The sequence below is a fragment of the Arthrobacter sp. D3-18 genome (genome assembly GCF_054408525.1).
The window spans coordinates 906821-1135600 of the sequence record NZ_CP096440.1; the positions used below are offsets into that span (position 1 = coordinate 906821).

At 61.5% G+C, this 228780-nt stretch carries 205 protein-coding genes and 1 pseudogene (1 of these 206 running past the window's edge); 120 read left to right on the forward strand and 86 right to left on the reverse strand.

Features of this window, described 5'->3' with window-relative positions; genetic code table 11:
• The 4 genes in view from M1D89_RS06345 to M1D89_RS06360 are tightly spaced (each overlapping or abutting the next) and all read left to right on the forward strand, a layout consistent with a single transcriptional unit that may run on beyond the window.
• Positions 1–27, forward strand: the 3' portion of a protein-coding gene (locus tag M1D89_RS06345; protein WP_498649027.1) for an NAD-dependent epimerase/dehydratase family protein. The gene continues 987 nt to the left of window position 1, outside the view; 27 of the gene's 1014 nt are visible here — the last part of the coding sequence; the start codon falls outside the window, past its left edge; it ends in the stop codon at positions 25–27.
• Positions 24–926, forward strand: coding sequence for a 5-dehydro-4-deoxyglucarate dehydratase (locus tag M1D89_RS06350; protein WP_498649028.1), 903 nt, complete (start codon positions 24–26; stop codon positions 924–926). Before M1D89_RS06345 ends, M1D89_RS06350 begins: the two co-directional genes overlap by 4 nt.
• Complete coding sequence (locus M1D89_RS06355) at positions 926–2080, forward strand: mandelate racemase/muconate lactonizing enzyme family protein (RefSeq protein WP_498649029.1); 1155 nt, start codon at positions 926–928, stop codon at positions 2078–2080. The genes M1D89_RS06350 and M1D89_RS06355 overlap by 1 nt, the downstream gene beginning before the upstream one ends.
• Positions 2061–3512, forward strand: coding sequence for an aldehyde dehydrogenase (NADP(+)) (locus M1D89_RS06360; RefSeq protein ID WP_498649031.1), 1452 nt, complete (start codon positions 2061–2063; stop codon positions 3510–3512). Before M1D89_RS06355 ends, M1D89_RS06360 begins: the two co-directional genes overlap by 20 nt.
• A gap of 158 nt (positions 3513–3670) precedes the next feature.
• Here the strand turns inward: M1D89_RS06360 and M1D89_RS06365 are convergent, their stop codons facing one another.
• From M1D89_RS06365 to M1D89_RS06375, 3 genes are read right to left on the reverse strand one after another with little or no spacing between them, the layout of a single operon-like run.
• Complete coding sequence (locus tag M1D89_RS06365) at positions 3671–4780, reverse strand: M24 family metallopeptidase (RefSeq protein ID WP_498649034.1); 1110 nt, start codon at positions 4778–4780, stop codon at positions 3671–3673.
• Positions 4777–6843, reverse strand: a complete 2067-nt coding sequence (locus M1D89_RS06370; RefSeq protein ID WP_498649036.1) for a DUF6807 family protein — start codon at positions 6841–6843, stop codon at positions 4777–4779. Before M1D89_RS06370 ends, M1D89_RS06365 begins: the two co-directional genes overlap by 4 nt.
• Entirely contained in the window at positions 6840–8117 is a 1278-nt protein-coding gene (locus tag M1D89_RS06375; RefSeq protein WP_498649037.1) for an acetylesterase, read from the reverse strand. The genes M1D89_RS06370 and M1D89_RS06375 overlap by 4 nt, the downstream gene beginning before the upstream one ends.
• 373 nt (positions 8118–8490) lie before the next feature.
• Between M1D89_RS06375 and M1D89_RS06380 the strand changes: the two genes are divergently transcribed.
• The 3 genes from M1D89_RS06380 to M1D89_RS06390 all read left to right on the forward strand — a co-directional run bounded on the left by M1D89_RS06380 (position 8491) and on the right by M1D89_RS06390 (position 11841).
• Positions 8491–9435 (forward strand): carbohydrate ABC transporter permease, encoded by a 945-nt coding sequence (locus tag M1D89_RS06380; protein ID WP_402935147.1) that lies wholly within the window; start codon positions 8491–8493, stop codon positions 9433–9435.
• The gene (locus tag M1D89_RS06385) at positions 9428–10360 is read left to right on the forward strand and encodes a carbohydrate ABC transporter permease (RefSeq protein ID WP_498649041.1); all 933 of its coding nucleotides are present in this window, start codon (positions 9428–9430) and stop codon (positions 10358–10360) included. Before M1D89_RS06380 ends, M1D89_RS06385 begins: the two co-directional genes overlap by 8 nt.
• A 113-nt stretch (positions 10361–10473) precedes the next feature.
• Positions 10474–11841, forward strand: a complete 1368-nt coding sequence (locus tag M1D89_RS06390) for an ABC transporter substrate-binding protein (RefSeq protein ID WP_498649043.1) — start codon at positions 10474–10476, stop codon at positions 11839–11841.
• Positions 11842–11998: 157 nt separating this feature from the next.
• Here M1D89_RS06390 and M1D89_RS06395 read toward each other — a convergent pair whose 3' ends face one another.
• Complete coding sequence (locus M1D89_RS06395) at positions 11999–14035, reverse strand: beta-galactosidase (RefSeq protein ID WP_498649045.1); 2037 nt, start codon at positions 14033–14035, stop codon at positions 11999–12001.
• 205 nt (positions 14036–14240) lie between these two features.
• Here M1D89_RS06395 and M1D89_RS06400 point away from each other — a divergent pair, with 205 nt between their 5' ends.
• From M1D89_RS06400 to M1D89_RS06420, 5 genes are read left to right on the forward strand one after another with little or no spacing between them, the layout of a single operon-like run.
• Complete coding sequence (locus M1D89_RS06400; RefSeq protein ID WP_498649048.1) at positions 14241–15527, forward strand: ABC transporter substrate-binding protein; 1287 nt, start codon at positions 14241–14243, stop codon at positions 15525–15527.
• A gap of 48 nt (positions 15528–15575) precedes the next feature.
• Positions 15576–16529, forward strand: coding sequence for a carbohydrate ABC transporter permease (locus tag M1D89_RS06405; RefSeq protein WP_498649049.1), 954 nt, complete (start codon positions 15576–15578; stop codon positions 16527–16529).
• Positions 16526–17452, forward strand: a complete 927-nt coding sequence (locus M1D89_RS06410; RefSeq protein WP_498649051.1) for a carbohydrate ABC transporter permease — start codon at positions 16526–16528, stop codon at positions 17450–17452. The genes M1D89_RS06405 and M1D89_RS06410 overlap by 4 nt, the downstream gene beginning before the upstream one ends.
• Positions 17453–17472: 20 nt before the next feature.
• Positions 17473–18114, forward strand: coding sequence for a Poxvirus protein I5 (locus M1D89_RS06415; protein ID WP_498650910.1), 642 nt, complete (start codon positions 17473–17475; stop codon positions 18112–18114).
• 37 nt (positions 18115–18151) lie between these two features.
• The gene (locus tag M1D89_RS06420; protein WP_498649052.1) at positions 18152–19426 is read left to right on the forward strand and encodes an MFS transporter; all 1275 of its coding nucleotides are present in this window, start codon (positions 18152–18154) and stop codon (positions 19424–19426) included.
• Between the two features lie 88 nt (positions 19427–19514).
• Here the strand turns inward: M1D89_RS06420 and M1D89_RS06425 are convergent, their stop codons facing one another.
• Complete coding sequence (locus tag M1D89_RS06425) at positions 19515–21614, reverse strand: DUF6807 family protein (protein ID WP_498649054.1); 2100 nt, start codon at positions 21612–21614, stop codon at positions 19515–19517.
• Positions 21615–21883: 269 nt separating this feature from the next.
• On the opposite strand from M1D89_RS06425, the gene M1D89_RS06430 reads away from it, so the two are divergent.
• From M1D89_RS06430 to M1D89_RS06445, 4 genes are all read left to right on the forward strand, one after another.
• Positions 21884–22903, forward strand: coding sequence for an acetylxylan esterase (locus M1D89_RS06430; RefSeq protein WP_498649056.1), 1020 nt, complete (start codon positions 21884–21886; stop codon positions 22901–22903).
• 220 nt (positions 22904–23123) lie between these two features.
• On the forward strand, positions 23124–24272 hold the full coding sequence (locus M1D89_RS06435) for a 3-deoxy-7-phosphoheptulonate synthase (protein WP_498649059.1): 1149 nt from the start codon (positions 23124–23126) through the stop codon (positions 24270–24272).
• A 163-nt stretch (positions 24273–24435) separates the two neighbouring features.
• The gene (locus M1D89_RS06440; protein ID WP_017199160.1) at positions 24436–24648 is read left to right on the forward strand and encodes a helix-turn-helix domain-containing protein; all 213 of its coding nucleotides are present in this window, start codon (positions 24436–24438) and stop codon (positions 24646–24648) included.
• A gap of 165 nt (positions 24649–24813) precedes the next feature.
• Entirely contained in the window at positions 24814–24912 is a 99-nt protein-coding gene (locus M1D89_RS06445; RefSeq protein WP_003792170.1) for a 30S ribosomal protein bS22, read from the forward strand.
• A 262-nt stretch (positions 24913–25174) separates the two neighbouring features.
• Here the strand turns inward: M1D89_RS06445 and M1D89_RS06450 are convergent, their stop codons facing one another.
• Positions 25175–25753, reverse strand: coding sequence for an endonuclease domain-containing protein (locus tag M1D89_RS06450; RefSeq protein WP_498649062.1), 579 nt, complete (start codon positions 25751–25753; stop codon positions 25175–25177).
• A gap of 531 nt (positions 25754–26284) precedes the next feature.
• A complete protein-coding gene (locus M1D89_RS06455; protein WP_498649063.1) occupies positions 26285–27145 on the reverse strand; it encodes an HAD family hydrolase in 861 nt (286 codons plus the stop codon).
• Between the two features lie 168 nt (positions 27146–27313).
• Here M1D89_RS06455 and M1D89_RS06460 point away from each other — a divergent pair, with 168 nt between their 5' ends.
• The gene (locus tag M1D89_RS06460) at positions 27314–27568 is read left to right on the forward strand and encodes a glutaredoxin family protein (protein ID WP_017199157.1); all 255 of its coding nucleotides are present in this window, start codon (positions 27314–27316) and stop codon (positions 27566–27568) included.
• Positions 27569–27644: 76 nt separating this feature from the next.
• Positions 27645–28352, forward strand: a complete 708-nt coding sequence (locus M1D89_RS06465) for a redox-sensing transcriptional repressor Rex (RefSeq protein WP_498650911.1) — start codon at positions 27645–27647, stop codon at positions 28350–28352.
• Between the two features lie 47 nt (positions 28353–28399).
• On the opposite strand, the gene M1D89_RS06470 is transcribed toward M1D89_RS06465, so the two are convergent.
• The 3 genes from M1D89_RS06470 to M1D89_RS06480 form a co-directional block, all read right to left on the reverse strand.
• Positions 28400–29179 (reverse strand): hypothetical protein, encoded by a 780-nt coding sequence (locus tag M1D89_RS06470; RefSeq protein ID WP_498649066.1) that lies wholly within the window; start codon positions 29177–29179, stop codon positions 28400–28402.
• 262 nt (positions 29180–29441) lie between these two features.
• Entirely contained in the window at positions 29442–30143 is a 702-nt protein-coding gene (locus M1D89_RS06475) for a hypothetical protein (RefSeq protein WP_498649068.1), read from the reverse strand.
• Positions 30144–30307: 164 nt separating this feature from the next.
• On the reverse strand, positions 30308–30859 hold the full coding sequence (locus M1D89_RS06480) for a YceI family protein (protein WP_026005548.1): 552 nt from the start codon (positions 30857–30859) through the stop codon (positions 30308–30310).
• Positions 30860–31066: 207 nt separating this feature from the next.
• Between M1D89_RS06480 and M1D89_RS06485 the strand changes: the two genes are divergently transcribed.
• From M1D89_RS06485 to M1D89_RS06530, 10 genes are all read left to right on the forward strand, one after another.
• A complete protein-coding gene (locus tag M1D89_RS06485) occupies positions 31067–31732 on the forward strand; it encodes a histidine phosphatase family protein (protein WP_498649070.1) in 666 nt (221 codons plus the stop codon).
• 4 nt (positions 31733–31736) lie between these two features.
• Complete coding sequence (locus M1D89_RS06490; protein WP_091470491.1) at positions 31737–32342, forward strand: TlpA family protein disulfide reductase; 606 nt, start codon at positions 31737–31739, stop codon at positions 32340–32342.
• 5 nt (positions 32343–32347) lie between these two features.
• A complete protein-coding gene (locus tag M1D89_RS06495; protein WP_014922639.1) occupies positions 32348–33103 on the forward strand; it encodes a cytochrome c biogenesis CcdA family protein in 756 nt (251 codons plus the stop codon).
• A complete protein-coding gene (gene resB, locus M1D89_RS06500) occupies positions 33103–34806 on the forward strand; it encodes a cytochrome c biogenesis protein ResB (RefSeq protein ID WP_498649074.1) in 1704 nt (567 codons plus the stop codon). The genes M1D89_RS06495 and resB overlap by 1 nt, the downstream gene beginning before the upstream one ends.
• A complete protein-coding gene (ccsB, locus tag M1D89_RS06505; protein WP_091470494.1) occupies positions 34806–35873 on the forward strand; it encodes a c-type cytochrome biogenesis protein CcsB in 1068 nt (355 codons plus the stop codon). The genes resB and ccsB overlap by 1 nt, the downstream gene beginning before the upstream one ends.
• Before the next feature lie 209 nt (positions 35874–36082).
• Complete coding sequence (locus M1D89_RS06510; protein WP_498649079.1) at positions 36083–38185, forward strand: Hsp70 family protein; 2103 nt, start codon at positions 36083–36085, stop codon at positions 38183–38185.
• A gap of 3 nt (positions 38186–38188) precedes the next feature.
• Entirely contained in the window at positions 38189–40288 is a 2100-nt protein-coding gene (locus tag M1D89_RS06515) for a LuxR C-terminal-related transcriptional regulator (protein ID WP_498649081.1), read from the forward strand.
• Between the two features lie 175 nt (positions 40289–40463).
• Complete coding sequence (locus M1D89_RS06520; RefSeq protein ID WP_498649084.1) at positions 40464–41867, forward strand: IniB N-terminal domain-containing protein; 1404 nt, start codon at positions 40464–40466, stop codon at positions 41865–41867.
• 121 nt (positions 41868–41988) lie between these two features.
• A complete protein-coding gene (locus M1D89_RS06525) occupies positions 41989–43899 on the forward strand; it encodes a dynamin family protein (RefSeq protein WP_498649086.1) in 1911 nt (636 codons plus the stop codon).
• Positions 43896–45371 (forward strand): dynamin family protein, encoded by a 1476-nt coding sequence (locus tag M1D89_RS06530; protein WP_498649088.1) that lies wholly within the window; start codon positions 43896–43898, stop codon positions 45369–45371. Before M1D89_RS06525 ends, M1D89_RS06530 begins: the two co-directional genes overlap by 4 nt.
• Here M1D89_RS06530 and M1D89_RS06535 read toward each other — a convergent pair.
• Both M1D89_RS06535 and M1D89_RS06540 read right to left on the reverse strand, forming a co-directional pair.
• Complete coding sequence (locus M1D89_RS06535) at positions 45368–45970, reverse strand: hypothetical protein (protein WP_498649090.1); 603 nt, start codon at positions 45968–45970, stop codon at positions 45368–45370. The two genes, M1D89_RS06530 and M1D89_RS06535, sit on opposite strands and share 4 nt — an antisense overlap.
• 6 nt (positions 45971–45976) lie before the next feature.
• The gene (locus M1D89_RS06540; RefSeq protein WP_498649092.1) at positions 45977–46417 is read right to left on the reverse strand and encodes a PLD nuclease N-terminal domain-containing protein; all 441 of its coding nucleotides are present in this window, start codon (positions 46415–46417) and stop codon (positions 45977–45979) included.
• A gap of 88 nt (positions 46418–46505) precedes the next feature.
• On the opposite strand from M1D89_RS06540, the gene M1D89_RS06545 reads away from it, so the two are divergent.
• Positions 46506–46817, forward strand: a complete 312-nt coding sequence (locus M1D89_RS06545; protein WP_091470505.1) for a DUF4229 domain-containing protein — start codon at positions 46506–46508, stop codon at positions 46815–46817.
• Positions 46818–46881: 64 nt separating this feature from the next.
• Here M1D89_RS06545 and M1D89_RS06550 read toward each other — a convergent pair whose 3' ends face one another.
• The 5 genes from M1D89_RS06550 to M1D89_RS06570 all read right to left on the reverse strand — a co-directional run bounded on the left by M1D89_RS06550 (position 46882) and on the right by M1D89_RS06570 (position 51246).
• The gene (locus M1D89_RS06550) at positions 46882–47763 is read right to left on the reverse strand and encodes a 1,4-dihydroxy-2-naphthoate polyprenyltransferase (protein ID WP_309074882.1); all 882 of its coding nucleotides are present in this window, start codon (positions 47761–47763) and stop codon (positions 46882–46884) included.
• A gap of 61 nt (positions 47764–47824) precedes the next feature.
• Entirely contained in the window at positions 47825–48964 is a 1140-nt protein-coding gene (locus M1D89_RS06555) for an AMP-binding protein (RefSeq protein WP_498649097.1), read from the reverse strand.
• 7 nt (positions 48965–48971) lie between these two features.
• The gene (locus tag M1D89_RS06560) at positions 48972–49934 is read right to left on the reverse strand and encodes a 1,4-dihydroxy-2-naphthoyl-CoA synthase (RefSeq protein ID WP_498649099.1); all 963 of its coding nucleotides are present in this window, start codon (positions 49932–49934) and stop codon (positions 48972–48974) included.
• 21 nt (positions 49935–49955) lie between these two features.
• Positions 49956–50393, reverse strand: a complete 438-nt coding sequence (locus M1D89_RS06565) for a VOC family protein (protein WP_402935062.1) — start codon at positions 50391–50393, stop codon at positions 49956–49958.
• Between the two features lie 124 nt (positions 50394–50517).
• Positions 50518–51246, reverse strand: coding sequence for a CPBP family intramembrane glutamic endopeptidase (locus tag M1D89_RS06570; RefSeq protein WP_498649105.1), 729 nt, complete (start codon positions 51244–51246; stop codon positions 50518–50520).
• 51 nt (positions 51247–51297) lie between these two features.
• Between M1D89_RS06570 and M1D89_RS06575 the strand changes: the two genes are divergently transcribed.
• Genes M1D89_RS06575 through M1D89_RS06585 form a run of 3 tightly spaced genes read left to right on the forward strand, consistent with a single transcriptional unit; the run spans position 51298 to position 53839 of the window.
• Positions 51298–52242, forward strand: coding sequence for a metal ABC transporter substrate-binding protein (locus M1D89_RS06575; protein WP_498649107.1), 945 nt, complete (start codon positions 51298–51300; stop codon positions 52240–52242).
• Complete coding sequence (locus M1D89_RS06580) at positions 52239–52973, forward strand: metal ABC transporter ATP-binding protein (protein WP_402935053.1); 735 nt, start codon at positions 52239–52241, stop codon at positions 52971–52973. Before M1D89_RS06575 ends, M1D89_RS06580 begins: the two co-directional genes overlap by 4 nt.
• A 2-nt stretch (positions 52974–52975) precedes the next feature.
• The gene (locus M1D89_RS06585; RefSeq protein ID WP_402935050.1) at positions 52976–53839 is read left to right on the forward strand and encodes a metal ABC transporter permease; all 864 of its coding nucleotides are present in this window, start codon (positions 52976–52978) and stop codon (positions 53837–53839) included.
• A 6-nt stretch (positions 53840–53845) separates the two neighbouring features.
• Here M1D89_RS06585 and M1D89_RS06590 read toward each other — a convergent pair whose 3' ends face one another.
• Complete coding sequence (locus M1D89_RS06590) at positions 53846–54709, reverse strand: DUF4097 family beta strand repeat-containing protein (RefSeq protein WP_498649109.1); 864 nt, start codon at positions 54707–54709, stop codon at positions 53846–53848.
• Complete coding sequence (locus M1D89_RS06595; RefSeq protein WP_498649111.1) at positions 54709–55221, reverse strand: histidine kinase; 513 nt, start codon at positions 55219–55221, stop codon at positions 54709–54711. Before M1D89_RS06595 ends, M1D89_RS06590 begins: the two co-directional genes overlap by 1 nt.
• A gap of 203 nt (positions 55222–55424) precedes the next feature.
• On the opposite strand from M1D89_RS06595, the gene M1D89_RS06600 reads away from it, so the two are divergent.
• From M1D89_RS06600 to M1D89_RS06660, 13 genes are all read left to right on the forward strand, one after another.
• Entirely contained in the window at positions 55425–56546 is a 1122-nt protein-coding gene (locus M1D89_RS06600; RefSeq protein ID WP_498649113.1) for an ATP-binding cassette domain-containing protein, read from the forward strand.
• Positions 56547–56586: 40 nt separating this feature from the next.
• Positions 56587–56817 carry a hypothetical protein gene (locus M1D89_RS06605; RefSeq protein WP_498649115.1) on the forward strand — a complete coding sequence of 77 codons (231 nt, stop codon included), beginning with the start codon at positions 56587–56589 and terminating at the stop codon, positions 56815–56817.
• A gap of 188 nt (positions 56818–57005) precedes the next feature.
• The gene (locus M1D89_RS06610) at positions 57006–57353 is read left to right on the forward strand and encodes a molybdopterin oxidoreductase (protein ID WP_498649117.1); all 348 of its coding nucleotides are present in this window, start codon (positions 57006–57008) and stop codon (positions 57351–57353) included.
• The gene (gene nirB, locus M1D89_RS06615) at positions 57353–59821 is read left to right on the forward strand and encodes a nitrite reductase large subunit NirB (protein WP_498649119.1); all 2469 of its coding nucleotides are present in this window, start codon (positions 57353–57355) and stop codon (positions 59819–59821) included. Before M1D89_RS06610 ends, nirB begins: the two co-directional genes overlap by 1 nt.
• The gene (locus tag M1D89_RS06620) at positions 59818–60159 is read left to right on the forward strand and encodes a Rieske (2Fe-2S) protein (protein WP_498649121.1); all 342 of its coding nucleotides are present in this window, start codon (positions 59818–59820) and stop codon (positions 60157–60159) included. Before nirB ends, M1D89_RS06620 begins: the two co-directional genes overlap by 4 nt.
• Positions 60160–60374: 215 nt before the next feature.
• On the forward strand, positions 60375–61838 hold the full coding sequence (locus tag M1D89_RS06625) for an amino acid permease (RefSeq protein ID WP_498649123.1): 1464 nt from the start codon (positions 60375–60377) through the stop codon (positions 61836–61838).
• A 274-nt stretch (positions 61839–62112) separates the two neighbouring features.
• The gene (locus tag M1D89_RS06630) at positions 62113–62571 is read left to right on the forward strand and encodes an SRPBCC family protein (RefSeq protein WP_498649125.1); all 459 of its coding nucleotides are present in this window, start codon (positions 62113–62115) and stop codon (positions 62569–62571) included.
• Positions 62571–63227: a pentapeptide repeat-containing protein gene (locus M1D89_RS06635; RefSeq protein ID WP_498649127.1), complete on the forward strand. Its 657-nt coding sequence runs from the start codon at positions 62571–62573 to the stop codon at positions 63225–63227. The genes M1D89_RS06630 and M1D89_RS06635 overlap by 1 nt, the downstream gene beginning before the upstream one ends.
• Positions 63228–63369: 142 nt before the next feature.
• Positions 63370–64596: a thiolase family protein gene (locus M1D89_RS06640; RefSeq protein WP_498649129.1), complete on the forward strand. Its 1227-nt coding sequence runs from the start codon at positions 63370–63372 to the stop codon at positions 64594–64596.
• Positions 64596–65435: an enoyl-CoA hydratase/isomerase family protein gene (locus M1D89_RS06645; protein ID WP_498649132.1), complete on the forward strand. Its 840-nt coding sequence runs from the start codon at positions 64596–64598 to the stop codon at positions 65433–65435. The genes M1D89_RS06640 and M1D89_RS06645 overlap by 1 nt, the downstream gene beginning before the upstream one ends.
• Complete coding sequence (locus tag M1D89_RS06650) at positions 65432–66295, forward strand: 3-hydroxyacyl-CoA dehydrogenase family protein (protein ID WP_498649134.1); 864 nt, start codon at positions 65432–65434, stop codon at positions 66293–66295. Before M1D89_RS06645 ends, M1D89_RS06650 begins: the two co-directional genes overlap by 4 nt.
• A 28-nt stretch (positions 66296–66323) precedes the next feature.
• Positions 66324–66920, forward strand: coding sequence for a GNAT family N-acetyltransferase (locus M1D89_RS06655; protein ID WP_498649135.1), 597 nt, complete (start codon positions 66324–66326; stop codon positions 66918–66920).
• Positions 66921–67086: 166 nt separating this feature from the next.
• Complete coding sequence (locus tag M1D89_RS06660) at positions 67087–67992, forward strand: SGNH/GDSL hydrolase family protein (RefSeq protein ID WP_498649137.1); 906 nt, start codon at positions 67087–67089, stop codon at positions 67990–67992.
• A gap of 87 nt (positions 67993–68079) precedes the next feature.
• On the opposite strand, the gene M1D89_RS06665 is transcribed toward M1D89_RS06660, so the two are convergent.
• The 6 genes from M1D89_RS06665 to M1D89_RS06690 form a co-directional block, all read right to left on the reverse strand.
• A complete protein-coding gene (locus M1D89_RS06665) occupies positions 68080–69213 on the reverse strand; it encodes a Gfo/Idh/MocA family protein (RefSeq protein WP_498649138.1) in 1134 nt (377 codons plus the stop codon).
• Positions 69210–69983 carry a ThuA domain-containing protein gene (locus M1D89_RS06670; protein ID WP_498649141.1) on the reverse strand — a complete coding sequence of 258 codons (774 nt, stop codon included), beginning with the start codon at positions 69981–69983 and terminating at the stop codon, positions 69210–69212. Before M1D89_RS06670 ends, M1D89_RS06665 begins: the two co-directional genes overlap by 4 nt.
• 31 nt (positions 69984–70014) lie before the next feature.
• A complete protein-coding gene (locus tag M1D89_RS06675; protein WP_498649143.1) occupies positions 70015–70872 on the reverse strand; it encodes a carbohydrate ABC transporter permease in 858 nt (285 codons plus the stop codon).
• Positions 70873–70879: 7 nt separating this feature from the next.
• Entirely contained in the window at positions 70880–71869 is a 990-nt protein-coding gene (locus tag M1D89_RS06680) for a carbohydrate ABC transporter permease (protein ID WP_498649145.1), read from the reverse strand.
• A 10-nt stretch (positions 71870–71879) separates the two neighbouring features.
• Positions 71880–73115 (reverse strand): sugar ABC transporter substrate-binding protein, encoded by a 1236-nt coding sequence (locus M1D89_RS06685; RefSeq protein ID WP_498649147.1) that lies wholly within the window; start codon positions 73113–73115, stop codon positions 71880–71882.
• Positions 73116–73200: 85 nt separating this feature from the next.
• Positions 73201–74238, reverse strand: a complete 1038-nt coding sequence (locus M1D89_RS06690; protein WP_498649149.1) for a LacI family DNA-binding transcriptional regulator — start codon at positions 74236–74238, stop codon at positions 73201–73203.
• Positions 74239–74380: 142 nt separating this feature from the next.
• Between M1D89_RS06690 and M1D89_RS06695 the strand changes: the two genes are divergently transcribed.
• From M1D89_RS06695 to paaZ, 5 genes are all read left to right on the forward strand, one after another.
• Complete coding sequence (locus tag M1D89_RS06695; protein WP_498649152.1) at positions 74381–75115, forward strand: tyrosine-protein phosphatase; 735 nt, start codon at positions 74381–74383, stop codon at positions 75113–75115.
• A 26-nt stretch (positions 75116–75141) separates the two neighbouring features.
• Positions 75142–76125, forward strand: coding sequence for a glycosyltransferase family 2 protein (locus M1D89_RS06700; protein ID WP_498649154.1), 984 nt, complete (start codon positions 75142–75144; stop codon positions 76123–76125).
• A 140-nt stretch (positions 76126–76265) separates the two neighbouring features.
• Positions 76266–78452, forward strand: a complete 2187-nt coding sequence (locus tag M1D89_RS06705; RefSeq protein ID WP_498649157.1) for a carboxypeptidase regulatory-like domain-containing protein — start codon at positions 76266–76268, stop codon at positions 78450–78452.
• A gap of 167 nt (positions 78453–78619) precedes the next feature.
• Positions 78620–80533: a carboxypeptidase regulatory-like domain-containing protein gene (locus M1D89_RS06710; RefSeq protein ID WP_498649159.1), complete on the forward strand. Its 1914-nt coding sequence runs from the start codon at positions 78620–78622 to the stop codon at positions 80531–80533.
• A 216-nt stretch (positions 80534–80749) separates the two neighbouring features.
• A complete protein-coding gene (paaZ, locus tag M1D89_RS06715; protein WP_498649161.1) occupies positions 80750–82849 on the forward strand; it encodes a phenylacetic acid degradation bifunctional protein PaaZ in 2100 nt (699 codons plus the stop codon).
• 298 nt (positions 82850–83147) lie between these two features.
• Here paaZ and M1D89_RS06720 read toward each other — a convergent pair whose 3' ends face one another.
• From M1D89_RS06720 to M1D89_RS06730, 3 genes are read right to left on the reverse strand one after another with little or no spacing between them, the layout of a single operon-like run.
• The gene (locus M1D89_RS06720; RefSeq protein WP_498649163.1) at positions 83148–83750 is read right to left on the reverse strand and encodes a TetR/AcrR family transcriptional regulator; all 603 of its coding nucleotides are present in this window, start codon (positions 83748–83750) and stop codon (positions 83148–83150) included.
• Positions 83751–83787: 37 nt separating this feature from the next.
• The gene (gene paaK, locus M1D89_RS06725; protein WP_498649165.1) at positions 83788–85137 is read right to left on the reverse strand and encodes a phenylacetate--CoA ligase PaaK; all 1350 of its coding nucleotides are present in this window, start codon (positions 85135–85137) and stop codon (positions 83788–83790) included.
• A gap of 7 nt (positions 85138–85144) precedes the next feature.
• Positions 85145–85621 (reverse strand): hotdog fold thioesterase, encoded by a 477-nt coding sequence (locus M1D89_RS06730; RefSeq protein ID WP_498649167.1) that lies wholly within the window; start codon positions 85619–85621, stop codon positions 85145–85147.
• Positions 85622–85729: 108 nt separating this feature from the next.
• Between M1D89_RS06730 and M1D89_RS06735 the strand changes: the two genes are divergently transcribed.
• A complete protein-coding gene (locus M1D89_RS06735) occupies positions 85730–86308 on the forward strand; it encodes a GNAT family N-acetyltransferase (RefSeq protein WP_498649169.1) in 579 nt (192 codons plus the stop codon).
• Here M1D89_RS06735 and M1D89_RS06740 read toward each other — a convergent pair.
• Positions 86301–87854 (reverse strand): putative bifunctional diguanylate cyclase/phosphodiesterase, encoded by a 1554-nt coding sequence (locus M1D89_RS06740; RefSeq protein WP_498649171.1) that lies wholly within the window; start codon positions 87852–87854, stop codon positions 86301–86303. The genes M1D89_RS06735 and M1D89_RS06740 overlap by 8 nt on opposite strands.
• 2 nt (positions 87855–87856) lie before the next feature.
• The gene (locus tag M1D89_RS06745; RefSeq protein ID WP_498649173.1) at positions 87857–88903 is read right to left on the reverse strand and encodes a hypothetical protein; all 1047 of its coding nucleotides are present in this window, start codon (positions 88901–88903) and stop codon (positions 87857–87859) included.
• Between the two features lie 107 nt (positions 88904–89010).
• On the opposite strand from M1D89_RS06745, the gene M1D89_RS06750 reads away from it, so the two are divergent.
• Positions 89011–89181: a hypothetical protein gene (locus M1D89_RS06750; protein ID WP_017199100.1), complete on the forward strand. Its 171-nt coding sequence runs from the start codon at positions 89011–89013 to the stop codon at positions 89179–89181.
• 191 nt (positions 89182–89372) lie between these two features.
• Here the strand turns inward: M1D89_RS06750 and M1D89_RS06755 are convergent, their stop codons facing one another.
• Entirely contained in the window at positions 89373–91016 is a 1644-nt protein-coding gene (locus tag M1D89_RS06755; protein ID WP_498649176.1) for an ATP-binding protein, read from the reverse strand.
• A gap of 219 nt (positions 91017–91235) precedes the next feature.
• Between M1D89_RS06755 and M1D89_RS06760 the strand changes: the two genes are divergently transcribed.
• Positions 91236–91619 carry a DUF7793 family protein gene (locus M1D89_RS06760; protein ID WP_498649178.1) on the forward strand — a complete coding sequence of 128 codons (384 nt, stop codon included), beginning with the start codon at positions 91236–91238 and terminating at the stop codon, positions 91617–91619.
• Positions 91620–91638: 19 nt separating this feature from the next.
• On the forward strand, positions 91639–92448 hold the full coding sequence (locus M1D89_RS06765) for a class I SAM-dependent methyltransferase (RefSeq protein ID WP_498649181.1): 810 nt from the start codon (positions 91639–91641) through the stop codon (positions 92446–92448).
• Here the strand turns inward: M1D89_RS06765 and M1D89_RS06770 are convergent, their stop codons facing one another.
• Positions 92449–94668 (reverse strand): S9 family peptidase, encoded by a 2220-nt coding sequence (locus M1D89_RS06770; RefSeq protein WP_498649183.1) that lies wholly within the window; start codon positions 94666–94668, stop codon positions 92449–92451.
• Between the two features lie 193 nt (positions 94669–94861).
• On the opposite strand from M1D89_RS06770, the gene M1D89_RS06775 reads away from it, so the two are divergent.
• From M1D89_RS06775 to M1D89_RS06795, 5 genes are all read left to right on the forward strand, one after another.
• Positions 94862–95659 carry a glycosyltransferase gene (locus M1D89_RS06775; RefSeq protein ID WP_498649186.1) on the forward strand — a complete coding sequence of 266 codons (798 nt, stop codon included), beginning with the start codon at positions 94862–94864 and terminating at the stop codon, positions 95657–95659.
• A gap of 17 nt (positions 95660–95676) precedes the next feature.
• Entirely contained in the window at positions 95677–97101 is a 1425-nt protein-coding gene (locus tag M1D89_RS06780; RefSeq protein WP_498649187.1) for a glycosyltransferase family 4 protein, read from the forward strand.
• Between the two features lie 40 nt (positions 97102–97141).
• Complete coding sequence (locus tag M1D89_RS06785) at positions 97142–100174, forward strand: oligosaccharide flippase family protein (protein ID WP_498649189.1); 3033 nt, start codon at positions 97142–97144, stop codon at positions 100172–100174.
• A gap of 62 nt (positions 100175–100236) precedes the next feature.
• A complete protein-coding gene (locus tag M1D89_RS06790) occupies positions 100237–101322 on the forward strand; it encodes a glycosyltransferase family 4 protein (protein WP_498649192.1) in 1086 nt (361 codons plus the stop codon).
• Between the two features lie 30 nt (positions 101323–101352).
• A complete protein-coding gene (locus tag M1D89_RS06795; protein ID WP_498649193.1) occupies positions 101353–102129 on the forward strand; it encodes a PIG-L deacetylase family protein in 777 nt (258 codons plus the stop codon).
• Here M1D89_RS06795 and M1D89_RS06800 read toward each other — a convergent pair whose 3' ends face one another.
• The 3 genes from M1D89_RS06800 to M1D89_RS06810 form a co-directional block, all read right to left on the reverse strand.
• Positions 102130–103050 (reverse strand): GGDEF domain-containing response regulator, encoded by a 921-nt coding sequence (locus M1D89_RS06800; protein WP_498649195.1) that lies wholly within the window; start codon positions 103048–103050, stop codon positions 102130–102132. It lies immediately after the preceding gene.
• Positions 103047–106481: a hybrid sensor histidine kinase/response regulator gene (locus M1D89_RS06805; RefSeq protein ID WP_498649196.1), complete on the reverse strand. Its 3435-nt coding sequence runs from the start codon at positions 106479–106481 to the stop codon at positions 103047–103049. The genes M1D89_RS06800 and M1D89_RS06805 overlap by 4 nt, the downstream gene beginning before the upstream one ends.
• 161 nt (positions 106482–106642) lie before the next feature.
• Positions 106643–108310, reverse strand: a complete 1668-nt coding sequence (locus tag M1D89_RS06810; RefSeq protein WP_498649199.1) for an alkaline phosphatase D family protein — start codon at positions 108308–108310, stop codon at positions 106643–106645.
• 411 nt (positions 108311–108721) lie between these two features.
• Between M1D89_RS06810 and M1D89_RS06815 the strand changes: the two genes are divergently transcribed.
• Entirely contained in the window at positions 108722–109741 is a 1020-nt protein-coding gene (locus tag M1D89_RS06815; protein WP_498649200.1) for a LysM peptidoglycan-binding domain-containing protein, read from the forward strand.
• A gap of 10 nt (positions 109742–109751) precedes the next feature.
• Here the strand turns inward: M1D89_RS06815 and M1D89_RS06820 are convergent, their stop codons facing one another.
• The gene (locus M1D89_RS06820) at positions 109752–110348 is read right to left on the reverse strand and encodes an arsenate reductase/protein-tyrosine-phosphatase family protein (protein WP_498649204.1); all 597 of its coding nucleotides are present in this window, start codon (positions 110346–110348) and stop codon (positions 109752–109754) included.
• 200 nt (positions 110349–110548) lie between these two features.
• Between M1D89_RS06820 and paaA the strand changes: the two genes are divergently transcribed.
• The 6 genes from paaA to M1D89_RS06850 are packed head-to-tail and all read left to right on the forward strand — an operon-like array spanning position 110549 to position 115507.
• Positions 110549–111544 (forward strand): 1,2-phenylacetyl-CoA epoxidase subunit PaaA, encoded by a 996-nt coding sequence (gene paaA / locus M1D89_RS06825; protein ID WP_498649205.1) that lies wholly within the window; start codon positions 110549–110551, stop codon positions 111542–111544.
• Entirely contained in the window at positions 111544–111972 is a 429-nt protein-coding gene (paaB, locus tag M1D89_RS06830) for a 1,2-phenylacetyl-CoA epoxidase subunit PaaB (RefSeq protein WP_498649207.1), read from the forward strand. Before paaA ends, paaB begins: the two co-directional genes overlap by 1 nt.
• Positions 111969–112898: a 1,2-phenylacetyl-CoA epoxidase subunit PaaC gene (gene paaC, locus M1D89_RS06835; protein ID WP_498649211.1), complete on the forward strand. Its 930-nt coding sequence runs from the start codon at positions 111969–111971 to the stop codon at positions 112896–112898. Before paaB ends, paaC begins: the two co-directional genes overlap by 4 nt.
• Positions 112899–112903: 5 nt before the next feature.
• On the forward strand, positions 112904–113503 hold the full coding sequence (gene paaD / locus M1D89_RS06840; protein WP_498649212.1) for a 1,2-phenylacetyl-CoA epoxidase subunit PaaD: 600 nt from the start codon (positions 112904–112906) through the stop codon (positions 113501–113503).
• Between the two features lie 8 nt (positions 113504–113511).
• On the forward strand, positions 113512–114717 hold the full coding sequence (paaE, locus tag M1D89_RS06845; protein WP_498649215.1) for a 1,2-phenylacetyl-CoA epoxidase subunit PaaE: 1206 nt from the start codon (positions 113512–113514) through the stop codon (positions 114715–114717).
• Between the two features lie 10 nt (positions 114718–114727).
• Positions 114728–115507, forward strand: coding sequence for an enoyl-CoA hydratase/isomerase family protein (locus M1D89_RS06850; protein WP_498649217.1), 780 nt, complete (start codon positions 114728–114730; stop codon positions 115505–115507).
• Between the two features lie 92 nt (positions 115508–115599).
• On the opposite strand, the gene M1D89_RS06855 is transcribed toward M1D89_RS06850, so the two are convergent.
• The 3 genes from M1D89_RS06855 to M1D89_RS06865 all read right to left on the reverse strand — a co-directional run bounded on the left by M1D89_RS06855 (position 115600) and on the right by M1D89_RS06865 (position 119500).
• Positions 115600–117171 carry a hypothetical protein gene (locus M1D89_RS06855; protein WP_498649218.1) on the reverse strand — a complete coding sequence of 524 codons (1572 nt, stop codon included), beginning with the start codon at positions 117169–117171 and terminating at the stop codon, positions 115600–115602.
• A 301-nt stretch (positions 117172–117472) separates the two neighbouring features.
• Complete coding sequence (locus M1D89_RS06860) at positions 117473–117922, reverse strand: hypothetical protein (RefSeq protein WP_498649220.1); 450 nt, start codon at positions 117920–117922, stop codon at positions 117473–117475.
• A 12-nt stretch (positions 117923–117934) separates the two neighbouring features.
• Positions 117935–119500 carry a chitinase gene (locus tag M1D89_RS06865; RefSeq protein ID WP_498649222.1) on the reverse strand — a complete coding sequence of 522 codons (1566 nt, stop codon included), beginning with the start codon at positions 119498–119500 and terminating at the stop codon, positions 117935–117937.
• Positions 119501–119894: 394 nt separating this feature from the next.
• On the opposite strand from M1D89_RS06865, the gene M1D89_RS06870 reads away from it, so the two are divergent.
• The gene (locus tag M1D89_RS06870; protein WP_498649224.1) at positions 119895–122078 is read left to right on the forward strand and encodes a glycosyltransferase family 2 protein; all 2184 of its coding nucleotides are present in this window, start codon (positions 119895–119897) and stop codon (positions 122076–122078) included.
• A 110-nt stretch (positions 122079–122188) separates the two neighbouring features.
• Here M1D89_RS06870 and M1D89_RS06875 read toward each other — a convergent pair whose 3' ends face one another.
• The 7 genes from M1D89_RS06875 to M1D89_RS06905 form a co-directional block, all read right to left on the reverse strand.
• Positions 122189–124756: a choice-of-anchor L domain-containing protein gene (locus M1D89_RS06875; protein WP_498650912.1), complete on the reverse strand. Its 2568-nt coding sequence runs from the start codon at positions 124754–124756 to the stop codon at positions 122189–122191.
• A gap of 316 nt (positions 124757–125072) precedes the next feature.
• A complete protein-coding gene (locus M1D89_RS06880; protein WP_498649226.1) occupies positions 125073–127439 on the reverse strand; it encodes a thiamine pyrophosphate-binding protein in 2367 nt (788 codons plus the stop codon).
• Positions 127440–127526: 87 nt separating this feature from the next.
• On the reverse strand, positions 127527–128807 hold the full coding sequence (locus tag M1D89_RS06885) for an amidohydrolase family protein (RefSeq protein ID WP_498649228.1): 1281 nt from the start codon (positions 128805–128807) through the stop codon (positions 127527–127529).
• 1 nt (position 128808) lies between these two features.
• Positions 128809–129903, reverse strand: a complete 1095-nt coding sequence (locus tag M1D89_RS06890) for a threonine aldolase family protein (protein ID WP_498649229.1) — start codon at positions 129901–129903, stop codon at positions 128809–128811.
• Positions 129900–131003, reverse strand: coding sequence for an ABC transporter ATP-binding protein (locus M1D89_RS06895; protein WP_498649232.1), 1104 nt, complete (start codon positions 131001–131003; stop codon positions 129900–129902). The genes M1D89_RS06890 and M1D89_RS06895 overlap by 4 nt, the downstream gene beginning before the upstream one ends.
• The gene (locus M1D89_RS06900) at positions 130996–132750 is read right to left on the reverse strand and encodes an ABC transporter permease (protein ID WP_498649234.1); all 1755 of its coding nucleotides are present in this window, start codon (positions 132748–132750) and stop codon (positions 130996–130998) included. Before M1D89_RS06900 ends, M1D89_RS06895 begins: the two co-directional genes overlap by 8 nt.
• Positions 132747–133853, reverse strand: a complete 1107-nt coding sequence (locus M1D89_RS06905) for an ABC transporter substrate-binding protein (protein WP_498649236.1) — start codon at positions 133851–133853, stop codon at positions 132747–132749. The genes M1D89_RS06900 and M1D89_RS06905 overlap by 4 nt, the downstream gene beginning before the upstream one ends.
• A gap of 376 nt (positions 133854–134229) precedes the next feature.
• Here M1D89_RS06905 and M1D89_RS06910 point away from each other — a divergent pair, with 376 nt between their 5' ends.
• The 18 genes from M1D89_RS06910 (at position 134230) to M1D89_RS06995 (ending at position 153092) form a co-directional block, all read left to right on the forward strand.
• Complete coding sequence (locus M1D89_RS06910; protein ID WP_498649237.1) at positions 134230–135405, forward strand: TetR/AcrR family transcriptional regulator; 1176 nt, start codon at positions 134230–134232, stop codon at positions 135403–135405.
• Positions 135406–135628: 223 nt separating this feature from the next.
• Positions 135629–136984 (forward strand): MFS transporter, encoded by a 1356-nt coding sequence (locus M1D89_RS06915; RefSeq protein ID WP_498649239.1) that lies wholly within the window; start codon positions 135629–135631, stop codon positions 136982–136984.
• Positions 136985–137079: 95 nt separating this feature from the next.
• Positions 137080–137934: a TauD/TfdA dioxygenase family protein gene (locus tag M1D89_RS06920; protein ID WP_402934898.1), complete on the forward strand. Its 855-nt coding sequence runs from the start codon at positions 137080–137082 to the stop codon at positions 137932–137934.
• Positions 137935–138020: 86 nt separating this feature from the next.
• Positions 138021–138890: an FAD binding domain-containing protein gene (locus M1D89_RS06925; protein WP_498649241.1), complete on the forward strand. Its 870-nt coding sequence runs from the start codon at positions 138021–138023 to the stop codon at positions 138888–138890.
• Positions 138891–138896: 6 nt separating this feature from the next.
• A complete protein-coding gene (locus M1D89_RS06930; RefSeq protein ID WP_498649243.1) occupies positions 138897–139430 on the forward strand; it encodes a (2Fe-2S)-binding protein in 534 nt (177 codons plus the stop codon).
• The gene (locus tag M1D89_RS06935) at positions 139427–141766 is read left to right on the forward strand and encodes a xanthine dehydrogenase family protein molybdopterin-binding subunit (RefSeq protein ID WP_498649245.1); all 2340 of its coding nucleotides are present in this window, start codon (positions 139427–139429) and stop codon (positions 141764–141766) included. The genes M1D89_RS06930 and M1D89_RS06935 overlap by 4 nt, the downstream gene beginning before the upstream one ends.
• Complete coding sequence (locus tag M1D89_RS06940; protein WP_498649247.1) at positions 141732–142913, forward strand: XdhC family protein; 1182 nt, start codon at positions 141732–141734, stop codon at positions 142911–142913. The genes M1D89_RS06935 and M1D89_RS06940 overlap by 35 nt, the downstream gene beginning before the upstream one ends.
• Before the next feature lie 152 nt (positions 142914–143065).
• On the forward strand, positions 143066–144553 hold the full coding sequence (locus M1D89_RS06945) for an aldehyde dehydrogenase (protein ID WP_498649249.1): 1488 nt from the start codon (positions 143066–143068) through the stop codon (positions 144551–144553).
• A gap of 41 nt (positions 144554–144594) precedes the next feature.
• Positions 144595–144939 carry a RidA family protein gene (locus M1D89_RS06950; protein WP_498649251.1) on the forward strand — a complete coding sequence of 115 codons (345 nt, stop codon included), beginning with the start codon at positions 144595–144597 and terminating at the stop codon, positions 144937–144939.
• 7 nt (positions 144940–144946) lie between these two features.
• Positions 144947–145948, forward strand: a complete 1002-nt coding sequence (locus tag M1D89_RS06955; protein ID WP_498649253.1) for a PDR/VanB family oxidoreductase — start codon at positions 144947–144949, stop codon at positions 145946–145948.
• A gap of 32 nt (positions 145949–145980) precedes the next feature.
• Positions 145981–146970: a VOC family protein gene (locus tag M1D89_RS06960; RefSeq protein ID WP_498649254.1), complete on the forward strand. Its 990-nt coding sequence runs from the start codon at positions 145981–145983 to the stop codon at positions 146968–146970.
• Complete coding sequence (locus tag M1D89_RS06965) at positions 146963–147787, forward strand: alpha/beta fold hydrolase (RefSeq protein ID WP_498649256.1); 825 nt, start codon at positions 146963–146965, stop codon at positions 147785–147787. The genes M1D89_RS06960 and M1D89_RS06965 overlap by 8 nt, the downstream gene beginning before the upstream one ends.
• A complete protein-coding gene (locus M1D89_RS06970) occupies positions 147784–148527 on the forward strand; it encodes a 3-oxoacyl-ACP reductase family protein (RefSeq protein ID WP_498649257.1) in 744 nt (247 codons plus the stop codon). Before M1D89_RS06965 ends, M1D89_RS06970 begins: the two co-directional genes overlap by 4 nt.
• A gap of 102 nt (positions 148528–148629) precedes the next feature.
• A complete protein-coding gene (locus M1D89_RS06975; RefSeq protein ID WP_498649259.1) occupies positions 148630–149418 on the forward strand; it encodes an SDR family oxidoreductase in 789 nt (262 codons plus the stop codon).
• 33 nt (positions 149419–149451) lie between these two features.
• Positions 149452–151122 carry a thiamine pyrophosphate-binding protein gene (locus tag M1D89_RS06980; protein ID WP_498649261.1) on the forward strand — a complete coding sequence of 557 codons (1671 nt, stop codon included), beginning with the start codon at positions 149452–149454 and terminating at the stop codon, positions 151120–151122.
• A gap of 16 nt (positions 151123–151138) precedes the next feature.
• Positions 151139–151783, forward strand: a complete 645-nt coding sequence (locus M1D89_RS06985; protein WP_498649263.1) for an alpha/beta fold hydrolase — start codon at positions 151139–151141, stop codon at positions 151781–151783.
• The gene (locus M1D89_RS06990; RefSeq protein WP_498649265.1) at positions 151776–151994 is read left to right on the forward strand and encodes a recombinase-like helix-turn-helix domain-containing protein; all 219 of its coding nucleotides are present in this window, start codon (positions 151776–151778) and stop codon (positions 151992–151994) included. The genes M1D89_RS06985 and M1D89_RS06990 overlap by 8 nt, the downstream gene beginning before the upstream one ends.
• 3 nt (positions 151995–151997) lie before the next feature.
• On the forward strand, positions 151998–153092 hold the full coding sequence (locus tag M1D89_RS06995) for a Rieske 2Fe-2S domain-containing protein (RefSeq protein WP_498649267.1): 1095 nt from the start codon (positions 151998–152000) through the stop codon (positions 153090–153092).
• 125 nt (positions 153093–153217) lie between these two features.
• Here the strand turns inward: M1D89_RS06995 and M1D89_RS07000 are convergent, their stop codons facing one another.
• The gene (locus tag M1D89_RS07000; RefSeq protein WP_011774625.1) at positions 153218–153736 is read right to left on the reverse strand and encodes a cupin domain-containing protein; all 519 of its coding nucleotides are present in this window, start codon (positions 153734–153736) and stop codon (positions 153218–153220) included.
• Positions 153737–153935: 199 nt separating this feature from the next.
• On the opposite strand from M1D89_RS07000, the gene M1D89_RS07005 reads away from it, so the two are divergent.
• On the forward strand, positions 153936–154493 hold the full coding sequence (locus tag M1D89_RS07005) for a MarR family winged helix-turn-helix transcriptional regulator (protein WP_498649270.1): 558 nt from the start codon (positions 153936–153938) through the stop codon (positions 154491–154493).
• 50 nt (positions 154494–154543) lie between these two features.
• The gene (locus M1D89_RS07010) at positions 154544–155341 is read left to right on the forward strand and encodes an aspartate dehydrogenase domain-containing protein (protein ID WP_498649272.1); all 798 of its coding nucleotides are present in this window, start codon (positions 154544–154546) and stop codon (positions 155339–155341) included.
• Here the strand turns inward: M1D89_RS07010 and M1D89_RS07015 are convergent.
• From M1D89_RS07015 to M1D89_RS07025, 3 genes are all read right to left on the reverse strand, one after another.
• Positions 155338–156243 carry a glucose-6-phosphate dehydrogenase assembly protein OpcA gene (locus tag M1D89_RS07015; RefSeq protein ID WP_498649274.1) on the reverse strand — a complete coding sequence of 302 codons (906 nt, stop codon included), beginning with the start codon at positions 156241–156243 and terminating at the stop codon, positions 155338–155340. The two genes, M1D89_RS07010 and M1D89_RS07015, sit on opposite strands and share 4 nt — an antisense overlap.
• Positions 156240–157790 (reverse strand): glucose-6-phosphate dehydrogenase, encoded by a 1551-nt coding sequence (zwf, locus tag M1D89_RS07020; RefSeq protein WP_498649276.1) that lies wholly within the window; start codon positions 157788–157790, stop codon positions 156240–156242. The genes M1D89_RS07015 and zwf overlap by 4 nt, the downstream gene beginning before the upstream one ends.
• Before the next feature lie 125 nt (positions 157791–157915).
• Positions 157916–159427 carry a GmrSD restriction endonuclease domain-containing protein gene (locus M1D89_RS07025; RefSeq protein ID WP_498649278.1) on the reverse strand — a complete coding sequence of 504 codons (1512 nt, stop codon included), beginning with the start codon at positions 159425–159427 and terminating at the stop codon, positions 157916–157918.
• Between the two features lie 215 nt (positions 159428–159642).
• On the opposite strand from M1D89_RS07025, the gene M1D89_RS07030 reads away from it, so the two are divergent.
• On the forward strand, positions 159643–160140 hold the full coding sequence (locus M1D89_RS07030; RefSeq protein WP_498649281.1) for a TM2 domain-containing protein: 498 nt from the start codon (positions 159643–159645) through the stop codon (positions 160138–160140).
• Between the two features lie 17 nt (positions 160141–160157).
• Complete coding sequence (locus tag M1D89_RS07035) at positions 160158–160529, forward strand: PH domain-containing protein (RefSeq protein WP_498649283.1); 372 nt, start codon at positions 160158–160160, stop codon at positions 160527–160529.
• Between the two features lie 92 nt (positions 160530–160621).
• On the opposite strand, the gene M1D89_RS07040 is transcribed toward M1D89_RS07035, so the two are convergent.
• Positions 160622–162778 carry a carboxypeptidase regulatory-like domain-containing protein gene (locus tag M1D89_RS07040; protein ID WP_498649284.1) on the reverse strand — a complete coding sequence of 719 codons (2157 nt, stop codon included), beginning with the start codon at positions 162776–162778 and terminating at the stop codon, positions 160622–160624.
• Between the two features lie 248 nt (positions 162779–163026).
• Between M1D89_RS07040 and M1D89_RS07045 the strand changes: the two genes are divergently transcribed.
• From M1D89_RS07045 to M1D89_RS07065, 5 genes are all read left to right on the forward strand, one after another.
• Positions 163027–165771, forward strand: coding sequence for a S8 family serine peptidase (locus tag M1D89_RS07045; RefSeq protein WP_498650913.1), 2745 nt, complete (start codon positions 163027–163029; stop codon positions 165769–165771).
• A 19-nt stretch (positions 165772–165790) separates the two neighbouring features.
• Positions 165791–166168, forward strand: a complete 378-nt coding sequence (locus M1D89_RS07050; protein WP_498649286.1) for a hypothetical protein — start codon at positions 165791–165793, stop codon at positions 166166–166168.
• Between the two features lie 107 nt (positions 166169–166275).
• On the forward strand, positions 166276–167019 hold the full coding sequence (locus tag M1D89_RS07055; protein ID WP_498649288.1) for a GAF and ANTAR domain-containing protein: 744 nt from the start codon (positions 166276–166278) through the stop codon (positions 167017–167019).
• Positions 167020–167183: 164 nt separating this feature from the next.
• Positions 167184–168374: a glutamate--cysteine ligase gene (locus M1D89_RS07060; RefSeq protein ID WP_498649291.1), complete on the forward strand. Its 1191-nt coding sequence runs from the start codon at positions 167184–167186 to the stop codon at positions 168372–168374.
• An 11-nt stretch (positions 168375–168385) separates the two neighbouring features.
• On the forward strand, positions 168386–169771 hold the full coding sequence (locus tag M1D89_RS07065) for a M20/M25/M40 family metallo-hydrolase (RefSeq protein WP_498649294.1): 1386 nt from the start codon (positions 168386–168388) through the stop codon (positions 169769–169771).
• 4 nt (positions 169772–169775) lie between these two features.
• Here the strand turns inward: M1D89_RS07065 and ctaD are convergent, their stop codons facing one another.
• The 3 genes from ctaD to M1D89_RS07080 all read right to left on the reverse strand — a co-directional run bounded on the left by ctaD (position 169776) and on the right by M1D89_RS07080 (position 172751).
• Positions 169776–171527, reverse strand: coding sequence for an aa3-type cytochrome oxidase subunit I (gene ctaD, locus M1D89_RS07070; protein ID WP_498649296.1), 1752 nt, complete (start codon positions 171525–171527; stop codon positions 169776–169778).
• A gap of 5 nt (positions 171528–171532) precedes the next feature.
• Positions 171533–172411 (reverse strand): aa3-type cytochrome oxidase subunit II, encoded by an 879-nt coding sequence (gene ctaC, locus M1D89_RS07075; RefSeq protein ID WP_498649298.1) that lies wholly within the window; start codon positions 172409–172411, stop codon positions 171533–171535.
• A gap of 157 nt (positions 172412–172568) precedes the next feature.
• Entirely contained in the window at positions 172569–172751 is a 183-nt protein-coding gene (locus M1D89_RS07080) for a hypothetical protein (RefSeq protein ID WP_498649301.1), read from the reverse strand.
• A 188-nt stretch (positions 172752–172939) separates the two neighbouring features.
• Here M1D89_RS07080 and M1D89_RS07085 point away from each other — a divergent pair, with 188 nt between their 5' ends.
• The 3 genes from M1D89_RS07085 (at position 172940) to M1D89_RS07095 (ending at position 174909) form a co-directional block, all read left to right on the forward strand.
• The gene (locus tag M1D89_RS07085; protein ID WP_498649303.1) at positions 172940–173671 is read left to right on the forward strand and encodes a GAF and ANTAR domain-containing protein; all 732 of its coding nucleotides are present in this window, start codon (positions 172940–172942) and stop codon (positions 173669–173671) included.
• Entirely contained in the window at positions 173658–173990 is a 333-nt protein-coding gene (locus M1D89_RS07090; protein WP_498649305.1) for a hypothetical protein, read from the forward strand. The genes M1D89_RS07085 and M1D89_RS07090 overlap by 14 nt, the downstream gene beginning before the upstream one ends.
• Before the next feature lie 70 nt (positions 173991–174060).
• Positions 174061–174909, forward strand: a complete 849-nt coding sequence (locus M1D89_RS07095) for an alpha/beta hydrolase (protein ID WP_498649307.1) — start codon at positions 174061–174063, stop codon at positions 174907–174909.
• A gap of 81 nt (positions 174910–174990) precedes the next feature.
• Here M1D89_RS07095 and M1D89_RS07100 read toward each other — a convergent pair whose 3' ends face one another.
• On the reverse strand, positions 174991–177093 hold the full coding sequence (locus tag M1D89_RS07100; RefSeq protein WP_498649309.1) for a carbohydrate binding domain-containing protein: 2103 nt from the start codon (positions 177091–177093) through the stop codon (positions 174991–174993).
• 519 nt (positions 177094–177612) lie between these two features.
• Here M1D89_RS07100 and M1D89_RS07105 point away from each other — a divergent pair.
• The gene (locus M1D89_RS07105; protein WP_498649311.1) at positions 177613–178848 is read left to right on the forward strand and encodes an ROK family protein; all 1236 of its coding nucleotides are present in this window, start codon (positions 177613–177615) and stop codon (positions 178846–178848) included.
• Here M1D89_RS07105 and M1D89_RS07110 read toward each other — a convergent pair.
• Positions 178845–179708: a carbohydrate kinase family protein gene (locus tag M1D89_RS07110; RefSeq protein WP_498649314.1), complete on the reverse strand. Its 864-nt coding sequence runs from the start codon at positions 179706–179708 to the stop codon at positions 178845–178847. The genes M1D89_RS07105 and M1D89_RS07110 overlap by 4 nt on opposite strands.
• Positions 179709–179822: 114 nt before the next feature.
• Here M1D89_RS07110 and M1D89_RS07115 point away from each other — a divergent pair, with 114 nt between their 5' ends.
• Positions 179823–181286 (forward strand): protein adenylyltransferase SelO, encoded by a 1464-nt coding sequence (locus M1D89_RS07115; RefSeq protein ID WP_498649316.1) that lies wholly within the window; start codon positions 179823–179825, stop codon positions 181284–181286.
• 77 nt (positions 181287–181363) lie between these two features.
• Here M1D89_RS07115 and M1D89_RS07120 read toward each other — a convergent pair whose 3' ends face one another.
• From M1D89_RS07120 to M1D89_RS07155, 8 genes are all read right to left on the reverse strand, one after another.
• Entirely contained in the window at positions 181364–181543 is a 180-nt protein-coding gene (locus M1D89_RS07120; RefSeq protein ID WP_498192359.1) for a hypothetical protein, read from the reverse strand.
• Positions 181544–181698: 155 nt separating this feature from the next.
• A complete protein-coding gene (locus M1D89_RS07125; RefSeq protein ID WP_498649319.1) occupies positions 181699–182115 on the reverse strand; it encodes a MarR family winged helix-turn-helix transcriptional regulator in 417 nt (138 codons plus the stop codon).
• Positions 182116–182266: 151 nt separating this feature from the next.
• On the reverse strand, positions 182267–182566 hold the full coding sequence (locus M1D89_RS07130; RefSeq protein WP_498649321.1) for a DUF4193 domain-containing protein: 300 nt from the start codon (positions 182564–182566) through the stop codon (positions 182267–182269).
• Positions 182567–183379: 813 nt separating this feature from the next.
• Positions 183380–183787 carry a hypothetical protein gene (locus M1D89_RS07135; RefSeq protein ID WP_498649323.1) on the reverse strand — a complete coding sequence of 136 codons (408 nt, stop codon included), beginning with the start codon at positions 183785–183787 and terminating at the stop codon, positions 183380–183382.
• 233 nt (positions 183788–184020) lie between these two features.
• Positions 184021–184602 carry a DUF1349 domain-containing protein gene (locus tag M1D89_RS07140; RefSeq protein WP_498649325.1) on the reverse strand — a complete coding sequence of 194 codons (582 nt, stop codon included), beginning with the start codon at positions 184600–184602 and terminating at the stop codon, positions 184021–184023.
• Between the two features lie 286 nt (positions 184603–184888).
• Positions 184889–185767 (reverse strand): hypothetical protein, encoded by an 879-nt coding sequence (locus M1D89_RS07145; RefSeq protein WP_498649327.1) that lies wholly within the window; start codon positions 185765–185767, stop codon positions 184889–184891.
• 2 nt (positions 185768–185769) lie between these two features.
• Positions 185770–186273, reverse strand: a complete 504-nt coding sequence (locus M1D89_RS07150; RefSeq protein ID WP_498649329.1) for an RNA polymerase sigma factor — start codon at positions 186271–186273, stop codon at positions 185770–185772.
• Between the two features lie 148 nt (positions 186274–186421).
• Positions 186422–187387, reverse strand: a complete 966-nt coding sequence (locus tag M1D89_RS07155) for a hypothetical protein (protein WP_498649331.1) — start codon at positions 187385–187387, stop codon at positions 186422–186424.
• A 173-nt stretch (positions 187388–187560) separates the two neighbouring features.
• Here M1D89_RS07155 and M1D89_RS07160 point away from each other — a divergent pair, with 173 nt between their 5' ends.
• The gene (locus M1D89_RS07160) at positions 187561–188334 is read left to right on the forward strand and encodes a cyclopropane-fatty-acyl-phospholipid synthase family protein (protein WP_498649333.1); all 774 of its coding nucleotides are present in this window, start codon (positions 187561–187563) and stop codon (positions 188332–188334) included.
• A 122-nt stretch (positions 188335–188456) separates the two neighbouring features.
• On the opposite strand, the gene M1D89_RS07165 is transcribed toward M1D89_RS07160, so the two are convergent.
• Complete coding sequence (locus M1D89_RS07165; RefSeq protein ID WP_498649335.1) at positions 188457–189077, reverse strand: hypothetical protein; 621 nt, start codon at positions 189075–189077, stop codon at positions 188457–188459.
• 339 nt (positions 189078–189416) lie between these two features.
• Between M1D89_RS07165 and M1D89_RS07170 the strand changes: the two genes are divergently transcribed.
• The 5 genes from M1D89_RS07170 (at position 189417) to M1D89_RS07190 (ending at position 194636) form a co-directional block, all read left to right on the forward strand.
• Positions 189417–189881, forward strand: coding sequence for a hypothetical protein (locus M1D89_RS07170; protein ID WP_498649337.1), 465 nt, complete (start codon positions 189417–189419; stop codon positions 189879–189881).
• Complete coding sequence (locus M1D89_RS07175) at positions 189881–190192, forward strand: transcriptional regulator (protein ID WP_498649339.1); 312 nt, start codon at positions 189881–189883, stop codon at positions 190190–190192. The genes M1D89_RS07170 and M1D89_RS07175 overlap by 1 nt, the downstream gene beginning before the upstream one ends.
• A 168-nt stretch (positions 190193–190360) precedes the next feature.
• On the forward strand, positions 190361–190819 hold the full coding sequence (locus tag M1D89_RS07180) for a hypothetical protein (RefSeq protein ID WP_498649341.1): 459 nt from the start codon (positions 190361–190363) through the stop codon (positions 190817–190819).
• A gap of 463 nt (positions 190820–191282) precedes the next feature.
• On the forward strand, positions 191283–191543 hold the full coding sequence (locus M1D89_RS07185; protein WP_498649342.1) for a hypothetical protein: 261 nt from the start codon (positions 191283–191285) through the stop codon (positions 191541–191543).
• 2649 nt (positions 191544–194192) lie between these two features.
• Complete coding sequence (locus M1D89_RS07190; RefSeq protein WP_498649344.1) at positions 194193–194636, forward strand: hypothetical protein; 444 nt, start codon at positions 194193–194195, stop codon at positions 194634–194636.
• A gap of 139 nt (positions 194637–194775) precedes the next feature.
• Here the strand turns inward: M1D89_RS07190 and M1D89_RS07195 are convergent, their stop codons facing one another.
• Positions 194776–195627: an SAM-dependent methyltransferase gene (locus M1D89_RS07195; RefSeq protein ID WP_498649346.1), complete on the reverse strand. Its 852-nt coding sequence runs from the start codon at positions 195625–195627 to the stop codon at positions 194776–194778.
• Positions 195628–195861: 234 nt separating this feature from the next.
• Here M1D89_RS07195 and M1D89_RS07200 point away from each other — a divergent pair, with 234 nt between their 5' ends.
• Entirely contained in the window at positions 195862–196200 is a 339-nt protein-coding gene (locus M1D89_RS07200) for a hypothetical protein (protein ID WP_498649348.1), read from the forward strand.
• A 219-nt stretch (positions 196201–196419) separates the two neighbouring features.
• A pseudogene (locus tag M1D89_RS07205) lies at positions 196420–196658 on the forward strand (recombinase family protein); the annotation flags it as partial.
• A 249-nt stretch (positions 196659–196907) separates the two neighbouring features.
• Here the strand turns inward: M1D89_RS07205 and M1D89_RS07210 are convergent.
• From M1D89_RS07210 to M1D89_RS07265, 12 genes are all read right to left on the reverse strand, one after another.
• Positions 196908–197900: an FG-GAP repeat domain-containing protein gene (locus M1D89_RS07210; RefSeq protein ID WP_498649350.1), complete on the reverse strand. Its 993-nt coding sequence runs from the start codon at positions 197898–197900 to the stop codon at positions 196908–196910.
• Positions 197901–198093: 193 nt separating this feature from the next.
• Positions 198094–198555 carry a hypothetical protein gene (locus M1D89_RS07215; RefSeq protein ID WP_498649352.1) on the reverse strand — a complete coding sequence of 154 codons (462 nt, stop codon included), beginning with the start codon at positions 198553–198555 and terminating at the stop codon, positions 198094–198096.
• Between the two features lie 167 nt (positions 198556–198722).
• Positions 198723–200183, reverse strand: a complete 1461-nt coding sequence (locus M1D89_RS07220) for an NAD-dependent succinate-semialdehyde dehydrogenase (protein ID WP_498649354.1) — start codon at positions 200181–200183, stop codon at positions 198723–198725.
• 79 nt (positions 200184–200262) lie between these two features.
• A complete protein-coding gene (locus M1D89_RS07225; RefSeq protein ID WP_498649356.1) occupies positions 200263–200997 on the reverse strand; it encodes an SDR family NAD(P)-dependent oxidoreductase in 735 nt (244 codons plus the stop codon).
• 89 nt (positions 200998–201086) lie between these two features.
• Positions 201087–202190 carry an alanine racemase gene (locus M1D89_RS07230; protein ID WP_498649357.1) on the reverse strand — a complete coding sequence of 368 codons (1104 nt, stop codon included), beginning with the start codon at positions 202188–202190 and terminating at the stop codon, positions 201087–201089.
• A gap of 24 nt (positions 202191–202214) precedes the next feature.
• The gene (locus M1D89_RS07235) at positions 202215–202727 is read right to left on the reverse strand and encodes a RidA family protein (protein ID WP_498649359.1); all 513 of its coding nucleotides are present in this window, start codon (positions 202725–202727) and stop codon (positions 202215–202217) included.
• Between the two features lie 13 nt (positions 202728–202740).
• Positions 202741–203919: an FAD-dependent oxidoreductase gene (locus M1D89_RS07240; protein ID WP_498649361.1), complete on the reverse strand. Its 1179-nt coding sequence runs from the start codon at positions 203917–203919 to the stop codon at positions 202741–202743.
• Position 203920: 1 nt separating this feature from the next.
• Entirely contained in the window at positions 203921–204688 is a 768-nt protein-coding gene (locus M1D89_RS07245) for an amino acid ABC transporter ATP-binding protein (protein WP_498649363.1), read from the reverse strand.
• On the reverse strand, positions 204685–205617 hold the full coding sequence (locus M1D89_RS07250) for an amino acid ABC transporter permease (protein ID WP_498649365.1): 933 nt from the start codon (positions 205615–205617) through the stop codon (positions 204685–204687). The genes M1D89_RS07245 and M1D89_RS07250 overlap by 4 nt, the downstream gene beginning before the upstream one ends.
• An 11-nt stretch (positions 205618–205628) precedes the next feature.
• Positions 205629–206549, reverse strand: a complete 921-nt coding sequence (locus M1D89_RS07255) for an ABC transporter substrate-binding protein (RefSeq protein ID WP_498649367.1) — start codon at positions 206547–206549, stop codon at positions 205629–205631.
• A 67-nt stretch (positions 206550–206616) separates the two neighbouring features.
• Positions 206617–207783, reverse strand: coding sequence for an N-methyl-L-tryptophan oxidase (gene solA, locus M1D89_RS07260; RefSeq protein WP_498649369.1), 1167 nt, complete (start codon positions 207781–207783; stop codon positions 206617–206619).
• Positions 207780–208739, reverse strand: coding sequence for a succinylglutamate desuccinylase/aspartoacylase family protein (locus tag M1D89_RS07265; RefSeq protein ID WP_498649371.1), 960 nt, complete (start codon positions 208737–208739; stop codon positions 207780–207782). Before M1D89_RS07265 ends, solA begins: the two co-directional genes overlap by 4 nt.
• 229 nt (positions 208740–208968) lie before the next feature.
• On the opposite strand from M1D89_RS07265, the gene M1D89_RS07270 reads away from it, so the two are divergent.
• From M1D89_RS07270 to M1D89_RS07285, 4 genes are all read left to right on the forward strand, one after another.
• Positions 208969–209556: a GntR family transcriptional regulator gene (locus M1D89_RS07270; protein ID WP_498649373.1), complete on the forward strand. Its 588-nt coding sequence runs from the start codon at positions 208969–208971 to the stop codon at positions 209554–209556.
• A gap of 144 nt (positions 209557–209700) precedes the next feature.
• Positions 209701–210318, forward strand: coding sequence for a hypothetical protein (locus M1D89_RS07275; RefSeq protein ID WP_498649375.1), 618 nt, complete (start codon positions 209701–209703; stop codon positions 210316–210318).
• 31 nt (positions 210319–210349) lie between these two features.
• The gene (locus M1D89_RS07280; RefSeq protein ID WP_498649376.1) at positions 210350–210775 is read left to right on the forward strand and encodes a hypothetical protein; all 426 of its coding nucleotides are present in this window, start codon (positions 210350–210352) and stop codon (positions 210773–210775) included.
• Between the two features lie 36 nt (positions 210776–210811).
• A complete protein-coding gene (locus M1D89_RS07285; RefSeq protein ID WP_498649377.1) occupies positions 210812–211636 on the forward strand; it encodes a hypothetical protein in 825 nt (274 codons plus the stop codon).
• Between the two features lie 204 nt (positions 211637–211840).
• On the opposite strand, the gene M1D89_RS07290 is transcribed toward M1D89_RS07285, so the two are convergent.
• The gene (locus tag M1D89_RS07290) at positions 211841–213589 is read right to left on the reverse strand and encodes an L-aspartate oxidase (RefSeq protein WP_498649378.1); all 1749 of its coding nucleotides are present in this window, start codon (positions 213587–213589) and stop codon (positions 211841–211843) included.
• Positions 213590–213660: 71 nt separating this feature from the next.
• Between M1D89_RS07290 and M1D89_RS07295 the strand changes: the two genes are divergently transcribed.
• Positions 213661–214602 carry a LysR family transcriptional regulator gene (locus M1D89_RS07295; RefSeq protein WP_498649380.1) on the forward strand — a complete coding sequence of 314 codons (942 nt, stop codon included), beginning with the start codon at positions 213661–213663 and terminating at the stop codon, positions 214600–214602.
• Positions 214603–214747: 145 nt separating this feature from the next.
• Here M1D89_RS07295 and M1D89_RS07300 read toward each other — a convergent pair whose 3' ends face one another.
• The gene (locus M1D89_RS07300; protein ID WP_498649381.1) at positions 214748–215179 is read right to left on the reverse strand and encodes a hypothetical protein; all 432 of its coding nucleotides are present in this window, start codon (positions 215177–215179) and stop codon (positions 214748–214750) included.
• Entirely contained in the window at positions 215176–215880 is a 705-nt protein-coding gene (locus M1D89_RS07305; RefSeq protein WP_498649383.1) for an IMP cyclohydrolase, read from the reverse strand. Before M1D89_RS07305 ends, M1D89_RS07300 begins: the two co-directional genes overlap by 4 nt.
• 100 nt (positions 215881–215980) lie before the next feature.
• Between M1D89_RS07305 and M1D89_RS07310 the strand changes: the two genes are divergently transcribed.
• Complete coding sequence (locus tag M1D89_RS07310) at positions 215981–217567, forward strand: molybdopterin-dependent oxidoreductase (protein WP_498649385.1); 1587 nt, start codon at positions 215981–215983, stop codon at positions 217565–217567.
• On the opposite strand, the gene M1D89_RS07315 is transcribed toward M1D89_RS07310, so the two are convergent.
• Positions 217554–218300: a phosphatase PAP2 family protein gene (locus M1D89_RS07315; protein ID WP_498649387.1), complete on the reverse strand. Its 747-nt coding sequence runs from the start codon at positions 218298–218300 to the stop codon at positions 217554–217556. The two genes, M1D89_RS07310 and M1D89_RS07315, sit on opposite strands and share 14 nt — an antisense overlap.
• Before the next feature lie 115 nt (positions 218301–218415).
• Here M1D89_RS07315 and M1D89_RS07320 point away from each other — a divergent pair, with 115 nt between their 5' ends.
• The 3 genes from M1D89_RS07320 to M1D89_RS07330 all read left to right on the forward strand — a co-directional run bounded on the left by M1D89_RS07320 (position 218416) and on the right by M1D89_RS07330 (position 220705).
• The gene (locus M1D89_RS07320; RefSeq protein WP_498649389.1) at positions 218416–218793 is read left to right on the forward strand and encodes a SpoIIAA family protein; all 378 of its coding nucleotides are present in this window, start codon (positions 218416–218418) and stop codon (positions 218791–218793) included.
• Between the two features lie 187 nt (positions 218794–218980).
• On the forward strand, positions 218981–219754 hold the full coding sequence (locus M1D89_RS07325) for a GAF and ANTAR domain-containing protein (RefSeq protein WP_498649392.1): 774 nt from the start codon (positions 218981–218983) through the stop codon (positions 219752–219754).
• 33 nt (positions 219755–219787) lie between these two features.
• On the forward strand, positions 219788–220705 hold the full coding sequence (locus M1D89_RS07330) for an alpha/beta fold hydrolase (protein ID WP_498649395.1): 918 nt from the start codon (positions 219788–219790) through the stop codon (positions 220703–220705).
• Between the two features lie 47 nt (positions 220706–220752).
• Here the strand turns inward: M1D89_RS07330 and M1D89_RS07335 are convergent, their stop codons facing one another.
• Positions 220753–221526 (reverse strand): cation efflux transmembrane domain-containing protein, encoded by a 774-nt coding sequence (locus M1D89_RS07335; protein WP_498649397.1) that lies wholly within the window; start codon positions 221524–221526, stop codon positions 220753–220755.
• Positions 221523–221849 (reverse strand): ArsR/SmtB family transcription factor, encoded by a 327-nt coding sequence (locus tag M1D89_RS07340; RefSeq protein ID WP_498649399.1) that lies wholly within the window; start codon positions 221847–221849, stop codon positions 221523–221525. Before M1D89_RS07340 ends, M1D89_RS07335 begins: the two co-directional genes overlap by 4 nt.
• Positions 221850–222016: 167 nt before the next feature.
• Between M1D89_RS07340 and M1D89_RS07345 the strand changes: the two genes are divergently transcribed.
• From M1D89_RS07345 to M1D89_RS07355, 3 genes are all read left to right on the forward strand, one after another.
• On the forward strand, positions 222017–222895 hold the full coding sequence (locus M1D89_RS07345; RefSeq protein ID WP_498649401.1) for a hypothetical protein: 879 nt from the start codon (positions 222017–222019) through the stop codon (positions 222893–222895).
• 11 nt (positions 222896–222906) lie between these two features.
• Positions 222907–223932, forward strand: coding sequence for an ATP-dependent DNA ligase (locus M1D89_RS07350; RefSeq protein WP_498649403.1), 1026 nt, complete (start codon positions 222907–222909; stop codon positions 223930–223932).
• 122 nt (positions 223933–224054) lie between these two features.
• Positions 224055–225272 (forward strand): FG-GAP repeat domain-containing protein, encoded by a 1218-nt coding sequence (locus M1D89_RS07355; protein WP_498649404.1) that lies wholly within the window; start codon positions 224055–224057, stop codon positions 225270–225272.
• Between the two features lie 288 nt (positions 225273–225560).
• Here the strand turns inward: M1D89_RS07355 and M1D89_RS07360 are convergent, their stop codons facing one another.
• Both M1D89_RS07360 and M1D89_RS07365 read right to left on the reverse strand, forming a co-directional pair.
• Positions 225561–226988 carry an APC family permease gene (locus M1D89_RS07360; RefSeq protein WP_498649406.1) on the reverse strand — a complete coding sequence of 476 codons (1428 nt, stop codon included), beginning with the start codon at positions 226986–226988 and terminating at the stop codon, positions 225561–225563.
• 10 nt (positions 226989–226998) lie between these two features.
• On the reverse strand, positions 226999–227898 hold the full coding sequence (locus M1D89_RS07365; protein ID WP_498649408.1) for a carbon-nitrogen hydrolase family protein: 900 nt from the start codon (positions 227896–227898) through the stop codon (positions 226999–227001).
• A gap of 105 nt (positions 227899–228003) precedes the next feature.
• Here M1D89_RS07365 and M1D89_RS07370 point away from each other — a divergent pair, with 105 nt between their 5' ends.
• Positions 228004–228621, forward strand: a complete 618-nt coding sequence (locus tag M1D89_RS07370; protein WP_498649411.1) for a TetR/AcrR family transcriptional regulator — start codon at positions 228004–228006, stop codon at positions 228619–228621.
• Positions 228622–228780: the final 159 nt, after the last annotated feature.

Sequence of the window (228780 nt, forward strand, 5' to 3'; positions counted from 1 at the left end):
GCGGGAGCAACCAAGGAGACACCATGAACTTCGACGGCGTACTGTTCTTCCCCGTCACTCCCTTCGCCGAAGACGGCACCGTGGACGTGGCGCTGCTCAAGGAGCACGTCACCTCCCGGCTTCCGTTCGGCCCGGGCGGTGTGTTCCCCGCGTGCGGCACGGGCGAATTCCACGCGCTCTCACTTGAGGAGATCCGCACCGTGGTGACTGCCGCCGTCGAGGCCGTCGCGGGAGCCGTGCCTGTAGTCTCCGGTGCCGGTGGACCTTTGGGTCACGCCATTGCTGCTGCGAAGGTGGCCGAGGAAGCCGGCGCGGACGCCCTCCTGGTGCTCCCGCCGTACCTGGTCACCGGTCCCACCGACGGCGTTGTGGCCTACGTCGAAGCCATTGCCGCCGCTAGCAGCCTTCCCGTCATTGTGTACCACCGCGGCACGGCCAAGTTCACTGCAGAGGCCATCACCCGACTCACGGCCAACCCGAAGGTGGTTGGCTTCAAGGACGGAATCGGCGACGTCGGCCTTGCCCAGGAAATTGTGTCTGCGATCAACGCCAGCGGCCGCACTGACTTTGCCCTGTTCAATGGCCTGCTAACGGCCGAACTGACCCAAGGCGCTTACCGCGGCCTCGGCATTCCCCTGTACTCCTCGGCTGCATTCGCCATGGCCCCGGAAATCGCCAAGGCCTACTACGACGCGTACGTGTCCGGAGACGAGGAGCGCCGCCACGCCTTGCTGGAAGGTTTCTACGCTCCGCTGGTCCGTCTCCGCGACCAGACTCCCGGCTTCGGGGTTTCCCTCATCAAGGCAGGGCTGCGCTTGGCCGGCCTTCCCGTGGGCCCGGTCCGTCCGCCCCTGGTTGACCCCTCCGAGGAACAACTACTGGAGCTCAAGTCCATTCTGGCCAAGGGCCACGAGCTGGCCAGCTGATGCCGGCCCGCATCACGGGCCTCACAACCCGGCTGATCACGGTTCCGCTGCTACGCAGCTGGGGTGCGGAGGCGCCCGAAAATCATGTGATCGTTACGGAACTGACCACGGACGACGGCGGCACCGGCCACGGTTTCACGTGGACACCCACCATCGGTCCCCAAGCGGTCAAGGCTCTCCTGGACCACGACATCGCACCGTTCATTCCGGGTTTGGAAGCCAACCCGGAAATTGTGTGGGACCAGGTTTGGAAGCGGCTGCACGAGGCCGGTGGGGGTGGCCTCACCACCATTGCCATGGCTGGCGTTGACCTGGCACTTTGGGACTTGAAAGCGCGGCAGGCAGGCATATCCGTCACGGGACTTCTTGGTCAGCGCCAGGAGTCCGTGGAGGTGTACGGCTCCGGCGTGAACCTGCACTACACACTGGATCAGCTCGTCGAGCAGGCCCAGCGATGGGTGGCCGCCGGGCATCAGGCCGTGAAGATCAAGGTGGGCAAGCCCGAGCTCCGGGAAGACGCCGAGCGCGTTGCCGCTGTCAGGCAGGTCATCGGACCGGACCGGCTTCTCATGATTGACGCCAACCAGCGATGGGACCTCGCCCACACCTTCCGTGCTTTGGATGTTTTGGGGGAGTACGGACTGGAATGGTTGGAAGAGCCCATCCGCGCTGACGACCTTTGGGCTTACCGGCGTCTGCGTAAGCAATCACCGGTGCCCATTGCCCTCGGTGAGAACGTCCACACCATCTACAGGTTCCGCGACTTCATTGAAGCCGAGGCGGTGGACATCATCCAGCCCAACATTGTCCGGGTGGGAGGCATTACCCCTTTCCGCAGGATCGTTGAGTTGGCCCGCGCCAACAGCATCAGGGTGGCACCCCACCTGCTCCCGGAACTCTCCGGGCAGCTGGCGCTCACCCTGGCCGACGCCGTGAGTGTTGAGGACGTGGAAGACGCCTCCTTCGAGCAACTAGGCATCCTGGCCGGGCCCTCGCCCGTAAGGATCAGCAACAGCACCGGAAGAAGCAGGCTCAGCAGCACAGGCCGTCCCGGGCTTGGCTTCGAATTCAGCGGACAGCCGGCACAGCTGCCCGCAACTGAGACCGCCGCCCCTGAGAGTAAAGGAAACCGCATTGAGTACAGCAACTCTTGACCTGACAGCCATTACGGCCGCAGCCACCGAGGCTGCAAAGGTCACCGCAGCAGCTTCCGACGCCGAACGCGCCGCCTGGCTGAACGCCGTCGCCGACGCCTTGGACGCCAACGTCACTGAACTGGTGGCGATCGCCGATTCCGAGACGAGCTTGGGCACTGTCCGGCTCACGGGCGAGGTAGCAAGGACCAGTGGACAGCTCCGGTTGTTCGCCAACGTGATCATCGAGGGCTCTTACCTTGAAGCGGTCATTGACCACGCTGACCCTGCCTCCACCCCGCCCAAGCCTGACTTGCGCCGCATCCTGCGTCCTATCGGTCCGGTAGCCGTGTTCTCGGCGTCGAACTTCCCGTTCGCTTTCTCCGTGGCCGGTGGCGACACCGCATCCGCGCTGGCAGTGGGCTGCCCGGTGATCGTCAAAGCTCACTCGGGACACCTCCGCTTGTCGGAGCGGACCGCCCAGATCGTCAGCGAAGCCTTGGCCAAGGCCGGAGCGCCCGAAGGGATCTTCGCCTTGGTCAGTGGCCGCGAGGCAGGTACAGCCCTGGTTCAGGACCCGGCCATCAAAGCCGTCGGGTTCACGGGCTCCATCCCTGGCGGACGCGCCTTGTTCGATCTCGCCGCGTCAAGGCCGGAGCCCATCCCGTTCTACGGGGAGCTCGGCAGCCTGAACCCCGTGGTCATCACGGCAGACGCGCTCGCGGAACGCGGACAGCAGCTCGCCGCCGGATTGGCCGGCTCATTCACCATGGGCGCCGGACAGTTCTGCACCAAGCCAGGCCTCGTGTTCATTCCGGCCGGCACGGATTTCGCCTCGCACCTGGCAGAGGCCAGCAAGGACAAGCCCACCGCTGCCATGCTCACAGAGCGCATCGCCGAGGCCTACCCGGATGGGCTGCGGAACGTCGCTGACCAGCCAGGCGTCGCCGTCGTCAGTGGAACGGTGCAGCAGGACAGCCTGGCTGATGGCGCTGCGCCCGTGGTGTTCTCCACGAGTGCCGCGAACGTCTTGGAACGCCCCGAGGAGTTGTTGGAGGAGTGCTTCGGCCCCACCACGCTGCTCATCGAGTACGCCAACCAGAAGGAACTGTCCGCGGCCCTGGCGAAGGTCCCGGGCAGTCTGACGGGCACCGTACACGCGCAGCCGGGCGAGGACGTTTCCGCGCTTGTGGAGCAACTCAGCGGTCTCGCCGGCAGGGTCCTCTTCGACGGCTGGCCCACCGGTGTTGCCGTGAATTGGGCGCAGCAGCATGGTGGCCCATACCCGGCCACGACGTCCTTGTTCACCTCGGTGGGCGCCACTGCGGTGCGCCGCTTCCAGCGTCCGATGGCTTACCAGGATGCTCCTGAGTCTGTCCTGCACCCGGCCTTGCACGACGCCAACCCGTTGGGAATCCCCCGGCGCGTGGACGGCGTGCTGACACTCAGCTAACGCCCCCAAAGCGCACCCAACTAGGTATCAGCAAACGTCGCAATGAGCCCTCATAGCGACGTTTGCTGTTACCTACTTGGGTAAGCACAGACGAAAGGGGCGGGGTCACCATCGCGGTGACCCCGCCCCTTCGCATGGGTTCGAGCTGGGCGAAGGCGCTACGGGCGGAGCGTCAGAGGACGACGGCGACAGTCCACTTCGGTGGTTGGCCAACGGCGGTCAGTGGTCAGGACGCGCAGGCCGGAATCCGTGAGCAGCATCGTGTCCTCGATCTTCACGCCCGGCCCCGACGGGTTCCATGTGAAGGGCTGGTTGAGCACCACCGTATCCGTGACGTCAGCGGTGACCCTGGGATCGCGGCCCGCATAGCCGGCTGGTCCCCCTTGGTGGTGAAGCGTCCACTGGTCCTCGCCGAAGCCGTGACGGGCGTAGGCCAGCTTGATCTCGGCGAAGATCTCATTGAGGCGGGCACCAGGGACCGTGGCCCGGAAAATGTCCGCCTCAACAGCGGCGATGCGAGCCTCGGCGTCGAGCTCTTGGGGAGTGCCGGCGTCGAACGCTACCCAACGGGTGACGTTGGCAACCAAACCGTTCCGGCGAGCGCACACTACGGCCATGGCACGGCGCCCGATGGGGGAATGTGTGGCGAGTGGATGGCGGAAGTGGCTGCGTGAAGCACCGTTGCAGAGCAGGACAAGCGGCTCGGCGCCCACGGCCACGATCCGCGCTGCCAGCTCGGAGACGAGCTGGAATTCCGTGGTTTCCGGTGTCACAGCCGTGAGGACATCCGTCATGGCGGCCGCGGCGTCGGCGGAGAGCTCGGCGTAACGGGCTGTCTCCGCGGGCAGGAGCTGCTGCCGGGCTGCGCGAAGTTCGGCCGTGACGGCTGCCTCCACCAGCGGGTTGCCATCAGCGGCCAAGTCCGCCGTGGCCGCATGCAACTGGCCGTGCCACGGAACCGCGTCCAGGCTGACGCCGTCCGGCAACTCCTCTGCAGCGATCCGTCCGGCCTCATTGTTGAACGTGACCAAATGGTCGCCTGAGCGGTCCACCAAGAGGGCCGCAATGGGGTCGCCGGCCAGGCTGATATGGACCCGGCTGCCGTCCAGGTACCAGGTAAGGGCCGTGTTGGTTGTGAGCAATAGCGAGTCGCGGCCCGCGGCGTCCAGAATGTCCAGCACCCGCTGGCGCTTTACTGCGCGGTCGGCAACGTTGCCGGGCGCAGTGACGGCAGTCGGAGCCGGCGTTATTTGAGTAGGCGTGGTCATGCCGATTCCCCCAAAGTAGTGATGAGTTGTTCGATGTCTTGTGTTGCCAAAAAACCGTCCGCAATGATCACTGTGACCGTTCGGTGGACAGGGTGGCCGGGTTCCGTTACCACTGGCGCATCCCACGCCAAGGACAGTCCGACGCCGGGATACCCCGAGTGCCGCACGAACCAAGGGTCAGGCGCCTGGGGCGCGGCAAGAAACACGAGTGTGGCCGGATGGCCCAGCCCCGGATCGCCGGTGACATGTGAGGCGCCGGCTGTTCCGGCGTCGAACGTTCCGGACCAAGCCAGCCACGGCGCTACGCTGCCGTGCACGGCGTCCTCGCCCCTCGAATCAGGAGTCCAGATGGTGGCATCGCCAACCTTCGGCAGCCGCCAGAAGAAGCCACCGTAACCGCCTTGCGGCCGCCCGTTTGAGCCGGGGCTGCCGAGCAGCACCGGACGCCCTGTGGCCGATTCCAACGTGAAGTCCAACGCGAGTTTCCACGCTGAATTCCCGACGGCGGCCCAGCGCCACTCCCGCTGTTCGCGGAGTACCGGTGATCCGTCGGGGCCGAGCCAGCTCAACTGTTCGCGCCGCTCTCCGTCAGCGTGCTCCGCGGCTTCAACCACGATCTGACCGTGGTCTTTCCGCCAGACGTATGCCCCGGCGTCGCGGGTGAAGGTGCGGCCGCCCCAGAAGTTGATGCCGTCCACATCCTGGAGGGCGACGCCTGCTCCGAGATGCCACACGTGGTCCTCGGGGATGTGATCGGTGACCACAGTGCCGGCGAGCGTCCGTACGGGGTGGAGGTAGGGTCGCGGCGACGAAGTAGGCCGGATATGGGTGCCGTCCTGCAAAGTAGCGACGGGAGTGCCGTCAACGTCGAGGGCGGGTCTGCCGGACAAAGTCCAAGGCGCGCCGAGCTCAGCGAACGTGGCCTGCCCGAAGGCTGCCCGGCGGATCAACGACTCAATGCCATGCACCACGGCGTGGGCGTCGTCGCCGGTGCCCTCCCAAGTGATGAAGTCCGAAGATATCTCCCGGGGTGCATCGGCCGTTCGGATGGCCTCCAGGACCGACACATAAGCGCCGGCCCCGGACAGCGGGCTGAGGAGATCCTGTTCGCTGCGGGCAGCCAGCAGGTTCTCCAGCAGGTCAGTCCGTCCGAACGTCTCGGTCCGGACACCCCGTGGAGAGGTGACCTCAAGGCGGTCCTCCGTATAGAAGAGCGTGAGTTGCCCCAACGTCCCGTGAATGGTGACCGACGGCGCGGACTGCACAGGAGCGCAGAGCGTTAAGGCGCAGGTCAGGACAGTACCGCCTGTCAACGCCGCGCCACCTGCCATCCGGACCCTCACCACGGAGGTGTCATCACTTTCGGTGTCGTTTGCCCGGTAAAGGTCGGTATCCACGGATTCAACGTCCGCCACTGTTCGGGCGCCAGCCAGCCGTAGCCCGGTAGCCACAGCGTGGGCCAAGGCGTTGGTGGCCACTCCGTCCATCACATCGGTCCCGTTGAGGCTGCGTTTTCCGGCCCACCGGGACCGTTTGAAGTACGCTTTGCTACGCAGCCACTGCCCCGTGGCGCTGATGCCGCGGACTTCGCCGATTTCACCGGATTCCACAAAGGTTGCGATCGCAGGCAGCGCCTCTGAACCCAGGCTCTGGAAACCTACCTGCACCAGGCGGCCCGCGCTCATGGCCGCGGCCATGACCTCCTGGTATTGCGCCATGGATGCCACCGGTGGCTTCTCCAAGTAGACGTGGGCCCCGGCTCGGAGAGCAGCGAGGGCAAGCGGTGCGTGCGTCTGGATAGGTGTGGAGACGATGACGACGTCAGGGGCGGTTCCTGCAGCAAGGAGCTCGTCAAGGGATGCGAAGACCGCGACGTCAGGACCGAGCGTTCCCTGTTCCGGGGGTTGCGGATCGGCCACAGCAACCAGTTCGAGGGCACGGTCAGCACCCAGGCGGGCAAGGTTTTCCAGGTGCCGTTCTCCGAAGCCGTGCACGCCCACGAGTGCGATGCGAGGGAGCCGGGCATTGCCCTCCGCTGTGGTGGCGGTGAGGGGTTGTGTCATTGGTATGTCCTAGTGGAATCAGGTGCGGGCGTACTGGTGGGTTGGCCGGGCTGCAGGTTTGCGGTAAGGAAGGACGCAGCCTCGTCCTGCATTGCCGGGGTGAAAACGTGCGGTTCCTGCCAGAAGCTCCCCGTATAACGGGCCGGCATGTTCTCCAAGAGATGATGATGGGCATCGCGCATTCCCTGTTCCGGGAAAAGCTGGTCAGCCAGCCCATATTGGACCAACACCGTGGCACTGGAGCGGACTGCCAGATCCGGCCAATCCCCCAGCTTTGCCAGCCCGGGAGTGTGTAGCAACCAAGAGTGTGCGTCAAGGTAGGAGGGCAGGAGCGAACGGAACGTGGTCATCATGCACGTCACCACGTAACTGCGGATCAGCGGGCTCAACGCACCGAGCACCATCGCCCGACCACCACCGCCGGAGAAACCCACGCAGCCAAGCCGTTCCATGTCCACGCCGGGAAGCGATGCGAGGATACCCAATGCCGCGAGATCGTCGTGCGCAACGGTCCCCGCAACACTGGTGCCGATCAGCGTTGCGGCCTTCGCCACGGTTTCCTCGTGGGCGGCAGCCGCTGCGTTGTATTGTTCCGCTGCGGAAGGTTCGACGCCGGCCTCCCGCCAGAGTGCGTTCCGGCCGCTGATGGTATTGGCGGTCCGCCAAGGAAGGGGGGCGAGCCCGAAGCGGCGGCTTCCCCACATGAAGGTGTCGTGGGCAAGGACGGCGAAGCCCTGTTGAGCCAACCACGTCGCAAGTGCCCGGCCGCCATAGAGCTTCGCCCTGATATCCAGCGGCGGCACCCCAAGCGACGCAGAATCGGGGGCACTTCCGGGCCTCTCGCCCGATACTGCGCCGCCGTCGGGGTTGTCGCCGTCGCGGTTGTTCAAACCCTCGCGTTTGTCCACATCGTCGGGCAGGGACACAAGCCGCTCAGCACCGTAGGCCTTGATCCCGCCGTGGCAGTGCAGGGCGAGCAACCCGGGCAGCGGGCCGGTCGCGCCGGCGGGCCTGACGAACCAAGCGGACGTCCTTGGCCCGAAACCCAACTGCCACTGCAGACGCGAGGTGATGACGCCGTCGTGCTCTGATTCGGAGAGCACCGCGTACTCGAGGTCTGGCGTTACGGCGGGCACGCCGAGTGTGTCAGCGAGTTGCCGGGCATCCTCGGAGCCAGCGGTGAGCCGGTGCCGGGCGACGTAGGCCGGCCAATTTTCGTAGCCAGCCAGTGCGCTGGGGCGGGCGGGGGATGCTGCCATGTCAACGGCGGTCATGGCAGGCGTAGTCAGTGGGAAACAATAGTGTCCTGCCTTATGGATGCGGAAGGGTGTGCGATAGCGCACGCCGGGTTTCTTCAGCGTGGAAAACATGTTCGTGCAGCTTTGCAAGAAAACGCTTTCTCAAAAATTAGCAAAAGGCTGTACATGGGTCAAGAAAACGTTTACTTTGGTACGGAGCCGCTGAACACCGGGACCTGCGCCTGGCGCTTCAAAGGGGCAGCGCCATAGCAATGGCCGCGTCCTGGACGGCAAGCACCAACCACACTTGTATTCCGTGGATGGCCACGATGACCAAAGGAGACCACATGGCCGCTGTACTACGCACGGGGACGCCGCAAGGCGTTCGCGCTCCGGCGAGGGGGAAGCAATGAGCGCTATAGGCGAACTCTCCACGATGACCCGGCGCAAGGGTCCCATGTCCAAAGAAGAGAAGAAGGCGAACGGCCGCGATAACAAAGCCGCCTACGTTTTCCTCCTTCCGTGGCTGATTGGCCTGGTCGCCATCACGGTGGGCCCTATGCTGATGTCGTTGTACCTGTCCTTCACGGACTACAACCTTCTGCAGCCACCGGAATGGGTGGGACTGGATAACTTCGTCCGCATGTTCGGCGATGCCCGCCTCCATAACTCGCTCCGCGTCACGTTCACGTACGTACTGGTGGGTGTGCCGCTCCAGCTGGGTGTGGCCCTGCTGATTGCCCTGGTCCTGGATAAGGGGCTGCGCGGACTGCCGTTCTACCGCTCCATTTTCTACTTGCCGTCCCTGCTGGGCGGATCGGTTGCAGTTGCCATCCTCTGGAAGCAGATTTTCGGCACCACCGGCCTGGTGAACCAGGTCCTGGCGATGGTTGGCATTGAGGGACCCGGTTGGATCTCGGACCCCAATACCGCCCTTGGTTCCATCATCCTGCTGCACGTCTGGACCTTCGGCAGCCCCATGATCATCTTCCTGGCCGGCCTTCGCCAGATTCCCGTGATGTACTACGAAGCCGCGAAGGTTGACGGCGCCACCACACTGCAACAGTTCTGGCGGATCACCCTCCCGATGTTGAGCCCCATCATCTTCTTCAACCTGGTGCTTCAGATCATCGGCTCGTTCCAGTCGTTCACGCAGGCGTTCATCGTCTCCGGCGGCAACGGCGGCCCGTCCGACTCCACCATGTTCTTCACCCTGTACCTGTACCAAAAGGGCTTCGGTCAATTTGATATGGGCTACGCCTCAGCGATGGCCTGGTTCCTGCTGGTCATCATCGGCGTCTTCACCGCCATCAACTTCATCGCTTCAAAGTATTGGGTGTTCTACGATGACTAAACTCCAGACCCTCCCCGCCGCCTCCGGTTCCTCCTCAGGGAAGGACGGAAAGAGCCCGCGACGCCGTGAATCTCCAGGCAGCCTGGCCTTCAGCCGCAGCGCCCGTATCAAGGGCCTGGTCAAGCATGCCATCCTGATCATCGTGGGCGGGGTGATGATCTACCCGCTGCTGTGGATGGTGGTTTCCTCCCTTCGCCCCAACGACCTCATCTTCCGCGAACCCGGCCTGTGGCTGGAGAGCCTGGAGATGAGCAACTACACCGATGGTTGGTCTGCCCTGACGCACCCGTTCGGGCACTACATGGTCAACTCGGCGATCGTGGTCCTCGGCTCGATCCTTGGCAACCTGATCTCCTGCTCCATGGCCGCCTACGCCTTTGCCCGCCTGCAGTTCAGTGGCAAGAAGATCTTCTTCGGCATCATGCTGCTGACCATCATGCTTCCATTCCACGTGGTGATCGTGCCCCAGTACATCCTGTTCTCGCAGATCGGCTGGGTGAACACGTTCTGGCCGCTCATCGTGCCCAAACTTCTTGCAACGGACGCGTTCTTCGTGTTCCTGATGGTCCAGTTCATTCGCGGCATTCCGAAAGACCTTGATGAGGCGGCCCGCATTGATGGTGCCGGCCACCCCAGGATCTTCCTCCGGGTGATACTGCCCCTGATGGTTCCGGCCCTGGCCACCACCACCATCTTCACGTTCATCTGGACTTGGAACGACTTCTTCGGCGCCCTGATTTACCTCACGGACCCGGACATGTTCACAGTTCCTGTTGCTCTTCGGGCGTTCGTTGACTCACAGTCGGCAACCAGTTGGGGATCGCTCTTCGCGATGTCTATTGTGTCCCTGCTCCCGGTGTTCCTGGTCTTCCTCTTCGGCCAGCGGTTCCTCATTAAGGGCATTGCAACCACCGGCATCAAATAGAACAAGTAAGACAAGTAGGGATCTTGTAATACAAGATTGTGACTTGTATCATCATCGCAACGGGAAAACGCTTTCTCAGTTCGTATCGAGATCAAAGAAGATCGGAGACAACAGTGCCGGTAAATCCAAAGGGTGAAGCAGTCGCCCCCGCAACTGCCTCAAAAGCCCGCGCATCAGTGCCGAAGGCCAAGCGCAAGCTTCGTGCCTCCGCTCTCGTTGCGGCCACAGCAGCCGCAGTCCTCGCCCTCACGGCGTGCGGCGGCGGAGCAGAACAAAAGAGTGCTGACGGCAAGGTGGAGCTCCGCTTTTCATGGTGGGGCGGGGACAAGCGCGCGCAGCTGACGCAGGAAGCAATTGCCGCCTTCGAGGCCGAGAATCCCAACATCAAGATCAAGCCCGAGTACGGCGACTGGAGTGGCTACTGGGACAAGCTGGCCACGCAGGTTGCAGCCAACGATGCTCCGGACATCATTCAGATGGACGAGAAGTACATCACCGAGTACTCCAGCCGCGGTGCGCTCCTGGACCTCTCCAAGCACGACATCGATACGTCCAAGCTGGACGAGGCAGCGTTGAACGCCGGCAAGGGCGAGGACGGGCTGACAGGCATAGCCGCGGGCATCAATGCCGCCACCATCCTCGCCAACCCGGCGGTCTTCCAGGCTGCGGGCGTCCCGCTTCCCGACGATAAGACCTGGACCTGGGAAGACTTCGAACGGATTGCAGCCGAGGTCACCGCCAAGTCCCCGAAGGGAACGTACGGCGCAGCTGCCTACGGCACGGATGAAGCTTCCCTTGGCGTGTGGCTGCGACAGAACGGCAAGTCGCTCTACACCAAGGACGGCAAGCTTGGTTTCGAGCCCACGGACATCAAGGGCTACTGGGAATTCCTTAAGCAGATGAGCGAAAACAAGGCGGTACCCACCGCCTCGGAAATCGTTGAAGCTGAAGCTGCGCCGCTGGATCAGAGCGGACTGGCCACGGGTAAGAACGGCATGGCGTTCTGGTGGTCAAACCAGCTTCCGGCACTTGAAAAGGCTGCCGGCGGTGAGCTGCAGATCCTCCGCTTCCCGTCCAAGACCGGCAAGGCCGAAGATGCCGGGCTCTGGTACAAGGCATCGCAGTTCTGGTCCGCTTCCTCCCGGACCAAGCACCCTGAAGAGACTGCAAAGTTCATCGACTTCCTCACCAACAACGTCAAGGCCGGCGAGATCCTCCTTGCTGACCGTGGCGTGTACCCGAACTCGGACGTCCGCGAGGCAATCGCTCCCAAGCTGGCCAAGGCAGACGTGAAGGTGGTGGACTTCATCGGCACCATCAAGGAAGAACTCGGGGAGGCTCCGGCAGCCCCGCCGAAGGGCGCAGGCGCCATCCAGGAAATCATCAAGCGCTACACCTCCGAGGTCATGTTCAACAGGCTCTCGGCGGAAGAAGCGGGCAAGAAAGCCGTGGACGAAATGAAGTCCGCGATCGGAGCCTAGCTCAGCAGGAAGTACAAGCCGCGTCCCGGGCGAATCATTCGTGATCCGCCCGGGCGCGGCTTTTTCGTGGCCTCACCATTTGGCGTGCCCGCCCAACTGGGTAGCAGATCATGCCGTTATGACGCGTCAGAACGACATGATCTGTTACTTACTTGGATCAGTCCTCCGCGATGACGGCCACAGCTCCGGCTGGTACGACGCCAGTGAAACGGGCGCCGCTCAGCAGTTCGTCGCCGTCGGCCTTCACGGTAACGTCTTCCCGGCCGTGGTTGATGGCGAACAGGAAGCTGCTTCCGTCAGCGGCGCGCCGCCGGACAAGTTCGACGCCGGAAGGCACCTCGGTCACGGCAGTCACGCCTGCTTCTTCCACGAGTCGGGCGGTGAGCGAGTCGATGCCATCGGCGTCGGGAAGCGTGGACAGGTACCAAGCTGAACCGGTGCCGACGGGGCGCCGGGTCAGGGCCGGGACGCCGTGGAGCGGGTAGCCGGTGAAGGTTGCGAGAACCTCCGTGCCCTCAGCTGCGTGTACGTGCTCGCTCCACACGGATCCTGCAGTTCCGGGTTCAAATACTGTTCCGTCGCTCAACGTGACCGACGTGCCGGGGAAGAGCGGGTGGAATTCCTCGCTTCGTACCCCCAATAGTTCGCGGAAGGCGCCCGGGTAGCCGCCAAGCCGCACGTGGTCCCGCTCGTCCACGATGCCACTGAAGTAGCTGATGAGCACCGTGGCACCGACCTCAGCCGCGGCAGCAATCGAGGTAGCCGCGGTGTCCGTCACGGAGTACAAAGTGCACACCAAAATGAGGTCATAGCCGGACAGATCAGACGACGGGTGCACGAAGTCCGCAGTGATCCCGCGCAGGTACAAGGAGCGGTGGAAGGCGCGCATGGCATCGAGGTATTTCAGCGAGTTGTTCGGGTGCGAATCCAACTCCGAGGCCCACCAGGCTTCGTAATCGAACACGATCGCAACGCGGGATTCCACACGGGAGCCCTTGACGGGTTCCAGTTTGGACAAAGCATCACCGAGATCCACCACGTTCCGCCACACCTGGGTGTCCCGTCCGCCGTGGGGAACCATGGCCGAGTGGAACTTCTCCGAGCCGGCCTTGCTTTGCCGCCACTGGAAGAACATGACGGCATCGGCGCCGCGGGCTACGTGGGTCAGCGAGTTGCGGAGCATTTCGCCGGGCATCTTGGGCTGGTTGTGCGGCTGCCAGTTGACCGCCGACGTCGAATGTTCCATGAGGATCCACGGCTCGCCGCCAGCCACCCCGCGCGTGAGGTCGGCGCTGAAAGCGAGCTCGATTTCGCGCTCCGGGTCCGCGGCCACGAGGTAGTGGTCGTTGGCGATCACGTCCATGTCCTTGGACCAATCGAAGTAGTCCAAGGCCTTGGTGGCGCTGGAGACCATGAAGTTGGTGGTCGCCGGGATGTTGGGCGTGACCTCGCGGATGACGGCCAGCAACTCGCGGTAGTAGTCGATGAAGACCCAGGAGTTGAAGCGCGCGAAGTCCAGCTGCTGCCCGGGATTGAGGGTGGTGGGCGCGGATCCCGGTGGGATGATCTCGTCGAAGGACGCGTAGTGCTGCGACCAAAACGCGGTTCCCCATGACTCGTTGAGGGCTTCGATGGAGCCGTATCGCCGTTCCAGCCATGCCCGGAAGGCGGCGGCGTCCTCCTTGCCGTGGAACTCACCAACGTGGCAGCCAAGCTCGTTGTCCACGTGCCAGAGAGCCAGGGCCGGGTGATTTTTGTATCGTTCGGCGAGCACGCGGGTCATGGCGGTGGCGTACCTGCGGTACACGGAAGACGACGGCGTGTAGTGGCGTCGTGAGCCCCGCTCCAGCCTGATTCCTTCCGCGGTGACGGGGAGAATCTCAGGGTACTTGCGGGCCAGCCAAGCAGGAGGAGAAGCAGTGGCTGTTGCCAAGGCCACCTTGATCCCGGCCCCGTGAAGGTTGTCCATGACATCGTCCAACCACCCAAAATCGTAGTTTCCTTCCGTGGGCTCCAGGAGGCCCCAGGAGAAAATGCCGACGCTCAGGAAGTTCACGCCGGCTTCCTTCATGAGCGCGATGTCCTCGAGCCGGATGTCTTCCGGCCACTGCTCAGGGTTGTAATCGCCGCCATAAGCAAGTCCGTCGATGCTGTTCCAGACGGATGGACTGATGGGGATTTCGGGGGAGGTCAAGGGGACTCCTTCGTCAGGTTGGCCGAGCTGGTACTCATGGTACGGAGTTATGACTGCAGTGTTTGGGTAAAAACATGTTCATTGGAAAACGCTTGCCCAGATTACCAATTAGAGATATTGTATCGATTCAGAACGAGTGTAAGCGAGATCACTGCCACGTTGTAAAGAACTCGGAAGCTTGCACCAACTGAGCAAGGAGGCTCTCATGATCGATAGAAGGAAATTCCTCACCACGGTGGCTCTCGGCACTGCATCTGCCGCGTTCCTCTCCGCTTGTGGCCAGTCCTCGACCGCGGGACAGACGGGCTCCGCGGAGAACCCCGTCACCATCAACTACACCTGGTGGGGCAATGACGACCGAGCAGAGCGTACCCGCAAGGCGATTGCCCTGTTCGAGTCCAAGAACCCGGACATCAAGGTGAACGGCAACTTCACTGACTTCGCCGGATACTGGCAGAAGCGCGCAACAGAGGCAGCCGGTGGCGGCTTGCCGGACGTCATGCAGTGGGACCTTTCCTACCTGCGGGACTACGGTCAGCGGAACCAGCTGCTTGACCTCAGCACCGTAAAAATCAACACGGACGCCTTCGATAAGTCCCTCCTCCCTTCGGGGCAGATCCGAGGCAAGACCTACGGCATCCCCACCAGCACCAACGCCTTCGCGGTTTACTACGATCCCGCCAAGCTCCAGAGCCTGGGCGTTGCCGAGCCGGATGGACAGTGGACTTACAAGGAGTTCAACGCGTTCATGCTCGAGGTAGGACAAAAGGGCAACGGAGCGTTCTACGGCGGCACCGATTACACCGGTGTGTGGTGGATGTTCAACATCTGGCTGCGCCAGAACAACATCCAGGCATTCACGGACGAGGGCAAGCTGGGCTTTACCAAGGACGACCTTAAGAAGTGGTGGAATACCACAGCCGAGCTCCGCGGCACCCCCGCCCTCGTTCCTGAAGAGCGGGTCACCCAGCTCGCCCCCAAGTCCGCCATGGGTTCCAATGTCACTGCCAGTGAAGTCACGTGGGACAACTTCATGGCCGGCTACCTGGGCGACAGTGGTGCGAAGGAACTCAAGCTGGTGCCGGTCCCGTCGGATGATCCGGACAACCTGGGCCTGTTCCTCAAGCCATCCATGCTCATGGTTGCCAGCGCCAAGACCAAATACAAGGATGCTGCTGCCCGCTTCATCGACTTTATGGTCAACGATCCCGAGGTTGGCCAGATCTTCAAGACCTCCCGCGGTGTGCCGGCGTCGAAGACCCAGCGCGACGGCACCACCTTCGAAGGCACTGACAAGCTGGTGGTGGACTACGAGAAGTCCATCGAGAAGTACCTCAAGGACGCCCCCGAGCCCCCCATCGTCGGTTTCGGCACGCTTGAAGCCTCCTTCAAGCGGGTCAGCTCCGAACTGAACTACGGCAAACTGACCCTGGACGGCGCAGCCGATGCCTGGTTCAAGGAAGCCGAAGACCTCATCAAGCAGAACGCCTGACCAGACCCTGCGTCTGATCCAGGCCTTCCCAACTGACGGACTGATCTCGTGACTCAAAGCCCAACCCTGAGCAGGCGCTCGTCGTCGTCCGCCTCCCCGCAGCCGCGTAAGTCGCGGCGGCGGGGCGCGGATGCCCGCGCCGGCTACACCTTCCTGTTGCCCTGGCTGCTGGGATTCATCGCCCTGACCGTAGGCCCGATGATTTCCTCGCTGTACCTCTCCTTTACCAACTACAACCTCTTCGAAGCTCCCAAGTGGATCGGCCTGGACAACTACACCACCCTCTTCCAGGACGAGCGTTTCCTGCAGTCGGTGGGCGTGACCCTGAACTACGTCATCTTCGGTACCCCGCTGAAACTCGCCGCCGCTTTGGCGATCGCCATGTTGCTCAACAGCAAGCGCAAGGGCCAGGGCTTCTACCGGTCCGCGTTCTACGCGCCGTCCCTGATTGGCGCGTCCGTGTCCATCGCCATCGTCTGGAAGGCGATGTTCGGCGACTCCGGTCCCGTGGACCAGGGCCTGTCCTTCTTCGGCATCAACCTCGGCGGTTGGGTGGGCAACCCTTCCATGACCATGCCCATGATGATCCTGCTGACCGTGTGGCAGTTCGGCGCCCCCATGGTGATCTTCCTGGCGGGCCTCAAGCAGATCCCGGCGGACCTCTATGAAGCAGCCTCGATGGACGGTGCCGGTCCGGTGCGGAAGTTCATGAACATCACCTGGCCCATGCTTTCCCCGGTGATCTTCTTCAACCTGCTGATGGAAACCATCCACGCATTCCAGATCTTCGCCTCGGCCTACATCATCTCCAACGGTGAAGGCGGCCCGGCAGGTTCCACCCTCTTCTACACCCTCTACCTGTACTTGCGCGGTTTCAGCGACTTCCGGATGGGCTACGCCTCGGCAATGGCCTGGCTCCTGGTGATCGTGGTCGGAATCATCACGCTGATCTTCTTCAAAACCTCCAAGTCCTGGGTCCACTACAGCGGTGATTCGAAATGACAACCATGGCAACACCCACCCAGAACCAGCCAGCACAGCCCACGGCGTCGGCACCGGTGTACAACCCCAAATCCGAATCCACCACGGCCAAGCGCATCAAGAGCACCATCTTCCACATTGTTGCCTTGGCACTGGTGGCGATGGTCCTCTACCCGGCCATCTGGATGATCTCCGCGTCCTTCAAACCGAACTCCGAGATCGGCGGCGCCAACAACGCGCTGTGGTCGAACAACTTCAGCTTCGACAACTTCGTCACGGCCATGGAAGGAATCGGCGGCGTCTCCACGCTGACGTTCTTCACCAACTCGTTGATCCTGGCCGTCGGTGCCGTAGTGGGAACGGTCCTCTCGGCGTCCATTTCCGCCTACGCCTTCGCCCGGATCAACTTCCCCGGCCGAGGCCTGTTCTTCGGCATGATGATCGCCACCCTGCTCCTGCCGTTCCACGTGGTGATCATCCCGCAGTACATCGTGTTCCAGCAGCTGGGCCTGGTGGACACGTACGTGCCGCTGCTGATCGGCAAGTTCCTTGCCGCGGACGCGTTCTTCGTCTTCCTGATGGTCCAGTTCATGCGCGGCCTCCCGGCTGAACTCGACGAAGCAGCCCGCATCGACGGCGCAGGTCACGTGCGGATCTTCGGATCCATCATGCTCCCGCTGATGAAGCCGGCCCTGATTTCCACCTCCATTTTCTCCTTTATCTGGAGCTGGAACGACTTCCTGGGCCCGCTGCTCTACCTCAACACCCCCGAAAAATACCCGCTGCCCCTCGCGCTACGGCTCTTCGTCGACCAGACCCAGAGCTCGGACTACGGTGCCATGATCGCCATGTCCGTCCTGGCGCTCCTGCCTGTGCTGGTCTTCTTCCTGGTGTTCCAGCGCTACATCGTCGAAGGCGTTTCGACGCAGGGCCTGAAGGGCTAAGGACAACGAGAATGAGCACTATGAACGCCACAGGCAAGTCTTCGGGAAATCCCGGGATTCCGGTAAACCGCTTTGCCCTCTTCGCCGAGACCATCCTGGCGGGAGTCATCGTGCTCCTCCTCTCCGTCCCCTTGGTGACGGCGCCGGCTGCCTATGCGGCCGGCGTCGCGCACCTGGAAAGGCACCTCAGCGGGAGGGACGATTCCCTCCAGAGCCTGTGGGGGAATTTCCGCCGTGCGCTTCCCGGCAGTTGGAAGATGGGAATCACGACGGCGGTAGCCGCCGTCGTGATTGTCCTTAACCTTTTGCTCGCCCTGGTGGGTCAACTGCCCGGCAGGGCGGTGATCCTGCCCGCTACGCTGATTTTGGCTGCAGCGGGCGCAGTGCTCTTTCTACGGATCGCCGCCAACTGGAGCGGCGGTGTCAACTGTAGTGGCGATGCTGATGAGCAACCCGCCGAGGTTCCCGGTCAGCAGCGGTGGGCGCTTGCCTCTTCGCAAGCCAAGGCTGATGTACTGCGCGACTGGACCGGCTCGCTGCTGTTGCTTGCCGCAGTTTTTATGACAGTTGTCTTCGTTTGGATGCTGCAGGCACTGTTCGTCATCGTTCCCGGGACCCTGGTCCTGGCTGCAGCTGCCATCAAAATTCGCTCCCGCCGTTGAGATCCAACCCAACCCGCTGAATCGAGCAGAACACTCCGTGTCGCCGCGCCCGTTCCCACTGCGCCCCAAATCAACCACGCCCCGTGCCCGCTCCACGGAAAGCTGGCACTACCCCCTAAGGCACCACAACTACCGGATCTTCGTCACCCTCTCTCTGGTAGGCAGCGGCGGCGTCTGGATGCAGCGGCTCGCCCAGGACTGGCTGGTGCTGCAGCTCACGGGCAGTCCGGCTGCAGTAGGCCTCGCCGTTGCGCTGCAGTTCCTGCCCATGCTGGTAGTGGGTCCCATCAGCGGCGTGCTGGTGGACCTTTTCCCCAAACGGCGCATCCTCCTGGTCTGCCAGTCCGTCGCCGCGTTGCTGGCTGCCGGGCTTGCCGTCTGGAACGCCCTGGGAGGCACTGACGTCTGGGTGGTCTACGCATCCTGTATTGCGTTGGGCATCACCAGCGCAATCGACGGACCTGCCAGGCAGGTGTTCGTCAATGAAGTGGTGGGCGACGAAGGACTGCCCGCAGCCATCGGATTGAACAGTGCGATCGGCCAGATGGGAGCAATGGCCGGCCCGGCACTGGCAGGGGTGGTCATTGCCCAAGCGGGTCCGGCGGCGGCCTTCGCCGCCAACGCCTTGATTGGCGTATCGGTCCTGGTCATGATCGCGTCCATCAGGCCGGGGGAGCTGCACCATCCTCTGGAAGCGCCTGATCCCACCGCCCGGAAAGGACAGATCCTCGCCGGTTTCCGCTTCGTCCGAGCACGCCCACCCCTGCTGTTGACCATGCTGCTCGCGGGTTTGTTGGGTGCCTTCGGCATGAACGGGCCCGTAGTCCTCGCAGCGTTCGCGGACGGAGTGTGGCATAGCGGACCGGCCGGCTTTGGGCTCTTTAACACCGTCAGCGCTTTGGGAGCTCTAGCCGGGGCGTTGGTGGCAACACGGATCAAGCGCTTTGGCCGGAAGGGGATCGTTGCCAGCGCCGGGCTCTTCGGGCTAACGCAAGCCCTCGCTGCGTTGATGCCCACGCAAGAGTGCTTCGTGGTGATGCTCATAGTTGTGGGCTTCATGACCCTGGTGTTCCTCACGAGTGCAGCCACCGCAGTGCAGCTTGAGGCGGGGGCCAGCGTGCGCGGCAGGGTCCTGGCGCTGTACTTCCCGCTCTTGCTGGGCGGTCATGCCTTGGGTGGCTTGCTGGCCGGGTGGCTCACGGAGGACTTCGGCGTCCGGACAGGGCTTGTGGTCACGGGAGCGCTGGGCATGGTGTCCGCGGCGGTGATTGGCTTCCTGCTCTGGCGCTATTCGGTGGGCCGCCGCGTCTAGCCTGCTTTCGTACGAGCCCGCCACGGATCCCGCCCTTGTCCGCCGTCCCCGCAGTTGATCGGTGAGGAGCGCGGACAAGGGCGCGAGCCTACCTTCCGGCGCGGCCCACCAAAGCCTCGATCTCCGCCACTTCCAGGATTCCGTCGCTGATCCACACAGTGTTCGTGCGGGTGAGGCAGTCGCCTGCCGCCAGTTCCACCGCAGCATCCCACGCCAGTGCAGAACCGACCGCCGGGTAGTCGCTGCACCGCACGAACCAGGGGTCCGCCGATTCGGAAGGTGCGCCAAACACCAAGGTGGCAGGGCCGCCGTCGAACTCTCCCGTCCAAGCCAGCCACGGCGCCACGGAACCGTGGACTGACGGCTCGCCCTCGGCTGTGGAGGAGAAGACGCGCGAGGAAGCATTGGCAGGAAGGCGCCAGAAGAAGCCGCCGTAGCCGCTGCCGGCAGCGCCGTGGGAGCCGGGGCTGCCCAGGGAAACGTCCACGACGGCGGTGAGCCGGGTCTGGATCCCGAGTCGCCATGTGCGCGCATTCAAGAGAGTGCGGCTCAGGGAGCGCCGCTCGTTCAGGACGAGGCTGCCGTCGGATGCGAGCCAGTTGAGGTCCAGCGTGGTGGCGTCTCTTTCCCGGGAGACATTCACGGTCTCGATCCTGCCGTGGTCCTTCAAATCCAGGTACTTTCCGGCCGTCCTGCGGTAGCTGCGACCGCCCCAGAAGTTGCTCCCGTTGACGTCTTGCAGTGCGAAGCCCGCACCCAGGTGCCACACGTGGTCTGAGGGCAGGTGGTCCGTGAGCACGATGCCGGCTGGTGTGGTCACCGGGTGCAAGTAGGGCCGCGGGGAGAGCTCGGGCTCGAGGTTGCTTCCTGAGCGGAGGACTGCGGTGGGAGTCGCGTGGTCGTCGGTCGGACCGGCATAGGCGGCGGTGGCATCGGTCGGGCCGGCCTCGGCGGGGGGAGAGAAGAGTGCCTCGGCGCCTGCGGTGATCGGCCGCGCCCAAGGAAGCCCCAGTTCGGAGAAGGTGGCGTGGGCTCGGGTGGCGCGTTCCAGGATGTCCTCGATGTTCGGGATCACCGCATGGGCTTGCTCGCCCGTTCCTACCCATTCGACGCATTCTCCGGGAATCAACGCGGGTGCCTCGGCTGTGCGGATAGCTTCCAAAACGCGCATGAAAGCGCCGCTGTGATCGAGAGGGCTCAACAGCGGCGTGCCCTCGGACAGGTGCTGGAGAAGGTTCTCCGTGAGGTCGTCCCGTCCGAACGTGTGGGAGGTTTCGCCTGCTTCAGTGCGGACGGTTACACGGTCTTCTGTGTAGTGGAAGACCGCTGTACCTTCTGTTCCGTGGAGTGTGACGTAGGGTTCCACGGATTCTGTGGCGCAGAGGGTGAGGGCGCACGTGATGGGCAAACCGTTGATGGTGCGCAAGCGGATCACTGAAGTGTCGTCCGCTTCGATAGCGTTCGCGCGGTAGAGATCCGTTTCCACTGTCGCGAGGTCTTTCGCTGCCCGTGCTCCGGCGATGCGGAGCGCCGTGGCGATTGCATGGGCCAAAGGGTTGGTGGCGACGCCATCCACCACATCCACGCCGTCGAGGCTGCGTTTGCCTGCCCAGCGGGAGCGCTTGTAGTAGGCGCGATCCCGGACCCAACGGCCGGTAGCAGAAAGCCCCTTCAGGTTGCCGATGCTTGGCAGCTCTTCCGTGGCTTCACCGCCCGCCAACTTTTCCAAGGCTGCGAGGGCGTGGGATCCGAGGCTTTGGAAACCGATTTGGACACTTCGGCCAGCCTGCTCCGCCGCTTCCTGGAGGCGGAGGAAGTCGCTCATTGAGGCAACCGGGGGCTTCTCCAAATACAGATCTGCCTTGGCGGCGAGCGCAGATAGGGCTAACGGAGCATGGGTCTGAATGGGGGTTGCCACGATGATGACATCCGGACGATGCTCGCCGGCCAACAGCTCGTCCAGGTTCGCGTGGACGGCTGTGGTCGCGGGCAGGTCTCCGGGTGCCGGGGGATTCGGGTCGGCCACGGCGACGAGGTCCACTTTGTCTTGGCTGCTGAGCCGTTCGAGGTTGCGCAAGTGGTGTGTGCCGAAGCCGTGAACCCCCACGAGGGCGATCCGGGCAGGGGTGGTACCGGTGGCAGCGGCAGTCGCGAAGGGTGTTGGACTGCTGGCGGACTGGGTGTCCATGGCTCTCCTAGGCTGGCGCGGCAACGATGGCGCGTGACGCCGTCGTCTGGGTCTTCACAAAAGTGTTCGGGCGGGATTAGGCTACACCTCAGCAAGCGCTTTCCCGCGATCGACTTTGTCCAGCTTAGCTCGATCGCCCCAAAAATGTAACGATTCAAGCTGGCGCAAAGTGTTGGTTCGAGATGACGTAGGATGTCCTCTAGTGGGCGCAACAACCCGCAGCCCAGCCTGAATCAGCCCAGTCAGACCCACCTGAACCGGAATGGACCATGCCCCTCTTTGACCTTCCCCTTGATCAGCTCCGCGACTACACCTCCGCTGCACAGGCCCCAAGCGACTTCGAGGAATTCTGGGACCGCACCATCGGAGATGCCTGCGCGCTCGCGCTGGATGCGGTGTTTGAGCCAGTGGACAACTACCTCAGCGTGATCAACACCTTCGATGTCACCTTCTCCGGTTTCGGGGGAGACCGCATCAAGGGCTGGCTGCACTTACCTGCGCAACTCGAGCCGGGGGAGCAACTTCCCGTGGTTGTGGAGTACATCGGCTACTCCGGTGGCAGGGGACTGGTCAACCAGAACACCCGGTGGGCGCAGGCAGGCTACGCGCACTTCATCATGGACACCCGCGGACAGGGGTACGGTGGCGTTTCCGGAGACACCCCGGATCCGCACCCCTCTGCCGGTGGCGTGAACTACGCAGGCCTTATGACCCGAGGCGCCGATCACCAGGACAACTACTACTTCCGACGGGTCTACGTGGACGCTTTCCGCGCGGTAGAAGCGGCACAGAACCATCCCGCCGTCGACCCTTCCAAGGTTGTGCTGACCGGCGTTAGCCAGGGTGGCGGCCTCACTGTTGCTGCTGCCGGGCTGACGGCTGGAAGGCTCGACGGCGTTATCGCCGCGCTGCCGGACGTCCCGTTCCTGCAGGACTTCCCTCGCGCGATCGACATCACGCCCCGTGGCCCGTACCCCGAGATCGCAGGATTCCTGGGCCGGCACCGCGAAAAGTATGAGCCCATGTTGGCGGTCTTAAACTACTTCGACGGCGTCCACCTGGGCCGCGCGGCCACGGTTCCTGCGCTGTTCTCCGCTGCGCAAATGGACGATATCTGCCCTCCGTCAACAGTGTTCGCGAGCTTCAACAACTACGGCACTGGCTCTCGCGGACACGGGAGTGCGCCTGAAAAGGACATGGAGGTGTACCGCTTCAACAACCACGAAGGCGGGCAGGAACACCACTGGATCAAGCAGCTGCAGTTCCTGCGCAAACTCCTGTCATCTTGATGGACTCGATTTGCCTGCTGTGAAGAACCGCGGTTATGGTGTGGCTATGACTAAGCGTTGGTATGCGTATTTTTCGTTGGCTCTGGAGGGGCCCGCGTCTAACTGACACGCATCCAACTTTCCTTCAGAGCCAACAGGGCAGAGATTATTCTCTGCCCTTCGCCATATCCGGCGGGTTCTGAAAAGGGGCCCGCTCCGCATCCCGGAACAGGACCCAGAAATGACCAGCATCGCCGCAGAATCCCCCGAATCGCTAGACTCCGCTGAATCCGGAGCCGCCGCCCAGCCCGCTACCTCCAACCTGCGGGTTGCCCGATTCGAGCCGCTTCCGGCCCCGCAGGACCTCATCGCCGAGTTGCCGCTGGACGGCCGCTCAGCTGCCGTCGTCGACCGTGGCCGCGACCAGGTCCGCGCCATTTTGGACGGCGTGGACGATCGCCTCCTGGTGATCGTCGGCCCGTGCTCCATCCACGATCCCAAAGCCGGCCTCGAATACGCCCGCCGGTTGGTCAGCCAGGCCGAGAAACACAAAGAGGACCTGCTGATCGTCATGCGGACCTACTTCGAAAAGCCGCGCACCACCGTTGGTTGGAAGGGCCTCATCAACGATCCCCACCTGGATGGCAGCCATGACATCGCCGCCGGATTGCTGGCGGCCAGGGGATTCCTGAAGCAGGTCACCGCGTTGGGCCTGCCCACTGCTACCGAATTCCTGGAGCCCATCAGCCCGCAGTACATGGCAGACCTCGTCTCCTGGGGCGCGATCGGCGCGCGCACCACCGAGAGCCAGATCCATCGCCAGCTCGCGTCCGGGCTGTCCATGCCCATCGGCTTCAAGAATGGAACCGACGGCGATCTGCAGGTTGCCATTGACGCTTGCGGTGCCTCTGCCGCTGAGCAGGCCTTCCTGGGAATCGACGACGACGGCCGCGCGGCTCTCGTGGCCACCTCAGGAAACCCGGACACCCATGTGATCCTCCGCGGCGGCCGCAAGGGACCCAACTACTCCGCTGCCGATGTGGCAGCTGCGTCATCCAAGCTTGCAGCGAAAGGGCTGAACCCGCGCTTGATCGTGGATGCCAGCCACGCCAACAGCGGCAAGAGCCATCACCGTCAGGCGGAAGTTGCCTTGGAAATCGGTGCCCAGCTCGAAGCGGGGGAGACCTCACCAATTGCAGGCGTCATGCTGGAGAGCTTCCTCGTGGGAGGGGCGCAGAACTTGGATGTGGCCAAGCAGCTCGCGGGGGAGCAGGAGCTTGTTTACGGACAGAGCGTCACGGATGCCTGCATGGAATGGGATGTTACGGCTTCGGTCTTGGAGCAGCTCGCAGCGTCGGCACGGAAGCGTCGTGCGGTGGTTGCGGCGTAGATCCCGCAGCCGCGGGTGAGGTTGTCCCCAAGTTACTGGAGGCTCTTTCACATTGGCACCATCAGCCTCTAGAGTATCTAGCACATGGTTGTTTGATGGCTCAGCATCGGCACACCGTTCCACTGGGGGTGTCCTACTGTCTGAGAGCAAAGGAATATGGGAAATGTCCGCGGAGACTAACTTCTCGAATGCGCGTTTCATGACGGTGGCCGAAGTGGCCGACGTCCTGCGTGTTTCCAAAATGACCGTGTATCGCCTGGTCCACTCAGGGGAAATGCCCGCCGTAAGGTTCGGCCGTTCCTTCCGGGTTCCTGAAGAGGCTGTTGCCCAGTACCTCAAAGGTGCCGTGGTGGACGGTCAATCCGAGACCGCCTGAGGCCTACCGGGGTCCGTCCCGCGGACCGTGGTCATGGGGTGCCCCTTTGAAGCGGTACTCTGTTAAGGAACGTTTTACGTCAATGTAAGAATCTGTCAGTTGTACTTGTCTGCTTCCGCGGATCTGTTCCAACAGACAGGAACTTCTAGTTTGTAAGGAACTTTCGTGGGTTCAGTTATTAAGAAGCGCCGCAAGCGTATGGCCAAGAAGAAGCACCGCAAGCTGCTTCGCAAGACTCGCCACCAGCGCCGCAATAAGAAGTAGAGATACTTCATCAAGCGTGAATGCCCGTTACCTCTCGAGGTGGCGGGCATTTTTGCATCCGGACGCTCGCTCACGTCCCTCGGGTTTGGTGTGGATGCTCGCTCATGTCCCTCGGGTTTGGTGGGGATGCTCGCTCATGTCCCTCGGGTTTGGTGTGGATGCTCGCTCATGTCCCTCGGGTTTGGTGTGGATGCTCGCTCACGTCCCTCGGGTTTGGTGTGGATGCTCGCTCATGTCCCTCGGGTTTGGTGTGGATGCTCGCTCACGTCCCTCGTGAAAAGCCCGCACTGACCGCGGGATCCTGCCACGCCGATCGCAGAGCGCTTTTGATCTTCTGCGTAGCCGACGAAAAGTTGTCCGCCAAGTCATTCTTGCCAAACTTGAGGACCGTCCAGCCTGCTGCTTCAAATGCTTTGTCGCGCCGCCGATCGCTGAATATTTGTTCCCGCTCGAGGTGATGACCGCCGTCGTACTGTAGCGCTACTCGCCGAACACGAAAGCCCAGGTCCGCGGACGGGGAGAACGGATCATTCTGTCGGAGCTGCACCTGCAGTTCCGGTTCAGGAATTCCTGCGTCCAGCATCGCCAAGCGGAGCAGCGACTCAGGTGCGGAATCGGCGCCCACTCGCATGAGGTCGAGTGCTTCTCTTGCCCGAACTACGCCCTGCAGATTCTTGTGTCTGTCCACCAATTTGCGAAGGGCTTCAAGTGTAGTGAGGGCGGTCTCGCGTTCTTCGAACTCCGGCCTGGGAGTGCGAATGAGTTGGTCGCCCATGCAGACGAGGTCGGGAACCGGCAGGCGTCGTGCGAGATCCAACCAGGTCCGCGAACGCGTGCTCATCCAGATGCCTTGGACATACTCAATCTCATCCTCGGAGGCTACTACCGTGTGTCCGATCACTCCTTTGCGCCGAACTGACGGCAGGTGCCTGGGCTTGCTGAGGTGCAATTCGTTGGAATCTGATAACCAGGGCGGGAGAAATGTCTCATGTAGCCGGGCGGCGGTTACATGGGAGATCCATGCCCCGGGAGTTGCAGCTGACAGTGATCTTGCAGCCGCGGACAGCTCGAAATCCCAATCGGAAGGCCGATAAAGACCACGGCTAACCCCGTCGATTTTGGCGCGATTCCATAAGTGGGACCGCTTAAGTCCCTCAGTCTCGGCCTCGTCGAGAGTGAAGGGTGCAGCGGTCAGTCGGGGAGGAAGCGGTGCGGCATTCTGCATACCGGCATTCTTGCCCAGAAACCCTTGAGCCGTCGGAAGTTATCCACAGGCTAGTCAAGGTGCTCGAGGGATGTGAGAGAAGGTTGGGTTCAAGCCCGAGGTATGTGAGAGAAGGTTGGGTTCAAGCCCGAGGGATGTGAGAGAGCGTTAGATGCGGGGGCCGCGGAACTTTGAGAATCCGCGCCACAAGCCATACACGGCTCCGCCGACGGTCGCGGCTTTGAGGCCAAGCGTTGCCGCGCGGCGTCCGGAGCGGAAATCGTAAACGGGCCAATTGTTCTCACGAGCGTGCCGCCGAAGCTTCGCATCGGGGTTGATCACCACGGGGTGACCCACCATGGTGAGCAAAGGAATGTCGTTTGCGGAGTCGCTGTAGGCCCAGCAATGGTCCAGATCCAATCCGTCGCGATCGGCAACGAGTTGGACAGCGATAGCCTTTGCAGGTCCGTGGAGGATGTCGCCAACCAACTTCCCCGTGTAGACGCCTTCGTCCACCTCTCCGACGGTGCCCAAGGCCCCGGTCAGACCGAGTCGCGTGGAAATGACAGTGGCCACCTCAATGGGCGTAGCAGTCACGAGCCACACCTTCCGGCCGACCCGAAGGTGCTGTTCTGCCAGCGCCTTGGTGCCCGGCCAGATCCGCGACTCGATCATCTCGTCATAGACCTCTTCGCCCAACGCCTTGATGTCGTCTACGGTGATGCCGGCAGCAAGGGTCAGCGCGGAGTCGCGTACAGAGTGGACGTCCTCCATGTTTTCGCCGCGCATGACGAACTTGAACTGCTTCCAAGCGAAACCGGCGGCCTGGGAAAGAGTGAACGCTTTGCGTTCGTACATTTTGCGCGCCACGTGGAAGAGGCTTGCACCCTTCATCAACGTATTGTCGACGTCGAAGAAAGCGGCTTCGCCAGCGTGCTTCCGCGTGAGATCCTGTTGCGCCGCGTCCTTCTGCGCGGTGTTTTGCACCAAGGCATCTGCGACCACGGCGGCGTTCTTCTCCTCGGGCATGCCTTGAGTCTAGTCAATCGGCGGGCGCCGGGGTTGAGGACGCACGAAGGTGTCACCGAAGGGGGTGGGACGTGAGAGATGGTTGGTGGGAAGGGGGTGGGATGTGAGAGATGGTTGGTGGGAAGGGGGTGGGATGTGAGAGAGCGTCGGGGCGGTTACCTTTGAGACATGGCTATTCCCGACGTCGTACTCCTTACCAAAGCTGACTGCCACCTCTGCACGGAAGCGCGTGCCGCCGTCGAGCGTGTGACGAAAAGCCTCGGCGTGCAGTGGACTGAGCAGAAGATCGACGGCGACCCCCAACTCCAGGAGCGCTTCGCAGAGGAGATTCCTGTGGTGCTGGTGGATGGTATTCAGCGGGATTTTTGGAAGATCGACGAGGAACGGCTCACCCGCACACTGAAGAAAGTCCTGGAAGGCTGAGGGTGGGGTTACCCGCAGGTAATGGCTTTTGTTGAGTCCCGCCGAGGGTCATAGAGTGGAACAACAAAGCGACGCAATGGAGAATACCGTGACTGCGCTGGAACCGTCCCCGGACGCACCAACCGGGGACAACGAACCTGCCACCAAGCAGATCCCGCCCGCGGCTGTGGCCCGGATGACTCTCTATTTGCGCGCGCTCAACTCTCTTTTGGCCGAAGGCGTGGAACGCGTTTCCTCGGAAGCCTTGGCAGAGGCATCGGGCGTCAGTTCATCTACGCTCCGCAAAGACCTCTCCTACGTGGGCTCTTACGGGACCCGGGGTGTTGGCTATGAGGTCCAGTACTTGAGCCGGCACATAGCCGCTGCACTTGGCCTGACCCACGACTGGAAGGTCGCGATTGTGGGCGCCGGTAACCTCGGCAAAGCCCTTGCACGGTATGGCGGCTTCGAGTCCCGGGGCTTCGACGTTGTGGCCATCTTTGACGCCGATCCCATGGTGATCGGCAACGAGGTGGGCTGGTTGCGGGTGAGTGATTCGGCCGAGCTGGAGCGCGTGCTGGAACGCACCCATACCAACATGGTGGTGCTTGCGCTACCTGCAACCGTGGCCCAGGCTGTGTGCGACCGCGTCATTGCTGCCGGCATACGGAGCATCCTGAGCTTCGCCCCGGTGCTCCTGCAGGTTCCCCCGCACGTCAACCTTCGCAAGGTGGATATGGCAACCGAGCTCCAGATCCTGGCCTACCATGCACAACGGGCGCAGACTCCGGGCCAGGCTGTTTAGCCTTCGCCGGGTCCGCGCCCGCGTTTAATACTTGGAAGCGTGAGGGTTTAGCGACCGTAGGGGTTCTGGTACGGGTTTCCGAAAGGCTGGGCCTTACGGAAGTACGGAGCCGACGCCGGCAGGTACAGCATGACGATCGCGGCAACGCCCAGCAGGATCACGATGAGCTGCATGATGCCGTAGGTTGCGCCGAACTGGAACAGGCCGGTGAGGCCCAGAACAGAGATGGCAGCGAACACGGTGCCAAGGATCCTGGCCCAGTTCTTGCCTTTCCGGACGGGGAAGGCGACCAGCGCGTAGAGCCCCAATGAGAAGATGGCACCGACGATGGCGCCCACTGCGATAGCGCCGCGCATCCCCTCAATGGATTCGGCAGGGAACTCAGTTCCCTGTTGTGCGGCCTGCTGGTTCATCACATTGATGAAGGCATCGGCTCCGGTGGTGGCCAAGAGAAGCGAGCTGATGGCAGACAGGATGCCTGCCGCAATGATCATCCAGAACGCGTAGTTGACCATCGGAGGGATAGTTGTGGGGCCGGGCTGCTGGCTGGGCCAGTTGTTGCCCTGGCCATACTGGGGAGCTCCGGGAGCCTGGCCATACGGGGAGGCCTGCTGACCGTACTGGGGTGCGGCGGGTGATTGCTGTCCGTACTGAGGCGCAGCAGGTTGACCATACTGAGGCGCGGCGGGGGACTGCTGCCCGTATTGAGGCGCGGCGGGCTGTCCGTACTGGGGTGCCGGAGGTTGCGGCGAGGATGGCTGGGAGCCGTGCTGCTCGGGTTTGTTGTCGTCGCCCGGATTTGAGGGCGGGTACGGAGGGTTGCTCATGGCATTCCTTTGCTTGTTCGACTGCTGGTGCGGCCGCCGGGATCAGCAAAATGACCCTGCCCCCAGCGTGGTTCTGGTACCACCGTACCTCCAGCGTCCGACACTGCAGATGATCACACGCAGGTATTTCAAGCTCACAGGAAAAATCATCATCACGGCTTACGCCTTCATGATGAAGGCCGCGGGATCCGAGAGGATCTGACCGCGGCCTTCAGTCTTGCCCTACCGCCGATATCGTACGACGACGGCAGTTGAGTCAGTGCTAAGCGTGGCCCTTCACAGTCTTGAACCAGAGCTGCGAATTGGGCAGCCACATCAATACAACGGCAACTGCGCTCACCAGGAAACCGAACCAGTTGCCGCCCAGGCCCATCCCTGAACCGCCCCCACTTGCCGCTCCGAAGATGGCCAGGAGCAAGGAAACGCCGGCCAGGATGGTCAAGGCGAGGCGTGCCCACTCCTTGCCTTCCTTCATCTTCATGGCGAGGATCACTTGGGCGGCGGCGACCGCCAAAGTGAGCAGGAGGAGGATCAGTGCGATGGCGGCGAATCCCGGAGCAAACGCGAACGCAGCGATGACGGCAAAGAAAGCGATGAGGCCAAACAGCAGGCCCAGGAGTCCGGAGATCACCCAAATGAAGTAGGAAACTTTCAACTCCGTCGGCAGGCCCTGGGTTTTGAACATTCCCGAGAAGCCGCCTTGAGGCATGACGTCGTTGAAATTGCGCGGTCCGTCAGTGGGCATTTCGAAGTGGAAACCTGACTGTCCGGGGGCAGGCTGGCTTTGTCCGGGCTGTGAGTATTGGCCCGGTTGCGACGGCGGCTGGTAACCCTGCGGGGGTTGGTAACCCTGGGGCGGTTGGTAGCCCTGCGGAGGCTGGTGACCCGCAGGAGGAACATTGCCGGGCTGCGGAGGCTGGGAGCCGGGCTGCTGTGGCTGTGGTGTTTCGTCTGGGGTACTCATGGCATCACTTTAGACCGCAGGTTGAGGGATGCATAGGAAATTCGGAGCCAACTCGCAGCTAAATACAGGCTGTTTGCCGAACAATTGCGGGGTGACTTCCCTCTACGCGAAACGGCGCCCCGCACAGCGTGAACTGTGCAGGGCGCCGTTTGGTGTTGCGGGGGCTACGCGGCGGCCGGTGCGATGAAGGCGAGCTCGAGGTTGATGACTACCTTGTCGCTGACCAGGACGCCACCGGCTTCGAGGACGGCGTTCCAGGTGAGGCCGAAGTCCTTGCGGCTGATCGTGGTTTCGCCGGAAACGCCGGCGCGGGTGTTGCCGAACGGATCCACGGCCACACCGTTGAATTCGGTCTCGATGGAAACTTCCTTGGTCACGCCCTTGATTGTGAGATCGCCCACGAGGTCGAAGCTGTTGCCGTTGGCCTTGACGTGGCGGGACACGAAGGTGATTTCCGGGAACTTCTCAACATCGAAGAAGTCTTCGCCCTTGACGTGGCCGTCGCGGTTCACGTCTCCGGAGTCGAAGCTGGCGGTCTGGATGGTGGCGGTGACCTTGGAGTCGGTCAGCGTTTCGCCAACTTCCAGGGTGGCAGCAGCATCCTTGAACTGGCCGCGGACCTTGCTGATGCCTGCGTGCCGGACGGTGAAGCCGATCTCGCTGTGGGAAGCGTCGAGGGTCCAGGTGCCGGTGGTGACGGAAGCGGGGAGAGTCATCATGGTGTTGCTCCTATATCGAGTGGTAGGTACTGCTTGCTTGCCTGGTCGAGCTCATTGCTTGAAGCGTCAACCGAGCTTCGTACCCAGTATAAACATGCATATGCATCTTTTATTCCAACTCCATGGAACATTTCGGGAAAACTTTGAGTTCTACTAGCGGTAGAAGATTTCGGATCGCCCCGCTTCTTTGAGAAACTGGTAAACATGCCCCAAGCAACTGTCCATCTGCTTCGCCATGGCGAGGTCCATAATCCCGACGCCGTCCTCTATGGCCGGCTGCCGGAATTCCACCTCTCCGAACGTGGCCGGGAGATGGCCCGGATGCTGGCGGACCACTTCGCTGCCCGCGTCAGCCAGGGTGCCAAGATCGTGCATTTGGTAGCCTCGCCGCTCACGCGCGCCCAGGAAACAGCTATGCCCACGGCCGAGGCACTGAACCTGGAGATCACCACCGAGCCGCGCATTATCGAAGCAGAGAACCACTTCGAGGGACTCCACCCCACTAAGAGCGAGTTCCTGAAGCCCAAACACTGGATCTACTTCCGGAATCCGTTGCGCCCTTCATGGGGCGAGCCCTACAAGGAACAAGCAGCCCGAGTCTTGGCCGCGGTCGAGGACGCGCGGGTGAAGGCAGTCGAATTGGGCGGCGACGGCGCGGAAGCCATTCTGGTCAGCCACCAACTTCCAATCTGGTCCACCAGGTTGACTGCCGAGGGCCGCCGGTTGGCCCACGATCCTCGTAAGCGCGAGTGCACCCTGACGTCGCTGACATCCCTGACACTCGATGACGACGGCAAGATCGTACGAGTTGAATACACCGAGCCCGCTGCCGTCCTGCTTCCCGGCGCGGCGAGCACCCCGGGAGCGTAGAAGCATGGACAACAATCTTTCGCGCCGCGGCGTGCTGACCGCCGGTGGTGTCCTCCTCGCAGGACTGACCATGGGCCTGTCCGCATGTGCCCAGGAAGACTCCCTTGCCAAGCAAGCTAAGGCCGGCGACAACAAGAACTACGTGGCAGGTGATGGTTCGGTGACGGAGTTCGCCAAGGCAGACCGTGCCGCACCCGTCGCGCTCAAAGGCACTCTCTTTAACGGACAGACGGTAAAGCCGGAGGATCTCCTGGGCAAAGTCACCGTCCTGAACTTCTGGTTTGCCGCCTGTGCTCCTTGCCGCATCGAAGCCCCCCAGCTTGAGGCCCTGCACTTGGACTTCAAGGATCAGGGTGTCCAGTTCTTCGGCGTCAACCTGCGCGACGAACAAGCCACCGCCGAGGCCTTCGACAAGACCTTCAACATCACCTACCCGAGCTTCAATGACAAGGATGGGGCAGTGCTGCTGTCCGTGTCCGGCATTGTGCCTCCTGGTGCAGTACCCACAACCCTGGTCCTGGACAAGGAAGGCAAGGTTGCCTCACGCGTCCTCGGCGAGATCGAGAAGAGCACCCTGAAAGCCCTCATCACCTCCGCAGTGGCCGAGTAGCACCCATGAACAGTCCCTTCGCCGAGACGATCCTCAACGGATCACTGCTGCTGGCTGTGCCAGTGGCACTGCTGGCCGGGCTGGTCTCGTTCCTTTCTCCCTGTGTGCTGCCGCTGGTCCCCGGTTACCTTGGCTACGTCACGGGCCTGACCGGCGTCGACCTCCAGAAGCAAAGGCGCGGCCGCATGCTGGCCGGTATTGGCTTGTTTGTCCTCGGGTTCTCCGTGATTTTTGTTCTCCTGGGCGGTGCCTTCGGGCAGTTGGGTACGTTGCTGACCGGCCCCCAAAACGCTTGGATCACCCAACTGTTGGGCATCCTGGTGATCATCATGGGCGTGGTGTTCATGGGCGGCTTCGGCTGGCTGCAGCGTGACGCGAAGATCCATGCCAAACCTCCGGCGGGCCTCTGGGGCGCACCGTTGCTGGGACTCACGTTCGGGCTGGGCTGGGCGCCCTGTATTGGTCCGACGTACTCCGCGGTACAGTTGCTGAGCCTGTCCGGTGGTTCATCGGCGGCCAAGGGAGCCCTCCTGGCATTCGTTTACAGCCTTGGCCTTGGCATTCCGTTCCTCCTGATTGCCCTGGCCGTGCGTCGGGGCATGGGAGTCATGTCCTTCTTCCGCAAGCACCGGCTGGCCATCCAGCGGATCGGCGGAGGCATCCTGATTTTGCTCGGCATCCTGATGGCCACCGGTGTGTGGGGAACCTGGGTGACCGAGTTGCAGTACTGGTTCCAAAACGACGTGAAGTTGCCAATCTGATGAGCGAGTCCGTGAAAGCCAAGAAGAAGTCACCAGCCGCTGAAAACACAGCGGAAGGAAAACTCCAGCAGGCCAAGTCCGAGGCAGCCCTGCCCGCGCTTGGTTTCAAGGGCATGCTCCGGTGGTCCTGGACCCAGCTGACCAGCATGCGCACGGCCCTTTTCCTGCTGCTCCTGCTTGCCGTTGGCGCTGTGCCGGGTTCCCTGTTCCCCCAGCGGCCCGCGAATCCGTCAGTGGTCACGCAGTACATCAAGGACAACCCTTCCTACGGCGAGCTTCTCGACGCCCTGCAGCTCTACGACGTCTACTCGTCGGCTTGGTTCTCGGCCATCTACATCCTGCTGTTCATCTCCCTGATCGGCTGCGTCACTCCGCGCGCCATTGCCCACTACAAGGCCATGAAGTCGCAGCCGCCGCGCACCCCCAAGCGCCTTTCGCGCCTGCCGGAGTACGGCACCTTGGCTGTGCCTGCCGACGCCGGGATCCCGGCGTCGAAAGCCATCAACGATGCCGCCGGGCTGTTGAAGAAGCGTGGCTACCGCGTTGAGGTCAGGGATGTCGACGGCGCCCTGCCGTCCTTGGGTGCCGAGCGCGGCTTCATGAAGGAAGTGGGCAACCTGGTGTTCCACACCTCCCTGATCGGGGTACTGGTGTCGGTGGCCATTGGTGGGCTTTACGGGTACAGCGGTCAGCGGATCTTGGTGGAAGGCGATACCTTCGTCAACACCCTGGTGGGCTACGACCAATTCACGCCGGGCACTAACTTCCAGAGCAGTTCGCTGCAGCCGTACTCGATGCAACTGGATAAGTTCGAGGCCAGGTTCGACCGCGAATCGCCCGGCAAGGCGGGCCAGCCCATCGACTACACGGCCGAAGTGACCACCAAGGAAAGTCCGGACGCGCCGGGCAAGAAGGAAACCCTGAAGGTCAACGACCCCGTTTCCCTCGGAAATACGAGCCTTTACCTCACCGGAAATGGCTACGCACCCCTGATCACGGTGCGGGACGGTGAGGGCAACGTCGCTTTCCAAGGTCCCGTAACGGCCAAGGTCCAAGGCGACAACTACTACTCCTCCGTGGTCATCAAGGTCCCGGACGCCAAGCCGGAACAGTTGGGCTTTGTAGGCTTCTTCCTGCCCACGGCGTTCGTCACGGAGGACGGCATTTCCTTCAGCGGCGCCCCGGAACTCATCAACCCGCAGCTGAGCCTGAACTCGTTCTACGGTGACCTGGGCCTGGACAAGGGTGTGCCCCAGAACGTGTTCGAGCTGGACGTCAAGGACCTCCAACAGCTCAACGGCCGCGACCTCCCCGCCGGCGGTATCACCCTGAGCCCGGGAGCCACAGTCAACCTGCCCGAAGGCAAAGGCAGCATCACGTTCGATGGCGTCAAGAAGTACATCGGTGTGGACATCCACCACAACCCCGGCCAGCTCTATGCGCTGATCTTCGGCTTCCTCGCAGTCGCTGGCCTGGTCATGTCGCTGTACATCAACCGCCGCCGCGTCTGGGTCCGCACCGGAACCCACGCAGACGGCCGCACCATGGTGGAGTACGGCCTGCTGGCACGCGGTGAAGACCACCGCTTGGCCGGCGAAGCCGCGGCCCTCCGCGAAATCTTTGCCCGGGAATGGAACATCCCGGAGACGCCGGACACGGCTACAACAACTGCAGGATCCTCCTCAACCTCGAAGGACCAGTAATGCCCGTCATCAACGAAACCCTGGGCCAGTACAGCGAGCTGTTCATGCTGTTGGCCGCCGGCACGTACACCGTGGCGTTCATCGCCTTTGCCTGGGACTTGGCGAAGAGCAGCAAGATGCTCCGCGCCGTGGACCTGAAGGCTGCGGCCAGCACCGCCGGCGAGAAGGTCACGGTTTCTGCAGGCCGCGTCGCTGCAGGCTTGGGAGGTCCCGACGCCGGTGGGCCGGCGGGCCGCGCCGAGCGTCCGACGTCGGGCCTCACCGTTGAGGGCGGAACCGCCGCTGGCGACATGAAGTACGCGGGCGAACGCCGCGCGCCCGCCCGCGTGGCCGTAGCGCTGACGGTGTTGGGCGTACTCATCCACGGCGCCGGCGTGGTTACCCGCGCATTTGGCGCAGGCCGCGTGCCGTGGGGAAACATGTACGAGTTCCTCACCACGGGTGCCTTTGTGGCCGTAGCTGTCTTCCTGGTGGTCCTCATCCGCAGGGATCTGCGCTTCCTGGGCACCTTTGTAATCGGCCTGGCAATCATCATGCTGGTAGCGGCTTCGGCTGCTTTCTGGACCCCGGTGGGGCACCTGGTTCCGGCGCTGCAGAGCTACTGGCTGATCATCCACGTTTCCATCGCGGTCCTGTCGTCGGCCTTGTTCACACTGACGTTCGCGATGTCTGTGCTGCAGTTGCTGCAGTCGTACCGCCAGAAGAATCTTGCTGCAGGTCGCGCGGACAACCTGGGCTTCATGCGTCTGGTTCCCAACGCGCTGAGCTTGGAGAATCTCTCCTACCGCATCAATGCCATCGCGTTCATCGGCTGGACTTTCACCCTCATGTTTGGTGCGATCTGGGCTGAAAAGGCCTGGGGACGCTTCTGGGGCTGGGACCCCAAGGAAGTATGGACCTTCGTGATCTGGGTGGTCTACGCGGGCTACCTGCACGCGCGGGCCACGCGTGGTTGGACCGGAACACGTGCAGCGTGGTTGTCGATCGTTGGCTACGCCTGCGTCATCATCAACTTCACACTCGTGAATACGGTTTTCAACGGCCTGCATTCCTACTCCGGGCTGTAAGCCGCGGCACTACCGCGTTCGCCGCCTGAGCAGGGGCTTTGCTCAACTATGCGGAGGACGGTCTTGGAAAATGACAATTCGGTGTAGCAACCATGACAACTTGGTGTAGCCACTAAGCCTTTTGCCCGTCCGGGGCAGGTGCTAACTTGTTCAGAACCCGCTTGTGATGCAGCCCGCTAGCGTCGTGCCGTGTTCTTTTCGAGGTAACCATGAACTATGTTCTCGCCATTGACGTCGGGACCAGTTTCACCGCAGCAGCCCTTGTAAAGCCCCACCAAAGCCCAACTCCAGCACCCGAGATCCTCCCGTTGGGACTGCATGGCAGCGCCGTGCCTTCGGTGTTGTTCTATGCAGACGACGGCCGGGTTTTGATCGGCGAGGCAGCCGAACGCCGCGGACTGGACGACCCCCAGCGCATGGTGAGGGAATTCAAACGCAGGATAGGTGACTCGGTTCCCCTGGCTGTGGGAGAGAGCTGGCTCGCCCCCGAGGACGTATACGCCGCCATGGCCCGGTGGGTGGTGGACCGGGCCCAAGAGCGCGAGGGCAGCGCGCCGTCGTCGATCATCATGACGCACCCCGCCGCATGGGGGCAGCACCGTAAGCAGCTGGTCCTCGCAGCGCTCAACGTGGCTGGCCTGGTGGACATCACCTTAATCAGCGAGCCGGAAGCCGCAGCCCTGCACTACGCCTCCCAAACCCGTGTGGAAGACGGCAGCATCATCGCGGTATACGACCTCGGCGGCGGCACTTTCGACACCGCTGTGCTGCGCAAAGCCAGCGCCGGCAACTTTGAACTATTGGGCCGTCCCGATGGTATTGAGACCCTTGGCGGCGCCGACTTCGACGCCGCCGTCCTGCGACACGTGATGGGTCACCTTGGCGAGGGCGCGGCTTTGGATGCGAGCTCTCCCGAGACTTTGGCGGCCCTCTCACGGTTGAGGCGGGAGTGCCGGGAAGCCAAGGAAGCACTTTCCTTGGACAGCGAAGCCAGCGTGGCCGTCTCCCTGCCCGGCACCCAGCTGTCAGTGCGGTTGGTCCGTTCCGAATTCGAGGCGATGATCGAGGCCCCTGTCAGGGACACGGTAGACGCCCTTGAACGAAGCCTGCGGAGTATCAACCTTGAAGCCCAGGACCTGAGCGCGGTGCTGCTCATCGGGGGATCGTCCCGGATTCCACTCGTGGCAGAGCTGATTTCCGTGGAACTGGACCGTCCGATCGCCGTAGACGCCGATCCCAAGTCATCCATCTGCCTTGGTGCTGCCGTGGCTGGGCTGCGCTCCAGTGGGGCCGGTGCAGTGGATGCGGTTGCGGCCGCCCTAGCCGCTTCAGCCGTGGAATCAGTTGCTGGGCAAAAAAGTGCGGACGCTTCGCTGGGGAGGCCGCACGCACCGAGCCGGGCTCCGGTCTTCAGCCACCTTCAAGCATCGTCGGTCAAGCCTGGTCGGCATGCCCCGAGGCCCCGCGTTCGGATGGCGGCGGCAGCCGCCGCGGCCGCAACGGCACTGACCATCGCCACCGCCACAGCGGCACAGAGCCCCGAAGGCACCGGACTGCTGGCCACAGTCTTTGGAAACCAGGCGGCCGATGTCATGCGCGACGGCGGTGTGCAGGCTTCCGGGGCGCAAGCCTCCGGGGCTGACGGTCCTGCGGGTTCCACCCCCATCATCGGGGGACCGGCGGCTGGACTCGAAGCGAGCGCCAAGGCCGGGGTCACGAGGGCTGGGTCCAACGGACGGGCTCCGGCCCGGCAAAATGCAACGAACCCGGGTGCAACTAACGCGGGCACAGGCAGCGCGGCCAATGGTTCGGGCAACACGGCAGGGACGGGTGCCGCCGGCACCTCCTCCGGTACAGCAGCCGGCGGGACGGCAGGTACCACCACGCCTGCTGCCCCGGGAACTTCCACTCCGGGCACTCAGGCTCCCGGCACTCAGGCTCCCCCTCCGGCTACTACGCCGCCAACCACCGCTGAACCTGATCCCACAGGGGGTGCCGCGAGCGGACCGACGCCTCCTCCGGCAACCACAACACCACCTCCGGTGACGACCGACCCGACAACTCCGCCGGTAGTCGAACCAACAACACCGCCCAGCACTCCTTCGGATCCGGTGACCCCACCGCCGCCACCGCCGTCGCCGGTACCGGAACCGGAACCAACGGTGCCGCAGCCCGAGCCCACGGTGGTACAAGACCCGCCGGCATCTCCAGCACCTGTAGTGCCGCAGGAGACCACCCCGCCGGCCGTCCCTGATCCTTTACCAACGGAAACCAGCCCTACTTCGGATCCAGCGCTGCTCTCGGCGGTCTAACCCATGACGGGACATGACCATAAGCCCGGGTACTTTCGGCCCGGGGCAGACGATCACCCCCTCAAGCACGCTACCGACTCCTTGGGCGCAGATGACACCCTCGGCGCAGATACGGCCCCCACGCTGACAGGCGGGACTGCCGCTGTCCGCGAGCTGCTTCTGTCACTGTCCGTGGGCTTCTCCCTTCCCTCGCCCCTCCCTGACAGACTGCGTGACGGCATGGGCCACCCTGGTGGCTTGGACTCGATCATTGCCGCTGCCAAGGACACCGGCTTGCTTTTGGCGGATGGGACTGTGGTGGGTACTGCACGGTACGCCCTGCTCAAGGAAACCCCTGCTGCCCGTATCCGGGCGCTGCAAAGGGAGCTGGTGGACAAGACTCTGCAGGAGGGGCCTGCATTAGGCGAATTGGCCCGGGATCTGGCAAGGAACGGGTTTCAGGACCCTCGTGTGGTGGCTGAGCTCGAACGGTCTGCGGATGATGCCTTGGAAACCGACCCGCGATTGGCCGCCGAACTTTACGCCGAAGCCCTCTTGGCCGGTGGAGACGAGGTTGCCAAGGCCGCCAGACGTGCCATGGCAACAGCGGCAACCGGCGACCTGGACTCCGCGGGCAGGATGGTGGACCGGCTTCTGGCGGTGCCCGGGGCCCCCGACCTTCGGCTGGGAGTGGACGTGGCCGCCGCCGTCTGGGCGCAGCGTGGAATGCTTGCCCGAAGTGCCGATACCTACAGCTGGCTGGGCTCGGACAGGATCGATGGTTCGGCCCCTCTCGCTGCGGTGGCCATGATCGGCTCGGGAAATCCGGTGGGTGCCGAGGAGCTTCTGTCAGCTGCTCCTCCGAGCGGTTCGCCTACTCTCCTGGCGGTTGCGACGTCCCTGACTCAGCAGGGGCTCTGGGAGACCTTGGAGCCAGCACCGGAATTGGCGCTGACCGAGCTCATCAGGGCCTCGGACATGATGAACGCGGCAGGCACTTCCATCCCCTTGCCGGAAACACCCGCTGCCCTGGCTGCCTTATGCGCCCTCCACAGCGGGGAGCCGACGGTAGCGGACACCGTGCTCAGGGCAGCGTTGGCTGCAGGTCAGTGCGGCGATGCAGCCCGTCCCCGGCTGTTCCTGTTGCGCGCGTGGTCCTCCATGCAGCAGGACAACGCCGACGACGCCCGTTTGGCCATCAATGAGGCCGTCAAAGCCAATCACTGGGCCTTGGCGCCGCGGGATGAGTTCTTGTTGGCGGCTTTGGAAGTAGGCCTGGCCCGGCGGGGCAGCGATGTTCATGAGCTCGTGCTGGCCTGGGACAGGGCCCGTGAAGCGATGATGCACATTTCCGTGGACCTTTACAGCCTTCTGTCTTGGGGTGAGCTGATGATCACCGCTGCACGGTTGAGGGAATCCAGGAGAGTAGCGCATTACCTGGAGAGTGCCTGGGACTTGCTGGGGAGGCTGGACAACCCGCCCTTGTGGTCGGTGCCTTTGCACTGGGCGGCAGTGCAGGCGGCCTTACTGAGCGAAGACCCCGCCGGGCTTGCACCGCATGCGGCAGCGCTGGTGCGTGCATCGGAGCATAGCCATCTGGCGTCCGTGCTCGCGACCGGCGGTAAGGCCTGGGTCTCCGTCCTGGCCGGCCGCTTTGAAGCGTCCGACGTCGAAACAGCGGCCCGCGGGTTGGCCGCCGTCGGCATGCCTTGGGAGGGAGCGCGCTTGGCGGGCCACGCGGCCGCGCATGCGGATGAGCGACGTGACATGGTGAAATTGCTGGCATGCGCCAGGGACCTTCACCCCCAAGGTTCGGCCCCGTCCGCCGGGGCTTCAGAGCGGCAGGAGGATGCCCGCACTGCTGTTCCCGCCCAGCCCGTCATGGACAACGGGGTCGGCCCCGGGAGTCCTGACTCCTCCGGACTCAGCGCCAGGGAACGCGAAGTTGCTCGGCTCATCCTGGAAGGCAAGACCTACCGGGAAATCGGCGAAGCCATCTACATCTCACCCCGCACGGCGGAGCACCACGTGGCGCGCATGCGACGTCGCCTGGGGGCCGAAAGCCGCTCGGAACTCCTGGTCCGCCTGCGGATGGCATTGGGGGACGGGTACCCGCCTCCGTAAGCGGCAACCCCCTCCGCCCCCTAACGGAAAACCGGGCAATCCCCTAACGGTGAGGGAAGTGGTAGGGGGACCACCCCCGATGCCCGGTTACCAGCCCCGGCAATACGTTGAATGCAAGCCAGGCAAAGGCGCCGGGCCAATCATTATCCATCACAGAATTTGAGGGAGCACTCCAATGCCAACACTCGCACAACAGCTCGTGCAGTTCCTGATGAGCCTGTTCAACGATCCTGATGCCGCTGAAGAATTCGTACGGGATCCCGAAGCAGCGCTCACCGCGGCAGGCCTGCGCGATGTCTCGTCGGCCGACGTCGACGCCGTCCGCCCGGTGGTGCTCGACTACGCACCCATCAACGCCCGTTCGTCGTTCGACCGCGAATACAACACCGGCGGCAACAACGCTTCCACTGGTGGGGGCGGTAGCTGGGGCGGACACGACGACGATCACGACGGTGGTGGATACGGCGGCGGTGGCGGCGGCAGCCATGACGACGATGATCACGACGGTGGTGGATACGGCGGCGGCGGCGGCAGCCATGACGACGATGATCACCACGATGGTGGACACGGCGGCGGCGGCGGCAGCCATGACGACGATGATCACCACGATGGTGGACACGGCGGCGGTGGCGGTGGCTGGGACGGCCACGACGATGACGATCACGACGGTGGCCATGGCGGAGGCGGCGGTGGGGGCGGCGACTGGGATGACCACGCACATGCCGTCCAGCAGCTTGTCCACGTGGTGAACAACTACTCCTACACCACCACTATCGATGACCGTGACACGATCACCGATCAGTCGGTGAACCAGAATATCTGGGCAGACGGCGATGTCACGCAGCTCTTCAACCAGGACTCTGTGGTTGCGTCGGGTGACGGCGCCATCGCTGCAGGTGACGATGTCAGCAACGCGGGCAACACGACCACCACAACCACGACCACGACCACCAACACTGACGACCATTCAACGGATAACTCGGTCACTGTGGATGCCAGGGGCAATAACGACATCTCCATCGGCAACGACTACTCGGATAACTCCGTAACCAAGGATTCCTACAACACGGACGTTGACGTGGACATCGATGCGGAGTTCAAGGACTCCTTCAACGACGACCATTCGAACGACACAACCAACACCACCAACAACACCACCATCACCAACACGGATTCCTTCAACAAGGACTCCTACAACAACGAGACCGAGCTGGAAGTCGGTGACGTGGACGTGGAGTACACGAACATCGAGAACTCCACCATCATCAAGGACAACGAGGTGGACCTGGAGTACACCAACGATCACTCCACCAACGTGGAACTGGAAGATGTCCAGGTCAACTACGACTCCACTGTCATCCAGGACAACGAGCTGGAGATCGACAAGTCAGTGGACAACTCGGTTGAAGTAGGCGACGTCGATGTGGATTACACGAACATCGAGGGCAACACAGTCGTCGCCAACAACGAGCTCGATGTCGACTACACGGATATCGATGCAAACCACTCGCTCGTAGTTGCAGATAACGAAGTGGACGTCGAGGTGGAGAACACCAGCGAATACGATCCCGCCTCGTAGTAACCGCGGCGAGAACTACCCCCAGCAGTGCCCGGCAGGCGCCAAACGTCTGCCGGGCACTTCGTGGCCTCAAGGCCGAGGCAGCCAGAACAAAGGACAGACGGTGGCGGACACAGGACACATGACCACGTTGGTTGAGCAGGGCATGGCGCTGGTGGGGGAACGGAACGACCTCCGGCGCCGACTGGAAAGCACTCTCCGCCGCTTGCGCGATCCAAGCGTCCGCGTGATGGTGGTGGGTGAGTTCAAACAAGGCAAGAGCCAACTCATCAACGCCTTGGTGAACGCGCCTGTCTGCCCGGTTGATGATGACATTGCCACCTCCGTCCCTACCGTCGTACGGCAGGGGGATCCGGCGTCGGCCGTTGTCCTTGTCCCCAGCCAGTTTGGTACGGACCCGGAAGGGGACGTAGGCGGCCCGGAAAGCAGGCTGGAACGGCAACCAGTGCAACTGGATCAACTCGCGGAATACGTCTCCGAAAAGGGCAACCCGGGCAACTCGAAGAACATCGTGGCGGCCGAAGTCTCCCTGCCCCGGAAACTGCTGACCGGCGGACTGACGATCGTGGACTCTCCGGGCGTTGGTGGCCTGGGCTCAACACACACGTTAACAACACTGACTGCCCTGCCATCGGCGCACGCTATGGTGTTCGTCTCCGATGCTTCCCAGGAATTCACCGAGCCTGAGATGCGGTTTCTGCGCCAAGCGATGCGCATCAGCCCCAATGTCCTGTGCGTGCTGTCCAAGACTGACCTCTATCCGAGTTGGCGCCAGATCGCGGAGCTGGACCAGAAGCACCTTGCCGACGTCGGCCCTGATATTCCGCTGTTTCCAGTGTCCTCGGAGTTGCGACTCCATGCGGCGCGGCTGCAGGACCCCGAGCTGAACGCAGAATCAGGGTTTCCGGCGCTCATCGCCCACTTGCGGAACAACATTGTGGGTGGGGCGGCCAAGATCCAACGCAAGTCCGTGGGCAATGACCTGTTGACTGTCAGCGAAAACCTCAGGCTGGCGCTGGAATCGGAGTTGGGTGCCTTGGAAAATCCGGCGGGGACTCCGCAGATGATCGCCGGCCTGAACGCGGCCAAGGAGGACGCCGATGCCCTCCGTAAACGCTCCGCCCGTTGGCAGATAACGCTCAATGATGGCATCGGCGACCTCATCGCCGACATGGAATATGACCTGAGGGACAGGCTGCGCAGGATTCAAAGAGAGGCCGAAATTTCCATAGATCAAGGCGACCCTGGACCGGCTTGGGAGCAGTTCACGCAGTGGCTGGAACAGAGCACGGCAGCAGCGGTATCGGATACCTTCGTCTGGACCAGCGAACGTGCTCAATGGTTGGCCACGCAAGTGGCGGAGCACTTCTCAGAAGATGAGGTGGCCCTGCCGGCCTTGAAGGTAGCCGATACCGGCGGTGTACTGGACCCCGTGGCTGATATCCAGGATATGGAAGACGGCAAGCTCGGGCCCCTGCAGAAGGTGCTGATCGGGATGCGCGGTTCCTACGGTGGCGTACTGATGTTTGGCCTGCTGACCGGCATCTTTGGGATGGCCCTTATCAACCCACTGTCTGTAGGGGCCGGCCTGATGCTGGGCCGGAAGGCATACCGGGAAGACAAAGAGGCCAGGCTCAAGCAACGGCAGTCCGAAGCCAAGATCCTGGTCCGGAAGCACGTGGACGATGTTGTGTTCCAAGTAGGAAAGCAGCTCAAGGACAGGCTGCGGCTGGTTCAGCGGGCCACACGGGACCACTTCACGGAGATCGCCGAGGAGCACCACCGTTCCCTGACGGAATCAGTGGCGGCCGCCCAGAAAGCGGCAGCTACCTATGCCGTGGAGCGGGACATGAGAATCAAAGAGATACGGAATCAGCTCAAGGTAGTGGACGCCCTGGCCAAGGCAGCCCGGCAGCTGCAGGAAGAGCCGCCCGCGCCACAGACCGGCCCCACACCCCAAACCAACCCCTCAACCCCGGCCAACCCCTCAACCCCGGCCAAAACAGCGCCGGCCTCGGTCCCGGCAGGATGATCGAGTCGGGTATCGCCGGAGTTGCAGACCTGCTCCGGCACGCACGGGAGGCCTTCCAAGAGGACGCAGCGGCGCTCGCTGTGGTGGATGACCTGGAGGACAGGCTGGAAGGGCCTTTGCGCATAGCTGTGGCGGGTATGGTCAAGGCCGGCAAATCAACACTTCTCAACGCGATCATCGGGGAGGAAATCGCCCCCACGGACGCTGGGGAATGCACCCGGATCGTGACGTGGTACCGCTACGGACACACGCCCCGGATCACGCTCCATCCGATCATTGGTGAGCCACAATCCCTCCCCGTCACCCGCGAAGACGGCCGGTTGGTCTTCACTATGGGTGATGTTCGGGCCGATGACGTGGAGCGGCTGGTGGTGGACTGGCCAGCGGCTAGCCTGCGGGAGCTTACCCTGATCGATACCCCGGGGATCGCCTCGTTGTCACAGGATGTTTCGAGCCGGTCCACGGAGTTCCTCCTCCCCGAAGACGCCCCCGTGGCCGCCGATGCCGTCATCTATCTCATGCGGCATCTCCACGCCTCGGATGTCCGGTTCCTGGAATCCTTCAAGGACACCACCGCGGGTCAATCCGGAACTGTCAACGCCTTGGCGGTCCTGTCCCGGGCTGACGAGATCGGCGCAGGAAGGATCGATTCCCTCATTTCCGCAGCAGTGATCGCTGATAGATACAGCCAGGACCAGAACCTCAGGCCCCTTGCCCTGGGCGTTGTCCCGGTTGCCGGCCTGTTGGCGCAAAGTTCACGGACCATGCGCCAAGCGGACTTCGAGGCCATGAGAATGTTGGCGCAGATGGACAGGAACCAGAGGGAAAGGCTGATGCTGTCAGCGGACCTTTTTGTTCGCGCTGCCGAGCCCGATGGTCTGGGCGCGGCAGCAAAAGCGTCCCTCGTTCAAAAGTTCGGCTTGTTCGGGATACGCCTTGGTGTTGCCCTGATCCGGGGTGGCATCAACAATCCCACGGACCTTGCCCATGAGTTGGCACGGCGTAGCGGACTTGGCCAGCTGCTGGACAACATCGCCTACCTGTTCCAAACCAGAGCGGACGCACTCAAGGCGCGTGCCGCCGTCGTAGGTTTGGAAGCGCTGCTGCGCAGTTCGCGCAGGGACGTCGCGTTGCTCCTGGAAGCCAACGTGGAAAAGGTTCGAACGGGAGCCCACGAGTTCCGGGAATTGAAACTCCTGGCAACGCTCAGGACCGAAGGCCTAAGCCTGACTCCGGAGCAATCTGCAGAGGCAGAGCGTCTGGTGGGCGGCCGTGGCAGCACGCCGCCGCTGAGGTTGGGCCTGGATGCGGAGGCAAGCCCGGAGCAGGTAAGTGAGGCAGCGCGAAACAGTCTGAACCGTTGGCGGTTGCTCGCGGAGAACCCGCTCACTGAGCCTGCGGCACTGGATGCTTGCCGTGTGGTCCTTCGCAGTTGCGAGGGGATGTTGGCCGCTATTCCCGCCGTTCGCTAAGCAACCCGTTCGCTAAGCAACCAGGTGGTGGTGGAGGGGAGGAAGAGCAGGATCAGGGCGGCTGCGGCCAGGATGAATTGGGCCGCTAACAGCACGATCGTCAGGACGCCGTCCGCGCCGGGGGCCACCACGAAGTCGGCAGTAATGACGGTGACCACCGCGTGGAGGAGGACCAACGGGGCAAGGGCCCAGCGAGCCCAGATGCGGCGTTTGAAGAGGACCGCCAGCAGGACAGCTTCCATGGCTACTACCAGCGCGAGCATGGCGAGGCTTCCGAGGAACACGACGGCGGTGGCTCCCTCTACTGCTTTGGCATCGCCGTCGGGGACCATGCCTCCAATGACGCCCTTCAGGCGTTCGAAGTGGGAGTCACGGCCAAGAAAGCCTGTCACCACCACCGCGACTCCGGCAACGAAGCTGGCAACCCAAAGAGTGCGGGACAAGCGGGCGGGTCCGGGAGGACGAACAACCACCGCTATGGGCGGCGGCGTGGACAGGGAAATGCCTGGGCGTGGCGGTGGTGCGGAGGGTGATGCGGGCCCGTTGACTGATGGTGTGGGGGAGGGTGACTGCCGTGATCCATCAGCTTGCTGGGCCATGTTTGCCTACTTCAGCTCGTCCGTGTCATGGGGATCCGGCTCGCTGCGCTTGGCGTCGCCGGGTTTGAAGCCGTTGTTTTTGGCGTCGCCGCTGCCATCGCTGGGCTTGTCGCCGGTATCGCGTTTCTTGGCGTCATGGTCTGCTTTGAGCTTCTTCAGGCGATCCTCTTCAGCCTGGTTACGGCGTCGGGTTTCCAGGTTGCGCAGGAACTCGGGGTCGTCGTCCGGGGCTGTGGGCTGTCGGCGTACAGGCTTGGCAGTGGGTTTGCCGTAGGGCCGGCCGAAAATGAACCAGAGGATTGCGCCCAGCAGCGGCAGGAGGATCATTACAATGATCCATGCGGGTTTGGAGATTCCGCGTGTTTGGTTGCCGTCCGTGCGGATGACGTCCACAAGGGCATAAACGAAGATGACTAGAACTATAACGACGCCTACAACCCGGAGCATGCACCAAGTCTAGTCGCCTGAAGCCGATCACTGGACGCCCTGTTTTCGGCTGTGATCAGAGTGCAACCATCCGGGCGGCTAAACTTGGATGGTGGCTTTCCTGAAGTATTCCCTCATCCGTCTGGCGCTGTTCGTGCCGTTGTTCGTGCTGTTCGCCTTTTTGGGGGTCGGTTGGATCCTGGCTGTGGTCTTCGCAGGGCTGATCGCCTTCGCTATCAGCTACCTGTTTTTCCAGAAACAGCGCGACGCCGCCACGGCCGCCATGCGTGAGAGGTTCTCCGGGAGGGCCAAGCCCATTCGTACCGCCGGTGAAGTTGAAGACGCCGCCGTCGAGGACGGCTTGGTGGAGAAGAACCCGGACATCGCTGTGAACAACGACAAACGCCCGGGCACTGCCTAGAACTTTTATTGACAGCTAACGCCCCTAGGAAAGCTTCTTAGGGGCGTTACTTGTACAAAAAAACTTAGAAGCCGCGGCTCAGGATCAGTCCCAGCGAGAACAACAGGCTGTAGCCGAGGTTGATCATGCCGGTCTGCTTGAGAACCGGGATGAGGCTCTTGCGCTTCTTGCCGTTCACCATGAGCCACGCCGGCATCAGGCAAGCCGGAATCAGCAGCAGCACGATCAGCATCCACGGCTTGGTGGGTGCCAGGACGATCACGAGCAGGATGGCCACGGCCAGCATCAGTACGTAGCTTTCGCGGGCATGCCGGTCACCCAGACGGACTGCCAAGGTCCGCTTCCCAGCGGCCGCATCCGTGGGGATGTCCCTGACGTTGTTTGCCATCAGCAACGCACAGGCGATGAGCCCGGTACCGATCGCACCGATGACTGCGGCGAGGCTGACCTGTCCGGCCTGGGTGTAGGTGGTTCCCAGGGTGGCCACGAGTCCGAAGAACACGAAAACAAAGACGTCGCCCAGGCCCAGGTAGCCATAAGGGTTTTTGCCGCCCGTGTAGCCCCAAGCCGCCAGGATGCAGCCGATACCTACCAGGATCAGCCACCAGGCCTGGGTGATGATCACCAGGATGAGGCCGCAAATCATCGCCGCCCCGAAGAGGGCAAAAGCAGCCCACTTCACCTGCTCCGGCTTCGCGGCGCCTGAGCCCACCAAACGGAGGGGGCCCACACGGTCCTCATCCGTGCCGCGGATGCCGTCGGAGTAGTCGTTGGCGTAGTTCACGCCGATTTGAAGCAGGAGAGCCACAAGTGCTGCCAGGATCGCGTTCGGCAGCCGGAAAGCCTGGAGCTCGTACGCCGCTGCCGAACCGATGAGGACCGGCGCGATGGCCGCGGGCAGTGTGCGGAGCCGGGCTCCTTGAATCCATTGTGCAGCTGTCGCCACGTGTAGTACCTCGTGTATTTCGCGGTTGATCTTAGTCAGGGGGCGGGAGGGAAGAACTTGTCTATTGTCCCTGATGCAGCTCGGAAAGCCGGTCAATCATGGCCATACGGTCCGGCTTTCCGTTGGGAAGCATCGGCAATTCCTTGTCAGCGAACACCGTTTTGGGCGCCAGTACACCCAGTACTTCCTCACGGCGGGCTGTGAAACCCTTGAGGCCTGCGGGCGACGCATCAGTCACGGCAACGTAAGCCGCCACAGCTTGGCCCCACTCGCGCGACGGGACGCCGGTTACGAAAGCCGAGGTGACGCCGTCGAGCTCTTCCAGTTTGCCCTGGATGTAAGCGGCGGAGGCTTTGACGCCTCCGGTGATGATCACGTCATCGGCGCGGCCCAGGACGGTGAGCTTGCCGTCGTCGGACAGCTCGCCCAGATCGCCGGTGATGTACCAGCGCACGCCGTCTTCCTCGAAGAATGCTGCTTTTGAAGCGCGGGGGGCGTCCAGGTAGCCCGCCGCCACGGTGTCGCCACCCAGCAGGATGCGGCCTTCCAGTTCGCCTTCACCGATCCGGACCTCGACGCCGTCCAACGGCTCGCCGTCGTAAACGCACCCGCCGCACGTCTCGGCTGAGCCGTAGGTGGTCACCACCTTGAGCCCCTCTGCGTGGGCAGTGGCAAGGAGCTCAGCAGAAGCGGGCGCGCCGCCCAGCAGGATCGCGTCGAAGCGTCGCAGTACGGCGAGGGTTTCCGGCGCGGGGGAGTCGAGGAGCCGTTGCAGTTGCGTGGGCACCAAGGAAGTAAAGCGGATCTTGTCGGTCAGTTCCTCGGCGGCGGCCGTGAAGGCCTCGGGTGTGAAGCCATTGGACTGGTCCATGACCCACGGGCGCGTGCCTGCGTAGAGCGAGCGGACCAGCACCTGCACACCGGCCACATACTGCAGCGGGAGTGCCAGCAACCACTGTCCTTCGCCCCGCAGGGCCACGGCGGTGGATACAGACGAAGCTGCGAGGGCGTCGATGGTCAGCACGGTTGCCTTGGGGGTGCCCGTGGAACCGGACGTGCGGACCAGTACGGCTGCCTCTTCGACGCCGGTCTCCACGGGAACAGCCTGCGGCTCGCCGTTTTCATCCATCACGATTTCGACGGCGGGTCCCTCGCCATGCAGGGCAGCCATCAGGGCTTTCAAAAGGGGATCAATGTTCACGGTGGTCCTAGAAGTAGTAAGGGAAGTTGGACCAGTCGGGGTCGCGCTTTTGGAGGAACGCTTCTTTGCCCTCCACGGCTTCGTCCGTCATGTACGCGAGACGGGTAGCTTCACCGGCGAAGACCTGCTGTCCCGCCAGGCCGTCGTCGGCCAGGTTGAAAGCGAACTTGAGCATGCGGATGGCCTGCGGTGACTGGCGGGCAATGTCCGCTGCATACTCCAAGGCAACTTCTTCAAGGCGGGCGTGCTCAACGGCCTCGTTCACGGCGCCCATCCTGACCATGTCCTCGGCGGAATATTCGCGGGCCAGGAAGAAGATCTCCCGCGCCGTTTTCTGCCCGATCTGGCGAGCCAACAGCGCAGAGCCGTATCCGGCGTCGAAACTTCCCACGGTTGCGTCCGTCTGCTTGAACTTGCCGTGCTCGCGCGAGGCGATGGTGAGGTCGCTGACCACGTGCAGCGAGTGGCCACCGCCGGCAGCCCAACCATTGACGACGGCGATGACCACTTTAGGCATGGTCCTCATGAGCCGCTGTACTTCCAGGATATGGAGGCGGCCGGCGCGGGCGGGGTCGATAAATTCGGCGGAGTCACCCGCAGCACCTTCTACTTGGTAGCGGTAGCCGTCCCGGCCACGGATCCGCTGGTCGCCGCCGGAGCAGAACGAGTGTCCGCCGTCCTTCTCCGAGGGTCCATTGCCTGTGAGCAGCACTGTGGCGACGTCCGGTGTCATGCGGGCGTGGTCCATGGCCCGGTAGAGCTCGTCCACAGTGCCCGGGCGGAACGCGTTGCGGACCTCGGGCCGGTCGAAGGCGATGCGGACCGTGGGAAGGTCCTTGACTGTGCCGTCCGCTGAACGCTCGACCTGCCGGTGGTAGGTCATGTCCTTGAAGTCGTCGAAGCCGGAAACTGTGCGCCAGCGTGTGGGGTCAAAGACGTCGGAAACCTTGGCAGGGAGTTGGTTGTTCACAGTCCGAGTCTAGTAATGGCCTTAGCTGATGCAGAACTCGTTGCCCTCAGGGTCGGCCATGGTGTGCCATTCATGCGGTCCCTGATTGGCGGTCCACAGGTGCTTGGCGCCGCGCGCTTCCAGCTGTTTCCGCACGTCATCCTTGTCCCGGCCGTCCAGTCGGACGTCCCAGTGCACCCTGTTCTTGACCGATTTTTCGTTGGGATCCGTTTGGAACAGGATCCGCCGGCCGGTCTTGGGGTCCGTGTCTTCGGCGGGTACGATCGCACACCCCTCCGCCCACACCAGCTTGCCGTTGTGCGTGATGGTCTGGTCCTCGGTGGCGTACCCCTGCTCGATCATGGACCGGATGAATGCCTCGTCCTGCGGCTCTACGTTCCACTCGAGGGTCTCAGCCCACCAGTCGGCGAGTTCGTGCGGCTTCTTGCAATCGACTACTACCTGAATGTTGAGTGTCATGCTTTTCAAGCTATTCCCGACGGCGGGTGGCTGGGTAGGGGGTTGCGGTCACCTTCCGTCCGGGTTACCCAAGTAGGTCGCAGATCAGGTCGTTTTCACGGCTGAGAACGACCTCATCTGCGACCTAGTTGGGCAGGAGTTCGGGCGGTACCGCATAGATCAGGACCACGGCCATGAGGTTTTTGGCGGCGTGCACGAAGTAGGAGAACATCAGGTTCTTTCCCGTCCAGACGTACACAGCCACCAGCACCACGGCCATCCCCAGGTACGGAGCCAGCGCAGACAATGCGAGTCCTTCGCGGCCCACAACATGGATGGACGAGAACACCACCACGGAGATCACGCAGCAAACCCAGATGTTCAGGTACTGCGACAATTTGCCGATCAGGAGGTGCCGGAAGAGATATTCCTCCACGAACGGACCCAGGATGACCAGCAATGGCACCATCAGCCATGCCGGCACCTGTTGCAGCATGCCTTGAATACCCAGTTGATTCTCGGAGCTTTGGGCGGTACCGAACACCGCCACCAGAATCGCTGTGAGAATCAGCATTACCACCAAGGTCAAGGGGATCATGCCCACCGTGAACCACGGTCGGGTCCCCAGGATCCGGAGGTCACGGCCCACCACTCGCCAAGCGGATGCAACAGCGAATATTCCGACGGCGGCATAGAAGATCGCGTTGACGGCATAGGACGCTGTCGCCGGGTCAGTAAACAGCTCAAGCATCATGCGGTTGAGCGTCTGACCAGCCAGCAGGAAGTAGGCGGTAAAGCCCACGTATGCTGCCACGGCTATGGCGTCCAGGGCAGTGAATCTGTACAAAGGTGCCTTGGTGGAAAGAGTGCCCATGTGACCAGCCTAGCTTTGCTGCGTGGGCCTTGCTTGGCTACACTTTTCGGTATGCCTAACTTTCCGTTTCGGCGCGCCAAAGATGTCCGCCGTTTCGCTGCTGTCCTGACTGCGATCGCCCTTGCCCTGGGAGTCTCCGCCTGTGGAGGGAACTCCTCTGCGGGAGAAGATGACAAGCCCGTGGTCCTCACCACTTTCACCGTCCTGGCAGACATCGCCAAGAATGTTGCCGGAGATAAGCTCCGCGTCGAGTCCATCACCAAAGCCGGAGCTGAGATCCACGGTTATGAGCCAACCCCGGGTGACATCCGGAAAGCCGCCCAAGCAGATCTCATCCTTGACAATGGCCTCAATTTGGAAGCGTGGTTTTCCCAGTTCGTGGAGGACCTCGATGTACCGCACGCAGTAGTGAGCGACGGCGTGGAGATCATGCCCATCGCCGAGGACTCCTACCAAGGCAAGCCGAACCCGCACGCGTGGATGTCGCCCAGGAACGTGCAGCTCTACGCAAACAACATGGCCAAGGCTTTCGCCAAGCTGGATCCTTCCCACGCTGCCGAATTCGAAGCCAACGCCAAGACCTACAACGCCCAACTCCAAACCGTGCAGGATGAAATGGTGTCCAAGTTGTCCGTACTGTCGGAGAAGCAGAGGGCGCTGGTCACCTGCGAAGGCGCATTCTCCTATCTGGCCCGCGACGCCGGCCTCAAAGAGGTTTATATCTGGGCCGTGAACGCTGAGCAGCAGGCCACGCCACAGCAGATTACGCGGGCCATCGAATTCGTCAAGGACAACCAGGTTCCGGCGGTGTTCTGTGAATCCACTGTGTCAGACGCCCCGATGCAACAGGTGGTGGGTGCCACCGATGCCAAGTTCGGCGGAACGCTCTACGTCGATTCCCTCTCCGAAGCGGACGGACCCGTTCCCACCTACCTTGACCTCATACGTCACGACGCCAAAGTCATCACCACTGCACTCACCGGAGGGACGCCATGAGTACTCCCGCGATCGCTGTTGAGAACGTCACCGTCCATTACGGCGAGGTCCTGGCCTTGGACTCTGCGTCCCTGAGCTTGGAACATTCGCGGATCTGCGGACTGGTGGGCATGAACGGCTCCGGGAAGTCCACCCTGTTCAAGGTCATCATGGGCATGGTGAAGCCCGATTCCGGCAGGGTGCTCATCAACGGCGAACCCCCCGTAAAGATGCGCAAGGACGCCGGCATCGGTTACGTCCCCCAAAGCGAAGACGTTGATTGGGCCTTCCCCCTGTCCGTCCGGGATGTGGTGATGATGGGCCGTTACGGGCATTTGGGATTCACGCGCCGGCCCCGCAAAGCCGACCGGGACGCCGTCGAGCACGCCTTGGAACGCGTGGAGCTCAGCGAGTACGCCGACAGACAAATCGGGCAGTTGTCCGGAGGGCAAAAGAAGCGCGCTTTCGTGGCCCGGGGTATCGCCCAAGGTGCCACCATGATGCTGCTCGATGAGCCGTTCGCGGGTGTGGACAAACGGTCAGAGGCCACCATCACCAGGCTCCTCCGCGAACTGGCCGACAACGGCGCCACCATCCTCATCTCCACCCACGATCTCCATGCCCTGCCCCAACTCTGCGATGAAGCTGTGTTGTTGATGCGCAAGGTGCTCATGCATGGAAGCCCGGACACCGTGCTCCAACCGGAAAACCTGGCCATGGCTTTCGGCCTCGATGTCATGAACAGGGGTTAGCCGTGGAATTCCTGCTCGAGCCCCTTAGCTACGACTTCATGGTCCGTGCCCTGGCAACAACGGCCATCGCTGCCGTTGTCTGTGCTGTCTTGAGCTGCTGGCTGGTTCTCATCGGCTGGTCCCTCATGGGCGACGCTGTCTCGCATGCGGTGCTTCCCGGCGTCGTGCTCGCATACATCGTGGGGGCGCCGTTCGCGCTCGGCGCGTTGGTCTTCGCCCTGATCGCGGTAACGTTGATTGGGGTAGTTCGCAATACAAGCCGCGTGAAAGAAGACGCAGCGATCGGGATCGTGTTCACGTCGCTCTTCGCGCTGGGCCTGGTGCTGATCTCTGTGACTCCGAGTCAGACTGACCTCAACCACATCATCTTCGGAAACCTGCTGGGCGTCAGTGTCCCCGACCTTATCCAGGTGGTGGTCCTGGGCGTCGTGGCCTTTGCGATCCTCATCCTCAAACGCCGTGACCTCACGCTCTATGCCTTTGACCCTACGCACGCCCACGCAATTGGCCTCTCACCGCGCAGGCTCGGAGCCCTGCTCCTGGGGCTGCTGGCCCTGACCTCCGTGGTGGCCCTGCAGACTGTGGGCGTGGTGCTGGTGGTGGCCATGCTGATCATCCCGGGTGCCACGGCGTACCTGCTGACCGACCGCTTTTCCCGGATGCTGGTCATTGCCCCTGTGATATCGGTGGTGTGCTCCGTGGCCGGGATCTACCTCAGCTACTACCTGGACACGGCGTCCGGAGCCATGGTGGTCCTCACCCAAGGCGTGGTGTTCGGCGCGGTGTATCTGTTCAGTCCGCGGCAGGGGTTGATCGGTACGCGACTCGCCAAGGCCCGCCGGAAGCGGGCCGTCGCCACGGTGTAGCCAGGCCTAGCGGGCGCTGACGGGGGACCTGGTTACTGCGATGTCGCCATAAGCGTTGCGGGCACGGATTTCCACCTTGTCCGTGGTGTCGCCCGGTCCGTCGGTGGCTTGAAGGGCATTACGGACGCGCCCGTACTTGGTGCTGAGATCCAGCCAAGCGGCCGTGCCTTCACGCACACCAACGGCCAGTGCGCCGGCAGCGGTCTGAACAGTAAGGCTGCCTGCGGCCACTTCGCCCACCGTGATGTCACCGCTGGACGTTTTGACGGTAGTGGAAAGGCCGGCCCGCTCCAGAGAGATGTCGCCATTGGCTGCGCTGACGCTAAGTTCTCCGGAAGCATGCGCGATGTACGTGCTGCCGTTGCCGTTCTTTACGGTGGCAACTCCGTCGATGTGCCGGATGCGGATTTTGCCTGAGCCGGTCTTTATCCTGGACCGGCCCGAGGCGCGCTCCACCGTGATGTCGCCCATGTCCGTGTGCGCCCGCAGCTCGCCGCAGTGATCGATGTATATGTGGCCCAAGTCGGTCTTGAGGTCGGCAGCGCCGAATTCGCCGTCACAGCGGAGGTCCCCCATTGCGGACTTCAGCTCCAAGCTGCTGCCGATGGGAACTTCCACTCTGATCTCCACAGCGCCGCCGTCGCTGAACCAGCTGTGGCGGAAGCCGGGGTGAAGCCTGACCTGCAAGCGGCCGTCCGAATAGTCCACAGTGGTTTGCTCGGCCATCCTGACGTCCAGGCTGCGCTTCTCCTTGCGGGGCCGGACGCTGACCACCGTGTCTTTGCCTTCTCGGGCAACGGTCCAAATGTCGGCACGTACGGAAACGTCAACGACGACGGCGATCGGCTGCGGTGTCTGGAAGGTGCCCATTAGCGTGCCCATCCTGTGAAGTTCTGCTCGCCGGGTTCGCCGCGGGTACCGCGTTTGCTTGAGGAGCGTCCGTTGAGGGCATCGGCGACGGCCCGGACCAGCCAGGAGTTCACAGAGAGGCCGTCATGGCTTGCAGCTGCTTCGACCTGTTGCTTGAGCTGGTCCGGAAGGCGGAGCGTGGTCCTTGATGTGCTGGCGCCGTCGAAGTCTTCCGACGCTATGGTGCTCCGTATTGACTGTTCGATCATCGCCTCGAAGTCGCTGTCGCTGGGCGGGCTGCTGACCACGAATTCGGGGTCACGGCCTCGGAGCCAGACCTCCACGGAGCCGGGCGCCAGTTCCAGCGTGATTTCGTTGGCCGCGTCGGAAAGGGCCTCGAGGAGGACCAGTCGTGCGGCGGATTCGAGCGCTGCGGTAAGCCGCTCACTGAGCGCCCGCGCTTCCGGGCCGCCAGCCTCCGCCGCGGTTTCCAGCTGGTGCTTGAGGCTGGCGACGTACTGGTTTAGCTGCATGACACCATTTTGACGCCGTCATGGTGTCAGATCAATAGTCTTTGGATCACAGTTGGTGTCATCGATGGTGTCGTGGCTTGACTGAACCCTTGATGCCGGGCAGTCTGGAGCGATGAAGTCTTGAGCGCAGCCCTTTTTACCGGCTGCATCCCCAGTACCCACACGGCTTTCTGCCACCCACTGCGGACCTGCGAGGATTCCTCTTGACTGACCACCTTTACCTATCCGCCGTTTCCCACAGCTACGGGGACCGCGAACTTTTCCACGCCGTCGACCTCGCCATCCACCACGGCGAACATGTGGCGATCGTCGGCGAAAACGGTGCCGGCAAATCCACTCTGCTCCGGCTCATGGCGGGTGTTGAAGCGCCCGACGACGGCACAGCAGGTTTAGCCGGCAACTCCGGCTACCGCGTGGGTTACCTCGCGCAAACGCACGGTTTCCCTGAGTCCCTGACTGTGGGAGATGCCATAGACACTTCCTTGTCTTCCCTACGTGCCTTGGAAGCGCGCATCCTGGAACTTGAAGCTGGCTTGGCCGATGCCGACCCCGAAGAACTCGAGCTCTACGGAAGCCTGCAAACCGAATACCAACTCCGTGAGGGCTACGCCGCCGAGTCCCGGGTGGAAGCAGCGCTGGACAAGCTGGGGCTGGGTGGCCTGGACCGCCGTCGAACGCTTGGATCTTTGTCCGGAGGCGAGCAGGAGCGGGTAGCGCTCGCGTGCTTGCTGGCCGATCCAGCCGAAGCGTTGCTCCTGGATGAGCCCACCAACCATCTGGATGCAAGTGGCACTGCCTGGCTGGAATCACGGCTGGCTTCGCACCGCGGAACCGTGGTGGTGGTCTCGCATGACCGTGTCCTGCTGCGGAAGGTTGCCACCACCATCATCGAGGTGGACGCTGACCGCCGATCAGTGAACCGTTACGGCAACGGTTACGAAGGCTACCTCCGGGAGAAGGCCGCCGAACGCGCCCGGTGGATTCAGGAGTACGAGCAATGGCTCGATGCCATGGCCGCTGAACGACTCCAAGCCGCCACCGTTGCAGACGGTATGGGTTACGGCCGCAAACGCGACAACGACAAAATGGGTTTCGACTTCAAAGCGGGAACGTGGCAGCGGGCGGCGGCCAGCAAGGTCCGCAATGCGCAAGAGAGGCTCCGCAGGCTCGAGGACAATCCGGTGGACCGGCCGCCCGTGCCGCTGAAACTCGCAGCACCGCTGGGAGTTACAGCTTTGGCGGCGTCCGAACCCGCGCTGGAAGCTCACGGCATCAGCGCAGTTCCACGTTCCCGTCGGAGGTCTTTCAGCCGGGCAGCAGCGTAGGCTCGCCCTTGCCCGGCTCCTTCTGGGCGGCTACGACACCATGATCGTGGACGAGCCCACCAACCACTTGGCGCCGGTGCTGGTGGAACAGTTGGAGGCAGCGCTCGCTTCATTCGAGGGGACCTTGGTGATCGTGAGCCACGACCGCGCGCTGGGAGGGTGGTTCGACAGCTGTGCCCGTGCCGATGTCGCCGTCGAGCACCGCCGCGGCCCGGTCGGTACGGGCGGACATTGGGTCCGCTACGGGATGCAGGGCGGCGAATTGCTGTAGCACGGGCCGTTGCCCCTGCCCGGTGAGGCGCCCCGGTGAGGCGCCCCGGTGAGGCGCCCTGGTGGGCCGCTAGGTGAGGCGTCCGCAAAGCGATCGTTACTGCCTGTCATGCAGGCCGAAACACGGCGGCAGGTGTCCCGTAACACGGGCGGAGCACCATGGAAGGAAGCCGGCCGAAAGGAACTTCCGTGATCATCCAGAATCTCTTCCTGCAGGGCATCTACCCGTTCGAAGGCATCGGCATGGAAAAGCCAGTCCCCCTCCACAGCGAGCTGGCGCACTTTGTCCCGGACGGCGTCGTGAACCAGACGCTGTACTTCCGCGGCGGCAATTCCAGTCCCGAGCTCATCACCGTGGTCCTCATGCGCGACGGCGTGCCCATGCGTTACTTCCCCATCGGGGCCAAAAGCGATGTCCATATTCCGCTGAGGGTTGTTGAAGACACTGAAGGTGGATCGGTGATCGAGCTGTTCATCGTGGCACCTGCAGGCCTCAGGGGTTGCGTTGTGGTGGACCTCGGGATGGTGGAACACTGATGCGCCGGCGGCTTGTGGTCATCGGCAATGGAATGGCTGGCGCCCGGGCCGTGGAGGAAATCCTGGCCAGGGGCGGCGCGGACCTCTTCGACATCACCATGTTTGGCGACGAACCCTATGGCAATTACAACCGGATCATGCTCAGCCATGTTCTGTCCGGTGAGGAGAGCGATGCGGACATTTTCCTCAACGCTCTTACTTGGTACAAGCAGAACAACATCACGCTGCATGCGGGTGTCCTGGTGGACCGCATCGACAAGTTCAGCAAGCACGTCTTTGCCGCCGACGGCCGTGTGGAACCCTACGACGATCTGATCATCGCGACCGGAAGCCGCTCGCACGTGCCGCCCATGGAGGGTGCCTATGCCCCCAGTGGCGCGGTCAGGCACGGTGTCTTCACGTTCAGGACCTTGGACGATACCCGGAAGATGATTCAGTTCGCCCACAACGAGCGCCATAGCCGGGCAGTGGTGATCGGCGGCGGCTTGCTCGGGCTTGAAGCCGCCCACGGCTTGCAGGCCAACGGCTTGGACGTTGCGGTGGTCCACTCAGGTGGGTATCTCATGAATGCGCAATTGGGGCCCGACGGCGGAGCAATACTGCGGCGGAGCGTCGAGGCGCTGGGCATCGAAGTGCATACGGGAAGCCGGACCACGGCGGTCCTTGGTGCGGAGCGAATCACCGGGGTGCGTCTGCGCGATCAACGCGAGTTCGACTGCGACATGGTGGTGGTTACCGCAGGCATCAGACCAAACGTTGATGTCGCCGTCGTGAGTGGCTTAGCCGTGGAGCGGGGCATTGTGGTGGACGACCATCTGCGCGTCATGGATGAAGATGACATCTTCGCGGTAGGGGAGTGCGTTCAGCATCGCGGCGAGGTGTACGGACTGGTGGCGCCATTGTGGGAGCAGGCCGCCGTGCTGGCCGATCAGGTCACCGGGGTGGATCGTTCATCGGTGTACCTGGGCTCCCGGACCGCCACCAAACTGAAGGTGGCCGGTGTCGATGTTGCCTCCATGGGGCTTGCCGGGCCGGAGCGGGAGACGGATGAACATATCGTGTTTTCGGAACCCAGCCGAGGGGTGTTCAAGTCGATCGTCATCCGCGACAACAAAATGGTGGGTGCCACGTTGCTGGGGGATAGCCGGAAGGTGGCCTACCTGACCCAGGCTTTTGATCAGGGCTTGCCCCTCCCGGAGGAGCGGCTCTCGCTGATGTTCGATCTCGGCTCACCGGGTGCAGAGGAGAGCGTGGCCGAGCTGGCTGACAGTACGCAGGTCTGCAACTGCAATGGGGTTTCCAAAGGGGCTCTTGTTGCTGCGGTGAAGGGTGGCTGCACCTCGATGTCGGCGGCCATGGACGCCACCCGGGCCGGAAAAGGCTGCGGCTCGTGCAAGCTCATGGTCAGCCAGGTGGTGGAATGGGCCGCGGGTGGGGCTGTGGAGGAAGATCCGGCAGCGAGCTATTACGTACCAGGAATTCCGCTGGATAAGGCGGCTTTGATGGCTGAGATCCGGGCGCGAGGGCTCCGGTCCGTTTCCCAAGTGTTTGCCGCTCTCGCTCCGGGAAGGCTTGAGGACGCTAGATCGAAGATGGCCCTTGCGTCCCTCCTGAAAATGATGCTGGCGGATCAGTACGTTGACGAACGCGATGCCCGTTTCATCAACGACCGCGTGCACGCCAACATCCAGCGCGACGGCACGTTCTCCGTGGTCCCGCAGATGAAAGGCGGAGTGACGTCGGTGCAACAGCTCCGGAGGATTGCCGACGTCGCGGAGAAACACAGTATTCCCATGATCAAGCTGACGGGCGGGCAACGAATCGACCTGCTGGGGGTGCCCAAGGAGGACCTTCCCCAGGTCTGGGCTGATCTGGACATGCCGTCCGGATATGCCTATGGCAAGAGCTTCAGGACCGTCAAGACCTGTGTTGGCAAGGATTATTGCCGGTTTGGAACTGGTGACTCAACCGGCTTGGGAATTGGATTGGAGTCCCGTTTCCAAGGAATTGAGGCACCGGCCAAGCTGAAACTCGCGGTCTCGGGCTGTCCGCGCAATTGTGCGGAGTCGCTGGTCAAGGACGTCGGTGTAGTGGCGGTGGAAGGTGGCCGGTGGGAGATCTATGTGGGCGGAGCAGCAGGCGCCCACATCCGCAAGGGAGACCTATTGGCCACCGTGGATACACCCGAAGAGGTTACCCTTCTGGCGGGCCGGTTCATGCAGTACTACAGGGAGAACGCCAACTGGCTGGAACGGACCTACGCCTTTGTGCCCCGGGTAGGCATCGAACACCTTCGCAGAGTCATTCTGGACGACTCCGAAGGGATCGCCGGGCGGTTGGACGCGGCCATGCAAGCTTCGGTGGATGCCTATGCCGATCCTTGGAGCGAACGCGACGATCCACTCACGCCCGGGCAGTTCCGGACCTCCCTGCCGTTGACCGTGCTGCCTCAGGTGCCTGTCCGATGAGCGCCCAGTCCGTGCCCGCCGTCGAACCGAACGTTCAACGCGTCTTAGGGCCTGTTGACCAAATTCCGTTCGGGGAGGGCAGGGCCTTCGGAGTGGACGGCGAGCAGGTGGCGGTGTTCAGGTTACGGGACGGGTCGTTGCGGGCAGTCTCGGGTGTCTGCCCCCACAAGGGCGGCCCGATCGCCGACGGCACCATCGACCACAACGTGGTCATCTGTCCCCTTCACCAACACGCCTTCCAGCTGGAAAGCGGATGTTCCACCACCGGCGCCAAGCCCTTGCGGTCATACGAAGTCTTCGCAGATGAGGCCGGGAACATCGTGCTGACACGGGCCTGAGAGGCGCTTTTCCACAAGCCCTTGTTGCCTGCGTCACGGGCATTGGGGTTAATCCCGTAAGATAGACGGGTTGCGCGAAGCTTCGGCGTTCTGCGTTCTTTGTCACACTTCGGACCCTCTAACAGGGAAAAGCTCGAATTATGTGTGCCAAAGCCGCCCGTGTTCCGGCACTGGCGTAACACCTACAGCAACACCCCAACCCACAAGGAACAGCTGTGCCGCAAAGTACTCCCACAGATCTCCAGAACCCGTCGGCTCCATCCACGGCCGTCGGTTCCAACCTCAGCGCCGAGGGATATCAGAAGACCCTGAGCCGCCGCCACGTCACCATGATCGCCATGGGTGGCGCTATCGGCGTCGGCCTGTTCATGGGCGCCGGTGGCCGTCTGGCCTCCACCGGCCCGGCCCTGATCTTCTCCTACGCCATTGCCGGCGTCATCGCTTACCTGCTGATGCGCGCCCTCGGCGAACTCATCATGTACCGCCAGACCTCCGGCTCCTTCGTGAGCTACGCAGGTGAAATGTTCGGCAAGAAGGGCGCCTTCCTCTCCGGGTGGATGTACTTCATCAACTGGGCCATGACAGGCATCGCTGAGCTCATCGCGATCGGCCTGTACTTCCAGTTCTTCTTCCCCAATGTGCCCATTGAACTCTCCGCCATCGCAGCGTTGGTGCTGCTGGTGGCCGTGAACTTGTTCAGCGTCAAGGCGTTCGGTGAGTTCGAATTCTGGGCCTCCTGCCTCAAGGTCGCGGCCATCGTAATCTTCCTCGCCGTTGGCACGTTCATGGTTGTCACCAACGCCAAGGTAGGCGATGGCAACGCGTCCGTGGCCAACCTCTTCCACGAAGACGGCGGCATGTTCCCCAAGGGTGGCCTGGTGATGATCCTGGTCCTCAACGCCGTGATCTTCGCCTACAACGCCATTGAGCTTGTCGGTATTACAGCCGGCGAGATGGAAAACCCGGAACGCGAAGTCCCCAAGGCGATCCGCGCCGTCGTGGTCCGTATTGTGGTTTTCTACGTCGGTTCGGTGACGCTGCTCGCGATGCTGCTGCCGTCAGACCAGTACGTTGCCGGCACCTCGCCGTTCGTTACCGTGTTCGGGCAAATGGGCCTCGGCTGGATGGGCGACGTCATGAACATGATCGTCATCACCGCCGCGCTGTCCTCCTGCAACTCGGGCCTGTACTCGATCGGCCGTATCTTCCGCACCATGGCCAACAATGGCCACGCCCCGCAGTGGCTCACCAAGATGTCCACACGCCACGTGCCGTACGCGGCCATCCTGGCGATCGGCGGCGTCTACCTCGTAGGTATCCTGCTCAACATCTGGCTGGGTGGCTCGCACGCGTTCGACCTCGCGCTGAACACGGCATCCATCGGCGTGATCTTCACATGGGGCTCCATCTTCGCGAGCCAGATCGCCCTCCGGAAGAAGCGCGGCAACGTCTCCAGCCTGCCGATGCCCGGTTCGCCGTGGACAAGCTGGGTGGGTCTCATCGCCCTGCTGGCCATCACCGTGCTGATCGGCTTCGATTCCATAACCGACAAGGAAACCGGCGAGGTCTTCCTACTTGGCCTGTGGACCCTCGCGACCATTCCGTTCTTCGCCCTGGTGCTGTGGCTCGGATGGCAGAAGGTCAAGAACAACGAACCCAAGAGCGAGCTGTTCAGCTAAGGCTCAAGTTTCAAACGCTTCAAACGCTTCAAACGTCCGACGGTGCGTGCCTCCCTATGGGGGCGCGCGCCGTTTGCGTTGTGGGGCCGTGGCGTTGTGGGGCCTGCTTTGCGCTTTATGCGGGGGGTGAGTCGTGCAGAGTGGGCCTCGCAACGAGCACCCCTCGCGTTGTGAGGTCTGCTTTGCACCTTATGGGCGGGGTGAGTCGTGCAGAGTGGGCCTCGCAACGAGCACCCCGGTTGGGAGTGTCGGGGGTCGGGTCTAGGCTCGATGTATGGAACACACCACCACCCTGACGCAGCACGTCAACGCAAGGCCGGAGAAGGTTTGGGCCGTCATCTCGGACATTCCCGGCTCGGCCGGCACGCTCTCCGGCATCGACTCAATCCAGATGCTCAGTGAGGGCCCTTATGGTGAGGGCACCCGCTGGAAGGAAACCCGGACCATGATGGGTAAGCAGGAGACTGTTGAGATGTGGGTTTCCGAGACTGACCCTCCGCGCAGCACTACGGTCAAGGCGCTTCAAGGTGGCGCGGACTACACCACCCGTTTTACCTTGAACGAGCGCGACGGCGGCACAGATCTGACGCTGAACTTCGGCGCAGAGATGATCAACCCCTCGCTCATCAGCAAGGTGGGCATGGCCCTGTTCGGGAAGATCGGGATGAACATGACCCGCAAAGCCCTCAGCAAAGACTTGGCTGAGATCGCAGCCAAAGCGGAATCGCTCTGATGGCGGCAGCGAAGGTAGCGGCACCCAAGATTTCGCCTGTGCGGTTGGACGAATTGCGTGACGACGACGCCCCGGACTTCCAGCGTGGCGAACGGTACGACGGCGTCCGGCTCACCCGGGTTTCTGCCGACGGAGAGGAACTGAGCGGTGCGGATTTCATTGAATGTGAGCTGAACGGTGTCTCCTTCAATGAGGCGCAGCTGCGGGGGGCAACGTTCCGCGAGTGCATCTTTTCGGAGCCGTATGCTCCCGTCTTCATGGCCGCCCGGACTTCCTGGCAGGATGTGGAGATCACCAATCCACGGTGGGGGTCTGCCGAACTTTATGAGGGGAACTGGCGCTCCGTCCGTATCGACGGCGGGAAGCTGGACTATGTGAATCTGCGCGGCTCCAAGCTCATGGATCTTCAGATCTCCGATTGCATCATCAACGAGCTCGACCTGGGCGGCTGCACGGGAACGCGGTTGGCATTGAAGAACTGCACCATTGGGACGCTGGATGTTACCGGCGCCAAGCTGAAGGACGTAGATCTGCGCACGTCGGAATTCCGTGGAATTAACGGTCTGGCAGGCCTCGCAGGAGTGGTGATTGATGACTATCAGCTGAGCCTCATGGCGCCGCTACTGGCTGGCCACTTGGGGATCCGGGTGGTCTGATCCGGGCTTGGGGCCGGTCTCCGCTGCTCCGTAACTGAGGGGTCAGCTGTTGACCGGCCCGCCGGGCCGTGTAATCTTTATAGAACGAACGGTCGGTATATTATTCCGAACCGGTCCCTTTCACTTCGCGAAGGATGTTCTCATGGTCGAGGCTTTTCTTGTTGGCGGCGCGCGTACGCCTGTAGGTCGTTACGGTGGGGCACTGTCCTCCGTCCGCCCGGACGATCTCGCAGCATTGGTGGTCCGGGAAGCGGTGGCGCGTGCCGGCGTCGATCCTGACTCCATAGATGAGGTAATCCTCGGCAATGCCAACGGCGCGGGCGAGGAAAACCGGAACGTGGCCCGCATGGCCACCCTTCTGGCCGGACTTCCCCTTCACATCCCCGGCATCACAGTAAACCGCCTGTGCGCCTCTGGCCTCAGCGCGATCATCATGGCCAGCCACATGATCAAGTCCGGAGCTGCGGACATCGTGGTGGCGGGTGGCGTTGAATCCATGAGCCGGGCGCCTTGGGTGCAGGAGAAGCCGACCACAGCGTTCGCCAAGCCTGGCCAGATTTTCGATACGTCCATCGGCTGGCGCTTCGCCAATCCGCTCTTCACCAAGGGCGAGCTTTCCCGCGACGGCAAAATGACCTACTCCATGCCTGAAACGGCGGAGGAAGTAGGCCGCGTGGACAACATCTCCCGCGAGGACGCTGACGCCTTTGCTGTCCGCTCCCACGAGCTTGCGCTGGCCGCCATCGCCGGTGGCCGGTTCAAGGATGAGATTGTCCCTGTCACGGTGAAGACCCGAAAGTCGGAGACCGTGGTGGACACTGATGAAGGCCCCCGCGAAGGCACCACCATGGACGTTTTGGCCGGACTGCGGCCCGTCGTCCCCGGAGGATCCGTGGTCACTGCCGGCAACTCATCAACGCTCAACGACGGCGCCTCAGCCATCATCGTCGCTTCTGAAGCCGCCATCAAGAAGTTCGGCCTGACGCCCCGTGCCCGCATCATCGACGGAGCCTCTGCAGGATGCGAACCCGAAATCATGGGCATTGGCCCGGTCCCTGCCACGCAAAAGGTCCTGGCACGCGCCGGACTCAGCGTGGATCAGCTGGGCGCCGTGGAACTCAACGAAGCCTTCGCTACCCAATCGTTGGCAAGCATGCGTCGCCTCGGACTGAACCCGGACATCGTAAACAACGACGGCGGCGCCATCAGTTTGGGGCACCCGCTGGGTTCCAGCGGCTCCCGCATTGCTATTACGCTGCTGGGCCGCATGGAGCGCGAGCTCGCTTCATCGTCCGGACCGAAGCTCGGACTGGCCACCATGTGCATCGGTGTCGGACAGGGCACCGCGATGCTGCTGGAAGGCGTGTAATGGTGCTGAATGCGAAAGACTTCACCACACTTCTCCTCGAAGAGCGCGAAGACCGACTCACTGTTCTGCTGAACCGTCCAGAGGTCCGTAATGCGATTGACCAGACGATGGTGGACGAACTCCACCTTGTCTGCGCCGAACTCGAGCGGAATCCTAAGGTGCTGATTATTGCCGGGACCGAGGGCGTATTCGCCTCCGGTGCTGACATTGGACAGCTGCGGGAACGCCGACGGGATGACGCCCTGCAGGGAATCAATTCCACAATCTTTGTCCGCATCGCCAAATTGCCCATGCCCGTTATCGCGGCCTTGGACGGGTACTGCCTTGGCGGGGGAGCCGAGCTCGCATACGCCGCCGACTTCCGCATCGGTACTCCGAGCGTCCGCATCGGTAATCCGGAGACCGGGCTGGGGATTCTTGCTGCAGCTGGAGCCAGCTGGCGGCTCAAGGAGTTGGTAGGGGAGCCGAAGGCCAAGGAGATCCTCCTGGCCGGTGCCGTACTCCGCGCCGAAGAAGCTCTGCGCATCAGCCTGATCACGGAGATCCACGAAGCTCCTGAGCTGATGGATGCAGCGCACAAATTGGCCGACAGGATTGGACGCCAGGATCCCTTGGCAGTGCGCATCACCAAGTCGGTGTTCCACGCCCCGGCTGAAGCCCACCCGCTGATCGACACACTAGCCCAGGGGATCCTTTTCGAGTCCCAAGCAAAGTTCGATCGCATGCAGGCGTTCTTGGACAAGAAATCGGCGAAGGCTTCGCAAGACACAGCCGTCCCGGACACAGCCGCCCCCGCCCCCGCCACTGCCGCCCCGACGCAAGACAGGACCTGGAAATGACCGAAGTTCCCGCCATCCCGCACGTTGTTGGCGTCCTTGGCGGCGGCCGTATGGGTGCTGGTATCGCACATGCATTCCTTACTAAGGGCGCCACCGTGATCGTGGTGGAACGCGATCACGAGGCAGCGGCCGGAGCACAGGGTCGCGTTGCTGATGCCGTAGCCAAGTCCGCCGCCCGCGGCACCTTGAGCGAAACCCCCGAAGAGGCGATGTCCCGCTTCAGCACCTCCACGGACTACGAATCCTTCATCCACTGCGGCCTCGTAGTGGAGGCCGTGCCTGAGGACTACGACCTCAAAGTCACAGCCCTGAAGGCTGTGGAGGACCACTTGTCCGCCGATGCTTACCTGGCCTCGAACACGTCCTCGCTCTCGGTCACTGGGCTCGCCAACGCACTTCGCCGTCCAGCCAACTTTGTTGGACTGCACTTCTTCAACCCTGTGCCTGCGTCAACCCTCATTGAGGTGGTGCTGGCCAAGGAAACGTCTCCCGAACTGGCTGAGGCCGCGAAAAGCTGGACCGAGGCACTCGGCAAGACCGCCGTCGTCGTCAATGACGCTCCCGGCTTTGCGTCCTCAAGGCTCGGTGTCGCAATTGCCCTTGAAGCGATGCGCATGATGGAAGAAGGAGTGGCGTCGGCGGAAGACATCGATGCCGCCATGGTCCTCGGCTACAAGCACCCCACGGGTCCGCTCAAGACCACTGACATTGTTGGCTTGGATGTCAGGTTGGGCATTGCCGAGTACCTTCACTCCACGCTGGGCGACCGTTTCGCTCCGCCGCAGATCCTCCGCGATAAAGTGGCGCGTGGGGAGCTGGGACGTAAGACGGGCAAAGGTTTCTTCGACTGGAACGACTGAAGCCCGGGGGTGCGGTTAGGCTAACCGGGTGACTTCTATCGAACCCATCACCCTGACCGGAAAATTCGTGACGCTGGAACCGTTGAGCCAGGAACACCACGACGGCCTGGTGGATGCAGCTCGGGACGGCGATCTCTGGAAGCTTTGGTACACCTCCGTCCCGACGCCGGAGGGCATGGCTGCTGAAATCGATCGCCGCCTGGACTTGCAGGCTAAAGGGTCCATGGTGCCGTTTGCCACGCGCTCCAACGCAACAGGCAAGCTCATAGGAATGACGACTTACATGAACATCGATCACCAGACCCCACGCTTGGAGATCGGATCCACGTGGAACGCCGCGTCGGCGCACGGCACGGGGACCAACCCGGATTCGAAGCTGCTGCTCCTGCGGCACGCCTTCGAAACGCTTGGTTGCGTAGCTGTTGAATTCTGCACGCACTGGATGAACCAGCAGTCCCGCGAAGCCATTGCCCGTCTCGGTGCCAAACAGGATGGCGTCCTTCGAAGCCACTCGCGCAGCAAGGACGGCGCCCTCCGGGACACCGTGGTGTTCTCCATCCTCGATCACGAATGGCCCGCCGTGCGCAACGGCCTGGAATTCCGGCTGGCGAAGTACGGCGCTTAGCTGTTGTTATCAAAAGTAGGGTAGCCAGACGTCTGTACCGCGTTGCCTGCCAGGCGTAACCTTGCCAACACATTGCCCCGTACGCGGCCGACGGGTGGGCGAGCCGCGAAGTGACCCCTTTGATGGGTCACCGGAGCCCCAAAGAGCAGCATGAAGGGGAAGCATCATGGCAACTCATCGAGCACGACGCCGGAACTTGGCTTTTGCAGGCGGACTCGCCGCCCTGGCACTCACGTTAGGATTTACGGCCAGTCCGGCCGCCGCCGCGCCGCCGCCACCGGTGACGTATGTGGCACTCGGTGATTCGTACACGGCGGGGACCGGTGCGGGGGCTTTGAGCAGGCCGCCTGTTGCTTGTTGGCAAAGCCCAGGTGGTTACGTCGACCTTGCTGACGCTTCGCCGAAAGTCACCCTGGTGGCTAACTTGGCATGTCACGGAGCCGTGTTGTTCCCTGTGCCACCCTTCTATGACGGCGTGACGCCGACTGTCGGCGAACAAATCCTCGCGGGCCAGCAGGCCTTGGCGGGTGCTGACCTGGTCAGCATCACCGCTGGTGCCGTGGATGCCGGAAGTGGGCTCGCGTTGCAGGCGTGCGCTACTCCGGATACACAGCTTTGCGCAGCCACAGTGACCGCGATCATTCAGAACCTGCAGACTGGAACTCTGCAAACCGCCCTGGCCACCACATACCAAGCCATCCAGATGAGTGCGCCGGATGCTGTCATCGCTGTTTTTGGTTATCCACGCCTGTTTGAGCCGTCCCAAGGCGACATTGTGATCAATGGGATCACAATTGTTCCCGTCCAGAACCAAATACTCGTCAATCAAGCTATCGATGCCCTTAATGCAACCATCGCAGCTGCGGTCGAAAGCAGCGGGACCAACGCTGTGTTTATCGATGTAACCAAACGGTTCCTCGGGCATGCGGTGAACTCGGATAATCCGTGGATCGTGCTCGACCTGACCCAGCCGCTTCTGGACGCGAACTTCCATCCGAACGACGCCGGACATCAGGCCTACGCCTCAGCCCTGCTGTCCACCATCAAACCCTCGCAACTCGCTAGGCGTTAGACCACTCGACCGTTGTTGACCCGCTGTTCCGTTGTTGGCCAACAACGGAACAGCGGGTCAACAACGTTCATTCAGTCAGCTGCAAGGTCACAGCCGAATTCCTTCCCCCGCAAGGGCACTCCGAACCGAGGTCCAGGACTTCAGGACTTCCAGCACCTCAGGGTCCCGTTCGGCCAGGATGGCTTGTTGGTACGAGTCCTCCAGCAGTGAATCCACGGAAACGCGGGTGCCTGTGGAAGCACTGAGGATGGCGGCTTCCACCATGGCCAGGCTCATGATGTTCTGGTGAACCCGTCCCATCGGTGTGCTTCCCGTGCGCACAGCGGACACGAAGTCCCGCAAGGACCCGGCGATTTCCTGGCCAGGATCCTCAGCACCCGACGTATCGCCGGAAACGGGAACAGAGGAGGCCGGTTCATTGTCGCCGTCCCACAGGACAGTGCCATGCTCCCCGCTGATCCGCCATGACGCATTCCACGAGGTTTCCTGGCCAGGGCTGCACCAGCTACCGGTGAACACGAAGCGCTCGCCGCCGGTCATCTCGAAGATGGCCGTGGAACCTGCATCTCCGCGATACCAGCTCCAGGATGGGTTGTACTCCTCGCAGAACACGGAGACCGGATCGGCGTCGAGCAGGAAACGGGCCATATCGAACTGGTGGATGGCCATATCCAGTAGGAGCGGGTGATCCATGGCATCCCGGAAACCGCCGAAGTGCGGGGCCTTGAAGAACTCGGCTGAGACGATCCCAATGGAACCCAAGGAGGAGGACAGGCGCTTGGCCAAAAACAGGTGCCGGTTGTAACGCCGGGACTGGCTGACCATGAACAGCTGGCCGTGAAGCTCGGCCGCAGCCGCCAAGGACAGGCCTTGCGCCACCGTTGAAGCAACCGGCTTTTCACCGAGGACCGGCAAGCCCGCGGCCAGCGCTTCGGTAGTTACCGGATGATGCGCCGCAGGAACGGTGACGTTGATGACTGCCTGGGCTCCGACGTCGGACGCCAACTGGGCGGTGCCGGCACCGACCGGCAGATCGGGACGGCCCAACGACGCCGCCGCCTCAGCGGCAGCCGTAAGGTCGAGATCAACAATGCCCACCAGCTCAACCAACGGCGACGATTCCACCGTTCGAAGCCACGCGCGGCCCATGCCCCCTGCACCTACAACAACGACGCGGAGGGGAGTACCGTCGTCGGGAATGGTAGCGAAGGGCGTGCTCACGCGTTGGCTCCCTGGTAGCTCTTGCCGTTGAAGAAGTCGTTGGTTTCGTAGCGAAGCAGCTCCGGAACAGCGCGTTCGGGGCGGTCGGTTACGGCCCATTCCACGGCGTTGGCGATCACGCGTCGGACGTCCTTGTGGTGATAGACGGGGTAGTCCTGGTCGCCTGGGCTGAAGAAGAAGATTTTGCCGTGACCGCGCCGGAACGTGCAGCCCGAACGGAAGACTTCGCCGCCGCTGAACGAGCTGATGAACACCAGTTCCTCGGGCGTAGGGATGTCGAAGAATTCGCCGTACATTTCCTGCTGCGGAATCTCGATGGGGTGCGGGATGCCCTTGGCGATGGGGTGCGTGGGGTCCACGGTCCACACGAGTTCGCGATCCTGCTCGGAGCGCCAACGCAGCGTGCATGACGTTCCCATCAGCCTGGTGAAGATCTTGGACCAGTGCCCGGAGTGCAATACGATCAGGCCCATTCCGGCCAGGACATGCCGGTGGACGCGTTCTACGATCTCGTCCTCAACATCTGCATGGGACATGTGCCCCCACCAAGTAAGCACGTCGGTGTTGGCGAGGACTTCCTCGGTGAGGCCGTGCTCGGGTTCGTCCAGTGTTGCGGTCCGGACCTCGACGGCGGTACCCAGGTTCTCTTCGATGCCCGCCTTGACGGCGCCGTGCATACCGTCCGGGTAGAGGCGGGCTACCAGTTCGTCGCGCTTCTCGTGGCGATTCTCGGACCAAACGGTCACGCGGATGGGCTTGCTCTCAGTCATTGTTTTCTCCTTGAAAGGTGTGGAAAGCGGTCTACTTGACCGCACCGCCGGTGGTGCCGGCGGCGATGTATTTTTGGGCCGCGACCAGCAGGACGATGGCCGGGATAGACGCGAGTACCGCCGTCGCCATGACAGAACTCCAGTCATTCACGTAGGCGCCGATGTACTGGAAGATGCCCAGGGTGACGGGGCGGACTGCTTCGGTGGTGGTGAGGGTCAGTGCGAAGAGGAAGTCGCTCCAGGCGAACAGGAACGTGAACAGCCCCGCTGTGATCAGTGAATTCCGGCTGAGCGGGAGCACAATCGACCAGAATGCCCGGAGGTGGCCTGCACCATCCACGCGCGCGGCCTCGATCACCGAGGCCGGCATGCCGTTCATGAAGGCCCGGATGATGAGGATCGCGAACGGGATTCCGTGGGCAGAATCAGCCAGGATCAGTCCCGGGATGGAGTTGAGTAGGCCGAGATCGTTGTACGCGGTGTAGAGGGCGTTGGCCACCACGATCCCCGGAATCATCTGGCTGATGAGGATCGCGAACAGGACCACACCTGCGCCGCGGACCTTGAAGTACGCCAAGGCATAGGCGGCCGGAGCTGCAATGGCCAGGCTCAGCGCCACACTGCCCAGCGAAATGATGAGGCTGGTTCGCAGGTTCCCTGCTTGCTCATTGATGGCTGTTGCGTAGCCGGTGAAGTCGGGCTTCAGCGGGAACCACGAGGTTTCCAAGGTGGTGCCGTTGGGTTGCAGGGAGGCGTTGACCATCCAATAGACGGGGAACAGCATGATGGCCAGGAAGAAGATGGCCAATGCCGTGTATCCCCAGTTCTTGCGTCCCGTTGTTTTTGGGCCGCTACGCCGGAGCGTGGGTGCCTTCAGTACGGTCGTCATGCTGTCCTCACTCGTCCACTGCGCGTCGGCTGGCCCGCAAGTACAGGACTGCGAAGACCAGGGAGATGATCACCAGTACGTTGCCCAGGGCCGCACCTTCACCGAACTTGAATTCGTGGAAGGACAGGTTGTAGGACTGCGTCGCGATGGTTTGGGTGGAATTGGCGGGCCCGCCGTTGGTGAGGCCCAGAATGATGTCCAGCACCTTGAGCGTGTAGACGACGCCGAGCACCAGGACCACGCTCACCACTGGCCGCAGCATGGGCCACGTGATGTGCCGGAAGGCCTTCCACCCGGTGGCGCCGTCCAGTGAGCCGGCCTCGTACAGCTCGTCCGGGATTTCCTGCAGGCCGCCGTAGAGGATGGTCAGGTTGAACGGGATGCCAATCCAAATGTTCACGCCCACCACGGCAATGAGGGCCAGCGAGGTGCTGGTGAGCAACGGAATACCGGTATCGATGATGCCGAGGTCACCCAGGAAACGGTTCAGCGCGCCGCTGTCTTTATCCAGGATCCATCGCCACACGGCACTGGAAACGATCAAGGGAAGGAGCCAGGGGAGCAGGAGCAGGGACCGCAGGATTCCGTTGAGCGGGAACTTGCGCTGGAAGAAGATGGCCAGCGCCAGCCCGATCACGAACTGGCCAACAATGGAGCCGATGGTGAACAAGACGGTGTTCAGCAGTGAGGTTGAGAACAACGACGACGACAATACAGTCACGTAGTTGGAGAACCCCACCCAAGGGGCTTCTCCGGTGAAGAACGTGGAGGTGGTGTACTCCTGGAAGCTCATGACCACGTTCTTGACTACCGGATACCCGAAGAACAACGTCATGTAGACCACTGCGGGGACCAGGAAGAGCCACTGGAAGATGCGCTCGCGGCGCTGGCGGGAACGGCGCCGGGGCGCGGGTTTTTCGGTCCCTGAGCCGCGGGTTTTCACGGCTGTGCCGGCGGCCTGCCCTTCTGAATGAGGTAAATCGGTAGCTAATGACATGGCAGGCTGCCTACTGACCCTGGGCTTGCTTGAGGGCGTCGGCCGGGGAGGCGTTGCCCGTTAGTGATGTCTGGATGGCTGTGTAGATCTTGGTGGCCTGTGCCGGCCATTCCTCGCCGAGCTGGCCGGTGCGTGCACGGGCGGTTTTGATCAGCTCGGTGAACGTGGCGAGCTTGGGGTTGTCGCTGGCGAACTTGTCCGAGAGTGTGGTCTTGGAGGGAATGGTGTTGCGGGCGGTAGCCATGGCGAGCTGGTTCTCGTCGCTGTTCAAGCAGGCAACCATCTCTGCTGCCTTGGCTTGCCGGGCCTTGTTCCCGGTCTGAGGGACAGTCCATACCTCGCCGCCGAGCGGAGCCACGGACGTCTGCCCGGCTTCACGCACAGGAATCTTCACTACGCCGTACTGAAGCGTGGGCTGCTTGTCCAACGCCGGGATCTGCCACGGTCCGTTGACCATCATGGCGGCCTTGCCCGCCAGGAACTGGTCTTTGACATCAGCCTGGGTCCAGTTGAGGGCAGAGGAGGAGACAGAACCGCTCTTGACCAGGTCGGTCCACAGTTGCAGCGCCTGCTCGGTCTCCTTGGTGTCAATCTTCTTTTCATCGCCACCGTTGGACCACATGACAGGAAGGAACTGCCATGTGCCCTCGTAGGTGGGGTTGGCGTTGAATGCCAGTCCGTACTGGTCACCAGCAGTGAGCTTTGCGGAGGCTGCCTTGAGCTCATCCCACGTTGTGGGCGGGGTGACGCCGGCCTTGGCCAGAATGTCTTTGTTGTAGAACAGAGCGATGGTGTTCACCGTGGGTGCCAGGCCGTACACCTTGTCCTTGTACGTGCCGGCGCTCAGCACGCCTTCAGCGAAGTTCTCCGTGCTGACTTTGAAATCGGCAAGGGGAGCCAGGGCACCGGTGGCCGCGATTTGCTGGAGATCCGGGTTGTCCAACATGAGGACGTCAGGCAGGGTCTTGGAGGAGGACTGCTGGAGGACTTTGGAAATGAGTGATTTTCCGGGGACAGTTTCCCGCTTGACTGTAACGCCCAGCTGGGTGCCGCACTTGGTTAGGGCATCGCCGATGAACGACTTGTCCGGCTCGTTGTTGTAGTAATCCATCACGGAGAGTTCCGTGACCGCCTCGGACGACGACGCGGCGGTGGAGGTGCCGCAGCCGGAAACGACCAGCGGTAAGCCGACCAGGGCGGCCACTGCCACTGCAAGCGGACGGGATGTCCTTTGTGCTGACTTCATTGTCTGTTCCTTCTTCTGGGGTGGACTATCGATGCGTATCGACGATGCGTATCGATGAGTTCGGAAAGGGAGGTGGATCAGGTGATTACAGAGAAAAGACTAAGCTGCCGTGGGGTGGGCGGAGCGTGCTTGAACGGTGCGTAATGACCGTAGGTACCAGTTCCAGGGATTCGTGTGGTCCCTGGTTCTCGGCTTCGAGGAGGTCGCAAATAATCTTCACTGCGCGGCGGGAAACTTCTGCCGGACGGAGGTCAATGGTGGAAAGCGGAATGGGCTGAAGTTCGGCCAGCGTGGGGGAGGCGCTGCCGATGACGGAGACATCCACCCCCGGAGTCAGGCCGCGGCTGTTCAGTACACGGCGGAGCACGTCCTGGACAGTCCCGTCCGGAGCAATGAAAGCCGGAACTCCTGTTGTTTCGGCCAAGGCCTTGTCAACAGAGGCGGCGATGACATCGCGGTCGGTGCCGCCCGGAAGGTGCAGTACGCGGACGCCGGCATCCCGCGCCGCCTTGTCGGTGCCGGACATGAAGCGTTCTACGTAATTCACGTGGCGCTCCACCACCTCCGGCTGCCAACCGATCACAGAAATGACACTGTGCCCGGCCGCTGACAAATCTTGGACGCATTGTTCCCCGGCCATTTCAAAGTCCGCATCGATGCAGACCAGGCCGGAGGGGTCGTGCGGGATTCCGATCAACACCACGGGTACGTTAAGGCTGCGAACCACGGGGAGACGTTCGTCATCCCCTTCAACCTGCATGAGGATCAGGCCGTCGCAGATCTGCTGGCCCACCACGCGCTTCAGCCCTGGTGCACCTTCATCCTCTGTGACCAGGAGAATGTCGTGATCATAACGTCTGGCAGTGTTGGCGATCACGGATACGAACTCCATGATCGAGGCCATGTGCAGTTCAGGTATGAAGGGGATCACCAGGCCGATGACCCGGGTCTTGCGGCTGGCAAGGGCTCGAGCGCCGGCGTTGGGTTGGTACGTCAGTTGCTGAATAGCGTCTTCAACTTTTTTGCGGGTCTTCTCGGAGATCGGCCGCTTGCCACTCAGTACGTAGGAGACTGTGCTTTGAGCTACTCCGGCGGCTTGGGCAACGTCCTTGCTGGTGGGCATGGCTTGACCTCCTTGTGCTCTCTGCTGAACAGTTCCTGTGGTTGTCGATACGTATCGTCGATGCGCATCGCGAATGAGTATGACATGGGTCACTCAGCCTCCGCAAGACCTCATACCCAAACTTTGTGCTTAGCTGGCTCCTATGGATGGGACCACTTCAGCTCACCAAGGCGTCCACTGGGACGGCGCCGTCAATGCGTGGCAGATCGCCGGGGACGTGTACCGGATGGGGCGCCACGAATGGGTCACGGAAGCCGGGTGGCAGCAGATGTACGACGACGGCGTCCGCACCGTGATCGATCTCCGCGCCTCTCGCGAGCGGCGGCAACGCGACACCGATCCCGAGGTGCCGGACGACGTGAAGGCGCGTATCGACGTCGTGCATTGCCCAACGGAAGATCCGGACCATCGGGACTTCAGCGAGCTTTTCGGCCCGTACCTGAAGGACCCTGCGCAGTACGGTGATTATCTTGAGCTGTTCGCCGACAAGATCGCAGCGGTCTTCAAAGCCATTGCGGCGTCGCCCGGCAAGGTGGTGATTCACTGCTCCGCGGGAAGGGACCGTAGCGGCGTGATCGCTTTGATCCTGCAGCGTTTGGCGGGGGTTGGGGATGAGGAGATCGTGCACGGATACGAGCTCGCAGCCCGGGGGATCAACGAGCGTCACCGCACCCACGGGGCACCGCATACGCACGATCCCTACCTGTCCGACGCCGCTCTGGAGGCGATGTTGACCGAGCGGCGGGAGAGTCTGAGGGCCTTCCTTGCGTCGCTAGATGCGGCCGGGTTCCTGGCAGAGAACGGTGTTTCCGGACCGGAGTTGGCCGCCGTCCGGGCAAAACTCGGAGTGGCCGACGCTGCTAAGATGCAGAGTTGACTAATCTCTGACATGGATGGATCCGCATGACTTCCGGCGCCCGCGTCACCATCGTGACCCGAACCAAGAACCGACCCATCTTCCTGGCACGGGCTTTGGATGACATCTTCGCCCAGACCTTCCAGGACTTCGAGCTGGTGATAGTCAACGACGGCGGGAACCCGGCCGACGTCGAACACCTCACCTCCCAGCGGTCGGAAGCGGAACGGTCCCGCATCACCACCATTCACCATGCTGAGTCAGCTGGCATGGAGGGGGCATCGAATGCCGGTCTCAAGGCCGGTTCCGGCGAGTTCGTGGTGATTCATGACGACGACGACTTTTGGGCCCCCGAGTTCCTTGCCCGCACAGTGGCCTACCTCGACGATCCCGCGCATGCTGCTGAAAGCGGTGTGATGGTGCGGACTGAGATCGTCATCGAGGAGCTTGTGGAGGGCAGGATCGAGCCCATCAGCCGTGAAATCTTCTGGGCCGACATGCGGCAGATAACGCTGGCGGACATGCTGAAGATCAACCGCGCGGTCCCTATTTCTTTCCTGTACCGACGCAATCTTCACGACCATGTGGGCTATTACAACGAGAACCTTCCCGTGGTGGGGGACTGGGAATTCCACCTCCGCGTCCTGAGTCACTCGCGCGTAGGATTCCTCGACGGCGAACCTCTCGCCTTCTGGTCGCAGCGTCCGGAATCCGCTGGGCACCACAGCAACAGCATCTTCGCAAAGGTTGCTGAACATGCACAGTACGATGCGTTGGTCCGCGACGATTACCTCCGCGACCAAGCCGCCCAAGGCGGACTCGGTACCATGCTTTACCTGACCCGGGTGCTGTCGGAGCAAGAGGACCTCATCGTTGCTCAGCAGCGACGCTTGGACGATTCCGCGGCCAAACTCGATCATATTCTGGAGCGCCTCGAGGCGTTGAACCAGACTGTGGTTGTGCGGACCAGCGTGGGGGAGTTCTTGAAGAAGCCCATGCTTTTGGTGCGGAAGCTGTTCAGGCGGGGCTAGCGGTTCCCGCGCGGAAACGGCCTCTCACCCTCATGCGTCATCTGAGCCTCGACTATCGACTGTGCACCGGTTGAGGCCATAAGATCACGAGCGGGCCGCTGACCAAGCGGCCCTTTCGTTCGCATGAACATGGGGGACCCATGAGGGGTAATTCGCGCGGCCGTTTTCGGCTCACACTCGCACTTTTAGCAGCACTCATTTTGGGCGCATTGCCTGCCGGGATCGCATCCCCGGCGTTTGCAGCAGCTGCGGGCAGTATTTCAGGAACGGTGACGGTGCCCGCGGGGGTGAACGTTACCTCGGTTGACATTTATGCCCAAGGTAAATCATTTTCTGAGACTGTCCGGCCAGACGCTGCTGGCCAGTTCACCATCCAGGGCCTCGACGCTGATGAATATCGGCTGTATTTCAGGAGCTCTGGATTCTCCCATTTGGTCATCCCCTCCTATTACGGTGGTTTCAAATTTGAAGACGCTACCCCGATCGCCCTGGCCCAAGGTGAGGTGATCGCCGGAATCAAACACACGATGACCCCTGGTGGCAGGATTAAGGGAAAGGTCGCTTTGCCGACAGGTACTAATCCCGGGAATGTTGTCGTACATGCTGAGGTTCACGGGGATCATGAAGCGGACAATGACTGGTCCCACCTTTCTGACCGCGATGGAAACTTCGAGCTTGGTCCCCTGGCGCCGGGTGAGTACGTAGTCTTTTTCAGGCAGACTTTTGGCTCCGAACCTTTTGTCGAGACTCACTATCCGGGAGTTCCCAGTGGTGACCAGGCGACAAGAATCAAGGTTGTTGACGGGCTGACCACCACGGGAATAAATCAGGTCTTGAAGCAGTCTGCATTGATCTCTGGGACCCTCTTCAGCCCAACGAGGTTTGATGGAACCGTCTTAGCGAGACCAATCAATGATCTTGCCAAGGCTGCAGGGCGCACGGATGTGAAAGCGGGAGCCTACATTATTGGGGGACTTGAAGCGGGGTCCTACAAACTTGAATTCCAATCCCACGATGCCACTTACGCGTCCATGTGGCACGGCGGAGTTGCTCATCCATCTGCAGCCCCGTCCTTGACTCTGACTGGTACGCAGCATATTCAGGGGCTGACGGACACAGCCGTGAGAGGTGCCACGATTAGAGGCTTCGCGGACGGCGACGTCAACTATCCGAGCGTGGACGTCGTGAACCTTGATGGAACGGTGGCGAACTATGTCAACACAGTACGTTTGCTTGAGCCCAACGAGTACGCGGTCAGTGGGTTGTTTCCCGGGACCTACAAAGTCCAATTCAATCGCTATGACCATGACAGCTACCGGACTGCTCAGGAAGGGCAGTATTACAACGCTCTGCCGGAAGGAGCCGGCCTGGGAAGTGCCGCCGCCATTACGGTTGCTCCCGGTCAAACTGTCTCGAACATAAACCAGGCGAGACGTATCGGCGGAACCTTAGCAGGCAAACTTTTGGGTGCCAATGGCGCACCTTTGAAAGATGCGGCTGTTCGGGTTTACACCAAGGATGGGGTTCTGGTTACCCGTCGCGCGACAACGGCGGCGGACGGCACATTCAACGTAACTGGTTTAACAACGGGGCTCTATTTCGTGTCGGCTGCACCTGCTGGTGAGTCGGGTCCCATCTACTCCGGCAATGTTCTCACCGAGGTCAATGCCAGGTCCGTTTCCACGTTCTCCGGGCAGAACACCGACATCGGAACACTGAGCTACGCCACCGCTTCGCAGGGTACCCGGGGCTTCGATGACGTTCCGCTCGGTGCGCAGTTTGAGGATGAAATGCAGTGGTTGGCTGACAAGCAGATTTCCACAGGGTGGGAGTCGAATGGGGCCAAAATCTACAGACCGCTAACTCCTGTTAATCGGGACGCTATGGCTGCGTTCATGTACCGGTTATCGGGCAAGCCTGCCTTCGCTGCACCAACCGGTTCCCCTTTCACGGACCTGCCCGTGGGGGCGCAGTTCTACAAAGAAATCACGTGGCTAGCGGACAAGGGCATTTCCACAGGTTGGGAAGAGGCCGACCAAACCAAGACCTACCGTCCCTTGCAGCCTGTGAACCGTGATGCGATGGCGGCGTTTTTGTACCGCTTGGCTGGCGAGCCTGAGTTCACTCCACCTACGGAATCGCCGTTCATCGATGTGCCCGTCGAAGCCGAGTTCTACAAGGAGATCACGTGGCTTGCAGCTCAGGGGATCTCCACCGGTTGGGCTGAATCGGGCAACACCAAGTCCTTCAAGCCCCTTCTCCCCGTGAACCGGGACGCGATGGCAGCGTTCATGTTCCGCTACAACACGAAGTTCGGCTCCATTTAGCCTGACCGATCAACCAGAAAGGGTTGGTTCCGGGGCTCTCGCGACCAACCTTTTCTGGCTAGGCCAGTCCCAATAACAACGGCGTTTAGAATAAATCGTTTTCTGCACTAGGATCGCGAGGGGCCGCCATTTGCGGCCCCTTCGTTCGCATGAAACATGGGGGACCCATGAGGGGTTATTCTCGCGGCCGTTTTCGGCTCGCTCTCACTTTATTAGCAGCACTCTTCTTGGGTGCCTTGCCTGCCGGGATCGCATCCCCGGCGTTTGCAGCAGCTACAGGCAGTATTTCAGGAACGGTCACGGTGCCGGCGGGCGTGGATGTCACCAAGGTGACAGTCTTCGCCGGCCCGGAAATCGGCGGCTATCAAACAGCCAGTGTGGCCTCGGACGGAACTTTCACGGTCAGTGGACTTCCCGCGGTTAACCACTGGGTAAATTTCTCGTACTTCGAATCCCCGTCTCCGGTAGTCGGGGCCTATTACTCAACCTCTCCGGATGGTGCCAAAACACTCGTCAGCGTTTCGGAAGGTACTACCACCTCCGGCATCAATCAGACGCTGAAGCCTGCTGCAATGGTTTCCGGCAAGATCTCGGTTCCAGCAGGTATGCCGGCTTTCACCGGGCAGGTCAGCCTCGAGGCGGGGCCTGACTTCACCAAGAATGCGTTCGTGGGATCGGCGTGGATTAGTGCCGATAGCTTGGGGAACTACACCATCGGCGGTTTGGAGGCCGGAGCCTACAAGCTTCGCTTCGCGTCGTACAGCGACAAGTGGGCCACCATGTGGCACGGCGGTGTGGTCTCTGCGGGCGGTTCTCAGTCCATAACCATTGCGGCCGGGGAGCAGCTCGCTGGCATCCAGGATTCGGCAGTTGCGGCTGGCTCTATCGCAGGGTCCATCGCGGGTGCACCCGCCCCCGGCCCCACGATGAGTGGTCCGGGCATGAGCATCACTGCCATTGCGCCGGACGGCACCGTTGCAGCGTCTACGGTCATGGAAACTTCGCAGACCACCTACGTGCTGAAGAACCTGCTGCCGGGCAAGTACAAGGTTCAGTTCAACCGGACCAACGGATTCATCTCCAATTACGAGGCCCAGCTGTACAAGAACCTCCCGGAATCCGGGGGCGCGGCTAACGCGACTCCCGTGACTGTAGCTGCCGGACAGGCCGTTTCCAGCGTCAACGCAACCGTTCGCCAGGGCGGAACGCTCACTGGGAAGGTTCTGGGCTCTACTGGTACGCCCCTGAAGGGTGTGCGGGTCAACGTTTACACCAAGGACGAGTCTCTCGTCACCCGCTTCTCCTACACCGCAGCGGACGGGACCTTCAAGGTCACCGGCCTGACCACGGGACTCTACTTCGTGTCCGCTGAACCCGAGGGGGCCGCGCCGATCTACTCCGGCAACGTCCTCGCAGAGGCCAACGCCCGGTCCGTTTCCTCTTTCGTCGGCCAGAACACGGACCTTGGCACGCTGAGCTACGCGACTGCAACCCAAGGTACCCGGGGCTTTGACGATGTTCCCCTCGGCGCCCAGTTCCAGAATGAAATCCTCTGGTTGGCCAACGAAGGAATCTCCACCGGTTGGGAAGCCAATGGGTCCAGGACCTACCAGCCGCTGACCCCGGTGAACCGTGACGCCATGGCTGCGTTCATGTACAGGTTGTCGGGTGAGCCTGAGTTCACGCCGCCTGCTGTTTCTCCCTTCGCTGACCTCCCCGCGGACGCCAAGTTCTACAAGGAGATCACCTGGCTTGCTGACAAGGGCATCTCCACGGGTTGGGAAGAGGCTGACAAGACCAAGACCTACCGGCCCCTGCAGCCCGTGAACCGTGATGCGATGGCTGCCTTCATGTACCGCTTGGCTGAGCAACCCGAATTCACTGCACCGGCAACTTCACCATTCGTTGATGTTCCTGTCGGCGCTCAGTTCTACAAGGAGATCACCTGGCTCGCAGCTCAGGGCATCTCCACCGGCTGGACCGAATCAGCTGGCAAGTCCTTCAAGCCGCTGCTGCCCGTGAACCGTGATGCGATGGCCGCATTCATGTTCCGCTTTGACGCTAAGTTCGGCGCCGTCTAGGCAGTTTGCTTGCCTCAAGCTTGAACAAGTGAAGGGCCGGTCTCCCATCAGGGAGGCCGGCCCTTTGTTGTGTTCGGACCAAGCAGCAAAATTTCTGCTGTACTCCACCGTCCATTCCTGTACCCTGTATATATTACCGAACGGCCGGTCAGTAATGTTGGCTCCAGTCAACAGTGACCGTGCCGCTTTCACGTGCCTTGGAAGGACCCGTCGACGATGACCACTACCGCAGTCGCCCCGGAAACCACAGCCGTTGCAACCGTCCCCAGCTACGTCCAGGATGCTTGGTGGACCCCGGCGCCCGACGCCAGAAAAGTCCCCGTCCGTGATGCCAGCACCGGAGAAGTCCTGGCCAACGTCAGCACCGACGGACTGAACCTTGCCGCCGTCGTGAATTACGGCCGCACCACTGGGCAAACGGAACTTGGGAAGCTGACTTTCCACCAGCGCGCACTCAAGCTCAAAGAGCTTGCCATGTACCTCAACGGGCGCCGCGAAGAGCTGTACGAATCCTCTTCGCAGAGCGGTGCCACCAAGATCGACAACATGATCGACATCGATGGCGGCATCGGTGTGCTGTTTACGTTCGGCTCCAAGGGCCGTCGCGAGCTGCCCAACTCGCAGGTTGTGGTGGATGGTCCCATGGAGACGTTGTCAAAGGACGGATCATTCGTCGCCGAGCACATCTACACCCGGATTCCCGGCGTTGCAGTCCAGATCAACGCGTTCAACTTTCCGGTTTGGGGCATGCTGGAAAAGTTCGCTCCCTCGTTCCTCGCCGGCGTCCCCACCATCGTGAAGCCGGCCACGCCCACGGGTTACGTTGCCGCCGCGGCGGTTAAGGCAATCGTCGAGTCAGGAATCCTCCCGGCAGGCTCCCTTCAGCTGATCTCCGGTTCTGCCCGGACCATCCTTGATGAACTCGACTACCGCGACCTCGTTTCCTTCACGGGCTCGGCATCCACTGCCAATTCGCTCAAGGGCCACAAGAACGTGGTCCAGGGTGGCATCCGCTTCACCTCCGAGACCGACTCCCTCAACGCCGCCATCCTCGGGCCCGACGCCGTCCCCGGCACCCCGGAGTTCGACGCTTTCATCAAGGCTGTGGTCACGGAGATGACCGTCAAGGCCGGCCAAAAGTGCACCGCAATCCGCCGCGTTATCGTCCCGCAGGAGCTGACGTCCGACGTCGCTGCTGCCGTCGGTGCGCGAATCAACGAACGCGTCGTGGTTGGCGACCCACGCGCCGACGGCGTCACCATGGGCGCCTTGGCGTCGCTGGAACAGCTCGCCGACGTCCGTGCGGCAGTTCAATCAATGCTCGACGCCGGCGGTGAGCTTGCGTACGGATCTCTCGACTCGCCGTCGGTCACCTCCGTTGGCGGCGGCGTGGGCGTAGTGGAAGACGGTGCCTTCATGTCGCCGGTCCTCCTGAGCTGGGCAGACGCTGAAGCCGAAGAAGTTCACTCACTCGAGGCGTTCGGGCCAGTGTCCTCGGTGATCGGGTACTCGGATCTTGCCGACGCCATCCGTCTGGCAGCCCGCGGCTCCGGCTCCCTGGTGGCATCGGTCTGCACTAACGATCCATCTGTTGCGCAGGAACTGGTGCTCGGCATCGCTGCCCACCACGGCCGCGTTCACATGCTAAACCGTGAAGATGCGCGCTCGTCCACCGGCCACGGTTCCCCGGTCCCGCACCTGGTACACGGCGGTCCCGGCCGTGCTGGTGGCGGCGAAGAGCTGGGCGGCATCCGCTCCGTCCTGCACCACATGCAGCGCACAGCCATTCAGGGTTCCCCCAACATGCTGACCGCCGTCACGGGCCTCTGGCACACCGGCGCGGACCAGAACTTCACTGTGGAAACCGAGGGGGAGCACCCGTTCCGGAAGCACCTTTCTACCCTCCGGATTGGAGACGCTGTTCGCTCGGACCTCCGCGAGGTCAAGCTTGAGGACATCACTGCCTTCGCGAACTCGACGGGCGACACGTTCTACGCACACACCAATCAGGAAGCCGCCGAGGCCAACCCGTTCTTCCCAGGTATTGTGGCCCACGGTTACTTGCTTTTGAGCTGGGCTGCCGGGCTCTTTGTGGAGCCAGCTCCGGGTCCCGTGCTGGCCAACTATGGCTTGGAGAACCTGCGCTTCATCACTCCTGTGGCAGCCGGCGACTCCATCCGGGTCACGCTGACGGCGAAGAAGATCACCCCACGCGAGACCGACGAATACGGTGAGGTGGCCTGGGACGCCGTCCTGACCAATCAGAACGACGAAATCGTGGCCACCTACGACGTACTTACCCTCGTGGAGAAATAACCCGCTCTCACGTCCCGCGGGTTTGAGGGGGGTCGCTCTCTCACGTCTCGCGGGTTTGAGCGCGTCGCTCTTTCACTGACGACGAAACGCCTTTCCACATTACGTGGGAAGGCGTTTCGCGTTCGGGGCTGAAATGGTCGGCACTGCCCGACGGGGTATCCGGCTCCTGGCAGACCGGCCAGCCCGAGGGTGTGCGAGAGGGTTGGCCGGAAGGCCTAGGGATGTGCGAGAGGGTTGGCCGGAAGCCCGCGGGATGTGCAAGAGGGCTGGCCGGAAGGCCTAGGGATGTGCGAGAGGGTCAGGCGGCCGTGTGGAGGCCGTCGAAGGCCATGGTGATGACGTCGTCGGCGAGCTTCTCAGGGGACAACGAGCCGCCGGGCTTGTACCACTCAACGATTGAGTTGATGGTGCCGAACAGGAGGCGGGTGACGGTGCGGGGGTCGATGTCCTGGCGCAGTGAGCCATCTTCCCGGGCAGCGGCAATCAGCTCGGCCACCTTGTGGTCGAAGGCGCGACGACGTTCCAGTGCGTCGCGCTCGATCTCCGTGTTGCCCCGCAATCGCAGCAGCAGAGTTACGAAGGGGAGCCTGTCCACCAGCACGGCAATGGTCTGCCGCAGCACGAATTCCAGCCGCGCATCGGCGGGACCGGACGTAGCGGTTGGCTCCTCCAGAATGGCTTCCAGTCCGCCAAGGGCGTGGTCCAGGGCGAGCTTCAGCAGATCGCCCTTGGACGGCACATGGTGGTAGATGGCTGACTTCGAGATCCCGAGGTTTTCGGCCAGGATGCCCATGGACGTTGCGTCGTACCCGTGGCGGTTGAAGACGTCGACGGCGATGCGGAGCACCGACTGCTGGTCATAACCGGGCCGTCCGCGCTTGGTGGTGGTCTCAGTAGGCATGCTGGCATTTTCTCACGATCTCTACGGGTGAACGTGTTCAGCCCTTGGGGCGCATGTCGTAGATCCGGCGGAGCTTACCGTTGGACCGCTCAAGGGAGCCTGGCTCTACAACGTCAACCACGCAAGATGACCCAACGTGAATCTTGATCTGCTCACGCAAGGTGTGGGCCGCCGTCGTACCTGCCTCGGACGGAACGTTCTCCCGGCGCTCGATCTTCACGGTCAGCGAATCCATGCGCTTGCCTTCGGGGCGGGTAATTTCGAGTTGGAAGTGCGGGCTGAGCTCGGGGATGCGCAGCGCGATTTCCTCGATCTGTGACGGGAACAGGTTCACGCCTCGCAGGATGATCATGTCGTCGCTGCGGCCGGTGATACGGCCCATACGGCGGTGCGCGGGCCGTGCGGTGCCGGGCAGCAGGCGGGTGAGATCCTTGGTGCGGTACCGGATGATCGGCAACGCTTCCTTGGTGAGGGACGTGAAGACGAGTTCGCCGGGTTCGCCGTCGGCCAAGACCGTCGAGTGGTCGAACGGATCGATGATTTCGGGGCGGAAGTGGTCCTCCCAGATGTGGCAGCCGTCTTGTGTTTCAACAGCTTCGCCAGCGACGCCCGGACCCATGACTTCGGAGAGCCCGTAGATGTCCGAGGCCTTGATGTTCATGGTGGTTTCAAGCTCGTGGCGCATTTCTTCGGTCCATGGCTCGGCGCCAAGGACGGCGTACTTGAGCGAGGTGGACGTGGGGTCGATGCCTTGGTGTTGCATGGCATCGGCGATGGTGAGCAAGTACGTGGGAGTGGCCAGGATGGCGTCCGGTTTGAAGTCCTGGATGAGCTGGATCTGGCGTTCGGTTTGACCGCCGGAGATGGGGATGACCGTGCAGCCGAGCGCCTCAGCGCCTGCATGCGCGCCGAGGCCGCCGGTAAAGAGACCGTAGCCGTAGGCGTTGTGGACCTTCATCCCGGGCCGGACGCCGGAGGCCCGGAAGGAGCGCGCCACCAGCGTTGCCCAGTTGGCGAGGTCGTTCTTGGTGTAGCCAACAACGGTGGGGCGGCCGGTGGTGCCGGAGCTCGCGTGAATTCGCGCCACTTGGTCCTGCGGGACGGCGAACATACCGAAGGGGTATTCCAGCCGCAGGTCTTCCTTGGTGGTGTAGGGGAACTTGCCGAGGTCGCTCAGCTCTCGGAGGTCCGTGGGGTGCACGCCGGCTTCGTCGAACTTGCGCTTGTACAGCGGCACGCGATCGTAGGCGTACGCCACCGTGTGCTGGAGGCGGGTGAGCTGCAATGCCTCGAGTTCGTCGCGGGAGATGGTTTCTTCACGGTCAAGCACGGGGGCGGTTTCCTTGGATGAGGAAGTTGCGGGTGCGGCCACGGTGTTCTGCGTCATGGGTTTCCTACTTCTTGGAGATGGTGCGGCTGCGGCCACGGAACTCAGCGATGAGTTCCCCGCTAGCGGGATCGGAAGCGGTGGGGTCGGAGGCAGCTTCGTCCGGGGACGCCGCATAAATCTGGATGTCGTAAAGGCCGCTGCGGCCGGTGCTCGCGCGGCGGTTTGCGACGGCGGTGATCACCTGGCCCTGAAACGCCGGCTTGATGAAGTTGATGTCGACGCCGGACGCAACCGTAATGTGGGCGGCTTGCTTGGGCGTGGGGTTGGCCGGGTTGCAGGCCAGTGCGAAAGCGGTGTCCCCGAAGGCGAAGATCATTCCGCCATGTGCCATGCCGAACCCATTGAGCATTTCCTGGCGGAGATGCATGCGGATGGTGGCGTGGCCGTCGTCGAGCTTGAGGACCTCGATGCCCATCCATTCGGACGCGTAGTCGTTCGTCAGGATGTGGTGCTGTGCACCGGAGAGGGTTGTTTCAACCATGCGTCATTGCCTCCAGCTTTATTTACCGAATGTTCATTAGGTAATCCCAGATCGCGCCACGTGTCAAGACTGGACCATGTTTCGCCCGTACCTAGTAGCCTCGGAGTCATGCCCGAAATTGAGCTTCCCATCATCACCGACCGACTCATTCTGCGGCGGTTCCAGGCTGCGGACCTTGAACGGTTCCACGCCTATCAGTCGCTTCCCGAAACTGCCCGGTACCTCCTGCGCAACGAGCTGACCAAGACCAAGTCCATGGAGGTCCTCGGCAAGTACGCGAACTTCGAGTTCAACCAGGAAGGCGACTGGGTATGCCTTGCCATCGAGCGCAAGGATCACCCCGGCCTGATGGGCGAGGTAGTGCTGAAGTGGTTGGAGGGAACCGGGCAGGGTGAGCTGGGCTGGATACTGCATCCGGAGGCGCGCGGCCACGGCATCGCCACGGAGGCAGCGGAGGCCGTGATGAAGCTGGCATTCGAGAAACTGGCCTTCCATCGCATCGACGCCAAGCTGGATGCACTCAACGCGGGTTCTGCCGGCGTCTGTAAGCGCCTGGGCATGCGGCTCGAAGCCACCTTGGTGGACAACTGGCATTACAAAGGCCAGTGGGCCACCGAAAACATCTACGCGATTCTGGACTCGGAGTGGCGCACGCGGCACCATCCATGGACCCGGAAAATCAGCTGACGGGCCACGTTTTGTGGTGTCTGAGCTGTTCGGTCAACTGCGCTTCAGGCAAAGGCCGGCTGAAGTAGTAGCCTTGGCCGCTGGTACACCCGATGCTCAGGAGGTACTCGGCTTGCTCGGCGGTTTCCACGCCCTCCCACACAGCAGCCAGGCCGCAGGCGCGGATGAGCTGCAGCACGGCCGCGAGAAGGGCCGGCTGGGACGGGTCGCTGCCCAGGGCGGACAGCAGCGTCCGGTCCACTTTGACGGTATCCACAGGCAGTTGGCGAAGGTAGCTGATGGAGGAGTAGCCCGTACCGAAATCGTCAATCTCCAGTCCCACGCCAAGGCGGCGCAGGCTGTTGAGCGTGTAACGATCCAGATCGTTGCCTTGGATTACGGCGCTCTCGGTCAACTCCAGGACCAGTAGCGACGGGTCCAGGTCGGCGGAGACCAGCGCCTCGCGGACGTCTTCAATGAACTCAAGACGCTGCAGGTCCGCGGCTGAAACGTTGATGCGCATGCTGAAGTTGTGGCCCGCCGTCCGGGGGTCGGTACGCCATTGCCTTAACTGCTCGACGGCGGTTCGGAGTACCCAGCCGCCCAGATCGGAGATCATTCCCGTTTCCTCGGCAATGGGAATGAACTCGTCCGGCATGATGATTCCACGGGTGGGGTGGTTCCAGCGGACCAGAGCTTCCACCCCCTCAATCTCGCGGGTATCCAGCCTGATGATGGGCTGGTAATAAAGCACCAGCTGCGAACCGGTGATCGCCTCTTTGAGCTCGCCCACCAGCTGGTTCCGCATTTGCCGGGCAAGCAGCATGTCAGCGGCGAACACCTTGAGCTTGCCGCGCCCGTCCGCCTTGGACTCGTACATGGCGATGTCCGCTTCCATCATGAGCTCTTCGGCCCGCTGACCTGGATCGGCCATCCGGAGGCCCATGCTGACCCCGCAGCGGAGGTGTTGGCCCTCAATCTCCATCGCCCCCACCACTGCGGCGAGGATCCGGCTGCCGATGGCGCTGGCCTCCGCCGGGGTCACCTCCGGAAGCAGGACTGCGAACTCGTCGCCGCCCATGCGGGCCACCATGTCTTGTTCGCGGACCGCGCCGCTGATGCGGTTCGCCACAGTTTCCAGGACTTTGTCACCGATGGTGTGGCCGAGGGAGTCATTGATGGCTTTGAAGCCATCCATATCCAGCAGGAGGATTGCCGGCCGTTTGTTGCCTTGCACGCCGTTCGCTTGGGCCTCGCTCAGGGCAGTGGCGAAAGCGGAGCGGTTGTTCAAGCCAGTCAGGGGATCGGTCATGGCCATGCGCTGCATCGCAAGGTGCGCTTCGTTGAGCTGTTGTGTCCGGGCTTGCACCCTTTGCTCCAGCTCTTCATAGACAATCTGCAGATCTTCGGCCAAGAGGTTGGTGCCCATGATCACGGCGTCAATCTCATCGCGTGCCTCGGAGACTTGGATCCTGGTGTTCAGGTCGCCGGCCGCCAACCTGACGATGCCTTCCAGGAGCAGTCCCAAACGGGGATCATTCGCGGAGTACATTTCTGAGTCAGACATGCTCACTCCCCGTGCGGCCCGCCCCGGACGCTTTGCCGAAGGTGCTCGCGAACCGCTGCGCTGCGCTCGGGCAGGGCCGCTTGGTCGAAGAGCTTTGCTGCTTCTTCGAAAGCAGCAAGGCCTGCTTCACGTCGATCGGATGCCAGCAGGGTCCGCCCGAACAGAAAATGAGCTTCGGCGGACGTTTGGGTAGCAAGAATGGAGGAACGCGAGCAAAGGGGCTCAAGGATCGCCAGCGCCTCCTGCATATCGCCGGCGAGGTAATTCCAATGGGCCCGGACCAACGACATTTCCAGGTGGTCCCGCTCGGAACCGCCCACTATGTCGGTCGCGAGCTCTGCCCTTTCAATGCAGCGGAGGGTGGCGGCGTCAGCGAGTTTTGCCTGCAGCCGCATTTCCGCCGAGGCGCGGTTGAAGCGAGCCCACAAATCAACGTCCTTTGACGGTGAAAGCCTTTCGGCGGCCAGGTCGTGATACCGGCCCCCATCCGTTACGCGGTCAGCCAGGAAGGCAACATTTCCGATCACCCAGTAGCCCTTGCCGGCGGTGTCCTCATCAATGTCATCAGAAATCAAGGTCTCCAGAACAAGGCATTCCCGCCACGCATCATCCAGCAGTCGGCTCTCAGCCAAGGCCGCGATGAGGGCCCGCTGGGCCAGGACCTGAACGTAGAGGAGATCCGGATCCGTGGCGGCGAGTTTTGCGGCATCGGCAGCCATGGTTGCGGCTTCGGCAAGCCGGCCGAGGCCTTGGAGCCCAATGGCCACCATTGTTCCTGCCTTAGCGCCGAGCTCGGCCGAGGAAGCTGTAAGGCTGTGATCATTGAGGGAGGTCGCCAGCGCCAGGTATTCCTCGATGCTGCCTTGATCACGGAGGCATTCCGCCTGCAGGTAGCGCATGTTCCACCATGCCAGTTCGTCGCCGGCATCCCGGGCAAGTTCAGCAGCCTCTGCAGCCATCGTGAAGGCCTCGTCAAAGTCCCGCGCCTTCCATTTGGCGCGTGCATTGAGTCCGGCAACAAGGTGGGTGGCCAGGTGAGGACTTTGCATGTGCCCATTATCCATGTCATTGCGGAAGAAAAGCTCGTATAGTTTGCCCCGTGACTTTATTCAAGTCACAGTCAATAAATTCGCATCAGTACGAAAGGGCATAGCGGATGAAAAAATTTGCGGCAACCCTGCTCATGGCGGCGGTTCTGGCAGTAACGGGATTCGCTGCTCCAGCTAATGCCGAGCCTACGCAGGACAGCACGGCAATCGGTTGGTGGCCGAACAGCACCACCACAGGTAAGACGAACACCACCAGCATCGGTTGGTGGCCAAACTAAACATTGGGGGAGCGCCTCTCAAGGCCTCATAAGCTAAATTGATGCCCCGGGCTGCTGCCCGGGGCATCAGTTTTGTTTCTTTGCATGTCGAGCATTAGTGACCGCAGATCACACCCTCCGGGCCTGGCAATGACACTGCTGTCACAGCAGTGGAGGGCGCAGCCAAACCCAGTCACTCGCAGGCAGGCAGCCTATGGTCCCCCCACCGGCAACTCCACAGACACCTTGGTCCCCGACCCCAAGATGGAGTCGAAGGCCATGCGGCCCATGTGGCGGCTGATGATGTCATTTGCGATCGCCAAGCCCAACCCGCTGCCCGGTACAGCCGCAGAGGTGGCGTTCGATGCGCGGTAGAAGCGCGTCAGGATGTGGGGAAGATCGTGTTCCGGGATGCCCAGGCCATTGTCTTCGATCTGAACGAGGGCTGCCCGTCCGCCATTCTCCGAAGCTCCCATGGTGCTGGTGATGCCAACACGGCCTCCCTCCGGAGTGAACTTGATGGCGTTGGCCACGATGTTGGTGAACACCTGTTCCAGCTTTGCTTCATCGGCAGTGACTTCAATGTCCTCGGTTGCCTCCGTAAAGGACACGGAAACATGGCGCGACTCTGCCAGTGGCCGGAGAGTTGCTACCACCACCTGCAGGAGCTTGTCGATGTCAACCGGCTTGAGGTCCAGGTTGCTGCCGTCCTGCATGGAGACCGTGAGCATGTCCTCAATCAGCCTGCGCAGGCGGTCCGAGTTCCGGGCAATAACGTCCAGCATTTTTCGGATGCCCTCGGGAACCGGGCCGCCGGAGCCGTCCTGAATCATATCCAAGTAGGCGGTGATGGACGTGAGGGGTGTCCGTAGCTCATGGTTTACGGTGGCCAGGAAATCGGTCTTAGCCTTGTCCAGTTGCCTCAACTGGTGCAGGACGCGCTGCTGGGCGCTGATGAGGTGGCCTTGGATGAGCCCGTGGGCTACGTTCCCGGCGACGTGCTGCATCAAGGCGATCTCGGCACGCGTCCAATCGTGGCGCTCCTGCACAGTGGACAACAGGATGATGCCCATGGCGGAAGCGCCTTCGCCCACAGGGAGCAGCACAGTGGATATGGGTTTGAGCTCGCCGGACCACTCGCGAAGTGCCTTGGCGATCCTCGAGTCGGGGTCTTCCCGGTGGTCCGCTACCGCGAGGACGTCCGCCTCGGCCCACAGCCGGTTGGCCGTCTCGATGATGATGTTTTCGCTCTCGCCCAGCCTTGCCGGCAGCAGCGGAAGTCCTGGACGGTTCCATTGCGCCCGGATGCTGGGGACCCGTTCATCGCGGAAGGTGGCGAACCAAACATGGTCCGCGCCCAAGGCCTCGCCAAAGCCGCGAACCACGTGCTCCGCGATCAGCTGGGGATCGTTGGTTTGCCGGATTGCCGACGAGACGTTCCGGAGGCTTTCCCGCAATGCTTCAATTTCGCCACGGGAGCGCGCACGCTCCTTTGCCCGACCGATCAGGGTTTCAACCCGGTGGACGAGTTCCCCGGGCCGGACCGGGTTGATGAGGTAGTCTGCTACGCGCCAGGACTCCACTTCCTCAAGGTCCACAGACTCCTGAGCATCAAGAAGCAGCAGCACAGGAACCCCTGGGCTGCCAAGTCCATGGGCAAGGGCGTTCTCAGCCACCACCACTGAGGGGCGGTAGTGCTGGAGATGCAAGGCCATGGAGGCGGTGTCTGTGACAGGGAAAACCTGGAAGCCCGCTGCATGAAGCACGGAGGTGGTGGTCCCCAGGCGGTCACGGTCTGAGTCCGCCACGACAGCCGAGCGGGAGTCATGCTGTTCACCGGCAACGGTCTCGCCCACTGAGCCCCTTCCGTTTCACCATTGGTCCACAATATTTCAGGATTTGGCAACACCCTATCAGCGGCATAGCGGCCAGTGGCCGCCCGACTGTAAACAGGCTTTTTGAGTCGTGGGACACACCTTTACTTTGACTCCCGGATTCGACAGCCTTGAGGGAGTGAGCGTGGGGGTCCATCCGGATTTCCTCCGCAGCCGTTTATGGAAAGTGCTAGGAGAATTGTGGACCACCCAGCGACACCGCAAGACCACCAACAGGTAACATTCGAGCTGGAACTCGAAGAGCCTGGGATCCTGCGCCTGACCTGGCCGCGTGGCGCCCGGATCAAGGAAGCGGATGCCCAAAGGGCCATGGACAGGGTTAACGAACTTTGCGGCTCCGACCGGCATCCCATGATTGTTGACATGGCAACGACGGACGACGTCACCAGGGGCGCCCGATCAGTGTTTGCCAAACCTTGCCAAGCTTCCCGGATCGCCCTTTGGGGTTCGTCCCCAGTGGACAGGGTCATCGCCAACTTCTTCCTTGGCATCATGAAGCCGCCGTGCCCCACAAGGTTCTTCACTTCCGAAACAGAAGCCTTGGAGTGGCTGGTGGAGGCATAGCACCCCATATATTTGGAGGATGTTCTCCGCGCTCAGGAAGTACCTGCTGATACCTCGCCTTATCAGGCTGTCCTCTGCAGCCCCCAAGGACCCTCTCACGGCCTGGGACCAATACTGGGGAAACGTTCGTTCGACCGGTGCAACGGGCGATGTCCTGTGGGATTCGGGAAGCGCCCACGAACTCAATGGTTATCTCCCCATACTGAAGCAACTGGACCCCACGCTCCCGATAGTTGACGTCGGGTGCGGGAACGGTAGCTTTACCCGGCTGCTGGCGCAGCATTTCCCACACGCACTGGGGCTCGACTACTCCGCCAATGCCGTGGACCGCGCGCGGCAGGAGGCTGCAGGGATCACGACGGCGTCATTCGCCGTGTGCGACATGACGGCGCCTGATGCTGCCCAGACGGTAGCGACGGCCCTGGCAGCTGCCGGCTGGGCCGGAGAGGCGAACATATTCATCCGAGGAGTCCTGCACGTACTGGACCGCAGCGGCCAGTCCGCTTTGGCCGCAAACCTGCTGCCCGTCGTCGGGAACCGTGGTGGCGTTTTCCTTGCCGAGACCAACTTCCCTGGCACGCCTGTGGACTACGTCAGCCACCTCGGGGCAACCCGAAACTCGATCCCTGCGCCGCTCGAGGGCGCAATCCGGGGACTTCCGATGCCTGGCCGCTTTGGTGCCGCGCAACGGGCCAAGGCCTTCCCGACGGCGGACTGGAACCTTGTGGAAGAAGGCTCAGCGAGCATCGAGACGCGCCCGCTGAGCAATCCGTCATCCCCGGACCTGATCCCTGGCTACTACGCACTGCTCCGGGCAGCCCGAGCGTAGCTACTTGAGGCCGGCGCCCGGAAGCAGTTCCCTGGCACCAAGGGAGTCGGCGACGAAAGCGTAGTCCCAGGCCCGCTCGCGCCACTGCACGTACCGGCCCGAGGCGCCGCCATGGCCGCCGTCCATTTCGATCTTCATAACGATCGGCTCAGTCCCCGTGGACACGGACCGCAGCGCCTGGACCCACTTGGCGGGCTCCACATAAAGCACTCGTGTGTCGTTGAACGAGGTCACAGCTGCGATCTTGGGGTAGGCCACGGCCCCCACATTCTCGTACGGAGTGTAGGACTTCATGTACGCATAGGCCTCGGGGTCCGTGATGGGGTTGCCCCATTCCTCCCATTCCAGGGCGGATAGCGGTAGCTCAGGATCCAGGATGGTGGTCAAGGCGTCCACGAACGGTACCTGCGCCACTATGGCGGCGTACTTTTCCGGGGCCATATTGGCGACTGCGCCCATGAGCAGGCCGCCCGCCGATCCACCCATTGCAGCTATACGCGTGGGGTCCACCCAGCCGGACCCCGCCAGCCAGTCCGTGGCTGCGATGAAGTCCGTAAAGGTGTTCTTCTTGGTGAGTTTCTTGCCGTCTTCGTACCACTTGCGTCCCAGTTCACCGCCGCCGCGAATGTGGGCGATCACCATGACGATTCCGCGGTCCAGGAGGGACAAACGGGCCACGCCGAAGCCCGGATCCATGCTCATTTCGTAGGATCCATAGCCGTAAACCAACCCGGCGGACGTGCCATCCTGCTGGACCGATGCGTGACGCAGCACTGACAGCGGAACCTGTGTGCCGTCGTCGGCGGTGGCCCATTCACGGGTGGCAACGTAATCGGAAGCCGAGTAGCCGCCCAAAACCGGGCTTTCCTTGCGGAGCAGCAACTCGCCGCCGGGCTGTTCTGCCGTAGGCAGGACGAAGTCGTAGACGCGCGACGGCGTGAAGTAGGAGGTAAAGCCCATGCGGATCACCGGAGCTTCGTAGTCGGAGCCGGATACACCCGCGGTGTAAAGCTCCTCATCGAAGGCAGGCTCCACGGGTGCCCCTTGAGCAGCTGTGCCCAGGCCGGCCAGCGGGAGCACCTGCACGCGCTCGATGGTGTCCTTGCGGACGGACAACACCAGGTGCGTCGACGTCACGCCAGCGCCGTTGACGCGAACGTCGTCTGAATGCTCGACGACGGTCCGCCAGTCCTGCTCGTTGAGCGGCTTGGAGAGCTCTGCCGGATTTGCCAGGCTCACCATTGAATTGATGGCGCCCTTGTTGTGGGTCAGGAGCAGTGTTTCCTTGCCGTCAAGGAGGAAGGGCTCGGCCTCGTAGAGGACACGGTGGTCGCGGGAGATGACGGTGCTGAGGCCGGCCTCGTAGTCTTCGAAGCGGAGCAGCCGCGTTTCACTGAACTCGGAACAGCCGATGCTGAGCACCAAGTGGCGGCGGTCGGAGGAGAGGTCGAAGCCGAGCCACATTGCGACGTCGTCTTCCTGGTAGAGGACCTCATCCTCGGCCACAGGCGTGCCCAAGACGTGGGCCTTGACTTGGTAAGGCCGCCACGAATCATCAACCACGGTGTAGAAGAGCCTGGTGCCGTCGGGGGAGAAAGCCACCCCGTAGAAGATGTCTTCTATAACGTCCGGGAGAAGCTCGCCGGTCCGCAGATCCTTGATCCTCAACGTGAAGCGTTCGTCTCCGGAGTTGTCCACCGCGTAGGCGTAAAGGTTGCCGTCGATAGTCACGGCGGCACCGCCGACGCTGAAGAACGGCTGGCCCTCGGCTTCAATATTGCCGTCCAGGAGCACCTGCTCGCCGGGAAGTTCAACGCCTGCTTCAACCGCCGGGGGAGTCCAGTCCGCCACAGGATCGCCCGTGTTGGCGGCTAGGACGCGGCACTGGATGCTGTACTCCTTGCCCTCCACCGAACGGCTGTAGTACCACCAGCCATCCTTGCGGCTGGGTACCGACAGATCAGTCTCCTGGGTGCGGCCTTTGATCTCCCGGAACATCGCTTCGCGCAGCGGTTCCTGGTGCGCCGTCAGTGCTTCCTGATAGGCATTCTCTGCCTTGAGATGGTCTACAACCTCGGCGGATTCCTTGTCCCTGAGCCACTCGTAGTTGTCCACAAAGACATCGCCATGGTGTTCACGGCGCGTGGGGACCTGCTTGGCGACAGGAGGCTGGAGTGTGGGTTCCTTGGCAGCGGCAGGCGCGGAAGAAGTGTGGCTCATGTGGCCACTCTATAGACGGGCTCTGACACAGAACCAGCAATTTCGCTCAGAGCGCCCGGGGCCACCTTTGCAGCGAGAGTAATCCATGACTTGGAGCACAACGTCCGGATTCGCGTCATGACTTGCGTGGTAACCCCACTCCATATATTGCGAGCACGAATTTAGTCCCCGTTCCCGGATATTGGAGGTTCAGATGGTTCCGCTTCACGCGCACAGTGTCCATGTCGGCAAAAGGGGTCGTCTACAAGCCCGGCGACATCCAGAGTCGTTGCGTCGCTCCCACGTAGACCTTGAAGTCGTCATTCCTGCTTACAACGAGGCAGGAAGAATTGCCAGCACACTGATGCAAACAGTGGACTTCCTGGCCGTTCAGCCGTGGTCTTCGCGCATCGTGGTGGTGGATAACGGAAGCGTGGATGAGACTGCTGCGGTTGTCCGCCGGATCTCCCGGGAAAAAGGCGATGCAGTGCCGATCTCTGTGCTGGGGTGTTCCCGTCGCGGAAAAGGGGCAGCAGTCCGTCGCGGCCTCCTCAGCGGGACGTCCAGGTTCACGGGCTTCTTTGACGCTGACCTCGCCACGCCGCTGGCAACGCTCATTGAAGCCATGGAGCATCTCGCGGGTGGCGCTTCTGCGGTTATCGCCTCCCGTCACGCCCCGGGTTCCACCTTTGTTGTGCCCCAGCACATCGGGCGCCGAATGGGCGGCACGGCCTTCCGGGCTCTGACCAAATCAAAGGTCAAAGGCATTCAGGACACCCAATGCGGCTTCAAGTTTTTCGAACGGGATGCCCTCACTGCTGCCATGGTGCGGTGCCGCAGCACGGGTTTCGCCTTCGATGTGGAACTGCTTCTTCGGCTCCAGGACAACGACGCCAGCATTGTGGAACTCCCCGTGGCCTGGACCGATGGAGCCGAGTCCACGTTCCGCCCCTTCCAGGATGGAGTGGCCAGTTTTGCCTCCGTGATTCAACTTCAGAAAGCAACATCGTGACGGACGGCTCAACTGACATGAACTCCCCAACCCAACTCGCTGGGAAGCACGTACTGGTGCTCAACTGGCGCGACGTAAAGCACTCGCAAGCTGGCGGCGCCGAGCAGTACATGCATGAGATCTCCCGCCGATGGGTGAGCAGCGGAGTTCGTGTGACGTGGTTTACCGGCCGCGACACCGGCCAGTCAGCCGAGGAGACCATTGACGGCATCCGTATATTGCGAGGTGGCGGAGCACTCTCCATCTATGGGCAGGCCGCGATGAGGCTCCTGCGCACCAATGGCCAGTTCGATGCCGTGGTGGATTGCCAAAACGGAATACCCTTCTTTTCTCCGTTGTTCCTGCGCGGGGAAATCCCGATCGTCCAACTGGTCCACCACGTTCACCAAGAGCAGTTCCGCACCCGGTTCTCCCCGCCCATGGCCGCCGTAGGCCGCTTCCTCGAAAGTAGTGGCGCCAAGACCGTGTATGGGCAGCGCGCCATCGTAGCGGTATCGCCGTCAACGCGCATGGAACTGCGAAAGCTTGGATTCAGGGGCCCCATCCACGTGGTGCCGAACGGTACCATCGACATCCCGCCCACGGTCGCCGCGCGGGCCGCTGAGCCGACCATCGCCGTCGTGAGCCGGCTGGTGCCCCACAAGCGATTGGACCTGCTGCTGGGCCAGTTCGCCGTGGCGGCGCGGAGACTTCCCAACCTGCGGATGGACATCGTCGGGGACGGTTCCGAACGGGCGCGGCTTCAACAACTGGCCATGGACCTCGGCCTGGACCACGCCATCACCTTCCACGGATACCAACCCAACGAGGTTCGTGACCACCTGTTGAGCCGTGCGTGGATGACTGCCAGCACGTCGGCATCAGAAGGCTGGGGTTGTTCAGTAATCGAGGCCGCAGCCTGGGGCGTGCCGTGCTTGGCGCTGCGGGTTCCGGGAATCAGGGATTCGGTAGTGGACGGTCGTACGGGATGGCTGGTGGACCATCCCACGGACTTCGGATCTGCCATGGTTGGTGCGATCACTGAGTTGACCGAACCCGAGGCAGCCATCATCGTCTCCGGCGAGTGTCGTGAATGGGCCCGCTGCTTTACCTGGGACCGCAGCACCATGCTGCTCACAGGGGTGCTCATGGAGGAAACGAAGATGCGCCGCGACGGCGGAGATCCACGAGCCTTCCACTCGGACTTGTCCACACTGGTTCAGTTCGAAGTGCCTGACGACATTGATTTCACAGCCGCCCTGAGGCCGACCGACGAGTACGCCCTGGCCGACGGTCACGTATCCATCATCATGAAGGGCCGGGACGAGTTCGAGGCTTTTGCCGCGATGAAGAAGATCGGCGTAACCACTGCGGAAATCCGATCGGCGGGCCGAAGCACCCTGCTAGCCGGACCGGGAAGTGTCTTCGCCCCGGCCGAATCCAACGATGGACAGTTACGGTAGCTGATCAGTGGATTTATCCGAACAGGTCATAATCACCGCAGTGAGCTTGAGGCCCAGGGCTGAAAGCAGGGAAAGGGCGCCGGATCAAGACGTCAACATAGCTCAAAACAGTGGCTTCCTCGCTGTGTCCGCCGGACTGGTGGGCGTAGTGAGCTACGCGTGCACGCTGCTTATGGCCAACATGCTGGGGACAGCGGATTACACACAGTTCGCGGCCGCCGCGATGATCCTTGGCGTTGTGGGGATCGTGGCCAATGCGATGGTTCCGCTTCCACTTTCACACGTGGTTGCGGTCCATCCGGAAGGCTCCGAAGAGCGGCGGAACGGCGTGGCCTTCTCGGTTTTCGTGTCCTGCCTGGCGGGTGCTGCAGCAGCCGCCATCACCGGCGGCGTGACTTTCGCGCTTGCCACCCCGGCCCTTGCAGCAGCGGTGGCTCTGGCAGCCTTCGTCATTTTTGTTGTGAATGCGCCCGCCGGATGGCTTCAGGGCGAACTCCGCTTCGCGTGGTACGCAGTGTCAACCATCGGCGAGGTTGTCTTGCGGTTGATCTTCAGTCTTGTGGTGATCGTGATGGCATGGGGTGCCGGGGGAGCGGTCCTCGGCTTTGTCGCGGGTTGCCTGGCGCCGCTGGTGGTGCCGTGGTCGTTCTATCGGGACCTCCGCTGGCGTCCGCGGGTGTTGCTCGAGAAGTGGCGATGGGCCGAAACCAGCGATATCGCGTCGGTTCTGTGCGTCGTGTCCGTGCTGGTGGGGATCGACGTCGTAGTGGTTGGCTTCCTGGACAATGGCTCAGTTGAGGCGGCAGGCTTCCAGGCGCTCGCCACCATTGCAAAGGGGCCCGTTTACGTGGCTGCGGGGACAGCGCTGGTGGCATTTCCCTTGCTTCGCACCCCTGGAGCCAAGGTCAGCGAGGTTCTGGGCGCGTCCTTCGCCTCGTTCGGGCAGCTTGTGGTGGTGGCCTTCGCCATCATCGCCACCGCACCGCCCCTGATGTCCGGCGTCATTGTTCCGCAGAAGTATCACGGCTCCCTTGGACTCCTGCCATGGCTGGCGGCTTCCGGTCTCGGCTATGCCGTCTTAATGGTGCTCGCCACCATCCTCCTTGCCATGCGTGCCTACCGCCGCTGCCAAATCGGCCTCGCTTGTGCGTGTCTTCTGGTTATTGGCGGGCTCTGGATCGGTTGGCAACTGAACGCGGTCTCGGGAATGGCTGTGGGATCTGCCGTCGGTACGCTCACCGCTGGCTTGGTCCTGACACTGCTGGCGCGTCCCGTGCTGGCGTCTGCCAACCCGGGAAAGGGGACGGGCAGGTTCGCCATCCTGGCGTTCGCCCTGATCGTCGTCCTTGCAGGTGCCGCCCACCTGCAGCCCTTGCTCTGGTTGCTTCTCGCCGGCATCAGCGGTGTCACCGTTCTTGCCCACCAGCGCGGACTCCTGCCACACAAGAACGACTTCAGGATGTCCCGACGTCCGCAGGTTGGCAGGCGCAGCAAAAGTCCTGGCCGCCGGTCCAAGCCCGAATCAGGAGTCATCAGTCCACTTCCGGCCTGGATAAGCCGAGCGTATTCGAGCAACCTGACCGCATTCATCGCTGTGGTTGCTGCCGCGTTCGGTGTTCGTGCCCTCGGCCTCGAGCGTGGCTTCGAGGTGTGGGTGGACGAGATGCTCTATGTCCGGTTGGGTGAGTCCGTAGCCGCCGGCCAATTCCCAACACTGCCCGATGGCCCGTTCTTCCTCCACCCACCCGGATATTTCCTGCTGGAAGCCGGGGCCGTTCACATTTTCGGAATTACCGGCGAGATCATCGAAGTGACCCTTCAACTGCGGTGGCTCAATGCCCTGATGGGCGCAGCGACAGTAGGGCTGGGCTTCCTGCTGGTACGCAGGTTGGCTACTCCTACCGCGGCGTGGCTCACAGCTGTGCTGCTGGCATTCGAACCGTTCATCCTGCGGAACAACAGCCATGCATTCCTGGAGACCTCGGCCATGGTGCCGGGGCTGGCCGGGTTGCTGCTCCTGGTGTCAACCAAGGAGCCCAAGAGCAAGCTGCATTCCTTCCTCAAGCTTGCAACAGCAGGGCTCTTGCTGGGGTATTCCATTCTCTGCAAGGACTTTTTCTTCATTTGCACCGTGGCCCCGGTGGTTGCCGCCATAGTTTGGAAGAAGTCGTTCCCGTGGCGGAAGGGACTTGTGGTGGCGGTCTTTGGCTTCCTGCCATACGTGGTCTATCTGATAGTGGTTGCTGCGCACGGTCACTTCCCCAGTTGGGTGTGGGCCAAGACCAATGGGCTGGTGCGCATGTCCGGCGTGGAGAAGAGCACCGGGTTCACATCTGAGGGATCACCCAGTATTCTCTCCCGCCTCGTTGAACAGAGCGGGCACTTCGGTACGAGCTACATCTTGCTGGGGCTATGCCCTGTGATGGGCTTGCTGTTGTGCTTCAGCCACCACGCGGGCCGGCGCCTGATTGGATTGGCCGGCTTGGCCCTCGGAGCTGCAGGGGCGTATAGCGCTCTGTTTGGCACTTTCGAGGAACAGTACGGCTACGGCGTCATGGTTGCCGGAGCTATTTGCTCGGTCCTGGTGGTGGTGGAAATCCGGGAGAGGTACCCCAAGACCCGTAAAACCCTGGCCGTCGTCAGCGTGTGCTACGTGGTGTTGACCGTGGTACTCGGTCTTCGGACAGCCCTAACTGTGGACAATGGCTTCGTCCGGGCAAATGACTGGATACAGGCAAACCTTCCGGCCGACGCCAGAATCAGTGTTACCAACAGCACCGGGCATTTTGCTTACATGCATGACCCTCGGTTTGGGATCTGGCCTTCGGCGCCGTTGATGAAGCAGAACGGCGTTAGCTACATCCTCACCCAGTCGAAGCCCACCAGCCAAGGCTACGGCTACGCCAACCCCACCATGCTGGCTTGGCTAAAGGACCACGCAACCCCCATGGTCACAACGCCTGGCCCCACCAACGGTGAAACCACTATCTGGTACGTGGATCCCGCTGCCCTTGATGCAGCGGCCGCGGCCAGCATAGGGGTGCCCTCCAAAGACTTCGGGACGGAAAGATAGTGATGAGAGTTCTGCATTTGGGCTTCGAAGATCCGCGCATGCCCGGGGCAGGCGGGGGATCTGTGAGAACCCACGAGATCAACCGCCGCCTGGCCGCGAAAGGCTTTAACGTCACCGTGCTGAGCACCCGGTATCCGGGCTGGCAGGAACGCGTGGAGGACGGTGTGCATTATGTACCTATCGGCTTCGGAACGGGCGGGAACCGTTTGACCAGGTTAGTGGCGTATGTGGCCCGGCTGCCGTTTGAAGTGCGGAAGCGCCGGTCAACTGCTGAGTTGGTGGTAGAGGATTTTTTCGCTCCGTTTTCCACCATGGCCGCACCGCTCTGGACCAAGCGCCCCACCATCGGAGTTGTGCAGTGGCTTCATGCCAGGGATAAGGCAAGGCAGTACAAACTGCCATTGCACTGGATTGAGTGGCTGGGCGTTCGAAAGCACCGAAGGCTCATTTCGGTTTCGCAGGGCATCGGCGACCGCTTGAAGGAGCTGAACCCGGACCTTCATGTGGAGGTGATCGGCAACGGTGTGGATCCGGCCGTCTGGAATAGCAAACCCCGCTTGGGGAAGGACGTCCTCTTCATAGGGCGCCTGGAGTATGGGCACAAGGGCTTGGATCTACTCTTGGAAGCCTGGGCGCACGCGTGTAACAGGGTCGACGGGAACCTGCTGATCGCCGGTACCGGCCCGGATGCGGAGCGGTTGCGCACGGCCATCCGGGATGCCGGTCTTTCCGAGCGCGTGCAGATGCTCGGGTGGCTGTCCGGGGACAAGAAGTTCCAAGCGCTCAGCGATGCCCGGCTTCTGGTGGTGCCTTCCCGGCACGAGACGTTCGGCTTGGTGGCCATCGACGCACTGGCAGCGGGTACTCCGGTTATTGCCTTCGATATCCCCTGCCTGAGGGAGATCATTCCGCCCGGTACAGGATGGGTGGTTGACGCCTTCGACGTTCAGGCGCTGGGAGACGAGATCGTCCGCCGGTACCCGCAGGACGATCTGGAGAAAGTGGCCGCGCAAGGACGGACCTTCGCGGCCGGTTACAACTGGGATGCGCTCGCTGACATGCAAGCACAGGCTTACAACACCGCGCTCGCGGAACTAAAGAATCCTCCAATCCGGCGGACGAAAGCCCGCCGCAATGAAAGGGCTTGAATGCCGCTGCAATCCAGAGTTGAACGTTCCATGGCAGGCGATGCCCCTTGGCTGTTCCTGTCACCCCACCTCGACGACGCAGTGTTGTCCTGCGGCGCTCTCATCGAAGCCCAAGCCCAACGAAGGGAGATCATCGTCGCTACTCTTTTCACAGAATCAGGGGCGGCACCCCACACCCGGGCGGCACGGTCCTTTATGCGCCAATGCACTGTTCCGGACGCTGGGGAACTCTTCGAGGCCAGACAGTCTGAGGACCGCGCTGCGCTGCAGGACCTGGGAGTTCAATCCATCCATCTTGGTGAAGCGGACGCGCTCTTTCGACGCCGGCGCAAGCCACCAATGGTGGGTAGCAGCGCCTGGGACAGGCTCCTTCCGGAATTGACCCACCTCTACCCCACCTACCGTTTTGACATCGCGTTGGGCAGGATCGCCAAGGGCGACCACGCACTCATCCGCCAACTCCGTACCGACGTGGCCGGGCTCATGGCAGGGACCCGAGCCGATCTGCTGTTTTGCCCCGCAGGAGTGGGCAAGCATGTGGACCATCTCATTACCCGCGAGGTGGGTAAGGGGCACCCGGATAACGTGGTGATGTACTCAGATTTCCCGTATGACCTTGCGGCGGCTCCGGATCAACCGCACATGTCGAAAATGGGGTTTGTGCCGTGGGCCTGGGACACAGGACTGGACGCCAAACCCGGGCGGATCAGGCAGTACGCAACGCAGGCAGACGCCCTGTTCCCTGGCGGAGACATTCCCGTGAAACCGGAAACCTACTTTGTGCCGGGACGCAACCTCGGCCGGTAGTCACTCTGAGCGGAGGGCCTCGGCCAGGGACACCCGGTTCCGGCCGGAGGCTTTCGCTGCGTAGAGCGCAAGGTCGGCTTCACGGAGGAGTTGCTCGGTTCCGGCACGGTGGCCATCGGTGAAGGCCGAGATGCCCGCACTAATGGTTAGGACGCCGTCGGGATCGCCGGAGTGCTCAATTCGCAAGGACTGCACCGCAGACCGAACACGCTCCATGACCAATCGAGCGCCGGGAGCCTCCTGATCCCGCAGGACCAGAAGGAATTCCTCGCCGCCGAACCTGTACACGGCGTCGGACTTCCGGACCTCGCCAGCCAGCGTCGAGGCGATGGCAACCAGTGCGGTGTCGCCGGCCTGATGGCCATAGATGTCGTTGTAGCTCTTGAAGTTGTCCACGTCCACCATGGCCAGGCAGTAGTTGTGCCCGGTCACGCCCTCGCCACGCAAGGCACCCAGGTCTTCGGCCAGCTTCAGGCGGTTGTGGAGTTTCGTAAGGGGGTCGGTACGAGCCTGCTCACTCAGGGCGGAACGGTACCGGGCCAGGTCCGCATGCAAGGTGGTGATGCGCTGGGCAGCCAAGAGCCTGATGTGCAGGCTGAACGGATCCAGGGGCTTGGTGACATAGTCGTCAGCTCCGGCTTCCATACCGGCCAGTACGTCTTTCCGGGAACCGTGCGAGGTCACCAGGATGACGTACGTATACCGGTCCTCTTCGGCCGCCCGGATGGCGCGGCAAAGATCCAGCCCGTTGAGGCCGGGCATCATCAAGTCGGTCACAACAGCTTCCGGGCTGTGCTCCTTATAGAGTTGCCACGCCGAGTCGCCGTCAATGGCCACGATGCACTCGTGGCCGGACTGCTCGACGGCGGCCTTAGTGATCATACGGGAGATCTGGTCGTCGTCAGCGATGAGGATTTTCACAGTGCTCCCGGTGAGTGTGCTTCAGTAAGTGTCCGCTGGAGTGCCTCGTCCACGCGGGCAAGTTCAGTGTGCAATTGGGCCAGCAGCAGTGCTCCGGACGATCCCAGTTCCGGTCCGGCATCGCGTCCGAGCCGTTCCAGTTCCTTGCAAAGGCCGGCAGCGCCTACTGCTCCAATATTGGCCGCTGCGCCCGAGAGTTTGTGCGCGGCCGCTGCCAAATCCGCGGCTTGTCCCGTTTCCAGCGCAGCACGCAATGTATCCAAGGCCCCCTGGGAATCCTGCCGGAAAGCCCTGACTGCTTCAGGCAACAGGCCCAAACCGTCGGCGGGGCCAAGTTCGCGCAGGATCTGCAGCCGCTCGAGCTCAAGAACAACAGGATTCGACGCCGGTGCTTCCGCCTGCTGTTGCGCTACGTCCTCAACAGCAGCGGCACCCAACCCTCCTTCCGCCGTCGACGTTTGCGGTACCCAGCGCGAGAGGACTTCAGCGAGTGTGGCGAGATCCACGGGCTTGCTGATGTAGTCGTCCATGCCCGCAGCGAAGCAGCGCTCGCGGTCCTCATCCAACGCACCGGCCGTCATGGCGATGATGGGAATCCGGGTGGAGTGGCCGTTGCGGGCGCGGATGGCCCGGGTTGCATCGAAACCGTCCATGACGGGCATGTGGCAGTCCATGAGCACTGCTGCGTACGTGCCGGTCAGCGCGGCGGAAACGGCCTGCTCGCCGTCGTCCACAATGTGTACCTCGTAACCGAGGCGGTTTGCCATGCCCCGTGCCACCAGTTGATTGACTTCGTTGTCCTCGGCCACCAGGAGCTTACCGAGCCGCGGCACAGGATCCGCCGCTTCAACTCGGTGGGCCACTGGCGGCGCGGGAGGCATGCCAGCGGTTTTTGTGGCCAGCACGCGCAATAGACGGTTATAGAGTTCGGAACTGCGGACCGGTTTGGTGAGATATTCGCGAATTCCGGCCGAGGTGAGGTCGCTCCTTTCCACCTGCATGGTGGAGGTCAGCAGAATGATCCCCGGGCCGCCGGATCCATGGCTCTCGTCCTTGATGTTGCGGGCAAGCTGGAGGCCGTCAATGTCGGGCATGCACATGTCCACCACAGCAATGTCGTAGGGGTGGCTGGACAGGGCCGCGGACCGGTACTCGTCCAGTGCGGAGGCGGCGTCGGCAACCGAAAGGGGAAACATTCCCCAGCTGGCCAATTGCGTTTCCAGCACCAGGCGGTTGGTTGCATTGTCGTCCACTACCAATACCCGGCGTCCGGACAGGCTGGCAGGCAAAACTTCCGTGTCCGAGGCTGCCGGGCCGACGGGGAGGTCAAGGTCAAACCAGAACCTGCTGCCGACTCCAACCTCGCTGTCCAGGCCGATCCTCCCACCCATGACCTCTGTAAGGCGCCGGGAGATGGCCAAGCCCAGTCCCGTCCCTCCATAGCGGCGTGTGGTGGAGGCGTCCGCTTGGGCGAAGGATTCGAAAAGTCTCTGGTGATTTTCGGCGGTAATGCCAATGCCGGTGTCCCTGACCTCGAAGCGCAACGACGCCTTGCCGGCGTCCTGGGCAAGAACGGAGACTTGGACTTCCACCTCACCGGAGGGAGTGAACTTGACCGCGTTGGAAGAGAGGTTCAGGAGGATTTGGCGGATGCGGCCGGCATCGCCCATCAGGCGAGCCGGAACGTCCGGGTGGCAGTAGGAAATGAGCTCCAGGTTCTTCCCCTGCGCAGCCTCCACAACCAGTCCCGCTACTTCTTCCACCAGCGCCCGGGGGTCGAAGACATTGATGTCCAGGTCCACTTTCCCGGCTTCGAGTTTGGAGAAGTCGAGGATGTCGTTGATGAGGGTCAGCAGGACCTCGCCAGCGCCCTTTACTCCTTGGGCATATTGCCTCTGGCCTTCGCTCAGGGGCGTGTCCATCATGAGCGAGGTCAGGCCGATCACCGCGTTGAGGGGAGTCCGGATCTCGTGGCTCATGGTGGCCAGGAACTCGGACTTGAGGCGGCTGGCTTCCAACGCTGCTTCGCGGGCGGCGAGGAGTTCCTTCTCGGCGGCTTTGCGTTCGGTGATGTCCCGGGAGATGGTGGCGACGCCGCGAATGCCTGATTCACCCCGAACAGGAGAGAGTGTCACGGACACGGGGATGACTTCTCCGTCACCGCGTAGGCGATGGCTTTCGTAGTTCTGCACGTCGCCGCTTTGGGCGGTAAGTTCCAAGACCTGGCGTTCGCTGTCTACTAGATCTGGCGGAACGAAGAAGTCGCCTTGGCGGCCGATGGCTTCCGACGCCGGGTAGCCGAAGATGCGCTCAGCACCAGGATTCCAGCTGGTGATCACGCCGTCGGGCGTTTCGCCGATAATGGCGTCGCCGGAGGAGTTCACGATCGCGCCGAGTCCCTCCAGTTCGGCGGTTCGTTGGGCAACCTTTGACTCGAGTTCGCGGGTCAGTGTCACATTCTCGACGACGATCAGCACCTGCCGCACGATGACGAAAACAATCACCGTCAGTCCAGTGACCAGCAAGATGCGGTCTTCGCCGATGGGACGGCTGCGTGAGAAGAAAACAGCACTGAAAACAGGCAGGTAGGGAAGGAGTTCCAGGGCCACGGCATAGGCTCGCCCGTCTTTTTGCGTGGCCCCGGCTTCGGGGAGCAAGGGGCTGAGCCCCACCAGCAGGAAAGCGAGTACCCAACCAAGGGCCAAGGGGGATCCAGTGACACCCGTGATGCCTTGCAGCGTGAAGCTCATGTACGCCAGGTCAGTGATGGCGAGGATCCAGAAGCCAAGTCCCAAGCTCAGCCATGGCAGTCGGCGGCCTCGGGCTGCGCGCATGGTCAGGACGATCACCACGGAAACCATGAAGACATCCGCTATGGGGTAGGCCATCTGGGTCATGTGGGCAAAGGCGTCCTGGCCCGTAGCTCCTGCCAAGGGGCCAAGCACGGAACTCCAGGCGATGAAGAACGTTGAGCTTGCCACCACTCCCGCGTCCAAAATGGTGCGGCGCAGTGAAATGCGCAGCCCTTGTCCTTTTGACAGCAGCACCAGTCCGATGGAGGTGGGCAGGGCGTACCAAACGAAGCCGATGTCCGCGAAGGACGGAAACGGGTACTGGTGGTTCAAGGTGATGCCATTGATGGTCCACACCGTTTGCCCGGCGCTCCAGATGGCCAGGCCCGCCACGATGAACCAGCGGCCGGAGTTGTTGTCCCGGCTCCTCCGGGCAGCGATGGTGTGGGTGGTCAGCGCGGTGAGTGCGGCGAGAAGGATTGCCAAGTCACCGGCGAGTTGCGCCGTCGTCGTTCCTGCTCCGCTTGCCAGCCCGAAAGCCAGCAGCACCAGACAAACCGCAGCGGGCACCAGAAACAGTGGCCAAACCCGCTGCAACGACGAGCGCACTGGAAGAACCCCGTGCTTCACTCCTGCCACTGAACCCCTACCTTCAAAAGTGGCCCCACCAAAAGCGAACAACGCGTCTAGCCTGCGCTGAGGAGAGCATACGCCGAAAACCCCATGTAGGTAGCAGTTAATGCCGTTTTGAGGGCTCAAAACGACATTAACTGCTACTCAGTTGGGTGGGGCTGGGTGGGTTAGGGCTGCGGGGTGAGGGCTTTCGAGTAGATCACCGCTCCCAAAGCGTTGCGCAGGCTCACCGTGAACACCCCATCCGCAGCGAGGTCCACGTGGCCAAAGTACTGGTTCTGGCCGTCACGCGGTGACTCACCGGGGAAGCGCCCGGCCTTGGCAAACAGGACTTCGGGCCCGAACGTTTTGTCCATCTCGCTCGGACCAAAGGAGCCGGCGTTGATGGGCCCGGCAACGAACTCCCAGAAGGGGTCGAAGTCGGTGAACGACGCCCGCTCGGGGGAGTAGTGGTGGGCGGCGCAGTAGTGCACGTCGGCGGTCAGCCACACGGTGTTCTTGACGCCGTACTTCTTGAAGGCGCTGAGCACGCCGGCAATTTCCAGCTCGCGTCCCAGGGGAGCGCCCGGGTCACGGTTGGCCAGGCTTTCCTGGTTCACGGCACCGTCGGGAACGATGATGCCCAGGGGCAGGTCCGCGGCGATCACCTTCCACGTCGCTTTGGATTTGCGGACTTCCTTGATGAGCCAGTCCACCTGTTCCTGGCCCAGGATGCTGGTGGCGTAGGGTTCTTTGCCGTCGGTGTTGGGGGACTTGAAGGTCCTCATGTCCAAGCAGAAGATGTCCAGCTGCGGGCCGCGGGAGATTTTCCGGTAGATGCGCGCGGGCTGGTACTGGCCGGCGTCGTACGTTCCGGGGCGCCAGAGCGCGGCGGCGTCGGCGATCGGCATGTTCTCCTGCCACGCCTGCCGGCCACGTGCTGCCAGGACATTGACGTTCCGCTCGGTGTAGCGGGGATCGTCCAGAATCTCTCCCGGGTACCAGTTGTTGGTGGTTTCGTGGTCGTCCCACTGCGCGATCACCGGGACGTCGGCGAACATGGCCCGCATGTTGGCGTCCAGGGAGTTGTAGCGGTGCCGGCCCCGATACTCCTTCAGGGTTTCTGCCACCTTGGAGACTTCCTCGGTGACGATGTTCCGCCACACTTGGCCGTCCTTCTCCGTCACGGTGGCGGCAATGGGGCCGTCGGCATAGATGGTGTCGCCGGAGTGGATGAAGAAGTCGGGCTTCGTGGCGTGCATGGCTTTGTAGCCCCGCATGCCACCGAGTTCCTCGTTGATACCCCAGCCTTGGCCGGCAGTGTCGCCGGTCCATACGAAGGACTGCCCGTTCGACGACGAACTGCCGCCTCCGCGCGCGTCTTCAGTGCCGTCGTCGTGCTTTCCGTTTGTGGAACCAGGCGCTGTGCTGAAGGTGCCGTGCACTGCTTGGCCGGGACCATTCTCGTCCTCGAAGGTCAGTTCCAAGGTGAAGCGTGTGCCCGCGGGAAGGCCCTTGGCATGGATTTTGGCGGTGAAGTCGCTGGCGTCCGTAGCCAAAGGTCCGCGGATGGTGCGGCTGAAACCGTAGCGTCCGCGGAGGATCTCACCGGCGCTGTCCACCGCCTGGAGCTGTGCCGTGAGTCGGCCCGGGCCGGAAGCGCGGGACCACAGAACGGCGGAGTCCGTTGTCACGTCGCCGGTGGCGATCCCTGTGGGGAGGGTGAGCCGCTTGCGCACCAGTGGGATGGCGGAAGGGGTAGCGGATGCGGGTGTGGGGGTGCTGGTGGCAACGCCGGCGAGGGCGAGCGTGGCAAGGGAAGTCTTGACGAGTGAGCGGCGCGAGAGGTCAGTCATGGTTCCACAGTGCGTGGCCTGCGTGAACGGAGGGTGAGGGCGAGATGAAACCCAACTGTCTCACATTTGTGGCTGTTGCCAGGGCTGGGAAGAGCCATAAATGCCAGCTACTTGGGTGGCCGGCGTACCCGGGAGCAAGTAGTCAATTTCTGGAAACTGCGTAATGGCTAAGTAACCATTCAGGCCCCCTGCAGGAAAGTCGAGTAGTTCCTACTCGTGCGGCGGGCATGGCCCTCTTCCTACCATTGAAATTCCTAGGGTTATAGCAATTCCGTTCCTCCGGCTCAGCGGTGGACCGCACCTCCCATTCATTGTGGGCGGTGCCCCTCCCAATACGTAGCTGCGCTTTCTCACCCAGGTCCACAGGGGCCTGTCCTGCGCGGTCCAGAGCCATGGATTCCGGGGTTTCCCATGAACATGAATGACTTAGATCTTCAAACTTCCCTGTCAACCAACAGCAATGGCGATGTTCGGCGGCCGCACTCCAGTAAATCCAAACTGTTGATTGCCGGCGCAGTGCTCGCGATATTAGCGCTGATCCCACTATTTTTTGGCGTCGTCAACTGGGCGACGCAACCGGCGGGTGACGCTGACCAAAATGTTTCACAGGAACAAGTACCTTTTTCAAAAGGCGACAGTGCAAAAGCACCCGCAGCTTTGCCCGTCGAGGATGCCGAAGCGGAGGCAGCGCCGGAAGTACAAGCAGCTCCGGCAGCTGAAGCGCCGGCAGCTCCCGCTGCCGAAGCACCCGCTCCTGCTCCCGAGCCACCGGCACCAGCCCCCGCTCCCGTCGAGGCTGCCCCCGCTGTGCCGGCTGGTGACCCCAACCTCTATACGGTGGCATCCGGGGACACAGTAGGTGCAATAGCTTCCCGCTTCGGCGTGGATGTCACTGCGATGTTGGCTGCCAATGGCCTCAGCGCCTACTCGGTAATTGTGCCGGGACAGGTTTTGAAGCTCACTGGACCGCCCATTGCGGTGGTCGCTCCAGCGCCGGCTCCGGCGGCTCCGGCCGCGCAGGCTGCACCCGTGCAAGCTCCGGCTGCTCCCGCAGCTGCTGCGCCAGCTCCCGCCCCAGCACCAGCACCCGCGCCGGCTCCCGCTGTCAGGACCATATATGTAGCTGGTGCCGGTGGACAATCAATGGTGGACGCCTGCATCGGGCCCATCCATTACACGCCCACCAACGCCTACGCAACGTTCATCACGGAGCATGATTTCTGCGGAGGTTGGGGACGGTTCTCGGGAATCGGTGTTGGTGAAACGGTGTCGATCCCGGGCTATGGAACCTTCACAGCGACGGGCAGGGGCCAGGTACCCAACCCGGGAAGCACCAACGACGTCGCAGCAGTGTTCGGCGGATTCCCTGCAGTTGTCCTGCAGACCTGCATCCCGGGCACCAGCCAGATGCTGGTGATCGCCCTCAACTAAGTAACACCAACTAGGCCGGCGCCGTCAGGCGCGCGAAACGGAGGATGCCTAGGATGGCCGGGGCCAGCTCATCCTCCATCTGGTGGTAGACCTCTTCCGCTCGTCGGTAGGGGTCTACCACGTCGTTGTCTGCGGGATCGGATGGTAGCGCGAGGTGGCGGACTGAGGCCGCCCGGGTGGGGAGCGCACGCCAGAACTCCGTGATGTCCCCGGCCGGGGCCGTGTCGCCCCGGTTCTCCAGCACGGACAGCATCCGGGCAAATTCCCGGACGGTGAAGGTGCGCTTTAGCAAGGACGCGTCCAGTTGGAGGACTTCGCCGCGGTGCTTGGACGTCATGGCCAGCACCAGGTCGGTTTCCTTGAGGATCCTGGGGGTCAGCTGCCTCGCGGCAAAACCGTCAGGGCTGCCGCGGAATGTGCTGATGATCCGGGCCGAGAGAGGCTGGATGGGCTCACCCACCAAGGCGCGTGTGCCGGCACTGCGGACTTCGAAGGACCCGGGACTGACCTGATTGAGCCCGGTCTGCAGCAACCGTTCGGCCACAGGGGAGCGGCAGATGTTCCCGGTGCAGACGGTGAGAATCCTGAAGGGATGGGGCGATTCCACGTGAGGCTCTTTTCTAGCGGTGACTGGGGACAGCTGAGGTCCCACCCCAAGTTAACACGGCAGGCAGCGAGGACCTTGTCAACACCGCAGAGCCACTCAAATAGGTCCGGACGCCCGCCTCGCCACGACAAGAACGCTTGACTGAAATCACCCGCTCCGCATATTCTGAACGAACGGTCGGTAATTTATTAGGAGCAACCATGGCATCGCAGAATCTGCAGTCAGTGCCCGCTGAGCTGTCCCCGGAAGATCAGGAGCGGGAGGCAGCCGGACAGGCGTATTTTGATCGCATCATGTCGGAGGACTCGCGCATTGAGCCGCGCGACTGGATGCCGGCGGCGTACCGCAAGACTTTGCTGCGCCAGATCTCGCAGCACGCGCACTCGGAAATTATCGGCATGCAGCCCGAAGCCAACTGGATCACCAGGGCGCCGAGCCTGAAGCGCAAGTCCATCCTCATGGCCAAGGTCCAGGACGAGGCCGGCCACGGTCTGTACCTTTACTCGGCCGCTGAGACCCTGGGCCAGTCCCGGGACCAGATGATGGAAGACCTGGTTGCCGGCAAGGCCCGGTACTCGTCCATCTTCAACTACCCCACGATTTCCTGGGCTGACATGGGGGCCATCGGCTGGCTCGTTGACGGTGCAGCCATCTGCAACCAGGTTCCCCTGTGCCGTGCCTCGTACGGTCCTTACGGTCGCGCAATGGTGCGCATCTGCAAGGAAGAATCATTCCACCAGCGCCAAGGCTTCGAGATCCTGCTGGAGCTTTCCAACGGCACGCCTGCGCAGAAGCAGATGGCCCAGGACGCAGTGAACCGCTGGTACGCGCCGTCGCTGATGATGTTCGGCCCGCCGGATGACGATTCACCCAACTCCAAGCAGTCCATGGCGTGGAACATCAAGCGGTTCAGCAATGACGAGCTGCGAAGCCGGTTCGTCGGCATGATTGTGGAACAGGTCCGGGTCCTCGGCCTGACCCTGCCCGACAAGGACATCCGTTTCAACGAAGAAACCAAAAAGTGGGAGCACGGACCCCTGGACTGGAACGAGTTCAAGGAAGTCCTGGCCGGCCGCGGTCCCTGCAACTCGCAGCGCGTCGAGCGCCGCCGTGAGGCACACGAAAACGGTGCTTGGGTTCGCGAAGCCGCAGTGGCCTACGCCCGCAAGCAAGCACAGAAAGAGAACGCAGCATAATGGCTCCTCACGGCAACCCGGAAGCACCGGCCAGCGCCGCCAGCGAAATCAACCGCGATGCCCCCAAGGTTGCGGCAACCAACGCTGAAAGCACGACGACGGCACCCTCCTCAGGCCCGGACGTCACCTCGCGTGGCGCCAAGGAAGAAACACTCTGGTCCCTTTGGGAGGTCTTCGTCCGCTCGAGCCGCGGCCTGTCCCACGTACATGCTGGTTCCTTGCATGCACCGGATGCGGCCATGGCCCTCCGGAACGCCCGCGATTTGTACACCCGCCGCAACGAAGGCGTCTCCATCTGGGTTGTCCCGGCCGAGGCGATTTCCTCCAGCGATCCCGACTCCAAGGGTTCCTTCTTCGAGTCCCCGCAGGGCAAGGATTACCGCCACGCAACGTACTACACCAAGAGCGAAGGCGTGAAGCACCTGTGAGCACCCAAGAAACTGCTAAAGACACTGACTTCGCCATCGAGGGCCACGGCGACATCTCCGTGGGCGTCCACGGAGCCGGCGCGTCCGGCGATGGTTCGGCCAGCGCCACCCGCATCACGCCGGGCAACGCGCTGCGTCCGGAGGACATCGCCCTCGAAATCCAGCGAGGGCAGGTCAAGCCCAGCGATGATGTTGCAGAGTTCGCCCTGCGCATTGGCGACGACGGCCTGATCCTCGCCCAGCGCCTGGGCCACTGGATTTCCCGTGCTCCTGAGCTCGAGGAAGACATCGCCTTGGGCAACATCGCCTTGGACCAGTTGGGCCACGCGCGGTCGTTCCTGACCTACGCCGGTGCCGCTTGGGACAAGTCCGAGGATGACCTGGCCTATTTCCGTCGCGAGCACGAGTTCCGTTCCGCCCACTTGTTTGAGCAGCCCAACGGCGACTTCGCGGTGACCATCGCCCGGCAGTTCATCGTGAGCTTCTACCAGTACGAGCTCTACACCAAGCTCATGGAGTCCACCGACGCCACCATCGCAGCCATCTCCGCGAAGGCCGTAAAGGAAGTGGATTACCACCGCGACCACAGCGCGCAGTGGGTGCTTCGCCTGGCTGGCGGCACCGATGAGTCCCGGTCACGCATCATCCAGGGCTTCAAGCTCGTGTGGCCGTATGTGGACGAACTCTTCGAAGACGACGAACTGACCACCCGCTTGGCCGAGGCCGGCGTCACTGTTCAGCCTTCAAGCCTCCGCGCAGAGTTCGATCGCCTCACCGGAGAAATCATGACCGAAGCGGAGCTGGAAATTCCCGGCGTCCCGCAGGCACTGGGCGGCGGCCGCAACGGCAAGCATTCCGAATTCCTGGGCTACATCCTTGCTGAAATGCAGGTCCTGGCCCGCGAGCACCCCGGCGCGAGCTGGTGACCAGCATGACGACTCTGTCGCGGACGCAGGAAAAGACTGCTGAGCAGCGGGCCTGGGACATCGCGTCCACTGTCTGTGATCCGGAGATCCCGGTCCTCACTATCGAGGACCTGGGGATCCTCCGCGGCGTGCGGGTTGTCCCTGCGGCGACCCCAGCATCAGACTCGACCCCAGCACCAGACTCAACCCAAGCAACAGGCCAGTACGACGGCGTCGCCTCAAGTACCGCCGTCGAGGTCACCATCACGCCCACCTACTCCGGGTGCCCGGCGATGGACGCCATTGGTGACGATCTGCGCAAGGCCTTTGAACAAGAGGGCTATGCCAGCGTTCACATCAACCTGGTGCTGTCCCCGGCCTGGACCACGGACTGGATGACCGAATCCGGCAAGGCCAAGCTGGAAGAATACGGGATCGCCCCGCCCAGTGGTATGGCTGCCGCAGGTGGACATTCCGGTCCCGTCCGCCTGAGCCTGGCCGTGAAATGCCCCCAGTGTTCGTCGTTGAACACCAAGGAACTCACCCGCTTTGGTTCCACATCCTGCAAGGCGTTGTTCGTCTGCCAGGACTGCAAGGAACCGTTCGACTACTTCAAAGTCCTCTAAGGAATTCCATGACCACCGAAACCCAGACGGCCAGCCGCCGTCGTGCGTCTTTCCACAACCTGACTGTCTCGGAGGTCCGGCGCCTGACGGACGATGCCATTGAGGTCACGTTCGGGGTTCCCGCGGAGCTTGCCGGGCAGTACGACTACCTGCCCGGCCAGTATGTGGCCCTGCGCACCACGCTTCCGGATGAGCAGGGCGAGCCGCACGAGGTCCGCCGCAGTTACTCCATTTGCGCAGAGCCGCGCAGCTTCGAGGACGGCAGCAGCGAGATCCGCGTGGCCATCAAGAAAGACTTGGGCGGCCTCTTCTCCACGTGGGCCAACGCCGAATTGAAGGCCGGAGACGTCCTGGATGTCATGAGCCCGCAGGGTGCGTTCATCTCGCGGCACGGCAAGGACGGCGCATCGGTTCAGCACAACGTCATGAACTCCATGAACCACCCGGAGGAGCTCGCGGGGGAGCCGGGTAACTTCGTGGCGATCGCCGCGGGTTCGGGCATCACGCCAGTCATCGCGATTGCCCGCACGCTGCTGGCGGCTAATCCGGAGACCACATTTGATCTGGTGTACGCCAATAAGGCCGCCATGGACGTCATGTTCCTTGAGGAGCTGGCGGACTTGAAGGACAAGTACCCGTCCCGCCTGGCGCTGCATCACGTGTTGTCCCGCGAGCAGCGGATCGCTCCGCTGATGACGGGCCGCATCGATTCGGAGAAGCTGCAGGCGCTGCTCAGCAGTGCCATCCGTGCCGAGGACGTGGACGAGTGGTTCCTGTGCGGGCCCTTCGAGCTGGTCCAGTTGTGCCGTGACACCCTGGCTGCCCGAGGCATAGAGCCTGAGCACGTTCGCTTCGAGTTGTTCACCACTGGCCGTCCGGACCGTCCCGAGGGCAACGCTGGCCGACCAGTTGTGGAGGACGAGTCGCAGGACACGTACAAAATCACCTTTACCTTGGATGGTCTCACCGGCGACGTCACCAGCCCCACGCACGCCCGCGAATCCATCCTCAATGCTGCCTTGCGTGTTCGCCCGGACGTTCCCTTCGCCTGCGCCGGTGGCGTCTGTGGCACCTGCCGCGCCAAGCTGATCACCGGTACGGTGACCATGGATGAGAACTACGCCCTTGAGCAGGACGAACTGGACAAGGGCTACGTCCTCACCTGCCAGTCCCACCCCACCAGCGAAGAAGTTACCGTCGACTTCGACGTCTAAAGGAGTCCCCATGATCGAGCTCTCCATTGCCAACGGTATTGCCGAAATCGTCCTCAATTACCCGGACAAGCTGAACTCGCTCAACGAGGACGCGCTTGCCGAACTGGACAGAGCGTACGACGACGCTGCTGCCGCCGCCTCACGCGGTGATGTGCGGGCGCTGCTGCTTCGCGGAGAAGGCCGGGCCTTCTGTGCCGGCCGCGACATCTCAGGAGTGACCCCGGATACCGACGACGCGCAGGCGTACCTCGGCGGACTCGTGGAACCATTGCTGAAGAAGATGGGAGCGTTTCCGGCGCCCACGTTTGCTGCCGCCCACGGGGCCTGCCTGGGGGTAGGGCTGGGGCTGTTGTTGGCCACGGACGTGGTGTACGTGGCGGACAATGCGAAGTTCGGCTCACCCTTCGCCAAGCTCGGCGCCACTTTGGATTCTGGCGGCCACTGGTACTTCACGGAGCGCTTGGGCATGCACCGCACGTTGGACCTGATCTACACTGCCGACCTCATTTCCGGCGCGGAAGCCGTGGAGCAGGGGATGTTCAGCCGGGCAATGCCGGCCGATTCCCTCTTACCCGTCACGCGGGAAATCGTTGCCCGTGTTGCGACCGGGGCCACCGGCGCGTTTACCGCGTCCAAGGAACTCGTGGCCCACATCCGCGACCAACGCCTGGGCCTTTGGGCATCCATGGCCGAGGAAAACACGGAACAGGCACGGCTGTGCAAAACCGACGACTACGCCGAAGGTTTCCGTGCCTTCCAGGAGAAGCGGGCACCGGTTTTCAAGGGCTAGGTTCCTTGCGGGTAACGGGTCCCGCCCTTGTTCGCACCCCTCACCGTTGTACGGCGAGGGGTGCGAACAAAGACAGGTTTCGTGCGGCTCGCCTAGACGAATTCCTTGAGGAGCTTGTACCCGGCCACTTTTCCTTCCAAGGAGAGGACGGCCATGTCTTGATCCGGAGAGCTCACGTCGGTGAGGGCGCCATAGGTGAATGCCGGAGCCGGGGACCCGCTCTTGAGGCAGGGAAATGAGATGAGTGAGCCGGCCCCGATGTCGCCGCCTGGTTGATCCTTGTTGGGCCCATTCGGCGGCAGAGCGTAGGTGGTTGCCTTGGTGCAGACAAACGCATCGTCGAAGCTTGCCCCATTGGGCTTGCCCGTGCGAGCGTCCAACAGTGCCGACGCATAATAGGTGCCCGCAATCACAAAGTCACCGTGGCCCGCTGAAGGTATAAGGCCGGTGGTTTCCCAACTGTGAACTTCCACCGGTTTGCTTTCCCAAGCGGCTTCGCCGGTGATGGGATCGTAACCCACCACCTTCGAGTGTCCTCCCACGTATTTTCCGACGGGAAATTCAACGGAGCCGTCTACGTACTCGCACCGAACAGGAAAAGCGTCCCCGCCCTCCAGCTGGGAAGAAGCCGTGCCCACTGTCTTGGCACATTCGAGCTGTGCACCATCAGTAGTCCAGAGAACCCGCCCGCTGGATGCCCGGAAGCCCACCGTTTTGGTGGATTCCCGGAGGTTCAGTGAAAAGGTTTGTTCCGTAAATTCCCCGGGGGCAAAATTTGTGGGATTGATACCAACGGAGCCTACGTAGAGATCCAGCTTTTCCGAGTAAGTGAAGTGCCAGCCCATGTCTGTGGTGGCGCCCTTCCCGAAAATGCTTCCCAGCTCCACTTCCCACAGGACCTCGCCGTAAGAGACGTGGGCCAGGGTTTCAACTCCGCCCGAAAGCACCGAGTACAGTTCTTTCCCGACCGGCCGGAAGTGGCCGGTCAGCGGGTTCACTTCAGGTCCGGACAGATGGTCGCCGGATTCCAAATCAACCCAGTGTTCTACTGTCCCGAACGTTTCATCGAACGCGATAAAGCACATGTCCTGCAACTCGTCGCAAGCAAAGGGGCGTGTACTAACTAGTTCCGCCCTCCCGCGGTAGAGCTCCTTGCCGCTGCTCAGGTCAAAGGCCACCGGGGCAGTCCACCACTCGTAGCCGCTGTTGTTGGGCGGAGGAGCCGTAGCCTGCAGGAAAATGGCTGCACTCCTTCCTGCAGCGGTCCTGGTGATCACAGGTTCCAGGGGGACCGCCGGCGCATCAATGCCCGGGTGAACAGGCTGGGTCCAGAGCTGTTTCCCATCAGCAACAGAGAGCGCATGGGCATTGACACCGGTGGGCGTGGACGCGTAGACCAAGGCAACGCCATCGGCCACCACAGGCTGGCCGATGACGTCGAGCGGTACTTCCCATGCCGCCGTCGTGATTTCTGTGCTTCTCTCCACCGGAGACGTGCTGGGAGGTGGCGTTGTTGCGGCGGGAATCCCCGGAAGGGGAATCATGGTGCACGCGGACAGCAGCATGGCAGCACCTACGGCCGCGACGCCGAATTGCACTGGCTTCAAACGTGCAAAGAAGCGCGCGGATCGGGACTGAATCATGGTTCCCCCAGGAACGTCCATGGTTCAGCACCTGCAGGGCGTAGTTCCAAACCAGAAAAGGCCAACAAGACGTGGCTCAGATAGAGAATACAAGGCGTGCGGCTTAAACTTAGTCACACGTATGAAACGCGCTTAGCGGGTCAGCGTGCTGAGAACGGAGAGCGCCATGCTCCAGATGATCATGTGCAAGCTAAACCTCCACCACCACTGGCACGTGGAATCCGCGGAGGATGGCAGTGGCCGGTACAGGCGATGCACCCGCTGCGGCAAATACGATCGGGACTGGGACGGCAGCGGTTTTATGCACTGAGCAGGCGCGGATTCACCATCCGAAGGTGTTTGTAATGGCACGGTCGGTCTTGTAGTCGGCCTTATCCGGATATGCCCACCGAAGGATTTTGTACTCGTCTCCGCGCCGTATTGCTTCAATGGCAACAAACTCCTGGTTCCCTGCCCGGTTGAACTCCACTACTATTCCGAGCGCTTTTTCTTCCCCAGGCACCATCTGGTAGATCTTGGGAACCCAGATTATTGGCTGCGGGTCGGCTTCCTGCTTTGCCGCCATTTCCGCTTCGCTTTTCTTGCACTCATCCACGGTTTGTTCGCTGGAACTGTCCAGGAGGTTGCAGAATTTGCCGTCGTGCCCTGCCAGGGAATAGGCGAAGGTGATTCCGAGGTCACTCGCTTTGGCGTCATCGTGCCCTTGGGCGCATCCGCTCAAGGGGAGCGCGGCTGCTGCAAACATTGCCACAAGTGCCAGGTACTTCCTCATGCTGTGTTGCTCCTATTTTGCCGCTTCGCCTGATAGCACCTTGCTCAGTTCCTCATTGGAGAGCTTCATCCAGGCCGAATCTGTGGACCCCTGTAAGGCGGCTTCCGGGCTCTGGGTCTGGACCCACCATTTAGCTTCGAAGACGTGCTGGCCCAGCATCACGCGGTCGCCCTTGTGATAGACGGTTGTGGCTGACCATGCCGGATATGTTCCGGCGGGAACGGTGACTTCAGGTTTGGGCCGGTCGCCGGGCAGGACGGGGCCGATCAGTTTCCACGGAGCAGCGGCCCTGTCCGGAACGGGATCGTTGGGCACGTCATCTTTGGTCCACCACTTGGCCTCGTAGACGTTGCCGTGCCAAACGATCCTGTCTGACTGCACATACGTGGCCGCAGGAGACCAGATCGGGTAAGGGCTGGTAGCGGGGTCATCCACTGCTGCGGTGGCCGTGGTTGTGCCCGTTGGCAGCACCGGAGCGGGGGAGTCCGTGGGTTTGGAATCAATGTCAGCACCGAGGACGTCAGAGAAACGTGTGTCACGCTGCGGCACGCCACTGCAAGCGTCGGACACAACGGTCAACGTGGGATAGTTTGGGCCGCATTCGGCGTCCCGGTTCAAGGACCACATGGACATCCTGCCTATGCCCTTACCCTGCGCAAACTCGTGCAAACCTTGGGCATCGGCGAGGGTGAAAACGTCGGCCACGATGTCGTTCTGCCCGATCATGGGGGTCAAGCCAATTTTGCGCCACAGGGTTTGTGCCCCAAGGCTCTGCTGGGCTGCGGAGTAGATTTCACCCAGTTGGGAGTGGGTCGCCTCGGCTGCAGCGATTGAGGCCTGCAGCATGGACTGTCCGGCCACACGGCTTTCGCCGTAGTCCATGGTCATGATGTTCACCCCGGCCAGTTCTACACCGGATGAGAGCATCTGCCCGACGGCGGCCGTCCCGTCCGCAGTCAGCCCCGCCGGAGCCACGGGTAGCGTCAACCAGACGGAGAGGCTCTTGCCCTCGGCTTGCCTTCCTTGCTGCACCGCGCCGATTGCTTGGGCTTGCCGTGCGATGGCTGCCTTATCCGTCAGGGCAGTTCCCTCGATGTCGAGGTCAATGGTGTTGAGGTCGTAGCGGTCAACCACGGTCGAGTAGGCCTGCTGAAGCCGGTCGCCGTCGGTGCACGCGGTGGCGAGTTCCTTGTTCGATAGCCCACCGAAGGAAACGGCGATGTCACCGCCGGTTTGCCGTAGCCTGGCTATGCGCCGGTCCAGATCAAGGTCCGAGGCGGCCGCGTCCAGGCTGTAGAAGGAGCCCCAGGACGGCGTGCACCCATCCTTGGAGTCGGCCACGATGAACGACAAAACCACGGACTTTGTGGTGTCGCTGACCGGCTGCTCGAACGCGTACCGAGGTGTCGCCGTCACATCGACGTAGCCCGTGAAGAGTGATGCAGACGCTGCCGCGGCACGGGTATCAGTGTAGTTACGCCAGGAAACGACGCCGGCCCCCACCATCACCGCTATGACCGCCAGCAGCACGGAGAGCCGAATCCAGGACAGCTTTCGCCCAGGAAAGTGCTTGGACATTAATCCCCCAACATTGAGACCCAAAATTCAGCGAGCAGAGTTAAGGCCCATGAATGAGGCCAAGAACTGTTCCAACAAATTCCGTGGACCACCCGGAAATCGTAAGGCTCCTGCTATCGATTACTATAAGGGCAATCGGCGAAGCTTTTGTTACAGAAGGCCGACGTTCAACCGGCTACAGGGCCGGAAGGCGCGGTTCACAGTTTGATGGGGAATAATGACGGACCAGTTGGTTGATTTGTCCGATGTGGAGCGGGATACCAAAGAGCTTCCTGCGGAGCGTCTGGAAAGTACGGGACGAAAGAGGCAATGGGGGTCGGAGCGACGGTCTGAACCGTTGCCCATTGTTCATCCAACGCCATCATCCCGAAAAATTGTTCTTGGCAGGCTTGCCATGCTCGTAACGGTTGGGGCGTGGCTTTATTACGTTGTCTCCACCATTATTCGGCAGCTGGTCGACAATCCGAACTCAGGATTCCGCTTCGGATTTGAGTCGGTTTCGTACCTTATTGTCGTCACGTTCCTGACGTTCTCCGCCTTGATGTACCTTATGGCCCGGCAAGGTGCCCTATACCGGTTCAAGGAACACCGCAGGGTTCCTCGGGGTGAACTTGATAATCACTTCGCCAACTACAAAGAGGCCGTGACGGTGTTGGTACCGTCCTACGCCGAAGAACCCCAAGTTGTGCGGGGTACGTTGTGGTCTGCCGCCCTTCAGGAGTTCCCGGATCTGCGGGTGGTGCTCCTGCTGGACGATCCTCCGCACCCTACGGAGCCGGAGAAGATCCACCGCCTTGAACAGACCAGGGCGCTGGCGGGGCAAATTGTAGATGCATTATCTGCTCCGGCCGAGCGCGCCAACAATGCCTTGGCCACCTTCCGGGAGAGACACGCGTCGACCCTCACAGCGGAGGCCCCTGCCACGGTTGACGCGGACGAGCTCCAACTCCTGATCGCGGAGTATGAGGCAGCGGTGGAGTGGCTGGAAGCGATGGCTGAGGCTGAAACCGTGGAAGACCATGTGGACGAGTTCTTCGTGGACCTGGTCATCATGGGACTGGCTCGTGAACTTCGTTTGGTTTTGTTGGCATTGAATGCAGCGGAGGCGCAGAATACGGCTCCAAACCCAGAACGGATGGAACAGCTTTACCTGAGGCTCACATGGATTTTCAACGTTCAAACCGAGACCTTCGAGCGTAAGAAGTATGCCAGCCTGTCCCACGAAGCCAACAAGGCCATGAACCTCAACGCCTACATCTCCCTCATGGGCAAACGCTGGCGGCGGGAAGAGACTGCTGGAGGCGTGGTGCTTCGCCCGTCCTTGGTTCCGCGTGACGACGATTTGCTGGTCCCGGACAGTACCTATTTGCTGACCTTGGATGCGGATTCCCTGCTGCTCCGGGACTACTGCCTGCGTTTGGTGTACTTCCTTGAATCTGCGGGCAACGAGCGGGTGGCAGTGACGCAAACACCGTATTCCTCGTTCCGAGGTGCGCCTACCCGGATTGAGAGGATCGCCGGTGCCACCACGGATATCCAGCACATTCTGCACCAAGGCATGACATTCTATGGAGCCACTTTTTGGGTGGGTGCCAACGCAATTATCCGTAAGCGCGCCCTCGAGGACATCGTTGAAGTTGAGTCGGTTGGCGGGTTCGAAATCCGCACCTATATTCAGGACCGCACCGTCATTGAGGACACCGAATCAAGCATTGACCTGGGCACCCACGGTTGGACGCTCGTAAATTATCCGGAGCGCCTGAGTTACAGTGCAACGCCACCGGACTTCGGTTCACTGGTGGTGCAGCGACGCCGCTGGGCCAACGGTGGTCTGTTGATCCTTCCCAAGCTCTGGAACCAACTCTCGCAGCGGCGAAACCAACGGCAACGGATACTCATCCGCGAAGTTCTCCTGCGTGTGAACTATATGGCGTCGATTACCTGGGCCAGCTTCGGGCTTCTTTTCCTGCTGGCTTATCCCTATGACAGCAGGCTCCTTAGCCCTGCAGTGTTTATAGCTGCCCTGCCGTACTTCCTATGCATGGGTTCAGACCTTCGCGATTGCGGCCATCGCTTTAGCGACATCTTCCGGATATACGGTTTCAACCTCATCCTGCTGCCGGTCAACCTCGCCGGCGTCTTGAAATCACTCCAGCAAGGCCTGACGGGGGACAAGATCCCCTTTGTCCGAACCCCCAAGGTCAAGGACAGGACAGCCGCCCCCGCCATTTACGTCCTGATTCCTTACGCCATCGTCGCGTTCTCGGTACTGACAGTTTGGAGGGACGCCCAACAGGGGAATTGGGGCAACGTTGCCTTCGCCTCACTGAATGCAGTGCTGGCCATGATGTGCATCCAGTCGTATATCGGCTTGTGGAACTCTGCGGTGGATGTTGTCCTGGGAGCAGTCAACTGGCTTTACGTCACGCCCAAACCGAAAGCAAAGCCTGAATCGTTGGTTGTCCCCAAAACAGCCGAGGAAGTTGATTGGGAATCAATCCTCTACCACGGCGACCGCAGGCTCAACCGGGACCTTCGCTGCGGAACCGACCGCCGTCGTCGAATTTCACTTCGCTGATCCTTCCGTTGACCCGCGAACAAGGGCATTGATCAACGAACCAAGGGACTGATCAACTAAACAGGGCCCTCCGCCATGTGGCGGAGGGCCCTGATTCATTGTTCTAAACGCTAGTCTGACCAGATGCCTCCGTCGAGCAGCGCTACGGCGCTGTCGAGGATGCCATCACTGGTGTCAGCAACAGCAATTTCCACCGTGACAGGTACGCCCGGCTGCACAGGAACGGAACACGTCAGAGCGGTGGTCATCCCGTCCATGGCGGTGTTGAATCCGCTTGCTCCGGCGGCATTGTCAATGTAATAACTTTCATTCGTGTGATCGTTGACGCTGTTGACGCTGATGGGGTTCTGGGTACCGGGCACCAACGCGCAGTTGGTTCCGTTGACGAACACGCCCATGACGTCGTTGTAGTTACTGCCCACGTATTCGGGGTATTCCTCGCTGGCGAAGAAGTAACGAACATGAAGGGTGTCGCCTGAAGGAATGATTTTGGCCCAGTAGGAGGCTGCATCAAAAGTAGGCAGACCACCGATGAAGTTGGACAGCGTGGTGTTTCCTGCTGTTCCCAGATCGCTGGAGGCCTCCTGTCCGGGTGTGCCTACGGAGTTCTGCATGTTGCCCGTGGACAAGATCCATGCGGCGCCACCGGGACCATAATCAGTGGCCCTGCCCCACTGGGACGAGTCACCTGCTCCGCCGTCGTCCTCCACGGCGATACCGTCGCCGAATACTTCCTTGGAGACGTCGTCAACCGGCGGTGTGGGCTTGCAGAGGTCACCTTCCCAGAGAACCAGGTTCTTGGTGATCTCCTTCTTCCACTCGTCCGTCAGCTTCATGCCAAAGACCTCGACGCCGGCGATCACACCTATGCGGCCAGCCAGCCCAACCTCGTGCGCGCAGGTTTCAGGGCCGGTGGCGTAGGTGGCGTAGGCGTCCAATCCACCAGTGAGCCCCGCGATTCCGTACAACTTTGCGGTCAGGGTGGGGCCGATGGTTACCGAAGATTCGCTGGTCAGCTGCGGCCCTTGGAACGTTGCTGCGGCGTTTCCGCCGTACTCAGCGACAGGCTGGAAGTTGCCGTCTTTGTAGGACATGCCAACCGTAGTGGTTGCAGATGCTGCCGCCGTGACGTAGGTGTCTGCGGTCCATTCGCTCTTGGCATTGAGGTCAATCGAGGAAATGAACTGAATGTCTACGGGGACCGGGCCCACTTGGATATGCGCCCAGGTGTTGACCGTGCCCAGGTTCTTTTCCGCGGTTCCTGTCAGGGTTCCCGTTGCCCGGGCGGTTGTTTTGGCGGACAAACCAGTGTCCAGTGTGAACTTCGCTTCTTTCAGTGACGCCCAGTGAATATCCACTTCTGCGTTGACAGCAGATTCAACGCCGAATTCACTGCTGAGTGCCAGAGTTCCGGTGCCTTCCACATCCACTGTCTTCCACGCCGTTCCTGTTACGGATTTGCTCAGGGTGTCAGAGAATTTGAACGTTTTCTCGAAGATGGGCAGGGACACGTCACTTGGGGTGGCCAACTCGTCTGCTGGAATTCGACCGCCGTTCCGGTTCAAGGGAGCCGCGGAGGCCTGCCCGTTGTCGATGACGTCCACACCGTCCGCAGGAATGAACTCCTGCTTCACGATGGTGGTGGTGGGGGTCACCAAACCGTTGGTGTCGTAAATGGCGTCCGGCAAGGTGGCCTGTTGGACAACAGCTGTCTGTTTGCCATCTGGAGCATTAGTAACCTGCTGAACGCGAACCAACATTCCGTCCGGGGTGAACTCCGAGAAACCAGAAACAAGTACGTTGCCGGGGTCGATATCCGGAGCTCCCGCACCCACGGAGTTGAACGTGATGGTTGTATCGCCCTGAACGTATTCCTGTGCCAGTGTGTTGGTATCAATCACCAAGGTATCCGGCGATGTCACAACACCATCTGCTGCAGGGGGCAACGATAGGCGGTACAAGTAAGCCGCCATGGCGTCACGGTTGATGGGTGACAGCGGGCGGTAGGAAGCGGTGCCGTCTCCGTTATCCCAACCCGTAGCGATTCCCTTCGCGTGAAGCCAGGAAATTTCCGTGTAGAACTGCGTTGTGCTGGTGATGTCAGAGAACGGAGGCGTTGCTGGCGCCTGGAAATCAGGTTTGTTTTCAAAGCGGTAAAGGAAGGCGGCCATGGCGTCACGGTTGATCGGCGCCGTAGGCCGGTACTCCCGTTTACCGTTTCCTACATCCCACCCGGTGGAGATTTCCTCCTGGTGAAGCCATGCCATTTCCTTGTAGTGCTGCTGGCCGGGACTGACATCCTGGAAGGGGGAGGTGCTTGGGGCCGTGTATTCCGGCGATCCTGCCAGCCGGTAGAGGAACGCAGCCATTGCATCACGATTGATTGCGGTCAAAGGACGGTATGTTCCGTCGGACCAGCCGGTGGAGATGCCTTCATTTGCCAGCCAGGACATTTCTTTCGCAAACATCATGCCTGCGGGTACATCGGTGAACGTCACGGCATTTTCTGTTTCGCCGGCAGCTGTCGCTGCCGTTTGGCCCGTAAGGACCAAAGAGGCACAAAAAATGCCGACCATGACGGTTCGGCTGGATCGGGAAAAGTGAGACCTTCGGGGGTGCCCCGCTTTGGGGCTGGGCATAGGTGTATCAGGTGATGTGTTCAAAGGGCGCTCTCTCATAAACATGAAACGGACAGCCACCAATTGCCTCATTGGCGGGAGCCCTGGGTGCGAACGGAATTACTGCGAGTCATTTATGGTTGCTTTGCGATACTGAGCTATCGCGAAGCCGGGCATTTCTTTTACCACTCCAGCAAGCTTCACATGTTAACGAATTTCGCTGTTGCCGTGATCATAAAGGTCTTTTAGTTATTAAGTCCATATGCACCACAAGTATGAAGCAAGGGGCCTGTCTGTTGCAGTGTCAACAAAGCTGGGGCGGCCAGATCAGCTCGATGCGGGCAATGCCTCGTTCGGTGGCCGGCTCCCTGCGGGCTCAGAAGGTAGTAGCAGGACCCGCCAAGTCCAGGACAGCGCGGACGATGCTGTCGGTGTCCACCCCGTGGTAGCGGTAGACGTCGTCGATACCGCCCGCCTGTCCAAAGGCATCGACGCCAAGGTTTCGGCTTCTGACTTGGTGCACGTTGGCGAGGAACGCCAGAGTGTGGGGGTGACCGTCCAGCACGGTGACCATGGGGACGGCGCGTTTGGCGGGCAGGATTTGATCCAGGATCCAGGACGGTGCGTCCTGGGTCTGTCCGTTGCGACCCTGCAGCGCTTCGTAGAGAAGACCGGGACTCGTAACGCAGACGACGTCCACGGGAGTGCCTTGCGCGGCGAGGCGCTCGGAGGCCGCAAGCGCTTCGGGGACCAATGCGCCCATGGCGACGATCGTGGCGGTCGGTGTCGCGGCCGCGCGCAACATGTAGCCGCCAGCAACCACTTGCCGACGGCGACGCTCACGGGCGGCGGGATCCTCCGGTACCGCGGCCAGTTGTTGGTCGACGGGTTTTGTGGAGAGCCGCAGGTAGGCGGATTTGCCGTCCGGTCGTCCGAGTTGGGACATGGAGGCGAGCAGCGTCCACTCTACGTCGATGGCGAAGGCCGGTTCGTAGCTGGTGCAGCCGGGCTGTTCCAGGCCGATGGACGGCGTCTTGATGGACTGATGGGCACCGCCCTCGGGCGCCAGCGTGACGCCCGACGGCGTGCCTACCAGGATCGATTGTCCGCCAGCGTAGATGCCGTAGGACCATGGTTCCAAGGCGCGCTCAACGAACGGGTCATAGAGCACGCCGATCGGGAACAACGGCTGGCCCCAGCGGCTCCAAGTTGCGCCAAGCTCGCCCAGGAGGCTGACAAGATTGACCTCCGCTATGCCGAGTTCGATGTGCTGCCCTGTGGGCTTTTCACGCCAGTGCATGACCGTCTCTGTATCATCGCTGAACCAGTTCCGGCGCTCTTCCACTGACCAGACGCCCACCTTGTTCAGCCAGCCGGCGAGGTTGGTGCTGGAACTCACGTCCGGGCTAACAGTGACCAATCGGCGGGCCACATCGGGCGCCGCCCGGGTGACGTCCAACAGGGTACGGCCCAGAGCCGCCTGTGTGGTTGCCGTGCCCGAGGGCGTCCTGCCGAAATCTGCCGGTACTGAGGGTGGGGCGACCACAGGCTCCGCGGTGCGCCGGAGGGCTTCGGCCGTAATTCCCACCAGTTGCCCTTCGGTACTTGCGGGATCGAACCGCGTCCATGGCGAGTCCGGGTTCTCGCCCATTCTGTGGGCGAGTTGGCGGTACTGATCGGTAGACAGCAGCGAGGAGTGGTTCTGCGGATGCCCTTCGGTGGGCAGCCCGTTGCCCTTGATGGTGTAAGCAATGATGACCGTGGGGCGGGTGTCATCGATCTGCGCGTAGGCCTCGCGCAATGCGGCGTGGTCGTGCCCGCCCAGGTTCCTGATGGCCTGGGTCAGGATCTGGTCCTCGACGCCGGCAATAAGTTCCGCGATGTCCGCACCCCCTGCGCCCTCGCCCGGGAGCCTGCTGCGCAGCTCCTCGGCGGAGCAGCGCAGAAGCCGCTGGTATTCGGGATTGGACATGTCAACGATGCGTCTCCGGAGTGCATTGCCTCCTGGCCTGGCCATGAGACTTTCCAAGAGATGGCCGAAGCGTACGGTGATGACCTGCCAGCCAGCGGCCTCGAAGAGGCGCTCAATCTTGCCCGCGGCAATGTTTGGCACCACCCGGTCAAGGGACTGCCTGTTCAGGTCGACGATCCAGACGATCTCACCAAGATCTGCAACGTTCGAGTCCAGCACTGCCTCCCAGACGGCGCCCTCGTCCAGTTCGGCGTCGCCGACGAGCGAGTACTGGCGCCCACGGTTCGGTGTGCCGCTCACGGTCTCTATGTAACGCCGCGAAATGGCACCCCAGATTGGCGCGGTGGCACCGATGCCGACGGATCCCGTGGAGTAGTCAACGGGATCCGGATCCTTGGAACGGCTGGGATAGCTCTGCAACCCGCCGAACTCACGCAGCGTTGTGAGGTACTTTTCATCCAGGCTGCCCAGAAGGTAGTTGATGCCGTGGAGCACCGGGGAGGCGTGGGGCTTCACCGAGACACGGTCCTCGGCGCGGAGCTGCCCGAACCACAGTGAGGTCATGATCGTGGCAATGGAGGCACTCGAGGCCTGGTGCCCGCCCACCTTGATGCCGGATGTGTTGGGCCGCACTCTGTTTGCGTGGTGGATCATGGATGTCGCAAGCCACAGGACGCGGCGTTCGATCACGGCGAGTGCTTCCAGCTGGGGGTCCTCGAGGGTCGGGGCGGTCTTCGCCGCCAGGTCATGGCTGACTGGGGTCAGGTTCATCGGATGCCTTAAAGGGTGTGTTGATGGGCAGGGGGGGAGTCGCGGATGCAGCGGAAGTTGGGGCGCGTGGCTCGTGAGCGCGAGTAGCTATTGGGCGATCAGTAGTCCGCGTTTGAGGACTCCAAGCGGTGTTGCGAGAGTGCTGATGTCCTGCAGGGGGTCCGCCGCGGTGACGATGAGGTCGGCCCACAGGCCGGGCCTGATGCGACCCGCCTGCGTCTCCACCCCGAACATGTCGGCTGCTTCACACGTGGCAGACTTCAGTGCATGCTGTGCTGCCAGTCCGGCGTCGACATAGCGTTCCAACTCGCGGGCAAGGAGATCAAAGGTGACGTGGGCAGGGCCTGCGTCCGTTCCTGCCACGATTGACAGGCCGGAGTGGAGGAACTCGGTCACATTGGTAAATCGCGATTCCAGCCGGGCCACCACATTGCGGTCCTGTGGGTTGGAGAGTACTGGGTGGCCCTCCCGCAACTGCCGGGAAACGATGTCCGCTGAAATGACGGTGGGCACAACGTGGATCCCGGCATCGGCGGCCTTTCGTAATAGCTCGCGATCGGGAGCGCACTGCTCATCCGGCCCCAGCATCGAGGCGTGCTCCAACGAGTGCACGCGTGCCTCGATGCACGCGGCCATCGAGGAACTGGCATGGGCATGGGCTGCGGTCCTCATGCCGTAGGAGCCGGCGATGACTACCGCCTCACGGAGCAGGATGGGGTCGAATTCAAAGACGCTTGGACTGGTTCCGGGAGTAAATCCGCCTCCGCTGGCCATGAGCTTGATCCAGGTGGCGCCGGCCGCGTGCTGTTCGGCGATGATGGTCTCGATGTCCTTACGGGTGCGTACCTCTCCGCCCATGTCGTGACCGTGCCCGCCCACGCGGCAGATCGGTGCACCGCAATGAACCACGGTGGCGACATCGGACACCATGCCCAAGGCTGCCCTCATGGGAGCAAGCAGGTGCCTGGGTGTCCCGCAGTCCCGCACCGTGGTTATTCCTGCACGAAGCGCAATCCGCGCATTCGCCACAACCTGCGCAACGATCTCGTCATCGCTGCTGCCCTGATAGGTTCCCTTCGGGTCATCACCGCCATCGAAGGCCAGATGGACATGGGCATCCATCAGTCCTGGAGCCAGGAACCTGCCCTTAAGGTCCAGGACGCTGCCCGTGCCCGGTTCACTGCCGGCAGGAACGATACGGGAGATCTGCCCTGCCTGTAGCCACACATCGCTCAGGGAACCGGACGTGCCCGACTCGGGATCAACAACACGTGCATTGAGCAGCACAGTGACGTCGTCGCCTGTCCGGGCTGCGCGGCTGACGCTGTACGGTACGGGACGGTCCGTCACATCAAAGGTGATGGTCATGTTAGTTGCTCCTTGTGCTTACGTGCATCGAGTAGGTTTCGTCCAGCAACTCCCTGAGCGCGTCAGCGGCGAGGCGTACGTCTTCCGTTCCCACGTCCAGATGGGTGACGGCACGAATCGTGGAGGGGCCAAAAGCGCCCATCCGGATCCCGCTGGTCTGCAGCAGGCGATCCACCAGCACTGCCGCGGTGACAGGGGAGTCGACCAAGTCAAAGAGGACAATATTTGTCTGCACTGTGAGCGGATCGATCGAGATATGAGGGTTGACAGCAAGCAGTTCAGCCAAAAGGCGGGCATTCCCATGGTCATCTGCGAGCCTGTCCACGTTGTTGCGGAGGGCAAACGTACCCGCTGCCGCCACAATGCCGGATTGACGCATGGAGCCACCCCACCTTTGCTTGAGCCGCCAGGCCTCACTGATGAAGTCAGCGTCGCCGGCCAGCACTGCTCCTATTGGGGCGCCCAGTCCCTTGCTGAGGTCCAGCCAGACTGAGTCGAACGGGGCACAAAAGTCGTGGGCGGATACGCCGGTGGCCACCACCGCATTGAGCAGGCGGGCGCCATCCATGTGGGTTTTGATCTGGTTGGCCCGTGCCACACTCGTCACTGACGTGATGCCCTCCAGCGACCAGCACGTGCCGCCTCCGAGGTTGGACGGCTGCTCAATGGAGAGCACCGCGTTCCTGGCGAATGACCTGCCCTCAGGGCGGAGCGCCGCTTCAAGCTGGGCAACCGAAAACACGCCATGGTCTGCTTTGATCGGCCTGTACAGGGCACCGGCGAGGGCGGGAGCCCCGGTTTCCTCATGGCACAGCGAATGCGCGGTCTCGTCAACAAGAATCGCGTCGCCGGGGCGGCAGTGCAGAGCATAGGAGATCTGGTTGCACATGGTCCCTGAGGGCAGGAAGACAGCCTCCTCCTTGCCCAGGAGCTCGCGTGTCAGGGCAACCAGTTCGTTGGTGGACGGATCTTCACCCTTCTGCTCGTCCCCGACTTCGGCGTTTGCCATGGCGTGGCGCATGGCCTTTGTTGGCCGGGTAATAGTGTCGCTGAACAGGTCGATTCTGATGGGATGGCTCGATCCGACGGGAATCACTGTGCGGCCTTGGGCGCCGTGGCAGTGCGGGGCTGGAACAACTTGTATCCGTCCCGTGGAATGCCCACGCGCACGTGGGAGGAATCCGTGCGCTCACGGGTTTCGACCACCAGGGCCTGCTCGCCGACTCCCACCCTGTACCGGAAATGATGGCCGTGATATGACCTCTCAAGGACCGGACCATTGACAGTCATTTCGTAGCCGTCTGACGACGCATCGTCAGGCAACAACGCCAGCGCTTCCGGACGAACGGCAACCACTACGCCGTCGGAATCAATTGCGGATGGTACGTGGATCGCTTGGTCCAACCCGTCGATCTTGATGGTCAGGATCCCCTTTGAGCGGCCAATCACTGTTCCCTCCAGCAGGTTGCTGGTGCCAACAAAATCAGCAACGAAGAGATCGGCAGGATCGTTGTAGATCTGCTCCGGAGTACCAATCTGGCGGACGGTTCCAGCAGACATGACAGCAATTTTGTCGCTCATTGCCAGGGCTTCGTCTTGATCGTGGGTCACAAATACTGTGGTGACGCCAATCTTGCGTTGCAACTGAAGCAACCAATCGCGGGTCCGTTCCCGCAGCTTGGCATCAAGATTGGAAAACGGCTCGTCCAGGAGCAGTAAGCGCGGAGGGAAAGCCAAGGCGCGCGCCAGTGCCACCCGCTGCTGCTGCCCGCCGGAGAGCTGATGTGGATAGCGGTCTGCCTGGCCAGAGAGGTCAACCAGCTCGAGCACTTCATCGACGCGTTTGCGGAGTGCCTCGGCCTTATAGCGTCGCAGCCGTAGCGGATAGCCCACGTTGTCGCGGACTTTCATGTGCGGCCACACGGCATAGGACTGGAAAACCACGCCGCAGTCGCGGCGTTCCGGCGGCAGGAAGGCGGAGGAGTCGTGGTTGAACAGGGTTTGGTCGCCCACAACAATGCTGCCGCCGTCCGGCTTGAGCAGTCCTGCGATGGACCAGAGTGTTGTGGATTTGCCGCAGCCGCTTGGCCCCAGCAACGTCAGGATCTGTCCGTCGGAGGCTGTCACCGACACGTTGTCCAGGACCGTCAGACGGCCAAACTTCTTGGTGAGATTGGTGATGACCAGATCAGACATTAGGGCGAACTCCAAACAGGATGCGTCCTGCGCCCAGGACAGCTGCGGTGATAACGAGTTGGATGACTCCGAGGGCGGCCACGGTGCCGCCGAGGCCATTTGCTGCGATTTGAAGCATGGCCAGTCCCAGAACCTGGGTTTCAGGGGTCACCAGGAAAACTGCGGCGTCGGCTTCATTGAGCATTGCTACAAACAGCAGGACGTATGAGATGCCCATGGCTGGCCTCAGCAGGCTGAGAATGATGGTGCGCATCGCCGTCCACCAATCGGCCCCGGCCGAGCGCGCGGCGCGGTCCAGGTCCGCACCCAGCGCGGCAAGTGACGGGTAGAACGCGGCGTAACCCATGGCGAGCGCACGGACCCCGAAGGCGATTCCCACCGCCCAAAGTGTGGCTCTGAAAGTTCCGGACTGATCCAGGATTGCAAACGTCCAGAAGAAGGCCATGCCGGTGATAAGGCCTGGGACGGCCCGGGGATAAAGCACGATGTGCTCCAAGGATCCGCGGAACCGGAAGCTGGAACGGTGGGCAACCAATGCGATGACGGCGATGCAGGCGGTCGCGATAGCGGCGCCAACTGTGGCAATCAGCAAGCTGTTGCCAATGGCTCCGGTGTAGAGCGGATTGGTCAGAATCGCAGAGAAATGGTCAAGTGTCAGCAGGCTGAACGGGTTGATCGCAGGGGTCAGGACAGCGGTGACCGAGGCGAGAACCACTCCGCTGAGCGGCACCAGGGTTGCGCAACCCAGAACAACTCCGACGCCGGCGGACAGCAGCCAGCCGAAGGCGCCTAATTTGACGACGTTTGCCGGTCTGGACGATTTGCCGCCGGTCGTGGTGAAGCGGGCGAGGTCGCCGGCCAGGCGGTTGCGCAGCAACAGCAGCAAAGTGACGGCGAGCAACAACATGACGGCTCCTGCAGGGAGAACTCCTCCACCGCCGTCGGCGCTTCCAGTCCACTGCCGGTAAAGGTAGGTGGACATCATGTCGATGTTCTTTGAAGTACCAAGGATGAGCGGAATGCCCAGGGTTTCCAGCGCCAAAGCGAAGACCAGCAGCCCGGAGTTGAGTAATGCCGGGCGCAGCAACGGCAGAGTCACCGAGAGCAAGGCCCGGACGGGACCGGCGCCAGCACAACGGGCGGCTTCCTCGAGTGTCGAATCGCCTGAGGACAGCGTCCCCCGGGCAAAGAGGTAGACCACAGGCGAGCCAAGGACGGTCCCCATGACCACCATTCCTGCAACACTGTAGAGGTCAAAGGGGACTGTGAACGGCGTGTACTGCTCCAGTAGATGTGTGGCATATCCGTTCTTCGACCACATTGACTGCCACCCGACGATGAGCACTAGTCCAGGCAGGACCAACGGCAGGACGATCAAGGCCGAGTAGAGCCTCCGCAACGGGAGGTCGGTGCGGGCTACCAACAAGGCAACTGTGGTTCCAACCAGAACTGACCCGATGGTGGCGAAGACGGCGAACTGCAGGCTGTTGGCGACGGCTGACCACCAGAGTGGATCGGTCGCCAGTTTCCCGAAGTTGTCCAGGGTACCGCTGCCGCCGCCCTCATAGAGCGGGGTGGACCACAGTGATGACCAGACGATCGGCACGATCGGACCGAGGATCAGCAGGACTGCGAGGACCCAGACACCGTAGTGGATGACTTTCTCCGGCAGCCATGCACGCTTGATGTTTCCAACACCCGGCGGCGGGGGCGGGGCCTTGGGGTCTGTAAGTATGGAGCTGCTCATCGCCCGAATGCTTCTTTCCAGCGGTTCTTGAAGGCCGGTGCATCGTTCACCAGGGCCTCATCCCATGTGGCGATGTTGATGTTCTCTGCACCCAACTGCTCTGTTACCTTCGCCAGGTTCACCGGGCAGTCCACCCCGTCCAGGTAGGGCGCGAATCCGCCGGCGCAACCGGCCGTCTGGCCGGCTTTGTCGATCAGGAAGTTGAGGAACACTTTGGCCGCATTGGGTGACTTACCCCCGGTTGTTGCTCCGGCACCGCGGGGCATGAAGGGTGTTCCGTCCTTGAAGAACTTGTAGTTCAGCACCTTCGCGGTAGCGCCGGTGAGGAGTGGCCGGGTAGCGCCGGACTGGAAGTAGGACAGGGTGTACTCGCCCTGCAGGAGTTTGTTGTACATGGGCCCTGCACTGGCTTCCACCTTGGTGTTCTTGCCTAGCTGATCCAGGACGTTCCAGCCAGCCTCTCCCGCCTTGGCTATGTAGGCGTGATTAACCGTGTAGCCAAACTCGGTAGTGCCGTCATAGGTGACGATCTTCCCTGTGAGTTTGGGGTCGCTGGACATCTTGGCGAGGGCTTCAAGGGAATCGGGTTGTTCGGATTCGGGCAGGAGGGTGGTGTTGATCAGTGCCATGACCGGGTTCAGTTCCATTGCGAAGACCCCGGGGGCGAGTTTCGCGAAGTCGGGCAGTGGCGCGGAGGCAGGCGGTGTGAAGTCCTGGATGTCACCACGCTTGACCAGATCGAGGAAGTTCGCGCCTTGCAGGCTGACGATGACGTCCGCCGTCTTGCCGCCAGTGGCTTTCTCATTGAGGTAGCGCTGGAAGCTTTCGGTTCCGCCAAGGCTGATGTAGCTGGTCTTGATGTCGGGATACTGCGTTTGGAAAGCAGCCAGTACCGGTTTCATGGTGGCCTCATTCGCCTCGCCGTAAACCAAAAGCGAGCCTTCCTTGCGGGCGGCGTCCAGGATTGCCGGGTCCATTGCTGCTGCCGTCGGAATGTCCGTCTTGACGGCGTAGGCGTTGGGGGCGTCATTCCCGGTGCTGCAGCCTGTCAGAGCTGCGAAGCCGCAAAGTGCAGCAACAGCGACTATTGCACGTCGTTTCATGTGGGACTCCTTTGTCACGGCACTGAACTTTGTGATGGGACGGTGCTTTGGGTTATCGCGTGGGACGGAAACTCTCGGAAGGGGCGCCGCAAGCGCCTGGGAAAACCTGTCCATCGGGGTGTCTCGTTCTTGCGTTGTTTCTCTGGGTCTACGAGCCACCTTGGCGTCCCGTAAGTGAATCGGCATCGGTTGTCGAGGTACTTCTGTCCGGTGCTTGTGTTGCGGGGAACCTTCACATGTCTGCCACGGTGAGGCATCGCTGTCTCGCGTCAACTTGGTTATCCGTAAGTGAAGTTCAGTGATCCGCAGGTTGTTCTTAAACTTTGGCACGTAGCGGGCTATTGCGCAATAAGTGAATGCGACTAATCTTGTGAACATGAATAAGTCCTCCACCGCTCCGGAGCGCGGCACTAGGCCGCGGAACCGGCGCGCCCTGATTCTTGCTGCGGCAGGTGACCTCTTCGTGCAGAAGGGATACCCCCAAGTCAGCATGACCGATGTGGCCAAGGCGATGGCAGTGCAGCCATCCGCCCTCTATAGACATTTCCCGGGCAAGGGTGAGCTTCTTCGCGAGGCAGTGGTGGCCAGCCTCCAGCCCGTTTTGGATAGCATTACCCAGACCCCCGACGGCGACTTTGAACAGTTGGTCACGGCGCTGGGACGGGCAATTCTGGTGCACCGGGAAAATGGTGTCCTGTGGGAGCGTGAATCCCGCCATCTCCCGCCTGCCATTCGCTTCGATATTGCCAGCGGTATCAAGTTCGCCATCAGCAGCAAGCTGCAGTCCGGCGGCTCCGCTCTGCCCGCTGCCGAGGCGAACCTGCGCGCGTGGGCCATGTTTGCAACGATGATCAGTGTGTCGCACGACCCAAATCGGCTCTCGCGTGCGGATGAAGAATTCCAGCTGACCACGCTCGCCCGCACGCTACTGGTCATGCCAATGCCCCCGATTGAAGCGGCGGCGAATCACCGTGGGGGGTCCATTGACTTACCGCGCACCCGGCGTGAGGCGTTGTTGGCAGCCTCAATCCGACAGTTTGCTGCGAACGGGTTTGATGCCGTCAGCCTTGACGACATCGGTGCCGAAGTTGGAGTGGCGGGTCCCAGCATTTACCGCCATTTTGACAGTAAGGCGGAAATGCTTGCCGCAGCACTGCATCGCGCCAAAGAAGTGCGGTGGATGGATATGTCGCGGGCTCTCACTGAAGCCGTTGATGCAGCTGAGGCGCTGGAGCGGATCCTTTCCTCATACATTGCTTTCTCACTGGGAAGCCCGGAATTCCTGCAACTGGCCGTGTCCGAACGTCCGCACCTTCCCGAAAGGGAGTTGCGGAACCTGATGGAGGCCCAGGGGGACTACATCACCGATGTCGCCTCGTTGGTCCAGGACGTTTACCCCGGCGTCGATCAAGAAGTGGTCAGGATCCGGGTGAAAGCGGCGTTGCATGTAATCAGCAGCGTTGTCCGCACTCCGTTCCTCCGGGACATCCGTGGCATCCAGGAAATTCTTGAGCAGATTGCCACAGGCCTTATAGCTCCCACGACCCAGTGAGGGGCCGTGCGTCCTCAAGACCACTGACCGTCTGAGTTTTCCGCCCGCATTCCCTGAGAAATGAGATCTTGCGCACAAAGCATCTCAGTCATAAGATAATGACTACTGAAGTAATCTGCATCACTTCAAAGCTCATTCTGAGACAGGTGCCTTAGGCAGCCCTGATCACCAGGGCCCACGCATAGCGGGGCCGACTGTTCGCAAAATTACCTGGAGGCACAATATGAGTGCAGTGGTCGCACAACCATCGGGCGCGAGTTCTCCGAGGAAGGTCGCCTTCGCGAGCCTCATCGGCACGACTATCGAGTGGTACGACTTCTTTATCTACAGCACCGCAGCGGTGCTCGTTTTCCACCAGCTCTTCTTCCCTGGCTTCGACCCGACAACCGGGACCCTGCTTGCGTTCTCGACTTTCGCGGCCGGCTTCGTCGCCCGTCCCATTGGGGCCATCGTCTTCGGCCACTTCGGTGACAGGGCAGGCCGGAAGCCGATGATGGTCCTCACCATCCTGATCATGGGCATTGCCACCGTAGCCATCGGACTACTGCCCACCTACGACTCGATAGGCGTGTTCGCCCCGATTCTTCTGGTCGTACTGCGGCTGACCCAAGGATTCGCACTCGGGGGAGAGTGGGGTGGTGCAGTGCTGATGGCTACCGAACATTCCCCCGAAGGCAAGCGAGGCTATTTCGGTAGCTGGCCGCAGGCAGGCGTTGCAGTCGGGCTGATCCTTGCCATGACCTTGTACATACCCCTGGAGTCGATGTCGGAGGACGCCTTCATGGCCTGGGGGTGGCGGGTCCCGTTCCTCCTCAGCGCGGTACTGGTAATCACTGGCCTGGTTATTCGTGTGAAGGTCGCGGAAAGCCCGGAGTTCGATCGAGTCAAGGCTGACCACGGCGTTGTGCGTCTGCCTGTAGTCGAGGTGCTTCGGACACACCCCAAGCAAGTGTTCCTTGTAGCGGGCGCCAGCCTGGCACCGGGAATCTTCTTCTACCTGATCACCGTGTACAACTTTGTTTACGCAGGGAAATCCGGAGAGCTGGATTCGACGGCGATGTTAGTCCTGGTGATCGTCACCTCTGCGATTGGCTTCGTGGTTACCCCGATCGCCGGGGCGCTCTCAGACAAATTCGGCGGGCAACGCGTGTACTTGTGGGGCCTCGTGCTCATCGTGATCGTTGCCTTCCCTCTGTACTTTGCCCTTGACGGGGGCACTCTTGGCCTCATCGCCGCGTGCTACGTTGCGGCAACGGTGGCTGTCTATATCCCCTGGGCGCTGTCGCCGGCATACTTCTCCACTGCTTTTGACGCAAAGGTGCGTTATAGCGGACTGTCCTTGGCTACTACGCTCGGCAACCTCTTCGGCAGCGCCATTGCACCCCTTATTGCCGGGGCTCTGTTTGCTGCGACAAATGCGTCTGTCTCAACATCGCTTTACGTTTTCGTCGCCGGGACGGTGTCGATCACCTGCGCTGTTTTGCTCGGACGGGTCATCCGAAAGAAGGCATCGCAGGCGGGGAGACGCACCGATGCGACCGCGGTTTATGAGGTCCCCGCATCCACGTATTCGGAGTGATACAAAGCATTCCCCAGCAGGAACAGCTCGTCTTGATCAGTCACCGACGACAGACACGGGCGCCATATCAAACGCCAACAAAGGAAGGAACTACCATGAGCGGCAACGATCAACAGTTCAAAACATTCACGCTGGAACGAGCAACACCCACCATCGGAGCGTACATCCATGGACTGGATCTACGTGAAGAGATCACCCCGGAATGCCGGACGGAGCTACGGGAAGCTTTCCTCGAGCACCAAGTACTGTTTCTCCGCGATCAGCACATCACCCCGGATGATCAGATCGAATTCGCCAAGGTTTTCGGCGACCCCCAGGAAGTAAGTGCATTCTTCCCCTCCCTCCCCGAATATCCGCACATTGAGGTGCTGGAGTCGCGTGGCCGGGCTGCGGGGACCGACGTCTGGCACTCGGACTTGACCTGGCAGGCGACGCCGAACTCCGCTACCTGCCTTCACGCCCAGGAAATTCCGCCGTGCGGCGGGGATACGCTCTGGGCGAGTATGACCGCCGCGTATGACGCTCTGCCGGAGAACGTGAAAAGCGTCATTGACGGTCTTGAGGGAGTGCACGACTGGGAAAAGGAACTCACCGGCGTTGTCCGCCAGGGTCCCGACGGCGAGGCGCGCTACGAGGATACCCGGCGGAAGTATCCACCCATGACGCACCCCGTTGTGCGTAAGCATCCGGAAACCGGCCGCAAGCTTGTCTACGTCAACGCGTTGTTCACCACCCGGCTCACGGGCATTTCCACCCAGCTGGGGGACTCGCTGAGAAACATGCTCACCGACCTCGCCAGGACCCCGGAATACCAGGTTCGCTTCCGTTGGGAACCGAACTCCCTGGTGATCTGGGACAACCGCTCCACCCAGCACTATGCGGTGGGGGACTACCACCCGCATTACAGGCTGATGCACCGGGTCACCTTGAAGGGCGACCGCCCGGCATAGTGCGCGCTGGAACCGTGCCGGGCGGCCTGTTTCGGGTCGCCCGGCAAAAAGGCCCCTACCGGGCGAAAGCGAAAGAAGGCTGACCAATGCGAGTCCAGAAACTAGGGGCGGGGCTGATAGCCCAGAGCCAGTCCGCCCTTCCACCATTTATTTTGCATCGGCCTACTTCGCTCGGAGAAGCTGTGGCTCTAACCCGGCAGCATCCAGAAGCTGTGATTGCGGCGGGTTGTTCGGATCTGGTGGCTCAATTTCGTGAGGGATTGGAGCCGGGGGTTCTGATTTCCGTGCAACAAATCAAGGAATTGCGTGCAATTTCGAAGAGTGCCGGGGTTCTGAGCATTGGCTCCTTGGTAACTCACGCTGAAGGCAGCAGAAGCCCGGAGATACTATCCACAATGCCTGCCCTGGCGGCAGCCTGGGGATCAATTGCGACAGTACGAATCCGCTATCGCGGCACCCTCGGAGGCAATCTCCTTTCCCGTCGATATCGATATGAAATGCCTGTCATTCTCGCGGCACTGGGTGGGCAGATGCAGTTTCATGGCGGTGACATTACAGCCCTGCCCGTCTCGTCACTATGGGACCGGAACCTTGGCAACGTAGGTATTCTGACCGCCGTCGCCGTCGACACTGCGTCCCTGCTGTGGTTCGGCTACGAGCGGTCAATGCGCCCGGTGAGCACCGTGTCCCTCGCGGTACGAAGGAACCCGGTGGGCGGCATCACCGTTTCTGCCGTCTGTGGCAGTGAATACCGGCAGCCTTTTCTCCTGTCGCATACTGCCGAGGCAACTGACATCACCGTGCTCGACCCGGTCTCCGTGGGCCGGGTCCTGGCGGCTCAGCTTCCCGAGGAGGCGGGCGACTACGCGGGGTCCATCGATTATCGGCGACATCTGGTGGGCGTTCTCTGCCGCCGTCTTCTTGCCGAAGCAACCGGTAACCAAAGGAAAGGATAGCCGGCCATGAGCCTTGAATCACCGGAATCAAGCGAGGATACATTCAGCCACCAGGTTGAATTCGAGCTGAACGGAAACCCGGAACGGCATTGTGTCCCTACCAGTGCCACGGTCTTGGACCTGCTGCGCAACAGCTGCGGTAAACAAGGGGTCCGTGCGTCATGTGAGCGCAGTGTCTGCGGTGCCTGCACTGTTTTGGTTGATGACATTCCTGTAGCTGCGTGTTCCACATTTGCCTTCGACGTCGACGGTGCGCGTGTTGAAACGGTTGAGGGCTTGGCTGCCCAGGACGGCACGTTGAGCGCCCAGCAGGAGGCGTTCAGGGAATGTGGCGGCTTCCAATGCGGCTTCTGCACATCCGGCATGCTGATGCTGACCACGGCGCTGCTGCGGCAGAATCCACAACCGGAGAGGGACCAGATCCGGGAGTGGATCAGTTCAAACACCTGCCGGTGTACAGGCTACGAGATGATTTTGGAATCCGTGGAGCGTGCCGCAGAACTGGCTGGGGCCAAGCAGCAGGACCAGGTTTCCGAATGACCGGGTTCGCGAATCCTTGCGCTCCGGACGACGCGCCGATCGTGGGACGCGACCGCCCACGCTTGGACAGTACGGTGAAGGTCACCGGCCGTGCCGTCTACACGGTGGACATTGAGAAGCCCGGGATGCTTCACGCTAAGGTCTTGCGAAGTCCGCATGCGCACGCCCGGATTCTAAGTATCGATGCTTCGGCCGCCCGCTCCCTGGCAGGAGTCACTGCCGTGGTCACCCGCGAGGAAATCACTGGACTGCATTCCTACGGTACATACGTCAAAGACCAGCCGATTGTGGCCACAGACTCGGTCCGCTATGTTGGCGACGTCCTCGCTGCAGTGGCCGCCGTGGATGAACGCACCGCTTTCGCGGCACTGGATTTGATCCGTGTTGAGTACGAGCAACTTCCGGCTGTCTTTGATGTAGGAGCTGCGATGGAGCCCTCCGCGCCCGCCATTTTTCCGGACCAGCCCTTCGCCGCCTATCCCGAGTACGGCGATGGCGCCTCGGGGGCGGCACACACTGCCCACAACGTGAGCTACGAATTCCGCTACGAAACGGGAGACGAGAGCGTGTGGGCGGATTGTGACTACATCTTCGAGGACACCTTTACCTTCTCCCGCATGAACCACATGCATCTGGAGCCCTTTGCCACTGTTGCCGAGGCGACAGCGAACGAAATCGAAGTATGGACCTCTACTCAAAGCCCTTTTCCAATGCGCAAGGAACTGGCGAGGGTTTTCGGGCTGCCTGAAAATGACATCCGGGTCAACGTCCCGCTACTGGGCGGCGGCTTTGGTGCCAAGAACGGCCCAAAAACGGAGGCGATCGCTATCCGGCTCTCACAGTTGTCGGCTGGGCGGCCGGTGCGTTATTGCATGAGCACAGAAGAAGTCTTCCTGACATTGAGCCAGCATGATGCCGTCCTCACGGTCAAATCCGGGCTCAAGGCAGACGGTGAGTTCATGGCGCGCCAGTCGCGGGTGCTGCTTAACGGTGGGGCTTATGCGGATGCCAGCCCGTTGGTGGCGGAGAAAGCAGGGTATCGGATGCCCGGGGCCTACCGCTGGAAACGCATAGATTCCGTCTGCCAGGCAGTAATCACCAACACCGTCCCTGCCGGCGCCTACCGTGGTTTCGGCGCAACCCAGGCCACCTGGGCAAGTGAGCGCCAAGTTGACCTGATCGCCGAGCGGTTGGGTTTCGATCCCTTGGAGCTTCGCCTAAAGAACGCCAAGGAACTGGGGGAGGAGTTCGTTCCCGGAGAAACGCCCATCGATTCGGACCTTAAGCATGGCCTGAACCTGGTGGCGGACGCTATCGGTTATCGCAACCGTACGCGCTCCAGTAACCGCGGCATGGGAGTCGCCATTGGCATCAAGGATGGTGGTGGCGTCAACAAGCCTGCCCAGGCCCGGGTAAAGGTGACCACCAACGGCGATGTGTTCCTGAATTGCGCCCTGGTGGAAATGGGTCAAGGCGGTCATTCGGCGCTGTGCCAGATCGTGGCGGAGACGCTTGGATGCGATCCGAAGCGGGTGAAGTATGCCGCTATCGACACCGACAACACCCCCTTCGACCAAGGCACCAACGCCTCTTCTGGCATCGCAGTCATGGGGCAGGCCGTCCTGCAGGCTGCAGAGCGAGTGAAGTGTTCGGTGCTGGACACGGCGGCCGAACACCTGATGCTGGACCGGCAATCGATCCGTTTGGACAACTGGCACATCGTCGATGCTGAAGGCATCACCTATGAGCTCCCGCCGCTGATTATGGACAGATTCGGCGGAACGGGATTCGAGTTTACGGCGGACGGCTACTACAAGGTCCGTAACTCCAGCAGCGCACCCCTGGAAGCACCCTGCATTTTTTGGGAGATCGGTTGGGCAGCTGCCGAAGTGGAGGTTGATCCGGAAACCGGTCGGGTGGAGCTTTTGCAGCTGGTGGTCAGTGGGGACGCCGGCAAGGTGGTGAACAAGTTGGGTTGCCGCGGCCAGGACGAGGGCGCAGCGGTCTTCGGGTTGGCGCAGGCACTCTTCGAGGAACTGCGGTACGAAGATGGTGAGCTGCTGAATGGTGAGGCTCTCCTCTATCGGGTGCCTTTGGCTGAGGACGTACCACGGCGCTTTTCCTCCATTACCCAGGAACAAGGCCATGGGGCCGGACCTTTTGGGACCAAGGGGATGGGTGAGGGTGGCATGCTTCCCATTGCTCCAGCGATTGCCCAAGCCATCGCTGACGCCACGGGGGCACAGCTCACATCGTTGCCCATGACGCCCGAACGCGTCTACAACGGCATCCTCGCTGCGCATGTTCGCCAAGGCGGGGCTGACGGAAATGCGTGAGGTGATGCAGGCGCTGGAGAAATCATTGCTGAGCGATCAACATGTCGCCTTGGCCACGGTAGTCCGCACGGAGGGCTCCGCGCCTCGGGCGGTGGGAACGTCCATGCTTGTCACCGAAGACGGATCGCCGGTCGGGTCCGTTTCGGGTGGATGCATTGAGGCAAGTGTGATCGAAGCAGCAGCCGGGGTCCTCGCCAGCGGGGTTCCGGAGCTCCACCGATTTGGCATTTCAGACGATGACGGTTTCGGCATCGGGCTGACGTGCGGCGGCAGCGTTGAGATTTTCATCCAGAAGTACGCTCCGGCCTCATGCCCACAGTTTGTGTCACTGCAGAGGGCGCTGAAGGAAAATCTGCGCTGCGCCATGGTCACCATTTTCGACGGCGTGCCCGGCTTGGTGGGCCGATCCGAACTGGTCCTGCAAACTGCGGATATCGAAGAGCTGTTTGAAGGTACAGCCATTGCTCCCAATGCCGTCCGCGCCGCCGGGATTGCAGTCCAGGAGGCAATAGTCTCTGGAAGTACGACGTCGGTCACTCTCCAGGCGGCCGCCGGCACCGAAGAGCCGCTGTCCTTGCTGATCGACGTCTACTGTCCGGCCCGTAGGCTGCTGATCTTCGGGGCCATCGATTTCTCCGCCTCCTTGGCCCAGTTGGGGGCTTTCCTCGGCTTTCACGTCACTGTTTGCGATGCCCGTGCTGTCTTCGCGACGGCCGGGCGTATTCCCTCAGCCCATGAGATCGTGGTCGATCAACCGGCGCGCTACCTGCAGAAAGAAATCGCACTGGGAAGGCTCGCCCCGGATGCAGCTATCTGTGTGTTGACCCATGATGCCAAATTCGATGTTCCGGTCCTTGATGTAGCCCTGAGACACGGTTTTGCGTACATCGGCGCGATGGGTTCACGCCGAACTGCCAGTGACCGCCGGGAGCGGTTGATTGGTTTGGGGCACACCGATCGGTCGGTGGCACCTCTCCGCTCGCCCATCGGCTTGGGCCTTTCCGCTTCCACGCCCGCTGAAACTGCCGTTTCCATCATGGCGGAGATCGTCGCTGCCAAGAACCAGAGCTCAGGCCTGCCCTTGGCGTACACCAGCGAGCCGATCCACCGAAAGGCACTGGAGCATGAAGGCTCAAAACCAAAATAACTTTGAACCTAAATATCTTGACAGAAAGTATCTTACTACTGATATTCTTTTTGTATGACGTAGTTCACAGGATTGGCACACACGCGGCGCACCTGGGCGGCATGCATGAATTCACGCCGTGGGAATAACAAAGAGATGAACGGAAGCCGAAGATGAGTACGGACAGCCTTGATATACGGGATGAAATCTTTGTGGGCGGCGTGTGGACCCGAGGCAGCGGCGCGCTGATCGAATCGGTCAATCCCGCTAACTCAGAGGTATTCGCCACCCTCCATGGAGCAACGACGGCGGATGTGGACGCCGCTGTGGCTGCCGGCCTCAAAGCCGTGGAAGAGTCGGGATGGGCAAAGAAACTCCCTCACGAACGCGCTGCTGTGCTGCACCGCATCAGTTCGGCAATCGAGGCCAACGCTGACCGCATTGCCGAACTGCAGACGCTGGATACAGGTAAGACACTCGTTGAAACGAAGGCGCTCGCCATGAGCGCGGCAGCCACCTTCCGCTTCACCGCGTCCGCTCTGGAAACCATGGAGGACGCACTGACGTCCCCTCGCGGGAACTACCTCAGCATGTCCACCTATGAAGCGATCGGAGTCGTGGGTGCCATCACGCCTTGGAACTCGCCGATTGCCAGTGACGCACAAAAAGTTGCTCCGGCACTCGCGGCTGGAAACGCTGTTCTGGTGAAGCCGCCCGTCTGGGCTCCCTGGGTCTCGCTCCTGTTGGCACGGATTTGTGAGCAGGCGGGACTTCCGGCAGGTTTGCTTTCTGTCCTTCCGGGCCCCGGCCGCGTGGTCGGCGACGCAATTGCCCGGCACCCTGGCATTGGCAAGATTTCCTTCACCGGTGGCACGTCCACGGGACGCCAACTGGGCCATATTGCGGCGGAGAAAATCATGCCGATCACCTTGGAACTGGGCGGGAAATCGCCGACCATTATTTTTGCTGATGCGGACGTGGACCAAGCTGTGGCCGGTGTGCTTTACGGCATCTTCTCTTCGAGCGGTCAGAGCTGCATTGCCGGCTCGCGCGTCTTCATCCAGCGATCGGTCTATGACGCCGTCGTCGAAAGACTGGTCAAGGGTGCCGAAGCCCTGCGAATCGGACCGGGAACGGACGCAAGCACCCAGGTAGGGCCATTGGTTGCCCATGCCCACCGGGACGCCGTGGCCAGGATGGTTGAAGACGCGAGACTGGCTGGTGCGCAGATCCTTTGCGGTGGCGCCGTGCCCACGGAGCCCAGGCTTCAGGCCGGCGCGTTTTACGAGCCCACGATCATTGCCGGTGTGAGCAACTCTGACGTCATTTGCCAGGAGGAAATCTTCGGGCCAGTGGCCGTGATCCTGCCGTTTGAGGATGAAGCGGACCTCATCCTCCAAGCCAACGACAGTGTTTTTGGCTTGGCCTGCGGAATCTGGACCGCTGACTACCGCCTGGCCTGGCGCACAGCGAGGGCCGTTTCGGCCGGCACCGTCTGGGTCAACACCTACAAGCAATTCAGTATCTCCACCCCGTTCAGCGGGCTTAAAGAAAGCGGTCTGGGCACCGAAAAGGGCCGGGACGGCATCCGATCCTACATGCACCAGAAGAGCATCTACATCGACCTCTCCGGTGCCTCCATCCCATGGGCCGGCAACTAGCCGGACAGGCTGCCACCATCTTGCTTTCGAAAGGTACGTCAATGAATGCCCACCCCTACAGCCCCGCCTTTGTGGCCGGGGGATTCGGCTTTATCTCCGGCGCACTGTCGGTGGATGAACGCGGTATTGCCGTCCCCGGCCGCTCAGAAGCGCTGGTTGCCGCAGCCGCGAGGCTCTCCGAACGACTGGAAACCGTCGGCATGTCCTTGGCCGACGTTATCAAGACCACCTATTTCGTCACGGACGTGACACTGCGGGACGAAGCCAACAGCCACTATGAGCAGCTGTTCGAGGAGCCCCGTCCGGCACGTTCGTTTGTGGAGGTCGCCGCCTTGCCCTATGGAGCCACGGTGGAAATCGAAGCAATCGCGCACCGGAGGAAGTGAGGAACAAATGAGCGTGGAAATCCAGAACCGTGCGGCGGTGACCCCTGATGTCCCCGAATCGAAAATCCTGACTCTCAGGGTGCAGCAGAAAACCTGGGAAGCCGACGGCGTCATCCGGATTATGTTTGTTGATCCCACCGGGGCGGCGCTCCCGCAGTGGCTTCCCGGCGCCCACCTGAGCCTGCACCTGCCAAATGGGCTCACTCGCGAATACTCCTTGTGTTCGGACCCGGAAGACGCCACAAGCTGGACTGTGGCCGTGCTGCGAACCCCCGATTCCCGCGGTGGCAGCAGGCTGATCCATGATGAGCTCCCGGTAGGGACACTCATTAAGGTTGAGGGTCCGCGCAACAACTTCCAGCTTGATCATGCCGAGCGCTACGCACTGGTAGCTGGCGGCATTGGCATCACCCCGATTATTTCCATGGTGCGGAGGCTGGAATCAGTCGGAGCTGACTGGTCCCTCCTGTATACGGGCCGGTCTCGTTCAACCATGGCCTTCCTGTCGGAAGTTTCAGGCCTGCCCGGGCACCGGATAAGTATCCACGCTGCCGACGAAGCCGACGGCAAATTTGCGGATCTCTCCGAGGCAGTCGGCTCGCTTCCGCCTGAAGCACTGGTGTATGCCTGCGGCCCTGAATCTTTGATGCAAGCCGTAGCCGGCGCCATGGCAGACGAATCGCGATTGAGGATTGAGCGCTTCAAAGCACCGGACATCGTGCCTGGAGGGGAACTCGATCAGACAAGTTTCGACGTTATCTGCCACAGCACTGGCCAGCGGATCGCCGTCGGGCCCGATGTTTCGGTCCTGGAAGCCTTGAACGACGCCGGCATCAACGTTCCCAGCTCATGCGCAGAGGGAATCTGCGGAACCTGTGAAACCGGAGTGATCGACGGCGACGTTGATCACCGCGATTTCTTGCTTTCCCCAGCCGAGCGGGCAGAGAACAAGTCAATGTTTGTTTGCGTCTCGCGTTGCCGGTCCCGGGACCTGATTTTGGATCTCTAGTACGAACATCACTCGACTGAAGGTTGATTCCCATGAATTATTTCTCAGCAGAACCTGTCTGCAATCTGCGGTCCCTGCGCTCCGTGTCCCTGAAAGTGCCCGATACCCGGCCAGCCCGGGATTTCTACCATGAAGTCTGGGGCCTCTCCACCGTGGAGGAGGACACGGACAAGTTCTGGCTTCGCGGAACCGGTTCCGAGCACCACATCCTGAGGCTGGAAAAGGGCGAGCAGAATGCCTTGGGTGGGGTCTCTTTTGCCCTGGCCACGCCGCAGGACGTTGACCGTGCGGCCACCAAGCTCACCGCCCTTGGGATTCCGCTTTTCCGTGAACCCGGACCTTTGGATGATGCTGCCGGCGGCTACGGTCTGCAGCTGGTGGACCCCGAGGGCAGGCTGGTGGAACTTTCCGCCGACGTCCACGCGGTTGTCAGCCAGGAGCCCGCAGGTCGGCGGGCCCTTCCACGCAAGATCGCCCACGTGGTGCTCAATACCGTGGATATTGACCGCGCAACGGCCTTCTATACGCAAGTACTGGGGATGCGGATTTCAGATTGGTCCGAGCACCAGATGGCCTTTCTGCGGTGCAACAGCGAGCACCATGCCATCGCGTTCAACCAGGCTCCCTGGACCTCGGTCAATCATGTGGCTTATGAGATGCAGAGCATTGATCATTTCATGCGCGGCATCGGCAACCTGAAGCGGCACAACATCGCGCCTCAGTGGGGGCCGGGGCGGCACGGTCCGGGTGACAACACCTTTTCATATTTCACAGACCCCTCGGGACTGGTTTGCGAGTACACCTCCGAAGTAGCCCAGGTGGACGAGGACAGTTGGCTGTGCCGCACCTGGGAGCGCACGCCAGAACTGTCCGACCAGTGGGGAACGGCAGGTCCGCCCACCACCGCGGTCCGAAGCGCCATGGCCGGCGTTCCGGATAGCGGGTACAGGTCGCTGGTGGTCCCTGGACGCGAGGACTACTTCTCCATGGAAGCTCCTGCCGCTGAAAAAGCCCATGCGTAGCAACTCCTTGCCGCTGGCCACCGAAACCGCATCAACTGTTGCCGAACGCCGAAAAACTGTCCACGGCGTCTCCCTGGTTATCCGCGGAGAAGGGACACCTGTCTTCCTCATGCACGGCATCGGGGGCGCCGCGTCATCCTGTGGTGCCCTGGCTCAGTTGCTCAGCGCACATGGTTACCAGACCTTTTGCTGGGATGCACCCGGCTACGGCGAATCAGCGGCTCCACCGGAAGGCTTGGATCATCCAGGTTTAGTGTTGGACATCCTGGCCACCCTGAATGTTGGCCCTGCCCACCTGATCGGCACGTCATGGGGAGGAGTAATCGCCACCCGGATAGCCGCTCAGGCACCTGAGGCGGTGCGGTCCATTGTGCTGGCGGACAGCACCCGGGGTTCGGGAATTACCAGGACCACGGCGCAACGCATGCTGGCGCGCGTTCCGGAACTGGCCGCCGTCGGCCCCGAAATTCTGGCGGCGCGGCGAGCGGCACGATTGGTCTCTCCATCCGCTCCCGCGTGGGTGGCCGAAGCTGTCCGCGCGGACATGGCCGCCGTCCGGCTGTCCGGGTTCTCGTCGGCCGCCACCATGATGGCTCAGTGCGACACCACGGACCTGCTGCCTCGGCTCCGGACCCCGGCATTGGTCTTAGTAGGCCAGGACGATGTGATCACGGGCGTGGCGGAATCCAGGGTCCTTGCAGAGAACATTCCCGGTGCCACGCTGGGCATCATTCCCGGTGCAGGGCACGCCGCAGTGCAGGAAAAGCCGATGGAGATGTCCGCTGCCATCCTTGCTTTCTGGGAGGACCTTCGGTGACGCGCCTCGTGGTAGTTACCGGATCCGGGCGGGGACTTGGCTTCGACATCGCCGAACGCCTGGCAGCTGGCGGAGACCGAATAGTCATTGCCGAGAAGAACCCGGACCTCGCCGAGCAAGCTGCCGCAACACTCCGCGGACAGGGCTTCGACGCCACGGCCGTCATTACGGACATCGCCGACAAAGCCTCGGTGGCAGACCTGGCCACTGCAGTCCAGGTGCTGGGCGGCGCGGATGCACTGGTCAACAATGCGGCACTGGCCGACGGCGTAGGTGGTGACACCTTTTGGGAACTGGACGAGGAGTTCTTCCAGAGGGTGATGACCGTCAATGCCTACGGAACCTGGCTGGTCAGCAAACACCTCTACCCCCAGCTGGCACAAAGCCAGGCAGCGTCCATTGTCAACATTGCCTCAGACGCAGCGCTCTACGGCTCACCACGGCTGGTCCACTATGTCGGATCAAAAGGAGCGGTCCTGGCGATGACCCGCACAATGGCCCGCGACGCGGGACCAGCCGGAGTCCGCGTCAACGCGGTTGCCCCGGGCCTGACCCGGGTGGAAGCCACCGAGTCAGTGCCGGCCTCCCGCTACCGCCTCTACGAAGAGAACCGCGTGCTGCCAAGGGACCAACAGCCCAAGGACGTATCAGGCGCCGTCCAGTTCCTGTTGTCCGATGCTGCAGGCTTCATCACCGGCCAGACCATCGTGGTGGACGGCGGCTTCGTCATGAGTCATTGAGGTCACTGGCCACTGAAATCGCTGGCCTCTGAAGTCACTGTCCACTGAAATCGCTGGGCCGAACCGCCCTGAAGCGGAAAACACTAACAAGGAGTCCCACACATGGACCTGCAACTGAAGGACCGCACGGTGGTTGTCACCGGTGCGAGCTCCGGCGTCGGCCTTGCCACTGCCCGCTATTTGCTGGGCGAAGGTGCGCAGGTTGCTGCCTGTGCGCGCGACGTCGGCCGATTGTCCGCCGCGTTCGACGAGTTTTCCTGGGCGGACAAGGACTCGATTTACCTCGCTTCGTGCGACGTGACGGACCAAGATGCCACCAACAGATTTATCGCCGGCACCTTGGATCGGTTTGGCGCCGTTGATGGCATGGTCTGCAACGCCGGCCGTTCCTTGATGGCCACACTCCAGGACACCACGGACCAGCAGTTGCGTGATGAATTCAGCCTGAAGATCTTCGGCGTTTTGAACATGGTGCGTTCCGCCAGATCTGCCTTGAATGCATCACCATACGGCTCGGTGGTCAACGTCAACGCGATCCTCTCCCGGCAGCCGGAGTTACGTCTGGCGGCCACCTCAGCTGCCCGCGCCGCACTGCTGAACCTCACCCATTCCCTTGCCGAAGACCTGGCAACAGAGGGAACACGGGTGAATTCGGTCCTGCTTGGGCTGGTGGACACCGGCCAGTGGCGGCGGCGCTTCGAGGAAGCCGGCTTGGAACTCGACTACGAGGCGTGGAGCGCAGAAATCGCCGCCAACCGCGGCATCAAACTCGGCCGTTTCGGCACTGCCGAGGAGGTGGCCTTCCATATTGTCTCGCTGCTCTCGCCCCTCAGCGGATACACCACAGGAGCAACCATCGACGTCGGCGGTGGCGTTGGGCGCTATGTCTAGCCAGCGGAACTTCATCACGAAAGAGATCCAGATATGTCAGTGACACAAGCAGCAACGGTCCCTAGAGGGCCGACAGGCGGTGACGTCCTGGTCCGTGTAATGCGCAGGCACGGCATCGATACGGCCTTCGGGGTCATCAGCATCCACAATCTTCCCTTGGTGGAGGCAGTGGACAGGGAGCTGAACTTTGTGGCCGTCCGCCACGAGGCAGCCGCAGTCAACGCGGCTGACGCCTATGCCCGGGCCTCCGGCAAAATCGGAATTGCCCTGACCAGTACCGGCACGGGAGCCGGCAACGCCGCCGGTTCCATGGTGGAGGCGCTCACCGCGGGAAGCCGGGTGCTGCACATTACCGGCCAGATCGACAGCGAATTCATGGGCAGCAACCGTGGAGTGATTCATGAGGTCCCACGCCAGTTGCAGATGCTCCACGCGATCTCCGGCTATGCCCGCACCATTTTCAATGGCAAGGATGCGGAGGCGGACCTGGAGGAGGCTATCGCACACCTGCTCTCCTCGCCTCACACACCTGCCAGCATCGAATGGCCTACAGATTTGCAGTACCTGGCCCACCCGGACGATCAGCGCCCCATCGACGCGCAGGTGAAGCCTTTACCCGATTACGACGCCGACGCCGTCGCCGAAGCAGTCCGGCTCCTGACAGGTGCCAAGCGACCGCTCATCTGGGCCGGCGGAGGAGCGGCCGGCGCTGAAAAGGAACTTGCGGCTCTGCTGCACGGTCTCGGGGCGGGTCTGCTGACCAGCAACTCAGGCAGGGGCGTGGTTCCGGAGGATGACCATCTTGTCATCGGGAACTTTGCTACCACTCCCGCCGCCGCCCGGCTGATCGAAGAGTCTGACGTGTTGTTGAGTGTTGGAACGCACTTCCGTTCCAACGAGACGCAGCACTATTCGCTCAAACTACCCGCCACTCACATCCAGCTGGATCTAAATCCTGAAGCCGTGGGCCGCGTCTATCCGGCCACTGTGGGCTTGGTGGGTGACTCCCGGGCAATTCTGGCGGCGATCGCAAGCCAGTTGGGTAGCCATTCCGTGGACGCAGCGTGGGCGCAGCAGGTGCACGATGTACGCCTCGAGGTACGGGCCACGCTGACTGAGTACATCGGAGGCTATGCGGAAATCTGCCATAGCATCAGGGACCGCTTGGATCGGGAATCCGTTGTTGCACGTGATGTGACCATCCCCTCCAGCCAGTGGGGTAACCGCCTGCTTGAGATGTACTCCCGCGAAACAAACATCTTTCCGCTGGGAGGTGGCATCGGCCAAGGTTTGGCCATGGGCATTGGGGCGGCCTGCGCCCGCCCGGATGTTCCCACGGTAGTTATTGCCGGCGACGGCGGCCTGGCCGTTCATCTTGGTGAACTCGCCTCCCTTGCCGGCTCAGGGGTCTGGTGCGTGGTGCTCGTGTTCAATGACGGCGGCTACGGGGTCCTGCGCAACATGCAGAAGGCCAACGGCTTCGCGGAGGCAGGAGTCAACCTCCATACACCGGACTTTGCCTTGCTGGCCCAGTCGCTGAAGTTGCCATTCTGGCGGGTGCGCGGCCCCGGCTCCTTTGATGGGGCCTTGGTGGAAGCGCTCGCGGTCCGAGGGCCCACGGTGATCGAGATCGACGTCACCGCTTTGGATCCCGTACCGGGTGCTTTTGTTCCGCCGGTGCATATTCCAACCCCACATCAGTAGAGGAGCAGGAGAGCACATGAAATCAAGTACGGAAGTAGATCCGCGCCCCGGCCATGCGCCCGGCGATGTGGTGCCACTCCACGATGTGGTGCCACAGTATGACGTCGTGTGCTTGCACAGCGGCGGGGGAGCAGCCGAATGGTTTGCCCAACAGCTTGACGCTTTGGGGGCCCGTGCCTGGGAACCTCGAATCGGCGTTAACTTCGACGTCGCCGGCCCGCCTGGCCACATGGATGATTGGGTCGAAGCGGCCTCGTCCGCCCTCTACGAGTCGACCACCGGTCCTGCGCATATCCTGGCCAGCGGAACAGCCGCGTACGGGGCCATCATGCTCGCTGCACAACATCCGGAGCAGATCAAGAGTGTCATCCTGGGCGACCCACTGGTGGACACGTCGGTGGAGGGATTCGTGGCGACGCTCCGGCGGGTCCGGGCGCCGTCGTTGGTCATTGCCGCCGCCCCTGACCTGGACACCGATATCTCCATACCGCAAAGCATTGCCGGGGGAATCACGAACGGGGTCTTTGTCATCATCGACAACACCGCCGTTCCAGCACACCAGAGCCGATCTCACTCATTCAACGAGTGGAGCAGATCATTCATGAACATCGCTGAAGGTCTGCACACTGTCACCGAAACACAGGAGGAACACAGTGCCTGAGCAATATCTTGAAGCCAACCAGTCCCGTGTGGGGCCGGCTAATCCTTACGAGCTGAAGCTCGCCGGAGCCCTTTCCGAGATTTTCGCCAGTGGTAGCCACGAGCTGCCCGCCATCATCTCGGGGTTGAACAATTTGGGCCTGAACGCCCCGGACGGACACCCCTGGGATGAAACCCGATTCCGTTCCGAAATGCGACGACTGGGAGATTAGGACATGACAACTGCAACTGCAAGCGCTGCCACCGGAGCCAGGGCCGGCAGGGCCAAGATCAAATCTGTCGTCGGCACCCGGCGCCAACTCGATGCCACAGAACTGGCCGCGACGGGACTGAGGGATCGCTGGTATCCCATCTACCCGTCGCGATTCGTAGGTCCCGGCGACATGGTTAAGGTCCGGCGACTAGGTGTGGATTGGCTCCTGTTCCGCGATGCCAGGGGGCAAATCCGAATGTTGGAGGATCGCTGTCCCCACCGCAGTGCCCCCTTGTCCGTGGGCCAACACCTGGGGGACCGGGTGGCGTGCAAGTACCACGGCGTTCAGGTGGACGGCCGCGGCACGGTGGTTTCGGTTCCGGGCATGCCGGGTTGCGCGCTTGAGGGTAAGACAGTCACAGCATCGCTGGCTGTGGAGGAAGGCGCTGACATGATCTTTGCCTTTATGCCACTGACCGAGGACTCCGAGGCAACTCCGTTCAAGCTGCCCGATCGCCTGGATAACCCCGAGGTTTCCTGGTTCTCCAACTACGCTGAATGGAATAGTCCGTGGCGTTTCTACATGGATAACGTCCTGGACCCGATGCACGGTGCGTTTCTCCACCGTGACTCGCATTCGATGTTTGGCGGTGACACCAGTGCCCGCTTCCGCATCCGCGAGACCGATCGTGGTTTCTTCTTCGAGAAAACGGACCAGCGCGGGAAGAACTTCGACTGGGTGGAGTACTGCCGCGAAGCCATGGACTACGTGGATCTGGAGATCCCGTATGCCGATTCGGCAGGCCCCGGGGGGTCGTTCGGAATCGTAGGAATGTCCACTCCCATCGATGCCCATACCTCCGCTGTTTTCCATTGGCGTACCCGGACCGTTTCGGACTGGGAACGGGACGTTTGGCGATTCATGTACAAGACAACCCTTGAAGAAAAGCACTGGGTGGTGTTGGAACAGGACCGGGAATTGTTGGAAGCGCTGGCTGCAGATGCGGATAAGGACGAGCATTTGTATCAGCACGATCTTGGAGTAGCCAGGATCCGTCGGGTCCATGATGCCGATGCCCAGAAACAGGCCGCTATTCTCTCAGAGGGACTCGCTTAGCCCAAAGGGCCTGCAGTTCGAAACTCTTCGAACTGCAGGCTCTTTTTGTCGTGTGCCCCAAACAACTCAGCACAACAAAAACCCGGGTACCAGCCTCATAGGCCGGTACCCGGGTTCTTGGAGATTTAGCGGGTCACGCCATACATCTCCGAGGTGGGCGGGTAGAACGGGATCTCCGGCTTCTTGGCACCGATGATCACGCAAATGATTGCGTCGACGTCGCTGACCGTTCGCAAACTCCGGGGAACACCGGCCGGGACGCGGATCAGATCGCGGTAGCCCAGCACGCGGCTTGCTTTCTTGTTGCCGTCTTCCACGTCGTGCACGCTGAACTCCACCTCTCCTTCGAGGACAAAGAACACCTCTTCGACGTCCGGGTGCGTGTGCTCAGGACCGACGCATCCGGCGGGCAACACCATGTTGGAAAAGGTGAAGTGCTCCGCCTGGAGGATGTTGTTGTCGTCCGAGTGGTCTCCGGTAGCTCCGGAACCGATGTAGCGGACTTGTCCCCGCCGGAATTTTTCACCCATCTTTGTCTGGAATTTCAGGGTATTGAAGTCAACAACCCGGCTCTCACGGGAGGCGATGGCCGAATCAATCAGCTCCTCAAGTTCCGGTAACTTGCTTTCGATAACGTCGCTCATGATGGACCTCTCTCGGATTGGTTATTTGCTTGAGTTCGCAAAAGCCGAGATGGTTCCAATCTCTCTCGACTCTAACTATCTCAAGACTAAGATATAGTAGGACGCGCTGCAAGGCCCCGGTGGGAAGTGCTCATAATTGCTGCCTTCGTTGGGAAGCTCAGTGTTAAGATGCTTAGACCGAATGAAGGAGAGAGTGCGCATGACCACCGAATCGCGGAACACAGACATGGACGCCGTGGACGCCATCATTGAGGACTGGCACCGCGAACGCCCGGACCTTGATCCCAGGACCATCGGCGTCTTTGGCCGCTTGCAGAGCCTGGTGGCACGGCAGCGAGCCGTGCAGGATGTGAACTATGAGGAGTACGGGCTCACGTTGGCATCCTTCGATGTTTTGGCGAACTTGCGTCGATCCGGCCCTCCCCACCGGAAGACTGCTGGTGAACTGGCCAGTTCGTCCATGCTGACCACTGGCGGCATCACCTTCCGGTTGGACCGCATGGAGGAACAAAACCTCATTGAGCGGGTTCGGTCGAAAGAGGATCGCCGTGTTGTGTACGCCCAGATGACGGACCATGGCAAGCAGCTCATTGACGAGGTCATTTCAAAGCATCTGGAAACGCAGCGCAACATGCTCGCCGGCCTGACCTCCAAGGAGATCGATCAACTGGCGCTGCTACTGAAAAAAACTGAAGCCTCCATCGTCGCCTATGACCCGAAGGCTTCCTCCGCGGACGAACTTACCCTGAACGTCTAGGCGATCACGGCGCGGGTTTCGTCCATCCACTCCATCAAGCAAGGAATCGAATGAAGCCAGGAGCCCGCAGGATCGGAATCATCGGACATGGAGCCATTGGGGCTCGTGTTGCTGCTGACATTGCCGCTGGAAAAGTCGAGGGGGCCACCCTTGAGGGAATCATTTGCCGCAGCGCCATAGACAATGCGCCGGCGCCCCGGCTTGAGATGGACCAAGCGTTGGAACGCTGTGACCTCCTGGTTGAATGTGCTGGGCAGGAGGTCTTGGTCGAGCATGGTGAGGCTGTGCTTTCTGCGGGCGTAGACCTGCTCGCTACATCACTCGGGGCGCTTGCGGACCCACACCTCTCAGAGCGATTGTTGGCCGCAGGTCCTGGCAGGCTTTTCTTGACCCCGGGCTCCATTGGTGGCTTGGACCTGTTGGCTTCGGGCGCCCGCGCAACAGGCTACGACGCCGTCAGGATAACCACAACCAAGCTGCCGGGTTCCCTGATTCAGCCGTGGATGGATGAGGTTGAGGCCGATCGCATTCGGAATACGGCCGGCCCCATCGAGATCTTTGCCGGGTCCGCCGCCCGAGCCACACAACTGTTTCCCAAGTCGCTCAATGTGGCGGCCGCCGTCGCCCTCGCGGTAGACGACTGGGACGCTGTGGCGGTCTCTGTAAGAGCCGACCCGGCGGCCGAGCTAACGACGCACTTGATCGAGGCTTCCGGAAACAGTGGGAATTACCGCTTTGAAATCTGCAATAAAGTATCGCCACAAAACCCGCGCACCAGCGGCGTTGTACCGTTCGCTGTGCTCCGGTCCTTGGAACTGATCATCGGCGCGCGCGGCGGAATGATCTAAGCACGACCCGCGCCAATCACTTCTCCGAAGACTTCGTCGGGGTCGAGCCGTCGGAGTTCTTCTGCGAGGCAGTCTTTGAGGCTTCTGCGGGGGAGGGTGATGCGTTGTGCGGGCTGTCCCGGCTGGGTCAGAATTACCCCTGAGTGACCTGGCCGGGACAGCTGGACATCCCCGTTATCGCGGCGGAGCCTGATCCTCTGGATGCCCAGACCTGGCTCTCCTTCCACAATGGTGGTGGGAGCGTTAAGGGAGTTCTTGAGCCACGCTGCCAGGAGGTGGGTGCTGGCGGAGTCCGAGGCGCCTTGGACCTCGACGGCGGTCACGGACTGGGCGTCGACGTGGTCGAAGACGGCGGCGAGTTGCATGCGCCAGTTGGTCAGGCGGGTCCAGGCGAGGTCGGTGTCGCCGGCTTTGTAGGTGGCCCGGATGTTCTCCAACGCCAGGCGGGGGTCGGGTTCGTTGGCTGAGTCGGTGATGCGCCGGTGCGCGATGCGGCCGATGGAGGTCTCGCACGCGCTTTCCGGGGCGCCGTGCGACCACCAGGCCACGATCGGGGCGTCCGGCAGGAGCAGCGCCGCGACGAGGGACTCGCTTTCGTGCGCCATGTGCCCGTGCCCGCGCAGCACGATCACCTCGGACGCGCCGGCGTCGCCGCCGACACGGATTTGCGCGTCGAGCCGGTCCGGTCCTTCCACGCCGGCGTCGGCCAGCACGATGATCCGGCAGGGGTGTTCCCGGCTGGCTTCGTTGGCTGCCTCGATGGCTTCTTCTTCCTGCCCGGACTTCGTCACCACCACCAGGGTCAGCACACGACCCAACGCGATCACGCCGCCTTGTTCGCGCAGGGCCATGATCTTCTTGGAGATCTTGGAGGTGGTGGTATCGGGAAGATCTACGATCATGGCCTTCTCCAGGTTCGTCCGTCACGGGCCAGCAGGGCATCGGCCGAGGCCGGCCCCCAACTGCCCGGTGCGTAGGGTTGGGGTTGTTCATCGAGCCCGGCCCAGTATTCCTCGAACGGGTCAAGGATCTTCCAGGACAGCTCCACTTCCTGGTGCCGCGGGAACAAAGGGGGCTCGCCCAACAACACGTCCAGGATCAGCCGCTCATACGCTTCGGGGCTGGACTCGGTAAAGGAATGCCCGTAGCCGAAGTCCATGGTCACATCACGGACTTCCATCTGCGTGCCCGGAACCTTCGACCCGAACCGGATCGTGGCACCTTCATCGGGCTGGACCCGGATCACCACGGCGTTCTGACCGAAGTCATCATCGTTGTGGTCACGGAACAACAGGTTCGGTGCCCGCTTGAACACCACCGCGATCTCCGTGACACGACGACCCAGGCGCTTACCCGCGCGCAGGTAGAACGGCACCCCGTTCCAACGCCGGGTATTGATATCCACCCGGATCGCAGCGTAGGTCTCGGTCTTCGAATCAGCAGGGATACCATCCTCATCCAAGTACCCGAGGACTTCCTCCCCACCCTGCCAGCCACCGGTGAACTGACCACGCGCCGAATGCGTCGACAAATCCTCCGGCAACTTCACCGCGGCGAGAACCTTTTCCTTCTCCGCCCGCAAATCATCGGCATTAAACGAGATCGGCTCTTCCATCGCGGTCAACGCCAACAGCTGCAGCAAATGGTTCTGGATCACATCCCGGGCAGCACCCACACCGTCGTAATACCCGGCCCGGCCACCGGTGCCGATGTCCTCGGCCATGGTGATCTGGACATGATCCAAATAATTGGCGTTCCAGAGCGGTTCGAACAACTGGTTCGCGAAACGCAACGCCAGGATGTTCTGCACCGTCTCCTTCCCCAAATAATGGTCAATCCGGAACACCGCATCAGCCGGGAACACCGACTCCACAATGTCGTTCAACTGCCGTGCCGAGTCAAGGTCATGCCCGAACGGTTTCTCAATCACCACACGACGCCACTGACCCGGCTTGGCCTGCGCCAGGCCGTGCTTGGACAGCTGCCGGCACACCTGCTCAAACGCCTTGGGCGGGATCGACAAATAAAAGCCATGATTCCCCCGGGTGCCCCGGGTCTCATCCAACTCATCAAGGACATCGCCCAGACGCTCGAAAGCGTCATCGTCGTCGAACTCGCCCCGAACAAAACGGATACCGGAAGCCAACTGCTCCCACACCGCTTCATCGAACTTCGTCCGCGCATGGGCCTTCACGTTTTCCTTGACCTCAGCAGCGAAATCCGCGTTATCCCACTCCCTACGGCCAAAACCCACCAACGCGAAGCTGGGCGGCAGAAGACCACGGTTGGCGAGGTCATACACCGCGGGCATGAGCTTCTTACGGGCAAGATCACCGGTGACTCCGAAGAACACCAACGACGACGGACCGGCAATACGATTCAGGCGCCGATCCCGCGGATCCCGCAAAGGATTCCGCCAGGAGTCTGATCCAAGCTCAAGGGGAGGCATGCATCCAGCATGCCGCCCTGAACGGACAGCTGGAACGCCATCAACGGACGGTAAATACTGCCCGTTTGTGTAGTGGCGCTGCGGGTCCTGGCAGCAAAAGCCAGGACCCGCCGTCGTGATTTCTGCTACGGGTGGCCGGGCAGGGACTCGCACGCGATGCGGTCGCCGTCGGAGTCCAGGCGCGCGACGTCGCCGTACCACGGGTAGTAGGTGTCGAACCAGGCTTGGGCGGCCTGCCAGGTACTGAAACTCGTGCAGTTCTTGGTGTCACCAGGGTTGGCCGGAGGCTGTGGCGTAACAGGCGGCGGTGGCGTAACCGGTGGCTGCGGAGTTACCGGCGGTGGCGGAGGGGAACAGTTGTTCCCCGTGATTCCGCCGGTGCCTCCATTGACGAAGCGGTACATGAACGCGGCCATGGCGTCACGGGCCACAGGCTGGACCGGGTTGTAGGCGCGGCAGCCGTAGCCAATGTCCCAACCTGTGGAGATGCCCTGCGATGCCAGCCAAGTGATCTGTTGGTAGAACTGGCTTCCCACCTGGACGTCCACGAACGGCGAGGTACTCGGTGCCGAGAACGCCGGATTGCCCCCGAACCGGTAGAGGAAGGCAGCCATGGCGTCACGGTTGACTGGGCTGAGCGGGCGGTAGGTCTTGGAACCGTCATGCTCCGTCCATCCTGTGGAGATGCCGCTTGCGGCGAGCCACGTAATTTCCTTGTAGAACTGGCTCGACGGCGTGATGTCGGTGAAGGGCGACGTCGCCGGGGGAGTGAAGGCAGGTTTGCCGGCGAGACGATACAGGAAGGCCGCCATGGCGTCGCGGTTTACGGCATTCAGCGGCCGATAGGTCCGGCTGCCGTCGGCTTCCACCCAACCAGTGGAAATGCCTTGGGAAGCGAGCCACGAAATTTCCACATTGAATTGGGTGGACCCGTTCACATCACTGAAAGTGATGGGCCCAGGATCAACTGGGGTGGATTCAACAGCGATGGTTGGTACCGGGACCATGCTGGTTCCGCAACCACCCTGCAAGGTGGAGGAAATTGCTGCGGATTCAGCTGCATCAACGGTCAACTGCCAGCGGTATTTCACCAGCACCCAGTCCGTGACGTATTCGCAGGCGGTTCCGGCCAGGGGCGGCATCCATTCGGCAGGATCGCGGTCGCTCTTGGACTGGTTCACGTTGTCTGTCACGGCTTCGAGGGCCACGTCCAGGGTGAGGTCGTTGGCGTAGTCGCGCCGCTGTTCGGCCGTCCAGGCGCTCGCGCCGGAACCCCAGGCCTCCGCAAGGGGAACCATATGGTCGATGTCGACGTCGGACGCAATAGTCCAGGTGCCGCCGTCGTACCAGGAGTTCCACTGACCCGTGGCTACGGTGCAGCCAGAGCCGAACGTCACCGGCGACATTGACTCCAGCTGGAGCACCTCGGAGCGTGTGTCGCAGCCGTCGCCGTCGGCATCTATCCAATGCTGGAAGAGTTCGCGGTCGTAACCTGTGTTCGTTTCAGTCGTGACAGACAAGGACGAGAAAAGTGTTGAAACGCTGGCCGTTTCTGCGGCCATAGCGGTTTGCGGCATAAAGACAGCCGCCGACGCGGTCAGCGAAAGGGCCGCCAACCACGAAAGTGCCTTGGGCATCTGGGTTCCCCATATTCGATTGTGTGCGCTCTGAGCAGCGCATTCTCTGGGATGCTACCTGCGGGGACCGACGGATAAGGAACATGGTTACGGTGTGGCGTGGCGGGGCTGCGTCAGTCAGACTGATGATCGGCACATGGATGTTGGGGATCTTGTTGAAGACTGTGGTCGCCCTCCACCTTGGGCTGGATCAACATTCTCCGAAAGGCATCACCATGACACAGCCGCACCCCGACAACAATCCGGATACCCCGGAGGGCAACCAGCCTCCGGCGCCGCAGCAGCCGGATTATTCCGCTCAGCCGCCGCAGTATGCGCAACCGCAGCCGCCGCAGTATGCGCAACCGCAGGTGCCGCAGCAACCGCAGTATGGCGCCCAGCCGCCGCAGCCGCAGTACTATGCCCAACCGCAGGTGCCCCAGCAACCGCAGTACGGGGCCCAGCCGCCGCAGCCCAACATGGCGTACGGGTACCCGCAACCGAAGTCGAAGATCGCTGCAGGCCTTTTGGGTATCTTCCTGGGCGGCCTCGGCATCCACCGCTTCTACCTGGGCTACACCACTATTGGTGTCATCCAGCTGGTTCTCACGGTAGTTCTAGGCATCTTCACTTTCGGATTGGTGGGTCTGTGGGGCCTCGTGGAGGGCATCATGATCCTTGCGGGTGCTGAGTACTTCCGGAGGGACGCCAAGGGCGTTCCCCTTCGCGACTGACGCGGGAAGGCCAAATTTTGAGCAACATCATTCACGACAAGCCCGAGCAACTTGAGCAAATCAGGGCAGGCCTCCTGCAGGGCGAAATTGTCTATGCGGTGTATGACTGCATCGGGGTTGGTACCGGCTTCGTGGGCATCACGAACATGCGCGTCATCCTGCAAGACAAGAGCTTTGTGGGCAACAAGCTCGCCATCGTGTCCGTGCCATACAAGAACATTCGGTCCGTCTCCATGTTGTCCAACAAATCGATGATGGGCCGGTTCGCGTCTACGTCGAGCATTGGCATAGATACCGGGGGAAGCATCAAAGAAGCCGATTTCCGCGGCGACGACAAAGCCCGGCATGCGCACGATCTGATTCTTTGGAACGTGCTGACCACGAAGTAGCTTTCGCTGAAGAGGGCGGCCGGAGCATCCGGCCGCCCTCTTTGGTTACATCATTCGTTTTCGTCGCATCAACGGTCAGCGGGACCCTGGCATCAGAGGGTGCCGAGTTTGCTGTTGTAGCGGAACATGAACGCTGCCATCGCATCGCGGTTTACGGGCAGCAGCGGCTTGAAGGACTTGCCAGCTGATTCGGCCCAACCCGTTGAAATGCCCTGAGCTGCAAGCCAGGTGATCTCCTTGTAGAACTTCGCTCCAACGGGGACATCAACGAATGGTGAGACCTCGGGTGCCGTAAATTCCGGCTCGCCCGCCAGCCGGTACATAAAGGCAGCCATAGCATCTCGGTTCACTGGCTGCAGTGGCCGGTAGGTCTTGGTCTTGTCAGCCTCTTCCCAACCGGTGGAGATGCCCTTGTCAGCGAGCCAGGTGATCTCCTTGTAGAACTGTGCTCCAACTGGCAGGTCCTTGAACGGGGAAACGCCGGGCGCAGTGAAGTCAGGTTTCCCTGAAAGCCTGTACATGAAGGCAGCCATGGCGTCGCGATTTACGGGGATTAAGGGCTTGTAGGTCCTGCTCCCGTTCGCTTCCCAGCCCGTGGAGATGCCTTTGCTTGCGAGCCAGAGGATCTCCTCCTCGAATTGTGCGTTCAGCGGGACGTCGTCGAATGCTTGAGTGCCTTGCGTAGCAGTGGCATAGCTGAGAGTCCCGATGTCCGTGTTCCGGCCTGGTGCTGTGGAAACAGACCTGGCGTTCGTTTCGGAAAGGACGTTGCCGGAGAAGATTGGGCCGGAGCCACCTTCAGGTGCGGCCGAAACGAAGTAGTTTCCTGTGCTGAGGCCGGTGACTTTGAAGGTTCCGTCAACCAGGGTGTTGGTTTTACGGGTCACCAGCGTGCCGTCCTTCGTGTACACGCGTACCGGTGCGTTGGTCAGTGGGGCGCCGCCGGGCCCCAGGATCTTGCCCGAGAGGGTTCCACCCACCCGTGACGTTGGGTTGATGTTGGTGAGGGTCTGCCCTCCCGCTACTGTCACCGACGTCGCGCTTCCCAAACCGGAGCTCTCTGGAAGATTGTTGTAATACTGACCTTCCTGAGCAGTCGTAAACCCGCTGGAGCGGTTGAACTGGACTTTGTAGGTGCCCGGGAAAAGGTTCGGCACCATGAATGATTGGGGCCCTGTGGAGAAACCGCCCTGGACAACGGTCCCATCTGCAGTGACAACCTGAACGTCAGTGTTGGATGCCCCTGCGGTATGGGAACCTGTGATTGTGCCTGCCGGAACTGCCGTATCCGTCGGACCGGTTAGACGTTCGCCTGCGGCCACTGTGATGGTGGGCGACGCCGCTGCAGTGGGCAGCCCGCCGTGCCACATGGAGGCAATCTTGGGGTCGTTGGATTGGAAATGCAGTTTGTATGTTCCGGCCTCAAGGCCGCCTATGCTGTAGTCCCCGTTGTCGACGAAGACCGCGGCCACTGCCTGGAGGTCGTTGCTCGATCTTGCCGACGCTGAAATGGAAAAAGGCACTGCATCAGCGGGGAGTGCGAGACGACCGGAGATTATCGCGGCCGGTTTCAGGGCCTGGTTGATACCGGTGACGATGTCTCCGTCCGCGACGGCGATCTTCTGCGCTTGCTCGTGGTCCTTAACTCCTGGGTAGTAGGCCTGAAGCACCGGGATCGGTTGAACCGACGTGCTGAAGAGCACCGTGTAGTCGCCGGGGGCCAACGGACCCACGTTGTAGGAGCCATCCGGTGAAGCAACCGCGCCTTCTTGGTATGAGTCTGAGCTAACACCCACGTAAATGTCAGAAGCCTTGGTTCCAGCGGGAACCGACACTTTGCCTTGAATACGCCCGCCGGTGGACATTTGCTGGTCAATCCCGGTCACTGCCGTGCCCGCGGCGACGTCCACCCGTGTCGATTGCTCATAGACGGCGGAGCCGTAGTACGTGCTGTACACGTGTTTAGGGCTGGCATCCTCCTCGAAGCGCACCGAATATTCACCGGCTGCGAGTCCCACTATCGTGTATTCGCCGCTGGGATTCACTCCCAAGGTCCGGTAAGTCGGGCCAGATACGGTGACCTTGACTTTGTTCACGTCCACACCCGCAGGAACCGTTACCGTACCCGAGATGCTGCCCGTGGCCGCGGCGACGGCGGGGGATGCAAACCCTCCGGGCAGAGTGGCCAGGATGATCCCTGCAACCAGTGTTACTGCGAGCCTGAAACGGCCACGCGAAATTGCCCTCATGGGTCCCCATATTCCGTGCGATTGAAGGGCCTCCAACAACGGGCCCGAGGTGATCATAAGGGCTCTCTGTGGAGTTAGCCGAAACGTCTTTATGAATACTCGCGTGCAGATTCGCAGGAAACTCTACTCGTTGGCTAAACTCATGCTGGCCGTTGACTCACGGCCCCATTCCGCGCTCCCCGGGGCGTTTATGCAGAGGGCGTTTCATAGTGAAAAACCGGCTAAAAGCAAGTGTGCGCTCTCGTTTGATGTTTGCCGGCATTACGGCAATGGTGGGGGCTGCCTTGCCGGTAATTCCCGCCGTCGCCGATGACGCACCGGCGCCGGTCGCCGAACTGCGAGCTACGGCCACCGAGTCCGCGCCAGTTCCCACGGACCAGTTCATTGTGAAGTTCAAGGAACGGGCGGGCATCCAGTCCGCCGACCGTAAGTCCTCCCTTGGCCGCGCGAGCAGCGCCTTGGGCAAGGCCGTTAGTTCCTCACGGACTACCGCGTCCGGCCAAGAGGTGCTCAAGATGGACCGGAAACTGGACGCCGGTGAAGCCACCGAACTCGTGGCGGCCTTGGCAGCGGATCCCAATGTGGAGTACGCCGAGCCGGACACCATAATGCGGCCTTTTGCTGTGGCGCCCAACGACCATTTCTACAACCTTCAGTGGCCGCACATCCCACAGGCTGGCGGCATGAATGTCCTCAACGCATGGGATATCAGCCAGGGCGAAGGATCGGTAGTTGCTGTTATTGACTCGGGAATTCTAAGCCACACCGATCTGGACGCGAACGTCCTGCCGGGCTACGACATGTTGAGTTTTCCGGAGATGGCCAAAGACGGGGACGGGCGGGATCCCAACCCCCGCGATGAAGGGGATGCTACCTATTACGGTCAATGCGGACCCGGTTCTCCAGCAGAGGGTGACACCTGGCACGGGACGCATCTGGCCGGAATCGTTGCTGCGGTTGCCGGCAACAACATTGGTGTAGCCGGGGTGGCTCCCAAAGCCAAGGTGGTACCCATAAGGGCTTTGGGTGTTTGCGGCGGGTACTCGTCGGATGTAGCAGAGGCAGTCATCTGGGCCGCAGGCGGAGCCGTTCCCGGCGTTCCCACAAATGCCAATCCTGCCCGCGTCATCAACCTCAGCCTGGGGGGACCCGGACAGTGCACCGCTATCTACCAAGATGCTCTCGACTTTGCCCGGAGCAAGGGCGTCTCTGTGGTGATCGCGGCGGGCAACAACAGAATCGATGCCTCGGCGGTTACGCCTGCCAACTGCAAAAACGTCCTTGTGGTCGGTGCCACCACACGCACGGGAAGTAAGGCGTGGTACTCCAACTACGGGATAAACGTTGACGTGGTTGCCCCCGGGGGAGACATGTTCGGCCAAGCCCTCAACGGTGTGGTGTCCACGCAGCATTCGAACGATTACTTCTTCAAGCAGGGAACTTCCATGTCCGCGCCGCACGCAGCAGCAGTAGCAGCGATGATGTATTCCGTGCTGCCGGCTTTGACGCCTGCTGAGGTGGAACAGAAATTGAAGGCAACTGCACGGCCTGTCAGCGATTGCCCGGGTGGATGCGGGGGCGGGTTCGTTGACGCTGGGGCGGCCCTTGTAAACGTCGCCGCCGACGCTGCCCCGATTGTCGCAGGCACGCCCACAATTTCCGGCACCGCGATAGTTGGTGGGACTTTAACCATGTCTCCCGGAACGTGGGGGCCTGCCGGTTACGTCGTTACTGAACAGCAGTGGAGGCGAAATGGCGTGGCCACTAAAGCCACCGGGACCCAGTACCATCTGGGGCCCGAAGACCTGGGCGCTACCATCACAGTGACTGTGACGGGCAAGAAGCCGAAGCAACCCGACGTATCCGTAACGTCAGCGCCCACCCAACCCGTAGCAATCGGGAAACTGACCGCTGCCGAACCCGCCATCACGGGCGCCGCGTACGTCGGCGGTGTGCTGACGGCCGACGTCGGTATCTGGGCGCCTGCGCCTGTGGACCTCGCCCTGGAGTGGCAACGCGACGGAACTCCCATCGATGGCGCCACGGGACAGGCCTACACCGTCACTGATGCGGACCTGAACAAGGCGATCACGCTCAAGGTCTCCGCATCAAAAGCGGGCTACCAGCCACAGTCCATGGTCAGCAAGCCCACTGGCCTGGTGGTGCCTGCAGATAGAGCAGTAACTCCTGAGCCAGTTGTCTTCACGGATGCGCCGTATGCGGACAATGACACGTACGTCATCCCGGAGGTGGAGGGCATCAATTACATCGTCGACGGCGGGACGGTCGCCTTAGGCACTCATCCGGCCACCGGTCGGGTCACGGTTACAGCGGTTGCCAAGGAAGGCTACGTGCTGCTTCCGGGCGCCACCACCTGGACGGAGCGGTTCAGTGCCAAGGGCCCGGATTTCGTGCCGCCGGCCGTGTCGCCCTTCACGGACGTTCTGACCACCCAGCAGTTCTACAGGGAAATGGCCTGGCTCGCAGATCAGGGCATCTCCAAGGGATGGACCGCGCCTGATTCGTCGGTCTCCTACAGGCCGTTGACGCCCATGAACCGCGATGCCATGGCCGCCTTCCTCTACCGCTTGTCAGGTTCGCCGGACTACACTCCACCGGCCAATTCGCCGTTCACGGATGTACTGACCACTCAGCCGTTATACAAAGAGATTGCATGGCTGGCCGATCAAAAGATCTCCTCTGGCTGGAGTGAAAACAATGGCACGCGCACGTACAGGCCGCTGACGCCTATCAACCGCGATGCCATGGCTGCCTTCCTGTACCGTCTCGCCGGGGAGCCCCGGATCGACAACACGGACCTCCTGCCTTTCAAGGACGTGGTCCCGGGCCAGCAGTTCTCCTACGAAATGGCGTGGATGTCAGAGATGGAAATCTCGACGGGTTGGGTCGAAGCCGACGGAAGCCGGGTCTACAAACCCCTCTCGCCCATCAACCGTGACGCCATGGCTGCGTTCCTTTACCGCATGCCGTAGGCGTGGCACAGTGAGCGGCATGACTCGAATCCTGATGATCGGTATCCGTGCCAGCGCCCTCGACTACAGCAAGCTGCCTCCCGGGCTCGATGAAGCCACCATGACAGAGCGGATCGAGGCAGGCTTCGGAGCAACCATCGCCGCGGGATTTGATGCTGTGTCCTGCCTCATTGGAACCTCACCGGACGAGGCCGAAGCGGAGATCCGTGCAGCGTTCGGGCGTGATCGTTTTGGTCTGGTGATGGTCGGCGGCGGCATCAGGATGGTCCCGGATTACACGGAACTCTTCGAACGGGTGATCAACACGTGCAGTGCAGTGTCACCCGGCATCGCGTTCTGCTTCAACACCTCACCGGAGACCACCCTGGATGCTTTGAGGCGCCACATCCAGCCCTAAGGAATCTGAAGGGTAAGCGCCAACCGCCTCGTCGTGGCATAAAAGCACGGCGTAGACTAAAAGTCCGTTGTGCAGGGGCGGGCCGTACTATTCGCAGTGAGGCTGATATGGCTTACGATCCTCAAACATCCCGTAGTTACAGCGTCACCGACCAGCTTCAGGATCTCGTTCTGGAGTCTGGGGACGTTGAAGATTTCCTTAAGGAAATGGCTTTGCACTCGGCGGCGAACCTATCGGGTAGCACTAAGGTCATGTGCAGCGTGACGCTGGTGAGGCGGAAGAAACCTGCAACGGTGGCCACCAGTGAATCGCGGGTCAAGCGACTCGATGAGCTGCAGTATGGCCGCAACGAAGGGCCGTGCTTATCCGCCATCAAGGAACAGGCCACCATGCACGTCCCCCATGTGCGGGAGGAAAGCCGCTGGCCCGTGTACATGGCAGCGGTTTGGGCAGAAGGCATCGGCTCCATGTTGGCTGTGCCTGTTCCGCTTGAAGGCGAGGCAAGCGCGGCGCTGAATCTTTATGCCGCCGGGACTCACGGTTTTTCCGGTCCTGGTATTGCCGACGCTGAGTCGTATGCTGCCCAGGCTTCCAAGGTCCTTCGCATGGCAACGCGGGTTGCACAGTTGGCCGATGACCGGAGAAACCTTATGGCCGCGATGGAGTCAAGGACCGTCATAGACATGGCGGTGGGGGCGATCATGGCCCAAAACCGATGTAGCCAGAACGCGGCCTTGAAAATTCTTCGGATCGCGTCGAGCAGCCGAAACGTGAAGCTACGCGACGTCGCGGCACACGTTGTCACCTCCGTCGGCAAAGACCCCAACGTCCTGACACATTTCGATAGTTAAGCGAAGCCCGGGCCTTTGCACACTTCCCGCCAATGAGGAGCGCGAGCTAAGCTGAATTGATCAGCATGCTTAGCTTTGCTAATAAATTGATCAAGACTCGTGCATAAGGGTCGTTCGCCTACCGGCAACGCACCCAGCGGATGCCGTCATCCCGAGGTACTGACATGGACACTTCATTCAACGGCACAACCCGCAATGCACCCCGGGGTCGGCTCCGGACTTTCGGAGTCGAGGAAGAATTTTTACTGGTTGACCCCTCGTCCGGCAAAGCAGTACCGCTGGCCGAGCAGGTATTGATGCAGGCCATGCGAATCCCTGCATCAGGACCGGCACTGACACTTGAAGTCAAACAGGAGCAGATAGAGGCGGTTGGACCCATCTGTTCCACAATGCAGGAGTTGGAGGCTGGCATCCGCGCCGGCCGCTCTTTGGCCGATGCGGCTGCCAGCAAGGTCGGAGCCAGGGCAGCGGCATTGGCAACCAGTCCCGTTGCCGGTCTGCCTACTCTGGTCCAACAGCCCCGATACCTCAACATGGCCAACCGGTTCGGGCTGACGCTCCGGGAACAGCTAACGTGCGGATTCCATGTACACGTCCAGATCACCTCAGGCGAGGAGGGTGTGGCAGTCCTCGACAGGATCCGCGTTTGGTTGCCGCTGCTCCTGGCGCTCAGTGCCAACTCACCTTTCTGGCATGGCGAGGACAGCGGCTACGCAAGTTTCCGCTACCAAGCCTGGAGTCGATGGCCGACGGCGGGGCCTTGCGAAAGGTTCGGATCCGAGCGTGAGTACCGGCGTTACGTTGAGTCGCTGCTAGCATCCGGGGTGCTCGTCGACGAAGGCATGATCTACTTCGATGCGCGCCTTTCAAGAAACCATCCAACAGTGGAGGTCCGCATTGCGGATGTTTGCATGGAGGCATCACATGCGGCCGCAATCGCTGCCATTGTCCGGGCGCTTGTTGAACGGGCTGCCCAGCAATGGAGGGCAGGTGTGCTGGCACCTCGCCTCTCCGCGGACCAGTTGAGGCTCGCCGCTTGGAAGGCAAGCGAAGCCGGCGTCGACGGTATGCTTCTGCATCCCCTGCTGAACACGCCGTGTCCGGCAACTGAAGCTGTCCAGGCCCTTTTGAAGCACATCCGGCCGGTTCTGGCCGGCAGCGGAGACGAGCAGCGGGTGACGTCGGCGGTCGCCAGGATACTGTCGCGGGGGACTGGCGCGCGGCGCCAACGCGACGTCATGAGCCGCACGGGTGACTTGGCCGCAGTGGTGAGGGACGCCGTCGACCGCACTCATGGAATGGCCGAATCCCTTCAGCACGCCCGACGGCGGCTTTCCGCTACCGAATCGATCTGAGGGAGCGCGTTATGCGTCACGACAACGATGTTCGGGCGTATCTGGACAGCCACATGCCCCAACTGCTGGACCAGCTTTCGGAGTGGGTGAGGATACCGTCGGTAGCTGGCGTTCCCGAGCGCAAGCACCATCTCACGCGCTCCGCCAATTGGCTGGCCGGTGAGCTCCGGGGTATCGGCTTTCCAACCACTGAAATCTGGGAAGGTTCCCAAGGGCCTGCCGTCTTCGCGGAATGGTTGGGTGCACCGGGGGCTCCGACAATCCTGATCTACAGCCACCATGACGTCCGGGCGGTCAAGGAAGAAAACTGGGACCAAACCTCCCCGTTTGAACCTGTGCTCCGTGATGGCAGGCTGTACGGCCGGGGTACTTCGGACGCCAAGGGCCAGGTTATGGCGCACCTCTGGGGTCTACGGGCGCATTTGGCGATCACCGGCCGCGAGGCACCGGCTGTAAACCTGAAGCTGATAGTTGAAGGTGAGGAAGAGGCTGGCTCTCCCGGCCTGGCAGCCATTATCCAAGACCACCGTGACCGTTTGGCAGCGGACGCTGTGATCTTCTCTGACACGCTGTTGTGGAAGGCTGAGCACCCAGCAATATGCACCAGTGTCCGCGGCTTGGTCTCGGTGCACTTGGAGGTCTACGGGCCGCGTGCTGATATCCATAGTGGGGCTGTTTCCGGACCTGCGCCCAATCCGGCCCTCGAAATGAGCAGGATGCTGGCCGGTCTTCATGACGAAAAAGGGCGCATCTCATTTCCCGCCTTCTACGATTGTGTGGAAGTGATCTCCCCTCAACGCCGTCAGGAGCTGGCAGCCCTTCCCTTTGACCCGGAAGACTGGTTGGCTCGTTCGCACACCCGCAGCATCCGCGAGGAAGCCGGCTACTCCGTTCTGGAACAGCTGTGGGAGCGCCCGGCACTCGAAGTCATAGCGCTGGTGGCGGGAGACCCCGTGGGCGTGAAACGGGCAACGGTGCCGTCTATGGCATCCGTCGACCTGACCATCCGAACTGTTGCAGGACAATCAGTGGCAGAGGTCGCGTTCCAAGTCAGGCATTGGTTCGAAACAATTAAGAGCAGCCAGTACGACTACCAGATATCGGTGGACACTGAGACTGCGCAGGAACCCTACCGGACACCGGAAAACACTGTCCTTGATGCCCTGTCGATAGCCATGGTGAAAGGGTTCGAGGTTGAGGAAGTCGGGCGCATGGGCAACGCCGGGGGAGGGCCCGCAGAGTTATTGTCCTCAGTTTTGGGCGTCCCCGTGGTCTTCTTCGGCACGGGACTGGTTGAGGACAACTGGCATGACAGTGATGAAAGTGTCCGCGTAGACATCCTCCGGGCCGGGGCGGCGACGTTGGCCTTCCTCTGGGACGAACTAGGTAAACCCTGAAGCCCTACTTGTCCGGATCGGGATCTTTAACGTTTTCGGAGCCAATGTCCGCTGCGCCCAGGACGTCTGCCGCTGGGTTGTCTACGGGTTCATGCTCACGGACCCGCAGTTCGGGGTGGTGAAGATCCAAGGCGGGTCGTTCGGACCGTATGCGCGGGATCGAGGTGAAGTTGTGGCGTGGCGGCGGGCATGAGGTGGCCCATTCCAAGGAGGCGCCGAAACCCCAGGGGTCATCCACTGTGACTTTCTTTCCCGCCCGCCACGTGACAAAGACGTTCACGAAGAAGGGCAGGAGGGAGGCACCCAGCAGGTAGGAACCGAGGCTGGAGAACTGGTTCATGGCAGTGAAGTTGTCTTCCGGCATGTAGTCCGCATACCGTCGCGGCATTCCTTCAACTCCTAGCCAGTGGTGGATCAGGAACGTTGCGTGGAAGCCCAGGAAGAGCAGCCAGAAGTGGATCTTGCCGAGTCGCTCATTGAGCATGGTGCCGGTCCATTTGGGCCACCAGAAGTAGAAGCCCGCGAACATGGCAAACACAACGGTTCCGAACACCACATAGTGGAAGTGAGCCACTACAAAGTAGGAGTCGGTGACGTGGAAGTCCAAGGGCGGTGAGGCCAGGATGATGCCCGTGAGGCCGCCGAAGAGGAACGTCACCAGGAACCCTAGACTCCACAGCATCGGTGTCTCGAACGTGATTGAACCCCGCCACAGAGTACCGATCCAGTTGAAGAACTTCACACCGGTGGGGACCGCGATGAGCATGGTAGTGAAGGCAAAGAACGGCAGTAGCACTGCACCAGTGGCGTACATGTGGTGGGCCCACACGGTCACCGACAAAGCGCCGATGGCGATCGTTGCGTACACGATCCCCTTGTAGCCAAACAGGGGTTTCCGGCTGAAGACCGGGAAGATCTCGGACACGATCCCGAAGAACGGCAGCGCGATGATGTAGACCTCCGGGTGGCCGAAGAACCAGAACAGGTGCTGCCAGAGGATGGCCCCACCGTTGGCCGGATCAAAGATGTGCGCACCAAACCGGCGATCGGCGCCTAGCGCGAAAAGGGCGGCAGCCAGCGGCGGGAACGCCATCAGGACCAGGATCGCCGTGATGAGGGTGTTCCAGGTGAAGATGGGCATGCGCCACATGGTCATCCCCGGCGCGCGCATGCAGATGATGGTGGTGATGAAGTTGACGGCCCCAAGGATGGTGCCGAAGCCGGAGAGTGCGAGGCCGAAGACCCACAGATCACCGCCGACGCCGGGACTAAAGGTTGTGTTGGACAGTGGCGCGTAGGCGAACCAGCCAAAGGAAGCTGCCCCCTGCGGGGTAATGAACCCGGACATGGCGATGGTTGAACCGAACAGGAAGAACCAGAACGCCAGCGCGTTAAGTCGCGGGAAGGCAACGTCCGGGGCGCCAATTTGCAACGGCATGATCACGTTGGCGAAGCCGGCGAACAGGGGGGTCGCGAACATCAGGAGCATCACAGTGCCGTGCATCGTGAACATCTGGTTGTACTGTTCCTTGGTCTGCAGGATCTGCATTCCGGGTTCGAACAGTTCGGCACGGATCAGCAAAGCCATCACACCGCCGAGGCAGAAGAACACAAACGACGCAATCAGATACATGAACCCGATGGTCTTGTGGTCCGTGGAGGTGATCCAGTTGACCACTACACTGCCTTTGCGGCGCCTCGTCACTGCAGGAGCAGCTGTCGTGTTGCTTTCTTGGGATCGGCTGTCTAGTGCCATGTCGGTCACCCCTGTCCTTCATCCAAGAGCCTCGGTTGCCCGGGCGCGCGATCGTATTCTTCTCCACGTATTCCAAGGTTGCCTTGGGAACGCAGTTCATTGATGTGGGCGTCGTACTCTTCCGGAGAGACAACTTTGACCCTGAACAGCATCTCCGAGTGGTACTCCCCGCATAGTTCTGCGCACTTGCCGTCAAAATCTCCAGTCCGGGAAGGGACGATGTTGATGTATCGGTTCTCTTGCGTCGGGTCCGGATACAGGTCCCGCTTCTGCAGGAAGGCAGGGACCCAGAAGGAGTGCTGGACGTCGCGTGAGTTCAGTTGGAACTCCACCTTCTTGCCCACTGGAAGGTAAAGGACCGGAACGCGTTCCCTGGCTCCCACTTCGCCTGTCAGGTGCGCCTGGACGCCGGGATCCTCGTGTACGCCTTCCTTGATGTAGTTGAAGTCCCAGGACCACTGCTTGCCGCGGACATCAATAACAACGTCGGGGTTCTCGTGCCGGGTATCGATAATTGCCTGATCGCGGGTGGTGAAGTAGAAAAACACTCCCACCACCATCAGGGGGATGGAAAGGTAAAAGACCTCAAGGGGAAGGTTGTAGCTCAATTGCCGAGGGAAGCCTACGGTCTTGCGTCGACGCCGGTAGGCGATGATGCACCAGATAATCAGTCCCCAGGTAATGAGGCCAATGATCAGGGCGGCAATCCACGAGTTGACCCAGAGGTCTGTAATCAGTGGGGTCAGGTTGGTGGTGTCCCGCTCGGCGGGGAGCCAGCCGCGTTGTACTTCAGCTGAGCAACCGGACAATCCAAAGACAGCAGCAGCGAGGACGCCAACAGCGATGCATCGGGTCAGTCGAAAGGGTTCTTGTGCAGTGGCCACGAGGATCCTCCGAATAGACAACGGACGGCCCCTCTGCACGAGCCGGATGACTTGGGCGGAAGGTGCCGTCCAGTGCTCATAAGGTTACTGTCTATTTAGCGGTGATGGAAGGGTATTTTGAACTCGTGGGGAAGGGGAAGGTAGTCGCGCTTGCGTGTTAAATGCGTGGAAGCGTGGAGTACGGGCGACTCGGAAGGTTTCCTGCAACCCACGGCCGGATGGACGGTTCCAAGGGGATCTCACCGCGGCCGTCGCGGATCACCAAGACCACTGCGCCTACCGCAGCAGCCACGCAAATTATGCCCATCAGGACCAGGGCAATCACCAAAGCCAGAGACATCGCCATACCCTCTGGCTTCAATTTTAGTGCTGTTCCTTCGTGAGGGCGCAGCCATTTTCCCCTTATCGGTGGCGCGTCCGTTGAGAAGCGAATCCCGCTGTGCCTATTCTGAGAATCAATCAGGTCCGGCAAGCGGCCTGGAGTTTATCGGCGGGATTCGCATCCCGCGGAAGGTCATTTTTTTCATCATGTCCCAGCAACTTCCCCTCGACGAACTGACCCTTACCTTGGCCCGGATCAGGGGTTTGCTCCTGACGGAGGAAAAGGTGGACCGGGCAGTGCAGCTGCTTGCAGAAGGGGTCCGTGATGCCTTTCCCGGCAGCGCGGGAGCCGGAGTATCCCTCATTGACGAGCAGGGCAACCGAATCAGTGCGGGGGCAACGGATCCCTTGGTGATCCAAGTGGATCAGTCGCAGTACCGATTGGGAGAGGGCCCGTGCCTGACGGCGTGGGCAACCGAGCGGACTGTCATCGTTGGCAACGCCCAGACTGATGATCGCTGGCCGCTGTGGACCGAGTCCGCGCGGGAACTCCAGATTGCCTCAGTCATCAGCGTCCCCCTAATACGCGGAAGCAAATGTCTTGGAGCGATGAAGCTTTACGCTGCCGCCCCTGACGCCTACGACCTGACGACGGCGCGTCCCTTGGAGAAGCTTGCCGCCTCTGCCGCCATCCTCTTGGACAACATCCAAAGCTCTGACACACCGAAGCGCTTCAGTGAAGGTCTCGTCGACGCGTTGACCAGTCGGGACGCTATCAGCCGTGCACAGGGGTACCTCATGGGCCAACGGGGAATGACTGAGGAGGATGCTGTCCGGGAACTCCTGAACATGTCCCAAGCCTCGAAGCAGTCACTGGCTTCCGTCAGCGTCGAGATCCTCAGCGGCGGGAGCAAGGGGGAATCCTATGACGGAACCTGAACGGAAACGTTTCGACGGATTACCTCTTCAAGAACAACTCCAGCTCAAGGGTCTACGCAAAGCCCTGGCGAGCGCCGGTATCCCCGAGGAGGATCTGTGGCTGCGCTACTTTTCCATTGGCGGGATGGTTGGCGAATACGAGGTGGATGCCTACCTTCAGTCACTCCACTCCCTGCCTGCCCTGCAGAGGGATCTGCTGGCGCACGCGGCAAATGAACTCATCGACGAACTGCCGGCCCTGCCCCGCGCGCCCTACGGCGAACAAGTGTCTCTGAGCCGGCCACCGCTACCGGACAAAGGGAGGGAGCAGAGGCCCTAGGGGTGCGCCTGAACGTGAGCGCCCATGAGCGAGTGCGGCCTTGAGCGCGGTTGACGCTAGGGTCTAGTGCATGGCGGTGTCCTTTAGCGGTGTCAATGAACCAACGATTCGCCATTCCGTGACCGGGCGCCATCCAGTCCCGATCCGCTGGTACCATCCGGCAGTCGAAGGTTCGGAGACGACAGGAGTTCCGACGTTACTCTGGGCGCATGGCGGCGGCTTCTTATCTGGTGGCCTCGATCAGCCTGAAGCACATGACGTGGCCCGGGCGCTTGCTCAACGAGGGCTGCCGGTGGTCACGGTTGATTATCGTCTTGCTCCGGTTCCTGGGCTCTCTTGGATCCGCAGAGGAGACGTGCGGCCCCGAGGACGGTTTCCCCTCCCGGGAGAAGACCTTCTGACAGCGTTTCGAAGCGTCAGCGGCCAGTCTGCAGGAGGGGTAATTCTCGGTGGTGCCAGCGCAGGGGCGTGCCTTGCAGCCGCAGCAGCACTCCAAGCTCTCCACATGGACTCGGCACCTAAGGGTGTAATCCTTGCCTACGGCTTCTTTCACTCCTCGCACACTGCGTCCCGCGAGATCCAACGACGGGTTCGCGATCACCGCCGGCTGACGCACTCCCGGTTGGTCCTGAACGCCGTGAACCGCAACTACGCGGGCTCAAGAGCCGCGCTCAATGACCGCTACGCGTTCCCGGGAGGACACGAGCTGGAAGGCTTCCCCCCGACACTGATGATCAATGCAGACCGCGACACCATGCGTGCATCCGGTGACCGATTCGCTGCCGAACTGCTAAGCGCGGGAGTCGACGTCGAGCAGCATACGCTCCCCGGGACGCGGCACGCGTTCCTGAACCGCCCACGCGCGGACGCCTTCACCACGGCCATTGACCTCATGGCCGAGTGGTCTTTGACTCGGTAGCGGAGGCGACGCCGGAACCCGGCGCCGCCTCCTTCCCGGCTCACGGGATCGGAAGGCCCTATCCCGTGAGGTCTTAGTGCGTCAGGCGCAAGGGTTTCCTTGGCTGACGATGCCGTCTTTCACCTGCTGGTAGCCAGGAACAGCGGTGTAGTTGTTTGTTCCGTTGTTGTCCCATGTTCCGGCCCCATTGTTGAAGGCTGCGGTAAGTCCGGAAGCTCCATTGAGGGGGACGGAGGTGGTTACCCAACCCGGGCATGAGGCAGCCATGGCTACGCCAGGCGCAGTGGTCCACGCTCCGGTGCCCACCCGATAGTGGGCGTTATAGGCGGACCAATTCTTGTTGGTCGAGTAGAACAGCACTGCGGTGTCTGTCGGCTCAGGGGTAGATGCACCGCTGCAAGGATCGGCATGACTAACCACGCTGCCATTCACCGCTGCAATCCCACCGTCCAATGCATAGTTGCTGGTGTTGTTGTTGTCCCAAACGCCGCTTCCGTTGTTGAACGCGGCCGTTGCCCCGGTTGAGCCGGCGGGGATGGTGTACGAGACCCAGCCAGTGCAAGCGGCGGTCATGGTGACGCCCGGTGCAGTTGTCCAGGCGCCGGTGCCCACCCGGTAGTGCATCTTGTAGTCACTCCAGCCCTTGGCTGTGGAGTAGTACACCTTGAGGGTGCTTGCCCCTGGTTCTGTTTGTCCGCCTGCTTTCGCGTTGATGTGCAACGCGACGGCGGCGTTTTGGCCGACAGTGGCCTGGAAAGTCCCGGATGCGTCCACGGTTACCACGTCACCCGCCGAGCAGCCTGTAGCTGTTGGCAGTCCCACAATCACGTTGCAGTAGCGGCCAGCGGGAAGGGAGCTCTGGAAGCTCCTGGTGATGGCATTGCCACGGTTGATCGCCACATAACCTTTGTCGCCACGACCAAAGGCGAGGGCATTCGAGCCGTTATCCCACTTGTTGACGATCGGCGCACCATAGCTTGTATTGCGGAAGCCCACCATGTTTTCGATGTTGGTCTGCGCATGCTTGCACGTCCAGCCATTCTGGCCGCACACGGGATCCATGACTTCCCCGTTCGAGGCAACCGCCGGTCCTGTCTCATTGTTGGAGAAGGAATAACCCGAATGGATCGAGGGAGATCCGTAGTTCCACGCCATGGTGAAGATCTGGGCAAGATCGTAGTTTGCCCCGTCCTTATAAGTGAGCGTTTCACCATTGCGCTCAGTGTCATGATTATCGACGAAGACCGCGGCGTTCTGTTGAGGAAGGAAACCGGCCCAGCTGGAGCCAATGCCACTACCTGTGATCAGCCAGTTGATGTTCCCGCCGTTGAAGGCCTCTTTAAGTTTGCGGGCGAAGGCAAACTCGTGGATATCACCGTTGCCGGTGTATTCCTCCGGCTGGATCGGTTCGTTGGCCCGGATAACTTCCTGAACCACATAGAGCCTTGCGCGGTCGTTGACCTTGGCAAGAATTCCTTGCATGTCGCTGGCCGCAATATGCTTGACTGCGTCAATCCGGAACCCGTCAACTCCCAGGCCCACAAGGTCATTGAGGTACCCGGCGATTCTGCCCTGAACGTAGGGGGAGGACGTGTTGAGGTCCGAGAGGTTGACCAAATTGCACTCCTGAACTTCCCAGCGGTTCTGGTAGTTCGTGATGTCCCTGCGGCACGAGTGAAAGTCCTGTCCCTGATAGTTTCCGGGATAGTCGTAGTGCTGGAACATGGTTCCTGCCCAACCCGTTCCGCCCGCGCTCTTCCCGGACATGTGGTTGATCACGGCATCCGCAATCACTTTCACACCCGCAGTGTGGCAGGTGTCCACCATCTGCTTGAACTCGGCACGCGTGCCCAGCCGCGACTCAACCTTGTAGCTGACGGGCTGGTAGTGAGTCCACCATTCCGGTCCTTGCACGTGTTCCTGCGGGGGAGATGTCTGCACGTATCCATATCCGGCCGGGCCGAGGTTCTCGGTACATTCGCGGGCTATTGCGTTCCATGTCCAGGAGAACATCACCGCGGTGGCGTCTTTGGGTCCGGGAGCTGCGGCTTGGGCCGGTGGAGCTGCGGCTGTAGAGGAAAAGAGGGTACCGAAGAAGGCCAGGAGGACCATAGTGGCTAAGAACTGAAAACGCTTCCTTTTGACGGGAAAGTGGACTGCGACGTCCTCGTCGTGTGCTGGCATAGAGGTGAAGTCTCCTCAAAAAGGGGCCGCTACAGGCCGGGAGTCCTGGCAGTGGTCGACGCCGCCCATGTGGAACGGGCAGCCGCGTCACGATGACGGCTACCCATCAAGGTAGGCGGAGTTCGGCCGATAAACAAGAGCAAATTAGCAAAAACTGGAAGCGCTTGCAGATCGGAGAAAGCAAGCCTCTAGCCACAAAAAAGCTCGCGTGCGGAAGGGCTGTCTTTGGCGGCTCAAAGCGGAGGAACGAGGACGACGGGCGAGTTAGAGCTGAACTGTCGGCTCTGAAGATGAGGGAGCTGCCGAAGTTGCCGGAGGCGTCGGATGTTCGACGACGGGCTGGTACCGACGCGCGGCGGGCTCCCATAGTGTGTGCCAGCGGTCCAAGGCTGATTCGCTGGAGGTTGGGGTTCCTGAATGGTCCGGGGCTGCATTCATTGTGTCTCCGAAGTTAATTTGGACTCAAAATTTAGTGCCTGAAGTATTATGTGACCTGAGCTACAGAGAGGTCAAGACCCAATGAGCGCCCCTTCCTCCTCGCCGACGCCGCAGATGCTTCGGCGGGCAAGCCTCAGATCGGTCTTGGACTTCATGCGGGCCTCTACCATCGTGACAATCTCGGATGTCATGGAGGGGACGGGGCTAGCGCGGGCAACTGCAATCTCTGTATGCGAAGAGATCATGGACCGGGGCTGGATTACGGAGCTTGAAAACCAACGCGAATTTGGTGAGTACCTCAAAGGGCGTCCCGCCCGACGGTTCGTTCTGAACCAGGACGCAGGGTACGTTGTTGGTCTGGATGTGGGAGTCTCCAAGGTCACCGCAGTGGTGTCCAACCTTCGTGGGGAAATCGTGGGCAGGGCGAGCCAGCAGTTCCGTGGAGTTCAGATCACGGCTGATGACAGCATTCCGGGCTCTGATATCAGTCCCCGCGAGCGTGTATCTGCCATTGACAGTACGGCGTGTGATGCCCTCGCCCGAGCTGGCGTTCCCCCCGATGCGGTCCTCGCAGTCAGTGCCGGAATCGCGGCCCCGGTGGGCCGTAACGGCGATGTTTTGGTGACTCAACCCTTCTGGGCTCTTCTCGACGTTGGCTTGAAATCGGCGCTGAAGGATCTTCACGGGTGGACGGTGCTGCTGGCAAACGACGGAAACCTGGCGGCCCTGGGCGAGCGTTGGCGCGGTTCAGCAGTGGGGGTGGACGACGTGGTGGTTATCCTCGCCAGTGAGCGCTTTGGTTCCGGAGTGATCGACGACGGCCGGCTTCTGCATGGTTGTGGCGGAGGCGCCGGCGAGCTGGCATTCCTCAAACAGGTTGAGGGGGTGGGGGACACCTTTGGGATTGCCTTGATGGCACGCACTTGGGCTGCGCAGGCCCTCACTGGAAGTGACGAAACGATACTCCGTGAATATCCTCCAGAGGCCATCGAAGCTGAAAACGTCTTCGCCGCCGCACTCGAAGGTGACGCCGTGGCACGGCGGATTCTGGAGCGGCTCGCCGATCGCATGGCAAGGGTCATCGGGGCCGTCGCTACCATTCACAACCCGGAGCTTGTGGTGATAGGTGGCGCAGTTGCCAAGTCAGCAGGCGGGCTCCTGGACCCAATCGCTGAGCAACTGCCCCTATTCACCGCGACCCCTCCGCGCCTGGCGGTTTCACCCTTGGGCGACTCTGTGGTGACCATGGGTGCGGTCAGAAGTGCGCTGGATTTCGTGGAAAAGGAAACCCTGGATATCGAGCTACACCACAGTTAGGTCAGCAGCTCTGAAAGTTTCGGGTGCAGGTGCTCACTTTCAACGGCGGTACGGGCCTGTGCCGCGGCCGCCGTCAGGGCATCGTCAATGGTGGCACCGCGGAGTGTCGCGGCCAGGAAACCTGTCATAAAGGCGTCGCCGGCACCATTGGTGTCAACAACATCGGCGGGAAGAGCGCTGACCTCGTGCCGTGCCCCGGAAGACTCCAGCGCGATGGCGCCGTCTGCCCCGCGGGTGCAAACAGCCAAGCGGGGGCCGCGTTCCAAGCAGGAGCGCATAAGGTCCCATGGGTCGTCTGCGCTGTCATCGCTCATGAACACCGTAGTGGCAGCGCGAAGGAATGGCTCATGGAATTCTGACGATCCGTCGTAGTCGTGCAGGTCCGCCCAAATGGGCGTCTGCTGAGCGTCCAGGCGTTGCAGTAGGAGCGCACCAAGTTCGCTGAGGTCAATGACGGCGACGTCGGCGGCAGCCACCGCTTCAGCCGCGATGCTGAGTTCGTGCTCGGTGGGCGTGGACGGAACTGCAAGGTACAGCGATACCCGCTTGCCGTCGTCTGACATCAAGTTGAGGTGGCGTTCGGTCTGCTCGGATGCCAAAGGTTCGACGGCGACCCCGGCTGCCGTAAGGGCGCTGCGGATCCGCTGGCCCTCGGCATCAGTTCCAAGAGGCGCACACAATCGCACATTGACGCCGAGGCCCGCCAGATGCAGGGCCTTGCCGGCGGAGGTCCCTCCGATGGTGTGCCACGAACGGCGGGCGAACTGCATGTGGGGGACAGGCTCCGGAAGGTGATCCAGGAGGATGAGCTGGTTCCAGGATGCGGGGCCACAGACAGCTACAGAGTGAGGCGCAGACATGGCCATATCCAATCACTCCTTCGATGCTTTGGTACAGGACTGCCGCAGTAATGGCCGTCTGCGAAAGGCCGGGCCATCTTTTCGTCTCGGCAACAGCATCTATATCCTTAAGTGATGAGTGACGTAGCGCGTTCCACTATCGCCTTCGAAGGGCACTTCGCACGCGAGCTCCCGGAGCTGGCTATCGCCTGGCGTGCGGAGGAGGCTCCTGATCCGCAGCTTCTGGTGCTCAACCAGCCACTCGCCGTCGAGCTTGGTTTTGATCCTGATCTTCTCCGGAGCCCGGAGGGCGTACGGCTGCTGATCGGCAATGCCCTGCCGGAAGAAGCAACTCCGGTGGCGCAGGGCTACGCCGGTCACCAGTTCGGCTGGTATTCCCCGCGCTTGGGGGATGGGCGGGCCCTCTTGCTGGGTGAGATTGCCGGTGCTGATGGGAAGCTTCGCGACGTCCACCTCAAGGGTTCGGGACGCACGCCCTTTGCCAGAAATGGTGATGGTCAGGCGGCGATTGGTCCCATGATGCGCGAGTACATCGTGAGTGAGTCGATGCACGCCCTGAACATTCCCACTACGCGGTCCCTCGCGGTTGTGGCCACAGGGCGTCAGGTTCAACGCGAGACTCTGCTGCCTGGCGCCGTTCTTACCCGTGTGGCCAGCAGTCACCTGCGGGTGGGCAGTTTCCAATACGCCAGGGCATCCAATGATATGGATCTGCTCCGGCGGCTTGCTGATCATGCGATCGAACGTCACCACCCGTCGTCGGCAGATGAAGCCAACCGCTACCTGGCATTCTTCACGGGCGTCATTTCAGTGCAGGCGAAACTTGTGGCGCAGTGGATGCTGGTCGGATTCGTGCACGGTGTCATGAATACCGACAACATGACGGTGTCCGGTGAAACTATCGACTACGGTCCGTGCGCCTTCATGGAGGGCTTCGATCCCGGCGCGGTGTACAGCTCCATCGATGAAATGGGACGCTACGCCTACCGCAACCAGCCGCTGGTGGCGGAGTGGAACCTTGCACGTTTCGCCGAATCGATTGCGCCCCTGATCCACGAGGATGAGGAGCAGGCGGTGCACCTTGCTGTTGAGGCGCTGAATGGATTCCGCAAGGAGTACAGCGCTACGTGGTTTAGCGGTATGAAGGCCAAGCTTGGGCTGCCTGAGGAGATTGACGACGACGTGGCCTCACCTTTGGTGGATGACGTCCTTCAGCTGATTCAGGAGACTCGCGCGGACTACACCTCGTTCTTCCGGAGCCTCGGAAATGCAGCCCGCGGGGAGGCCGAGCCCGCACGCCGGCAGATCCTGGATCTGGCCGCCTTCGATGCCTGGTTGGATCGGTGGCGGGCAGTCAGCCCGGACGCCGATGCGATGGACCGGGTCAACCCGATCTATATTCCTCGGAACCACTTGGTGGAAGAAGCCCTTGCTGCCGCAACCGAGGGGGACACGGGTCCTACGGAGCGCTTGCTTGAGGCCTTATCCCACCCGTTCAGGGAACGCCCGGGCTTGGAGAAATACGCCGAGCCTGCCCCGGAAAGCTTCGGCCCCTACCGGACGTTCTGCGGAACTTAGGAACGCGGCACGTAAGAAAAGCAAAGGGCAAGCGACCCGAACGGCGTCGCTTGCCCTTGACTTGTTGCTCTCGTGGCCTAGCTCCAGACGGCCCGAACCACCATGTCTGCACCTGCAGCCAAATGGTGGCCGGTGTGGCCTGCATCGAGAACGCACACGTCCTCTGATTCAGGAGCGCCAGTTGATACGAGGCACTCTGCGGCCCTGAAACTCAAAAGATCCACGGGGAGGCTGTCGCCTATTTGAAGTTCACTCATGATGCCCTTTTTTGCTCGTCCGGGCGTCACTGTAAGTGTCTATAGCCCGGTGTTGTCGTTGGAGCGATTTTCTCCTTGGGACGCCGGACTTCATCAGCGGATAACTCCATACTGCTTGATAGACGGGCTTTCGTCTACGCGGGATTACCTAACACTTAGTTGAAGTTTGCATGGCGGACGATTGCGAGGAGCTCCTCGCGGAGGTCCTCGGAGTCCAGGTTGATGGCTGCGAGCACATTGTTTTCTTGGCGGTGGGACTGCTCCAGCAGCGTCAGGCCCAGGTCGGTAATGGATATCAGCTGGCTGCGTCGGTCGAATCGATTGGGTTCACGGCGGATGAAGCCTCGCGATTCCAGCCTGGATAGCAACGGGCCCATGGTTTGGGCTTGCACACGGACGCTTCTTGCCAGGTCTCCAGGCGTGATGGGCCCCGCCGTTGCAACGGCATCAAGTGTCAGGACCGCCGGATAGGTCAGCCCCAGCGGACGCAGCTTGTCGTTCCATGCCAGCTCCACGAGCCGCGCCGCCGTGGACAGCAGTCGGCTGGTTGGCCATAGTTCCATATCAGGCATTCAGGCACCCCCACGCTTTCCAAAATAGTCAGCTTACTTACTAGGCTACATCAGGCCTACAGCGTTCAAAGCTGACCGCCGGTCAGGGACCGGCTCGCGAATAGGGGCACGACGGCGGAACCCGCCTTTGGGGGTAAAGGTTCCGCTCTACCTATCCTTCACATTCGGTGCAGTACTTATGCCCGTTGGTCTCCCGCGCGAGTTGGCTGCGGTGGTGGACCAGGAAGCAGGACATGCACGTGAACTCGTCGTTCTGGATGGGGACGATCTCAACCTGGAGTTCTTCGCTGGAAAGGTCAGCGCCGGGAAGTTCGAAGGCGTCAGCCAGCTCCCCTTCGTCCAAGTCGATCGTGTCCGTGCGTGCAGCACCCTTGGCCGGTGCCAGCTCTGCCAGAGGCAAAGCCTGTTCCTCTTCGGGCAGGGCCCGCGGTGCGTCGTAATCGGTGGCCATAGTGGTGAACCCCCTTGTAAAAGTGCCTGTTTGGTTATGTGCGCACTTTGTAACTCCGGAGGTTTGCACTGTATTCCCGCCCAGTCTCCTTACGTGACTCTGCGAGAGTGACACTTCGTGACCTGACGTTTCCGACGTGGTGCCTGTGTGCATACTAAAGGCGTCTGAAACTTGTTGGTGGAGCTTAGGGGGAGCAATGAATAAGTGGGCCTGGATCTTGGTACTTACGGTAACGGCATTTCTTGTGTTCGTTCTGCCGTACATCATGGCAGCGTTTGGTGCTGCCCCGAATGGAACCGAAACTCTCCTGCTGGTCCTCCTACTCTGGGTCGCCACTTGGATGGTAAGCCGTAGGCGAGCTCGAGAGAGTGCAACAACTAGATAAGACTCGAAGTTGACCAAAGACAAGAAGGACCGCGCAGAATTGGCGCGGTCCTTCTTGTGTTTCATGGAATCTAGCTGAGCGTCGACGCTTGCGTTCGCAAACTGAGGTTCTCTGGGAACGCGGGCTCGTATTCACAGAACGATCTTGACGGCCAGAGTCTTTCCGCGTCATGGAAGACGTTGCCAAAACAGCGGTGGACACCAGCCAAGCTGGTGTCCACCGCTCCCTTTTAGGGAATGTTGTGCCAGAACCAGCGGGTCATGGTGATTAGGCAGCCGGGGCCATAGACTCAAAGTGTGAAGTTCGAGGTTATGGCCCTCTAACCCGCACCAAAGACCGCACCGTGCTGAACAAGGACCCGACTGCTATCGGGTCCATTGTTCATTAACGGCGGAGCGCGCCAACCCGTTTTGTTTAGGCCTTCCAGGTCAGGAAAGGTCGAACGCCGAACGTCCCGCGCCTCGCTCAGCGCCGTGCACCTGCAGGGCGTGGCGCATGGCCTGGCGGTTGTCTTCTGCGAGTTCAGATTGGCCGGCGACTCGGTAGAGGTCCGCTGCCCACTGAAATTCATCGGCAGCGGCGCGGAAACGGGCTTCGTCGAAAAGCCGCCTGCCGATGTGGTGACGGACGTAGGCTTCCTCTTCCGCCGACCGGACTGTTCGGAGGGCTTTTTCATGGAGCACTGCGGCTTCGTGCCACCGGTACTGACGCTGATTGATCTGGGCAAGGACCAGCAATAATTCCCGGCGGTCAGGTGTGTGGGGGAGTAGTTTGAAGCCTTCGTCCAAGGCCTCGGTGTCCCGGCCAAGTAGGGCAAGGTACCTAATGCGTTCCACGGGAGGACACTCGCCTGCTAACGCAGCTTCCAGGGCTTGACGGTCGATCACCACGTCACGAAACGTGGCAGGATCAGTACGCCAAAGACTTGCAGTATCTTCCACCGTGATGTGCCCCCCATAGGCTTGTTACGGAGCCAACTGAGTCGCAGCACTGTCAATGGCAGGCTGCCGGAACCTCCATGATCTCATGAACGGATGGGCCCGCAAGTTCGCCTCAGAACCCGCTGGCATCAGTGGAGTTGGCTGTCCGGAGGAGTAGCCCGCCAGGAGTGAAAAGGGACGGTTAGCCCCGCGCGTGTTGGTGCGCAGGTGAACGGTCCGGCGAGTGCCACCAGGTCAGGCGCCAACGGCACAACACGGACTAATTGGAGGTCGTTGCTGCCCGAGCCGGCCCGGATGGTTAGGGCGTCGCCCGAGCGGCTGATCCGAATGCGGACCCGCCCGCCGTTCCAGTCCGGGACAGGCGCCAAGGACCAGTCCGAGAAGCGGTCCGTCACCACCGCGCCCACTTGAGCGACGCCGTCGGCGTATTCCACACCGGCCTTGATCCAATGCTCGGCGCTGATCCGGACGAAGATGCCGGCTTGGTCGAACTGTCGGGAGAAGGCGGCCGTGAACTCAACCTCCATTGCGCTGTCCTGCGGGAAGGGCGCCAGCAGCGCGTGTTCGGTGTCGTGGATGAATCCGTAGGACGTGACGCGCCAGGCGTCGCTGCTTTCGGCTGCAGTCACCAGAAGGTCACCTGCCTGCTCGACGACGGCGGCCGGCTGGTTGGTCCATTCGCCGCGGCTCCAGGGAATGTCAGTTGGCACAGGGCTCCTTGATGTTCATTAATGGGTAGGTTTTTCGCGGAACACAACGGCCTTCGGCTGGGACTAACCTAGCTGACTCGCTTTGTTTAGACGTCGCTGAATACGGACTCCAGCCCCTGACCATATGCTTCTGATTGTGCGCACGGCAAGGATGCCAGTGGATAATGCGGTCATCAGGGCGGCGGCGCATGCAGCGACGATTATCACTCCAATGAGGTGAACAACCAAGACAGCCAACATCACTACAGTATGTGCGTCGATAGCTTCCATGCTTCATTTCTGTGCTTTAGGGGGTTGTCCCGCCAGGGGTGGTGGGTCCCGGTCCAACAAGTTGAGCTCTCAGCCGGACCGGGATGCCCTTGTCGGTGAACTCTTTGTCCATGCCTTCCTGCGCGGTGGCGTACTGGCCGTTTTGGACCGCGTAGGTCTGGAACTCCCAGTTGTAGACGCTTGACCAGAGCTGTCCGTGGTCGTTCAGGTATCGACCGTTGTCCTGCAGCCTGGCCACGCCGTACCAGGCGTTGCCGCCGTCAAGACCGATGGCCTTAATCCCTTCATCGGAGATGGAGTAGGCGAGCCAGCCTTCGGCGCAGCCGAGGACGGTGTAGTACTGCTGTTCATTGGTCGGGATGGGTTTGATGGCCCTGACTTGATCAGCACGTTGGATGTCAATGTTGTCCACGGTGCAGGAGCCTGCGGCGGGGCCGGGAGGAGCTGCAATGGTGGGCGGCACAATGGTGGGGGCGGGAATCGGCGGGGCTACCGGCGCGGTTGTGGCCACGGCCGGGATGGTGGGCGTCGGCAATTGGGTAGCCTCCGCCGTCGGGATTGCCGTTGCCGTTGCCTTTGGGGTTGTCGTTGGCGAGGGTGAAGGCGTGGCCGTCGGCGTAGCCGTCACAGTGGGGGTATCGGTGGTGGCAGGTGCTGGCGCAGACTGGGGTGCCAGGTTCCCTGCTACAACGACTGCCCCGACGACGGCCGCCGCAGCGAGGACCACACCTGCGGTGCCTACCCACCCCGATCGCCGACGCTTGTGCTCGGCGAGAGACACGACGTTGGGATCGTCGGAGAAGACATGAGACCGTCCCGTCAGGACACCCGGGGTGGTGCCTGGTTCGGGGACGTGGGGTTTTGAGTTTTTCATGAGTTGTTCGATGCGGTCCATGGTTAGACTTCCCGTTCTGTCATGAGGTATGTCGGTGCGGCTTTCGCAAAGGCCTTGCGGGCCCGGTGAAGCCTGACGGCTGCAGCCGATGGGGAACACCCCAGGCTCTCGGCCAATTGGGCTGTAGTGAGGTCGTCCCAGTAGGAGAGCATCAGGATTTCGCGGTCCTTGTCCTTCAGCTTTGAGAGAATGTCGGCAACGTTAGCCTGTTGGTCATCCTCGCCTTCGGATGCCCTGTTGCGGGCTTCTTCGGCGAGGCGCTCCATAAGCTGTTCGCGCCGTCGCCGGCCTTTGTATTCGTTGCCCAGCACGTTCCGGGCTGTGGATATCAGCCACCCGATGCCCGGCGGTTCGGCAGGCATTTTTTCCCATACGATCCGGAACACATCATTAGCCAGCTCCTCGGCCCGTTCCCGGTCGTTGATCCGATACGCGATGTATTGGTAGATGCGGCTGAAGTGTTCAGCATGAAGAGCACTCAGTTCCTGCTCTCTAGTAGCCAACATCTTTATTTCTTCCCCCGGGCTAGCGCTTGATGATTCAAACACTTAGTTTCCCGGAGACGGCTGTTTCTTACACAACTGCCGAAAACTTAAATGGAGATACCCGGCAGGCCTCCTGCTGGGCTTGCCGGGTATCTGGAGCGTTTGGTGGTTAGGCAGCGTAGCGGAGACTGGTCAGCAATGCCCGAAGCTTGACGTATTGATCAGTTTTCATCCACGCTTCAGCGGTTTCAGGCGTCATGGACGCGTCGATCTCGGCAACCGCGGTTGCTGCCCCGTTCGGCATGATCATGAAGCTGTTCACGGAAGGGCTGTCGGGACCCTCTGTCATGAAGTACTCGGCCACAACCCCCATGTAGTAGCGGACCGGAAATTCAGGGAAGCCGGCATAGTCATCCCTTATGAAAGCGAAGTGCGAGGCACCGTTACGACTGTCGAATGCACTGAGTTCCTGTGAGTCGAGGATGGTGCGGTTGACCGGCCCGGCGACCAGACCGCCGGTGCCTCCGCTGGTGATGTGAGCAAGTTTGTCACCGTTGTTGTCGAAGATAATGGCAGCCAGTGAGTTCTCCTTTCCACCGGGATGATTTGCTTCTTCGTTGTACGGTTCCTGCTCCACCTGTACAGTCCAGCCGGCGGGCACATCGAAGGAGATGTGGCCGTCCGGGAAGGTAAACGTGCCGTTCCCGTAGTCGGGCGAGACGTGCGGGGTTGAGGGGACGACGGGGGTAATCGGCGCCTCTACGATAACTGTCGGTGGGGTGGTCACGGGAGACGAGGGGACCGTGGGCACTACAGGGACAAGGGGTGCTGCCGGCACTGAAACCGGTGTTGGCCGTGGGGAAGTTCCAATAATCGGGATCACTGCCGAAGGTGTCGGAACATTGGGCAGGGAGTCGTCAGCCGGCGTGAGGGCGCTGGTTGCAGGGGAGGGAAGCCCCTCCTCTTCCATGGGAGCAGGAGATGGCGGGGTGAGGGTCGAGATTTCCTCTGAAACTGTAGCCGTGGTTGATGTCCCTGCCACGGTTGGTGCCGACGTACACGCGGTGAGAGCAAGTGCAAGTGCAAGCGATGTGAGAATGGCGTACTTCGCGTAGTCGGATCGGTGGTACTTCATGGCTGGGTTCCTTCCCCCTTAGTCGAGCCGGGCAGATCAGCCCACTCACACATGTTGTTTCCGGGTAGGAACGAATACTTACAACGGCTCCCAAAATCTTTTCAGAACATGCTTCGTTTCCATCTGGAAGGGTGCCACTCAGTCGCTTCTGTGAATCGTGAGAACATCATTGAGTGACCGACAGTACTTCGCTTGAACTGCCGCCCCTCTACGAGTCCCTGACCTGGCTTACGCCGCTTTCCGAGGAACGTGCTGCACACCTTGTGGCGTTCCTGTCCGACCCGGCGCCGGTTGAGGTTCTGGACATGGGGTGCGGGTGGGGTGAACTACTACTTCGGGTTTTGACGTCGGCCCCGCAGGCACGGGGACGCGGAGTGGACAGTGCTTCCGCGTTCATCGACCGAGCGAGGCAACAAGCATTGACTCGTGGGCTGCTCGACAGAGCGACGCTTGATTCGATGCCTGGGCTGGAAGCCCAGGATCGCCCCGCAGACGCTGTCATCTGCATCGGCGCGAGCCAGATCTGGGGGCCGCCGGTAGAGGACGCGCAGCCGCTCGACTACGCCGCAGCCCTGCGTGCCCTTCGAGCCCTGGTGCTTCCCGGCGGCCGACTCGTCTACGGTGAGGCGATCTGGTCAGCAACACCTCATCCGGCTGCTATCGCCCCTCTGGCTGGACGTGATGACGAGTACCTGACACAAGATGCGTTACGCGAGCAGATCCGCGCCGCTGGCTTCGAAGTGGTGGACGACGACCAGGCAAGCGTTCAGGAGTGGGACGTCTTCGAAGCCGGGTATCGCGACAGGTTTAACCGTTGGCTCGAAGCACATGATGCCGACCATCCCGCCGCAGAGCAGGTCCGTCGGCAATATGAGGAACAGCGCGCTGCATATGAAGAGGGCTACCGAGGCGTACTCGGGATGGCATATTTCTGCCTAAAGGGGTAGGAGTTCACTGCGACTCACCGTCATCTGACGCACAGACATGCTGGCGTTCCACCAGGGGCTCGCTCGCCGAGGTACCTCCCTTGTTATCTGCACCATGTAGACGCTCCTCTGCGCCCATATCCCTACCGATCCTTTCGGAGTGCATCGTCCGGAACGATGTAGGAGCTGGAGTAGTGAACCCATTGGTCCCTGCGTCCCTCCCTGAAAAGGCGGTCTGCAACCATCCGACACTCCTGCCAGTCCTTCCGGGAGTCCTGCGGCCCGTAACCGACAGCTTGATCGAGTTGATCCAACGTCACCAGCCGTGTGACTCCCGGCGCAGTCGCTAATTCGTACGTGAAGGTTCCTTTGAGGGAGAACCATCTACTACGGACGGGAGTTTCGATCAGACGGAAGTAAGTGCCTCCATTGGCGAACATGGCAGCAGCCGCACTCTCGTTCGATTCCGGCTCAGCATTGATGAAATCCGTGAACTTCTGGAGAAGTTCTTCGTACTCGGCGTTGAGGACTTCATCCACTGCTCCGTCCTTCTGCACGTACCGGTCACGCAGGCTTCCGCTTCCGCCCTTCATTGACGAGCGGAGCCACAGGCGAACTTCCTCCACAGACTCTTCCGATGGTTCGGTCTGAAGCGCTCTGGCAAGGGATTCGTAGTTGAGCGCCACGACAGAGAGGTTCATGTGTCTTAGCAGGGACGCAAACCGCATCATGTCGGCTGCCAGCACTTCAGTGTCCGTTTTCATCAGGTTCTTTCGCGGGGTAGGGGTAAAGCGAACCACGGGAGGACGTCGCCTTCACGGTATCCCGGCTGAGGAAGCCGATCCCATCTCGGGAGCCCCAGAAGCCGCCGTAAGCCGGTGGTCTATCGGGCGCTTCAAGCGCCCGGTTACGGATCGGCTGTGACTTTCAGCAGTAAATGGCGGCGTTTTAGCAGCGCTATTTGGCGTATTGGGTAGTCCGCAAGGGGATCCCCATGCGGGCGCTGGCGGGCCTGGCGGACGACCGGCTTTCGGACGCTGAAATCAACTCAACCCGATCATCGGTTCTTGACTTTCCGCAACAGAAATCGATAGTTTTCCAATATGGAAAATGAAAACGGGGGAACTGAGGAAACCGCAGCTCGCAAAGCCCTTGAAATGCTCCGGCGGGACACATCGAGGGCCACCCAGAGGGCTCGTGCTCCATTCTGGTACCGCTTCGGGTTTGCACTGGCGGTGGTTGCATTTATCCGGGCTTTCGGATTGGAAGGTAGCGCGTTCATCCTGGTTATCTCCATCAGCGCCGCAGCTGCGGTAGGACTAGGCCTTATCCGCCCCTGGGTGACCAAGACCCAAGCCGATCCCTGGGCCGACAGCCTGGCCCTTCGATGGGGGCTGCTCCAAACGGCAGCCGTACTCGTATTCGGGGCAGCCGGCATCCTCCTCTTCACCGTCACAAAAGAGGAATGGGTACTCTGGCTCGGATCCGTCCTCGCAGGGGCCGCATGCCTTTGGTCAAGCGCCCGAATGGAGAATGCACTCGCCACTTCGATCCGCGAGAACCGGTAATGCCTGCCCAAGAATCTCCGCTGCCAGCCTCGGACGACGTAATTCACAGCCCATACCGCCTGCGAATCTGCAGCCTCCTGCACCGGCTCGGCGACACCGAATACCAATTCCTGCGTGACAGCCTGGACATAAGCCCCTCAGTTCTCAGCAAACACCTCAAACGGCTAGAGGAAGCCGGCTACATACAACTCTCCTCTCGCACGGTCAACACCCGCCCACACGGCTGGGCCTCGCTGACGGAGACGGGCCGAAAAGCCTTCCTCTCCCATGTGGCATATCTTGAACAGATCATTCGCGACGCAGAAACCTAGCAATGGCCCATGCACTGATGGCGCTGCGCAATAATGCGTCCGGTCAAGGATCCCTCACCGGACGCCCCCTGAGCGGCCGGGCGCCGCTGGAGGAGAGCGTTTAGGCGGAGTGCCTGTGGCCGTGGTCGACAGACAGATTGTACTGAGTCTTCGGGCTAGGCTAAGCGAATGGACCCGGGGGCAAGCAAGGATGGCAACAAGTATGCATGGCAATCCTGGCCAGCGGATTCCCTTGAGGGCATGCCGCCGAAACGAAGACGACTGGCTGTCTGGGGTCTCTGGTGGTTCCTCCTTTTAGGAGTGCTGCTCGGTAGTGTCCTGGATTCAGCAAACGTGCCGCAATCTTGGCGCACGTTATTGGCCGTTGCGGCGTTGGCTGCTGTCTTCGGCCCTTTGATCCGTGGGGCAGTGCTTGAAACCCGCAAGCTACGCGCTGAAGGTATCGATCTACCGTCCTATCCGGTCACCCGCAAGACACTGATATCGATGGCCGTCATCACAGCTGTTCTCTGGGTCGGTTTCGCCTACGTCGTCTCCATTGGAAGACCAGTGTTTCCCCTCCTGCCGATCGTCGGAACGCTTTGGCTCGCCTATCAACTCCTCCGAATGCGATCCGAGCGTCGTTGAGGGAGATTGGCCTCGAATCTTCGGTTTCTGAATACATCGAGCACAGTTGGCGACGGGCAGTCACAGTTCCCAACACCTTTGGGCCACTGTCGGGAGCCGTTACAGGCGCTGCTGGCGGAGCAATGGTGGTGTCATTTTCAGAAGCTGCCTGCACTGAATGTCAGTAGTCGTCCGCACTGCGAACTTGTGCCGCTGGAGGATCCCTGACCGGGCGCTTTGACGCGTTCGGTCAGGGATCCCTCACCGGACAGTAGCTAGCTTCTTGTCTAAGGCAGGTTTGGCCTCTCAAGAAGTTGAGGGATTCCTTGCTCCGCCATGCGTTTCCTCCCACACGAAACTGAATCACTGCTTTCCTACTTCCCGGTCGTCTGCCTGGCTCGAAAAATAGAGAAATCGCTATGGTCAAGCCAAGCTATGCTCGGGACCAAGACTGATAACTGAGAAACGGCTGAAAGCGAACACAATGAAGCCTTGGGTTCTTCACTCGCAGGAGAAACGCTCCAGGATTTACTGGTCGATTCAGATTACCGTGGGCGTCGTTACAATGATTGGGATACCGATTCTCCTGCTGAGGGAGCCGACAGTGGATCATGTCATGATTTCTGTAGCCGTCGCCCTTATCGGCATCGTGGCGATGGTATTCAGCATAAGAGAGCTCAGGAAACTCCCAAGTGAATACCGGCACGTGGAAGAGGGGAAAGACAACCCTACTGGCCGGGCTTGAGGTAACGTGGCCGCCTGCCGGTAGGTTAGTGCGAAATACCCTCGCGTGGCGGAAGAAACCGCGGGATGCCACATAGGTCTAAGGAAATTCATGCACCTGTTCTATCTAGCCATCGCGATACTTTGCGCACTCCTCATCGTGGTTCTCCTTCTAGGTGCAGTAGTTAGACTGAAAAAAGAAAAGCTAACGATTGCCCGCCGAGAGTATTGGCTGATCATAGCTGCCGCCCTCGTAGGTCTTGGATGCATGGTGTTGTTTGCAGTCAGTAGCTAAACTGACTCGGCCAAGTTACAAGTGCTTTCACCCCCTGGCGGTCCCAGTAGCCGGCGCGGGGCGCACGTCCATCGAAAGGATGGGGGCTTCCGAGGATGCTCATCCTGTTTAGATCCCTGACAGTAGAACCCTGCAGAGGCCGTGCCCCTTGTCCGTAAGCCGATCCCCTTGCGGACTAACCCATGCGCCAAATAGCGATGTGAAAACACCGCCATTTACCACTGAAAGTCACAGATCCCGTACCTTTGGATGAATGGGGGAGTGTCCCGTCGTGAGCGTTCCGGTTCTAAGGAAGTGGGACGACCGCAGGCGAACTGCGTCGGCAAGTTGCAGAGCAGGAATGGTTGGGCACTTGTCGGTTCCGCCCCGTCCCGGCTGCTAAGGCAGTCCCCTCATTCTTACTCCTTTGTCGACTCCTGACTCTCGTCAGGTCCGGAACCCCTCCTCTTCCCCAACCACTCCTCGCGATACTTATCAGTTTCCCGTGCGCTCTTATTTCCGGCACGGACTCCGATCCATGTCCCCAAGCCTGTTCCTGAAGCAACGATCGCGCCGAGAGCCCATTCCCAACCGGCCACTACACCCACTAGGACTGCGATTAAGACGGCGCTCCCGACACTCAAAAGGATCTTTTTACTTTGGTTGGTCAAAACGAAACAGCGCTCCTATACCGTCGAAAGTCTTTCCAGGACCTCCCAGAAACCGATACATGCCAGCATGCCGCAACGTCACCTTTCCTGTTACCCCACGGCTGAAAGCTCCGATCAACAGGTAGGCCGTCCCATATCCGGGTAGCAGCTTTATCGGCGGCACTTGGGTCAACCAAACAGCAGCACTGCCGTCGAGACGACCATGATGGACACGCCGGCAAAGGTCCACGGGCGGCGGGCACAAGTGGCTTTGCGTCCCCCAATGTCATGAAGCGCACTCTACCGGCTTCGATGCTGTGCCCCTCGAAACCCTAGCCATGGACGAAATCTCGATTCCAAGGACGAGGTGTCCGGTAAAGGATCCCGTTCCGGGCGGTCTACCGCTTCTCACCTTTCTGACTACGCAGAGTGTTGATCGCCCTAACGAAGATGTAAATCGAAAACGCCAGAAGTAGGGCATACGCTACCGTTCGCCAAGATGTGCCGTTGTCAGCGATATCGGTTGCCGCCAGCACCAGCCACAGCACGATCCCCAACCCGGCGTAGACGGTCGAAAAGCGGGGTGCTTCCATTCTTTTCACTTTGTCCCCCGTAATGCCTTGTGATGGCTATATCGATTCACCCAGTCGGTTTTGGTTCAAAGCCTATTCCTGTAAGTCAAGGAGCAGGCGGCGCGCCTCAGGCTCTTTGCATTGTTGGACTGCATCGCGCGGCCCGATGAAGGATCCCTTACCGGGCGCTTTGAAGTGTTCGGAGAGCCGCCGGCTTACGGGACGAGGTGCGGGCAGCTCTCCCGAACCGACAATCGGGGAGCGGTGGCTTCTTTCGCGTCCTGGAGCACCGCTCAACAACCAAGCGTCGGGGTCAACCCTGATCTTTGGTGTTGACGTTCTCTTCGTATCGAAAATCGCGTTGAAGGTTCTTGATCATCTTCCTGGTCAAGAGCCAGACGAGGACGACTGCGATCGGAGCGAGTGCCGCCCACCATAGACGTTCAACCGTAGGGTCCTGAAAGGCGAGAAAAATGATGAAGATAGCACCACCCGTGAACGCGAGAGCCTGACCGGTCCAAAGAATGGTGCCTCGTCTTACTGTCGGATGAACCCATTCATTCGTCCGTCCCTTGGATCGATGGTCCATATATCCCCCTTTGTCCAGACCTTACGGAATAAGGACTTCAGCGTATGGCCGCTGTGGCCCGTTTTGTAAGGGCAGGTATAAGAACACGGCTAGGATCTGTTCTCGCCCGCGCCCTCGCCCAACAATCGCAGGCTAACCGGGCCGGTCAACGGATGAAGAACGAAGAGGACCTGGTGTCCTGGTAGTCGAGCGACCTCGGATGATCTTGAGGATCAGGAGAACGGTCACGATGGCGACGAAAACGATCCCCATGATCATGCGGGTCGTGGACAGCGGGGGCCAGAAGACTGTTCCGCAGATCAGATACAGCAGCCCAAATTGCCACCGCCACGGATCTTGATACCGCAACTCGCTCCTGAGGGGAAGAAGGCCATCCGAGTGTAAATCGCGAAACGCAAGATACTGCCCTATTTTTAGGATTCCCATAGAGGGATCCCTACCCGGGCACTGGTCACGAGATCGTTGGCAACCGTCCCGTAGAAGGTTCCTTCACCGATCGCAGTCGGCTTCTACATGGCAGGCCGACGCGAGGACGTCCAGTGCGGACTCCCCTGAGTTTGAGTGTGCTGATCCCGTGGATGGGTGGATGGATGGGTGGCGAAGCGGGCAGCGGCGCCGGGTGCCCGGCAGGCCCCGGGCACCCGCGGGGCGAACGGTAGAACTCGCCGTAATAGGTCCCGAGCCGGTCTCGATAGGCGGGATCGTCAGCGGTGGCATCATCGAGTTCTGGCGAATCCTTGATCTGGGACTTCGTGAGATCGACGTAGACCTTCTCGTCCGCGTCGTCGACACGCTGAATCGTGCCCGCCGGAAGAATTACCTTCCGGCCGAAGATCCACGGGCCGGTGTCGACCACGATGCTGCTTTCATCGACCGCGTTGCTGGCCTCGTCGACCTTGCCGATGTCGCCATCGGAGGCGTGAACGCGATAGCCCACGATGGTGCCGGACTCAGCTGCGCGAGCCGACGAATCACGGTAATTCCAGGCGTCCCACCGATCGAAGTCATCGGAGACATCCTGTTGCGATGACCGCCAGAATCCACCGATCCCTCAGCGGGCGAATTTCGGTCGTCGTGACCGAATGTGCCCTTTGACCGGACGATCAATGGAGATTCGCCGCGCCCGTGCTTTCGACAGAGTTTTCCAGGGGGATCAGCGGATCGGACCACTAGACAGGCTTGTCGAATACGCCCTGGATGAACACCGTGCGCCCGGCGTCGGTGTTGCGCCCGGAGTTACTCGTCTTGACGGCTGCCTGTTCTCCCAGCACGAGATGCATTCCAAGCGGAGGAGGGGCGCTGGAGCCGCTCGCACCCGACGCTTGCGCCTTCGCCTGCTGTGCCTTGCGCGCCGCCACGATGTCGGCGGTAATGTCGCGCCAGGTGCGCTCCAGGAGACCTGCACCGCGGATCAACCCGCGGAGGGATTCCGCATCGGCCAGATGGCTCTGGTTGGGGCGGCTCGCCCATGGGACCGGAAGCTCGATCGGCTCGCCGTTCCCCGCGCAGATTTCTTGGCAGACGAACAGCCCGCCCGGCCTGAGTACCCGGGCGATTCCGGAATACAGGCGGCGCTTGTCCTGGATGTTCATCTGCATTTGTATCGTCCACACCACATCGAAGCTGGACGCGGCGAACGGAAGCTCCAGGGCATCACCCGCCTGAAAGCGGGTGCGATCGGACAAACGCGTCATCCGAGAAAGGGCGTTGGCCACCCCGCAGAATTCAGGCGAGAGATCGATGCCTGTCACGTCGCAACCCAAAGTTGCGGCGAGGTAACGCGCCGGGCCGCCCAACCCGCTGCCCACGTCGAGCACTCGCGATCCTGGCGGAATCTTTGCAAGCTCCACCAATGCGCGCGTAGCCGAACGTCCCGCGGAGTGAAACTCGTCGGCCGGCGCGAGATCTTCGTGCGTGACCGAGTCCAGGTCCTTGCCGAGAGCTTGCAACCCCGCCACGATTCGCGGCAGAAGTCCGCCCGGCTCGTAGTGACGAAGCATTTCCTCGTGCGAGTCGCCCATGGACGCAAATTCTGCGCGGACTTCGGGGAGCCGTCAAGTATGCGCTTGCTCCCACCACCCCGTCATCTGCCCTCCTCCGGCAGGAGGGAGGGTCTGGCCTGTGCCCTCACGAGGTCTCCACTCGACGCAGAAAGGCATCGCAGACCCCCTGACCAGCAAACGATCTCTGTCCTCCTAAACGACATCGGAAGGGTCGCGGTCGTGCAATTCTCCCTTCGTCCCAAGGGTCCGTGGGTGGCTGACAACCTGGATCAGCGGATAGCTCGCCTCCCCGCAATCGCTTACGGCTTCGTCGTCCGCTGGACCGTTCCCGAGATGCGATTTATGCCGCAATTCCTACTGGTGCTGTCAGGCGTCTTGCTCGGCACCGCAGCAACGCTTCTTATCGAATTTCTCCTGCCCCGCCGTGCGGCAGAGAAGGCAGAGGCGGCGACGGATGCGTCGCGAGAAATTCAAGAGACGTCGCTAGAACTTCTTCGCGAGACTCAACTCCTGCTCGCCCGCGCGCAGGCCGAGTTGCGTCAACGACCCTGGTGGCGACGGCGGCCGAAAGGTTCAAGGCGATACAAATAGGAACCTTATCTACCTCGACCCTGTCGTCTCGCGGAGGCCAACATCGCCGCTCAGCGATCACAGCGAGCCACCAGCGTTCGTAAGCCGGTCCTCCACCGGCCGCCGTTCAGTCCGATCTTGCGGGCGTCGAAGTTCCCGCCGTTCCGGGTCCCCGGATTCCCGTACGACCCGCCCGCGAAACTGCCCGGTGAAGGGGCCCTAAACGCTACACTCGGCGTGATACTTATCGGCTACGCCCTTGTCTGCACAAACACTCAAGCTTTGACCGCCCATCGGGATGCCCTCGCGGCGCCGGCGTGGATCCCGATGCTATCTACGTGGATCACGGATTCGCAGGCACTTAACGGGAACGGCCCGGCCTTGGCAAAGCCCTGGCCGCATGCCGCAACGGAGACACCCTCGTGGTGACCAAGCTTGATCGCCTCGCCCGGTCGCTGCCCGATGCGAGGAATATCGCGGCCACCGATAGGCTCAAGCCATGACGCCAGGGAAGCAGCAGCCCACGAAGGTGCAAGCGGTCTTTTTTGGTGTTCTCGCTCTGATGCTGCTTGCGAGCAGGGTCCTTTCGTTGTTTGAGGGTCATTCTCCAACAGTCCCTTTTTGGATCATTGTGGGGCTGAATCTCGTCCTCTTAGGCTTGTGCATTTGGTGGTATGTCCGCGCTGCCAAGGTCCCCAAACGCACTCGCCGCGGCTCCAAAGACTTTTCTAAAAGATCGCCGTCATGACGTTCCAGCCGTTGCCCACTTTCCTCGACATGGGCCATGCAGGTCCGCCGCTGCCCTCATAAAGGTACAAGTCGCCGATGGAGTCTCGTGCCAGGATGTCGTTCTTCCCGTCCCCGTTGAAGTCGCCGGGTCCAACAAGGGAGTTCATGGCATTCCAACCGGCGCCTGTCACGCTCTGTGGCAACCAGCCGCCGGTTCCGTCGCCAGGGTAGAGCCACAGGACACCCGAACTATCGCGACCCACGACATCAGACGTTCCATCACTGTTGAAATCACCGACACCGATGGCTTCCGATCCGAAGAACCAGCCGTATCCCGCCCATGCTGCTGCCAGCCAACCTCCCTTGCCATTACCGCGCTGTATCCACAGTCCGCCACGGTTAGAGACGGCTACGTCAACGAATCCGTCGCCTTGGAAGTCGCCGATCCCTAGGCTATTAGTCTGGTTATTCCAGCCACCGGCTGCCAGCACACGGGGCATCCATCCCGCCGAGCCATTTCCGGGGTATAGCCACAAATTACCCAAGGGATCATCACGGGCCAGGATGTCGGCGTGACCGTCACCATTGAAATCCCCGGGGGCAATGATCGCCGTCATGATGTTCCAGCCGTTTCCTACCTGAATCCGGGGCAGCCAACCGCCGGAGCCGTTTCCGGGGTAGAGCCATAGGTCGCCGGCGCCGTCACGGGCCAGAATGTCAGGTTTGTGGTCCCCATTGAAGTCGTTCTTGACGTCGCTCGATGCTGTGCCGAGATTTGAGTGTGCCGCATCCTTGATTTCGCTGGCCTCGGCGGGTGGACCCGAAGTTCCCAGCACCAGTGCCAGCAAGATGGCGACGGCGACCGTCCCCGCCGCACCGAGCCGTCGTCGTTCATTGAAGGCCTGAAAACCGCGCAAAGCACCCACAACAACCTCCCCCAAAAAGTGTGTGACGCGATAGCGCGTCGTGGAACGGGAGTCTACAACTGTCACATCCGGAAAGGGAGACTCTCCGGGTAACCATGACTGGGCGATGCGCTGACGGCGCGGTCGGCGCAATGAGCACAACTGCCGTCAGGGGTGGACTTGAATACGATCGAGTCGAAGACGGCCCGTGCCTCTCGCGTCAGTTCTGGATCGATCGATTCGTGGAACGTGGTCAACCCGATGACAGCGCGTTCGCCGTTCAGGTTGACCACCCGGTAGGTTTCCCGCTCAGCGACGCTTGAGTACCAGCGGGTGCATATGGGCGAGAACTCCGAGCGGACACAGATCCTGTTTCGTCGCAGCCTTTGATGTCTGCGATGCCTTCGACGGAGTGGTCGAACTCGAACCCGCGGTAGTCGCCCACCCCGACCTCGACCGGAGGGGTGCTCGCCATTGAGGTCTGCGCCGTTATTGCGTCGACGAAGTCCTTAGCCGACGGATCGAGCTCGACCAGCGCGCCCTGCCACGCGCATGCGTCCGTCGGTACGTAGTTCGAAGGCCAGAAAGTCAGGTAGACGGCCATGTCACCCGGGTGATCCGGGTCGTCCTTTCCCAGGCCGTCTTCTTCGGCCGTCCAGCCGTCCGGGACGGTGATCTCAAAAGGTTCCTTGAAACTGGTGGCAAGGTGTGTGCCGGCGTCGATGACGCCGCTCGCCGGCAACGGTGGGACCGCGGAAGCCGCCGAAGTCGGAGGGCTGGAGGACGGGGATATGTCGGGCTTAGACTCGCACCCGCTGAGAGTGGTACAGAGATCGGTTTCGGCTCGTGAGGGTCAACAACTGCATGAACGCGTTGGCGGCTGCTCCGGATGGATTCGAGAGCCCCGGATCACAGCTGGATGCCGGTGTATTTGGTTTCCTGGTAGGCCTCAAGACCTTCGATGCCCCCTTCACGGCCCAGTCCTGATTGTTTCGTGCCACCGAAAGGTGCGGCCGGGTTACTGACGAGTCCGCGGTTGACACCGGTCATGCCGGCGTCGATTGCGTCGGCAACTCGAAGTGCCCGCGCGAGGTCTCTGGTGAAGACGTACGAGGCCAGACCATAGGGGGTGGCATTCGCTTCGGAGATGGCTTCTTCTTCGGTGTCAAAGGTGTAGATCGCTGCCACGGGACCGAAGATCTCTTCGTCCTTGATGGCGGCATCGGCGGGGATGTCGGTGAGGACGGTGGGCTGGTAGTAGTAGCCCGGGCCCTCGATGATCTGGCCGCCTGTGAGGCAGGTGGCGCCTTTGGCAACTGCATCGGTGACAAGGTTGTGGACGGTTGTGCGTTGTTTGTCATCGATCAGTGGGCCGAGGCCGGTGCTGGGTTCGTGGCCGTTGCCTACGGCGATGTGGGAGAGGCGTTCGGTGAAGCGTTGGGTGAACTCGGCCGCGATTCCGGACTGGACGTAGATCCGGTTCGCGGCGACGCACGACTGGCCTCCGTTGCGGAGTTTGGCGAGGTAGGCGCCTTCAACGGCTGTGTCCAGATCGGCGTCGTCGAAGACGATCAACGGGGCGTTGCCGCCGAGCTCCATGGAGGTATTCATGACGTTCTGCGCGGCCTGGGCCAGAAGCACCCGGCCTACCTGGGTTGATCCGGTGAAAGAGATCTTCCGCGTCCGTGTGTCGTTCATGATGGCGCCGATCAGGTCCCGGGAATTGCCTGTCACTACGACGTTCACGACGCCGGCGGGGACGCCTGCTTCTTGGAGGACTTGGGCAAGTAGCAAGGAGGTGAGCGGGGTCTGGGCGGCGGGCTTCAGTACGGTGGTGCAGCCGGCCGCCAGAGCGGGCGCGATCTTGCGGGCGCCCATGGCGAGTGGGAAGTTCCAGGGGGTGACCAGTAGTGACGGTCCGACGGGCCGCTTGGACACGGCAACGTGGTAGTTCGAGCCGGGTTCGACGCCGAACTGGCCTTCGGTGTGGATCCTGCCGGCGGATTCAGCGAACCAGCGGAAGAACCCGGCGCCGTAGTCGACTTCCGATTGTGCTTCGGCCCAGGGCTTGCCCATCTCATCAACTATTAGGCGGGCGAAGTCGTCGCGACGGTCGATGATGCCTTGGTGGGTGCGGGCGAGAATGTCGGCGCGGGCCCTTGCCGGAGTTGCTGCCCATGCGTCCTGTGCGGCGCAGGCGGCGTCCAGTGCCGCCAGGCCTTCTTGGACGGAGGCGTCTGAGACGTGTGCAATTGCTTCGCCGGTGGCCGGGTTGATGACCGGCAGGGTGGCGTCGGTGGCGGAGGGCGTCCATTTCCCGCCGATGAAGAGCCGGGTTTCGGGAAGGTCCAATGTGGTTTCAGTACTCATGGGATGTTGCTCCTGTGAAGGGCTTTGCGGGGAAGGCCAGCGGGGCCAGTGGTGTGTTCTGGTCCCGCTGGTGTGTTGCTTAGAAGGCGGTGTAACCGCCGTCGACGGGGAGTACCGCTCCGGTGATGTAGGAGGATTCCGGTGAGGCCATGAAGAGGATGGCGTCGGCGATTTCGTCGGGGGTGGCGAGGCGTTGGAGCGGGATCTGGCCTTCGCGTTGTCGGCGGTAGGCCTGGGGGTCGTCCCTGCGTTGGATGGAGGCTTCAATGATGGGGGTAGCCGTCAGACCCGGTGCCACTACGTTGACGCGGATGTTCCGTGAGGCCCATTCAATAGCGGCGCCCTTGGCCAGCATAATGAGGCCGCCCTTGGCCGCGGAGTACAGGACTTGGTCTGCCATGCCGACCATCCCGAGGCGCGAGCTGACGAGCACGAACGAACCACCGGCGGCGGGCATCAGCGGTGCGAAGTGCTTCATCATCAGGAACGAGCTGAGCAGGTTGCTGTGCAGCACGTTCTTCGCGTCCTCGTGGCTCATCTCTGTCAGCGGGCCGGTGACTTGCAGTCCGTGGTTGAGGACGACGACGTCCACTGTTCCGAAGGACTCTGCAGCCTGGCGGGCGAGGCTTTCGACGAATGCTTCGTCGTTGAGGTCGCCAGGCACGTATAGGTCTTCAGCTTGGGCGTTGTCGAGTTGTTCCCTGCGGCCGGTGAGGAGGAGACGGGCTCCTTCGCGGCGGAAATGTGAACTCACTGCCTCGCCGATTCCGCTGCTTGCTCCGGTTACGACGGCCGTGGTTTTATCAAGTCTCAAGTCGGACACTCCATTGTGTGAGGTTGGTTCGGTTGGGATGAGGACTGGGGAGTGCCGGGGGACGGATGCCCAGTCCCCCGGCGCTCCAGTCAGTTGAGGAATCCCCGGGCGTCCACAGGCCACCGTTCCAGGGTGGTGCCTGTGCTGTCGGTGACGATGTACTCCTCGAAATTAACCACTACCGGGCAGACGTGGTTGGGCACCACGGGAAGGACGGTCCCGACGGCGGGGCGGAACCCCGTGGGAAGGGGAAGGAAGCCATGGTATTCGTTGAGTTTGGACAGGACGGCCCTGGTGCCTGCGATTCCGCCGTAGCCAATCTCGGGGTTGCCTTCACGGCCGAGGGCTTTGGTTCCGATGTCGAGGAGTACCTGATCGGGGACCCAGTCGCTGACTACTGTGCCGGCGAGGAAAAGTGCGATCTGGTCCTCTGTGCAAGCGCCGAGGCGGGTGTTATTGAGGTCATTGAAAACGTACTCGCCTGGCCTGATCTCTGTGATGACGCTGTTGGTGGCAAATTCCACGGTGGGTGTGGAACCGGCGCTGACCACTTCGGCGGTGACGCCTACTGCGCTGACGCTGCGAACGGCTGTGACGAGCGCGGTATCCTGGTCGGCAGCTGCACGCTTGCGGGCGTCCGGTCCGGCGCTGCCGTGGCCCGGATAGGTAAAGACGCCGGCTGGCACCAGGCCGCGCTTGCGGGCGGCTTGGGCGAGGTGTCCGGCGGCCTCGGGAGCCACACCGGAACGACGGGCACCGCAGTCGACCTCGATGACAACCTGCAGCAGCTCCGCTTCTGATCCCATCGCGTCGGCCAGGGCATCGATCGCTGCGACGTTGTCGACACCAACCCGAAGACGGGTAGTTTCGGCCAGCTTTCGGATCCGCGGACCTTTGGATCCGGCGGTCCAAATCGGGTAGGCGATGAAGATGTCGCCAAACCCGGCGGCTGCGAAGACTTCGGCTTCCCCGACGTTGCCGGCGGTGATTCCGACCGCGCCCGCCTTGACCTGACGACGTCCGATTTCCACGCATTTGTGGGTCTTCACATGAGGCCTGACAACCAAATGCTGCGCATCGGCGAAGGCCTGCATGCGGTCGATGTTTTCCTGCATGACGTCGGACAGCACGACCGGTGAGGGGCTGTCGATCCGGCCGTGGAGTGCCTCGAGTGCTTGTTGAATACGGTTCACACTGTGCTCCTTGTTGTTCATGTCCTAGGCCTCAGTGCAGACCATTTGGATCTCGACAGGGCTGTTGCGGGGTAGCCCGGCCACACCGATCGCGGTGCGTGCGTGCCGTCCGTTGTCGCCGAGCACCCCGATGAGCAAGTCACTGGCTGCGTTGGCGACCTGCGATTGCAGACCGAAGTCCGGAGTGCTGGCCACGAAGACGAGCATCTGCACAATGCGGACCCGGTCCAGGTGGCCTAGCGCCTGGACCGCGGCAGCCAGTGCGTTGAGCACGGCGTGGCGTGCGAGTTCCTGTGCTGCATCGAGTTCGACGTCGAGACCTACGATGCCGGTGCCCAAGAGTTCACCGTCTTTGTACGGCAGTTGGCCCGAGATATAGAAGCTCGAGTCCACCGAACTGTGATGCAGGTAGTACGGATTGTCAGCCAGGCTGGGTAGCTCCAGGCTGAGTGCACGGAGGCGGTCTGATGGTGAGTCGGACACGCCGTTGGCGACCAGCTCGATTCGGGAATCAGCGGGGGCGATTGGAGTGCTCATATCAGTGCTTTCACTAGTTCCGGGACGAGCTTTGTCCGGCCGCGACGGACTGCGTGGTGTGGACGCTCATGAAACGTTCCGGACGAATGAAGTCCAGGCCCTCATACGTCTGGATGCCGAGTGCTTCGCGCGCAGCGATCTCGCCGTAGCCGGTGGCCATTTTGAAGCCGCCGCCGGAGAACCCTGTGGCGCAGTAGACCCTGCTCTCTGGATCCAACCGGCCGAGCAGCGGATTGCGGTCGGTGGTAAAGAGGTCCGGGAAGGCATCCGAACGGACGATGTTCGGGTACAAACCGGGGAAGAACTCGCTCACCGTCTGGGTGGTCTCGGCGATCTCTGCCTCGGTAAGTTCCCTGGGTACTGCGTCGGGGTTCCCGGTCGGGGTGGGGCGGAAGTTCAACGTCGACTTCACGGTGGCCCCGTCCACTGCCGGAGCCCCGTACATAGACCGGTCACCGGAGATCCGGACGAAAACGGGGAATCGGTCCGGGGAGAAGAGCGCTGGATTCTTTGCAACAAACCAGGTCAGGAAGACCCTGTTGGGTTGGGTGTGTGCCTGCAGCGACTCCGGCATCAGTTTTTGGGACCAACCTCCGGAGGCGACGATCACGTTATCGAATGTCCAGGACCTTTCCCCGGACGTCACCACCACGCCGTGGTCGGTTTCCCGGATTTCGTCCACCGGGGTGTTGGTGAGCACGGTGGCGCCGTTGGCTTGGGCAGCGGAGATCGCGGCCGTGACGGACCTGTCCGTTCGCAGCGCCCCACCGTTGGGGTCGAACACCCCGATGTCATCCGGACGAAGGTTGTGCTGCGGGTAGCGTTCTGCCATTTCCGGACGGGAGAGGATTTCGTGGGCGACGCCGGCTGTCCGGGCGGATTCGAGCAACTGCGGTATGTATGCACCGTCTACCGTGCCGATGTAGAGACCGCCGCAGCGCAGGAGGATATCCTGGCCGGTTTCATTCTCGAGTTCGGCCCAGAGGCGCTGGGAGCTCTGCAGGATGGGGTTGAAGCCTGGGTTGAGGTTGATCATCCGGAAGAGCCGGGTGTCTCCGCCCACGGCGCTGCGCCCGTGGGCGGGCAGCTTGGCTTCGAAGCCGACAACGGAGTCGGACAGGCGGGAGGCCTGCCACAGGGACATACTGCCAATGGTGCCGAGGCCGATGACGGCAAGTTTTCCATCTGTCATTTCAGAGCACTTTCTCGAGGAAGGACTTCGTCCGGGTTTCTTGTGGGTTGGTCAGAACTTCGCGGGCGTCGCCGCGCTCGATGATGTAGCCCTCATCCATGAAGACGAGCGAATCGCCGACCTCCCGGGCAAAACCCATTTCATGGGTGACCACCACCATGGTCATGCCCTTCTTGGCTAGGTCCTGCATGACCGAGAGCACCTCGCCCACCTTTTCGGGGTCCAGGGCGGATGTGGGTTCGTCGAAGAGGATGATCTCAGGGTCCATGGCCAGTGACCGGGCGATTGCAACGCGTTGCTGCTGCCCACCCGAGAGTTCGGCGGGATAACGATCCCCGAACGCTCCAAGGCCAACGCTTGTGAGCAGTTCCTGGGCTCGTTTGGCTGATTGTTTTTTGTCGGCGCGTTTGACCAGGACCGGTCCGGCCATGACGTTCTCGCGGGCGGTCATGTTGGGGAAGAGATTGAACGATTGAAACACCATGCCCACGCGGGTGCGTTGCAAAGCGAGCTTTTTGGGTGGCAGGGCGTGATAAGCGTTGGCGGTTTCGTAGTAGCCGAAGTCTTCGCCGTTGACTTTCAGGATGCCCGAGTCAACGGTCTCAAGGCCGTTGATGCAGCGCAGGAGAGTGGACTTGCCGGAGCCGCTTGGGCCGATGATGCAGCAGATTTCTCCGCTGGCAATTTCAAGGTCCACGTCTTTGAGGACCGTTTTGGGTCCGAAGGACTTCCGGATCTTTTGGGCGAGGATGGTCCCGTCAGCGTTCATCGTGCTATCCCTTCGGGGGCGGTGAGCGTCACGTTGCGGGCCTTGCGGGGAAGCCGAACGGAGGTGTGGGAGTACTTTTGTTCGAGCTTGGACTGCGGATAGCTCAGCAGCAGGGTCATGATGAGATACCAGAGGCTGGCCACAAGCAGTAGCGGGATGGTATCGAACGTGCGGGCGTAGATCAGTTGGGCGCTTTGGAGGAGTTCGGCTACGCCCAAGACGCTGACCAGCGATGTTCCCTTGAACATCCCGATGACCTGGTTGCCGGTCGCCGGAATGATCGAAGGCATGGCTTGGGGGATGATGACTTTGCGCATCTTCATGGCCCCGCTCATACCGAGGGAGTCAGCGGCTTCGATCTGGCCCTTGCCCACTGCGGAAAAACCGCCGCGGACGATTTCGGCCATGTAGGCCCCCTCGTTGAGCGTCAGCCCTACCAGGGCAGCGGTGATCGGTCCCATAATGGCGTTCGTGTCAATCGCGGTGCCAAAGTCCGTGAAGGGGATACCGATGGTCAGGTTCGGGTACAGGGCCGAAAGGTTGAACCAAAAGATCAGCTGCACCAGCACTGGGGTGCCCCGGAATAAAGTGATGTAGAGCCCGGCGGCCAAGGCGACAGGCTTTACCTTGGACGACCGCATGATCGCGAGGGCAAGCCCGAGCAATGTTCCCAGCGCCATACTTGCGACGGTGAGGAAGATCGTGAGCATGAGGCCACGCAGAATCGACTCCGCGAAGAAGTACTTCCCGACGATGTCCCATTTGAAGTTGGGATTGGTCATCACCGAGGTGAGGATCCCGATGGCGAGGAGGATACTGAAGATCCACCCTGCATACTCCGAGCGTGTCCTAAGGCGAAGCCGTGGCTTCAAGGCAGCGTCGATGCTGCCTACTGCCATCTTGCCCTTTTTGTTGGTAGTCGTTGTCATGGTGGGCTCCGCTAGTTCAACTTGGCGTCAGTGATGGCTCCGAATTCGAGGCCCCAGGTTTTGAGTGCTTCCTTGTATTCGGGATCGGCGAGGATCGACTGGACGGCTGCCTGGATTGCGGGGGTCAAATCTGAGCCCTTCTTCAAGGCGACAGCCGTGATGCCGGTTCCGCCAACGTTGAGCGGAGGGGTGAGCATCTGGAACGAGCCCGGCTGCTGGGTCTGTGCCCAGGCGAGTGCGGTGGTGTCGTAGAGGATGCCGTCCAGGCGCTTGGAGTGCAGCTGGACCAGGGCTTCCTGGATGTTGGGCAGCGTGATGGCGTTGATCGCCGGTAGTCCCTTGGAGACGCAGGTCATCTCGTTCAGGGCCGGGAGGCGCAGAAGCTGGCCGGTTGAGCCTTGAGTTACGGCGATGTTCTTCCCGCATAGCGTTTCGTTCGTAAGGTTCTGCGGGTTTTTGGCGGCTACCCCGATGGAGCTTCCGGCTTTGAAGTAGTCGATCATGTCCACCACCTTGAGCCGGTCCTCGGTCTTGGCCATGGTTGAAACCGTGAAGTCGAAGCGGCCTCCGTCAAGGCCGGGGATTATGGTGTCGAACTTCGTGTCAACGAAGTTCACCTTTACTCCGAGCTTCTTCGCGATGAGCCGGGTGATGTCCGGGTTGAGGCCGATGGGTGTTTTGTTGTCCTCGGCGAGGAAGACCGTCGGCGGATAGTGGAGGTCTGCGGCTACGGTCAGCTCACCCTTGTCCTTGTACTTCTGCGGCAGGAGGCTGACAGCTTTCTGGTCAGGTTGGACGCCTTCGGAGATGTCCCTCAATCCCAGTTCTGTGGAGGTGGCAGAGGGTTCGCCGTTTGCAGCGCTGCAAGCGGTCACGGCCAAGAGGAGGGCCAATGCCGCCGTGGAGGCCTGGACCTTGCGTTGTGTCTTCATGATGCGTCCTTGAATCGTTGGGGATGGGGAGGATGTGTTGTTGGGAAGCCAGGTCAGTGGTGCTCAGTTACGTCACGTCGTCGATCCGCCGTCGAGCCGGAACGGCAAGGAATCGGTCAGGGTTGAGGACCGGGATGGTATTCACACTGGCGCCATGGAAGGCGTAGTCCGCGGCAATATCACCGAACACCGGGGCGAGTTTGAAGCCATGTCCGGATAGGCCGGTGATGACGGTGATTCGTTCCTCGTTGCCCAGTTGGCCAACGATTCCGTGCCCGTCCGGGGTGTAGCCCTCCATGTAGGCGGAGACACGGACGGGATCCGGATACAGTGCAGGGAAGGAATCGGCCACAAGGTCCCGGAATGCCGCGATTTCGTCGATGGGGACTGTCCGATCGAGGGCGTCGGGGTCCGCCACTGGAAGGTTGACGGTGCCGGAGAGGCCGAGTTTCAGGCCGTTCCCGTTCATTGCAGGTAGTCCGTAGAACTCTTCAGGGGTGGTGCGGATGAAACAAGGGAAGTGAGCCGGATCAAAGGCCCCGCGTTCTTTCGCGACGAACCACGCTGAGACCGCTTTGCGAATCTGGACAAGTGGCGCGAGTTCGGGAAGCAGCTTCGTAGCCCATGGGCCGGTTGTGACCACAACATGGTCGTAGCGCTCGCTCTGGCCGTGGGCGCTGACCCAGACTCCGTCGTCCTTGACTTCGATACCGTCGACTGGCATGTAGGCGCGTAGCTGGGCGCCCAGTGCCTCGGCCCTGTAGGCAGCAGTTAGCACAGCCAGTTCGGGGCGCAGATAGCCCGCTTCACGGTCGAGCACTACGGCGTCGCCGTCGTAGAACGGGTGATGCGGCCAGCGGGTACGTGCCTCCTCGAGTGGAATGATCGAGGCGTCGACACCGAACTTATCGATGGAGTCGCTGACGTTGGCCATCTGTGATGACGCTTCCCCCAGCATGAGATTGCCGGCCAGGGTGAGTAGATCAGTTCTCGTCTCGCCCTCGAGTTGACGCCAGAGTGTCTTGGCGGTGCGGAGCAATGGCACGTATTCAGGGTCTTCGAAGTAGGCAGTACGGAAGATGCGGGACTCGCCGGCGTGGGCGCTGCGATCGTGGGCTATTCCGAACTGTTCGTAGCCGACCACGTCCGCTCCACGCGATGCCAGGCGCCAGGCGGACATGCTGCCTGCGGTTCCGAGACCGATGACGGCTACTCGCTTTCTGGTGGTGCTCATTCTGAAACCTCCCGGGTCAGAACCATGAGGAGTCCGTCTGCAGTGACCGCAGGGCTCGTGGTGATGATCATGGGTATTCCTGCTTCCGTTGCCTTGACTTCGTGGATGACGTCACCGAACAGGTCGCTGACTTGGCCCAGCACCTCGCCCTGGGTGGCCCGCTTGCCAAGTTCGACGACGGGTTGCCACCACCCAGCGACGGGTGAGCGCACCCAGTTCCAGCCTTGGTTGTGCTCGACCTGGCCGGGGGTCTGCTCTACGTCGTAGGAGAGCATTCCCAGGGTCGCGGCCACATTCCGCAAACCCCTTATATGGGTTGCGACAGCTTGGCGGCCGATGATGCCGTTGCCGCCCGCTTCAGCAGTGATTGCCGGGACGCCGGCGTCTGCGGCGGCTGAACTTGTGGTGCCCGAGGTAACTCGCGCGGCAGCGGGTTGCCTGATCACGTGCTGCGTCCCGTATGCCATGGCCATCCGTCGTGCAGCCTCACCTACCGGTGACTCGTCATAAATAACCACCGGTTCTATTACTTCCGGAACGTCCCCTGAATGGAGGTCGATGAGGTAGTCCGCTGACCGGATGAAACGTTCGAACACATGGTGAGCCAGTACCTCGGAGTACGTGCCCTCTGGGTTTCCCGGAAAGCACCTGTTCAGGTTCTTGCCATCGGCAGGTACGACGAACGGCGTGCGGCTTGCGTAAGCCGGGAGGTTGACTACCGGAACCGCTGTGATTGTCCCGATGAGTGTGGTCGGGCTGATTTCCGCAAGGAACTCCCGTAGGGCTGACATGGCTGCATATTCACAACCGTGCACTCCGGCAAGGACTGTTAGTTGTGGTCCGTGCTCGCGGCCTTGGATCTCGATGTAGGGCAGATCCAAGGTGCCTTCAGGGAGCCCGGAAACCGGGTAATGGCCCCGAATGACCGAGCCTTGGCCCCGTTGGCCATCTTGCATTTGGTGTCCTCTCTGGCCCAAAGTGTCCGACAATCGTGTCCGACATGATTGTTTGATACTATCGTTTGGTGATCTAGTGTCAAGGCCCTTCTCAAATTGGGATGTGCTGCCATTAGCCGATAGGGGTGTGAGTGCGATGGAAGGCCGACCTTTCTCCGAGCAAGCAAAGGCGTCTCTGGCGAGAACGCTTGCGCCGCGTGTTGCGGAACGAACAACGTTGGTTGATCAAGTGGCCCACCGCATCCGGAGGGAAATCATCCTTGGCACCCTCGATCCTGGCCGACACCTTGTGGAGAAGAGGCTTGCTGAAGATCTTTCCGTGAGCCGGGGCACGGTACGAGAGGCCTTGACGCGCCTGGCCTCAACGGGGCTCGTTGAGTTTTCTCCCGGCTCGGGAAATCGGGTCCGATACTTCAGTGATGGCGACATCAACGAGATTGGGGAAGTGTTCGCAGCCCTCGAGGGGCGGGCCGCCATGCATGCTGTTGTTCCCCCGTCCAAAAGCGTCGAGAAAGAGTTGAGACGCATCGCGGAACGTATGAGGGGGTTGCGTCTGCCCGATGACGTCGACGACCTGATGGGGCTGGACCGCGAATTCCACGGAACGCTCTTGAACCAGCAGTCCAATGCCAAGCTGATCGAGGCCTGGCAGAGCCTTGAGTCGCTTCTCGCGGTAATGATGGTCCCGATCATGCGGCGCGGAGTGGGAACTGCCGACATCCAGGCGGACAGGCATCTGCTGCTGGTCGACGCCGCTATGACTGGAGAGCCCGAACTGCTGGTCAAGGGCCTGGAACAGCACTACTACCAGGAGTAACAGCGGATCGGTCGGTTGGGGACTATTGCCAGCGCGTTCGATCGCGGTCGGCGCAATGGGCACAACTACCCTCTCAGGAAGTTCACTGGGCACCCCCGCAGGTGATTTACTGACGTGACCGTCACATACTTCAGGGGGACAGGTATGAAGGGCTTGGTTGCCACTTTTTTGCTCGCATCGTTGGTGCTCACAGGGTGCGCTGCGGCTGTTCCGGACGGCTCCGCAACGGCGTCGACGGCGCCGACCCCACTCTCGGGCGCGAAGACCTTCTCAAGGTTGGACGCGGCGGGCATCGAGCAGATCAAGAAGACCAGGACGGCACTTTTCGATATGACGACCGGGGAGCTCACAAAAAGGGGCGTAGGCCTCGAAAATGGCACCAGCCAAGCTCCTGATGTACTCATTTCTGATGGCTTGATGGAACTGAAAATCGAAGCGCCGACGGGACTGATCAGCGCTAAGACTGATCGGCTCCGCCTCAACGGCATGAACAACAGGTCCGATTTCCGTGAAATCACGTACTTCCTCAAGGCCGAATCGTTCGAGGAGTTCACAGCCCTGATCCGCGACGGCGTGGACCGGTACGGAATTCCCAGCGACTCAGCAGAGCGCTGGATTGAATCGATGTCCAGCCGGCCGGAGGATAAGGGTGACTTTTCCTTGGCTCCAGGCACCTCAACAGGCCTCCAAGTCTCGTACGACCTCCGATACGACGGTTCAAAGGACGTGCAAGTCATAATTGTGCACGTCCACCCCGCCTAGTCCCTGCACCAGCCTCTTTAGGAAGAACTCCGTGGAACCTCACAACCCGTACTCCCCGAGCTATTTCCCGCATCAGCCCGGACAGCTCCAACCTCCGCCGTTGCCCGCGTGGGCCAGGACATTTCGGACCATCCTGCTGATCCTCGCTGGTCTTCTGGTGCTCCTTCTGCTGCTTCTTTTCGGCGCAGGTACAACCGGATCGGCCGATATGTACAGCGAAGGCGGGCTAGGCGTTTTACAGGCCACCATTTGGCTGGGTTTGGGGACAGTCTTGCTGACGATCCCGTACGTGACTGCCAGCATCATTTACGCTGCTCTATGGGCCGGCACGCTGCGGGGTAGAGGTTACCGTCGCTACCCGGGGACCACCTGGATCCTGATTGCCGGCCCGATTGTTGCCGCGTTACCTGTATTGGCCCTGATCGGTGTGATCACGACCAACTCCAGCAGATTGTGAACCTCTGACCAGCTGACGTAAAAGAAAGAAAGGACCATGTATTCCGACCGCGAGCGGCGCAACGATGCCGTATACGCAGAGCACAAGGCCGCAGTGGCCGCCGGGGAAAAACGTGTACTCCGCAACACCAGTACCGGCGAACTGCACAGTTACCCCGCAGACGAAATCGGATTCACGCCGGGTAGTGGGCAGGTCCAAGTCAGCACATGGTGGGGGATGGGAATTCTCGCAGTCGTTGCCGCGGTACTCACTGTTTTTTCGGTGGTGCTGATGCTGGCTCCTCTGGGGCAGGGGCAAAGCCCTATGTGGGGCGCGCTGTTTCTGACTGCCGGGGGCGGAGCCTTCACCTTCTACGCAGTCACGCTGTCCCGCCAGGAATACCGGGCGACGCAGCTACGAAAGTTGCGGAGTTCGCCTCAACCAAACTCCACCGGCAGGGCAGACTATTGGGAGCCAGCTCAGCAGCCACTTAAGCCGCCAACTGATGCTAAGAGCAATGCGAAATCATTGGACGACTACCTTTACGACATTCATAACCGGCCCTCCAACGGAACACTTCGCTTTTGGATCGGATTTCAAGTGGTCTTCCTGGTCGCACTCGGCTATCTGATCCCGCTATTCAGCCTGCGCTGGATGGGCCTGCGGCAATGGGCGCTCGTCTTTATCCCATTGCTGTGCGCGGCGGCGTTGGTTTGGTGGTTCCTGCGATTCATGAGGCGGCGGGGTGTGCAGACCAAAGCCAAGTACCGGGCTTACGGCGGCAACCCTGCCGGCACCAGCGACCTCCTGTTTGGCCAAGTGACATACAAGATCACGCCGGATGGCCGTTGGAAGTGGCCAACGCCAAGCTCGGGGGACTAGCGCTGGAGGGCCCCGGAAAGTACTTGTAATACGATCGCCCTCCCGACGCGATCGCGCATTTCTCGGCGCAGCTGAGCGAATACGGAACCACCGATCACCTTGTCCAGCTGCGCCACAACGCCCCGCTGCCCACCGAGCTCATTAGCGAGATCATCGCGTGGCGGCTGCAGCAGCTTCCTTCAGGCACGGCTTGAGTCGCCTTATCTACTCCACAAGCTTTCCGGCGACCGAGTCCTCGGCGTGAGCCTCAGCCAAGGCCCGGAAGGAGTCTGGAGCCGGGGCCAACGTTTCGAAGCTGACACCTTCACCTGGTGACCAGACAAAGTTTCCCTGCAGTGCCGGATCCAGCGTTGGGTAGTCGGCCCGGTTGTGTGCTCCGCGCGTTTCGCGGCGTTCAAGAGCACACTCCAGGGTGGCTCGTGCAGCGAGGAGGGAACCTAGAAGGTCGTAGGCGTGGGCAAGATCGTCGAACCCCGCAATGTCCGGATGCGCTGTAACGAACTGCGCACGCCCCTCCAAATCATCCAGCTTGCCCAGTCCCGCCTGCAGCCCCTGCTCGGTGCGCACCACTCCGGCGTGCTCAGTCATCAGATTCCGCAGTTCACGCTGCAGCCGACGCGCCGACTCGGTACCTTTCCCGTTCAGCAGACTCTGCATTTCGTTGCGGGCAAGCCCGACTGCTGCGGGATCCCGGTGGACATCGCTGAGCGAACGTACGTATTCGGCCACATGCTCGCCGGTAATACGCCCGTAGACGAGCAGCTCAATCAAGGAGTTGCCTCCGAGGCGATTGGCTCCGTGCAACCCAGAGGATGCCTCTCCGATGGCATACAGTCCGTCCACTCCCGTTCGGTGATCCTCCGGTGCAACCCAGACCCCTCCCATCGAGTAGTGAGCGGTGGGCGCGATCTCCATCTTGGTAGTGGTGATGTCCAGCATCTGAAGGTCAATCAGTGTGCGATAGACCCTGGGTAGCTTTTCCATGATGGTCTCTCGGGGCAGGTGGGAGACGTCCAGGTAGACCCCGCCCTTCTCAGTCCCACGGCCCTCCGCAACCTCGGTGAATCCGGCCAGGGCCACGCGGTCCCGGGTGGAGAGTTCCATGCGCTCGGGGTCGTAACGTTCCATGAAGCGCTCGCCGAGTGCGTTGGTGAGGATGCCGCCTTCTCCGCGCGCCGCTTCGGACACCAAGGTGCCCGCGGCGTCGTCGGGCTCAAGCAGGCCGGAGGGATGGAACTGGACCAACTCGGCGTCGCGGATCCGGGCACCGGCCAGGGCAGCCAGACGGAAGGAGTCGCCGGTGTTCTCATCGCGTCGTGAGGAGGTGTGACGCCAGATGCGCGTGTGGCCGCCGGCGGCAAGGATGACAGCATCGGCGTTGATCTGTACGGGGGTGCCATCCACAATGTCGAAACCATAGGCCCCGAAGATCGTTCCGTCGGACACTAGTAGCCGGGTGATGTACACGGTGTCGATGATGGGTACGTTCAACTCTGCCGCCCGGCGCATCAGCGTCCGCTGGATCTCCAACCCGGTGTAGTCCCCGGCATAGGCGGTGCGGCGATACTTGTGAGCGCCGAAGAAGCGCTGGGAGATGCGCCCGTCTTCCTCGCGTGCGAACGGCATGCCCCACTGTTCAAGGTCCTCGATACCACGGGCCGCGTTCCGAGCTACCGTTTCCACGATGGTCGGGTCGGCAAGGAAGTACGACTCACGCAAGGTGTCCGCGGCGTGCTGTTCCCAGCTGTCTTCGGGATCCATGGTGCCCAAGGCAGCGTTGATGCCACCGGCGGCCAGGCTCGTGTGCGCATCATGCTTTCTGCGCTTACCCACAGCGAGCACCTGCACCCCTCGCTGGGCGAGCTCAATTGAGGCGCGCAACCCGGCGCCGCCGGTGCCGATGACCAGCACCGAAGTGGACATAAGACGTTCTGAAGCTGAAGAGAGGTTCATATCCACAACGGTAGGAGCCAACGGTCAATGTCTCCAATGAATTATTTGCCTCACCCCGATGCATTTATGCTATGACCATGAAACTGGACCAATTGCGCTCCTTTGAGACGGTGGCCCGACTAGGGCATTTCACCCGCGCGGCCGAGGAACTGTACCTCGCGCAACCGTCACTGAGCCGGCAGATCGCAGCACTGGAGGCTCATCTCGGTACGGAGCTCTTCCACCGTCGGCCTTCAGGGGTGACGCTGACAAATGCGGGGGAGTTACTCCTGCCCATTGCCCGCCGCATGCTTGGCGATGCACAGACTGCCCAGGACCAGATTCAGGAACTCGCAGGTTTGCGCCGTGGCCGCGTTCGCCTCGGCGCCCCGCCCACGTTGTGCGTCTCGTTGGTGGCCGATGTGCTGGCCGCTTTCCGCAGCGCTTATCCCGGCGTCGAGTTGCACATCACTGAGGGCGGTTCGCGTTTCCTGGTTGAGGCCCTCAACGAAAGCACGCTGGACCTGGCCTTGGTGGTCACTCGTGGTACGGGCCCCTCCGTGCCAGGCACTGAGCTGGTCCCGCTGCTATCCGAGGAGCTGGTGGTCATATCCGCTGCGAAATCAGGGTCACCGGAAGAGTTCACGCTGGAGGAATTGGCGCACGTGCCGCAAGTGGCGTTCAACCGCAGTTATGAGCTGCGCGTGGCCACCGATGCTGCATTCTCCGCCGCCGGTCTCGAACCCGTGATTGCCGTCGAGGGCGGGGAGATGGATGCCGTGCTTCGGTTCGTGGAACGCGGCTTGGGTGTCGCAGTGGTGCCGGCGATGGTGGTCATCGACCGGCCCGGGCTGCAGAGTGCACGTCTAGTGCGTCCCTCCCTGACGCGAACCGTCAACCTAGCGCGCCGCAACGACGTCGGACCTTCCGCGGCCGCCGCCGCTATGCAGCAGTTCATCTTCGACACCGTGGACCGGCTCGCGGCGCCAGGCACCGAGCTGTCGCGCCTGGTCACGGCGGCGCCACGTGACTGACCGGGAGACCTAAACAGCTTCCAAACGTCGACGACGGCGGCCGGCTGGCTTCAGCGCTCGCGTGCAGGGGTCCATGTCAATTTCAGAACACGTTCTGAATTATTGTGGGCGTTGCTCCTGCCGACTCACGTAGCGACCGGTCGGATCAGGCGAGCAGCCTCGGCTGTCCTTCGGCGTCGCGCCCCAGCCGTGCAAAGAGCATCAACACCAGCGCGGTTCCAGACATGACTCCGTCTGCAATGCCTGCGGGAAGGAGGAAGACCATCAGCGCAAGGGTGACAGCGCAATTGATCAGTGAGAGTCCGAGACCCCAGAGTCGGTTTCGCAGCAAGCCGATAGCGCCTAGAACACGGAGCGCAGCAAAAATGCCGCTCATGGCCATCATGAGGTACAGGTTTTCCTGCAAGTACGGCAGGGCGAAGACATCGGCTCGTTCAGAAATGACTTCCTGAGGGAGGCCGATGGCGAGCAGGACAATCAGCCCGACGAATACGGGCCCTTCCATAAGAATGCCCTGTGCCAGGAGTAGCGTGCCCGCCCACCGGTACTGCCGCCGTCGAGTTTGAAGGACCTTCACGCGTGCTTGTTCTGCACTTTTCCGGAAAGGAAGCTCGTGTCCTGCAGCGGAAAGGCCACGACAGCAACTTTCAGGGTTGGATCGAGCACTTCCCAAACGTCCGACACCAGGGATTCCCAACTGGACTCGATGTTGACTGCGGAGGGGTTTCCGTCAGCCCGTGGGGTGTCTACGTCACCCGAGTAGGTAGTGACAAGCTGTCCTTGCCCGGGGGCAGGGGCATCGATGTGTAAGGACCTGTGCTGGGTGATGCCTGGCCAGCGCGGGTCTGAGGCAGCTCCGGCTGTCACGAAACCATGGGCGCCTCCGGGAGTTAAAGAAGCTAGTCCCGTGATGCGTGGGGTGAAAATTGGTGGGTCGGGCTCGTAGTCGATTTTTCGATGAGCCTCATCGAAGGTGGCTCCAGCCTCTACGTCGTCCCATACATCCAGTACGTGCGTCCCGTTCCCCACCATCACCGCGCGGGAATTCCGAACGGCCGCCGTATAGTGCCGCAGTTCGTCTCGAGGACCATCGGTCAGATCCTGAACAACCACTGTGCTTTCTGCCAGCTGAATCCGCCGTTGTTGAGATGCGTGGCTCCTGCCAGTCAGCCAATACAGGCCGAAGGCTACGCCGCGAATATCGCTCCCGAGGACGAGGCCCCGACCGGGGTATTTGCGCTCAGAACAGATGGAAAGAAGTGAATTGGCCCCAGACATGGCTCCATAGTTGCACGGGCAAGCACCACTCCGGTTGTCGAGTATCCATAGATGAATCAGAATGACCAATCCCTGCTCCTGCCCGCTACGAACCATTCACATGACAAACCTAGGACCCCGGGCTAAAGGCCCCGCCATCATGGCCGCACTGGCAGGCGTGGTGTCGGCCGCCGTCGTTCTCGCCGTTGCAGAGCTGATCGGCGCATTCTTCACTGCCAGGGCAACCCCGGTGTTTGCGCTGGGGTCCACGTTCATCGACTTCACGCCGCCGTGGATGAAGGACTTCGCGATCGCCACGTTCGGTACCAATGACAAGGCTGCGCTGTTCGTAGGCATGGGCTTGACCATTGCAGTGCTCGCTTGCGTGTTGGGCGTAGTGGCTTACCGGAAGTGGGCTCTGGGTGTCCTCGGCGTGCTGTTCATGGGCGCAGTGATTGTGGCCTCTGTCTTGACTAGGGCTGGAGTAGGACCCGCCGACGCCATCCCTTCCGTGGTGGGAACCATCGCCGGCCTTGTAGTCCTGCGCCGGCTCTTGGTGCCGTTGTGGGGGTTGAAGGCCTGGCCGGAAGCTCCCGCTGACATAGCGGCCGACGTCGAAGATCAGGTTGGTGGCATCGGCACCAGCCGCCGTCGCTTCTTTGCTGCTGCCGGGATCACGGCGGTGGCCGCCGGAATCGCGGCGACTGGTGGGCGGCTGCTGGGTGCCGCGCGCAACAACATAGCCCAAGCCCGCGAGGCCCTCCGGCTACCGGCGCCGGCTAAGGCTGCGGCCGCGGTACCGGCGGGCGTCCAGTCCCCGGTGCCGGGAGTTACCTCCTGGCTGACGCCGAACAGCGAGTTCTACCGCATTGATACGGCCCTGAGTGTCCCGGAAATCAACATCGATGATTGGGAACTGCGAGTGCACGGAATGGTTGAGGAGGAGGTCACGCTCACCTTCCAGGACCTGCTCGACGCCGAGCTGATCGAATCGCACGTCACCCTCACCTGCGTATCGAACCCGGTGAGCGGAAAGCTGGTGGGAAATGCCAAGTGGCTGGGCCTCCCCATCCGCGACGTCCTGGCCAGAGCGAAACCCAAGGAGGGCGCGGACATGGTGCTCTCAAGGTCGATTGACGGCTTCAGCGCCTCCACTCCACTGGAGGTCCTGCAGGATGACCGCGATGCCATGCTGGCCATTGGCATGAACGATGAGCCGCTTCCCGTGGAGCACGGATTCCCCGTGCGGATGGTGGTTCCGGGCCTGTACGGATTCGTCTCCGCCACCAAGTGGGTGGTGGATTTGGAGGTCACCCGCTTCGCGGACAGTAAGGCTTACTGGACCGAGCGCGGCTGGTCAGAGCGTGGCCCCATCAAGACCATGGCGCGTGTGGACGTACCGGCGTCGTTCGCGAAAATGCCGGCAGGGAAGGTCGCCGTGGGCGGCACCGCATGGGCGCAGACGCGGGGAATCACCAAGGTGGAAGTCCAGATTGACGACGGCGATTGGGTGGAAGCAACGCTTTCCGACGAAGCTTCCGTGATCACGTGGCGCCAGTGGTCCTACGAATGGGACGCCACTCCCGGCATCCACTACGTCAAGGCCCGGGCTACCGACGGAACCGGCGAAACCCAGACGGACAAGCGCGCCGATCCTGTGCCAGACGGGGCCTCCGGCTGGCCGTCGGTGATGGTCACTGTGGAGTAACTGTTTGTTCGCCGGGGATACGGACGGTTCGCCAGGTGTCCACTGCAATGACTGCACTGAGCACGATAAGTGACAGTGACACCGACGCCACCGCATCACTGGCCCAGTGATAGCCCAGATAGAGCCGGCTGACCGCTGCCAGAAAAACAGCGATGATAGCGATCGCAAAACTAAGGATGGTGGCCTTGGGGTTCCGGTGCCGTGAGAAGACCAGGAAGGTAGTGACCAGCAGGAAGTCAGAGGCTCCGAGGACATGCCCCGAGGGAAATGAGTGAGTGTGGTCGACGCCGAACAACATGAGGTCAACAGGTGGCCGCTGCCGTCCCACGGACCTACCCACAAGCTGGGCCAGCCCCACACCGGTCAGCATCGCGGCGGCTAGGAGTGTCGGACGCCAGGCGTGCTTGGCCAGGACGCCCCAGGTCACGGTGACGACGAGGACGATGAGGGGCAGCGCTACCGGACCGAAGATGACGGCGAGAATGATCATCAACACGGTCAGCGTTTCCGAACGAATACTCAAGAGCCACTCTCGTGCCATGCCGTCGGCGCTGGCCAGCCCGTCGTTGTTCAGGACACCAATGAGAACTGCAAGGAACATCGCCGAGCCTGCGATGGCCAAGAGTGCTGCCACCCGGTACAGGGCTCTTCTCGCATGGGGCTCAACGTAGCGCTCTTCCACAACAAATTTCTCGTGAAAGACACCCCACCAACCCTTTTGTTCGCTAGCCATGGCTCAGTTTCAGGGCGGCAAGGTTGCCGCGTCAACGGAGAACTCCCGACCATTGTCGTGTGAGCGCGCTGCATGCAGCTAGTCTTAGTTCCACGCGAGACCGGGGGGAGCACGGATGAAACCAATAACTGTCGACGGCGGCAAAGGTGCGGTGGAACTCGATGGCGAAGGAGTTCTCCTCCTTGTTTGGTATCCGGGAACGGTTTTATCGGTCGATGACGTACGCGCGGCCATGACGAAGATCAACGAGGTCGCCGATGGTGCCGAGTACCCGATGTTGATCGACATAACGAACACCCAGGCGGTGACCCGTCAGGCCAAGTCCGCTTTCAGCACCCGGTGTGCTGCATCACGAATTGCCCTGCTTGGATCAAACCCGGTCAATCGGGTCATTGCTAACTTCGCCATGGCTCGTCGGACCCTGCCTTGTCCCACCAGGTTTTTCACCTCCCGGGACGAGGCCATGGCCTGGCTCAGTGCCCCACGTCCTTAACGTTCTCCCCGGTAGCTTCTAACGCATCTTGTGTGGCACAAGGGCCGGGCAAGATGTTGCTGGACGACGCCTCTATGGAAAACCATGTTTCTTTGCTAGATTGCTGCCGAACGTTTACTGCATGCCGAATACCCCGAGTGCGCGGGGACTGACCTGTTGGCCGTGATGGTGATGGTGAGGTGTGGAGTTGGAGAATACGACTGCCGCTTGGTCCGCGGACTTTGAGCAGCTCAGTGATCTGATTGTCGAAACAGAGGACATCAAAGCTTTTCTTGATGGGATGGCTTGTCTCGCAGCCACGGTAGTCACCCGTTCGGCCGGTACGCGTGTTGAATGCGCGGTGACCCTAGGCCGGCACAAGCGGCCCGGGACCATCGGCGGCAGCACGGACAGAGCCATGGTGTTGGAGCGCATCGAGCAAACGCTGGGGGAGGGGCCCTGCATTGATGCGTTGGTCAACGGCCGTCCGGTCCTTCTCGATGATGCCCACGCATCTCCCCAGTGGCATGATTACTGCGGCGCGCTGAGTGCGGCCTGCATGCGTAGCACCCTGGGGGTGCCCATGGTGCTGGAGGACGACGGCGTTGCCGTGCTGGTCTTCTTTGCCCCCGCGCCCGGCATCTTCACCCGTCAGGTCGTCGCGGAGGCGCTGACCTTTTCCGAGCTGGCGGGCAAAGCACTCCGCGTGGCGCTCCGGATAACGAGTCTGAATGAGCTTGCCGAACATCTTGATGCTGCCATTAAAAGCCGATCCGTCATCGACACCGCCTGCGGGGTGATCATCTCTCAGAACGGATGCACGCAAGACGAGGCCTTCGCCATTTTGCGCAAAGCATCTAGTGACAGGAACCAGAAGTTGCATGACCTGGCAGCTGCTTTGGTCCACGGCATAGGCCATCAACAAACTACTCCCGCCAGCGGTGGGGCTAATCGTCTAAAGCGTCCAGTGGCCAGGACCTGAAGTTCCGTTGTGCCGCGGTTCTGGGACCAGTGAATGGTTCACTGGACTATGACCATGGGCGAACTGCGCACCGCAATGACCGAAGACCTCGAGATTGCATACTATGACAACGGCCCGGCGGACGGACCAGTCGCGGTACTCCTCCACGGCTTTCCCTACGACGTGCTCAGCTTCGAGGCCGTTGTCCCCTTGTTGGCGGAGCGCGGGATCCGCTCCATCACTCCGTACCTGCGCGGCTACGGTCCCACCCGGTTCCGTAACGCCACGACGTTTCGCTCCGGCCAACAAGCGGCTGTCGGACAAGATCTGCTGGATCTCATCGATGCCCTCGAATTGCAGAGTCCAGTGGTCGCCGGGTATGACTGGGGCGGCCGGGCGGCCTGCATTGCCGCAGCCGTGCGCCCCCAGGGCATAGCCGGTCTCGTGACTGTCGGGGGCTACGCAATCCAGGACATCGCCGCGTCGGTCGAGCCAGCGGCCCCTTTAGACGAGTATCGGGACTGGTACCAGTGGTATTTCAACACCGATCGCGGACGCGCCGGGCTCGAGGCGAACCGCGAGGAATTGTGCCGCCTGCTCTGGCAATTTTGGTCACCGGAATGGGCCGAGGCTGAAGACGCCTTCACCTCCAGCAGTCCCAGCCTGCACAACCCCGACTTCGTTGATGTCGCGGTACATTCTTATCGCCACCGCCATCGTGCCGCGGTTGGTGACGATCGGTTTTGGGAGCTCGAAGCATTTCTTGCGAAGTCGCCGCCCATCTCGGTACCAACCATTTCGCTCGACGCTCTGGCCGACGGGTTCGGGCCAGACGACTCTGAGCGGGATCGGCAGCATTTCGTCGATGCTTTCGAAATCCGCAGGCTACCGGGAATAGGCCACAACGTGCCTCAAGAGGCGCCGCGGGCGTTCGCCAACACTATCGCCGACCTTCTGACTGCGTCTCCTTGAGGGGACAGATAACGCGTACGACGGCGTTGCTGCCGCCAACGAACTGACTACACCTTCCCGCCGTCGGGCTTCCTTCCAAGAACTACAGCAGAGGCCTCAGGCCGACATCCCGCGCAGCAGGAATCTGCTGCTGTCGCGTCTGCATCCTTGTTGTTCACGGTTACCGTGATGGCTGTTTGCGACGAGGGCGTCTTGATGGGTGCGCAGCAAGTGTCACCTCGCCAAGCGTTGATACCTTCCCGGACAGCGATGCCTGCGATGACCAGTGCCGCTCCGGCGTCGGCCCACCACCAACCCCGCGTGCTGTTCAGAACCAAGCCAATCAGCAGAACGGCTGAGAGATAGGTGCAGAGCAGGGTCTGTTTCGAATCGGCGACGGCGGTCTTGGAGCCGAGCTCGCGTCCGGCGCGGCGCTGTGCCCGTGAGAGGACAGGCATGATTGCCAGGCTCAGGGCGGCAATGACGATGCCGGGGGTGGAATGCTGCGCTTCCCCGGCTCCAGTGAGCGAGCGGACGGCGTCGAATGTCACGAACGCGGCGAGGGCGAAGAAGGAGAAGGCAATGATCCGCAATGTGAGGTGCTCGCGCCGTTCCGGATCCTTGCTCGCGAACTGCCACGAAAGAGTCAACGCGGAAGTGACTTCGATGATCGAGTCCAGTCCAAAACCGATGAGTGCCGAAGAGTCTGCAACACCGCCCGCCCACAATGCGACAACAGCCTCGATGACGTTGTAACTGATGGTCGCGGCTGCGAACAGTCGGATACGCCGCATGAGGATCAGTCGGCGCTCGGGCGCCATAAGCGTCAGTGCGGGGCTCATGTCAGGCATGTCCCGTCGGGTGCGCAGCAAGCCGGGTCGACGGCGAGGACTACGCCTACCAGGTCCTTGATCGCGTGACCCAGCCGTGCATCGGCGAGCTCGTATCGTGTCCGTCGGCCGTCCGGGACTGCAACAACCAAGCCGCACCCGCGCAAACAGGTGAGGTGGTTGGACATGCTCTGACGGGAGACGCCAATTGCGTCCGCCAAGTCAGATGGATAGGAGGGAGACTCTGCGAGTGCCAAGAGAACTTGGGCGCGCGTGGGATCCGAGATCGCGTAACCGAAGCGGGCTAGCACAGGCGCATGCGTAAGGGCTTCCATGACATAGAGAGTACATCTAAGGCTGTATTCATCCAAGGCTGTATTCAGAAGCCGGAGTGAACCCATCGGTTAGCGCGGTCGGAATCTGATCCGTAGGCAGTTCCGCTGGAGCGGTGATCCGTCTACGCTGGAAGTTACTAAGTACCCTTCCTATTTAGGAGGCTCTGATGCGAGGGGTTTCAGCGTTGGGAATGTTGGCGGTCGGGGCGTTGGCTTTAGCCGGGTGCACAGGTGGTGGGGGTGGCGCAGCAAGCCCCTCCGCTAGCCCGCCGTCGTCGGCGTCGGAGTCGGCCCAAGCCAAGGTCTACACGGAGGATGAGTTACGGGACCTCATCTCCGGCATGAAAGATGGAGACGGTAACGAGCTCAAGCTCTACTCAAAGGATCAGGTGGACCAAGGCAGCAACGTCGCCAACCTGCTCCTGAGTACCGCTACCGTCGATCCCGGGGACTGCAAGGACATCGCCACTGCGGGGCTGATGGACACGGTTGAAAAGGGAGACATTGCCGTCGCGCTGTCTGAGGGCGAGCAGCCCAGGTCCCTGTCTGCACAGTCCGGCAGCGAGGGGCCGGAGGCCGATAAGGTTCTCCAGGACATCAGTGCCAAGATGGACGGCTGCGAGAAGTTCACGGTGAAAACTCTTGCCGGTACCTATGACGTCACCAGTGAGAAACTTCAAGCTGAGACGAACGCCCAGGAAACGTTTGGAACAATCAGCAGCCGTTCGGGCGAAACCCAGCAGAAGCTGATGCAAGTGTCCGCCGCGGAGGGGAGATTGCTGATCGTGGCCACCAAGAGCGGGGCAACTCTGGGTGATCCTGATCAGAAGGAGCTTGAGGATTTGATCAACCAGGTCCTTGAGAAAGCTGAAGGCGGCAGCGGAACGAGCAGCCCGATGCCAAGCAGCTCTTCGAGCAGCCCGTCGGCGCCGGCTCCTTCGTCGCCATCGGAATCTACATCCTCGTCTTCTCCTGAGGTGACACCGACAACGACTGCCACAGAGGATAGCGACACTTCCTCGCCTTCGCCAAGCCCGTCGCCTTAGGTCCTTGGGGCATGCCGCCGACCGATGAAGTAGTTCCGGTTGGACTTCGCCCGCCGGTCGAGGTTGCGCTAGCGAAGGCTATGAAGGGCGTCCCTGCGACTTCAGCGTTGCCCGGTTTGACGCTTTTTGAACCTAAGCTCGATGGGTACCGACTCGTCATCTTCCGAGCAGAGGGACGGTCGACCCTATGGTCGCGCCAAGGCAAAGAGCTGACCAAATACTTCCCGGAGCTGGAGAGCGCGGCAGCAGAAATGATCCCCGATGGCTGTGTCATCGATGGGGAAGCCGTGGTGTGGTCTGAGGGACGGCTGAACTTTGAGGCCTTGCAGCGGCGATTGTCGGCTGGCCGAGAAGGACTCCTCGCCCTTGTCAGTGCGCTGCCGGCCAGTTTCATTGGCTTTGATGTCCTTGGGGTGGCAGGCCGTGACGCTCGGAATCTCCCGTTGAAGGACCGCCGGGCACTGTTGGAAGAGCTGGCAACAGTTTGGGTTCCTCCCCTGTCTGTGTCGCCTCAGACAACAGATCGGGAGCTGGCCAAGGCGTGGTTCGAAGATCGGGCAGCTGCCGGATACGAAGGACTGGTGGCCAAGAGCAGTATCCAGCCCTACATGGGCGGGAAGAGAATCTGGTTGAAATCCAAGAAGCGGTCTGAGCTGGACGTGGTGTGTGGAGCCGTTATCGGGCCAATGGACCGGCCCACTGAGATCGTGGCAGGACTGCCCATAGCCGATGAGTTGCGCATCGTCGGGCGCAGCTCCCCGCTGAAACCGGCAGATAGCCGCGCCCTGTCCCGATGGCTCCGCCCGCCGGCGGGCGCTCATCCCTGGCCTTCCACGGTCAAAGGGACCACCCTTGACAGGTTCAACCGCGATGCCTCTCCCGTGGAGCTGACGCTGGTGGGACCTGTCGTGGTTGAGGTCACCGCCGACGCAGCGTGGTCCGGACGTTCATTCCGCCATGCCCTCCGCTACCGCAGAGTCCGTCCGGAGTTGAATCCAGGTGAGGTCCAGTTTCCGTCGTATCTCCAGATTCAATAGGCCTCTAGCGCTGCGGTGACTCGCAGGTGCCTGCGGGACCTCATAGGACGCTCGGCCCCTAATGGTGCCGGGCCAGGTGTTACGCTCGGCACAGCTTATAGGTATACGAATTCAGGGGGAACATGAAGACTTTTCGTGTGCTGGCGATCAAAACGGCGGCTTTTGCCGCTCTAGTCGTCGGTTCAACAATGTTGAGCGTAGCTCCGGCCACGGCGGCACCGACGTCGGAGCCAAGCCCGTGGGTCCCTCCGATTTATGGCGCACCGCACGTTGGGTCAGAGCTGGCCTTAGGGAAAAAAGTCTCCGGACAGTGCTCCAACCCACCGGCCTATCCCCGACCTGAGTTTGTCATTGAGTGGCTGAGCAACGGTGTCCCGTTGCCTGCCGAACGTCAAGGCGATGTCCTCAAGCTGACGCCCGAGGACCGGGGTAACCGCATCTCAATACACGTTCACCTGACTTGCGAAGAACCCAGGGACTACTACAGCGCCGAGACGGCACCCATTGCTGCATCGAACCGCGCAACGGGCTGGACCAACCGTGGACACTACGAGCTTCTTGGCCGCACTCACGCCGGCGACCTTATTCTCTACCCGCGGACCTACGAAGCAGATTATCGATTCAAGGACATGTCAACGGAAGCCCTGCACTACGACGGCTCGTGGGATGAGCCAAGAGTGGTCGGCACGGGCTGGAACATCTTCAACTTCGTGTTCTCCCCGGGAGACTTCGACGGGGACGGGTACAACGACGTCCTTGGTCGGGACAGTGCCGGGAAACTGTTTCTCTACCCTGGTGACGGCGACGGCGGCTGGCTCCCTCCTAAGCAGGTGGGTGCCGGGTGGCAGATCTTCGATTCCATTATTGGCGCCGGGGATTTCAGCGGTGACGGCAACAACGATGTTCTCGGCCGTGACAGCGCAGGCCGACTCTTCCTTTACCCCGGTGACGGTAACGGTGGCTGGCTTCCTCCTTCACAGGTCGGCTCAGGCTGGCAGATCTTCGACAAGATCGTTCCAGCGGGCGACACAGGTGCCGATGCAGCCGTGGACATCTTCGCCCGGGACCGAGCAGGCGTCCTCCATCAATATCCAGCCAACGGACAAGGCGGCTGGAAATCCCCAGTTGTTGCGGGCTATGGATGGAGTGTCATGAATGAAATCATCGGTGCCGGGGACTTCAGCCCAGGAGAAAGCTATGCCTTTCGCGAATCCACAGCTGACATCACGGGGATCGATCAGGAAGGTGACCTACACCTGTACGGCGGCGCACAGCCCACCGGGCTCTACGACGGGGACGTCATCGGCACCGGCTGGGACATCTTCAAAAACCTCATCTGATCTTAAGACTCAAAACCAGATAGGTAGCAGCATCCAGGGACCCTTCTCAACAGAAAAGGGTCCCTGGATGTTGCTAGAGGAATATCGACGTCCCCGAATAAGGGACTCCGCCAGGTGTACGTCCGGAGTTGAATCCGGACGACGTCACTTCGCCATTTGATATCGGTTGACGGCCCGTGACCCTGCTGCCCCGGGCATGGAGCGGATGCGTTTCTCGGGATCGCATGAGCGGACAGAAGGACGGACCCGAACACTGATGCCGGGCCCGTCCTTCTATCTGTCTGGAGTTCAGATTTCGGTGGGCTGCGCTTGGGCGGCAGCCTGCTTCGCTGACCGTGGATCGTCCCCGTTTGGCTGCTGGGACTCAATGGATCCGGCTGGCTGGTCTTCGCGGTCTTGGAGACGCATTTCTGGTGGTTCCTCGCGGAATCCTTTGGTGAGGAAGACGAGGTAGAGGATACCCAGACCGATCCAGCAGCAGCCGATGGTGATCGCGATTGGGCTCAGTTGAGTAAGCAGGTAAATGTCAACTGCGGCACCGAGCACGGGAAGAACAATGAAACTGACGATTGAAAGGTTGGTGCCGCGTCTGCGGCTTCGGATGAAGTAGGCGATGACGCAGAGGTTGACGGTGGCGAAAGCTAGAAAGGCCCCGAAGTTGATGAAAGAAGTCGCGATTTCCAGAGAGATATTCAGGGCCAGGGTGGCCATGGCACCGACAAGGAGCAGGTTGAAGATGGGGGTTTTGGTTCGGGGATGAAGGCGTCCGAAGAGCCGTCGGGGAAGGACGCCATCCCGGCCCATGACATAGAGGAGCCGGCTGGTGCTGGCCTGAATGGCGAGCCCGGATGCAAACCCGCCGACGATGAAGAGGATGTTGGTGATGTTGGCGTAGAACTGCCCACCGACGAGAACCTGCATGGCGTACGCCGCGGTCGCCGCTTCCTCAAAGTCTCCGCCGGGGTGAACGAGCTGCATGATGTAGGAGACCGCGACGAAGAGTATTCCGCCGACGAGGACGGTCAGGAGGATCGCCCGGGGAATGTTTCGCTTGGCGTCTTTGGTCTCTTCGCTGAGGGTGCTGACGGCGTCGAATCCGAGGAAGGCGTAGGCAGCGATAGCTGCTGCCGCAGCGACACTGCTGACCGTCGTGGCACTGTTCCAGAAGGGCTCAGTCAACGACGTCGGCGGGTTTCCGCCGAGGTAGGCCAAGCAGTAGGCGATGAAGATCCCGATGACGGTTACGACCAGAAGGGTAAGCGTCTTGTTCACCCTATCGGTGAGCACGATTCCAGTGATGTTGATGAGAGTTGTCAGCCCTGCGTTCAGAGCTAGCCAGGCCCAGACGGGAATGTCAGGAAACTGAGCTGCGAGGTAGAACGACTGGAAAAGCCAAGCCACGGTGGGAAGGAAGAGATAGTCGAGGAGGATTGCCCACCCCACCAGGAAGCCGACGCGGGAATCGAGCAGCCGACGGGCGTAGACGTAGGCCGAACCCGAGTTCGGAAAGATCTTGGCCATCTTCGCGTAGCTGAGGGCAGTCAGGAGCATGGCGGCAGTGGCTAGGGCGAATGCTGTCGGGGCCGTTCCATCGCTGGTGGAGGAAATCACGCCGAAGATCGACATTACGATTCCCGGAGCCATATAGGCCAGGCCGAATACGACCACCGACAGCAGGGATAGCTTGGGGGTAAGTTTGATGTTCTCAGCGGACATTAGCGTTTCCTTAGGCTGGGGCAGTGCTGAGGTTGGTCTGGGTTGCGGAGGAGTTGGTCTGCCGCCACAGGTGAGGATCAAGCTGGCCCGCGTATAACGGCAGCGGAATGGTGTCGTCGCTTTCATCAAACTGATCCCAGGGGCGGGTAACGCCCGCTGTGCCATGCTGACGGACATTTCGTACTTGATCCAGGTCGATCACATCGACCAAGGTTGTGTCTTCTGGCCCGTTGGCAGAGATTCGTACGCGGCCTTCAGGATCAACCAGAAGACTCCGTCCGACCCCGTGGGGTCCGGCTGCGTTCACACTCGCAACGAAGTTCTGGTTGACGATCGCGTTCGCTTGGCCGATAACAACTTCCTGAACACGATCGTTGGTTGGAGTCTGGACAACATTGAGGACGAGCTCTGCCCCCATCCATGCCAGATGCCTGCTGTGTTCGGGGAACCATGCGTCGTAGCAAATCGACAAACCGACGCGGCCGTAGCCGGTCATTTCGAAGACCACGAAGTCCTTGCCCGAACAAACCCTCTCATAGGGCTTCCAAGGAAAGATCTTTCGGTACGAGGCTATAGCTTTGCCTTCCGGGGAGTAGACAACGGCAGTGTTGTAGATACGCCCGTCCATGCCTCGTTCAAGCACGCTCCCAGGCAGGAGCCAGATCCCAAGGTCTCCGGCAAGCTCGGCAAGAGTGCGCCCGCGCGGGCCATCAAGAGGTTCGGCCGAGGCTTCCATGTAGGCCTGCCTGTCCTCGGGGCCGGGAGAGTGTGCCGTGTTCAAGTGGAGCTCCGGGTAAACGAAAAGGTCTGCGACCGCATGCGCTTTGACCCTTCGCTCGAGACCAGCAGCAAAATCAGTCAAGGACTCAGCAGGTGATTGCACAAGAGCCAGTGGGAGGAGGCGGGTCATAACAGTGATAATCCTTGCGTTGGGGGGTTTCTTAAATAAAGATTAATTAACTAACCCGGGTGTGTCAAGGGTCACTTTGAGGGCCGGTGTGAAAGCATTGTGAGCATGGCAAGACCACGCAATCAGACAGAACGCCGGGACCAGCTCGTAGCAGCAGCTGGCCGGGTCCTGCTGGACAGGGGATCATCGGCGGCCCGCCTTTCTGACATCGCCAGCGAAGCCGGCGTCACCCCCGCCGCAGTGCTCTACTACTACAGGGACGTCGATGAGCTCTTCAGCGAGGTCTTCCATCAGGGTGTTACGGAGTACTGTGACCGCCGGGAGGCGCGGATCAAGGCTGAGAGCGACGCCGAAGGTCAGTTGAGGGCCTGCATTCACTCGGGCGTACCTTGGCCCGGCGAAAGCGAAATGGCTTCCCGAATCCTCGTGGAACTAATCCCGGTTTATCTGCGAAATGAAGCAGCTGCTCGCCAGCAGATGGCTTTCGTGGAGCGCCAAACGAACCTGTACAAAGGGATACTGGAACGAGGCATGGAGGAGGACGCTTTCACTCTGTCGGCGCCGGCAGGATTCCTGGCCCGAAGCTTCATAGCCCTCGAAGATGGTCTCGTGATGGACGTCCTTCTCGGCGACCTGACGCCCGATGAAGAGTATGAGTTCCTGATCAGCTACGCGACAAACATGGTGAAAACCAAGAGCGGTGCCAACCTGCAGCTCAGCTGAGCCAACCGGGCGTTAAGGGACGCAAGCCGATTAGCGGGCGGACCAGCTGGGCGCCCATCGCTTCCCGTGCGAAGTAGGCGTTGGAGAATTAGAGCGCACAATTCCTTTTTGGGGGTTGACTACTAAGGGTACTTAGCAATACGTTGGAAGGGTGTTAGT

What these genes read in the sequence shown, in the direction of transcription:
- M1D89_RS06350 (WP_498649028.1), top strand. Translation starts at nt 24, where the DNA reads ATGAACTTCGACGGCGTACTGTTCTTCCCCGTCACTCCCTTCGCCGAA.
- M1D89_RS06355 (WP_498649029.1), top strand. Translation starts at nt 926, where the DNA reads ATGCCGGCCCGCATCACGGGCCTCACAACCCGGCTGATCACGGTTCCG.
- M1D89_RS06365 (WP_498649034.1), bottom strand. Translation starts at nt 4,780, where the DNA reads ATGACCACGCCTACTCAAATAACGCCGGCTCCGACTGCCGTCACTGCG.
- M1D89_RS06370 (WP_498649036.1), bottom strand. Translation starts at nt 6,843, where the DNA reads ATGACACAACCCCTCACCGCCACCACAGCGGAGGGCAATGCCCGGCTC.
- M1D89_RS06375 (WP_498649037.1), bottom strand. Translation starts at nt 8,117, where the DNA reads ATGACCGCCGTTGACATGGCAGCATCCCCCGCCCGCCCCAGCGCACTG.
- M1D89_RS06380 (WP_402935147.1), top strand. Translation starts at nt 8,491, where the DNA reads ATGAGCGCTATAGGCGAACTCTCCACGATGACCCGGCGCAAGGGTCCC.
- M1D89_RS06385 (WP_498649041.1), top strand. Translation starts at nt 9,428, where the DNA reads ATGACTAAACTCCAGACCCTCCCCGCCGCCTCCGGTTCCTCCTCAGGG.
- M1D89_RS06400 (WP_498649048.1), top strand. Translation starts at nt 14,241, where the DNA reads ATGATCGATAGAAGGAAATTCCTCACCACGGTGGCTCTCGGCACTGCA.
- M1D89_RS06410 (WP_498649051.1), top strand. Translation starts at nt 16,526, where the DNA reads ATGACAACCATGGCAACACCCACCCAGAACCAGCCAGCACAGCCCACG.
- M1D89_RS06415 (WP_498650910.1), top strand. Translation starts at nt 17,473, where the DNA reads ATGAACGCCACAGGCAAGTCTTCGGGAAATCCCGGGATTCCGGTAAAC.
- M1D89_RS06425 (WP_498649054.1), bottom strand. Translation starts at nt 21,614, where the DNA reads ATGGACACCCAGTCCGCCAGCAGTCCAACACCCTTCGCGACTGCCGCT.
- M1D89_RS06430 (WP_498649056.1), top strand. Translation starts at nt 21,884, where the DNA reads ATGCCCCTCTTTGACCTTCCCCTTGATCAGCTCCGCGACTACACCTCC.
- M1D89_RS06435 (WP_498649059.1), top strand. Translation starts at nt 23,124, where the DNA reads ATGACCAGCATCGCCGCAGAATCCCCCGAATCGCTAGACTCCGCTGAA.
- M1D89_RS06440 (WP_017199160.1), top strand. Translation starts at nt 24,436, where the DNA reads ATGTCCGCGGAGACTAACTTCTCGAATGCGCGTTTCATGACGGTGGCC.
- M1D89_RS06450 (WP_498649062.1), bottom strand. Translation starts at nt 25,753, where the DNA reads ATGAGCACGCGTTCGCGGACCTGGTTGGATCTCGCACGACGCCTGCCG.
- M1D89_RS06455 (WP_498649063.1), bottom strand. Translation starts at nt 27,145, where the DNA reads ATGCCCGAGGAGAAGAACGCCGCCGTGGTCGCAGATGCCTTGGTGCAA.
- M1D89_RS06460 (WP_017199157.1), top strand. Translation starts at nt 27,314, where the DNA reads ATGGCTATTCCCGACGTCGTACTCCTTACCAAAGCTGACTGCCACCTC.
- M1D89_RS06465 (WP_498650911.1), top strand. Translation starts at nt 27,645, where the DNA reads ATGGAGAATACCGTGACTGCGCTGGAACCGTCCCCGGACGCACCAACC.
- M1D89_RS06470 (WP_498649066.1), bottom strand. Translation starts at nt 29,179, where the DNA reads ATGAGCAACCCTCCGTACCCGCCCTCAAATCCGGGCGACGACAACAAA.
- M1D89_RS06475 (WP_498649068.1), bottom strand. Translation starts at nt 30,143, where the DNA reads ATGAGTACCCCAGACGAAACACCACAGCCACAGCAGCCCGGCTCCCAG.
- M1D89_RS06480 (WP_026005548.1), bottom strand. Translation starts at nt 30,859, where the DNA reads ATGACTCTCCCCGCTTCCGTCACCACCGGCACCTGGACCCTCGACGCT.
- M1D89_RS06485 (WP_498649070.1), top strand. Translation starts at nt 31,067, where the DNA reads ATGCCCCAAGCAACTGTCCATCTGCTTCGCCATGGCGAGGTCCATAAT.
- M1D89_RS06490 (WP_091470491.1), top strand. Translation starts at nt 31,737, where the DNA reads ATGGACAACAATCTTTCGCGCCGCGGCGTGCTGACCGCCGGTGGTGTC.
- M1D89_RS06495 (WP_014922639.1), top strand. Translation starts at nt 32,348, where the DNA reads ATGAACAGTCCCTTCGCCGAGACGATCCTCAACGGATCACTGCTGCTG.
- resB (WP_498649074.1), top strand. Translation starts at nt 33,103, where the DNA reads ATGAGCGAGTCCGTGAAAGCCAAGAAGAAGTCACCAGCCGCTGAAAAC.
- ccsB (WP_091470494.1), top strand. Translation starts at nt 34,806, where the DNA reads ATGCCCGTCATCAACGAAACCCTGGGCCAGTACAGCGAGCTGTTCATG.
- M1D89_RS06510 (WP_498649079.1), top strand. Translation starts at nt 36,083, where the DNA reads ATGAACTATGTTCTCGCCATTGACGTCGGGACCAGTTTCACCGCAGCA.
- M1D89_RS06515 (WP_498649081.1), top strand. Translation starts at nt 38,189, where the DNA reads ATGACGGGACATGACCATAAGCCCGGGTACTTTCGGCCCGGGGCAGAC.
- M1D89_RS06520 (WP_498649084.1), top strand. Translation starts at nt 40,464, where the DNA reads ATGCCAACACTCGCACAACAGCTCGTGCAGTTCCTGATGAGCCTGTTC.
- M1D89_RS06525 (WP_498649086.1), top strand. Translation starts at nt 41,989, where the DNA reads ATGACCACGTTGGTTGAGCAGGGCATGGCGCTGGTGGGGGAACGGAAC.
- M1D89_RS06530 (WP_498649088.1), top strand. Translation starts at nt 43,896, where the DNA reads ATGATCGAGTCGGGTATCGCCGGAGTTGCAGACCTGCTCCGGCACGCA.
- M1D89_RS06535 (WP_498649090.1), bottom strand. Translation starts at nt 45,970, where the DNA reads ATGGCCCAGCAAGCTGATGGATCACGGCAGTCACCCTCCCCCACACCA.
- M1D89_RS06540 (WP_498649092.1), bottom strand. Translation starts at nt 46,417, where the DNA reads ATGCTCCGGGTTGTAGGCGTCGTTATAGTTCTAGTCATCTTCGTTTAT.
- M1D89_RS06545 (WP_091470505.1), top strand. Translation starts at nt 46,506, where the DNA reads ATGGTGGCTTTCCTGAAGTATTCCCTCATCCGTCTGGCGCTGTTCGTG.
- M1D89_RS06565 (WP_402935062.1), bottom strand. Translation starts at nt 50,393, where the DNA reads ATGACACTCAACATTCAGGTAGTAGTCGATTGCAAGAAGCCGCACGAA.
- M1D89_RS06570 (WP_498649105.1), bottom strand. Translation starts at nt 51,246, where the DNA reads ATGGGCACTCTTTCCACCAAGGCACCTTTGTACAGATTCACTGCCCTG.
- M1D89_RS06575 (WP_498649107.1), top strand. Translation starts at nt 51,298, where the DNA reads ATGCCTAACTTTCCGTTTCGGCGCGCCAAAGATGTCCGCCGTTTCGCT.
- M1D89_RS06580 (WP_402935053.1), top strand. Translation starts at nt 52,239, where the DNA reads ATGAGTACTCCCGCGATCGCTGTTGAGAACGTCACCGTCCATTACGGC.
- M1D89_RS06590 (WP_498649109.1), bottom strand. Translation starts at nt 54,709, where the DNA reads ATGGGCACCTTCCAGACACCGCAGCCGATCGCCGTCGTCGTTGACGTT.
- M1D89_RS06595 (WP_498649111.1), bottom strand. Translation starts at nt 55,221, where the DNA reads ATGCAGCTAAACCAGTACGTCGCCAGCCTCAAGCACCAGCTGGAAACC.
- M1D89_RS06605 (WP_498649115.1), top strand. Translation starts at nt 56,587, where the DNA reads ATGATCGTGGACGAGCCCACCAACCACTTGGCGCCGGTGCTGGTGGAA.
- nirB (WP_498649119.1), top strand. Translation starts at nt 57,353, where the DNA reads ATGCGCCGGCGGCTTGTGGTCATCGGCAATGGAATGGCTGGCGCCCGG.
- M1D89_RS06620 (WP_498649121.1), top strand. Translation starts at nt 59,818, where the DNA reads ATGAGCGCCCAGTCCGTGCCCGCCGTCGAACCGAACGTTCAACGCGTC.
- M1D89_RS06630 (WP_498649125.1), top strand. Translation starts at nt 62,113, where the DNA reads ATGGAACACACCACCACCCTGACGCAGCACGTCAACGCAAGGCCGGAG.
- M1D89_RS06635 (WP_498649127.1), top strand. Translation starts at nt 62,571, where the DNA reads ATGGCGGCAGCGAAGGTAGCGGCACCCAAGATTTCGCCTGTGCGGTTG.
- M1D89_RS06640 (WP_498649129.1), top strand. Translation starts at nt 63,370, where the DNA reads ATGGTCGAGGCTTTTCTTGTTGGCGGCGCGCGTACGCCTGTAGGTCGT.
- M1D89_RS06645 (WP_498649132.1), top strand. Translation starts at nt 64,596, where the DNA reads ATGGTGCTGAATGCGAAAGACTTCACCACACTTCTCCTCGAAGAGCGC.
- M1D89_RS06650 (WP_498649134.1), top strand. Translation starts at nt 65,432, where the DNA reads ATGACCGAAGTTCCCGCCATCCCGCACGTTGTTGGCGTCCTTGGCGGC.
- M1D89_RS06660 (WP_498649137.1), top strand. Translation starts at nt 67,087, where the DNA reads ATGGCAACTCATCGAGCACGACGCCGGAACTTGGCTTTTGCAGGCGGA.
- M1D89_RS06670 (WP_498649141.1), bottom strand. Translation starts at nt 69,983, where the DNA reads ATGACTGAGAGCAAGCCCATCCGCGTGACCGTTTGGTCCGAGAATCGC.
- M1D89_RS06675 (WP_498649143.1), bottom strand. Translation starts at nt 70,872, where the DNA reads ATGACGACCGTACTGAAGGCACCCACGCTCCGGCGTAGCGGCCCAAAA.
- M1D89_RS06680 (WP_498649145.1), bottom strand. Translation starts at nt 71,869, where the DNA reads ATGTCATTAGCTACCGATTTACCTCATTCAGAAGGGCAGGCCGCCGGC.
- M1D89_RS06685 (WP_498649147.1), bottom strand. Translation starts at nt 73,115, where the DNA reads ATGAAGTCAGCACAAAGGACATCCCGTCCGCTTGCAGTGGCAGTGGCC.
- M1D89_RS06690 (WP_498649149.1), bottom strand. Translation starts at nt 74,238, where the DNA reads ATGCCCACCAGCAAGGACGTTGCCCAAGCCGCCGGAGTAGCTCAAAGC.
- M1D89_RS06695 (WP_498649152.1), top strand. Translation starts at nt 74,381, where the DNA reads ATGGATGGGACCACTTCAGCTCACCAAGGCGTCCACTGGGACGGCGCC.
- M1D89_RS06700 (WP_498649154.1), top strand. Translation starts at nt 75,142, where the DNA reads ATGACTTCCGGCGCCCGCGTCACCATCGTGACCCGAACCAAGAACCGA.
- M1D89_RS06705 (WP_498649157.1), top strand. Translation starts at nt 76,266, where the DNA reads ATGAGGGGTAATTCGCGCGGCCGTTTTCGGCTCACACTCGCACTTTTA.
- M1D89_RS06710 (WP_498649159.1), top strand. Translation starts at nt 78,620, where the DNA reads ATGAGGGGTTATTCTCGCGGCCGTTTTCGGCTCGCTCTCACTTTATTA.
- paaZ (WP_498649161.1), top strand. Translation starts at nt 80,750, where the DNA reads ATGACCACTACCGCAGTCGCCCCGGAAACCACAGCCGTTGCAACCGTC.
- M1D89_RS06720 (WP_498649163.1), bottom strand. Translation starts at nt 83,750, where the DNA reads ATGCCTACTGAGACCACCACCAAGCGCGGACGGCCCGGTTATGACCAG.
- paaK (WP_498649165.1), bottom strand. Translation starts at nt 85,137, where the DNA reads ATGACGCAGAACACCGTGGCCGCACCCGCAACTTCCTCATCCAAGGAA.
- M1D89_RS06730 (WP_498649167.1), bottom strand. Translation starts at nt 85,621, where the DNA reads ATGGTTGAAACAACCCTCTCCGGTGCACAGCACCACATCCTGACGAAC.
- M1D89_RS06735 (WP_498649169.1), top strand. Translation starts at nt 85,730, where the DNA reads ATGCCCGAAATTGAGCTTCCCATCATCACCGACCGACTCATTCTGCGG.
- M1D89_RS06740 (WP_498649171.1), bottom strand. Translation starts at nt 87,854, where the DNA reads ATGTCTGACTCAGAAATGTACTCCGCGAATGATCCCCGTTTGGGACTG.
- M1D89_RS06745 (WP_498649173.1), bottom strand. Translation starts at nt 88,903, where the DNA reads ATGCAAAGTCCTCACCTGGCCACCCACCTTGTTGCCGGACTCAATGCA.
- M1D89_RS06750 (WP_017199100.1), top strand. Translation starts at nt 89,011, where the DNA reads ATGAAAAAATTTGCGGCAACCCTGCTCATGGCGGCGGTTCTGGCAGTA.
- M1D89_RS06765 (WP_498649181.1), top strand. Translation starts at nt 91,639, where the DNA reads ATGTTCTCCGCGCTCAGGAAGTACCTGCTGATACCTCGCCTTATCAGG.
- M1D89_RS06770 (WP_498649183.1), bottom strand. Translation starts at nt 94,668, where the DNA reads ATGAGCCACACTTCTTCCGCGCCTGCCGCTGCCAAGGAACCCACACTC.
- M1D89_RS06775 (WP_498649186.1), top strand. Translation starts at nt 94,862, where the DNA reads ATGGTTCCGCTTCACGCGCACAGTGTCCATGTCGGCAAAAGGGGTCGT.
- M1D89_RS06780 (WP_498649187.1), top strand. Translation starts at nt 95,677, where the DNA reads ATGAACTCCCCAACCCAACTCGCTGGGAAGCACGTACTGGTGCTCAAC.
- M1D89_RS06795 (WP_498649193.1), top strand. Translation starts at nt 101,353, where the DNA reads ATGGCAGGCGATGCCCCTTGGCTGTTCCTGTCACCCCACCTCGACGAC.
- M1D89_RS06810 (WP_498649199.1), bottom strand. Translation starts at nt 108,310, where the DNA reads ATGACTGACCTCTCGCGCCGCTCACTCGTCAAGACTTCCCTTGCCACG.
- M1D89_RS06815 (WP_498649200.1), top strand. Translation starts at nt 108,722, where the DNA reads ATGAACATGAATGACTTAGATCTTCAAACTTCCCTGTCAACCAACAGC.
- paaA (WP_498649205.1), top strand. Translation starts at nt 110,549, where the DNA reads ATGGCATCGCAGAATCTGCAGTCAGTGCCCGCTGAGCTGTCCCCGGAA.
- paaB (WP_498649207.1), top strand. Translation starts at nt 111,544, where the DNA reads ATGGCTCCTCACGGCAACCCGGAAGCACCGGCCAGCGCCGCCAGCGAA.
- paaD (WP_498649212.1), top strand. Translation starts at nt 112,904, where the DNA reads ATGACGACTCTGTCGCGGACGCAGGAAAAGACTGCTGAGCAGCGGGCC.
- paaE (WP_498649215.1), top strand. Translation starts at nt 113,512, where the DNA reads ATGACCACCGAAACCCAGACGGCCAGCCGCCGTCGTGCGTCTTTCCAC.
- M1D89_RS06850 (WP_498649217.1), top strand. Translation starts at nt 114,728, where the DNA reads ATGATCGAGCTCTCCATTGCCAACGGTATTGCCGAAATCGTCCTCAAT.
- M1D89_RS06855 (WP_498649218.1), bottom strand. Translation starts at nt 117,171, where the DNA reads ATGGACGTTCCTGGGGGAACCATGATTCAGTCCCGATCCGCGCGCTTC.
- M1D89_RS06860 (WP_498649220.1), bottom strand. Translation starts at nt 117,922, where the DNA reads ATGAGGAAGTACCTGGCACTTGTGGCAATGTTTGCAGCAGCCGCGCTC.
- M1D89_RS06865 (WP_498649222.1), bottom strand. Translation starts at nt 119,500, where the DNA reads ATGTCCAAGCACTTTCCTGGGCGAAAGCTGTCCTGGATTCGGCTCTCC.
- M1D89_RS06870 (WP_498649224.1), top strand. Translation starts at nt 119,895, where the DNA reads ATGCTCGTAACGGTTGGGGCGTGGCTTTATTACGTTGTCTCCACCATT.
- M1D89_RS06875 (WP_498650912.1), bottom strand. Translation starts at nt 124,756, where the DNA reads ATGAGAGAGCGCCCTTTGAACACATCACCTGATACACCTATGCCCAGC.
- M1D89_RS06880 (WP_498649226.1), bottom strand. Translation starts at nt 127,439, where the DNA reads ATGAACCTGACCCCAGTCAGCCATGACCTGGCGGCGAAGACCGCCCCG.
- M1D89_RS06885 (WP_498649228.1), bottom strand. Translation starts at nt 128,807, where the DNA reads ATGACCATCACCTTTGATGTGACGGACCGTCCCGTACCGTACAGCGTC.
- M1D89_RS06895 (WP_498649232.1), bottom strand. Translation starts at nt 131,003, where the DNA reads ATGTCTGATCTGGTCATCACCAATCTCACCAAGAAGTTTGGCCGTCTG.
- M1D89_RS06900 (WP_498649234.1), bottom strand. Translation starts at nt 132,750, where the DNA reads ATGAGCAGCTCCATACTTACAGACCCCAAGGCCCCGCCCCCGCCGCCG.
- M1D89_RS06905 (WP_498649236.1), bottom strand. Translation starts at nt 133,853, where the DNA reads ATGAAACGACGTGCAATAGTCGCTGTTGCTGCACTTTGCGGCTTCGCA.
- M1D89_RS06910 (WP_498649237.1), top strand. Translation starts at nt 134,230, where the DNA reads ATGAATAAGTCCTCCACCGCTCCGGAGCGCGGCACTAGGCCGCGGAAC.
- M1D89_RS06915 (WP_498649239.1), top strand. Translation starts at nt 135,629, where the DNA reads ATGAGTGCAGTGGTCGCACAACCATCGGGCGCGAGTTCTCCGAGGAAG.
- M1D89_RS06920 (WP_402934898.1), top strand. Translation starts at nt 137,080, where the DNA reads ATGAGCGGCAACGATCAACAGTTCAAAACATTCACGCTGGAACGAGCA.
- M1D89_RS06925 (WP_498649241.1), top strand. Translation starts at nt 138,021, where the DNA reads ATGCGAGTCCAGAAACTAGGGGCGGGGCTGATAGCCCAGAGCCAGTCC.
- M1D89_RS06930 (WP_498649243.1), top strand. Translation starts at nt 138,897, where the DNA reads ATGAGCCTTGAATCACCGGAATCAAGCGAGGATACATTCAGCCACCAG.
- M1D89_RS06935 (WP_498649245.1), top strand. Translation starts at nt 139,427, where the DNA reads ATGACCGGGTTCGCGAATCCTTGCGCTCCGGACGACGCGCCGATCGTG.
- M1D89_RS06940 (WP_498649247.1), top strand. Translation starts at nt 141,732, where the DNA reads ATGTTCGCCAAGGCGGGGCTGACGGAAATGCGTGAGGTGATGCAGGCG.
- M1D89_RS06945 (WP_498649249.1), top strand. Translation starts at nt 143,066, where the DNA reads ATGAGTACGGACAGCCTTGATATACGGGATGAAATCTTTGTGGGCGGC.
- M1D89_RS06950 (WP_498649251.1), top strand. Translation starts at nt 144,595, where the DNA reads ATGAATGCCCACCCCTACAGCCCCGCCTTTGTGGCCGGGGGATTCGGC.
- M1D89_RS06955 (WP_498649253.1), top strand. Translation starts at nt 144,947, where the DNA reads ATGAGCGTGGAAATCCAGAACCGTGCGGCGGTGACCCCTGATGTCCCC.
- M1D89_RS06960 (WP_498649254.1), top strand. Translation starts at nt 145,981, where the DNA reads ATGAATTATTTCTCAGCAGAACCTGTCTGCAATCTGCGGTCCCTGCGC.
- M1D89_RS06965 (WP_498649256.1), top strand. Translation starts at nt 146,963, where the DNA reads ATGCGTAGCAACTCCTTGCCGCTGGCCACCGAAACCGCATCAACTGTT.
- M1D89_RS06975 (WP_498649259.1), top strand. Translation starts at nt 148,630, where the DNA reads ATGGACCTGCAACTGAAGGACCGCACGGTGGTTGTCACCGGTGCGAGC.
- M1D89_RS06980 (WP_498649261.1), top strand. Translation starts at nt 149,452, where the DNA reads ATGTCAGTGACACAAGCAGCAACGGTCCCTAGAGGGCCGACAGGCGGT.
- M1D89_RS06985 (WP_498649263.1), top strand. Translation starts at nt 151,139, where the DNA reads ATGAAATCAAGTACGGAAGTAGATCCGCGCCCCGGCCATGCGCCCGGC.
- M1D89_RS06995 (WP_498649267.1), top strand. Translation starts at nt 151,998, where the DNA reads ATGACAACTGCAACTGCAAGCGCTGCCACCGGAGCCAGGGCCGGCAGG.
- M1D89_RS07000 (WP_011774625.1), bottom strand. Translation starts at nt 153,736, where the DNA reads ATGAGCGACGTTATCGAAAGCAAGTTACCGGAACTTGAGGAGCTGATT.
- M1D89_RS07005 (WP_498649270.1), top strand. Translation starts at nt 153,936, where the DNA reads ATGACCACCGAATCGCGGAACACAGACATGGACGCCGTGGACGCCATC.
- M1D89_RS07010 (WP_498649272.1), top strand. Translation starts at nt 154,544, where the DNA reads ATGAAGCCAGGAGCCCGCAGGATCGGAATCATCGGACATGGAGCCATT.
- M1D89_RS07015 (WP_498649274.1), bottom strand. Translation starts at nt 156,243, where the DNA reads ATGATCGTAGATCTTCCCGATACCACCACCTCCAAGATCTCCAAGAAG.
- zwf (WP_498649276.1), bottom strand. Translation starts at nt 157,790, where the DNA reads ATGCCTCCCCTTGAGCTTGGATCAGACTCCTGGCGGAATCCTTTGCGG.
- M1D89_RS07025 (WP_498649278.1), bottom strand. Translation starts at nt 159,427, where the DNA reads ATGCCCAAGGCACTTTCGTGGTTGGCGGCCCTTTCGCTGACCGCGTCG.
- M1D89_RS07030 (WP_498649281.1), top strand. Translation starts at nt 159,643, where the DNA reads ATGACACAGCCGCACCCCGACAACAATCCGGATACCCCGGAGGGCAAC.
- M1D89_RS07040 (WP_498649284.1), bottom strand. Translation starts at nt 162,778, where the DNA reads ATGAGGGCAATTTCGCGTGGCCGTTTCAGGCTCGCAGTAACACTGGTT.
- M1D89_RS07045 (WP_498650913.1), top strand. Translation starts at nt 163,027, where the DNA reads ATGTTTGCCGGCATTACGGCAATGGTGGGGGCTGCCTTGCCGGTAATT.
- M1D89_RS07050 (WP_498649286.1), top strand. Translation starts at nt 165,791, where the DNA reads ATGACTCGAATCCTGATGATCGGTATCCGTGCCAGCGCCCTCGACTAC.
- M1D89_RS07055 (WP_498649288.1), top strand. Translation starts at nt 166,276, where the DNA reads ATGGCTTACGATCCTCAAACATCCCGTAGTTACAGCGTCACCGACCAG.
- M1D89_RS07060 (WP_498649291.1), top strand. Translation starts at nt 167,184, where the DNA reads ATGGACACTTCATTCAACGGCACAACCCGCAATGCACCCCGGGGTCGG.
- M1D89_RS07065 (WP_498649294.1), top strand. Translation starts at nt 168,386, where the DNA reads ATGCGTCACGACAACGATGTTCGGGCGTATCTGGACAGCCACATGCCC.
- ctaD (WP_498649296.1), bottom strand. Translation starts at nt 171,527, where the DNA reads ATGGCACTAGACAGCCGATCCCAAGAAAGCAACACGACAGCTGCTCCT.
- M1D89_RS07080 (WP_498649301.1), bottom strand. Translation starts at nt 172,751, where the DNA reads ATGTCTCTGGCTTTGGTGATTGCCCTGGTCCTGATGGGCATAATTTGC.
- M1D89_RS07085 (WP_498649303.1), top strand. Translation starts at nt 172,940, where the DNA reads ATGTCCCAGCAACTTCCCCTCGACGAACTGACCCTTACCTTGGCCCGG.
- M1D89_RS07090 (WP_498649305.1), top strand. Translation starts at nt 173,658, where the DNA reads ATGACGGAACCTGAACGGAAACGTTTCGACGGATTACCTCTTCAAGAA.
- M1D89_RS07095 (WP_498649307.1), top strand. Translation starts at nt 174,061, where the DNA reads ATGGCGGTGTCCTTTAGCGGTGTCAATGAACCAACGATTCGCCATTCC.
- M1D89_RS07100 (WP_498649309.1), bottom strand. Translation starts at nt 177,093, where the DNA reads ATGCCAGCACACGACGAGGACGTCGCAGTCCACTTTCCCGTCAAAAGG.
- M1D89_RS07105 (WP_498649311.1), top strand. Translation starts at nt 177,613, where the DNA reads ATGAGCGCCCCTTCCTCCTCGCCGACGCCGCAGATGCTTCGGCGGGCA.
- M1D89_RS07110 (WP_498649314.1), bottom strand. Translation starts at nt 179,708, where the DNA reads ATGTCTGCGCCTCACTCTGTAGCTGTCTGTGGCCCCGCATCCTGGAAC.
- M1D89_RS07115 (WP_498649316.1), top strand. Translation starts at nt 179,823, where the DNA reads ATGAGTGACGTAGCGCGTTCCACTATCGCCTTCGAAGGGCACTTCGCA.
- M1D89_RS07120 (WP_498192359.1), bottom strand. Translation starts at nt 181,543, where the DNA reads ATGAGTGAACTTCAAATAGGCGACAGCCTCCCCGTGGATCTTTTGAGT.
- M1D89_RS07125 (WP_498649319.1), bottom strand. Translation starts at nt 182,115, where the DNA reads ATGCCTGATATGGAACTATGGCCAACCAGCCGACTGCTGTCCACGGCG.
- M1D89_RS07130 (WP_498649321.1), bottom strand. Translation starts at nt 182,566, where the DNA reads ATGGCCACCGATTACGACGCACCGCGGGCCCTGCCCGAAGAGGAACAG.
- M1D89_RS07145 (WP_498649327.1), bottom strand. Translation starts at nt 185,767, where the DNA reads ATGGACCGCATCGAACAACTCATGAAAAACTCAAAACCCCACGTCCCC.
- M1D89_RS07150 (WP_498649329.1), bottom strand. Translation starts at nt 186,273, where the DNA reads ATGTTGGCTACTAGAGAGCAGGAACTGAGTGCTCTTCATGCTGAACAC.
- M1D89_RS07155 (WP_498649331.1), bottom strand. Translation starts at nt 187,387, where the DNA reads ATGAAGTACCACCGATCCGACTACGCGAAGTACGCCATTCTCACATCG.
- M1D89_RS07165 (WP_498649335.1), bottom strand. Translation starts at nt 189,077, where the DNA reads ATGAAAACGGACACTGAAGTGCTGGCAGCCGACATGATGCGGTTTGCG.
- M1D89_RS07170 (WP_498649337.1), top strand. Translation starts at nt 189,417, where the DNA reads ATGGAAAATGAAAACGGGGGAACTGAGGAAACCGCAGCTCGCAAAGCC.
- M1D89_RS07175 (WP_498649339.1), top strand. Translation starts at nt 189,881, where the DNA reads ATGCCTGCCCAAGAATCTCCGCTGCCAGCCTCGGACGACGTAATTCAC.
- M1D89_RS07180 (WP_498649341.1), top strand. Translation starts at nt 190,361, where the DNA reads ATGGACCCGGGGGCAAGCAAGGATGGCAACAAGTATGCATGGCAATCC.
- M1D89_RS07185 (WP_498649342.1), top strand. Translation starts at nt 191,283, where the DNA reads ATGAAGCCTTGGGTTCTTCACTCGCAGGAGAAACGCTCCAGGATTTAC.
- M1D89_RS07190 (WP_498649344.1), top strand. Translation starts at nt 194,193, where the DNA reads ATGGATGGGTGGCGAAGCGGGCAGCGGCGCCGGGTGCCCGGCAGGCCC.
- M1D89_RS07195 (WP_498649346.1), bottom strand. Translation starts at nt 195,627, where the DNA reads ATGGGCGACTCGCACGAGGAAATGCTTCGTCACTACGAGCCGGGCGGA.
- M1D89_RS07220 (WP_498649354.1), bottom strand. Translation starts at nt 200,183, where the DNA reads ATGAGTACTGAAACCACATTGGACCTTCCCGAAACCCGGCTCTTCATC.
- M1D89_RS07235 (WP_498649359.1), bottom strand. Translation starts at nt 202,727, where the DNA reads ATGAGCACTCCAATCGCCCCCGCTGATTCCCGAATCGAGCTGGTCGCC.
- M1D89_RS07240 (WP_498649361.1), bottom strand. Translation starts at nt 203,919, where the DNA reads ATGACAGATGGAAAACTTGCCGTCATCGGCCTCGGCACCATTGGCAGT.
- M1D89_RS07245 (WP_498649363.1), bottom strand. Translation starts at nt 204,688, where the DNA reads ATGAACGCTGACGGGACCATCCTCGCCCAAAAGATCCGGAAGTCCTTC.
- M1D89_RS07250 (WP_498649365.1), bottom strand. Translation starts at nt 205,617, where the DNA reads ATGACAACGACTACCAACAAAAAGGGCAAGATGGCAGTAGGCAGCATC.
- M1D89_RS07255 (WP_498649367.1), bottom strand. Translation starts at nt 206,549, where the DNA reads ATGAAGACACAACGCAAGGTCCAGGCCTCCACGGCGGCATTGGCCCTC.
- solA (WP_498649369.1), bottom strand. Translation starts at nt 207,783, where the DNA reads ATGAGCACCACCAGAAAGCGAGTAGCCGTCATCGGTCTCGGAACCGCA.
- M1D89_RS07265 (WP_498649371.1), bottom strand. Translation starts at nt 208,739, where the DNA reads ATGCAAGATGGCCAACGGGGCCAAGGCTCGGTCATTCGGGGCCATTAC.
- M1D89_RS07275 (WP_498649375.1), top strand. Translation starts at nt 209,701, where the DNA reads ATGAAGGGCTTGGTTGCCACTTTTTTGCTCGCATCGTTGGTGCTCACA.
- M1D89_RS07285 (WP_498649377.1), top strand. Translation starts at nt 210,812, where the DNA reads ATGTATTCCGACCGCGAGCGGCGCAACGATGCCGTATACGCAGAGCAC.
- M1D89_RS07290 (WP_498649378.1), bottom strand. Translation starts at nt 213,589, where the DNA reads ATGAACCTCTCTTCAGCTTCAGAACGTCTTATGTCCACTTCGGTGCTG.
- M1D89_RS07295 (WP_498649380.1), top strand. Translation starts at nt 213,661, where the DNA reads ATGACCATGAAACTGGACCAATTGCGCTCCTTTGAGACGGTGGCCCGA.
- M1D89_RS07305 (WP_498649383.1), bottom strand. Translation starts at nt 215,880, where the DNA reads ATGTCTGGGGCCAATTCACTTCTTTCCATCTGTTCTGAGCGCAAATAC.
- M1D89_RS07310 (WP_498649385.1), top strand. Translation starts at nt 215,981, where the DNA reads ATGACAAACCTAGGACCCCGGGCTAAAGGCCCCGCCATCATGGCCGCA.
- M1D89_RS07315 (WP_498649387.1), bottom strand. Translation starts at nt 218,300, where the DNA reads ATGGCTAGCGAACAAAAGGGTTGGTGGGGTGTCTTTCACGAGAAATTT.
- M1D89_RS07320 (WP_498649389.1), top strand. Translation starts at nt 218,416, where the DNA reads ATGAAACCAATAACTGTCGACGGCGGCAAAGGTGCGGTGGAACTCGAT.
- M1D89_RS07330 (WP_498649395.1), top strand. Translation starts at nt 219,788, where the DNA reads ATGGTTCACTGGACTATGACCATGGGCGAACTGCGCACCGCAATGACC.
- M1D89_RS07335 (WP_498649397.1), bottom strand. Translation starts at nt 221,526, where the DNA reads ATGAGCCCCGCACTGACGCTTATGGCGCCCGAGCGCCGACTGATCCTC.
- M1D89_RS07340 (WP_498649399.1), bottom strand. Translation starts at nt 221,849, where the DNA reads ATGGAAGCCCTTACGCATGCGCCTGTGCTAGCCCGCTTCGGTTACGCG.
- M1D89_RS07345 (WP_498649401.1), top strand. Translation starts at nt 222,017, where the DNA reads ATGCGAGGGGTTTCAGCGTTGGGAATGTTGGCGGTCGGGGCGTTGGCT.
- M1D89_RS07350 (WP_498649403.1), top strand. Translation starts at nt 222,907, where the DNA reads ATGCCGCCGACCGATGAAGTAGTTCCGGTTGGACTTCGCCCGCCGGTC.
- M1D89_RS07355 (WP_498649404.1), top strand. Translation starts at nt 224,055, where the DNA reads ATGAAGACTTTTCGTGTGCTGGCGATCAAAACGGCGGCTTTTGCCGCT.
- M1D89_RS07360 (WP_498649406.1), bottom strand. Translation starts at nt 226,988, where the DNA reads ATGTCCGCTGAGAACATCAAACTTACCCCCAAGCTATCCCTGCTGTCG.
- M1D89_RS07365 (WP_498649408.1), bottom strand. Translation starts at nt 227,898, where the DNA reads ATGACCCGCCTCCTCCCACTGGCTCTTGTGCAATCACCTGCTGAGTCC.
- M1D89_RS07370 (WP_498649411.1), top strand. Translation starts at nt 228,004, where the DNA reads ATGGCAAGACCACGCAATCAGACAGAACGCCGGGACCAGCTCGTAGCA.